At 73.8% G+C, this 225,418-nt stretch carries 197 protein-coding genes, 4 tRNA genes and 2 pseudogenes (1 of these 203 only partly in view); 109 read left to right on the forward strand and 94 right to left on the reverse strand.

Translation table 11 applies throughout. From position 1 onward, the window contains the following. The first annotated feature begins 203 nt into the window (after positions 1–203). From OG550_RS18985 to OG550_RS19000, 4 genes are all read left to right on the forward strand, one after another. Positions 204–1,370: a rhodanese-like domain-containing protein gene (locus OG550_RS18985; protein ID WP_327679099.1), complete on the forward strand. Its 1,167-nt coding sequence runs from the start codon at positions 204–206 to the stop codon at positions 1,368–1,370. 172 nt (positions 1,371–1,542) lie between these two features. Beyond that, complete coding sequence (locus OG550_RS18990; protein ID WP_327679102.1) at positions 1,543–2,265, forward strand: DUF5819 family protein; 723 nt, start codon at positions 1,543–1,545, stop codon at positions 2,263–2,265. Further along, positions 2,262–3,533 (forward strand): HTTM domain-containing protein, encoded by a 1,272-nt coding sequence (locus OG550_RS18995; RefSeq protein WP_442906025.1) that lies wholly within the window; start codon positions 2,262–2,264, stop codon positions 3,531–3,533. Before OG550_RS18990 ends, OG550_RS18995 begins: the two co-directional genes overlap by 4 nt. Positions 3,534–3,538: 5 nt before the next feature. Then, positions 3,539–5,686 (forward strand): FUSC family protein, encoded by a 2,148-nt coding sequence (locus OG550_RS19000; RefSeq protein WP_327679104.1) that lies wholly within the window; start codon positions 3,539–3,541, stop codon positions 5,684–5,686. Positions 5,687–5,720: 34 nt separating this feature from the next. Here the strand turns inward: OG550_RS19000 and OG550_RS19005 are convergent, their stop codons facing one another. Next, positions 5,721–6,377, reverse strand: a complete 657-nt coding sequence (locus OG550_RS19005; RefSeq protein ID WP_327679106.1) for a hypothetical protein — start codon at positions 6,375–6,377, stop codon at positions 5,721–5,723. 104 nt (positions 6,378–6,481) lie between these two features. On the opposite strand from OG550_RS19005, the gene OG550_RS19010 reads away from it, so the two are divergent. Together OG550_RS19010 and OG550_RS19015 are read left to right on the forward strand one after the other, a co-directional pair. Continuing rightward, complete coding sequence (locus OG550_RS19010; RefSeq protein WP_327679108.1) at positions 6,482–7,123, forward strand: TetR/AcrR family transcriptional regulator; 642 nt, start codon at positions 6,482–6,484, stop codon at positions 7,121–7,123. A gap of 5 nt (positions 7,124–7,128) precedes the next feature. Then, a complete protein-coding gene (locus tag OG550_RS19015; protein ID WP_327679110.1) occupies positions 7,129–7,920 on the forward strand; it encodes a TrmH family RNA methyltransferase in 792 nt (263 codons plus the stop codon). A gap of 18 nt (positions 7,921–7,938) precedes the next feature. Here the strand turns inward: OG550_RS19015 and OG550_RS19020 are convergent, their stop codons facing one another. The 4 genes from OG550_RS19020 to OG550_RS19035 form a co-directional block, all read right to left on the reverse strand. Continuing rightward, positions 7,939–9,336, reverse strand: coding sequence for a peptidoglycan-binding protein (locus tag OG550_RS19020; RefSeq protein ID WP_327679111.1), 1,398 nt, complete (start codon positions 9,334–9,336; stop codon positions 7,939–7,941). 251 nt (positions 9,337–9,587) lie between these two features. Next, positions 9,588–10,505 (reverse strand): pyridoxamine 5'-phosphate oxidase family protein, encoded by a 918-nt coding sequence (locus OG550_RS19025; protein ID WP_327679112.1) that lies wholly within the window; start codon positions 10,503–10,505, stop codon positions 9,588–9,590. 26 nt (positions 10,506–10,531) lie between these two features. Continuing rightward, a complete protein-coding gene (locus OG550_RS19030; protein ID WP_327679114.1) occupies positions 10,532–10,999 on the reverse strand; it encodes a VOC family protein in 468 nt (155 codons plus the stop codon). Positions 11,000–11,206: 207 nt separating this feature from the next. Then, a complete protein-coding gene (locus OG550_RS19035) occupies positions 11,207–12,250 on the reverse strand; it encodes a hypothetical protein (protein ID WP_327679116.1) in 1,044 nt (347 codons plus the stop codon). 286 nt (positions 12,251–12,536) lie between these two features. On the opposite strand from OG550_RS19035, the gene OG550_RS19040 reads away from it, so the two are divergent. After that, positions 12,537–13,106 carry a CGNR zinc finger domain-containing protein gene (locus tag OG550_RS19040; RefSeq protein WP_327679118.1) on the forward strand — a complete coding sequence of 190 codons (570 nt, stop codon included), beginning with the start codon at positions 12,537–12,539 and terminating at the stop codon, positions 13,104–13,106. Between the two features lie 137 nt (positions 13,107–13,243). On the opposite strand, the gene OG550_RS19045 is transcribed toward OG550_RS19040, so the two are convergent. From OG550_RS19045 to OG550_RS19055, 3 genes are all read right to left on the reverse strand, one after another. Further along, positions 13,244–14,740, reverse strand: a complete 1,497-nt coding sequence (locus OG550_RS19045; RefSeq protein ID WP_327679120.1) for an FAD-dependent monooxygenase — start codon at positions 14,738–14,740, stop codon at positions 13,244–13,246. 158 nt (positions 14,741–14,898) lie between these two features. Beyond that, positions 14,899–16,599, reverse strand: coding sequence for a phenylacetic acid degradation protein PaaN (gene paaN, locus OG550_RS19050; protein ID WP_327679122.1), 1,701 nt, complete (start codon positions 16,597–16,599; stop codon positions 14,899–14,901). A gap of 160 nt (positions 16,600–16,759) precedes the next feature. After that, positions 16,760–18,028: a glycosyltransferase family 39 protein gene (locus tag OG550_RS19055; protein ID WP_327679123.1), complete on the reverse strand. Its 1,269-nt coding sequence runs from the start codon at positions 18,026–18,028 to the stop codon at positions 16,760–16,762. Between the two features lie 128 nt (positions 18,029–18,156). Here OG550_RS19055 and OG550_RS19060 point away from each other — a divergent pair, with 128 nt between their 5' ends. Further along, positions 18,157–18,744, forward strand: a complete 588-nt coding sequence (locus OG550_RS19060) for a TetR/AcrR family transcriptional regulator (protein WP_327679125.1) — start codon at positions 18,157–18,159, stop codon at positions 18,742–18,744. Between the two features lie 442 nt (positions 18,745–19,186). Here OG550_RS19060 and OG550_RS19065 read toward each other — a convergent pair whose 3' ends face one another. Continuing rightward, a complete protein-coding gene (locus OG550_RS19065) occupies positions 19,187–19,648 on the reverse strand; it encodes an Lrp/AsnC family transcriptional regulator (RefSeq protein WP_327679127.1) in 462 nt (153 codons plus the stop codon). A gap of 149 nt (positions 19,649–19,797) precedes the next feature. Here OG550_RS19065 and pdhA point away from each other — a divergent pair, with 149 nt between their 5' ends. The 4 genes from pdhA (at position 19,798) to OG550_RS19085 (ending at position 25,441) form a co-directional block, all read left to right on the forward strand. Continuing rightward, positions 19,798–20,937: a pyruvate dehydrogenase (acetyl-transferring) E1 component subunit alpha gene (gene pdhA, locus OG550_RS19070; RefSeq protein WP_327679128.1), complete on the forward strand. Its 1,140-nt coding sequence runs from the start codon at positions 19,798–19,800 to the stop codon at positions 20,935–20,937. Positions 20,938–21,035: 98 nt separating this feature from the next. Further along, the gene (locus OG550_RS19075) at positions 21,036–21,998 is read left to right on the forward strand and encodes an alpha-ketoacid dehydrogenase subunit beta (protein ID WP_327683984.1); all 963 of its coding nucleotides are present in this window, start codon (positions 21,036–21,038) and stop codon (positions 21,996–21,998) included. A gap of 5 nt (positions 21,999–22,003) precedes the next feature. After that, positions 22,004–23,395, forward strand: coding sequence for a dihydrolipoamide acetyltransferase family protein (locus tag OG550_RS19080; protein WP_327683986.1), 1,392 nt, complete (start codon positions 22,004–22,006; stop codon positions 23,393–23,395). A gap of 609 nt (positions 23,396–24,004) precedes the next feature. Next, positions 24,005–25,441 (forward strand): globin domain-containing protein, encoded by a 1,437-nt coding sequence (locus OG550_RS19085; RefSeq protein WP_327679130.1) that lies wholly within the window; start codon positions 24,005–24,007, stop codon positions 25,439–25,441. Positions 25,442–25,487: 46 nt separating this feature from the next. Here the strand turns inward: OG550_RS19085 and OG550_RS19090 are convergent, their stop codons facing one another. After that, positions 25,488–26,015 (reverse strand): NUDIX domain-containing protein, encoded by a 528-nt coding sequence (locus OG550_RS19090; protein ID WP_327679132.1) that lies wholly within the window; start codon positions 26,013–26,015, stop codon positions 25,488–25,490. A gap of 327 nt (positions 26,016–26,342) precedes the next feature. Here OG550_RS19090 and OG550_RS19095 point away from each other — a divergent pair, with 327 nt between their 5' ends. Continuing rightward, complete coding sequence (locus OG550_RS19095) at positions 26,343–27,116, forward strand: IclR family transcriptional regulator (protein ID WP_327679134.1); 774 nt, start codon at positions 26,343–26,345, stop codon at positions 27,114–27,116. Positions 27,117–27,340: 224 nt separating this feature from the next. Continuing rightward, on the forward strand, positions 27,341–27,766 hold the full coding sequence (locus OG550_RS19100; RefSeq protein ID WP_327679136.1) for an SsgA family sporulation/cell division regulator: 426 nt from the start codon (positions 27,341–27,343) through the stop codon (positions 27,764–27,766). 118 nt (positions 27,767–27,884) lie between these two features. Here the strand turns inward: OG550_RS19100 and OG550_RS19105 are convergent, their stop codons facing one another. Next, complete coding sequence (locus tag OG550_RS19105; protein WP_327679138.1) at positions 27,885–28,259, reverse strand: phage holin family protein; 375 nt, start codon at positions 28,257–28,259, stop codon at positions 27,885–27,887. A gap of 104 nt (positions 28,260–28,363) precedes the next feature. Here OG550_RS19105 and OG550_RS19110 point away from each other — a divergent pair, with 104 nt between their 5' ends. The 3 genes from OG550_RS19110 (at position 28,364) to OG550_RS19120 (ending at position 29,833) form a co-directional block, all read left to right on the forward strand. Then, a complete protein-coding gene (locus OG550_RS19110; protein ID WP_327679140.1) occupies positions 28,364–28,681 on the forward strand; it encodes a cupin domain-containing protein in 318 nt (105 codons plus the stop codon). A gap of 45 nt (positions 28,682–28,726) precedes the next feature. Then, positions 28,727–29,392, forward strand: coding sequence for a thiaminase II (tenA, locus tag OG550_RS19115; protein ID WP_327679141.1), 666 nt, complete (start codon positions 28,727–28,729; stop codon positions 29,390–29,392). A 240-nt stretch (positions 29,393–29,632) separates the two neighbouring features. Then, positions 29,633–29,833, forward strand: a complete 201-nt coding sequence (locus OG550_RS19120) for a DUF5326 family protein (RefSeq protein WP_327679143.1) — start codon at positions 29,633–29,635, stop codon at positions 29,831–29,833. Positions 29,834–29,860: 27 nt separating this feature from the next. On the opposite strand, the gene OG550_RS19125 is transcribed toward OG550_RS19120, so the two are convergent. The 7 genes from OG550_RS19125 to OG550_RS19155 all read right to left on the reverse strand — a co-directional run bounded on the left by OG550_RS19125 (position 29,861) and on the right by OG550_RS19155 (position 37,239). Continuing rightward, on the reverse strand, positions 29,861–30,784 hold the full coding sequence (locus tag OG550_RS19125; RefSeq protein WP_327679145.1) for an NAD-dependent epimerase/dehydratase family protein: 924 nt from the start codon (positions 30,782–30,784) through the stop codon (positions 29,861–29,863). After that, the gene (locus tag OG550_RS19130) at positions 30,775–31,983 is read right to left on the reverse strand and encodes a cytochrome P450 (RefSeq protein ID WP_327679147.1); all 1,209 of its coding nucleotides are present in this window, start codon (positions 31,981–31,983) and stop codon (positions 30,775–30,777) included. The genes OG550_RS19125 and OG550_RS19130 overlap by 10 nt, the downstream gene beginning before the upstream one ends. Further along, positions 31,980–33,467, reverse strand: coding sequence for a class I adenylate-forming enzyme family protein (locus OG550_RS19135; RefSeq protein ID WP_327679149.1), 1,488 nt, complete (start codon positions 33,465–33,467; stop codon positions 31,980–31,982). Before OG550_RS19135 ends, OG550_RS19130 begins: the two co-directional genes overlap by 4 nt. Positions 33,468–33,562: 95 nt before the next feature. After that, positions 33,563–34,348 carry a glycosyltransferase family A protein gene (locus OG550_RS19140; protein WP_327679151.1) on the reverse strand — a complete coding sequence of 262 codons (786 nt, stop codon included), beginning with the start codon at positions 34,346–34,348 and terminating at the stop codon, positions 33,563–33,565. Next, the gene (locus tag OG550_RS19145; protein ID WP_327679153.1) at positions 34,345–35,358 is read right to left on the reverse strand and encodes a 3-oxoacyl-ACP synthase III family protein; all 1,014 of its coding nucleotides are present in this window, start codon (positions 35,356–35,358) and stop codon (positions 34,345–34,347) included. The genes OG550_RS19140 and OG550_RS19145 overlap by 4 nt, the downstream gene beginning before the upstream one ends. A gap of 80 nt (positions 35,359–35,438) precedes the next feature. Then, positions 35,439–36,929 carry a flotillin family protein gene (locus tag OG550_RS19150; RefSeq protein ID WP_327679155.1) on the reverse strand — a complete coding sequence of 497 codons (1,491 nt, stop codon included), beginning with the start codon at positions 36,927–36,929 and terminating at the stop codon, positions 35,439–35,441. A 103-nt stretch (positions 36,930–37,032) separates the two neighbouring features. Further along, the gene (locus tag OG550_RS19155; RefSeq protein WP_327679156.1) at positions 37,033–37,239 is read right to left on the reverse strand and encodes a hypothetical protein; all 207 of its coding nucleotides are present in this window, start codon (positions 37,237–37,239) and stop codon (positions 37,033–37,035) included. A gap of 365 nt (positions 37,240–37,604) precedes the next feature. Between OG550_RS19155 and thiC the strand changes: the two genes are divergently transcribed. The 3 genes from thiC (at position 37,605) to OG550_RS19170 (ending at position 40,163) form a co-directional block, all read left to right on the forward strand. Continuing rightward, on the forward strand, positions 37,605–39,419 hold the full coding sequence (gene thiC, locus OG550_RS19160) for a phosphomethylpyrimidine synthase ThiC (protein WP_327679158.1): 1,815 nt from the start codon (positions 37,605–37,607) through the stop codon (positions 39,417–39,419). Between the two features lie 109 nt (positions 39,420–39,528). Next, positions 39,529–39,759: a FitA-like ribbon-helix-helix domain-containing protein gene (locus OG550_RS19165; RefSeq protein ID WP_033348302.1), complete on the forward strand. Its 231-nt coding sequence runs from the start codon at positions 39,529–39,531 to the stop codon at positions 39,757–39,759. Next, the gene (locus tag OG550_RS19170) at positions 39,756–40,163 is read left to right on the forward strand and encodes a type II toxin-antitoxin system VapC family toxin (protein WP_327679162.1); all 408 of its coding nucleotides are present in this window, start codon (positions 39,756–39,758) and stop codon (positions 40,161–40,163) included. The genes OG550_RS19165 and OG550_RS19170 overlap by 4 nt, the downstream gene beginning before the upstream one ends. A gap of 15 nt (positions 40,164–40,178) precedes the next feature. Here the strand turns inward: OG550_RS19170 and OG550_RS19175 are convergent. The 3 genes from OG550_RS19175 to OG550_RS19185 form a co-directional block, all read right to left on the reverse strand. After that, positions 40,179–41,110, reverse strand: a protein-coding gene (locus OG550_RS19175) for an IS5 family transposase (protein ID WP_442906159.1) whose coding sequence is annotated in 2 segments (ribosomal slippage) — positions 40,179–40,732 and positions 40,732–41,110 — 933 coding nt in all. Because the reading frame shifts where the segments join, the coding sequence is not laid out codon by codon here. A 136-nt stretch (positions 41,111–41,246) separates the two neighbouring features. Next, the gene (locus OG550_RS19180; RefSeq protein ID WP_327679164.1) at positions 41,247–42,620 is read right to left on the reverse strand and encodes an LPXTG cell wall anchor domain-containing protein; all 1,374 of its coding nucleotides are present in this window, start codon (positions 42,618–42,620) and stop codon (positions 41,247–41,249) included. A 310-nt stretch (positions 42,621–42,930) separates the two neighbouring features. Continuing rightward, positions 42,931–43,323, reverse strand: a complete 393-nt coding sequence (locus OG550_RS19185; RefSeq protein WP_327679166.1) for a VOC family protein — start codon at positions 43,321–43,323, stop codon at positions 42,931–42,933. A 128-nt stretch (positions 43,324–43,451) separates the two neighbouring features. Between OG550_RS19185 and OG550_RS19190 the strand changes: the two genes are divergently transcribed. Then, the gene (locus OG550_RS19190) at positions 43,452–44,336 is read left to right on the forward strand and encodes a LysR family transcriptional regulator (RefSeq protein ID WP_327679168.1); all 885 of its coding nucleotides are present in this window, start codon (positions 43,452–43,454) and stop codon (positions 44,334–44,336) included. An 83-nt stretch (positions 44,337–44,419) separates the two neighbouring features. On the opposite strand, the gene OG550_RS19195 is transcribed toward OG550_RS19190, so the two are convergent. After that, complete coding sequence (locus OG550_RS19195; RefSeq protein ID WP_327679170.1) at positions 44,420–45,001, reverse strand: hypothetical protein; 582 nt, start codon at positions 44,999–45,001, stop codon at positions 44,420–44,422. A gap of 354 nt (positions 45,002–45,355) precedes the next feature. Between OG550_RS19195 and OG550_RS19200 the strand changes: the two genes are divergently transcribed. Beyond that, positions 45,356–46,639 (forward strand): hypothetical protein, encoded by a 1,284-nt coding sequence (locus tag OG550_RS19200; RefSeq protein ID WP_327679172.1) that lies wholly within the window; start codon positions 45,356–45,358, stop codon positions 46,637–46,639. Positions 46,640–46,741: 102 nt separating this feature from the next. Here the strand turns inward: OG550_RS19200 and OG550_RS19205 are convergent, their stop codons facing one another. The 3 genes from OG550_RS19205 to OG550_RS19215 form a co-directional block, all read right to left on the reverse strand. Then, the gene (locus OG550_RS19205) at positions 46,742–47,485 is read right to left on the reverse strand and encodes a hypothetical protein (protein WP_327679174.1); all 744 of its coding nucleotides are present in this window, start codon (positions 47,483–47,485) and stop codon (positions 46,742–46,744) included. 255 nt (positions 47,486–47,740) lie between these two features. Beyond that, on the reverse strand, positions 47,741–49,063 hold the full coding sequence (locus tag OG550_RS19210; protein ID WP_327679175.1) for a metallophosphoesterase: 1,323 nt from the start codon (positions 49,061–49,063) through the stop codon (positions 47,741–47,743). A gap of 147 nt (positions 49,064–49,210) precedes the next feature. Next, a complete protein-coding gene (locus OG550_RS19215; protein WP_078879728.1) occupies positions 49,211–50,368 on the reverse strand; it encodes a LacI family DNA-binding transcriptional regulator in 1,158 nt (385 codons plus the stop codon). 332 nt (positions 50,369–50,700) lie between these two features. On the opposite strand from OG550_RS19215, the gene hisC reads away from it, so the two are divergent. The 8 genes from hisC (at position 50,701) to OG550_RS19255 (ending at position 59,791) form a co-directional block, all read left to right on the forward strand. Beyond that, positions 50,701–51,771: a histidinol-phosphate transaminase gene (hisC, locus tag OG550_RS19220; protein ID WP_327679176.1), complete on the forward strand. Its 1,071-nt coding sequence runs from the start codon at positions 50,701–50,703 to the stop codon at positions 51,769–51,771. 338 nt (positions 51,772–52,109) lie between these two features. Continuing rightward, positions 52,110–53,588: an efflux RND transporter periplasmic adaptor subunit gene (locus tag OG550_RS19225; protein WP_327679178.1), complete on the forward strand. Its 1,479-nt coding sequence runs from the start codon at positions 52,110–52,112 to the stop codon at positions 53,586–53,588. Then, positions 53,588–54,436 (forward strand): ABC transporter ATP-binding protein, encoded by an 849-nt coding sequence (locus OG550_RS19230; RefSeq protein WP_327679180.1) that lies wholly within the window; start codon positions 53,588–53,590, stop codon positions 54,434–54,436. The genes OG550_RS19225 and OG550_RS19230 overlap by 1 nt, the downstream gene beginning before the upstream one ends. Continuing rightward, on the forward strand, positions 54,433–55,647 hold the full coding sequence (locus OG550_RS19235) for an ABC transporter permease (RefSeq protein WP_327679182.1): 1,215 nt from the start codon (positions 54,433–54,435) through the stop codon (positions 55,645–55,647). The genes OG550_RS19230 and OG550_RS19235 overlap by 4 nt, the downstream gene beginning before the upstream one ends. 16 nt (positions 55,648–55,663) lie before the next feature. Next, complete coding sequence (locus OG550_RS19240) at positions 55,664–56,299, forward strand: hypothetical protein (protein WP_327679184.1); 636 nt, start codon at positions 55,664–55,666, stop codon at positions 56,297–56,299. Positions 56,300–56,640: 341 nt separating this feature from the next. Next, positions 56,641–57,396 (forward strand): response regulator transcription factor, encoded by a 756-nt coding sequence (locus OG550_RS19245; RefSeq protein WP_327679186.1) that lies wholly within the window; start codon positions 56,641–56,643, stop codon positions 57,394–57,396. A 16-nt stretch (positions 57,397–57,412) separates the two neighbouring features. Next, complete coding sequence (locus OG550_RS19250) at positions 57,413–59,050, forward strand: sensor histidine kinase (RefSeq protein ID WP_327679188.1); 1,638 nt, start codon at positions 57,413–57,415, stop codon at positions 59,048–59,050. 159 nt (positions 59,051–59,209) lie between these two features. Beyond that, the gene (locus OG550_RS19255) at positions 59,210–59,791 is read left to right on the forward strand and encodes a Uma2 family endonuclease (protein WP_327679190.1); all 582 of its coding nucleotides are present in this window, start codon (positions 59,210–59,212) and stop codon (positions 59,789–59,791) included. Here OG550_RS19255 and OG550_RS19260 read toward each other — a convergent pair. Beyond that, complete coding sequence (locus OG550_RS19260; RefSeq protein WP_327679192.1) at positions 59,769–60,449, reverse strand: DNA-binding response regulator; 681 nt, start codon at positions 60,447–60,449, stop codon at positions 59,769–59,771. The genes OG550_RS19255 and OG550_RS19260 overlap by 23 nt on opposite strands. 57 nt (positions 60,450–60,506) lie before the next feature. Between OG550_RS19260 and OG550_RS19265 the strand changes: the two genes are divergently transcribed. The 18 genes from OG550_RS19265 to OG550_RS19350 all read left to right on the forward strand — a co-directional run bounded on the left by OG550_RS19265 (position 60,507) and on the right by OG550_RS19350 (position 86,661). Continuing rightward, positions 60,507–61,406 carry an oxidoreductase gene (locus tag OG550_RS19265; protein WP_327679194.1) on the forward strand — a complete coding sequence of 300 codons (900 nt, stop codon included), beginning with the start codon at positions 60,507–60,509 and terminating at the stop codon, positions 61,404–61,406. A gap of 198 nt (positions 61,407–61,604) precedes the next feature. Then, positions 61,605–62,993: an oxygenase MpaB family protein gene (locus OG550_RS19270; RefSeq protein ID WP_327679196.1), complete on the forward strand. Its 1,389-nt coding sequence runs from the start codon at positions 61,605–61,607 to the stop codon at positions 62,991–62,993. Positions 62,994–63,371: 378 nt separating this feature from the next. Next, positions 63,372–64,916: a cytochrome ubiquinol oxidase subunit I gene (locus OG550_RS19275; RefSeq protein ID WP_327679198.1), complete on the forward strand. Its 1,545-nt coding sequence runs from the start codon at positions 63,372–63,374 to the stop codon at positions 64,914–64,916. A gap of 13 nt (positions 64,917–64,929) precedes the next feature. After that, on the forward strand, positions 64,930–65,955 hold the full coding sequence (gene cydB, locus OG550_RS19280) for a cytochrome d ubiquinol oxidase subunit II (protein WP_327679201.1): 1,026 nt from the start codon (positions 64,930–64,932) through the stop codon (positions 65,953–65,955). Positions 65,956–65,959: 4 nt separating this feature from the next. Further along, positions 65,960–69,487 carry a thiol reductant ABC exporter subunit CydD gene (cydD, locus tag OG550_RS19285; RefSeq protein WP_327679202.1) on the forward strand — a complete coding sequence of 1,176 codons (3,528 nt, stop codon included), beginning with the start codon at positions 65,960–65,962 and terminating at the stop codon, positions 69,485–69,487. A gap of 376 nt (positions 69,488–69,863) precedes the next feature. After that, positions 69,864–71,555, forward strand: coding sequence for a sensor histidine kinase (locus OG550_RS19290; RefSeq protein WP_327683987.1), 1,692 nt, complete (start codon positions 69,864–69,866; stop codon positions 71,553–71,555). Positions 71,556–71,893: 338 nt separating this feature from the next. After that, the gene (locus OG550_RS19295) at positions 71,894–72,190 is read left to right on the forward strand and encodes a hypothetical protein (protein WP_442906026.1); all 297 of its coding nucleotides are present in this window, start codon (positions 71,894–71,896) and stop codon (positions 72,188–72,190) included. Further along, positions 72,180–72,587, forward strand: coding sequence for a hypothetical protein (locus tag OG550_RS19300; RefSeq protein ID WP_327679206.1), 408 nt, complete (start codon positions 72,180–72,182; stop codon positions 72,585–72,587). The genes OG550_RS19295 and OG550_RS19300 overlap by 11 nt, the downstream gene beginning before the upstream one ends. A 459-nt stretch (positions 72,588–73,046) precedes the next feature. Further along, positions 73,047–74,120 carry a PstS family phosphate ABC transporter substrate-binding protein gene (locus OG550_RS19305; RefSeq protein WP_327679208.1) on the forward strand — a complete coding sequence of 358 codons (1,074 nt, stop codon included), beginning with the start codon at positions 73,047–73,049 and terminating at the stop codon, positions 74,118–74,120. 104 nt (positions 74,121–74,224) lie between these two features. Then, entirely contained in the window at positions 74,225–75,256 is a 1,032-nt protein-coding gene (locus OG550_RS19310) for a PstS family phosphate ABC transporter substrate-binding protein (RefSeq protein ID WP_327679209.1), read from the forward strand. Positions 75,257–75,320: 64 nt separating this feature from the next. Beyond that, entirely contained in the window at positions 75,321–76,424 is a 1,104-nt protein-coding gene (locus tag OG550_RS19315) for a substrate-binding domain-containing protein (protein WP_327679212.1), read from the forward strand. A 188-nt stretch (positions 76,425–76,612) separates the two neighbouring features. Continuing rightward, entirely contained in the window at positions 76,613–77,212 is a 600-nt protein-coding gene (locus OG550_RS19320; RefSeq protein WP_327679214.1) for a hypothetical protein, read from the forward strand. Positions 77,213–77,513: 301 nt separating this feature from the next. Further along, positions 77,514–80,225, forward strand: coding sequence for a hypothetical protein (locus OG550_RS19325; protein ID WP_327679217.1), 2,712 nt, complete (start codon positions 77,514–77,516; stop codon positions 80,223–80,225). Between the two features lie 161 nt (positions 80,226–80,386). Then, positions 80,387–81,406 (forward strand): phosphate ABC transporter permease subunit PstC, encoded by a 1,020-nt coding sequence (gene pstC, locus OG550_RS19330; protein ID WP_327679219.1) that lies wholly within the window; start codon positions 80,387–80,389, stop codon positions 81,404–81,406. Between the two features lie 107 nt (positions 81,407–81,513). After that, positions 81,514–82,752: a phosphate ABC transporter permease PstA gene (gene pstA, locus OG550_RS19335; protein WP_327679221.1), complete on the forward strand. Its 1,239-nt coding sequence runs from the start codon at positions 81,514–81,516 to the stop codon at positions 82,750–82,752. A gap of 38 nt (positions 82,753–82,790) precedes the next feature. Further along, positions 82,791–84,743, forward strand: a complete 1,953-nt coding sequence (locus OG550_RS19340; protein WP_327679223.1) for a substrate-binding domain-containing protein — start codon at positions 82,791–82,793, stop codon at positions 84,741–84,743. Then, complete coding sequence (locus tag OG550_RS19345) at positions 84,740–85,684, forward strand: class E sortase (RefSeq protein ID WP_327679225.1); 945 nt, start codon at positions 84,740–84,742, stop codon at positions 85,682–85,684. The genes OG550_RS19340 and OG550_RS19345 overlap by 4 nt, the downstream gene beginning before the upstream one ends. 38 nt (positions 85,685–85,722) lie before the next feature. Beyond that, positions 85,723–86,661, forward strand: a complete 939-nt coding sequence (locus tag OG550_RS19350) for a phosphate ABC transporter ATP-binding protein (RefSeq protein ID WP_327679227.1) — start codon at positions 85,723–85,725, stop codon at positions 86,659–86,661. 123 nt (positions 86,662–86,784) lie between these two features. On the opposite strand, the gene OG550_RS19355 is transcribed toward OG550_RS19350, so the two are convergent. The 3 genes from OG550_RS19355 to OG550_RS19365 all read right to left on the reverse strand — a co-directional run bounded on the left by OG550_RS19355 (position 86,785) and on the right by OG550_RS19365 (position 89,280). Further along, positions 86,785–87,618, reverse strand: coding sequence for an HAD family hydrolase (locus OG550_RS19355; protein WP_327679229.1), 834 nt, complete (start codon positions 87,616–87,618; stop codon positions 86,785–86,787). A gap of 112 nt (positions 87,619–87,730) precedes the next feature. Further along, on the reverse strand, positions 87,731–88,729 hold the full coding sequence (locus OG550_RS19360) for a hypothetical protein (RefSeq protein ID WP_327679232.1): 999 nt from the start codon (positions 88,727–88,729) through the stop codon (positions 87,731–87,733). A gap of 77 nt (positions 88,730–88,806) precedes the next feature. Beyond that, the gene (locus OG550_RS19365; protein WP_327679234.1) at positions 88,807–89,280 is read right to left on the reverse strand and encodes a hypothetical protein; all 474 of its coding nucleotides are present in this window, start codon (positions 89,278–89,280) and stop codon (positions 88,807–88,809) included. 168 nt (positions 89,281–89,448) lie between these two features. Here OG550_RS19365 and OG550_RS19370 point away from each other — a divergent pair, with 168 nt between their 5' ends. After that, positions 89,449–89,625 (forward strand): hypothetical protein, encoded by a 177-nt coding sequence (locus tag OG550_RS19370; protein WP_327679235.1) that lies wholly within the window; start codon positions 89,449–89,451, stop codon positions 89,623–89,625. 75 nt (positions 89,626–89,700) lie between these two features. Here the strand turns inward: OG550_RS19370 and OG550_RS19375 are convergent, their stop codons facing one another. From OG550_RS19375 to OG550_RS19385, 3 genes are all read right to left on the reverse strand, one after another. Further along, positions 89,701–90,444, reverse strand: a complete 744-nt coding sequence (locus OG550_RS19375) for a hypothetical protein (protein WP_327679237.1) — start codon at positions 90,442–90,444, stop codon at positions 89,701–89,703. A 94-nt stretch (positions 90,445–90,538) separates the two neighbouring features. Then, positions 90,539–91,405, reverse strand: a complete 867-nt coding sequence (locus OG550_RS19380; protein ID WP_327679239.1) for a hypothetical protein — start codon at positions 91,403–91,405, stop codon at positions 90,539–90,541. Continuing rightward, complete coding sequence (locus OG550_RS19385; protein ID WP_327679241.1) at positions 91,402–91,947, reverse strand: RNA polymerase sigma factor; 546 nt, start codon at positions 91,945–91,947, stop codon at positions 91,402–91,404. Before OG550_RS19385 ends, OG550_RS19380 begins: the two co-directional genes overlap by 4 nt. An 83-nt stretch (positions 91,948–92,030) precedes the next feature. Between OG550_RS19385 and OG550_RS19390 the strand changes: the two genes are divergently transcribed. Both OG550_RS19390 and OG550_RS19395 read left to right on the forward strand, forming a co-directional pair. After that, on the forward strand, positions 92,031–92,954 hold the full coding sequence (locus OG550_RS19390) for a serine/threonine-protein kinase (protein WP_327679243.1): 924 nt from the start codon (positions 92,031–92,033) through the stop codon (positions 92,952–92,954). 615 nt (positions 92,955–93,569) lie between these two features. Next, positions 93,570–94,562, forward strand: coding sequence for a hypothetical protein (locus tag OG550_RS19395; protein ID WP_327679245.1), 993 nt, complete (start codon positions 93,570–93,572; stop codon positions 94,560–94,562). A gap of 65 nt (positions 94,563–94,627) precedes the next feature. Here the strand turns inward: OG550_RS19395 and OG550_RS19400 are convergent, their stop codons facing one another. Then, complete coding sequence (locus tag OG550_RS19400; RefSeq protein WP_327679246.1) at positions 94,628–95,515, reverse strand: LLM class flavin-dependent oxidoreductase; 888 nt, start codon at positions 95,513–95,515, stop codon at positions 94,628–94,630. Positions 95,516–96,100: 585 nt separating this feature from the next. On the opposite strand from OG550_RS19400, the gene OG550_RS19405 reads away from it, so the two are divergent. The 8 genes and pseudogenes from OG550_RS19405 (at position 96,101) to OG550_RS19440 (ending at position 101,737) form a co-directional block, all read left to right on the forward strand. Next, positions 96,101–96,631, forward strand: coding sequence for a GNAT family N-acetyltransferase (locus OG550_RS19405; protein WP_327679248.1), 531 nt, complete (start codon positions 96,101–96,103; stop codon positions 96,629–96,631). Between the two features lie 72 nt (positions 96,632–96,703). After that, positions 96,704–96,871, forward strand: coding sequence for a hypothetical protein (locus OG550_RS19410; RefSeq protein ID WP_327679250.1), 168 nt, complete (start codon positions 96,704–96,706; stop codon positions 96,869–96,871). A 23-nt stretch (positions 96,872–96,894) separates the two neighbouring features. Then, positions 96,895–97,527 (forward strand): GNAT family N-acetyltransferase, encoded by a 633-nt coding sequence (locus OG550_RS19415; protein WP_327679252.1) that lies wholly within the window; start codon positions 96,895–96,897, stop codon positions 97,525–97,527. Positions 97,528–97,634: 107 nt separating this feature from the next. Continuing rightward, positions 97,635–97,814 (forward strand): annotated as a pseudogene (locus tag OG550_RS19420) (LLM class flavin-dependent oxidoreductase); the annotation flags it as partial. A gap of 153 nt (positions 97,815–97,967) precedes the next feature. Continuing rightward, positions 97,968–99,032: an ABC transporter ATP-binding protein gene (locus OG550_RS19425; protein ID WP_442906027.1), complete on the forward strand. Its 1,065-nt coding sequence runs from the start codon at positions 97,968–97,970 to the stop codon at positions 99,030–99,032. Further along, positions 99,016–99,921: an ABC transporter permease gene (locus OG550_RS19430; protein ID WP_327679256.1), complete on the forward strand. Its 906-nt coding sequence runs from the start codon at positions 99,016–99,018 to the stop codon at positions 99,919–99,921. The genes OG550_RS19425 and OG550_RS19430 overlap by 17 nt, the downstream gene beginning before the upstream one ends. Positions 99,922–99,944: 23 nt before the next feature. Beyond that, positions 99,945–100,862 carry an ABC transporter ATP-binding protein gene (locus OG550_RS19435; RefSeq protein ID WP_327679257.1) on the forward strand — a complete coding sequence of 306 codons (918 nt, stop codon included), beginning with the start codon at positions 99,945–99,947 and terminating at the stop codon, positions 100,860–100,862. A gap of 158 nt (positions 100,863–101,020) precedes the next feature. Beyond that, positions 101,021–101,737, forward strand: a complete 717-nt coding sequence (locus OG550_RS19440) for an ABC transporter permease (protein WP_327679259.1) — start codon at positions 101,021–101,023, stop codon at positions 101,735–101,737. A 129-nt stretch (positions 101,738–101,866) separates the two neighbouring features. Here the strand turns inward: OG550_RS19440 and OG550_RS19445 are convergent, their stop codons facing one another. The 5 genes from OG550_RS19445 to OG550_RS19465 form a co-directional block, all read right to left on the reverse strand. Beyond that, positions 101,867–103,144 (reverse strand): CynX/NimT family MFS transporter, encoded by a 1,278-nt coding sequence (locus OG550_RS19445; protein WP_327679260.1) that lies wholly within the window; start codon positions 103,142–103,144, stop codon positions 101,867–101,869. A 168-nt stretch (positions 103,145–103,312) separates the two neighbouring features. Continuing rightward, complete coding sequence (locus OG550_RS19450; RefSeq protein WP_327679263.1) at positions 103,313–104,053, reverse strand: FadR/GntR family transcriptional regulator; 741 nt, start codon at positions 104,051–104,053, stop codon at positions 103,313–103,315. 178 nt (positions 104,054–104,231) lie between these two features. After that, positions 104,232–104,588: a hypothetical protein gene (locus OG550_RS19455; RefSeq protein ID WP_327679265.1), complete on the reverse strand. Its 357-nt coding sequence runs from the start codon at positions 104,586–104,588 to the stop codon at positions 104,232–104,234. A 168-nt stretch (positions 104,589–104,756) separates the two neighbouring features. Then, positions 104,757–105,770, reverse strand: a complete 1,014-nt coding sequence (locus tag OG550_RS19460) for a hypothetical protein (protein WP_327679267.1) — start codon at positions 105,768–105,770, stop codon at positions 104,757–104,759. Beyond that, entirely contained in the window at positions 105,767–108,277 is a 2,511-nt protein-coding gene (locus OG550_RS19465) for a hypothetical protein (protein WP_327679268.1), read from the reverse strand. Before OG550_RS19465 ends, OG550_RS19460 begins: the two co-directional genes overlap by 4 nt. Positions 108,278–108,761: 484 nt before the next feature. On the opposite strand from OG550_RS19465, the gene OG550_RS19470 reads away from it, so the two are divergent. Further along, positions 108,762–109,526: a sporulation protein gene (locus tag OG550_RS19470; RefSeq protein WP_327679270.1), complete on the forward strand. Its 765-nt coding sequence runs from the start codon at positions 108,762–108,764 to the stop codon at positions 109,524–109,526. Positions 109,527–109,629: 103 nt separating this feature from the next. Here the strand turns inward: OG550_RS19470 and OG550_RS19475 are convergent, their stop codons facing one another. The 10 genes from OG550_RS19475 to OG550_RS19520 all read right to left on the reverse strand — a co-directional run bounded on the left by OG550_RS19475 (position 109,630) and on the right by OG550_RS19520 (position 122,453). Further along, on the reverse strand, positions 109,630–111,504 hold the full coding sequence (locus tag OG550_RS19475; protein ID WP_327679272.1) for an LCP family protein: 1,875 nt from the start codon (positions 111,502–111,504) through the stop codon (positions 109,630–109,632). Positions 111,505–111,660: 156 nt separating this feature from the next. Next, the gene (locus OG550_RS19480; RefSeq protein ID WP_327679273.1) at positions 111,661–112,509 is read right to left on the reverse strand and encodes an HAD family hydrolase; all 849 of its coding nucleotides are present in this window, start codon (positions 112,507–112,509) and stop codon (positions 111,661–111,663) included. A gap of 210 nt (positions 112,510–112,719) precedes the next feature. Continuing rightward, positions 112,720–113,994, reverse strand: a complete 1,275-nt coding sequence (gene serS / locus OG550_RS19485; protein WP_327679275.1) for a serine--tRNA ligase — start codon at positions 113,992–113,994, stop codon at positions 112,720–112,722. 529 nt (positions 113,995–114,523) lie between these two features. Next, complete coding sequence (pheA, locus tag OG550_RS19490; protein ID WP_327679276.1) at positions 114,524–115,459, reverse strand: prephenate dehydratase; 936 nt, start codon at positions 115,457–115,459, stop codon at positions 114,524–114,526. Between the two features lie 283 nt (positions 115,460–115,742). Continuing rightward, the gene (gene efeB / locus OG550_RS19495; RefSeq protein ID WP_327679277.1) at positions 115,743–117,116 is read right to left on the reverse strand and encodes an iron uptake transporter deferrochelatase/peroxidase subunit; all 1,374 of its coding nucleotides are present in this window, start codon (positions 117,114–117,116) and stop codon (positions 115,743–115,745) included. Positions 117,117–117,130: 14 nt separating this feature from the next. Next, positions 117,131–119,323, reverse strand: coding sequence for a copper resistance CopC/CopD family protein (locus OG550_RS19500; RefSeq protein WP_327679280.1), 2,193 nt, complete (start codon positions 119,321–119,323; stop codon positions 117,131–117,133). 12 nt (positions 119,324–119,335) lie between these two features. Then, on the reverse strand, positions 119,336–119,887 hold the full coding sequence (locus OG550_RS19505; protein ID WP_327679282.1) for a copper chaperone PCu(A)C: 552 nt from the start codon (positions 119,885–119,887) through the stop codon (positions 119,336–119,338). Continuing rightward, positions 119,884–120,561 carry an SCO family protein gene (locus OG550_RS19510; protein WP_327679284.1) on the reverse strand — a complete coding sequence of 226 codons (678 nt, stop codon included), beginning with the start codon at positions 120,559–120,561 and terminating at the stop codon, positions 119,884–119,886. The genes OG550_RS19505 and OG550_RS19510 overlap by 4 nt, the downstream gene beginning before the upstream one ends. A gap of 93 nt (positions 120,562–120,654) precedes the next feature. After that, the gene (locus tag OG550_RS19515) at positions 120,655–121,422 is read right to left on the reverse strand and encodes a YcnI family copper-binding membrane protein (protein WP_327679286.1); all 768 of its coding nucleotides are present in this window, start codon (positions 121,420–121,422) and stop codon (positions 120,655–120,657) included. Between the two features lie 194 nt (positions 121,423–121,616). Beyond that, complete coding sequence (locus OG550_RS19520; RefSeq protein ID WP_327679287.1) at positions 121,617–122,453, reverse strand: hypothetical protein; 837 nt, start codon at positions 122,451–122,453, stop codon at positions 121,617–121,619. Positions 122,454–122,682: 229 nt separating this feature from the next. On the opposite strand from OG550_RS19520, the gene OG550_RS19525 reads away from it, so the two are divergent. Continuing rightward, complete coding sequence (locus tag OG550_RS19525) at positions 122,683–123,345, forward strand: ATP-binding protein (RefSeq protein ID WP_327679289.1); 663 nt, start codon at positions 122,683–122,685, stop codon at positions 123,343–123,345. A 151-nt stretch (positions 123,346–123,496) separates the two neighbouring features. Here OG550_RS19525 and OG550_RS19530 read toward each other — a convergent pair whose 3' ends face one another. Both OG550_RS19530 and OG550_RS19535 read right to left on the reverse strand, forming a co-directional pair. Then, positions 123,497–124,576 carry an LAETG motif-containing sortase-dependent surface protein gene (locus OG550_RS19530; RefSeq protein ID WP_327679291.1) on the reverse strand — a complete coding sequence of 360 codons (1,080 nt, stop codon included), beginning with the start codon at positions 124,574–124,576 and terminating at the stop codon, positions 123,497–123,499. Positions 124,577–124,687: 111 nt separating this feature from the next. Beyond that, entirely contained in the window at positions 124,688–125,710 is a 1,023-nt protein-coding gene (locus OG550_RS19535; RefSeq protein ID WP_327679293.1) for an LAETG motif-containing sortase-dependent surface protein, read from the reverse strand. Between the two features lie 172 nt (positions 125,711–125,882). Between OG550_RS19535 and OG550_RS19540 the strand changes: the two genes are divergently transcribed. From OG550_RS19540 to OG550_RS19555, 4 genes are all read left to right on the forward strand, one after another. Next, positions 125,883–126,791: a LysR family transcriptional regulator gene (locus tag OG550_RS19540; protein ID WP_327683988.1), complete on the forward strand. Its 909-nt coding sequence runs from the start codon at positions 125,883–125,885 to the stop codon at positions 126,789–126,791. Between the two features lie 59 nt (positions 126,792–126,850). Next, complete coding sequence (gene alc, locus OG550_RS19545; protein ID WP_327679295.1) at positions 126,851–128,005, forward strand: allantoicase; 1,155 nt, start codon at positions 126,851–126,853, stop codon at positions 128,003–128,005. A gap of 50 nt (positions 128,006–128,055) precedes the next feature. Then, the gene (locus tag OG550_RS19550) at positions 128,056–128,286 is read left to right on the forward strand and encodes a hypothetical protein (protein WP_327679297.1); all 231 of its coding nucleotides are present in this window, start codon (positions 128,056–128,058) and stop codon (positions 128,284–128,286) included. Positions 128,287–128,475: 189 nt separating this feature from the next. After that, complete coding sequence (locus OG550_RS19555) at positions 128,476–129,801, forward strand: amidase (protein ID WP_327679299.1); 1,326 nt, start codon at positions 128,476–128,478, stop codon at positions 129,799–129,801. A gap of 63 nt (positions 129,802–129,864) precedes the next feature. Here OG550_RS19555 and OG550_RS19560 read toward each other — a convergent pair whose 3' ends face one another. Beyond that, on the reverse strand, positions 129,865–130,506 hold the full coding sequence (locus OG550_RS19560) for a TetR/AcrR family transcriptional regulator (RefSeq protein WP_327679301.1): 642 nt from the start codon (positions 130,504–130,506) through the stop codon (positions 129,865–129,867). A gap of 142 nt (positions 130,507–130,648) precedes the next feature. Here OG550_RS19560 and OG550_RS19565 point away from each other — a divergent pair, with 142 nt between their 5' ends. The 4 genes from OG550_RS19565 (at position 130,649) to OG550_RS19580 (ending at position 134,954) form a co-directional block, all read left to right on the forward strand. Then, positions 130,649–131,608, forward strand: coding sequence for an alpha/beta hydrolase (locus tag OG550_RS19565; protein ID WP_327679303.1), 960 nt, complete (start codon positions 130,649–130,651; stop codon positions 131,606–131,608). Further along, positions 131,605–132,234, forward strand: coding sequence for a TIGR03086 family metal-binding protein (locus OG550_RS19570; protein ID WP_327679305.1), 630 nt, complete (start codon positions 131,605–131,607; stop codon positions 132,232–132,234). The genes OG550_RS19565 and OG550_RS19570 overlap by 4 nt, the downstream gene beginning before the upstream one ends. 473 nt (positions 132,235–132,707) lie before the next feature. Further along, on the forward strand, positions 132,708–133,529 hold the full coding sequence (locus OG550_RS19575; protein ID WP_327679307.1) for an integrase: 822 nt from the start codon (positions 132,708–132,710) through the stop codon (positions 133,527–133,529). A 267-nt stretch (positions 133,530–133,796) separates the two neighbouring features. Further along, a complete protein-coding gene (locus tag OG550_RS19580; protein ID WP_327679308.1) occupies positions 133,797–134,954 on the forward strand; it encodes an RICIN domain-containing protein in 1,158 nt (385 codons plus the stop codon). 167 nt (positions 134,955–135,121) lie between these two features. Here the strand turns inward: OG550_RS19580 and OG550_RS19585 are convergent, their stop codons facing one another. Together OG550_RS19585 and OG550_RS19590 are read right to left on the reverse strand one after the other, a co-directional pair. Then, on the reverse strand, positions 135,122–136,081 hold the full coding sequence (locus OG550_RS19585; RefSeq protein ID WP_327679310.1) for a pirin family protein: 960 nt from the start codon (positions 136,079–136,081) through the stop codon (positions 135,122–135,124). Positions 136,082–136,207: 126 nt separating this feature from the next. Next, a complete protein-coding gene (locus OG550_RS19590; protein WP_442906028.1) occupies positions 136,208–136,708 on the reverse strand; it encodes an SseB family protein in 501 nt (166 codons plus the stop codon). Positions 136,709–136,935: 227 nt separating this feature from the next. On the opposite strand from OG550_RS19590, the gene OG550_RS19595 reads away from it, so the two are divergent. Both OG550_RS19595 and OG550_RS19600 read left to right on the forward strand, forming a co-directional pair. After that, entirely contained in the window at positions 136,936–138,765 is a 1,830-nt protein-coding gene (locus OG550_RS19595; protein WP_327679312.1) for an acyl-CoA dehydrogenase, read from the forward strand. Positions 138,766–139,194: 429 nt separating this feature from the next. Then, positions 139,195–140,508, forward strand: coding sequence for a M18 family aminopeptidase (locus OG550_RS19600; RefSeq protein WP_327679314.1), 1,314 nt, complete (start codon positions 139,195–139,197; stop codon positions 140,506–140,508). A 115-nt stretch (positions 140,509–140,623) separates the two neighbouring features. On the opposite strand, the gene OG550_RS19605 is transcribed toward OG550_RS19600, so the two are convergent. The 4 genes from OG550_RS19605 to OG550_RS19620 form a co-directional block, all read right to left on the reverse strand. Further along, entirely contained in the window at positions 140,624–142,438 is a 1,815-nt protein-coding gene (locus tag OG550_RS19605; RefSeq protein WP_327679316.1) for an NHL domain-containing thioredoxin family protein, read from the reverse strand. Between the two features lie 49 nt (positions 142,439–142,487). After that, complete coding sequence (locus OG550_RS19610) at positions 142,488–143,519, reverse strand: Fic family protein (protein ID WP_327679318.1); 1,032 nt, start codon at positions 143,517–143,519, stop codon at positions 142,488–142,490. Positions 143,520–143,661: 142 nt separating this feature from the next. Further along, positions 143,662–144,891, reverse strand: coding sequence for a glutathionylspermidine synthase family protein (locus OG550_RS19615; RefSeq protein ID WP_327679320.1), 1,230 nt, complete (start codon positions 144,889–144,891; stop codon positions 143,662–143,664). Between the two features lie 6 nt (positions 144,892–144,897). After that, entirely contained in the window at positions 144,898–145,320 is a 423-nt protein-coding gene (locus OG550_RS19620; protein ID WP_327679322.1) for a hypothetical protein, read from the reverse strand. Between the two features lie 160 nt (positions 145,321–145,480). On the opposite strand from OG550_RS19620, the gene OG550_RS19625 reads away from it, so the two are divergent. Next, positions 145,481–145,903 carry a DUF350 domain-containing protein gene (locus OG550_RS19625; RefSeq protein WP_327679324.1) on the forward strand — a complete coding sequence of 141 codons (423 nt, stop codon included), beginning with the start codon at positions 145,481–145,483 and terminating at the stop codon, positions 145,901–145,903. 25 nt (positions 145,904–145,928) lie between these two features. Here the strand turns inward: OG550_RS19625 and OG550_RS19630 are convergent, their stop codons facing one another. Continuing rightward, positions 145,929–146,336, reverse strand: coding sequence for a winged helix-turn-helix transcriptional regulator (locus OG550_RS19630; protein ID WP_442906029.1), 408 nt, complete (start codon positions 146,334–146,336; stop codon positions 145,929–145,931). Between the two features lie 99 nt (positions 146,337–146,435). Here OG550_RS19630 and OG550_RS19635 point away from each other — a divergent pair, with 99 nt between their 5' ends. Next, complete coding sequence (locus tag OG550_RS19635) at positions 146,436–147,332, forward strand: imine reductase family protein (protein WP_327679326.1); 897 nt, start codon at positions 146,436–146,438, stop codon at positions 147,330–147,332. A gap of 50 nt (positions 147,333–147,382) precedes the next feature. Here OG550_RS19635 and OG550_RS19640 read toward each other — a convergent pair whose 3' ends face one another. Continuing rightward, entirely contained in the window at positions 147,383–148,441 is a 1,059-nt protein-coding gene (locus OG550_RS19640) for an aldo/keto reductase (protein WP_327679328.1), read from the reverse strand. Positions 148,442–148,696: 255 nt separating this feature from the next. Here OG550_RS19640 and OG550_RS19645 point away from each other — a divergent pair, with 255 nt between their 5' ends. The 3 genes from OG550_RS19645 to OG550_RS19655 all read left to right on the forward strand — a co-directional run bounded on the left by OG550_RS19645 (position 148,697) and on the right by OG550_RS19655 (position 151,911). Beyond that, on the forward strand, positions 148,697–149,728 hold the full coding sequence (locus OG550_RS19645; RefSeq protein WP_327679330.1) for a hypothetical protein: 1,032 nt from the start codon (positions 148,697–148,699) through the stop codon (positions 149,726–149,728). A gap of 111 nt (positions 149,729–149,839) precedes the next feature. Then, positions 149,840–150,925 carry an NAD(P)/FAD-dependent oxidoreductase gene (locus tag OG550_RS19650; RefSeq protein ID WP_327679332.1) on the forward strand — a complete coding sequence of 362 codons (1,086 nt, stop codon included), beginning with the start codon at positions 149,840–149,842 and terminating at the stop codon, positions 150,923–150,925. Between the two features lie 29 nt (positions 150,926–150,954). Further along, positions 150,955–151,911 (forward strand): class I SAM-dependent methyltransferase, encoded by a 957-nt coding sequence (locus OG550_RS19655; protein WP_327679334.1) that lies wholly within the window; start codon positions 150,955–150,957, stop codon positions 151,909–151,911. Positions 151,912–152,250: 339 nt separating this feature from the next. Here the strand turns inward: OG550_RS19655 and OG550_RS19660 are convergent, their stop codons facing one another. The 3 genes from OG550_RS19660 to OG550_RS19670 all read right to left on the reverse strand — a co-directional run bounded on the left by OG550_RS19660 (position 152,251) and on the right by OG550_RS19670 (position 153,521). Next, the gene (locus tag OG550_RS19660) at positions 152,251–152,574 is read right to left on the reverse strand and encodes a DUF6087 family protein (RefSeq protein WP_327679336.1); all 324 of its coding nucleotides are present in this window, start codon (positions 152,572–152,574) and stop codon (positions 152,251–152,253) included. Positions 152,575–152,667: 93 nt separating this feature from the next. Beyond that, positions 152,668–153,018: a DMT family transporter gene (locus OG550_RS19665; protein ID WP_327679338.1), complete on the reverse strand. Its 351-nt coding sequence runs from the start codon at positions 153,016–153,018 to the stop codon at positions 152,668–152,670. Positions 153,019–153,116: 98 nt separating this feature from the next. Further along, positions 153,117–153,521, reverse strand: a complete 405-nt coding sequence (locus tag OG550_RS19670) for a DMT family transporter (RefSeq protein ID WP_327679341.1) — start codon at positions 153,519–153,521, stop codon at positions 153,117–153,119. 175 nt (positions 153,522–153,696) lie between these two features. Between OG550_RS19670 and OG550_RS19675 the strand changes: the two genes are divergently transcribed. Continuing rightward, positions 153,697–154,188, forward strand: a complete 492-nt coding sequence (locus OG550_RS19675) for a MarR family winged helix-turn-helix transcriptional regulator (RefSeq protein ID WP_327679343.1) — start codon at positions 153,697–153,699, stop codon at positions 154,186–154,188. A 213-nt stretch (positions 154,189–154,401) separates the two neighbouring features. On the opposite strand, the gene metG is transcribed toward OG550_RS19675, so the two are convergent. Together metG and OG550_RS19685 are read right to left on the reverse strand one after the other, a co-directional pair. Then, a complete protein-coding gene (metG, locus tag OG550_RS19680) occupies positions 154,402–156,132 on the reverse strand; it encodes a methionine--tRNA ligase (protein WP_327679345.1) in 1,731 nt (576 codons plus the stop codon). 181 nt (positions 156,133–156,313) lie between these two features. Next, positions 156,314–157,438 carry a damage-control phosphatase ARMT1 family protein gene (locus tag OG550_RS19685; RefSeq protein ID WP_327679347.1) on the reverse strand — a complete coding sequence of 375 codons (1,125 nt, stop codon included), beginning with the start codon at positions 157,436–157,438 and terminating at the stop codon, positions 156,314–156,316. Between the two features lie 287 nt (positions 157,439–157,725). Here OG550_RS19685 and OG550_RS19690 point away from each other — a divergent pair, with 287 nt between their 5' ends. Then, positions 157,726–157,875, forward strand: coding sequence for a hypothetical protein (locus tag OG550_RS19690; protein WP_327679349.1), 150 nt, complete (start codon positions 157,726–157,728; stop codon positions 157,873–157,875). 97 nt (positions 157,876–157,972) lie between these two features. Here OG550_RS19690 and OG550_RS19695 read toward each other — a convergent pair whose 3' ends face one another. Both OG550_RS19695 and OG550_RS19700 read right to left on the reverse strand, forming a co-directional pair. Then, positions 157,973–158,596 (reverse strand): GNAT family N-acetyltransferase, encoded by a 624-nt coding sequence (locus OG550_RS19695; RefSeq protein ID WP_327679351.1) that lies wholly within the window; start codon positions 158,594–158,596, stop codon positions 157,973–157,975. Between the two features lie 158 nt (positions 158,597–158,754). After that, positions 158,755–160,038: an adenylosuccinate synthase gene (locus tag OG550_RS19700; RefSeq protein WP_327679353.1), complete on the reverse strand. Its 1,284-nt coding sequence runs from the start codon at positions 160,036–160,038 to the stop codon at positions 158,755–158,757. 126 nt (positions 160,039–160,164) lie between these two features. On the opposite strand from OG550_RS19700, the gene OG550_RS19705 reads away from it, so the two are divergent. From OG550_RS19705 to purM, 3 genes are all read left to right on the forward strand, one after another. Next, complete coding sequence (locus OG550_RS19705; protein ID WP_327679355.1) at positions 160,165–161,040, forward strand: diacylglycerol kinase; 876 nt, start codon at positions 160,165–160,167, stop codon at positions 161,038–161,040. Positions 161,041–161,330: 290 nt separating this feature from the next. Beyond that, complete coding sequence (gene purF, locus OG550_RS19710; RefSeq protein WP_327679357.1) at positions 161,331–162,914, forward strand: amidophosphoribosyltransferase; 1,584 nt, start codon at positions 161,331–161,333, stop codon at positions 162,912–162,914. A 77-nt stretch (positions 162,915–162,991) separates the two neighbouring features. Continuing rightward, positions 162,992–164,077: a phosphoribosylformylglycinamidine cyclo-ligase gene (gene purM / locus OG550_RS19715; RefSeq protein WP_327679359.1), complete on the forward strand. Its 1,086-nt coding sequence runs from the start codon at positions 162,992–162,994 to the stop codon at positions 164,075–164,077. Positions 164,078–164,310: 233 nt separating this feature from the next. On the opposite strand, the gene OG550_RS19720 is transcribed toward purM, so the two are convergent. Beyond that, positions 164,311–164,568 carry a DUF3073 domain-containing protein gene (locus OG550_RS19720; RefSeq protein ID WP_327679361.1) on the reverse strand — a complete coding sequence of 86 codons (258 nt, stop codon included), beginning with the start codon at positions 164,566–164,568 and terminating at the stop codon, positions 164,311–164,313. Positions 164,569–164,960: 392 nt separating this feature from the next. Further along, the gene (locus tag OG550_RS19725) at positions 164,961–166,121 is read right to left on the reverse strand and encodes a Glu/Leu/Phe/Val dehydrogenase dimerization domain-containing protein (RefSeq protein ID WP_442906030.1); all 1,161 of its coding nucleotides are present in this window, start codon (positions 166,119–166,121) and stop codon (positions 164,961–164,963) included. A gap of 233 nt (positions 166,122–166,354) precedes the next feature. Between OG550_RS19725 and OG550_RS19730 the strand changes: the two genes are divergently transcribed. Both OG550_RS19730 and bldC read left to right on the forward strand, forming a co-directional pair. Continuing rightward, positions 166,355–167,284, forward strand: a complete 930-nt coding sequence (locus tag OG550_RS19730) for a hypothetical protein (protein ID WP_327679363.1) — start codon at positions 166,355–166,357, stop codon at positions 167,282–167,284. A 529-nt stretch (positions 167,285–167,813) separates the two neighbouring features. Next, positions 167,814–168,020: a developmental transcriptional regulator BldC gene (bldC, locus tag OG550_RS19735; protein WP_014137253.1), complete on the forward strand. Its 207-nt coding sequence runs from the start codon at positions 167,814–167,816 to the stop codon at positions 168,018–168,020. 364 nt (positions 168,021–168,384) lie between these two features. On the opposite strand, the gene OG550_RS19740 is transcribed toward bldC, so the two are convergent. The 5 genes from OG550_RS19740 to OG550_RS19760 form a co-directional block, all read right to left on the reverse strand. Then, positions 168,385–168,458 (reverse strand) — tRNA-Asp (locus tag OG550_RS19740). A gap of 121 nt (positions 168,459–168,579) precedes the next feature. Continuing rightward, complete coding sequence (hrpA, locus tag OG550_RS19745; RefSeq protein WP_442906031.1) at positions 168,580–172,569, reverse strand: ATP-dependent RNA helicase HrpA; 3,990 nt, start codon at positions 172,567–172,569, stop codon at positions 168,580–168,582. A 284-nt stretch (positions 172,570–172,853) separates the two neighbouring features. Next, on the reverse strand, positions 172,854–173,633 hold the full coding sequence (locus OG550_RS19750) for an alpha/beta fold hydrolase (protein WP_327679366.1): 780 nt from the start codon (positions 173,631–173,633) through the stop codon (positions 172,854–172,856). Positions 173,634–173,761: 128 nt separating this feature from the next. Next, positions 173,762–175,216 (reverse strand): MFS transporter, encoded by a 1,455-nt coding sequence (locus OG550_RS19755; RefSeq protein ID WP_327679368.1) that lies wholly within the window; start codon positions 175,214–175,216, stop codon positions 173,762–173,764. Positions 175,217–175,290: 74 nt separating this feature from the next. After that, complete coding sequence (locus OG550_RS19760) at positions 175,291–176,271, reverse strand: NADPH:quinone reductase (RefSeq protein ID WP_327679370.1); 981 nt, start codon at positions 176,269–176,271, stop codon at positions 175,291–175,293. A gap of 231 nt (positions 176,272–176,502) precedes the next feature. On the opposite strand from OG550_RS19760, the gene OG550_RS19765 reads away from it, so the two are divergent. The 3 genes from OG550_RS19765 (at position 176,503) to OG550_RS19775 (ending at position 180,249) form a co-directional block, all read left to right on the forward strand. Continuing rightward, positions 176,503–177,690 carry an acyltransferase family protein gene (locus OG550_RS19765; RefSeq protein WP_327679372.1) on the forward strand — a complete coding sequence of 396 codons (1,188 nt, stop codon included), beginning with the start codon at positions 176,503–176,505 and terminating at the stop codon, positions 177,688–177,690. 104 nt (positions 177,691–177,794) lie between these two features. Then, positions 177,795–178,643, forward strand: coding sequence for an NAD(P)H-binding protein (locus tag OG550_RS19770; RefSeq protein ID WP_327679374.1), 849 nt, complete (start codon positions 177,795–177,797; stop codon positions 178,641–178,643). A 238-nt stretch (positions 178,644–178,881) separates the two neighbouring features. Further along, a complete protein-coding gene (locus OG550_RS19775) occupies positions 178,882–180,249 on the forward strand; it encodes an IS701 family transposase (RefSeq protein ID WP_327679376.1) in 1,368 nt (455 codons plus the stop codon). Between the two features lie 7 nt (positions 180,250–180,256). Here the strand turns inward: OG550_RS19775 and OG550_RS19780 are convergent, their stop codons facing one another. Both OG550_RS19780 and OG550_RS19785 read right to left on the reverse strand, forming a co-directional pair. Next, complete coding sequence (locus OG550_RS19780; RefSeq protein WP_327679378.1) at positions 180,257–182,185, reverse strand: helix-turn-helix domain-containing protein; 1,929 nt, start codon at positions 182,183–182,185, stop codon at positions 180,257–180,259. 174 nt (positions 182,186–182,359) lie between these two features. After that, positions 182,360–183,535, reverse strand: coding sequence for a transaldolase family protein (locus tag OG550_RS19785; RefSeq protein ID WP_327679380.1), 1,176 nt, complete (start codon positions 183,533–183,535; stop codon positions 182,360–182,362). Between the two features lie 248 nt (positions 183,536–183,783). Here OG550_RS19785 and OG550_RS19790 point away from each other — a divergent pair, with 248 nt between their 5' ends. The 10 genes from OG550_RS19790 to OG550_RS19835 all read left to right on the forward strand — a co-directional run bounded on the left by OG550_RS19790 (position 183,784) and on the right by OG550_RS19835 (position 194,377). Next, positions 183,784–184,401 carry a flavodoxin family protein gene (locus tag OG550_RS19790; RefSeq protein ID WP_327679382.1) on the forward strand — a complete coding sequence of 206 codons (618 nt, stop codon included), beginning with the start codon at positions 183,784–183,786 and terminating at the stop codon, positions 184,399–184,401. A gap of 55 nt (positions 184,402–184,456) precedes the next feature. Continuing rightward, on the forward strand, positions 184,457–185,632 hold the full coding sequence (locus OG550_RS19795) for a 3-deoxy-7-phosphoheptulonate synthase (RefSeq protein ID WP_327679384.1): 1,176 nt from the start codon (positions 184,457–184,459) through the stop codon (positions 185,630–185,632). Between the two features lie 175 nt (positions 185,633–185,807). Continuing rightward, positions 185,808–186,578: a 2,3-dihydro-2,3-dihydroxybenzoate dehydrogenase gene (locus OG550_RS19800; protein ID WP_327679385.1), complete on the forward strand. Its 771-nt coding sequence runs from the start codon at positions 185,808–185,810 to the stop codon at positions 186,576–186,578. Then, complete coding sequence (locus OG550_RS19805; protein ID WP_327679387.1) at positions 186,571–187,275, forward strand: isochorismatase family protein; 705 nt, start codon at positions 186,571–186,573, stop codon at positions 187,273–187,275. Before OG550_RS19800 ends, OG550_RS19805 begins: the two co-directional genes overlap by 8 nt. After that, positions 187,272–189,287: an anthranilate synthase family protein gene (locus OG550_RS19810; protein ID WP_327679389.1), complete on the forward strand. Its 2,016-nt coding sequence runs from the start codon at positions 187,272–187,274 to the stop codon at positions 189,285–189,287. Before OG550_RS19805 ends, OG550_RS19810 begins: the two co-directional genes overlap by 4 nt. A gap of 90 nt (positions 189,288–189,377) precedes the next feature. After that, positions 189,378–190,400, forward strand: a complete 1,023-nt coding sequence (locus tag OG550_RS19815; RefSeq protein ID WP_327679390.1) for a 3-oxoacyl-ACP synthase III family protein — start codon at positions 189,378–189,380, stop codon at positions 190,398–190,400. A gap of 154 nt (positions 190,401–190,554) precedes the next feature. Next, positions 190,555–191,358, forward strand: coding sequence for an arylamine N-acetyltransferase family protein (locus tag OG550_RS19820; RefSeq protein WP_327679392.1), 804 nt, complete (start codon positions 190,555–190,557; stop codon positions 191,356–191,358). Positions 191,359–191,363: 5 nt separating this feature from the next. After that, entirely contained in the window at positions 191,364–191,780 is a 417-nt protein-coding gene (locus OG550_RS19825) for a YybH family protein (protein WP_327679394.1), read from the forward strand. A 24-nt stretch (positions 191,781–191,804) separates the two neighbouring features. After that, positions 191,805–192,917, forward strand: a complete 1,113-nt coding sequence (locus OG550_RS19830) for a phenazine antibiotic biosynthesis protein (RefSeq protein WP_327679396.1) — start codon at positions 191,805–191,807, stop codon at positions 192,915–192,917. Next, a complete protein-coding gene (locus OG550_RS19835; protein ID WP_327679397.1) occupies positions 192,917–194,377 on the forward strand; it encodes an aldehyde dehydrogenase family protein in 1,461 nt (486 codons plus the stop codon). The genes OG550_RS19830 and OG550_RS19835 overlap by 1 nt, the downstream gene beginning before the upstream one ends. Positions 194,378–194,444: 67 nt before the next feature. On the opposite strand, the gene pcaB is transcribed toward OG550_RS19835, so the two are convergent. The 7 genes from pcaB to OG550_RS19870 form a co-directional block, all read right to left on the reverse strand. Next, a complete protein-coding gene (gene pcaB, locus OG550_RS19840; RefSeq protein WP_327679398.1) occupies positions 194,445–195,905 on the reverse strand; it encodes a 3-carboxy-cis,cis-muconate cycloisomerase in 1,461 nt (486 codons plus the stop codon). Continuing rightward, complete coding sequence (locus tag OG550_RS19845; RefSeq protein WP_327683997.1) at positions 195,902–197,935, reverse strand: FAD/NAD(P)-binding protein; 2,034 nt, start codon at positions 197,933–197,935, stop codon at positions 195,902–195,904. Before OG550_RS19845 ends, pcaB begins: the two co-directional genes overlap by 4 nt. Beyond that, positions 197,932–199,200: an FAD-dependent monooxygenase gene (locus OG550_RS19850; RefSeq protein ID WP_327679399.1), complete on the reverse strand. Its 1,269-nt coding sequence runs from the start codon at positions 199,198–199,200 to the stop codon at positions 197,932–197,934. Before OG550_RS19850 ends, OG550_RS19845 begins: the two co-directional genes overlap by 4 nt. After that, positions 199,197–200,777, reverse strand: a complete 1,581-nt coding sequence (locus tag OG550_RS19855; RefSeq protein WP_327679400.1) for an AMP-binding protein — start codon at positions 200,775–200,777, stop codon at positions 199,197–199,199. The genes OG550_RS19850 and OG550_RS19855 overlap by 4 nt, the downstream gene beginning before the upstream one ends. Positions 200,778–201,016: 239 nt before the next feature. Continuing rightward, positions 201,017–201,559 carry an SRPBCC family protein gene (locus tag OG550_RS19860; RefSeq protein ID WP_327679402.1) on the reverse strand — a complete coding sequence of 181 codons (543 nt, stop codon included), beginning with the start codon at positions 201,557–201,559 and terminating at the stop codon, positions 201,017–201,019. 223 nt (positions 201,560–201,782) lie between these two features. Continuing rightward, positions 201,783–202,214 carry a GNAT family N-acetyltransferase gene (locus tag OG550_RS19865; protein ID WP_327679404.1) on the reverse strand — a complete coding sequence of 144 codons (432 nt, stop codon included), beginning with the start codon at positions 202,212–202,214 and terminating at the stop codon, positions 201,783–201,785. Between the two features lie 72 nt (positions 202,215–202,286). Beyond that, positions 202,287–203,027, reverse strand: coding sequence for a TetR/AcrR family transcriptional regulator (locus tag OG550_RS19870; RefSeq protein ID WP_327679406.1), 741 nt, complete (start codon positions 203,025–203,027; stop codon positions 202,287–202,289). Positions 203,028–203,144: 117 nt separating this feature from the next. Here OG550_RS19870 and OG550_RS19875 point away from each other — a divergent pair, with 117 nt between their 5' ends. The 4 genes from OG550_RS19875 to OG550_RS19890 all read left to right on the forward strand — a co-directional run bounded on the left by OG550_RS19875 (position 203,145) and on the right by OG550_RS19890 (position 206,665). Next, entirely contained in the window at positions 203,145–203,528 is a 384-nt protein-coding gene (locus tag OG550_RS19875) for a VOC family protein (protein ID WP_327679408.1), read from the forward strand. Positions 203,529–203,716: 188 nt separating this feature from the next. Continuing rightward, positions 203,717–205,063, forward strand: coding sequence for an FAD-binding oxidoreductase (locus tag OG550_RS19880; RefSeq protein WP_327679410.1), 1,347 nt, complete (start codon positions 203,717–203,719; stop codon positions 205,061–205,063). Between the two features lie 109 nt (positions 205,064–205,172). Further along, entirely contained in the window at positions 205,173–205,694 is a 522-nt protein-coding gene (locus OG550_RS19885; RefSeq protein WP_327679412.1) for a SigE family RNA polymerase sigma factor, read from the forward strand. Next, positions 205,691–206,665 carry a hypothetical protein gene (locus OG550_RS19890; protein ID WP_327679414.1) on the forward strand — a complete coding sequence of 325 codons (975 nt, stop codon included), beginning with the start codon at positions 205,691–205,693 and terminating at the stop codon, positions 206,663–206,665. The genes OG550_RS19885 and OG550_RS19890 overlap by 4 nt, the downstream gene beginning before the upstream one ends. A 194-nt stretch (positions 206,666–206,859) precedes the next feature. On the opposite strand, the gene OG550_RS19895 is transcribed toward OG550_RS19890, so the two are convergent. From OG550_RS19895 to OG550_RS19925, 7 genes are all read right to left on the reverse strand, one after another. Next, the gene (locus OG550_RS19895) at positions 206,860–208,152 is read right to left on the reverse strand and encodes an IS30 family transposase (protein ID WP_442906160.1); all 1,293 of its coding nucleotides are present in this window, start codon (positions 208,150–208,152) and stop codon (positions 206,860–206,862) included. 517 nt (positions 208,153–208,669) lie between these two features. Next, entirely contained in the window at positions 208,670–209,716 is a 1,047-nt protein-coding gene (locus OG550_RS19900) for a hypothetical protein (RefSeq protein WP_327679416.1), read from the reverse strand. Continuing rightward, positions 209,710–210,732 carry a glycosyltransferase gene (locus OG550_RS19905; RefSeq protein ID WP_327679417.1) on the reverse strand — a complete coding sequence of 341 codons (1,023 nt, stop codon included), beginning with the start codon at positions 210,730–210,732 and terminating at the stop codon, positions 209,710–209,712. Before OG550_RS19905 ends, OG550_RS19900 begins: the two co-directional genes overlap by 7 nt. After that, positions 210,733–212,025, reverse strand: a complete 1,293-nt coding sequence (gene serS, locus OG550_RS19910) for a serine--tRNA ligase (protein WP_327679419.1) — start codon at positions 212,023–212,025, stop codon at positions 210,733–210,735. Beyond that, on the reverse strand, positions 212,018–212,728 hold the full coding sequence (locus tag OG550_RS19915) for a histidine phosphatase family protein (RefSeq protein WP_327679421.1): 711 nt from the start codon (positions 212,726–212,728) through the stop codon (positions 212,018–212,020). Before OG550_RS19915 ends, serS (OG550_RS19910) begins: the two co-directional genes overlap by 8 nt. Next, on the reverse strand, positions 212,725–213,684 hold the full coding sequence (locus tag OG550_RS19920; RefSeq protein ID WP_327679422.1) for an aminoglycoside phosphotransferase family protein: 960 nt from the start codon (positions 213,682–213,684) through the stop codon (positions 212,725–212,727). The genes OG550_RS19915 and OG550_RS19920 overlap by 4 nt, the downstream gene beginning before the upstream one ends. After that, positions 213,684–214,934 carry a methionine adenosyltransferase gene (locus tag OG550_RS19925; protein WP_327679424.1) on the reverse strand — a complete coding sequence of 417 codons (1,251 nt, stop codon included), beginning with the start codon at positions 214,932–214,934 and terminating at the stop codon, positions 213,684–213,686. The genes OG550_RS19920 and OG550_RS19925 overlap by 1 nt, the downstream gene beginning before the upstream one ends. Positions 214,935–215,144: 210 nt before the next feature. Here OG550_RS19925 and OG550_RS19930 point away from each other — a divergent pair. The 3 genes and pseudogenes from OG550_RS19930 to OG550_RS19940 all read left to right on the forward strand — a co-directional run. Next, positions 215,145–215,363 (forward strand): annotated as a pseudogene (locus tag OG550_RS19930) (helix-turn-helix domain-containing protein); the annotation flags it as partial. Between the two features lie 186 nt (positions 215,364–215,549). After that, complete coding sequence (locus OG550_RS19935) at positions 215,550–216,536, forward strand: hypothetical protein (protein WP_327684000.1); 987 nt, start codon at positions 215,550–215,552, stop codon at positions 216,534–216,536. Then, the gene (locus OG550_RS19940; RefSeq protein ID WP_327679426.1) at positions 216,533–217,417 is read left to right on the forward strand and encodes a phosphotransferase family protein; all 885 of its coding nucleotides are present in this window, start codon (positions 216,533–216,535) and stop codon (positions 217,415–217,417) included. The genes OG550_RS19935 and OG550_RS19940 overlap by 4 nt, the downstream gene beginning before the upstream one ends. Before the next feature lie 680 nt (positions 217,418–218,097). Here the strand turns inward: OG550_RS19940 and OG550_RS19945 are convergent. The 4 genes from OG550_RS19945 to OG550_RS19960 all read right to left on the reverse strand — a co-directional run bounded on the left by OG550_RS19945 (position 218,098) and on the right by OG550_RS19960 (position 218,908). Further along, positions 218,098–218,171, reverse strand: a tRNA-Phe gene (locus tag OG550_RS19945). 27 nt (positions 218,172–218,198) lie between these two features. Next, a tRNA-Asp gene (locus tag OG550_RS19950) sits at positions 218,199–218,272 on the reverse strand. A gap of 67 nt (positions 218,273–218,339) precedes the next feature. After that, a tRNA-Glu gene (locus OG550_RS19955) sits at positions 218,340–218,412 on the reverse strand. A 154-nt stretch (positions 218,413–218,566) separates the two neighbouring features. Next, the gene (locus tag OG550_RS19960) at positions 218,567–218,908 is read right to left on the reverse strand and encodes a metallopeptidase family protein (protein ID WP_327679427.1); all 342 of its coding nucleotides are present in this window, start codon (positions 218,906–218,908) and stop codon (positions 218,567–218,569) included. Positions 218,909–218,979: 71 nt separating this feature from the next. On the opposite strand from OG550_RS19960, the gene crcB (OG550_RS19965) reads away from it, so the two are divergent. The 6 genes from crcB (OG550_RS19965) (at position 218,980) to OG550_RS19990 (ending at position 225,190) form a co-directional block, all read left to right on the forward strand. Further along, positions 218,980–219,471 (forward strand): fluoride efflux transporter CrcB, encoded by a 492-nt coding sequence (gene crcB / locus OG550_RS19965; RefSeq protein WP_327679429.1) that lies wholly within the window; start codon positions 218,980–218,982, stop codon positions 219,469–219,471. Further along, positions 219,468–219,914, forward strand: coding sequence for a DUF190 domain-containing protein (locus tag OG550_RS19970; protein ID WP_442906032.1), 447 nt, complete (start codon positions 219,468–219,470; stop codon positions 219,912–219,914). The genes crcB (OG550_RS19965) and OG550_RS19970 overlap by 4 nt, the downstream gene beginning before the upstream one ends. Beyond that, positions 219,911–220,285 carry a fluoride efflux transporter CrcB gene (gene crcB, locus OG550_RS19975; protein WP_327679431.1) on the forward strand — a complete coding sequence of 125 codons (375 nt, stop codon included), beginning with the start codon at positions 219,911–219,913 and terminating at the stop codon, positions 220,283–220,285. Before OG550_RS19970 ends, crcB (OG550_RS19975) begins: the two co-directional genes overlap by 4 nt. 350 nt (positions 220,286–220,635) lie before the next feature. Next, the gene (locus tag OG550_RS19980) at positions 220,636–221,406 is read left to right on the forward strand and encodes a hypothetical protein (protein ID WP_327679433.1); all 771 of its coding nucleotides are present in this window, start codon (positions 220,636–220,638) and stop codon (positions 221,404–221,406) included. A gap of 219 nt (positions 221,407–221,625) precedes the next feature. Continuing rightward, entirely contained in the window at positions 221,626–223,998 is a 2,373-nt protein-coding gene (locus OG550_RS19985; RefSeq protein ID WP_327679435.1) for a DEAD/DEAH box helicase, read from the forward strand. 280 nt (positions 223,999–224,278) lie between these two features. Next, positions 224,279–225,190 (forward strand): TIGR02452 family protein, encoded by a 912-nt coding sequence (locus OG550_RS19990; RefSeq protein WP_327679437.1) that lies wholly within the window; start codon positions 224,279–224,281, stop codon positions 225,188–225,190. Between the two features lie 87 nt (positions 225,191–225,277). Here OG550_RS19990 and OG550_RS19995 read toward each other — a convergent pair whose 3' ends face one another. Beyond that, a protein-coding gene (locus OG550_RS19995) for a hypothetical protein (protein WP_327679439.1) crosses the window boundary here: on the reverse strand, positions 225,278–225,418 show its end. 195 nt of this gene lie beyond the right edge of the window; the window shows 141 of its 336 coding nt (coding positions 196–336); the start codon falls outside the window, past its right edge; it ends in the stop codon at positions 225,278–225,280.

A 225,418-nucleotide genomic window follows, 5' to 3' on the forward strand; every position in this document is an offset into this window, starting at 1 on the left:
ATGCTGTGCGGATACCAGCGAAGCACGGACGGGCCGCGACTCGATAGCGAAACGAGGAGATTCCTCGGTATCAGTTGCGTGTCGTGGGGCGCGCGCCGGTTCGCACTCCCCGTCCACCCCGTCGGCGGGGTGCGCGCGGGGGGTAGGGTCGCAGGACGGGACCGGGACGACCCGGGACGACCCAGGACGAGACGGAGGCGACCATGACCGCGCAGAGCCCCGTCCGCTGGACGGATCCGGAGCAGCAGGAGCTGGAGGAGCGGGTCGCCGCCTCGGAGCTCGCCTGGCTCACCATGGACGTCGACGTGCAGACCCTGCGGGTCGAGATCGACAACTTCGCGCTGATCCACCACCAGCTGCTCGGCCCGCTGTACACCCGGCTGGACGAGCTGGACGCCCTGGTCGCCGAGGCCGTGGCGGCCCTCACCGGGCACCCGGACGACCTCAGGACGGCCGCCGAAGCGCGCCGCCGGGTGGACGAACTCCCCGACCTGGACGCACTGTTCGACATCGTCCGGGAGCAGGAGGACGCCCCGCCGCCGCCCGCCGCCCCCGCCCGGGTGCGGCCCGGCCGGGACGCCCAGCGGGTCTACCGGGACCTGGTCCGCAGGGCCCACCCGGACCTCTCCACCGACCCGGCCGAGCAGGAGCGCCGGGCCGCCTTCCTGGTCCGGGTCAACGAGGCCTACGCGTACGGCGACACCGGTGCGCTGGAGACGCTGGCCGCCGAGTGGTCCACCGCCCCCGAGGCGGCGCCGGCCCTCGACTCCCCCGACCGGCTCGGCTGGCTGCGGCGCAGGCTGGAGTGGCTCACCGGCCGGATCGGCGAGCTCGCCGCCGAGCAGGTCAGGCTGGAGCGGACCGCGATGGGCGAGCTGCTGGCGCTCGCCCCGCAGGACCCGGACCGGCTGCTGGAGGAACTGGCCGAGCAGCTGCTGGCGAAGGCGGCCGCCCAGCAGGCCGAGCTGGAGCGGCTGATCGGCGGTGCGCCCCCGGTGGGGGACAATGACGGTGCCGATTCCGAAGCCCAGGAGAACCAGACGATGTTCGCGCAGATCCCCACCATCGACGCCGCCGCCGTGCCCGCCGACGCCGCCCTGCTGGACGTCCGTGAGCAGGACGAGTGGGAGGCCGGGCACGTGGACGGCGCGCTGCACATCCCGATCGGCGAGGTGGTGGCGCGGATCGGCGAGCTGCCGGACGCGAAGCTGTACGTGCTCTGCCGGGTCGGCGGGCGCTCCGCGCAGGTCGTCCAGTACCTGGTGCAGAACGGCCGGGACGCGGTCAACGTCGACGGCGGCATGTACGCGTGGGACGGCGCGGGCCGTCCGATGGTGAGCAGCGGCGGGCAGCAGGCCTTCGTCCTGTAGCGGTCGACCGGGGGACGGGGCGGGCCGGTGACGGTGCCCCCCGCCGCCGGTGCCGGACGCGCCCCGCTGATTCCGGGGGCCCGGGCGGATCCCGCTGTTCGGGGGAGTAGGGCAGGATGGGCGCGCGACCGGGCCGGTGCGGTGCCGGCCCGACCCTTCCCCGGGGGAGTTCATGGCCGAGAGCGCCGAGAGCACCGAGAGCGCTGCGGGCACCGAGGGTGCCGTGGGCACCGAGGGTGCCGAGCGTACGGACCCGCCGCCCGACCGCCGGGCCTGGTCGGCGCCCGCGCGGACCGTCCTCGGGGTGGCCGCCGTGGTGCTGACCGCCTCCACCGGGCTCTTCCTGGGCGCGGTCTTCCTGCACGTGGCGCCCGCCAACTCGGTCTCCCGCGAGTACCGGGACCAGGTCGACGGGCTGATCTACCCGGAGTTCGAGCAGAACTGGAAGCTGTTCGCGCCGAACCCGCTCCAGCAGAACGTCACGGTGGACGCCCGGGTGCGGACGGCCACGGACGACGGCGGCGTCCGGACCCACGACTGGGTCGGACTGACCGCCCGGGACCTCGCCGCGATACGGGGCAACCCGGCGCCCAGCCACGCCGACCAGAACATGCTCCGCCGGGCCTGGGACTTCTACGACGGCTCGCACAGCGCCCAGGACGAGTCGCTCGTCAATCCGCGCGGCAGCCTCGCCGAGGAGTACCTGAAGCGGATCGCGCTGCAGCGGGTGGGCCGGAGCGTGGACGGACGGACGGTGCTGGAGGTCGCCCTGCGGGTGACCACGACGACCGTCCCGCCGCCGGAGTGGAGCGAGGAGGCGGCGCCGCCCGCGCCCAAGGTCCGGGAGCTGCCCTGGTGGCCGGTGGCCGACGAGGACCTCCGGGGGCTCGGGTGAGCGGGTCCGCGCCGGCCGGGGCCGGGGAGCGGCTGCTCGACGGGATCCCCCGGCAGCCCGGGACGCCGCCCGCGGCCGCGCCGGGGCCGCGCCGGACCGGTCCGGCGGAGCTCGCCGCCCGGGCGTTCGCGGTGTTCACCGGACGGGTGCTCGGGCGGTACCAGGCGGCGACGGTGCGGATCGGCTTCGGGCTGGTCTGGCTGGTGTACCTGCTCCGGGAGTGGCCCAACCGGCGGCTGCTGTACGGCGACACCTCGCCCTGGTCGATGGGGCTGGCGGAGCGGCTGCTGGCCGACAACGGGGCGCTGACCGTGCTGCCCTGGTTCGGCGGGCGGCCCTGGTTCGAGCTGGTCTACCACCTGGCGGTGCTGGCCGCGCTGGCGGTGGTGCTCGGCTGGCGGACCAGGGCGGCCACGGTGCTGTTCCTGGTGACGGTGCTCTCGCTGCAGAACCGCAACGTCTTCCTCGGTGACGGCGGCGACAACGTCGTCCACCTGATGGCGGTCTACCTGGTCTTCACCCGGTGCGCGGAGGTCTGGTCGCTGGACGCCCGGCGGGAGGGGCCCGGGCGGACCGGGGTGCCACTCTGGACGCTGCTCGGCGCGCTGCTGCTGGTCTGCCAGCTGGGCGGTTTCTCCGGTGACAGCCTGGCCTGGACGACCGCGGCGTTCCCGTACGTCGGATGGGGGCCGGTGTTCTGGGCGCTCTGGGCGGTGGCCGGGCTCTGGTGGCTGGCCGGCCGGCTGGCGCCGGACGGTGAGACGCGCGCGGTGCTGGACGCGCTGGCGACCATGGTGCACAACTGCGCGATGCTGGTGATCGCCGCCGAGGTGGTGCTGATCTACGCCACGGCGGGCTGGTACAAGGTGCAGGGTTCGCGCTGGCAGGACGGCACCGCGCTCTACTACCCGCTCCACCTGGACTACTTCACGCCGTGGCCGGGGCTGTCCGGGCTGGTCGGCTCGATGCTGCTGCCGGTCTTCCTGATCACCTACGGGACGGTGCTGCTGCAGGTGGCGTTCCCGTTCACGCTGGTCAGCCGACGGGTCAAGAACGCCCTGCTGGTGGTGATGATGGCCGAGCACCTGGGGATCGCGGTGCTGCTCGGGCTGCCGGTGTTCTCGCTGGCGATGATCGCGGCGGACGCGGTCTTCCTGCCGACGGCGGCGCTGCTCTGGGTGGGGGAACGGGTGGGCCGGCCGGTCCGCCGGGTGGGCCGGGCGGGCCGGGTCCCTGGCGGGGAGCGGGGCACCACTCCCCTAAGCTGACCGTTATGTCCTGGTTCGCCGCCCTTCGAGACACCGCGCGGACCGGACTGACCATCGACCGGGCGCTGACCGACCCCAAGCGGGCGCTGCGCGGTGCGGTCGCCGTCGCCGCGGTGCTCTTCCCCACCCTCGCGCTGGCCGGGCCGGGGCTGGCCACCTCGGCCGCGATGGGCGCCTTCATCGCCGGGACCGCCACCTTCCAGCGCAGCTTCCGGCCCCGGGCCACGCTCGCCGTCGCCGCCGGGATCGGACTCGGCGTCAGCACCTTCCTCGGCTACCTGGCGGCCGGTGTGACCGGGCTGTTCCCGGTCCTGCTCGCGGTCTGGGCCTTCGGCGCCGGACTGGCCTGGGCGATCGGGCCGACCGCCGGGGTCGTCGCCGCCAACACCGTCTCGGTGATGCTGGTCGTGGTCCAGCTGCCGGTCAGCCCGCTCACCGCGCTCGGGCACGGGCTGGTCTGCGCGCTCGGCGGCGCCGTCCAGGCCCTGGTCATCACCGTCTGGCCGATCGGCAGCTGGACCGTCCAGCGGGAGGCGCTCGCCGACACCTACGCCGAGCTCGCCGACTACGCCCGCCGGCTGCGCCAGGACCCGACCGCGCACGTCGACCCGGAACCGTTCATGACCGCCCGGCACGCCGCCGCGCTGACCCCCTGGCAGGGCCGGAACCGGCCGCCCGAGCTGCGCGGACTGCGCGGACTCGCCGAACGGATCCGGCCGACCCTGGCCGCGATCGCCGACCCCAAGGTCGGCGCCCCCGAGGAGGGCCCGGAACGCGACCGCGCCCGGGAGGTGCTCGCCGCCGCCGCCGAGGCGATGGACGCGCTGGCCCGGGCGATCCGCACCGGCGACCCGCTGCAGCTGCCGCGTTCGGCGCCCGCGCTCACCCTCGCCGCCCGGACCGAGGGCCCGGAGCTGCGCGGCGCCGCCCGGCGCTCCGCCCGCAGGCTGGCCGGACTGCTCCGCAAGGCCGCCGACGCGCTGGACCGGGGCGCCGAGGACACCATCGACACCCCCGTGGTGCAGGCCGGCGGGGCACTGCGCAAGCCGCCGCTGTCCCGGATGCTGCCCACCGCGCTGCGCGCGGTCCGGCGGCAGTTCCAGCCGCGCTCGGCGGTCTTCCAGCACGCCGTCCGGCTGGCCGGGGTGGTCACCGCCGCCTACCTGCTGGCCCGGCTGGCCGGCTTCGAGCACGGGTACTGGGCGCCGATGACGGCCGCGATGGTGATGCGGCCGGACTTCGCGCAGACCTACAGCCGGGGGGTCGCCCGGCTGGTCGGGACCATGGCCGGGGTCGCCGTCTCCACCCTGGTGGTGCAGCTGGCGAAGCCCGGCGACTGGGTGCTCGCCGCGCTCGCGGTGATCAGCATCGGCGGCGCCTACCTGACGCTGCGCACCGGCTACGCGGTCATCACGGCCTGCATCTCCTCGTACGTGGTCTTCCTGCTCGGGCTGCAGGCCGGGGACCCGGTGGCGACCGCGGTCGAACGGGTCGGGCTGACCCTGCTCGGCGGGTCGGTCGCCCTGTTCGTCTACGCGCTCTTCCCGACCTGGCAGACCGCCCGGCTCGGTGAACGGCTGGCCGAGTGGCTGGCCGCCGCCGGCCGGTACGCGGCCGAGGTGATCGCCGTCTACGAGCGCCCGGCGGCCCCGCGCGGGCGGGCGGTCCGTGCGGCGCTGCTGGACTCCCGGGAGGCGCGTTCCGAGCTGCTCCAGGCGATGCAGCGGGCCGACGCCGAACCGGGCCGGCACGCCTCCGGGCTCCCGGGGGTGAGCCGCCGCCAGCTGGACCGGGCCCGGGCGGCGGTCGGCCACCTCGGGCGGGTGGCCGTCCTGCTGGAGGCGCACCTGCCCGCGGACGACGCCGAACCGGTGCCGGGGGCGGTCGAGTTCGCCGACGAGCTGCGGCTGGCGACGGCGCTGGCGGCGGGTGCGCTGCTGACCGGGCAGCCGGTGGAGTTCGACGCCGTCCGGGAGGCGCAGGAGCGGCTGGAGCAGCGGCTCGCCGGGGCGCCGGCCGGGGTGCAGCGGGACGTGCTGCGGACCGGTGCCCGGCTGCTGCTCCAGGCGCTGAAGGACCTGGAGCGGGCGCTGCGCGGCGGCGGTACGGCGACCTCCGCCGTGCAGCGCGAACCGGAGCCGACGGGCCGGTAGGGCCCGGTTCGGGCCGCGGTGGCCGCGGCGGCGGTCAGGCGGCCGCCGCGGCCGCCTCCAGCCAGTTGGCGAACTCGCACGCGAAGTGCCACTGGTGACCGGTCGACAGCTCGACCGGGGCCGCGGCCGGGAACTCGACGGTGAGCCGGATCCGCAGCCCCCGGGGGGAGTCGGCGAACTCGTGCATCACCCGCAGCACCTCGGAGCCGTCCGCCAGGTGGCCGGTGCCGCCGATCCGGACCGGGTACTCCGGGGTGGCCGGGGTGGGGTGGAAGCGGAGGTGGAAGCGGAGCGGCCCGGCGCCGACCGTCTCGATGATCTCGACCGTCCCGCCGGTGGAGTCGGCCAGGTAGTGCTCGGGGTTGGCGGCCAGCAGGGCGGCCCGGTCGGGGGCGTGCAGCCGGCCCTGCCACCAGGTGAGGAAGGTCCCGGCGTCGATGCCGGCGGCGGTCAGCTCGGTGACGGCCGCGCGCCACCGGCCGCCGGAGGCCCGCAGCCAGTCGGCCATCGCGGCGTCGGCCGCGGCGGTGTCGGGGGCGAGCAGGTCGCGGACCCGGTCGTCGCCGAGGCGCTGCTTGAGCAGTCGCAGGGCGGCCCGGGAGCGGTCCAGCTCCCAGGCGAGGACGGCCGGGCGGTCGTGCCCGGTGCCGTCGATGTCGGTGTGGATGGCCGGCCGTGAGGTGGTCGTCATGGCGTCGCTCCTCGGAAGGGTGTCCCGCTCAACCGGAGAGATTTTCTCCGTCTGTCTGGACGGTAGCATAGGAGGAGGAAATCTCTCCGGTTAAGGGGCTGGCGATGAGAGCGGACGCGGAACGCAGTCGGCGCAGGATCCTGGACGCCGCCTGCGAGGTGTTCCTGGAGCGCGGCCCGGACGCCCCGCTGGACGCGGTGGTCCGCCGGGCCGGCGTCGGCCCCGGCACCCTCTACCGGCGCTTCCCCGACCGCGAGGCGCTGGTCCGGGCCCTGGTCACCGACCTGCTCACCCGGCTCGCCGCAGCGGCCGTCCGGGCCCGGGAGGAGGAGGCCGACCCGTACCGCGCGCTGCGCCGCTTCGTGCACGCCGCCGCCGACCTGCGGATGGGGGCGGCGATCGTGGTGCTGCTGGAGCGGCTGGTGGTGGACGAGGAACTGGCCGCCGCCCGGTCCGGTGCGGTCTCGGCGGTCGGGGACCTGCTGCGCGCCGCCCAGGACGCCGGCCGGCTGCGCGCGGACGTCGGGATGGGCGACCTGGTGCTGCTCTGCGTCCGGGTCTCCCGCCCGCTGCCGGGCGGGCTGGCCGCACTGGATGCCGACGGCGCGCTCGTCCACCGGCACCTGGACCTCGCACTGGCCGGGCTGCGGCCCGGAGCGTCCGACGAGGGGACCGGCGAACCGCTCACCTTCGACCAGGTGATCGCCGCCGCCGGACGGCCGGGCGAGCCCGTGGTGGCAGAGTGAGCGGTGTGAACGAGGAACTGCTGCGCGCCTGGCGGGCCGGCGCCGACGAGCCGTGGACGGTCCTGCTGGACGGCTTCCACCCGCTGAAGCACGCGCTGCGGTTCGGCGGCGCCGTCCGGCAGGTGCTGACCGCCGACCGGACCGGGCTGCTGGCGCTCGCCGCCGAACTCGCCCCGGACACCGTGCCCGCCCTGGAGTCACTGGCCGCGGAGCTGCCGGAGAAGGCCCTGCGGACGCTCGCGCCCCGGCTCCACCCGACCGGTGTGATCGCGCTGGCCGCCCGTCCCACCACCGGGGCCAACCGCGCCGCGCTGGCCCGCCGGCCGCGGTCGGCGCCGGTCGTCCTGCTGGAGGACCCGCGCAACCTGGGCAACGTCGGCGCGGTGATCCGGCTGGCGGCCGGCTTCGGCGCGGCCGGTGTGGTGACCACCGGGGACCTCGACCCCTGGCACCCGAACGTGCTCCGGGGCAGCGCGGGCCTGCACTTCGCCACCGCGGTCGAGCGGCTGGCACTGCCGGAGCTGCCCGCCGGCCCGCTGTACGTGCTGGACCCGGAGGGGGCGGACATCCGGGAGACCGCCTTCCCGGACGACGCGGTGCTCGCCTTCGGCACCGAGCGGCACGGCGTCTCGGCGGAGCTGAAGGCGCGCGCCGACCGGCTGGTCGCGGTGCCGATGCGGCCCGGGGTCTCCAGCTTCAACCTGGCGACCAGCGTGGCGATGGGGCTCTTCCACTGGATGTCGGGGCGTCCGCCCGGTGCTCCCCTGCCGGACGGACGCCGGGGTGCCGGGGCCTGAGGACCCTGCGGGCGGCTCCTAGGAGAAGAGCCGCCTCCAGGTGTCCGGGCCGGGGTAGCCGTCGGCCTCCGCGCCGCGCCAGCCCTGGGCCTCCTGGAACGCCTGGACGTTGCGCCGGTCGGACTCGGTCCAGCGCGGGCCCGGGCCCTGCGCGTAGTACCGGCCGAAGCCCCTGCGGACCAGCTGCTCGCCGAGCTGCCGGACGTGGTCGCCGGCGGCGCCCGGCGCGAACGCGGCCCGGCCGGGGAAGGGCGGCGCACCCGTGCCGGTCCCGGTGCCCGGGCCGACCGGGGGCGGCGGCGGGAGCGGGGCGCCGCCGTCGATGTTCCGGCCCCTGCCGTTGACCAGGTGGTCCCAGGTGTCCTTGCCGGGGATGCCGTCCGCCTCGCTGCCGCGCCAGCCCTGGGCGAGCTGGAACGCCTCGGTGGCCCGGCGGTCCGCCTCGCTCCAGCGCGGGCCGGGGCCGGTGGTGTAGAACCGGGCGCCGCCGCGCTTCACCAGCATCTCGCCGAGCCTGGTGACGTAGGCGTTGTCCGCGCCCGGGCCGAACCTGTCGGCACCCGGGAAGGCCGTCGAGGCGGAGCCGTCACTGCTGCCGCCGTTGCCTCCGCCGTTGCCGCCGCCGGGGGAGAGCGCCTTGTAGCGGTACGGGACGTACGAGGCGGAGTTGTTCCAGTAGGCGTACGGGGTGGACCGCTTGGTGGTGCCCGGCGAGGTCTGCTCGTACGCCAGGTAGCGGGTGCGGGTGGAGTCGGTCCAGCCGCCGAACACGGTGACGTGCGAACCGGCCTGCGGATCGGCGGGGTCGTTGTGGATCAGGACGTCGCCGGGCTGGAGCTCGGCCTTGGTGATCCGGTCGGCGAAGCCCGGCAGCGTCCAGGTGGTCTGGCTGCTGCCCAGGCCCCAGGCCATCGAGACGAAGCCGGAGCAGTCCTGGCGGTAGCCGTCCGACCAGTACCGGCCCATGCTGTACGGGACCTTCTGGTCGACCCAGCGCTGCGCGCGCTCGATGATCTGCGCCCTGGTGGGCGGTTGGGCGGCGGCGCGCGGGGAGGCGGCGCCGCGGGCGGACGGCGAGGCGCCGTGGAGACCGCTGACCTCGCCCTGCGGGGTCTCCGGCCGGGCGGAGCTGGAGCCGCCGGTGCCGGAGCCTCCGGAGGCGGGCCCCCCGGAGGCGGGGCCCGGCGCGGGGGCCGCCGCGGCGCCGGCCGCGCCGCCGAGGGCGGTGCCGACGGCGGCCATCAGTACGGCGGCCCGTCGGCGGACGCTGCGGGCTGCGGCGTGTCCGCCCTCGTGCACCGGTGCGGCGTGCAGCCGGGCGCGGCGGCGGTCGCGGCAGCCCCCGCATATGCAGTCGTCGTCCGGTTCGACCTCGTCGAACTCCAGCAGCGCGGCCGGTCCTTCGGTCAGGGTCATGCTCCGCCTCTTTCTCCTGGTCGGGCTGTCACCGCTGACGGCGTGACAGGACGGTCCTTCCCAGGGCGACAGCGCGTGTCATCGGGACCAAAGTCCCAAATCGGGCGCCTGGTCGGCGCGGCGGACTGCGCCGGCCGGGTGACGACCGCTCGGCGGCCCGGCGTGGCGCGGGCGTGGCGCGGTCGTCGGGCCGTCGGGCGGGAGGCGGCGCCGCCGGTGCGGAACCGGACGGCCGGTCGGCCTCCGGGGTATCAGCTCCCGGCGGGCGGATTGGCCGGCGAGTACTCGGCGCCGGTCCAGGTCAGTGGCGTGGCGTCGGCCAGCTCGACGACACCGGTGACGGTCAGGTCGACCACCCGCTCGGCGCCCGGCACGCCCGCCCGGGCGGGGTCGGACCAGTCGGTCCTGGCCTCGCCGGTGATCAGCAGCGAGCCGCCGGTCTCCCAGTCCGGGATCAGCAGGCCGGCGCGCGGGTCGAGCTCCAGGTTGCCGAGGGTCATGAACATGCTGTTGCCCGCGTAGTCGGGCCAGCGCAGCCGGTCCGGTCCGAGCACCCGGAGGAAGCCCGGGTTGCCGCCCCGGTGCGAGGCGTCCACCCGGCCGTCCGGGCCTGCGGTGGTGACGAAGAAGGTGTCCGCGGTGGAGGCCAGCAGCTGCTGGGCGGTGCTCAGGGCGGCGCCGACGGCGACCCGGCGGGCGGCGCCGGCCCCCGGGCGGTCCACCGGGCTGCGGCGCTGGATGTACTTCGGGCAGTTGGCGTAGACCTGGTCGGCGGTGACCACCAGGCCGCCCCGGCCGTCCGGCACGGAGCGGCCGTTCAGCCGCATCCGGCGCCGGGCGGCCGGGTCGAGCGCGATGGTGCCGACCTCGGCGGGCGCGGCCAGGGCCGCGGCCAGCGGGTCGTCGTCGTCCGGGCGGGCGGCCACCGTCAGGGTGTGCTCGTCGGCGGCCCGGAGGAAGCCCTGTGCGCCGCTGAGCTGGGTGGCCCAGAGGCGGCCGTCGGCGTCCGCCGCGCCGACCACCAGCATCCGCCGCTCGGTCAGGAAGCGGGCGGCCACGGCGGGGATCGTGCTGCCGATGGCGCGTCCGGAGTGGTCGGCCCGGTCCAGCCGGCCGGCCCGGGCCTGGGCGGCCCGTTCGCCGGGGTGGTAGGGCGTGGCGGTGGTCATGGCGCGCCTCCCGGTGTTCGTCCGGTCTAGAAGAAACCGCAGGTCGGGGCGGACCCGGAGGGGGCTTCGGCGCCGGTCGCGTCGACGCCCTGCGGGGTGTAGACCTCCAGCCGGATGCCGTCCGGGTCGGTGAAGAAGATCCCGCCGGAGGCCGCGCCCTCACCGTGCGGGACGACGCCGTCGTGGGCGAACGCGGCGCCGAGTTCGCGCAGCAGCGCCTCGGCGGCGCGGACCTCGTCGAGCGTGTCGACCTGGAAGGAGAGGTGGTGCAGGCCGGGGGCGGCGGTGGCGAAGGTGCCCTCGCTCTGCTGCCAGAGGGTGAGCACCGGGCGGCCGTCGCGGCCGAGGAAGGCGAACCGCTGTGCGGGGTCGGTGCCCTCCTTGAGCAGCTCCAGGCCGAGGACGCGCCGGTAGAAGGCGACCGAGCGGGCGAGGTCGGTGACGTTGAGGCCCACGTGGCCGGTCTGGAGGGTGCTGCTGATGGTGCCGGACATGCCTGACTCCCCTGGTCAGGGCGCCTCGTGGCGCCGCTGGCTAACCGTTGTAAGCGACAGTAACGGTTAGGTCGAGCGGGCGTCAACCATTACTGGCGGGCGAAGTGGTTAGATGGGCCCCCGGTCGTGGCCGGACCATGACAAGGCTCGGGGTGGGTGGTACGGAGGACCGGCGCCGGGCGGCGGCGGAGGAGGAGCGGGAGGGGACTACTCCCACTCCCAGCGGATGCCGATGTGGCCCGGCTGCTGGTCCGGGGCGAGCACGTGGGCGCTGGCGGAGGCGCCGATCCAGAGCTGCTCGCGGCGGCGGTCGACGTCCGCACCCGGGTCCCGGTCGTACCGCTCGCAGTGCGCCGGAACCCTCGCCGGGTCGAAGTGCACCTGGAGCACGTACTCGCGCACCGGGCTGGCGAAGCGGCGGCTGTACTCCGTGGTCTCGGCGCCGCCGGACGGGATCTCCACCTCGTACTCGAAGACCGTGCTGTCGCCGAGCCCCAGCGGCCGGTCCAGCATCACCTCGCCGACGATCAGGCCGGCGTCCGGTCGGCGGCGGACCCGGCCGAGCCGGCCGTGCCGGACCCCGGTGATCTCCGGGCAGCCGGTGGCCTCCTCGTCGGCCTTGTGCACGACCAGGCAGCGGGTCACCCCGGCCACCGTCGCCCGGACCACCTGGCGCATCCGCAGCAGGTTGCCGCGCCGGTCGGCGTCCACGTAGTACGAGTCGTGGATCGAGAGCCGCTCCAGCTCGCCGGCCGGCGGCGCGTCCAGCTCGGCGAACACGTCGGCGATCTCCTGCTCGCCCGGCCAGACGTCCTCCAGCCGCAGGTGGCTGGCGCCGGCGTTGGCGGCCCAGCGGCCGCGCGGACGGGGCGGGCCGAGCAGCGAGGAGAGGGTGGAGTGCGGCAGGCCGAGCAGCTCCTCCAGCAGGTGCACGGCGCGCAGCGAGCTGGCCCGCTCGGGCTGGCTGCGCCCGCGCCGCCAGTAACTCAGCGTGGTGACACTGACCCTGACGCCCCGTTGGGCGAGCGCGGCCCGGATCCGGTCCAGGCTGAGGCCGCTGGCCTCGATCGCGAGGTGCAGGGTGTCGGCGAAGCCGCCGGTCGGGCTCGGGCGTCCGGCGGACGCGGTGGCCGGCGGCTGCAGGGCGGGCGGCTGGAGGGCGGGCTGGGCGGGCGCGGGCGCGGTGGCGGGCACGCCGGGGCGCGGCCCGACCTGTCTCAGCCGTGCGTCCTGGGGGTTCTGTGAGGCCATGCGGTTACTCTCCCCACCGGGCGGATTCGGCAGGAGCCGGTTCGGCGCCGGAGCGCGCCGTCAACGGCCTCGCCGAGCTGTGGGGAACCCTATGCACGGTCGAGAGGCTACGTCATCAGTCGTGCGTATGACAGTGGTCACGGTGAGTCGACCACAGAGTGAGGGATCTTGAAACAGTGCGGAAACAGACCGTCCGTCCGGCGGCCGGTCCGACCGGTCCGGGCCGGTTCCGGGGGCACCGGCCCGACGTAGACTCGGGGACCCGGGCGAGAGCGAGGGATGGCCGATGACGGACCGGAGAGCAGACCCGCGGGACCCGCGCCCGCTGACCGGCGAGCCGCTCGCGCTCGACCTGCTGAACACGCGGTGGGCGGGCACGCCGGTGAACGACCTGCTGGACGACGAGCCGGACGGCTACGCGATCTGGCTCTCCTCGGCCGGACTGGCCGGACGCTGCGCGGCCGACGCGGCCGGGCGGGCCGCCGCCCGGGAGGCCCGGGAGGCGCTGGCGGCGGCGGTCCGGGACCTCGACGAACGCGGCGGGGTCGGGGTGGCGGCGCTGGCCGGGCTGGACGCGGTGCTGGGGCACGGCCGGGTCCGGCGGGAGGCCTCCGCGACGGGCCCGGTGGACCGGGTCGAGGTGGACGACCCCGCGCGGCTGGCGGCCTGGCTGGCGGTGGACGACTTCCTGGGACTGCTCGGGCAGGGGCCGCAGCGGATCAAGAAGTGCGCGCACGAGGCGTGCATCCTGCACTTCTTCGACACGTCGCAGAACGGTCGGCGGCGGTGGTGCTCGATGGCGGTGTGCGGCAACCGGGCGAAGGCGGCGCGGCACTACGGGAAGGTGCACGGCTAGGGCGCGGCCAGGACCTCCCCCGGCCCCTGCCGGTACCGCGGCGCGGTCCGGCGCGGCTGCGGTCCGGCGGGGCCGCCGGCGGGCCGCGGGCGGGCACACCCCTGAGGGCGCACACCCGCGGTCCGCCGGGGCGACCGTCAGGCCGGCTGCCCCAGCCAGTCGGTGAGGGCGGCGCGGAGCTCGCCCGCACCCGGGTCGACGGCCGCCCAGGCGGCGTGGCCGTCGGGGCGGATCAGCAGCACGGTGTCGCGCAGCTTGCCGTGCGGGTCGGCCGGGGCGGCGGTGGTCAGCCGGTCCGCCCACGGTGCGGCGGCGGCCTGCTCGTCATTGCCGACCAGCACGAACCTCCCCGCGCGGAGCGCCTCGTAGAGTCGCTCGGGGGCGGCCGGACCGCCCTCGCGCGGCGGCTCCAGACCGGTCAGCCGGAGATCGGGGACGCGCTTGCCGACCAGCGGGTGGGAGTCCTTGGGCGCCGGGTACGCGATGCCGATGCCGGAGACGGTGCGGGCGCCGCGCTCCGCGACCACGTCGAGGTGGTCGGCGAGCGAGGCGAGCGCGCCGCGCAGCGCCCGGGTGGCCGCGGACTGGGCGAGGGCGAGCCGGATCAGGGCGCCGGAGCTGCGCAGCACCGCCTTGCCGACCGGGTGCCGCTCGGTCTGGTAGGTGTCGAGCAGTGCGTCGGTGGCCTGGCCCCGGAGGGCGGCGACGAGCTTCCAGGAGAGGTTGGCGGCGTCCTGGAGGCCGGTGTTCATGCCCTGGCCGCCGGCCGGGGAGTGGCAGTGGGCCGCGTCGCCGGCCAGGAAGACCCGCCCGGAGCGGTAGTTGGGGACCTGCCGTTCGTCGCTGTGGAAGGTGGAGCTCCAGCGGGCGTCGTGCAGGCCGTAGTCCTCGCCGAGGGCGCCGAGGGCGACGGCGGCGATCCGGTCGAGCGACGGCGGGGTGTCGTCGGGGCGTTCCTCGGTGCGGTCCCAGGCGATGATCCGGTACCAGCCGTCGCCGAACGGCACCAGGAAGGCGAAGCCGTGCTCGTTGGCGCCGACGGTGACCGCCTCGTCGGGCTCGCGCTCCAGCCGGACGTCGGCCAGCAGGACGGAGTTGACCACCGACTCGCCGGGGAACGGGATGCCGAGCAGGTCGCGGACGGCGGAGTGGACGCCGTCGGCGCCCACCGCGTAGCGGGCCCGGTGGGTGGTGACGGCGCCGTTCTGCACGGCCTCGACGGTGACGCCCTCGGCGTCCTGGCGCAGGCCGACCACCTCGGCGCCGCGCAGGACGGTCGCGCCGGCCTCGACCGCGCGGTCGTGCAGCAGCTGCTCGGTCCGGTACTGCGGGGTGATCAGGACGAACGGGAAGCGGCTCGGGAGTTCACCGAGGTCGACCCGGAACTTGTCGAAGATCTTCAGCGTGGTGAGCGGGCGGCCGGTGGCGATGAGGTCGTCGGCCAGGCCGCGGGCGTCGAGGAGTTCGAGGCTGCGGGCGTGGACGGCGAAGGCCCGGGTGAGGTTGGACTCGGTGCCGCGCTTCTCCAGGACGGTGACCCCGATCCCGGCGGCGGCGAGGTCCCCGGCCAGCAGCAGGCCGGTCGGTCCGGCGCCGACGATCAGGACGTCGGTGACGGTCTGCTTCGCGGTCATGTGTCAGCTCCCGGTGCTCGGACAGAGGTTGGACGCCGCGTTCGGCGTGCTCCCGGCCTCCATCATCGCCGCCCCGGGGCGGCCCTGTGAATTCTCCGGGCCCCGGTGGTGTCCGGGGCCCGGAGGCGGCGGTGGGCCGCCCGGGGGGCGGGGGACCGTCAGCCGTGCCGGCGGACCTCCACCGTGCGGAACCGGTTGGCGACGAACGCGCCGTCGCAGTAGGCGGAGTTGGCGGCCGGGTTGGCGCCGGTGCCGTGCAGGTCGGAGAAGGCGGCGGTCTGGTTGGCGTACACACCGCCGGTGAGGTTGAGCGAGAGCGAGACGCCGGAGTCGAGCGCGGCCCCGACCAGGGCGGCCTCGACCTCGGGCGAGGTGGTGTAGCCGGCCGCGGTCATCGCGCCCTGGGTGCGGACGGTGTCGCGGAGCAGCTCGACCGCGGCGGCGGTGTTCTCGACCGCGACGGCGAACGAGACCGGGCCGAAGCACTCGCTGCGGAAGACCGTCCGGTCGTCCGGCTTGTCGGCGTCCAGCTTGACCAGCGCGGGGGTGCGGACGACGGCGCCGGGGAACTCCGGCGACTCCACCACCCGCGGGGCGAGGGCCAGTTCGCCGTACTCGCCGCCGGCCGCGGCGACCGTGCGCCGGAGCACACCGGGGTTGACCACGGCGCCGAGGATGGCGGCGGCGCGGGCGTCGTCGGAGAGCAGGCCCTCGATGGCGGCGGCGAGGTCGCCGACGACCTCGTCGTAGGACTTGTCGCCCTGGTCGGTCCCGATGCCGGTGCGCGGGATCAGCAGGTTCTGCGGGGTGGTGCACATCTGGCCGCTGTAGAGCGAGAGGGAGAAGGCCAGGTTGGCCAGCATGCCCTTGTAGTCGTCGGTCGAGTCGACGACCACGGTGTTCACGCCGGCCTTCTCGGTGTAGACCTCGGCCTGCCGGGCGTTCTCCTCCAGCCAGTCGCCGAAGGAGGTGGAGCCGGTGTAGTCGATCAGCTTGACCTCGGGGCGGACGGCGAGGGTCTGGGCGACCGTGCCGCCCTCGTGCTCGGCGGCCAGGCAGACCAGGTCGGCGTCGAATCCGGCCTCGGTGAGCACCTCGCGGGCGATCCGGACGGTCAGGGCCAGCGGGAGGACGGCGCGCGGGTGCGGCTTGACCAGCACCGGGTTGCCGGTGGCGAGGGAGGCGAAGAGGCCGGGGTAGCCGTTCCAGGTGGGGAAGGTGTTGCAGCCGATCAGCAGCGCCAGGCCGCGCGGGACGACGGTGAACTCCTTCGTCATCACCAGCGGGTCGCGCTTGCCCTGCGGCTTGGTCCAGCCGGCGCGCTCGGGCAGCCGGGTCTGCTCGGCGTACGCGTAGGCGACCGCCTCCAGACCGCGGTCCTGGGCGTGCGGGCCGCCGGCCTGGAAGGCCATCGCGTACGCCTGGCCGGTGGTGTGCATCACGGCGTTGGCGAACTCGTGCGAGCGGGCGTTGATCCGGGCGAGGATCTCCAGGCAGACGGCGGCCCGGGCGCGCGGTCCGGCGGCTGCCCAGGCGGGTCCGGCGGCGCGCAGCGCGGCGATCAGGGTGTCCGGCTCGGCGTGCGGGTAGCCGATGCCCAGCTCGACGCCGTAGGGGGAGGCCTCGCCGCCGATCAGGTCCCCGTCGGCGGGGTGGCCGGGCAGCGCGAACGGCTGGTCGAGCAGCGCTTCGAAGGCTGCCCTGCCGTCCGCGGCGGCGCTCTCGCCGTAGGCCTTCGGGAACTCGGGGTAGGGCGACCAGTAGTCGCGCGAGGCGGCGGCGGCGAGTGCGGCGTCCAGGGTGGCCTGGTGGCGTTCGACGAGCTCGGCGACGACGGGGTGGGTGACCGCTGCGGACATCGTGTGCGCTCCTCAGAGGGGAGGACGGGACACGTCACAGGGTAACCGAACGATCGGTCGGCTCAAGAGGGCGGACGGAACCGGGGCGGGGAAGCGCGAGGGGCGCGTCCGGAGCGGACGCGCCCCCTGCGGCGGGCCGTGCGGTCGGCGGGCGTCCGGTCTACGGGATGCCCAGTTCGAAGATCACGTAACCGCCGTACCAGCCGGAGGCGACCGCGCCGGTGCCCAGCACCGCGGCCAGCACCGGCCAGCTCAGCTTCCGCATCGCCACCGCGAACGCGATGAGCAGCGGGAAGGCCGGCAGCAGGTAGCGCGAGGTGTTGCCGAAGATCCCCAGGCTGCCCAGCACCGAGACGATGGTGGCCAGCGTGTACGCGGTCAGCACCAGCGGCGGGCGGAGCCGCACCAGCAGCACGATCAGCACCGGCAGGCTGAAGACGATCAGCGTCGCCAGCATGTCGGCCGTGTGGTAGGCGAACGGGTAGTCGTTGCGGCCCAGCAGGATCCCGCGGATCGCCTTCCAGGTGCCCTGGCCCCAGTCGAAGTAGTGCAGCCAGGCGTCATGCTGGAGCGTGAAGTAGCCGCCCCACTCGCCCATCCGCCAGCCGACCCAGCCGACGTAGCCGAGCAGCCCGAGCGGTGCCAGCAGCATCGCGGCCAGCGGGCGCAGCACCCCGCTCTCCCGCCGGTACAGCTCGACCAGCGCCGCCAGGCCGACCGCGCCGATCAGCGCCGCGGAGGTCGGCCGGTTGAGGCCGGCGACCAGGGTGACCACACCGGCGGCGACCCACTGCTTGGTCATCACGCAGTAGCAGGACCAGGCGGCCAGCGCGACGAACAGCGAGTCCGAGTAGAGCGCCCACTCGGCGCCCGAGCCCGGGGCGATCGCCCAGAGCCCGGCCGCGACGACACCGGCCCGCGGCCCGGCCAGCCTGTCGACCACGGCGTAGATGCCGGCCGCCGCGAACAGCGAGGCCACCACCGAGACCAGGATCCCGGCGCCGTACAGGCCGAGGCCGGTGCCGTCCGAGACCAGCCGCATCAGGCCCGGGTAGAGCGGGAAGAACGCGGCCGAGTTCTGCTCGATCGTGAACCCCGGGCTGCCGTTCGGGACGGCCACCAGCGCCGGGTGGTAGCCGAACTGGGCGACCTGCTGGTACCACCAGCCGTCCCAGCTGGCCAGGACGTCCCACGGGTTCGCGCCGCCGCCGAAGCGCGGGTGCTTCTCCAGGTAGTCCCCGGAGAAGGAGAGCAGCTTCATGAAGACGGTGAAGCCGATCAGCTTCAGGACCGCGTAGCACCAGACGGCCGGGCCGAAGCGGAGGACGAGCCCGCGGGCGCGCTCGCGCCAGTCGACGCCGGGCTCGGTCGTCGACTCGTCGCTGCGCTGCTCGGGCGCGTCGGAGGCGACCGCCGGTATTGCGCTCATCAGACTGGACCCCACCCTGCTCGGCCGTGGACGGATCGTCCGCCGAGTCTAGGGCGTGGCCCCGCCCTTTGGTGTGGACCAAGCCACCCGGGCGCACCCGTGCGGGGATGGGCGGGGATACTCGGGGGATGGCCGATCACACCACGCGCACCGCCTACACCGTGGAGTCCCTGCTCGCGGTGACCGTCGACGTCTTCAACGAGCGCGGCTACGACGGCACCTCGATGGAGGACCTGTCGCGTGCGGCCGGCATCTCCAAGTCGTCGATCTACCACCACGTGCGCGGCAAGGAGGAGCTGCTCCGGCTGGCCGTCGGACGCGCCCTGGACGGGCTCTCCGCGATCCTGGCGGAGCCGGACGCGGTCGAGGGTCCCGCGGTCGAGCGGCTGGAGCACGTGGTGCGGCGGACCGCCGAGGTGCTGCTGGCGGAGCTGCCGTACGTCACCCTGCTGCTCCGGGTGCGCGGCAACACGGCCACCGAGCAGTGGGCGCTGGAGCGGCGGCGGGAGTTCGACCACCAGGTGGCCGAGCTGCTGCGGGCCGCCGTCGCGGACGGATCGCTGCGGGCGGACGTCGAGCCGCGGCTGGCGACCCGGCTGCTCTTCGGCATGATCAACTCGATCGTCGAGTGGTACCGGCCGGGCCTCAAGGGGGCCGACGGGGTCGCGGACGCGGTGGTCCACCTGGCCTTCGACGGCCTGCGCGCCCGCGGCTGACCCGAGCCGAGCCGAGCCGAGCCGAGCCGAAGGGCATCCGCCCACCCCGGGGCCCACGGCACCCGACCCGTCCGGCATGCGCCCGCCCTGCCGGCCCTGGCCACGTACCGGGCTCGTCCGGCATGCGCCCGCCCTGTCGACCTCAGCCATGCACCCGAGCCACTCGGCACCCGCCCACCCTGCCGACCTCGGCCACGTACCGGGCCCGCCCTGAGCCGTCCGGTATCCGCCCGCCCCGCCGGCCCCGGCCCCGCACCCGAGCCGCCCCGAGCCACTCGGCACCCGCCCGCCCCGCCGACCCCGGCCACGCACCGAACCCGCCCCGAGCCGAAGGGCCGCGCCGGTGCCGAAAGGGAGAGCGCGAGGAGGCCGCGAGGAACGAGCGTCATCGGAGCGCCGACCGTCGGCACCGGATCAAAGCGGCCCGGAGGCGAGCGGGCGATTACAACGGCGGGACCTGGTCCGTCTCCTCGAAGACCAGCATGGTGCGGGTGCCGAGCACCTGGGGGATGGACTGGATGCGGTTGAGCACGAGCTCCCGCAGGGCGTGGTTGTCGGCGGTGTGGACCAGCAGCAGCACGTCGAAATCGCCGCCGACCAGGGCGATGTGCGCGACCCCGGGGAGCGCCAGCAGCTGCTCGCGGACCGTCCGCCAGGAGTTCTGCACGATTTTCAGGGTGATGTACGCGGATGCGCCCTGACCTGCGCGTTCGTGGTCGACCCTGGCGGTGAAGCCGCGGATGACGCCGTCCTCGACCATCCTGGAGATCCGGGCGTACGCATTGGCCCGGGACACGTGCACCCGCTCGGCCACCGAGCGGATCGAGGCGCGACCGTCCTGCTGCAGCAGCCGCAGGATCGCCCGGTCGACCCGGTCGAGTCTGGACGTCTGTTCAGCCGACATGTCCCCCCACCCTCGATGATTGGACGCACTGCCACCAGTCGACCGCCACCCGGGCCGATTGTCCACCACCTTGTCACGGTTCTGGTCAAGATGAACAGACGACCGAACAATCGGTAGGGAGCCCCCGCCACCCCTGGAGGTGCCCCGAGATGACCGTCCTCGACCACAGACACCACACGGCCTTGCCCGGATGGCTGCCCGGGGCCACCGCCCCCCGCACCGACCCGGCCCCGCTCCTCCCGGACCCCGCTCCCGTCCGCGTGCTCGGTACCCCCGCGCTGGAGAAGTACGACCCCGCCCTGCTCCGCGAGCTGTACCGCCGCCTGGTGGTCGGCCGCCGCTACAACCAGCAGGCCACCACCCTCACCAAGCAGGGCCGGCTGGCCGTCTACCCGGCCTCCACCGGCCAGGAGGCCTGCCAGGTCGCCGCCGCGCTGGCGCTCGGCGCGCAGGACTGGCTCTTCCCCAGCTACCGGGACACCCTCGCGGTGGTCTCCCGCGGCATCGATCCGCTGGAGGCGCTCACCCTGCTGCGCGGCAACGCCCACACCGGGTACGACCCGCGCGCCGGCCGCACCGCGCCGCTCTGCACCCCGCTGGCCACCCAGGCCCCGCACGCCGTGGGGCTGGCGCACGCCGCCCGGCTGAGCGGCGATCCGGTGGTCGCGCTGGCGCTGCTCGGGGACGGCGGCACCAGCGAGGGCGACTTCCACGAGGCGCTCAACTTCGCCGCCGTGCTGCAGGCCCCGGTGGTGTTCCTGGTCCAGAACAACGGCTACGCGATCTCCGTGCCGCTCAGCGCCCAGTCCGCCGCCCCGACCCTGGCCCACAAGGCCGTCGGCTACGGGATGCCCGGTCGGCTGGTCGACGGCAACGACGCACCGGCCGTGCACAGCGTGCTCGCCGAGGCGGTCGAGCGGGCCCGGACCGGCGGCGGGCCGACCCTGGTCGAGGCGCTCACCTACCGGGTCGAGGCGCACACCAACGCCGACGACGCCACCCGGTACCGCAACGAGGCCGAGGTCGCCGCCTGGCGGGAGCGCGACCCGATCCTGCTGATGGAGCGCTCCCTGCGGGAGCTCGGGGTGCTGGACGACGCCCTGGTGCAGGAGGCGGCCGAGGAGGCGGAGGCGCTGGCGGCCCGGATGCGCGCCGAGTTCCACGCCGAGCCCGAGCTGGACCCGATGTCCCTGTTCGCCCACGTCTACGCCGAGCCGACCCCGCAACTGCGCGAGCAGGCGGCGCAGTTGGCCGAGGAGCTGGCCGCCGAGGCCGAGGTGCAGCACTGATGACCCCCCACCTGTCGTCCACCCCCACCCTGGGCGGGGCCGCGAAGAGGCGCTCCTCCGCCGCGGCGGAGCACGGCGCCGGTGCCCGTACCGCCAGCATGGCGCAGGCGCTCAACTCCGCGCTGCGCGACGCCATGCGCGAGGACCCGGCCGTGCACGTGCTCGGCGAGGACGTCGGCGCGCTCGGCGGTGTCTTCCGGATCACCGACGGGCTGGCCGCCGAGTTCGGCCAGGACCGCTGCCTGGACACCCCGCTGGCCGAGGCGGGCATCCTCGGCACCGCCGTGGGCATGGCCATGTACGGGCTGCGCCCGGTGGTCGAGATGCAGTTCGACGCCTTCGCCTACCCGGCGCTGGAGCAGCTGTTCTCGCACGTCGCCAAGATGCGCAACCGCACGGCCGGCCGGCTGCCGCTGCCGATCACCGTGCGCATCCCGTACGGCGGCGGCATCGGCGGCGTCGAGCACCACAGCGACGCCTCCGAGGCGTACTACGCCGCGACCCCCGGCCTGCACGTGGTCACTCCGGCGACGGTGGCCGACGCGTACGGGCTGCTGCGGGCCTCGATCGCCTCGGACGATCCGGTGGTCTTCCTGGAGCCCAAGCGGATGTACTGGGGCAAGGCCGAGTTCGACCCGGCCGTGCCCGTCGAGCCGGTCGGGCGGGCCGTCCTCCGGCGGACCGGGACCTCCGCCGTGCTGATCACCTACGGTCCCTCGCTGCCGGTCTGCCTGGAGGCGGCCGAGGTGGCGAAGGCCGAGGGCCGCGACCTCGCGGTGCTGGACCTGCGCTCCCTGGTGCCGTTCGACGACGAGACGGTCTGCCGGGTGGTGCGTTCGATCGGCCGGGCCGTGGTGGTGCACGAGGCCGGCGGCTTCGGCGGGACCGGTGCGGAGATCGCCGCCCGGGTCACCGAGCGCTGCTTCCACCACCTGGCCGCACCGGTGCTGCGGGTCACCGGCTTCGACATCCCGTACCCGCCGCCGATGCTGGAGCACCACCACCTGCCCGGGGTGGACCGGATCCTGGACGCGGTCGCCCGGCTGCAGTGGGAGGACTGAGGATGATGCCCGTCGTACGGGAGTTCACCCTGCCGGACCTCGGTGAGGGGCTCACCGGGGCCGAGGTGGTGCGCTGGCTGGTGGAGGTCGGCGAGGTGATCGCGGTCGACCAGCCGGTGGTGGAGGTGGAGACCGCGAAGGCGGTGGTCGAGGTGCCCTGTCCGTACGGCGGGGTGGTGACCGCGCTGTTCGGCGAGCCGGGCGAGGAGGTGGCGGTCGGCGCGCCGCTGGTGACGGTCGCGGTGTCGCCGGGCGAGGGCGTGCCCCCGCTCGCGGCGGTTCCGGCGGCCGGATCGGAGCTCGCCGCCGCGGTGGAGCGGCCGCTGGTCGGGTACGGGGTCGCGGAGCCGGCGCGGGCCGGCCGGCGGCGGCGGGTCGGGGGCTCCGCCTCCGGGGTGCCGGTGGCCGTGCGGACGGAGGCGGTCGCTCCGGTGGCCGTGCGGACGCCTTCCCCTTCCTCGTCCCCTTCCCCTTCCCCTTCCCCGTCGCCGGTGGCGGCCGTGGCGGCGGGTCCGGGTGTGCTGCCCGTGATCTCGCCGCTGGTGCGGCGGCTGGCCCGGGAGCAGGGCGTCGACCTGGCGGCGGTCACCGGTAGCGGCCCGGACGGGCTGATCATGCGTGCGGACGTCGAACGGGCGGTCGCGGCGAAGGTGGCTGCCCCGTCGGTCGGTCCGGCGCTCGTTCCGACCACGACGGCGACGGACTCCGCCGCGGAGGTCGTGCCGCTGCGCGGTCTGCGGAAGGCGGTGGCCGAGAAGCTCAGCCGCAGCCACCGGGAGATTCCCGCCGCGACCTGCTGGGTGGATGCCGATGCGACCGAACTGATGGCGCTGCGGCGCCAGTTGAACGCGACGCCGGGGCCGAAGGTGAGCGTGCTGGCCCTGCTCGCCCGGATCTGCACCGCCGCGCTGGAGCGCTTCCCCGAGCTCAACTCCAGTGTGACCGGCGATGGTTCGGGAATCCTGCGGCACTCCGCCGTGCACCTGGGCTTCGCCGCGCAGGGTGAGCGCGGACTGGTGGTGCCGGTGGTGCGGGATGCACACCGGCTCTCCACCGATCAACTCGGCGCCGAGCTGGGCCGGTTGACGGAGGCGGCGCGGACCGGGGCGATCGCCCCGGCCGAGCTGACCGGTGGCACGTTCACCCTGAACAACTACGGGGTGTTCGGCGTGGACGGCTCCACCCCGATCCTCAACCACCCCGAGGCGGCGATGCTCGGTGTCGGGCGGATCGTCGCCAAACCCTGGGTCCACCAGGGGGAGTTGGCGGTTCGTGAGGTGACCCAGCTGTCCTTCACCTTCGACCACCGGGTCTGTGACGGCGGCACGGCGGGCGGGTTCCTGCGGTTCGTCGCGGACTGTGTGGAGCGGCCGGGGGTGCTGCTGCGGCAGCTCTGAGCAGGGAGGGGTCGCCCTGGGTGGTGGACTGACCACCCGGGGTGCCCGTGGATCGAGTGAGAGTAGCGCGTACGAGGGGCGGGTGTCCGGGATTCGCGCGACTTGTCGGATGAGCACTTCGGGCGTGCCACGCTGCCTAGGCGTTAACAGGGACAAGCCAGGTGGTGGCACAGGCCGGCCGGAGGCGAAACGATTCTCTTGGGTACTCGAAACGTTGCGGTGAAGTCCCGCAGAACTCTCCTGGTCCGTACCGGACACGGTTCGGCGGCGGCCGCGGCCGTTCCGGGGCTGCCGGACGCGGCGCCTGTGCTGCCCCCGGCGCCGCTGGACCCGCCGGACCTCCCGCCGGCGGTCCCGCCGACGGGTCCGGCCCTCGGTACGCCGGAGGCCCTGCCGGGGGCGGCGGCCGACGCCCGGCCGGTGCAGGCCGTCCGTCCGGTGATCCCGGACCCGCCGACCGCTCCGCCCGTCATCCCGCCGCCGCCCGCGGTACCGCCCGCCGTGCCCCCGGCCCTCCCATCGGCCGTCCCGTCGGCGCCGCTCGCGTCCGTACCGCATCCGACCGGGGCGTATCCGACCGGGCCGGTGACGGGGCCGGCGATCGGGCCGGTGATAGAGCCGCTGTTCACCCGCGCGCCCGGCCTCAACTGGGCCGGTCCGGGCGACCAGTGGTCCCGTGCCTGGGCGCTGCAGACGCTCGGCGACGCCGGCGCGGACGCCGCCCCCGGCGCCGCCGCCCTCGCGTCCGCGGACCCGGCGCCCGCACCCGGTCTGCGGACGGCGGCCGACCCGCGCACCGCCGTCGATCCGCGGATCGCCTACGCCCCGCCCGCGGTCCCCGCCGCCGCGGCCGAACAGCCGCCCACCGCACGGGACATCGAGCTGATCAGGACCAGCCTGGCGGTGGTCGAGCCGGTCGCCGACCGCGCCACCGCCCACTTCTACGCGCTGATCTTCCTGCACCACCCCGAGGTCCGCGCGCTCTTCCCGGCCGCGATGGACGTCCAGCGGGACCGCCTCTTCCGCGCCCTGCTGATGGCCGCCCGCAGCGCCGACGACCCCGACGCTCTGCGCACCCGCCTGGGCGCGCTCGGCCGGGGCCACCGCCGGTACGGCACCCTGACCGACCACTACGGTCCGGTCGGCGAGTGCCTGGTGGCCGCGCTGGCCCGGTACGCGGGCACCCGGTGGACCGCCGAGACGGAGCTGGCCTGGCGCCGGGTCTACCGGCTGGTCTCCTCGATCATGATCGAGGCCGCCGAGGCGGACGCCCGCACCGCGCCGGCCTGGTGGCAGGGCGAGGTGGTCGCGCACGAGCTCCGCACCCCGGACGTCGCGGTGCTCACCGTCCGCCCCGACCAGGCGTACCCGTACCGGGCCGGGCAGTACACCAGCCTGGAGACGCCTTGGTGGCCGCGGGTCTGGCGGCACTTCTCGTTCGCCTCGGCGCCCCGGCCGGACGGTCTGCTGACCTTCCACGTCAAGGCGGTGCAGGCGGGCTGGGTGAGCAACGCGCTGGTGCACCGGGCCGCGCCGGGGGACGTCCTTCGGCTCGGCCCGGCGGCCGGCGGGATGACCGTCGACCACGGCACCGGCGCGGACCTGCTGCTGCTGGGCGGCGGCACCGGTATCGCCCCGGTCCGGGCACTGGTCGAGGAGGTGGCCGAGCACGGCGCCGCGGGTCGTTCGGTGGAGGTCTTCTACGGGGCCAGGCGGGCCGCCGAGCTGTACGAGCTGGCGGCGCTGCGCGAGCTGGCCGGCCGGCACGGCTGGCTCTCGGTGCGCCCGGTGCTGTCCGGTCCAGGGCCGCTGCCGCCCGTCGCCGGGCCGCCCGTCGCCGGGCCGGTCGGACGGCTGTCGGAGGCGGGTCTGCTCACGGGCGAACTCCCTGAGGTGGTGGGCAGGTTCGGCCCGTGGACCGGACGCGACGCGTTCCTCAGCGGTCCGCCCGCGATGGTCCGGCGCGCGGTCGGCGTGCTGCTGCGTGCCGGGGTCCCGGCGGAGCGGATCCGGCACGACCTGGTGGGCGACCAGGCGGCGGGGTAGCGGCGCCCGGGCTCCACCGGTCCGGCCGGACCGGGACCGGGCGGCGTCAGGCCAGGTCGGGGGCGAGCAGCGCGCGGATGCCCTCGATGTTGGCGGCCAGGTACGCCCGCAGGCTCGGCGGCACCACGTTGACCGAGGTGACGCCCTCGCGGGTGAAGGGCACCCGGACCACCTCGTACCCGCCGTTCGGCGCGTCCACCTCGGGCCCGTGGCGGCGGCTGAGGTCCATCGAGGCGAGCCGGCAGACGAAGAAGTGCTGCACCTTGACCCCGTGCGGGTGGAGCAGGGTGCCGTCGTCGTGGTGGGTGTGGCTGATGGTGTCGACGAAGGCGGGCACGGCGTCGACCACCTTGCCGCCGAGCTCCTCGTCGACCTCGCGGTGCAGGGCCTCGACCACGGTGCGGTCGTCGCGTTCGACGCCGCCGCCCGGGGTGATCCAGTACGGGTGCGGTGAGCCCGGCCGGGTGCGCTTGATCAGCACGATCGAGGCCGGTCCGTAGGGGTCGGCCGGGTCCACTTCCAGCAGGATCGCCCGGGCGGTTCGTTTGACGACGGGGCGAGGCGGGGTGCGCATGGCGGCCTCCGGTGCTGGAGCGTTGTGCGGGAGTCTCCCGCGGCCCGGCGGGGCCGAAACGCGGCCCGCCCGGGGTGCGTCCGTTCGGGGCGGACTCGGAGCCGGGATGGATCTTGGATAGTGAAGATGAACCTTAAACTGATCTTTGAATCACAGGTTATCGTGCTATCCATTCTTTGATTCAAAGGATTTTATCGAGTGAACGGTGCCAGAGTGATTGCGGGGATGTCGTGGCTGTGCTGCAATGAGCGACTATCGGGCAAATCGGAGCGATTCACTCCGCATGCCCTCCTGTGCAATGACTCGGGCTGGGGGCTGGGCGTGGCCATGGATCGGATCGCAGGGCGCGCGTCGGCGCCGTCGCGGCAGCCCACCCTGATCGCCTCGGTCCAGCGGGCGCTGCGACTGCTGGAGGCGGTCGGCGGGTTCCTCCAGGGGGCCACCGCCAAGCAGCTCGCCCGCGCCGCCGGACTCCCCCTCGGCACCACCTACCACCTGCTGCGCACCCTGACCCACGAGGGCTACCTGCGGCGGGCCGACGGCCGCTTCTACTACGGCGATTCCGTCGACGGGATAGGCCGGGCCGACGACCGGCAGTCCGAACGGTCCGACCTGCGCGCCCGGATGGAACGGTTACGCGACGAACTGGGCGCCGCCGTCTACTTCGCGCTCTACCGGGACGGCGAGGTCACCGTGGTCGACGTCGCGGCCGGGGCGCACCAGCCCGCCGTCGAACCGTGGGCCGACTTCCGGGTCACCGCCCACGCCCACGCCATCGGCCAGTGCCTGCTGGGCCAACTGCCGGAGGAGGCCCGGCGCGACCACCTCGCCCGCCACCCCCCGGTCGGCCTCACGCCCTCGACCCTCGCCGACGAGTCCGCCGTCCTGCGCCGGCTCGCCGCGCTCAGGCCCACCATGCCGGTGGTCGAGCGTCAGGAGTACGCGCTCGGCACCGTCTGCGCGGCCGTCCCCATCACGGTCGGCTCGGTGGTCGCCACGATGGCGCTCTCGCTGCCGCTCGACCAGGCCGACCGGCTCACCGCCGCCGCCGGGCGACTGCGCCGCAGCGTCGGCGCGATGACGCCGTCGTTCGTGCTCTGACGCCGCCCGCCCCGCCCGGCCGACCCCGGGCGGCGGCCCTCGTTCACCATTTGAAAAAGCACGTCTTGTCCCCTACGTCCCCAAACGTGGACCATGAGGACGGACGAACCGCCCGCACTCCCTCCCCTCCCTCGTCAGCGAACTTCTGTCAGCGAACTGCACCGTCCGGCCACCTGCGGGACCCACAGCACGCACGGCCGGGCAGAACGAGAGGTACCGGCGCCATGCAGCACAGCACAGTCCAGGGCCACCTGATGATGAACCTGGTGGTCTCGCACGAGCTCTCCTTCCGCATCGTGGTCGACCTCGGCTACGACCCCGCCGACCCGTACGCGATCCGCTTCACCTTCCACCTGCCCGGCGACGAGCCGGTGACCTGGGTGTTCGCGCGCGAGCTGCTGCTCGACGGGATCGGCCGGCCGGCGGGCGAGGGCGACGTGCACATCCACCCGGTCGGCGGGGAGCTCGCCGAGGTGTGCGTCGTGCTGCACTCCCCCGAGGGGGACGCGGTGCTGCGCGCCTCGGCACCGCCGCTGGTCGCCTTCCTGGCCCGCACCGACCGGCTGGTGCCGATGGGCCAGGAGGCCACCGCCGGCGAACTCGACGCCCAGCTCGCACTCATCCTCCGGGGGCACGAGAACGCCGGGTGACCGTCCGCGTTCCGACGGAGCGGCCGGCACCCGGGCCGGAGGCGGGGAATGAGGAAGGGCCCCTGCCCGGTCGTCACCGGGTGGGGGCCCTTCCTCGCGGGCGGGCACGGCGGCTCGCTCAGTCGTCGTCGAGGGCGAGGCTGAGGCCCCAGGAGACCAGGCTGATGATCAGGGCGCCGAACAGCGCGGCCCAGAAGCCGTCGACGTGGAAGTCGAGGTCGAGCTTGTCCGAGGCCCAGGAGGTCAGCCAGAGCATCAGCGCGTTCACGATGAACGTGAACAGGCCCAGGGTGAGGATGAACAGCGGGAAGGAGAAGAACTTCACCACCGGCTTGATCAGCCAGTTCACCACCCCGAAGAGCAGCGCCACGGCGATCACCGTGAGCGTCTTGTGCTGCCAGTCGTCCCCGGTCAGCGAGATCGCGGGGACGATCCAGGCGGCGACCCAGATGGCCGCCGCGTTGATCAGTGTCTTGATGAGGAAACCCTTCATGGGGCCAGCGTCCCAGGTCGGTCAAGGGGCGGGCGAGGCCTCCGGGGCACATGGTGGTGTTGAATGCCCCTGGACCGAGGCCCGGACGAGGAGGGGAGCCCCCGATGAAGGTGTTCCGGTTGGACGCGCTGGATGCCGAGCGCGCCGCCAACGACGGTGCGTACCTGCGGTTCCTGCGCGAGCCCCGGATGTCCGCCGGCCTCTACGCGCTCTCCCCCGGCGCGACCGACCCGCAGACCGCGCACACCCAGGACGAGATCTACCAGGTGGTCAGCGGCCGGGCCGAGCTGACCGTGGGGGACGAGACCACCACGGTGGGCCGGGGCACCGTCGTCTACGTGCCGGCCGGGGTGCCGCACCGGTTCCACCACGTCACCGAGGAACTCCGGGTGCTGGTGGTGTTCTCCCCGCCGGAGGACTGACCCCGGGCCCCCCGGGGGTCCGGACCCGGCGGTTAGGGTCGGGGCATGAGCCTGAGCCTGACGGAAGAACTCTGGGCGGCGATCGAGCCGGTCTACGCCGAGATCCTCGACCACCCCTTCATCGCCGGCCTCACCGACGGCACCCTGCCGCGCGAGGCGTTCCGCCACTTCGTCGTGCAGGACTCGCACTACCTGCGCGACTACGCCCGTGCGCTCGCCGTCTGCGCCGCCAAGGCGCCCGGCGAGGAGGTGCGGGCCTTCGCCGACGACGCGATCGGCGCGCTGGCGGCGGAGCAGGGCATGCACGCCGAGTTCCTGGACGCCTTCGGCGACACCGCCGAGGAGGCCGCCGCCGAACCGGTGCTGCCCACCACCCGCGCCTACACCAGCTACCTGCTCGCCACCGTCTACGGCGGCTCGTTCGCGGAGGCGGTCGGCGCGGTGCTGCCCTGCTACTGGATCTACGCCCGGGTCGGTGAGCGGCTGCTCGCCCAGGGGTCCCCGGAGCCGCTCTACGCGAAGTGGATCGCCACCTACGGCGACGAGGCGTTCCAGTCGGTGGTGCGGCGGGTGCTGGCGCTCACCGACCGGCTCGGCGAGGAGATCTCCCCGGCCGAACGGCGGCGCGTGGTCGAGCACTTCGTCACCACCTCGCGGTACGAGTGGATGTTCTGGGACGCCGCGTGGCGGCGGGAGGCCTGGCCCGTCTGACCCCGCCGCGGGCCGTTCCCGCAGGTCGTCCCCGGTGCTCCGGCGGGTGCTCCGCCGGGGCTCCGGGCGGGGGCCGGTCCGGGGGTTCCCCCGGGGTCCGGGGTAAGGGGGATCTCCGGGTTCTCTCCGGGCCGTCGGCTCTCGTTCGGCCACTTGCGTCGCCGTACGATCGAAGTACCGAGAACGAGCGGGATGCGGCACCGGACGGCAGCCGACCCCAAGGGGAGAGAAGGAACGGACATGGCTGAGCTCTGGAAGTCGCTGCCCTCGTGGGTGCGGAACATCGTGGTCCCGGTACTGGTGCTGGTACTCGCCTGGAACGTCATCGGACTGGCGTTCAGCCTCGTCGGCGCCCTGCTGAGCCTGGCCGTCAAGCTGCTGGTGGTGGTCGGCATCGCCGCCGCCGTGGTGATCCTGGTGAAGAAGGCCGCCAGGAACTGAGCCCGCCCGTCACGGACGCCCGCACCCTCACCGGGGGTGCGGGCGTCCGCCGTTGTCGAGCAGCAGGACGGTGTCGAGGTCCCACAGCGGGCGCCAGCCCTGGGTGCGGGCGCGGGCCAGGTCCAGGGTGACGCTGCGGGAGAGCTGGTCGACCGCGTACGGCGTCAGGCCGGGGACCCGCCCGGTGCGGGCGGCCAGCCGGGCCAGCGGCACCGGGACGTGGTGGAGCCGGGCCCGGACGCCGTGGGCGGCGAGCACCGCGCGGACCGTCTCGTCACGCCGGTAGTGGCGGGCGTCCGCGATGTTGTAGGCGCCCGGTGCCCAGGGACGGCGGCCGGGCCGGCCGGCGCCGACGGCGGCCAGACAGGCGTCGGCGAGGTTGTGCACGGCGGTGAGGCTGAGCCGGACGTCCCCGCCGGGCAGCAGCAGCCGCCCGTACCGCACCCGTTCCAGCAGCCGCGGCACCAGGTGCGGGTCCCCGGGCCCGTAGACGGCGCGCGGGCGCAGCACGACCGCCCCCGCCGCGAGCGCGAGCCGTTCGCCGGCCGCCTTGGTGCGCCCGTACGCGTTGAGGTGGCCGCCCGCGGTGGGGTGGTGCTCCTGGACGGACTCCCGGCCGATCCGGGGGTCGTAGACGCTGGCGCTGGAGACCCAGACGACCGGCAGGTCGCCGGCGGCGCGCAGCAGGCGCTCGGTGCCGGTGACGTTCACGGCGTACTGCCCGGCCTCGGCGGCGGAACCCGGGGGCAGGTCGGCGACGGCGGCGGCGCAGTGCACCACGGCGTCGACGCCGGTGAGGTCGGGGTCGGCGGTGGCGGCGTCCCAGTGGACGTGGCGGCCGACCGGGCCCGGGCGGCGGCCGTGGCAGACCACGTCGAGGCCGTGGGCGACGGCGGCGCGGGCGACGTGCGAGCCGCAGAAGCCGCTCGCGCCGGTGACGGCTATCCGCATCGGGGGGCTCCTCGGTCGGGGGCGGTGCCGGGGTCGGGGCTGGGGCCTGGCGCCGGAGTGCGGGTGCGCCGGACGGTGAGCTCCGCCCAGCCGGGGAGGGCGGCGCGGCGGTCGGCCCGGGCGCGGGTGACCACCGGGCGGTACGGGGCGAGGGCGAGCAGGAGGTCGGCGAGCAGGGCCCGGGCCGCACCGGCGCCGGGGCAGGCGTGCGGTCCGGCGCCGAAGACGGCCTGGGTGGCGGCCGGTCCGGGGGTCGGCACCGGCCGGTGGGCGAGGGCGGCGTGCCGGGCGACCAGGACCAGCCGGTCGCCGGCCCGGATCCGGTGGCCGGCCAGCACGGCGTCGGCCGCGGCCACCCGGGGGAGCAGCGGTGAGGGAGAGGTGAGGCGGAGCAGTTCGGCGGCGAGGGCGGGAGCGGTGGCGGCGTCCACCGACGGCCAGAGTCCGGCGTCCGCGCACCAGGCGGCCGCCCGGGGGAGGGCGGCGACGGTGGTGTTGACGGCGGCCACCGCGATCATCGCGTCCAGTGGGTCGGGGAGCAGCACGGCCAGCTCGGTGGCGCGGGCGGTGGCGCGGGCGGCGGAGGCCCGGGCGGCGCGGGGTGTGCGGGGGCCGGGCAGGTGGTCGCGGGCGGCGGCTGCGGCGGCCCGGGTGGCGGTACCGGCCAGGGCGTGCGGGCAGGCCGTGGAGCCCGTCAGCGCGGCAGCCGTCACCCCGGCCAACTCCTCTGCCAGCGAGACGAGTTCGATCGGTCCGTCGGCGAGTGCCGGGATCCGGTCGGCGAGCACGGCCTGCCAGTGCGGCCGGATCCGCTCCACCGCCGCCGAGCCGAGGTCGCTCGCCAGCGTCCGCCGGGCGGACCGGTGTTCGGCGCCGTCCTGGTCGAACAGGAGGCCGCCGTCGGTGAGTCGGGCGGCGGCCCCGCCGGTGGTGCCCGGGGCGGTGCGGTCGAGCGGGATCCGGGTGAGCGCCTCGCGGTAGGCCTCGGCGCCGTGCACCAGGACGGTGCGGCCGAGCCGGACCACCGGGCGCCGCCGGGTGACGGCGAGCAGGGCGAACAGGACGGGGTGGCTGCGGAGGTAGACCAGGCGGTCGCGCCGCCGGGCGGTGCGGTCCGGGGCGGCGAGCTCGGTGGCGCCGAGCCCGGCGCTGCTGCCTTCGCGGTCGGCGGCGGGCGCGCCCCGGTCGAGCCCGCTCATCCGGACAACTCCCTCGCGCAGTAGGCGGATGCGGCCGTCCGGTCGGGCTTGCGGGAGCGGCCGGCCAGGGGGACCTCACCGAACAGTACGGCGTCCGGACGGGCCGCGCCCATCCGGCCCAGCGGCCCCTCCAGCGCGGCCCGCAGCCGGCCGGGGTCGGTGCCGCGGACGGGCTGGACGAGGGCGACCAGCCGCTCGTCGCCGTCCCCGGCCGGGATGCCGACCAGCACCGCGAGTTCGACGCCCGGCAGGTGCAGCGCCGGTTCGTAGAGGCCCGGGTAGATGTTCTCCGCGCGGCGCAGCACCATGTCCTTCAGCCGGCCGGCGAGGACGATCCGGCCGTCCGCCCCGAGCGCGGCACGGTCGCCGGTGCGCACCCACGGGTCGGGCTCCTCACCGAGGTAGCGGTGGCGGGCGCCGGGGCCGGTGAGCAGGAGTTCGCCGTCCGGACCGAGGTCGGTGCGGACGCCCGGCAGCGGGGCCCCGACCAGGTCGCCGGGCCCGGTGAAGGCGCTCTTCTCGGCCTCCTCGACGGCCGCCGCCGGGAACAGTTCGGTGAGCGCGTACACCCCCCACGCCTGCTCGGCGCCGGCCCGCTTGACCCGGCGGAGCAGGTCGGCGTCGGCCGGCGCCGAGCCGGTCCAGACCCGGCCGGTGAACCGGGCCCCGGCGGCCAGGGCGGCGCGCAGCTGCGGTGGGGTGAGGTAGGTGTGGGCCGGTGCCAGCCGGGCGAGTTGGCGGGCCAGCGCGCCCGGTGTGCGGGCCGGCAGCGCGACGGCGGCGCCCGCGGCGAGGGCCGGGGCCAGGACGAAGAAGGTGCCGCCCAGGACGGTCGTCCCCGCGCGCGGTTCGACCAGGTCGGTGACCGTCCGCAGTCCGGCGGCCAGGCCGTCCCGGGTGTGCACCACGGCGCGCGGGCGGGCGGTGGTGCCGGAGGTGAAGACGATGACGGCGTCGGCGTCGCGGCCGTGGCCGTCGTGGCCCGGGACGCGGGGCACGGAGGCGCCGAACCGGCCGGTCCGCAGCCGGGGCGCGCAGCCGGGCAGGCGCCGGCCGAGGGTGGCGACCGGGCCGAGCGCGCCCAGCGGGGGCAGCGCGAGACCGGCGCGGCGGGCCAGCGGCCCGGCCCAGCCGGCCACCGCCTGGGCGGCGGCGTCGGCGAGCACCAGGGCGGGCTGGGCCAGCGCCAGCCGGGAGGCCAGGACGTCGGGCCCGGCGGCCGGGTCGAGGACGGCGGTCCGCAGGCCGAGCCGGTGCGCGGCGAGCAGGACGGCGAGCGCCCGGGGGCCGGGGCGGACGGCGACGCCGAGGGTGTCGCCGGCTCCGAGGCCGCGGGCGTGCAGGGCGGTGGCGTAGGTGCCGGCGAGGTCGGCGAGTTCGCCGCGCCGGATCCCGACCCGGGTGGTGCCGAGCCGGGTGTGCCGCAGCACGGCCGGGCGGTCGGGGTGGACGGTGCGCAGGGCGTGGGCGAGCCGGTCGAGCATGGGTTTCCTCGGCGAGGGAGTCTGGCGGGGTCGGGGTCGGGGTCGGGGTCGGGGTCGGGCCGGTGGCCCGGGGGCGGGGCGGGGCGCCGTCGCGCTCAGCGGACGTCGACGGAGCGCGGGCCGGCGCCGCGCTCCAGGTACCAGCGCGCGGTGCCGACCACCCCGTAGGCGCGGATCCGGCGGGTGGAGTTCTGCACCACCATGTCCCGGCGGTGCACGATCGCGGTGGAGTGCCGGCGGACCCTGTTGATGAACGTCCGGTCGGTGGGCGAGGGGCGGCGCGGCATGCCGCCGACCGCCCGGTACAGCTCGGCGGTGATCGCCATGTTGTTGCCGGCGTGCATCCGGTACGGGGTGAGGTAGCCGTGCCGGCGGCGGTGCGCGGGCCGGATCCGGCCGAAGAACGCGCCCAGGGCGACCAGCACCCGGAAGACGGTGCGGCCCGCCGGCCCGTGCTCGTCCCGGCGGGCGGTGACCCGTCCGCAGACCAGCCCGCCGCAGGCGAGCAGTCCGGCCCGGGCGGCCGCGCTCCAGCCGGGTTCGGGCAGGCAGTCGGCGTCGGTGCGGGCGAGCAGGGTGGCTCCGCGGGCGATGGCGTGCCGGAAGGCGGTGTCGACCGCCGAGCCGACGCCCTTCTCCGGCTCGACCAGCACCTCGACCGGGAAGGGCGCCCGGGCGGCGAAGGCCCGGACGGCGGCGACGGTGCCGTCGGTGGAGCCGTTGTCGGCGACCAGCAGGGTGAACTCCCGGTCCCGCTGGGCGGCGAGGGCGTTCAGGGCGTCGGCGATCCGGGCCTCCTCCTGGTAGGCGGGGACGACGACCCAGAGTTCATGGCCGGCCGCGGGGGCCGGGGCGGCTCCGGGCGCGGGCGGGGTGTTCACGACGCCTCCCAGACCATCGTCATCAGGCTGACGCCGCCGCCCAGGCCGATCAGCAGTACCTTGTCCCCCGGGTTCAACTCGTGCTGTATTCGATCCAGTTGGATGCCGAGCGTCGCGCTGGCGACATTGCCCAGCTCGGGCACGGTGACCACCAGCTTCTCCGCCGGCACGCCGGTGAGCTCGACGAACCGCTCCAGGTAGGGGAGGGTCACCTGGTGCACCAGGACCCGGGCGTAGTCGTCCCAGCCGAGGCCGGTGCGGGCGGCCACCCGGGTCAGGATGTGACCGCCGATCCGCTCGAAGACCCCGCGCAACTCCTTTCCACTGCCCCGGAAGTAGCTGTACTCGTCGCCGCGCGGGTGGCGTGAGCCGCCGCCCGGGATGCCGCCGACCTCCCAGTGCTCGGAGGCGGTCTCGGTCTCGACGTCGAGGATGCCGCCGCGCTCCACCGCCTCGACCACCACGGCCGCGCCGGCGTCGCCGAAGGTGTACCCGGCGAACCCGTCGCGGAAGGCGGCGAGGCCGTCCGGGTCGCGCCGCATCGCCCGGCTCGGCGTCTCGCCGGTGACCACCAGCGCCCTCCGGGCCCGGCCGGCGAGGATCATCGCGCGGGCCAGGTCGATGCCGTTGAGGAAGCTGTTGCAGGCGTTGCTGACGTCCAGCGCGTGGGCGCGGGAGCCGAGTTCGGCCTGCACGAGGTGGGCGGTGGCGGGCTCGCAGACGTCCCGGGTGGCGGAGGCGTACAGCAGCAGGTCGAGGTCGAGCGGGTCCAGCCCGCGGGCGGTGAGCGCGCGCCGGGCGGCGCCGACGGCGAGGGTGGAGGCGTACTCCCCCTCGGCCGCGAAGTGCCGGGTGACGATGCCGGTCGCCTTCTCGAAGGTCCGCTCCGGCAGGCGGAGCCGGCCGCCGGCCGTGACCTCGTCCTGGAGCTGCTGGGAGGTCAGGCGGCGGGCGGGGAGGTGGGCTCCGACGGCGGTGATGCCGATCCGCGCGGTGGCTGCAGGGTGCATACCCCCATCGTCCTGCGGACGCGCCCGCGCCCACCTGAGTACCCGTACTCAGGTGGGCGCGGGCGGGCTACCCAACCGCGTCACTCCTCCCCGGGCACCCGGTCCACCGGGACCTGCTGGGCCGGGACGGTACGCACGGCGGTGCCGGGCGACGGTGCCGGTGCCGGTGCCGGTGCGGCCTCCGGACCGATCGTGGTCAGCAGCTGCCGGGCCAGACCGAGTCCGGTGCCGCCCATGGTGAGCGCCTTGGCGAACAACTCGCCCATCCCGTCGGCGCCGTTGAGCAGCACCATGTGCTCGACGTTGCCGAAGGACTCGGCGGCGGCCAGCACGATGTCGGGCCACTTCTCCGCCAACTCCTGTGCCACCAGGGCCTCCTGGTTCTCGGCCAGCGCCTCGGCCCGGGCCTTGAGGCCCTCGGCCCTGGCGAGCCCGAGCGCCCGGACCGCCTCCGCGTCCGCCAGGCCGCGGGCCTCGGCGGACGCGGCCTCCGCCTCACCGGTGGCCCTGGTCGCCTCGGCGGCGGCCAGACCGCGCAGCTTGGTGGCCTCCGCCTCGGCCTGGGCCGCGATCCGGACCCGGCCCGCCTCGGCCGCGGCCTTCAGCTCGGTCTCCTGGGCCTGGGCCTGCGCGGCGGAGATCCGGGCGTCGCGGTCGGCGTCCGCCGTGGTCCGGGTGTCGTAGGCGCGGGCGTCGGCCGGCTTGCGGACGTCGATCTGGAGCTGCTGCTCCTTGCGCTGGGCCTCCAACTCGGCGACCCGGGTCTCCTGGACCACCACCTGCTGCCGGGCGGCGGCGTCGGCGAGCGGTCCGGCCTGCCGGGCCCGGGCGCTGGCGGTGTCCATCTCGGCCTGGTACGAGGCCTGTTGGATCTCGCTGTTGCGGGTCGCCTCGGCCTTCCGGGCGGCCGCCTCCTGCTCGGCCTCGGTGGCCAGCCGGTCGGCGTCGGCCTGGGCGATCCGGGCGTCCCGCTGGACGGCTGCGGCGTGCGGGATGGCGAGGTTCTTGATGTAGCCGGTCGGGTCGATGATCTCCTGGATCTGCAGGGTGTCGATGATCAGCCCGAGCTTCTCCATCTCCAGGCCCGAGGCGGCCCTGGTCTCCCCGGTGAGCCGCTCGCGGTCGCGGATCATGTCCTCGACGGTGAGCCCGCCGACGATCGACCGCAGGTGGCCGGCGAAGACGTTGTGGACCCGCTGGCTGATCAGTTTCTGCTGGTCGAGGAAGCGCCGGGCGGCGTTGGCGATCGACACGTCGTCGTCGCCGACCTTGAAGATCACCACGCCCTTCACCCGTACCGGGATGCCCTGCGTGGTGACGCACTCGACGTTCAGTTCGGCCTCGTTGAGGTCCAGCGAGAGCCGCCGGACGCCCTGGAGGCCGGGGGTGACGAGGGTCCCCCGGCCGGTGACGATCCGGAAGCCCAGTCCGTCGCCGACCCCCTCGGTCCGGTGCCGGGAACCCGAGATGATCAGCGCCTCGTTCGGCTCCGCCACCCGCCACATGAGCTTGAAGAGTGTGATCCCGATGAGCAGCACGGCGGCCACTGCTCCGGGGATGAGATAAACCATGGTTCAACTCCCCCTTCCGGCGCAGGAGATGCGCCGATTCGGATTGTCCGCTCGGGCCAATCCGATGGAAAGGGAAGTGACATGGCGGACTGTCACAAGGTCGTCACGGGCCGATCGGGGCCACGTAGACGGTGCGCGGCGGCTGGTACTCGATCACCAGCACCGGGGTGCCGACCGGCAGCCGGTCCCCCGGAACGGCGAGGTAGGCGAGGAACGCCTCGGCGCCCTGGCGTTCGGGGACGTGCACCATCACCTCGCCGACCAGCCCCGTGCCGACCACCCCGGTGACCCGTCCCGTGCTTCCGACCACGCCGGCCTCCCTCTCGTCGTCCCCCGCCGTCGACCCCGGCGTCGACCCGGTGACTGCCAGTCTGCCCGTCCGGGGCCCGCTTGCCCGTCCACTCGGCCGTCCACTCGGCGGTCCGCCCGGCCGTCCGCCCGTCGCGGGCTGTCCGGCGCGTCACCCGGCGGCCACCGCCCCGACCCCCTCTGGACCTCCGGCGATCGGCTCGCTACGGTGTTGGACGTCATGCGCAGGCAACACCGCCTGCGGACACGGGAGCTCGGAGCACCGGGCTGAGAGGGCGCTGACCGGAACGTCACTGGACGTGCCGACCGCTGCGTCGACCGCAGGAACCTGACCGGGTAATGCCGGCGTAGGGAGTAGAAGGTCTGATGACCACGTTCGACGCACAGCCGCAGCCTGCCCGGAACTCCGCCGCCTCCAGTGCCGGCACCGGCTACCCGACCCCGGCATGGCGCAAGGCCTACCGCGACGGATCCCGCCCCGACCTGCGCGTTCCGTACCGCGAGGTCGTGCTCACCAACGGGAGGACCGTCCCGCTCTACGACACCTCCGGGCCGTACACCGACCCGGCCTACGAACCCGACGTGCGGCGCGGCCTGCCGGCCCTGCGCGACTCCTGGATCCGCCAGCGCGGCGACGTGGAGGAGTACGACGGCCGGGAGGCCCGCCCCGAGGACGACGGCATCAAGCACACCTCGCCGCGCGGCGGGAACCTGCGGAACCTGGACGCGGTGTTCCCCGGACGGCCCCGCCGCCCGCTGCGCGGCCGGGGCGCCGCCGTCACCCAGCTGGCCTACGCCAAGCGCGGGACGGTGACGCCCGAGATGGAGTTCGTGGCCCTGCGCGAGGGCCTGGAGCCCGAGTTCGTGCGGGAGCAGGTCGCCCGCGGCCGTGCCGTCATCCCGGTCAACGTGAACCACCCCGAGGTCGAGCCCGCCATCATCGGCACCGACTTCCTGGTGAAGATCAACGCCAACATCGGCAACTCCGCCGTCACCTCCTCGATCGAGGAGGAGGTGGAGAAGATGACCTGGGCCACCCGCTGGGGCGCCGACACGGTCATGGACCTCTCCACCGGCCGCAACATCCACACCACCCGCGAGTGGATCCTGCGCAACTCCCCCGTGCCGATCGGCACCGTGCCGCTCTACCAGGCGCTGGAGAAGGTCGACGGCCGGGCCGAGGAACTCAGCTGGGACGTCTACCGCGACACGATCATCGAGCAGTGCGAGCAGGGCGTCGACTACATGACGGTCCACGCCGGCGTGCTGCTCCGGTACGTCCCGCTGACGGCCCGTCGCAAGACCGGCATCGTTTCGCGCGGCGGCTCGATCATGGCCGCCTGGTGCCTGGCGCACCACCAGGAGAACTTCCTCCACACCAACTTCGAGGAGCTCTGCGACATCCTCGCGGCCTACGACGTCACCTTCTCGCTGGGTGACGGCCTGCGGCCCGGCTCGATCGCCGACGCCAACGACGAGGCGCAGTTCGCCGAGCTGCAGACGCTGGGCGAGCTGGGCCGGATCGCCCGCGCCAAGGACGTCCAGGTGATGATCGAGGGCCCGGGACACGTCCCGATGCACAAGATCAAGGAGAACATGGACCTCCAGAAGGAGATCTGCGACGACGCCCCGTTCTACACCCTCGGCCCGCTCACCACGGACGTCGCGCCCGCGTACGACCACATCACCTCGGGCATCGGCGCCGCGATGATCGCCTGGTGGGGCACGGCGATGCTCTGCTACGTCACGCCCAAGGAGCACCTGGGGCTGCCCAACCGGGACGACGTGAAGACCGGCGTCATCACCTACAAGATCGCCGCGCACGCCGCCGACCTCGCCAAGGGCCACCCGGGCGCGCAGGACTGGGACGACGCGCTCTCCGACGCCCGCTTCGAGTTCCGCTGGGAGGACCAGTTCAACCTGGCCCTCGACCCGGAGACGGCCCGCGAGTTCCACGACGAGACCCTCCCCGCCGAGCCCGCCAAGACGGCCCACTTCTGCTCCATGTGCGGGCCGAAGTTCTGCTCGATGAAGATCTCCCACCAGATCCGCGAGGAGCACGGGGACGGATCGACCGCGGTGGCGACGGAGTTCGACGCGGAGGCGCTGGCCGGCATGCAGGCCAAGTCCGAGGAGTTCGCCGCCCAGGGCAACCGGGTCTACCTCCCGCTGGCCGACTGACGCTCCTGCCCTTGGACGAGCCCTCCCCCGGACACCGGTGGAGGGCTCGTCATCGAATCGGCCGGCCCTGGTGTCTGCATTTTGCAGCTAGTGATGCTAGAGTGCAGATATGACGGCACTCACCATCCGGGATGTCCCGGACGATCAGATCCAGACCCTGAAGGTCCGCGCCGCCCAGGCCGGCAAGTCGCTCCAGGCATTCATGCAGGACCTGATCGCAAGAGAAGCGTCCAAGCCCACGATGGCGGAGATGATGGAGCGGCTGAACCGGGAGACCACCGCCCGTGTCAGCGCCACCGACATCGTCGCTGCCATCGACGAGGGGCGAGCCGGGCGTTGATCGTCATCGACTGTTCCGCTCTGGTTCTCGTCCTCACGGCCCACGGCCCCGACGGAGAACTCATCCGGAGCCGTGTGGCCGAGGCGGGGGACGCCTACGCTCCCACCCTCCTGGACTACGAGATCCAGTCGGCCCTCCTCGGCATGCAGCATGGCGGCAAGCTGACCGAGAGGGAGGTGGAGAGGGCGGTCGTCGCCTACCAGCTGCTTCCCATCGTCAAACGGGAGACGCTGCCGTTCTGGGGCAGGGTGAGGAAGCTGCACGACAACCTCAGTGCCTACGACGCCCAGTACGTCGCCCTGGCGGAAGCCCTCGGCGTTCCGCTGATCACCAGCGACGCGAGGATCAAGCGCAGTGGGTCGGCGAAGTGCGACATCGAGGTCTTCGCTTCGATTCGCCCCTAGGTTCCGTCCGGTCGATCATGTGCGGAGCCAGATAACAAGGGCTGCTGCGGTGACGGTGCCGAGGTAGACGTATCCGCGTTTGTCGTATCGGGTGGCGACGGCTCGGGCGTGCTTGAGCTTGTTGATGGCCCGTTCGACGGTGTTGCGCTTCTTGTATCGCTCCTCGTCGAAGCCTGGTGGCCGTCCGCCGCGTGAGCCTTTGCGCAGGCGGGCGGCGCGGCTGTCCGTCTTCTCGGGGATGGTGTGCCGGATTCCGCGCCTGCGCAGGCAGGCGCGGCACGGCCGGTTGCTGTAGGCCTTGTCGGCGGCCAGGCTGTCGGGTCTCTTGCGGGGCCTGCCCGGGCCGGTCCGCGGGACCCGGATCTTCTCCAGGACGGGTTCGAACTGTGTGCAGTCCGCCCGCTGTCCCGCGGTGATGATCAGGGACAGCGGGCGGCAGCGGCCGTCCGCGCTCAGGTGGACCTTGGTGGTGAAGCCGCCGCGCGAGCGGCCCAGGCCCTCGCCTCCCGCACCACCTCCGCCAGGCGGTCGACGAGGCTCTGCCACGGCGTCTCGTCCTGGTGTTCTCCCTGCCCATCCCCCTTTGGTCCAAGGGCTGGTGGCGGGTCGCTCCGGGCGCCGGCCGCGTGCTGGTGTGCGCGCACGACGGTGGAGTCGACCGAGATGTCCCAGTCGATGTCGCCGGCCGCGTCGGCCGCGGCCTGGACCTGTTGCAGCAGGCGTTCCCAGGTGCCGTCGGCCGACCACAGCCGATGGCGCTCGTAGACCGTCTTCCAGGGCCCGAACCGCTCGGGCAGATCGCGCCAGTGCACCCCGGTCCGCACCCGGTGAAGAATCCCGTCGATCACCTGCCGGTGGTCCCGCCACCGGCCACAACGCCTATTGCTGACCGGCAGGAACGGCCTCAGCCGTTCCCACTCGGCATCCGTCAGATCTCCCCGCCCCATGCCCGAACCAACGAACAAGACGGGCGATAGTCACATGATCGGCCGGACAAGTCCTAGCCGGTACGGCCCTTCCGCGTTTCCCCCGGACGCCGGTGCCCCCGGACGGCGACGGCCGTCCGGGGGCACCGGTGACGGGTCAGCCCCGGGCCTGGGTCCGGCGGCGCTTCGTGTAGAGGACCGCGCCCGCGCCGAGCAGCACCAGGACGCCGCCCGTACCGAGCAGGGCGCCGGTGTTTCCGGCGCCGGTGGCCGCCAGGTGGGTACCGGCCGCGGTGGAGGTCGGGGAGGGGGAGGTGTGCGCCGCCGGGACGGCCTGGTTGCCGGGCGCGGTGGTCGGGGCCGTGGCCGTGGCCGCAGCCGTGGCGGGCGCCGTGCCGGGGGTCGTGGCCTTCGACGGGGCGGTGGTCGCGCCGGCACCGGGCGCGGTGGACGGCGCGCCCGGGCTGGGCTGGGCGGTGGAGGCGGACGGCTGGGGGGACGGGACGGGGGTGCCGTCCACGGTCAGCGACGCCTTGATGATGGTGTAGACCGGGCCCTGGTCGGTGTCCGGGAGGAGGCTGAGCGTCTCGGACAGGCTGTTCCACTCCCCGGTGTAGCCGTTCAGCGACAGCCGCAGCGGGTAGTGGTGGGTCGCGCCCTTGCCGAGACCGCCGGTCACGGGAGGCAGCTTCCAGACGTTGTCGGTGCCGGGGACGGTGACCCAGGAGCCGCCCTGCTTCACCTCCAGCTTGAGGTCGGCCGGGACCTTGCGGGAGCCGTCGCCGAAGCGGAGCGTCGGGGTGATCGCCGCTTCGACGGGCCCGCCGTTGTTGGTCAGGAGGAGGTCGGTCTCGAACGGCTTCCGGTACGACACGGTGCCCTGGAGGTCGGCGAAGTCCTGGTGGAGGGCGCCCGTGGGGGCGGCGACCGGCAGGGTCAGCGGGGCGCTGTTGGTGCTGTCGCCCTCGTCGTTGAGCAGCGTGACGGTCAGCGCGGTGACGTCGGCCGGGAGCGAGGCCTTGACGTCGAAGGAGACCGCCCAGGTGTAGGTCGTGCGGGCCGGCACGGTGAAGGGCTTGGAGGCCATCCCGCCCTTGGGCACGATGGCGCCGGCGAAGCCGTCGTTCCCCCAGGTCGCGATGTCCCAGGTGTCGGGTGCGGAGATCGCCTTGGCATCGAGTTCGATCCAGGTCCACGACTTGGTGTCGCCGCCCACCGGCTTCACGGCCACCGCCGGGTGGAACCGCTGCTCCTGGTCGGAGTCGTTGGTCACGGTCATGGTCAGGGCCGCACCGACGCCGCCGCGGGTCAGCGGGGCCTGTCCCGCGTTCGGCTCCAGGGTGGCCACCAGCGGCTTGGCGGCGTTCGGGGCCGGGGCGGTCGCGGGGGCGGCGGCCGGGGCGGTCGGGGTGGTGCCGACGGCCGGGGCCTGGGCATGGGCGGTCGCCGGGACGAGCGCGGCGGCGCCGACGGCGATCACCAGCGTGGTGGCGGCGAGGAGGCGGGCGTGGGCGGACGAGCGCACGGACAAGGTGGTGTTCCCCCGGGTGAAGAACCGAATGCGGATGTGTGCCGAGGACCGCTCCGTGGCCTCTGAACGGGCGCTACGGGTGCGACAGGAAGATCCTCTCGGCAGCAGCGTATGCGTACCGAGGCGCATTCGTCACCACGGTTCTCCGCCACCGCGGTGGGACGGACCGCGGATCGTCCGCCGACGGCCTCGTCCGGGTTTCCGCCGGGTGGACGGGGCACTGACGAACGGTGTCGTCGGTGGTCGAGGCCGCGCCGGACCCCTGTACCGGCGCGGCCCCGACCCGTTCACGGGCCTGCCGTCGAGCGGTTCAGGCGGCGTCCTCCGGGTACCAGCGGAGTTCGACGGTGTTGCCGTCCGGGTCCTGGACGTAGACGGAGGTGGCGGTGCCGCGCGCGCCGTAGCGGGGGACGGGGCCCTCCAGGACGGTGAAGACGCCGGAGTCGATGACCTCCTGCCAGTCGAGCGGGTCGACGGTGAGGCAGATGTGGTCGACGTTGGACCCGCCGCGGGGGCCGCCGGTCAGGTCGATGATGGTCTCGGGGGTGATCCGGATCGAGGGGAAGGGGGCCTGTCCGGCCCGCCACTCGTCGACGCGGACGGGCTCCAGGCCGAGCAGGCCGGCGTAGAACTCCAGCGAGCGCTCGACGTCGCCGACGTTGAGCACGAGGTGGTCGAAGGCCTTGACGCGGACGGCGGTCATGGGGGGCTCCAGGCTGGGAGGCGGTACCGGGTGGTGTCCTCTACGATCCGCCGGGCGGCCGGTGCCATCAAGGCGGGATCGGTCAAGGATCGTTGAGCCGGGGTAAACGCCGGAGAGGGGTGGGGCCGGTGCTGGAACGGCTGGAGGTCGAGGTCTTCCTGACGCTCGCCGAGGAACTGCACTTCGGCCGGACGGCCGAGCGCCTGCTGCTCACCACCGGCCGGATCAGCCAGGTGGTGCGGCAGCTCGAACGGAGGGTCGGCGGTCCGCTGTTCGAGCGGACCAGCCGGACGGTCCGGATCACCCCGGTGGGCCGGCGGCTGGCGGACGACCTGGCGCCGCTGGTGACGGGGATGGAGGAGGCGGTGCGCCGGGCGGTGGACGCGAACCGCGGCGTCACCGGGGAGCTGCGGGTGGCCTTCCTCGGGGAGGGGACGGCGCCGGTGCTGCTGAAGGCGGTGGCGCTGTTCACCGCACGGCACCCGGACTGCCGGGTGGACGTCCGCGAGGCCCAGTTGGCGAACACCCGCTCCGGCCTGCTGGACGGTTCGGTGGACGTCCTGATCGCGTCCTACCCGTTCGACGGGATGGCCTGCGGGCCGGTGCTGATGACCGAGCGCCGGGTGCTGGCGGTGGCGGCCGGCCATCCGCTGGCGGGCGAGGAGTCGGTGTCGCTGGAGGTGCTCGCGGACCATCCGGTGGTGCAGTACCCGGCGGTGACCTCGGCGGCCTTCAAACGGGACCGCACGCCCGACCGCACGCCGTCCGGGCGTCCGGTGCCGAAGGGCCCGGCCGGCGGGACCTTCTCCGAGATGCTGACCCTGGTCGCGCTCGGCCGGGGTGTGCTGCCGGTCGGGGAGCACTCCCGGCAGTACTACCCGCGGCCCGACCTCGCCTACGTGCCGATCCGCGACGCGCCGCCGATCGAGCGCGGGCCCGTCTGGCTGGAGGGCAACACCAACGCCCGGGTGCGGGAGTTCGTCCGGGCGGCCGCGGAGGTCGCGGTGCCGTAGGGCCGGGGGGAGGTCGGGGGAGGGCCTCACGGGCGCCGCACCGGGGTCGGGCGGTCCGGGCTGTTCAGGGCTGGTCCGGCGGTTCAGGCGGCGAGTACGGCGGACGGCCGGCGGGCGGCGTCCCCGGTGCGGCGCCGGTAGTAGTGCACGGTCAGGACGGCGAGCAGCGGGCCCCAGAGGCCGAGCGGCAGGTAGGACGCCCAGAAGAGGACGGTCTGGTAGCCGTGGGTGACGAGGCCGCTCGACTCGCCGGTGAGGTCCAGTCCGAAGGCGCCCATCAGCAGGGAGTACGGGAGGATCATCAGCGCGACGGCGCCGAGGCCGGCGGGGACCACCGCGGCCGGGACCGGGACGGGGCGTCCGCCGAGGAACGGGATCCAGCGCGGCCACCGTTCGCCCCAGGTGCTGACCAGTCCGAAGGCGAGGAAGGCCAGCGCCTCGCTGACCAGGCTGAGCACGATCACGAACCACCACAGGCCCCCGGACTCCGGGTCCGCCCCGGCGGCCGGCTCCAGCAGCGGGGCGCCGAAGGTGAACGCGGCGATCCGCCAGAGGCCCGCGGGCAGTGCGGTCAGGCTGGTGGCCCAGGCGGTCCGCACGGCCCAGCGCGGCACTCCGGGGGCGGTCCGGCCGTGCAGCTTCTCCAGGGTGGTGTGGGTGTTCATCGCGTCCCCTCGGGTCGGCGGGCGGCGGTGGCCCGGCTGGTTCCGACGATTCCAGTGCGGGGCGGTCGGGGACGTCGTCACCGGGGGTGAACCGCCTCCCCCGGCGGGGGGAGGGCCGAGGCGGCGAGGAGGAGGCCGGGGAGGCCGGGGAGGGCGAAGGAGCGGAGAGCGGAGCCGGAGATGTGAGGTGCATTTGTCGATTTGTGTCGAATGGCCTTGCCGAAATAGTTGGTTGACATTCCAACATGAAGATCAGATAGTCTGCCGCCCGCGTGAGGGGGGGAATCCTCGCGCAGCCGCCAGGGAAATGCGCGGCCGATTCGGACTTCCGGGGTTGATGTGAGAATTCGTCATGTGCTCATGGCCGCTGCGCTGGTGGCGTCCCCGCTCGCGCTCGTCGTCCCCGCCCAGGCGGCGCCCGGCGCCTCCCCCCACAGCGTGCGGATCGACGGGTTCGCCTCCGTCGAGCCCGGCGGCGGCTGGTCCGAGGGGACGCTGACGGTGAAGAACGACGCCGACCAGGCGGCCACCGCCGAGCACCTGGTCGTCTACATCGGCTCCCAGCAGCTCGGTGTCGACCAGGTCGTCGCCGAGTACGCGGACGGCGAGTCCGGTGCCTGGCAGCCGGTGAAGCTCGTGGCGCAGGACCTGGGCGGCGGCACCGGCGGCCACGAGGGGACGGCCGCCGACCTGACCGGTGCCGCGGTGGAGGTCCAGCCGCACGCCGCGCGGACCTTCAAGCTCCGGCTCAAGCTGGTGCAGTCCGCGCAGCCCGGTCCGGTCACGGACCTCGACCTGGAGGCCTTCCTGACTCCCGCGTTCGGCCGGGACGGACAGGCCGGGGAATGGGTCTCGCGCACCGGGAAGACGGTCAAGGTGACCGGCCTCTCCACCACGATCGAGGGGCTGCCGAAGCCGGTCCCGGCGGACGGGAAGCCGCACGCCTTCAAGGTCTCGATCAAGTCCGCCAACGGGTTCGACTGGCACCTCCGGGCGCCGTCCTTCTTCCTCTGGGCGGGCCAGGAGGTCGGCTCGATGGAGGGCCCGGCCGCCTGTGACGCCCGGGTGGAGGTCCAGGACTCGCGGGACGGCAGCTGGCACAAGGTCCCGCTGGGCGCGGTCGGCATGGTCGGCGGCTCCGTCGACACGACGAAGTGGGCGTCCGGCCCGGTCGGCAACCGGTCGCTCGACGTCCGGATCACCCTCGGGAAGAACTTCAAGGTCAACACCCAGGACAGCAAGCTGGCCTTCGGCTACTACCCGGGCGCGGGCCCGGTGCTGCTGTGGACCGAGCAGGCGCTCAGCACGACGCCGGTCGACGGCGCCCCCGCCTGCGTGGACACGGACGCGGCCTCCCCGGCCGCGACCGGCACGCCGAGCAAGGCGGCCACGCCCGCCGCGACCACGCCGGCCGCGACCCCGGCCGCCGCGACCCCGTCGGCGACCAAGGCCGCCGTCACGCCGGCCGCCGTCACGCCGACGGCCGCCAAGCCGTCCCCCGCGAAGGCGGCCGGGCCCGAGCTGGCCGACACCGGCTCCTCGGACCCCGTCGTCCCGGCGGCCGTCGCGGCCACGCTGCTGGCGGTCGGCGGCGCCGCGCTGGTGCTGACCCGACGGGCCCGGCGCCGCAGCAGCTGACCCGCGACCGGCCCGGTTCCGCGGCCCGCTCCCCGGAGGCCGTCCTCCCGGGAGCGGGCCGTGTCCGTCGGAGCGCGTCCGGCGGGCCGCCCCGGTCGTCGGTCAGCGGTCGTCGGGGCCGGTGAGGGCGTGCGAGGCGACTCCGTCGCCGCCGGACCCGCCGCCGGCCGACCCGCCGGCCCGGGCGGCGGCGGCCAGGTAGGGGGGCAGGGCCCGCCCCCGCAGCGCGCGCTGCCAGTCGGCCCGGGCGTCGGCGAGTTCGGCGGCGAGCTCCGGATCGGCGCCGGCCGGGACGGGCGCGGCGGAGCCGTCCCGCAGGGCGGTGAGGATCAGCCCGACGATGCCCACGGCCATCGCGGCCACCCCGGCGGCGAGCGCCAGCCAGCCCGCGGTGAGCAGGGAGCGGCCGAGCGCGAGGTCCGGGTCGGCGGCGCGCAGGCCGTAGCCGAGCAGGAGCAGCACGAGTGCGGCGGCCCAGGCGAGGATCGGGGTGAGCACGGTGAGCACGGGGATGAGCCCCGCTCCGCCGTCGGCCGAGCTCAGCTGGGCGAGCAGCCCGGGCGCGGTGTGTTCGCCGGCCGGGCCGGGCGGTCCGTGCGGGGACGGCGCGGCGTGCAGGTTCTCGCGCAGGCGCAGGTAGTGCTCGTACTCGGTGGCCGCCGGGGCGGCGGCGGTGTCGGCCTCGTGCAGTGCGCGGGCGCGCAGCTGGTCGGAGGTGGGCGCGCCGGGCGCGCGCAGGGCGGTGAGGACGGTGTCGTCGCGCAGTGCTTCGTCGAGGAGGCGCTCGAAGTCCGGGCGGTCCTCGGCGAGCAGGTGCGGGGCGTCGTTCATGGGGACCCCGTTCATGCAGAACCCCGTTCGCTCCGCCCCGCACGTGAGCGGGGCCGGGGCGCGGAGACGGGCCGCCACACGGGCGGCCGGGTGTGGTGTGTCCCTGATGGTAGGGGCGGGTGGGGCCGGATCGACAGTGGCTTTCCGGAATTTCGCGCCCCGGCCGCGCGGGCGCTCCGGTCCGGGCGCCGGGAACGCACGTTCGGCCGACGCTGCGTCAAACGGTCGGGGCCGGACCGTGAACGGTCCGGCCCCGTGGTGTTCCGGGCGTCAGATGGGCAGCCTGGCGACGAGCAGCCGGCCGTCCATGGTGACTCCGCCGTCCATGGCGACGGCCAGGTCGTCCGCGTAGACGTACGGGCCGGGGATGTGCGGCGGCAGGCCGTCGTCGGAGTGGACCGCTCCGGTGAGGTACGGGATCGGGCTGTGCCCGTGCACGACCCGCGCGCCGCCGTAGGAGGCCAGCAGTTCGCGGACGGCCGTCGGGCCGGAGTCGCCGCGGAAGGCGAAGCGCTTGGTGAAGCGCCGGAAGCAGTCCCACCACTCGTCGACGCCCTCGTCCGCGAGCAGGTCGTGGACGGCGTCGTTCACCTCGGCGATGGACTCGCCGTACTCCAGGTACGCGGTGGTGTCGGAGTGCAGCAGCAGGTGGCCGTCCTCCAGCGCGATGGCGGGCAGCCGGGAGAGCCAGCTGATGTGGTGGGCCTCCAGCCGTTCCAGGTCGTGCTGCTGGCCGCCGTTGAGCCGCCAGGCGGCGAGGAAGGAGGCGGTGCCGGCGGTGGACTGGACGGGCTCGTCGCCGTACCGGGCGGCGCCGAGGAAGAGCAGTTCGTGATTGCCCATCAGGGCGCGGCAGTAGCCGCCGGCGGCGGCGGCCTCGGCGGCGAGCTGCATGACCAGGTCGATGACGCCGATGCCGTCCGGGCCGCGGTCGGTGAAGTCGCCGAGGAACCAGATCCGGGAGCGGCCGGCGGACCAGTGGCCGTCGGCGTCGATCAGGCCCTGGTGGCGCAGGGCGGCGAGGAGTTCGTCGAGGTAGCCGTGGACGTCGCCGACGACGTAGAGCGGGCCGGGCGGCTCACCGGGGCCGGGGGCCGGGTAGGGGTGGTAGGCCAGGCCCGGTTCGGCGAGCGGGGGGCCGAGTTCGATGGTCGGCGGGTCGTCGCCCTGCCCTTCCCGGTGGTCGGGGTGGTTCTGGTGGCCGGCGTGCGCGTGCGCGGGGCGGTCGGCCGGCGCCGGCGGTTCGTAGCCCGCTTCGTAGCCGGGGTGCCCGCCGTGGGAGCCGTGGCCGTCGCCGTGCGGGCCGTGGCCGTCGGCGTGGGCGCCGGGGTGGCCGTCGACGGGTCCGTGGGCGTGCACGGTCTGGCCGCCGGGGCCGGTGCCGTGCTCCGCCCCGGGGGCCGGCCAGTGCTGTTCGAGGTACCGGGCTCCGCCGTAGCCGCTGTAGGTCTCGGCCTCGTACGGGGTCTCGGAGTAGCCGACGGCGGGCTCCGGTTCGTAATAGGTGCCGTATGGCAGCACGTCGAGGTCCGGCTGGTGGCGGGGGCCTGAGTCCGGGTGTTCAGGCCCGGGGAAGCGGTCCTCGGGTGTCATTCGCCCATCATAGGAAGACCACTCTCCCGGCGTCGTCACCTGGTGGGTATCCAATCCTCCGGAGCGTCAGCCGGGCGGTCCGTCAGGTCCGTTTTGTCCCGACTGGGCATGGTCTAGACCGCGACCCCGAGGGGCGCCGTCGCGGGGTCACACCTCGCCCGGCGGGCGGGGCGGGCTGACCGTGGTGCGCGGGCTCCGCCGTTGCGAGGACGCGCGGACGATGAGCTCGGTGGGCATCAGGGTGCCGGGCGGCGGTCCGGTGCCGGCGGTGCGGAAACGGGGCGGGAAGAGCCGGGCGATGTCGACGCCGGTGCCGGAGTCCACTCCCTCGATGGCGTCGATGAGCAGGTTGACCACCGTGGTGCCGATCCGGCGGGGCTTGAGCGAGAGCGTGGTGATCGGCGGCTCGGTGGTGGCGTAGACGTCGCTCTCGCTGCAGCAGACCAGCAGCAGGTCGTCCGGCACCCGCAGCCCGTACCGGCGGGCGGCGGCGAGCAGGTCGGTGCCGTTGGGGTCGAAGAGGCCGTAGACGGCGTCCGGGCGGTCGGGGCGGGCGAGCAGCCGGTCGGCGGCGACGGCGCCGGCGGCCGGGTCGTGCGCGGGGTAGGTCTCGTAGACCGGCTCCTGGCCGACCTTGGCGCACCAGCCGAGGTAGGCCTCGGTGGAGAGCCGGGTGTAGGTGTCGGTGCTGGTGCCGGTGAGCAGGCCGATCCGGCGGGCGCCGGCCTCGGAGAGGTGGTCGAGGATGCCGAGCACGGCGGCCTCGTGGTCGTTGTCGACCCAGGCGGTGACCGGGCAGTTGCCGGGCTTGCCGTCGCTCACCACCGGGACGCCGGACCGGTACAGCTCGCTGACCAGCGGGTCCTGGTCGGGTGGGTCGATCACCACGGTGCCGTCGAGGGCGATGTTGCCCCAGACGTCGTGCCGGGAGGAGGCGGGCAGCACCACCAGCGCGTAGCCGCGGCCGAGGGCGGCGCTGGTGGCGGCCCGGGCCATCTCGGCGAAGTAGGCGAACTCGGTGAAGGTGAACGGCTCTTCGCCGTAGGTGGTGACGGTCAGGCCGATCAGGCCGGACCGTCCGGTGCGCAGGGTTCGGGCGGCCGCCGAGGGTCGGTATCCGAGGCGCTCGGCGACTTCGCGCACCCGGCTTCTGGTCTCGTCGGGCAGGCGGCCCTTCCCGTTCAGCGCGTCGGAGACGGTGGTGATCGACACTCCGGCGGCTGCTGCCACATCCCGGATGCCGGCCCGCTCCAGACGCCGTGAGGTGGTGGGTCGCCGACCGCTCTGGTTGGCTGCTGCTGTCATGGCGGACCGATCGTATGGCTCCTGACAAGGGTCTGTGACCGGCGCATCGGGAGCCCTTGGAGATACGTTTCTCCGAGAGTGAGCCTGTGTGCGCCCCTTCGATACCCGCACGAAACCAGCCGTCTTACCTCTGACATGTGCCATAGGAACCCGCCAGAATGGCTGATCTGCGTCTGTAACCCGACCGGGCATCTCACTCCTACGGGTGAGCGCGATCGGTATCGTTCAGGGCACCCGACCGGGGTGGACCGGGTGCGTTCCGACTTCCCGGGCACGGCGGTGATCCCGACCGTGGCGGGCGAACGCAGCGGAGACTACGAAGGAGAACGACCGTGACCGCAGCACAGGGCCCCCGCCTGAGGCCGACGCTGGACGGCATCCCCACCTACAAGCCCGGCAAGCCCGCCGGCGCCGACGCCTACAAGCTGTCCTCCAACGAGAACCCGTACGAGCCGCTGCCCGGCGTCCTGGAGGCCGCGGTCGCCGCCGCGGGCAAGCTCAACCGGTACCCGGACATGGCCGTCACCGAGCTCACCGCCGAGCTGGCGGAGCACTTCGGCGTCCCCGCCGAGCACATCGCCACCGGCACCGGCTCCGTCGGCGTGGCCCAGTCGCTGATCCTCTCCGCCGCCGGCCCCGGCGACGAGGTGATGTTCGCCTGGCGCTCCTTCGAGGCCTACCCGATCATCACCCAGGTCGCCGGCGCGACCCCGGTCCCGGTGCCGCTGACCGAGGGCGGCGACCACGACCTCGACGCGATGCTCGCCGCGGTCACCGAGCGGACCCGGCTGATCTTCGTCTGCAACCCGAACAACCCCACCGGCAACGTGATCCACCGCGCCGAGCTGGAGCGCTTCCTGGACGCCGTCCCGGCCGACGTCCTGATCGTCATCGACGAGGCGTACATCGAGTTCATCCGCGACCCCGAGGTGCCCAACGGCATCGACCTCTACCGCGACCGCCCCAACGTCTGCGTGCTGCGCACCTTCTCCAAGGCGTACGGCCTGGCCGGTCTGCGGGTCGGCTTCGCGATCGCGCACGAGCCGGTGGCGGGCGCGCTGCGCAAGACCGCGGTGCCGTTCGGCGTCACCCAGCTCTCCCAGGACGCGGCCGTCGCCTCGCTGCGCGCCGAGGAGGCCCTGATGGTCCGGGTGGAGGCCCTGGTCGAGGAGCGGAACCGGGTGGTCGCCGGGCTGCGCGCCCAGGGCTGGGAGATCCCGGACTCGCAGGCGAACTTCGTCTGGCTGGCGCTCGGCGAGCGCTCGCAGGACTTCGCGGCCGCGTGCGCCGAGGCCGGCGTGATCGTCCGGCCGTTCCCGGAGGGCGTGCGGATCTCGATCGGCGAGGTCGAGGGCAACTCGATCTTCCTCGCGGTGGCGGAGGCGTTCCGCAAGGAGCTCTGACCGTACGCTCCGCGGCGTTCCGGGAGCCGGGTCCGGCGGCAGTGCGCCGCCGCGGCCCGGCTCCCGTCCGTTCGGGGGCCCTCCCGTCTCTTCGGTGCCCTCCGCCCGGCCGGGCCGGGCCGTGTGGCGGCTCCGCGGGGCCGCTCCGTCCGGACGGATCAGGAGTGGCTGTGGATGGCTGGGAGACTCCTGGGAGATCGGTCAACGGCCGGTCCTGCGGCGGCCAAGACGGGCGCCCGGACCGGGCGTGCCGTGCCGGATCGTCCCGGTTCGGCCGGTCAGCCATCTCCCAGCCGGCGTCCAGGACGACCCAAGAGCGCCCCGGGAAGCTGTCCGCCATGAAGGTGTTCCCGCGACGGCGAGGGGCCGTCCTCGTCAACTCCGCGCTCGGCGTGGCGCTGCTCGGCGTCGCAGCCCTGGCGTACACCACGCTGGACGACGGCGGCGACCGGCAGACCGCCAAGGCCCCGGCCCGGACGGCGACCGTGGCCAAGGGCACGGTCCTGGCCACGGTGTCCGGAACCGGCACCCTGGCGTCGCCGACCGACGCGGCCCAGGACTTCACCACGGGCGGACGGCTCACCGCCGTCAAGGTCGCGGTGGGCGACACGGTGGCCAAGGGCCAGGTGCTGGCGACCGTCGACACCACCGCGGCCCGGCAGCAGGTGGACGCCGCGCAGTCCGCGCTGAACACGGCGCAGGTCAACCTCACCAAGGCCCGGGCGGGCGTCACCACGACGACCGTCCAGCAGCTGCCGGCGAAGTCCGCGGCCGCGGGGGCCGGCTCCGCCGCCGGTTCGGCGGGCGGCGGGACGGCGGGCCGCGGGGCGGGCGGGAGCAGCGCGTCCGCCCCGCAGGCCGACCCGTCCGCGCAGACCGGTCCGTCCGCGCAGGCCGCCGTGCCGGCGCCGCAGGCCGTCGCCCCGGAGCCGCAGACCACCACGATCACCACCACCAAGGTCGACGACGCCGCGGTCGCCCAGGCCGAACAGCAGGTCGCCACCGCGCAGACCAACCTCGCCAACGCCCAGGCGGCACTCACCGGCACGACGCTCACCGCCTCCGTGGACGGCACGGTCGCCTCCGTGTCGGCCAAGGTCGGCGACACCGTCGGGACGACCGGCGGCGGCTCCACCACCGCCAAGTCGACCTCCTCGGGCACCGGCGCCCCCAGCGGCTTCATCGTGCTGACCAACCCGACCGGGATGCAGGTCACCGCCAACTTCTCCGAGCTGGACTCGTTGAAGCTGAAGAAGGGCGAGGCGGCCACCGTCACGCTGAACGCGCAGTCCGACACCAAGCTCGACGCCACCGTGCTGGCGGTCAGCCCGCTGCCGGTGAGCGGCAGCGGCGGCGGCTCGGCCGCCGTCCAGTACGCGGCGACGCTCCAGATCACCGGGGACACCACCAAGCTGCGCACCGGGCTCAGCGCGACCGTCTCGGTGGTCACCGGCGAGGCGGGCGACGCGCTCTCGCTGCCCACCGCGGCCCTGTCCGGCACCGGTGCGAGCCGGACCGCCACCCTGGTGCACCCGGACGGCAGCACCGAGCGGGTCGGCGTCGGGGTCGGCGTGGTGGGGGACACCACCGTGCAGGTGCTCTCCGGGCTCAGCGAGGGCGACCAGGTCGAGCTGGCCTCCACCAGCGGGTCGAACGGGTTCCCCAACGGCTCCTTCCCCGGCGCGAACGGCGGCCAGGGCGGTCGCGGTGCGGGCGCGGGCGCCGGGAGCGCGGGCGTGGCCGGGGTCGGCGGTGTGGCGGGCGGTGCCGGCGGCGCGGCCGGCGGCGCGGGTGCCGGCCGGGGCGGTGGCCGCTGATGCCCCGCGCCATCGTCCCGGTCCACCCGGGAGCGGTCCGCCCGGGAGCGGTCCGCCCGGGAGCGGCCCCGCAGGGAGCGGCCCCGCCGGTCATCCGGATCCGCCGGCTCACCAAGTCCTACGGCCACGGCGACGCGACCGTGCACGCGCTGCGGGGCCCGGACGACCCGGTCACCGGCGAGCCGCTGGGCGTCGACCTGGACGTCGAGCAGGGCGACTTCGTCGCGGTGATGGGCAGCTCCGGCTCCGGCAAGTCCACGCTGATGAACATCCTCGGCTGCCTCGACGTGCCGACCTCCGGCCGCTACCTGCTGGACGGCACCGACGTCGGGCACCTGGACGAGCAGCAGCTCGCGCTGGTCCGCAACCGCAGGATCGGCTTCATCTTCCAGTCCTTCAACCTGGTCCCCCGCACCACCGCGCTGGCCCAGGTCGAGCTCCCGCTCGCCTACGCGGGCGTCCGCGCCGCCGAACGCCGCCGCCGGGCGCTCGCGGCGCTCTCCCTGGTCGGCCTGGCCGAGCGCTCCGGGCACCGGCCCAACGAACTCTCCGGCGGCCAGCAGCAGCGCGTGGCGGTCGCCCGCGCCCTGGTCACCGCGCCCGCGATGCTGCTCGCCGACGAGCCCACCGGGAACCTGGACAGCCGCTCGACCGACGAGGTGCTCGCGATCATCGACGGACTCAACGCCACCGGCCGCACGGTCGTGCTGATCACCCACGAGGACGAGGTCGCCCGGCACGCCAAGCGGGTGGTCCGGCTGGTGGACGGCGCGGTCGTCGCCGACGTCCGCCAGGCCCCGGTGGGCGGACCGCCGCCAGCCCTGCGCGGGGCGGGGGTGCCCGCGTGATCCTCTGGCAGATGCTCCGCTTCGCCGTCGGCGGCCTCGCCGCCAACAAGGTGCGCTCCGCCCTCACCATGCTCGGCGTGCTGATCGGCGTCGCCGCGGTGATCCTGCTGCTCGCCGTCGGCAACGGCTCCTCGGTCGCGGTGAAGGAGTCGATCACCTCGCTCGGCACCAACGCGCTGACCGTCACCTCCGGGTCGTCCTTCGGGGGCGCGCGGTCCGCCGCCGGGGCGAGGAAGCTCACGGTCGCCGACGCGAAGGCCCTGGCGACGGACGCCGACGCCGCGCACGCGGTCAAGTCCGTGGCGCCCGTGGTGACCGCCTCCGGCACCGCCCTGTACGGGGACGTCTCGTACAGCCCGGGCTCGATCGTCGGCACCTACCCCGCGTACTTCGAGACCGCCAACCAGAAGGTCGCGCACGGCGAGTACTTCACCCAGGACGACGTGCTCGACTCCCGCAAGGTCGCGGTGCTCGGCTCGACCACCGCCAAGCAGCTCTTCGCCGCCGAGGACCCGGTCGGGAGGACCGTCACCGTCGGCGGTACCCCGTTCACCGTGGTCGGCGTGCTCCAGGCCAAGGGCGGCACCGGCTTCACCGACCCGGACGACGTGCTGATCGCCCCGCTGCCGACCGTGCAGAACGCGTTCACCGGCTTCGGCGCGGTCAACCAGATCCTGGTGCAGGCGAGTTCGGCGGAGTCCACCGCGCAGGCGCAGGAGGAGATCACCCGTGTCCTGCTCGGGACCCACGCGATCGCCGACCCGAGCAAGGCGGACTTCCGGATCAGCAGCCAGGCCTCGCTGCTCACCGCCCGGGAGTCCACCACCAGGACCTTCACCGTGCTGCTCGGCGCGGTCGCGGCGATCTCGCTGCTGGTCGGCGGCATCGGGATCACCAACATCATGCTCGTCACCGTCACCGAGCGGACCAGGGAGATCGGCATCCGCAAGGCGCTCGGCGCCCCGCGGGCGGTGATCCTCGGGCAGTTCCTGACCGAGGCGACGCTGCTGTCGGTGATCGGGGCCGGGCTCGGCGTACTGGCCGGGCTCGCCGGATCGCACTTCAGGATCGTCGGCATCGAGCCGGTGGTGATCCCCGAGTCGGTGCTCGGGGCGTTCGGCACCGCCGTCGCCGTCGGCCTGTTCTTCGGCGGCTACCCCGCCAACCGGGCCGCCTCGCTGCGCCCCATCGACGCCCTCCGCCACGAGTGACCAAGGACCGCAGACCATGAGCGACGAGATCGAGCCGCGCACCCCCGCCGAGCAGGTCGCCCTGCTCTCCACCCCGCCGGACGCCCGTGACGTCAGCGGCGAGCTGGCCGCGCCGCCGCGCCGCCGGCTGCCCTGGGCGTCGCTGGTCCTGGCCGGTGCGGTGATCGCCACGGCGGCGTTCGCCGGCGGCGCCTGGTACCAGCGGGACCACGGCTCCGGCTCCGGCCGGACGGCCGCCGCGGGCGGGCAGCAGCCCAGGGCGGCGGCCAGTGGCTTCGGGGCGAACGGCAACCGCCGGAACGGCCAGGGCGGCCAGGGGACGGGGACCGGCCAGGGCGGTCAGGGACAGGGCGGCCAGGGCGGTCAGGGCGGCGGATTCACCCGGGGCACCGTCAAGGCCGTCGACGGCACCACCGTCTACCTGACCGACGCCAACGGCAACACCGTGAAGGTGACCACCGGCGACACCACCAGGGTCCAGCTCAACAAGGAGGGCAAGGTCACCGACCTCCAGCCCGGCCAGAGCGTCACCGTGGTCGGCACCCCCGCCGCCGACGGCGGCTACGCCGCGACCCAGCTGGTCGAGGGCGCCACCGGCTTCGGGGCCGGCGGCTCAGCCGGCGCCGGCACCCGGAACCCGTCCGGGGGCTGACCCCGCGGGGCGCGACCGGGAACCCGCCCCAGGCGGGAGCTCCCGGGCCAGCCCCGGCCCCCGGACGTCCCGCGCGGCCCGGTCCGACCTCCTCCGGGGGCCGGGCCGCGCGGCCCCGACCGACCGGTCCCGGCCCGCCGCCTCGGCTCGCGGCAGCCGTGCGCACACCACCCAAGCCGACCCTGTGGGCCCGTCCGTGTAAAACCGCCCGATAAGGTGTTAATCCAACATTCATCGATGGCTCATAGCCTCCCCGGGCTAGCCTCAAGCTGAACGCCATCGTCCGACCGGGAGGCGGAACCCCCGTGCAAGGCACTGTTTCCACAGCAGGAACCCCGGCGGTGAACAACGGCGGCCCGGGGGAGGCCTTCCTCCTCGTCGTCGACGACGAGCCGAACATCCGCGAGCTGCTCTCCGCCTCGCTCCGCTTCTCCGGCTTCCGGGTCGCCTCCGCGGCCAGCGGGGCCGAGGCCCTCGAACTGATCGCCGCCGAGCGGCCCGACCTGGTCGTCCTCGACGTGATGCTCCCCGACCTCGACGGCTTCACCGTCGTCGAACGGCTCCGCGAGCAGACCAGCCGGGGCCTCATAGCCGGCCCCGTCCACGGACACCCCGGCGACCACCTGCCGGTGCTCTTCCTGACCGCCAAGGACGGTGTGGGCGACAAGGTCCAGGGCCTGGCCGTCGGCGCGGACGACTACGTCACCAAGCCGTTCAGCCTGGAGGAGCTGATCGCCCGGATCCGCGCCATCCTGCGCCGCTCCGGCGGACCGGCCGAGGACGGCCGGCTGATCGTCGCCGACCTCACCCTCGACCCGGTCGCCCACGAGGTCACCCGCGGCGGCACCGCCGTCGCGCTCTCCCCGACCGAGTTCAAGCTGCTGCACTACCTGATGGCCAACGTCGGCCGGGTGGTCTCCAAGGCGCAGATCCTCGACCACGTCTGGGCCTACGACTTCGGCGGCGACCTCTCCATCGTCGAGTCGTACATCTCCTACCTGCGCCGCAAGCTCGACTCCGGCCCGGCCCACGGCCCCAAGCTGATCCACACGGTGCGCGGCATCGGGTACGCGCTGCGCCGCCCGCCGCAGGCCTGACCGGCCACCGCCCCGCATGCGCCGCCGGCCGCTCCCGCTGACCACGCTGCTCCGCCGACCGTCCCGGACGCTCGGCCGGCTGTCGCTGCGCGCCCGCCTGCTGGTGCTCGCGCTCGTCCTGGTCACCACCGGCCTGGTGATCAGCGACGCCGTGGTCCTCGGCACCGTCCGGGTCCAGCTGGTCCAGCGGCTCGACGAACAGCTGCAGCGGTTCGGCGAGCCGCTCGCCCGCCGCGCCCCGACCCGGCAGAACTGGCAGGAGAGCAAGCAGCAGCAGCCCGCCGTCGCCGCCGTCGGCGGGCTCGGGGCCGGGGCCGGGGCCGGTGCCGGCGGCGGCATCGGCGGCGGGGGCGGGGGCGGTACCGGAACCGGCGGCGGCAAGCGCGCCGGAGCACCGTTCCTGGCCGCGCTGCCCAGCCAGTACCTGGTCCAGTACCTCGCGGCGGACGGCAAGGTGCAGCTCGTCGTCCGCCAGCCCGTCTCCGAGAACGACCCGGCTCCGCAGCTGGCCGGCTTCGACCCCGCGGCCACCGACCCCGAAGCCCCCTTCGACCTGCCCGACCAGCGCGGTCAGCGCAGCTGGCGGGCGCTGGTCCTGCCGCTCCAGCGGCCGCCCGCCCAGTCGGGCAGCGTGTTCGCCGCACCGGCCCCCGCCTACCTGATGGTGGCCGTCTCCCGCGAGGACATCGACGGCACCCTCGCCCGGATGCACCGGGCCTTCGTCGGCATCGGCGGCGCCGTGCTCGTCCTGATCGCCGCCCTCGGCTTCTTCGCCGTCCGGGCCGGGCTGCGGCCGCTCGGCCGGATCGAGGAGGGCGCCGAACGGATCGCCGCGGGCGACCTCTCCCACCGGATGCCCGAGTTCGACCCGCGCACCGAGGTGGGCCGGCTGTCCGTCGCGCTCAACGGCATGCTCACCCAGATCGAGGCCGCGTTCGCCGCCCGGGCCGAGTCCGAGGCCCGGATGCGGCGGTTCGTCGCCGACGCCTCGCACGAGCTGCGCACACCGCTGGCCGGCATCCGCGGCTTCGCCGAGCTGTACCGGATGGGTGCGCTCCCCGCCGAGGCCGACGTCAAGCGCACCATGGGCCGGATCGAGAACGAGGCCGTCCGGATGGGCACCCTGGTCGAGGACCTGCTGGTGCTCGCCCGGCTCGACGAGGAGCGCCCGCTCGACCTCGCCCCGATGGACCTGCGCACCCTCGCCGCCGACGCCCTGCACGACCTCACCGCGCTCGACCCGTCCCGTCCGGTCGCGCTCACCGGCCCCGCCGGCACCGGTGCGCCCGGGCCGGCGCCCGTCCTCGGCGACGAGGCCCGGCTCCGCCAGGTGGTCACCAACCTGGTCGGCAACGCGGTCAAGCACACCCCGCCCGGCACCCCGGTGCGGATCGGGGTCGGCACCGACGGCGGGCTCTGCCTGCTGGAGGTCGCCGACTCCGGTCCCGGCCTCACCGCGGACCAGGCGGCCCTGGTGTTCCACCGCTTCTACCGCGTCGACGCCTCCCGCAGCCGCCCCGACAAGCGCGGCGGCGCCGGCCTCGGCCTCGCCATCGCGACCGCCCTCACCCACGCCCACGGCGGCACCCTCACCCTCCACACCGCCCCGGGCGCCGGCGCCACCTTCCGCCTCGAACTCCCCCACCAGCGCTGAAACCCCCCCCGATCAGGTGAACCCGGTTGGTTCACACCGCCCCTCCGCCGATCGCGTGCGACCGTACGGCTGCGGCTTGTGTGGGATCACGCGGGCTGATCACACTGGACGGGAATGAGGGGTGTCTCAATGTTCGCGCTCGTAGCCGAGGAGACCATCGTGAACCTGGACCAGGCGCTGTGGCAGGTGTGGAAGGCCATGGATGTTCCCGAGGGCTTCCACGCGGAGATCATTGAGGGAGCCATTGAGATGTCACCTGCAGGCGGGGCCCGGCACATGACGATCAATCGGCGGATCCTGCTCGCACTACATGATCATTTGCGGGGTACCGGATGGGCTCCGGGGAACGACGGCAACGTCATCAGCGGACTCAAGGTCACGATCCCCGACGTCTACGTCGCGCCTGACGACCTGGAGGAGATCGTTCACCCCGAGGGCCTGGGGATTCTGGCTTCGGGCGTCGCTCTCATGGTCGAGACCGTTTCACCGGGCCACAAGAACCGCCAGCGCGACCGGGTCCTCAAGCTCCGCGCCTACGCCACCGCGGGCATTCCGGTCTACGTGATCATCGACGACTTCGACGACGGCGGCGCCGTCACCGTCCTCACCGGCCCCGACCCCGAGCGCGGCGCGTACGCCGCCTCGGTGCGGACGCCCTACGGCGAGGACGCGCTGATCCCCGAGGGCCCGGCGAAGGGGTTCGCGATCGGCCCGGAGGTCACCGGGGGGCGTCGGGCGTGAGGGGTTCGTCCAGCAGGCCCTGGGCGAGCAGGCCGGCCTGGAAGCGGGAGGAGGCGCCGAGGGCCGTCATCAGGTCGGCGACCCGGCGCCGGTAGGTGCGCAGCGAGACGCCGAGCAGCCGGGCGCCGGTCTCGTCGGTGTGGCCGGCGGCGAGGGTGCGCAGGATGAGGCGGGCCTGCCCGGACAGCGGCGGCGGGGCGGTGCCGCAGCCGGCGAGGTCGGTGGCCGCCTCCCAGGCGGCGCGGAAGAGCGAGCGCACGCCGTCGACGACCTCCGGGGTGTTCACCACCGTGTACGTGCGGACGCCGCGGACCGGGGGCCCGGCCAGGATCGCGGTGCGCCGGTCGATGACGATCGCCTCGCGGGTGAGCGGGCCGTCGGAGATCCGGACCTCGATGCCGGAGTCGGCGATCCGCAGCAGCCGCCGGTGTGACTCGGGGTCGGCGAGGGCGCGCCGGGTGTAGAGCTTGCGCATCGTGAGACCGGGGACGACGTGCGGCCGCTTGCCCTCGCGGAAGGCCGCGTTGACGCCCGCCGACCAGGTCATCAGGTCGGCGGCCGCGACCAGGAACTCCTCGCGCGAGGCGACGAAGAGGTGTCCGGCCAGCCGGACGAGCTCACTCTCGCCGTGCAGGGTGATGATCCGATCGGTACTCATGGCAGCAACCTGCCAGATCGGCGGGCGGCTCCGCGAGCCCGTTCGAGGCTTGGTGCCATGACGACCACACCCACACCCGATGTCTCCGCCGCCGGTACCTTCCTCCTCGGCGGCGACCTGCCGGTCTCCCGGATGGGCTTCGGCGCGATGAAGCTGCCCTCCCACGACTGGCACGGTCCCGCCTGCGACCCCGAGCAGAGCCGCGAGGTGCTGCGGCGGGCCGCCGAGCTGGGCGTCGACCACATCGACACCGCCTGGTTCTACTTCTACCGGGACGTCTCCGCCAACGGCCTGATCCGGCAGGCCCTGCACCCCTACCGGGACGACCTGGTGATCGCCACCAAGATCGGCCCGGGCCGTGACCCGGAGGGCGAATGGCTCGCCCCGGCCGACCGGGACGGCCTGCGCGCGGCCGTCCACCGCAACCTGCGCGAGCTCGGCGTGGACCGGCTCGACCTCGTCTACCTGCGCCGGATGCCCAGCCAGTCCTCGATCGCCGAACCCTTCGCCGCCCTGGCCGAGCTGCGCGCGGAGGGCCTGATCCGGCACCTCGGCGTCAGCAACGTCGACGCCGGCCAGCTGGCCGAGGCGGAGGCGCTGGCGCCGGTGGTCGCGGTGCAGAACAAGTTCAGCGTGCTGGAGCACACCCGGGACGGCGACCGGCTGCTGGCCGACTGCGAGGCCAGGGGGATCGCCTTCGTCCCCTTCTACCCGCTCGGCGGCACCGGGGTGCCCGACCACCCGGCGCTGCGCCGGGTCGCGGAGCGCCACGGCGCCACCCGGGCCCAGGTGATGGTGGCCTGGCTGCTCGCGCTCTCGCCGGCGATCCTCGCCATCCCGGGCACCTCCTCGCCGGCCCACCTGGTGGAGAACATCGCCGCCGCGGGGCTGCGTCTGGACGCCGTCGACCTGGCGGAGCTGGGGGCGCTCGCCGAGGAGCACGCCGCGAGGACGTGACCGGGCGGGTGCCGGGTGGGTGCCGGGGGCGGGTGCCGGGCGGGTGCCGGGGGCGGGTGCCGGGGGTGCGCCGGGGCGGGCCGGGCGGGTCACCATCCGGTATGACGGTCCCACTATCGCTGGGCGAGTTTTCCCGGCGGTCCGTCGGGAATGCCGCCCCCGGCACGGGAAGGCCCAGCAGCCCCTTGGAGAGTCCGGATGGCGTCGTCACCCCCCAGCCCAGCGGCCGGACCGGCGGTCTCGTTCCGGCGCGACCTCGGCGAGTGGCGGATCGTGCTCGTCGCCTGGCGGCTGCTGGTGCTGCAGGCCTCCCACCCGGCCGTCGGGGCCGGGATGGCCGAGCACTCCACCTACCGGGGCCACCCGTGGCGCCGGATCGAGCACACCCTCGGCAGCGGACGGCGGCTGTTCCAGGCGGACGAGGAGCAGCTGTGGCGCGAGGTCCAGCGCCTCGACCGGGCGCACCGGCGGATCCGCGGCACCGCAGGGGACGGCCGCGCGTACGACGCCCACGACCCGGCCACCCGGGCCTGGGTGCTGCTCACCCTCTTCGAATCGGTCGCCGCCATGCGGGAGTTGGGCGGCGACCCGTACAGCCCTGACGAACTGGAGGAGCTGTACCGGGAGTTCACCGGGATCGCGGGCGTGTTCGGGCTGTCCGACGGGGTGTTGCCGCCGACCGCCGCCGACCTGCCGGCCTACCTGGTCCGCACGGCCTCCGAGGAGCTGGAGTTCACCGAGGCGGCCCGGTACCTGCTGTACGACATGCTGCACGAGGCGCCCTGCCCGCGGCGGTTGCGGTTCCTCGGCCCGGTCGGCTGGCGACTGGCGCGGGCGGTGATCGGCCGGCTGGTGACCGCGCTGACCGTCGCCGACCTCCCGCCGGTCTACCGGGCGCGGTTCGGCCTGGTCCGCACCCGTCGTGCGGCCGTCCTCTCCCGGCTGCTGCACCACGGCGGGCGCGTCGTGATGACCGGGCTGCCGGACCGCTTCCGCTACCGGTCCGCCGCGGGCCGGCCGCCCGCGAAGCCCGGGCGGCCGTCCGGCCGGGACACCCGGCCGCCCCGGCTGGACCGGTTCTTCCGGGAGGTCCTCGACCAGACCGGGGACGGCCACCTGACCGCCCGCGACCTCCAGGCGATGGCGCACAACGTCTGCTGGCGGCTGGAGCTCTCGGAGGAGGGCGAGTCGCGGGTGTACGCCGCGTTCGAGGGCTGGTGGGAGCAGCTGCGCGCGACCATGGACGCCGACGGGGACGGCCGGATCAGCCGGACCGAGTTCGTCGCGGCGACCCTGGCCGGCTGCGACCGGGACCCGGCCTACCTGGAGGGCGGGCTGCTCCCCGCGCTGCGGGCCGTGCTGGCCGCGGCCGACACCGACCAGGACGGCCGGCTGGACTTCGCGGAGTACCGCGTGATGTTCGGCGGCCGTCGTGTCCATCCGGCGGAACTCTCGCACGGGTTCCGGCAGTTGGACACCGACGGCGACGGCGTCATCACGGCGGAGGAGTTCCTCCGGGCGTTCGTCGACTTCTTCACCGCCCGCGCCCCCTCGGCCCCCGGCACCCAGCTCCTCGGCCGGGCGTAGCGGGGGAGCCGGGCGCAGCCCGCGGGCCCGGACCGCGGCCCCGGTCGGCGCGGGGGCGGCGTGCTCCGGATGGTCCGGTTCGGGAGGGCCGGCGGCTGTCAATGCGCCGGATCGTCCAAGAGCGCCTCCCCACCCGCCCGGCCGCTCGTTGTGGCCGGGCGGGCGGCTTCGCAGACTGTGCGCACGGCATCACCGCCGCTCAGTAGCCGGTATCACGCACCCCGCCCGCAAATCACCCGTAAGGATGATGGATACTGACCCTTGTGAACGTGTTCACGTTCACAAGCGGACAAGCTTGCGCGGTTCGGCAACGGTCTACGGCTATAGATGAAGTTTGTCCTAAATGTGACCTCATGGGTCGGTTGGAGAGAGGGCGACGTGGAACTGGCAATCGCTCACGAGACCATCGCGCGATGGCAATTCGGCATCACCACCGTCTACCACTTCCTCTTCGTCCCGCTCACCATCAGCCTCGCCGCCATCGTGGCCGGGCTGGAGACCGCCTGGGTGCGGACGGACAAGGAGAAGTACTTCCACGCCACCAAGTTCTGGGGCAAGCTCTTCCTGATCAACATCGCCATGGGCGTGGTCACCGGCATCGTCCAGGAGTTCCAGTTCGGCATGAACTGGTCCGACTACTCCCGCTTCGTCGGCGACGTCTTCGGCGCCCCGCTCGCGATGGAGGCGCTGATCGCCTTCTTCTTCGAGTCGACCTTCATCGGGCTCTGGATCTTCGGCTGGGACAAGCTGCCGAGGAAGCTGCACTGCGCCTGCATGTGGATGGTGTCGCTCGGCACCGTGCTCTCCGCCTACTTCATCCTGGCGGCCAACTCCTGGATGCAGCACCCGGTGGGCTACACCGTCGACCCGGTCACCGGGAAGGCCCAGCTCACCGACATCGTCCGGGTGCTCTTCCAGGACACCACCGTCACCGTGGTGCTGCACACCCTGACCGCCGCCTTCCTCACCGGCGCGGCGTTCATGGTCGGCATCGCCTCGTTCCACCTCTGGAAGGCCAAGCGCAAGCCGGAGACGGCCGACGTCAAGAAGGTCGCCGTGATGCGGACCTCGCTGCGGCTCGGCCTCGTCCTCGCGGTGGTCTTCGGCCTGGGCACCGCCCTCAGCGGCGACTCGCTCGCCAAGGTGATGTTCCGCCAGCAGCCGATGAAGATGGCCGCCGCCGAGGCGCTCTGGGACACCCAGGCCCCCGCGCCGTTCTCGATCTTCGCGGTCGGCGACGTCGGCAAGGGCCACAACTCGGTGGAGCTGGAGATCCCCGGGATACTGTCCTTCCTCGCCAACAGCGACTTCAGCTCGTCCGTCCCCGGCATCAACGACACCGCGAACGCCGAGGCCGCCAAGTACGGCGGCGACCCGAAGGACTACATCCCCAGCATCTTCGTGACCTACTGGGGCTTCCGCCTCATGATCGGCTTCGGGATGACCTCCTTCGTGGCGGGGGCGATCGGCCTCTGGACCACCCGGAGGAAGTGGCTGGTGGCACCGGAGTTCCGGACCGGGGACACCGAGGTGCCGAGACTGATGCTCACCCCCGGGCGCGAACTCGGTCCGTTCCTCACCAAGTGGAGCTGGCGGATCGGCATCCTCACCATGGGCTTCCCGCTGATCGCCAACAGCTTCGGCTGGATCTTCACCGAGATGGGCCGTCAGCCCTGGGCGGTGTTCGGGCTGATGACCACCGCGAGCGCGGTCTCGCCGAACGTGAGCGTCGGCACCCAGATCGGTGCGCTGGCCACCTTCACCACCCTGTACGCGATCCTCGCCGTCGTCGAGGTGCGGCTGCTGGTCAAGTACGCCAAGGCCGGTCCGGTGACCTCCGAGCAACCGCCCACCGAGGACCCGACGCTGCGCGGCCCGTCCTCGGACGACGACGCCGACAAGCCGCTCGCCTTCGCCTACTGAGGACCGGTAGACCATGGAACTCCACGACGTCTGGTTCGTCCTGATCGCCGTCCTCTGGACCGGCTACTTCTTCCTGGAGGGCTTCGACTTCGGCATCGGCATCCTGACCAAGCCGCTCGCCCGCAACACCGCCGAGCGGCGGGTGCTGATCAACACCATCGGCCCGGTCTGGGACGGCAACGAGGTCTGGCTGCTGACCGCCGGCGGCGCGACCTTCGCGGCCTTCCCCGACTGGTACGCGACCCTGTTCAGCGGCTTCTACATCCCGCTGCTGCTGATCCTGGTCTGCCTGATCGTCCGCGGCGTGGCCTTCGAGTACCGGGCCAAGCGGTCCGAGCCGCGCTGGCAGCGGAACTGGGAGGAGGCGATCTTCTGGACCTCGCTGATCCCCGCCTTCCTCTGGGGCGTCGCCTTCGCCAACATCGTCCGCGGCGTCGACATCGACGCCCAGAAGAACTACGTCGGCACCTTCTGGGACCTGCTCAACCCGTACGCCCTGCTCGGCGGCCTGGTGACGCTCAGCCTGTTCACCTTCCACGGCGCGGTCTTCGCGGCGCTCAAGACGGTCGGCGAGATCCGCGACCGGGCCCGGACGGCGGCCCTCGGGCTCGGCCTGGCGGCCGCGGCGCTGGCGGTGGTCTTCCTGCTCTGGACCCAGGCCGACAGCGGCAACGGCTGGAGCCTCGCCGCCCTGGTGGCCGCCGTGCTCGCGCTGGTCGGCGCCCTGGTCGCCAACCAGCTGGGCCGCGAGGGCTGGGCCTTCGTCCTCTCCGGGGCGACCATCGTGGCCGCCGTCGCGATGCTCTTCCTCTCGCTCTTCCCGGACGTCATGCCGTCCAGCCTGAACGAGAGCTGGAGCCTGACGGTGACCAACGCCGCCTCCTCGGCCTACACGCTCAAGCTGATGACCGTCGTGGCCGCCGTCTTCACCCCGCTCGTCCTGCTCTACCAGGGCTGGACGTACTGGGTGTTCCGCAAGCGGATCGGCGTCCAGCACATCCCCGGGCACGACCCGGCCGCCGCGCTCGACCAGGCCTGACGCCGTGAAGCCGGTCGACCCCCGACTCCTCGGGTACGCCCGCACCACCCGCGCCTTCCTCGCCGGATCGGTCCTGCTCGGCGGGGCCGGCGCGGCCCTGGTGGTCCTCCAGGCGAGCCTGATCGCCGAGATCGTGGTCCGCGGCTTCCAGCAGCGGGCCGGGCTCGACGAACTCGGCACACCGCTGGTGCTGCTCGTCCTCACCGCGGTCGGCCGCGGGCTGGTCGGCTGGCTCACCGAACTGACCGCGCACCGGTCCGTCGCCCGGGTGAAGTCCACCCTGCGGCGCCGGCTGCTCGACCACGCCACCGCGCTCGGCCCGGCCTACCTGGCGGGCCGGCGCACCGGCGAACTCACCACCCTCGCGACCCGGGGCGTCGACGCGCTCGACGACTACTTCGCCCGCTACCTCCCGCAGCTGGCGCTCGCCGTCGTCGTCCCGGTGATCGTGCTGCTGCGGATCGTCGGCGCCGACTTCACCTCCGCCGCGATCATCGCCGGCACGCTTCCGCTGATCCCGCTCTTCATGGTGCTGATCGGCATGGCCACCCAGGCCCGGATGGACCGGCAGTGGTCCGCCCTGTCCCGGCTCTCGCACCACTTCCTGGACGTGGTCGCCGGCCTCCCCACGCTCAAGGTGTTCAACCGGGCCCGCGCCCAGGCCGCCACCGTCGCCCGGATCACCGCCGACTACCGCCGGGCCACCCTGCGCACCCTGCGGATCGCCTTCATCTCCTCGTTCGCGCTGGAGCTGCTCTCCACCCTCTCGGTCGCGCTGGTCGCGGTCTCGATCGGCTTCCGGCTGGTCGACGGCACGCTCGACCTGCAGACCGGGCTGATGATCCTGATCCTCGCCCCCGAGGTCTACTTCCCGATCCGGCAGGTCGGCGCGCTCTACCACTCCAGCGTCGAGGGCCTCACCGCCGCCGACGAGATCTTCCGGGTCCTGGAGACGGAGCGACCCGCCGCCGGCACCGCCCCGGCGCCCGCCCTGGCCGGGGCGACCCTCCGGCTCGACGGGCTCACCGTGGCCTACCCCGGCCGCACCGCGCCCGCCCTGGACGACGCCTCGCTCACCCTGCGCCCGGGCGAGACCGTCGCCCTCACCGGCCCGAGCGGCGCCGGCAAGTCCACCCTGCTCGGCGTCCTGCTCGGCCTCACCGCGCCGGACGCCGGCAGCGTCCGGATCACCGCCGCCGACGGCCGGACGCACGACCTCGCCGACCTCGCGCCGGAGAGCTGGCAGCGGCAGATCGCCTGGGTGCCGCAGCACCCGTACCTGTTCGCCGGCACCGTCGCCGAGAACCTGGCGCTCCACCGGCCCGACGCCGCCGACGCCGAACTGCGGGAGGCCCTGCGGGCCGCGCACGCCCTCGACTTCGTGGAACGCCTGCCGCAGGGACTCGCCACCGTGCTCGGCGAGGACGGCGCGGGACTCTCCGCCGGGCAGCGGCAGCGGCTCGCCCTCGCCCGGGTGCTGCTCGCCGACGACCGCCCGCTCGTCCTGCTCGACGAGCCGACCGCCAACCTGGACGGCGAGTCCGAGGCGGCGGTCGTCGGGACCGTCCGGGCGCTGGCCGCAGACCCGGCGCGCACCGTGCTGCTGGTCGCGCACCGCCCCGCGCTGCTGGCGGCGGCCGACCGGCGGGTCCGGCTGGCGGGCCCGGCCGCGGGGCCCGCCGACGGGTCGGCCGCCGGACCCGCCGTCCCGGCCCGGGCCGCGGTGCCCGCCCACCGGGACCGGCCCACGCCGGAGGCGCCGCCGGAGGACGACGCACCCGGCGCGGAGGCCGTCCGGCCCCGGCTGGCGCTCTCCGTCCTGCTCGGCGCGCTCGCCCTCGGCTGCGCCGTCGCCCTGATGGCCACCTCCGGCTACCTCATCTCCTACGCCTCCGAGATGCCGCCCGTCCTCTACCTGATGATGGCCGTCACCTCCGTCCGGGCCTTCGGCATCGGCCGCAGCGTCTTCCGCTACGCCGAGCGGCTGGTCTCGCACGACGCCGTGCTGCGCACCCTCGGCACCCTGCGCGCCGCCGTCCACCGCAAGCTCACCGTGCTCGCCCCGGCCGGGCTGCCCGCCTTCCGGCGCGGCGACCTGCTCTCCCGGCTGGTCGCCGACGTCGACGCCGTCCAGGACCACTACCTGCGCTGGCGGCTGCCGGCCGCCGTGGCCGCCCTGGTGTCGCTGGCCGCGGCGCTGGCGATGGGGGCCTTCCTGCCCGCCGCCGGGCTGGTCCTCGGGCTGGGCCTGCTGCTGGCCGGCGCCGTCGTCCCCGCACTGGCCGCCCGCTGGTCGGCAGGCGCCGAGCGCCGGCAGGCGCCCGCCCGGGGCCGGCTGGCCACCGCCGTGGTCGACGCGCTCAGCGGGACGGCCGAGCTCACCGTCGCCGGAGCGCTGCCCGGCCGGCTCGCCGCCGTCCGCGCCGCCGACGCCACCCTGACCGGCCTGGCCGCCCGCTCGGCCGCCACCGCCGCGCTCGGCACCGGCCTGATCTCGCTGCTCACCGGCCTCACGGTGGCCGCCGCCGCGGCCGTCGGCCTGCAGGGCGTCCGGGCGGGCACGCTGGCGCCGGTCTGCCTGGCGGTGGTCGTGCTGACCCCGCTGGCGGCCTTCGAAGCGGTCACCGGGATGCCGCTCGCCGTCCAGGCCCGCCGGCGCAGCAGGGCCGCCGCGGCCCGGCTCGCCGAGGTGCTGGACGCGCCGCCCGCCGTCGCCGAGCCCGCCGCCCCGGCGGCGCTGCCGGAGCGGCCGTTCCCGATCGCGGTCCGCGGGCTGACCGCCCGGCACCCCGGGCAGCAGGCCGACGCGCTGGCCGGCGTCGACCTGGACCTCACCGCCGGGCGGCGGATCGCGGTGGTCGGCGCGTCCGGCTCCGGCAAGACGACGCTCGCCCAGGCGCTGCTCCGCTTCCTGGACCAGAGCTCCGGCAGCGTCGTGCTCGCCGCGGGCCGTCCACAGGCTGTGGACAGCCGGGCGCTCGCCGGGGACGACGTCCGCCGGGTGATCGGCCTCTGCGCCCAGGACGCACACGTCTTCGACAGCTCGCTCCGGGAGAACCTGCGCCTCGCCCGGCCCTCGGCGGGCGAGGAGGAGCTGTGCGCCGCCCTGGCCGCCGCCCGGCTGCTGGACTGGACGCGGACCCTGCCGGACGGGCTGGACACCATGGTCGGGGAGCACGGCGCCCGCCTCTCCGGCGGCCAGCGGCAGCGGCTGGCCCTGGCGAGGGCGCTGCTCGCGGACTTCCCGGTGCTGGTCCTGGACGAGCCCGCGGAGCACCTGGACCTGCCCACCGCGGACGCGCTCACCGCCGACCTGCTGTCCGCCACGGCGGGGCGGACGACGGTCCTGATCACCCACCGGCTGGCCGGGCTGGACGACTCGACGGTGGACGAGGTGCTGGTACTGGACGGCGGCCGGGTGGTCGAGCGGGGCGGGTGGTCGGAGCTGCTGGCGGTGCCGGACGGGCGGCTGCGGGCGATGCGGGAGCGCGAGCGGGAGGCGGACGGGCTGCTGGTGCCGGTGGCGGCCTGATCATCCGATCGTCGCGTCGCTACTTCGGCGGAAAACCGTACAAACTACGCTCGTCACCATGGACCCCACGCCATCCCTGCCCGACCCCGCGGTTCCCGCCGACCCCGCGGTGCCCGTTGTGCCCCCTGCGCCCGCCGTACCCGCCGGGCCCGCGGCTCCGGAGGCCTCGGCCGTGCCGGCCGCGCCCGCCGCGTCCGCCGCGCCCGCGGGACCTGCGGAGCCCGAGCCGGCGCCGACGGGGGCCGGGCCGACGGGGGCCGGGCCGGGGCCCGACCCGGCACCGCACCGGGTGCCCGAGATCTCCTCGCTCGGCCTGGACACCCTGGTCACCGAGGTCGCCGAGCGGCTGCAGTCCGCCGCCGCCGTCACCGACCGGATGCAGCGGCTGCTGGAGGCCGTCGTCTCGGTCGGCGCCGGCCTCGACCTGCACGCCACCCTGCACCGGATCGCCACCGGCGCCGCCGAGCTGGTCGACGCCCGGTACGCGGCCCTCGGGGTGATCGCCCCCGGCGGCCACGGGCTGTCCGACTTCATCCACGTGGGGATCGACGACGCCACCGCCGCCGAGATCGGCGAGCTCCCGGTCGGCCGGGGCATCCTCGGCGCGCTGATCGACCGCCCCGAGCCGCTGCGGCTGAGCGACCTGGGCGCGGACGCGCGCTCGTACGGATTCCCGCCGCACCACCCGGCGATGAAGACCTTCCTCGGCGAGCCGATCCGGATCCGCGACGAGGTGTTCGGCAACCTCTACCTGACGGAGAAGCAGGGCGGCGGCGCCTTCACCCCCGAGGACGAGCAGGTGGTGCACGCGCTGGCCGCGGCCGCCGGTGTCGCGATCGAGAACTCCCGCCTCTACGAGGAGGGCAGGCGCCGCGAGCGGTGGATCGCCGGGGCCGCCGCCGTCACCACCGCACTGCTCTCCACCGACGAGGCCGAGGTCGCGCTGACCGTCGCCGCCGAGCAGGTCCGGGAGCTCGCCGACGCCGCGCTCGGCATGATCCTGCTGCCGACCGCGGACGCCGACGCCGACACCGGGTCCGGCACCGGACCCGGCACCGCCCAGATGAGGGTCGCCCACGCCTCCGGGGAGGCCGCCGAGTTCGTCCGCGGCGAGCTGCTCCCGCCGGACAGCTTCGCCTCCCGGCTGCTGGAGGGCGAGAGCGTCCACCTCGACGACATGTCCACCGACCCGACCGTGGTGATCCGGCTCGCCCGCAGCTTCGGTCCGTCGCTCGCCGTGCCGATGGTCGCCGCCGGCCGGGTGCTCGGCGGCCTCTGCGTCTGGCGCCCGCGCGGGGCGGTGCCGTTCAGCGAGGCCGAGAAGCAGCTCGCCGAGACCTTCGCCTCGCAGGCCGCGCTGGCCCTGCGGCTCGCCGAGGGCCAGCGGGACCAGCAGCGGCTCGCCGTCTTCCAGGACCGCGACCGGATCGCCCGGGACCTGCACGACCTGGTGATCCAGCGGCTGTTCGCGACCGGGATGATGCTGGAGGGCGCGGCCCGGCGGGCCGTGGTGCCGGAGGTGAAGGTCCGGATCGGCCAGGCGGTGGACGAACTGGACGCCACCATCCAGGAGGTCCGCACCACCATCTACGCCCTCCAGCACGACAACCACGGCGATGCTCCCGACACCCTGCGCACCAGGGTGCTGCGCGAGTGCAGCCAGGCCGCCGCGGCGCTCGGCTTCAAGCCGTCGGTCTCGTTCACGGGCCCGGTGGAGAGCCTGGTCGGCGAGAAGACCGGGCGTCAACTCCTGGCCGCTCTGCGCGAGATGCTCTCCAACACGGCGCGCCACGCGCGGGCGTCCCGGGTCGGTGTGGAGGTCGAGGCGACCGTGCACCTGGACGACGCCGGCCGCCCGGTGGGCGGCGACCCGGAGTCGCTCGACCGGGGCGGCCGTCCCGGCGTCCTGCTGACCGTCACCGACGACGGCGTCGGCATCCCCGAGGGCGGCCGGCGCAGCGGCCTGCGCAACCTGACCCGGCGTGCCGAGGCGCTCGGCGGGGACGCCTGGCACGAGCCCGGGCCGTACGGGAGGGGCACCCGGGTGCGGTGGACCGCCCGACTCTGAACACACGTCCAGGTGGTGGGCCCTGTTCGAACTGTTTGTGGACGGTGCGGAACGGCCCCGGGGGTGGTTGGCGCGCGGTTGGTGTGCACCCGGTGAAAGTTTAACGAGGGAGAACTTCGCGGCCAACGGAGCAAGTTGTGCATTTCCCGGCCTTCCGGGGGTCTCGTGTGCACACATAGCTTTACTCCCGTCTCGGAGAGGTACCGGACTGTGGGGGAGCAGTGGACGCGTCGAACCGCGATCACACCGCAGCAGGGGTGAGTCGAGGGGGGTTTCGGGCGGAACGTGCACCGGACGGGCGGTACCGCTGGCAGCTGAAGGCACCCAACGGCCGGGTCGTGGCCGTGACCCCGGCCGCGTACGACACGGCCGGGGAGGCGGAGCGCGGCTTCGACGGCTTACGGGCCGGGGCCGAGGGCCTCACCGCCCGGATCACGCACGTCCGGGACGGCATCGGGTGGGTCTGGGTCATCCCCGGCTCCCGCGCGCTGCCCGAAGTGCGGTCCAGCCGCGCCTACGAGCGGTACGCGACCTGCCAGAACGCCTTCCGCCGGTTCGTCGTGCTGCTCGCCAAGCAGCCGGCCCTCGAACTCCCGGACCGGGTAGCGACCCTGAGACTCCCCGATGGCCGCTGAGCGGCGCGGGCCGAAGCTCCTGACCGTCCCCGCCGGGGACCGCTCCCTCGGCTGGGCGCTGCGCGCCGCCAACGGGCGGCAGCTCGGCGTCGGCGTGCGCACCTACCGCGGTGAGGCGGAACTCGCCGACGCCCTGCGGGAACTGATCATCGAACGGGCCGCGCTACGATGTACCGTCGGGCAGTCCGAGGCGCGGCTCTGGGTCTGGACGGCGTACCTGCCGCTCCGCACCACCCGCCCGGGCGCCGCCGACGCGGCCGGCCCGGTGGCGCGCAGCGCCCGCGGCTACCTGAGACGGGACCAGTGCCAGGCCGGGGTCGAGGGCTTCCGGGCCGGACTGCAGCACCTGGGGCAGGAGCTGCGCCGGCTCGGGCGCGACGGGCAGTGGCCCTGGTAGTCCGGGCACAGCCCGTTCCGGCCCCTCGTGGGCCCGCCCCTCCCGCATGGCCCGCATGGCCCGTGTCGCCCCGGCGCGCGTGCGGCCCCGCCGTTTCCCCAGCTCGACCACCTCGTACCGTGTCCGCGGTGCCGCTCCGAGTCCGCCCCCTTTCCCCCTCTTCCGGTGAAGCGCAGGTTTCCGGCAAACCCCCGAGTCGACACCTGGAGAAGAACGTCATCGGCCTCCGACCTGCGGATTTACCACCCTCCGCGGCTGGGCTGACCAGTCACTAAACCTCTCTGAACCGAGATATCGACAATCCCCCGCCACCCCGGACCACCCTTCCGACGGAACCGCGCCGACCGACAGGATCGGCACTGCCGGAGAGGCCGCCGCGGACGCGGTCAGCCGGCCCCGGGACTGACAACCAGTACCCGGGCAAGCGATGTACGTCTCTCCCACCGGAGGAACAGGAACATGCGCAAGACCGCTGCCAAGCTGCTCGCCGCCGCCGCCCTCGCGACCTCGGTCGTCACCGTCGCGAGCGGCACCGCCGTCGCCGACCCGTCGACGCTGCCGACCCTGCCGCTCGCCCAGGACATCGTGGGCGTCGGCTCGGACACCACCCAGGCCGTCCTGAACGGCCTCTCGGCCGGCTACAACGCCTCCCTGCCCGTTGGCAGCACCCTGCCGCGCCTCTACAGCTGGGACGCGACCGGCTCCTCGACGATCGTCACCAAGACCGGTGCCATCACCACCCCCGCGTTCAACCGCCCGAACGGCTCCGGCGCCGGCATCACCGCGCTGAACAACACCACCAGCACCACGGTGGACTTCGCCCGCTCCTCGCGCGGCCCGCAGACCGGTGACCCGGCCACCGACATCTTCGTCACCCTGGGCAAGGACGCGGTCTCCTGGGCGGCCAAGTCGGGCGGCAACGCGCCGTCCAACCTGACCACCGCCCAGCTCAAGGGCATCTACGAGTGCACCATCACCAACTGGACGCAGATCAGCGCGTCCCTGCCGAACGCCACCATCAAGCCCTTCCTGCCGCAGACCAACTCCGGCACCCGGTCCTTCTTCCTGAAGGCCATCGGCGGCGCCACCGCCGTCGTCCCGGGCACCTGCGTCACGGCCAACCCGCTCGTCCAGGAGAACCAGGGCACCGACCCGGTCCTGAACGACGTCAACGCGGTCGTTCCCTACTCCGTCGCCCACTACATCGGCCAGGTCTTCAACGGCCACGCCTCGGGCAGCGACGCCCAGGGCCCGCTGACCATCCGCGACATCAACAGCATCGCGCCGGTCAGCACCGCCACCCCGAAGGTCATCAACTCCTCCTTCGCCGCCACCGCCTACGGCCGCGTGATCTACAACGTGGTCCGCGAGGCCGAGTGGACCGCGACCGACGCCCACGGCACCGCGCTGCGTGCCATCTTCGGTGTCGGCGGCTGGATCTGCACCACCAACGGTGCGGGCTCCGCGATCATCAAGGACCACGGCTTCCTGGCCCTCCCGAACGGCGCCTGCGGCTCGACCACCCACGCCTGATCCACCGCGCCACCTGTGTGAACTGCACCATCCGGCGGCCCCGGGCCTCGCGCCCGTGGCCGCCGGCCACACCGGACCACCGCCGCACAGGGAGCAGGGGAACGATGCGAGAGACCATGGGCAGACTGCTCGCCGTCGCCGCGATCACCGGCTCGCTGGCGGGCCTGACCTCCGGGGCAGCCACGGCCGACCAGCCCGTGACCCCGAAGCCGAGCGACATCGTCGGCGTCGGGGCGCAGACCACCGGGCCGCTGTTCAACGAGCTGTCCACCGGTTACAACGGGTTCCTGACGGGGAACGGTGACACGACCTCGCCGAGGCTCTACAGCTTCGACTCGACGGGGTCCGCGACGATCGTCCCGAACCAGGGGGCGCAGCCGATCGGCCGGCCGACGGGGGCCAACTCCGGTCTGAGCGCGCTCAACGCGATACCCAGCGACATCGACTTCGTCCGTACGGACCGGGCTCCGCAGGTGGGTGACCCTGCGTCGAACCTCTTCGTCGCCTTCGCGAAGGACGCCGTCTCCTGGGCGGCCAAGGACGGCGGCAACGCCCCGCCGAACCTGACCACCGCCCAGCTCAAGGGCATCTACAACTGCACCATCACCAACTGGCAGCAGATCGACCCGGCGCTGCCGAACGCGACCATCAAGCCCTACCTCCCGGACGCGGGCTCCGGAACGCGGTCGTTCTTCCTCAACGCGATCGGCCTCCAGCTGTGGAGCCTCTGCGTGACGACCGGTCCCAGTGAGAACCAGGGCGTCGACCCGCAGCTGAACGACCCGAACGCGGTGTTCCCCTACTCGGTCGGCCACTACATCGGCCAGGTCTACTACGGGCACAGCACCCCGCAGGACTCCGCCGGCCCGCTGACCATCCGGAACATCAACGGCGTCGCGCCGGTCAGCCCGGGGACCAACACGACCAACTACGCCTTCGCTGCGACGGCGTTCGGGCGGGTCCTCTACAACGTCGTGCGGCAGGCCGAGTGGACGGCCACCTCCACGCAGGGCACCGCACTGCGCGCGATCTTCGGCTCCTCGGGCTACATCTGCGCCAAGGCCGGCCCCGTCGTCAGGAGCTACGGCTTCCTCACGCTGCCCTCCGTGGCCTGCGGTTCCACCACGCACTCCTGACCGACCCGCCGTGCGGCCGCGCCGGCCGCCCACCCTCGACGACTTCCTCCGGAGGACCGGAATCATGCGCAAGGCCTTCCTCAGGCTCCTGGTGAGCAGTGTTCTCGCCTGTTCACTCGCCGGTGGTGTCAGCGGTACCGCTACCGCCGATCCCGCCGGGACCCCGCGGGCCGAGGACATCGTCGGGGTCGGTGGCCACACGACCGGGCCGGTGCTCAGCGCGCTCTCCGCGGCGTACAACGCCCACCTGGCCGGCACCGGCGACACGGTCTCGCCGCGGCTCTACAGCTGGGACGCCTTCGGGCCTTCGCCGATCGTTCCGAAGGCGGGTTCCACGCCGATCGGCAGGCCGATCGGTGCCGAGGCGGGGCTGATCGCGCTGGACGGCAGGCCGACCGGCGGCGCGGCGGGCCTGAGCGCGCTGAACGGCACCACCGGTGGGACCGTGGACTTCGCCAGAGTGGAGCGGCCGCCGAGTTACACCGCCGGCGACCCGGCTTCGGACCTCTTCGTCGCGTTGGGCAAGGACGCGGTGTCCTGGGCGGCCAAGGACGGCGGGCACGCGCCGCCGAACCTGAGCACGGCGCAGCTCAAGGGCATCTACGAGTGCACCGTCACCAACTGGCGACAGATCGATCCGTCGTTGCCCAACGCCGTCATCAAGCCCTACCTCCCGCACTACGGGGCGGCCCTCAAGTGGGTCTTCCTGAAAGCTCTCGGTGGTAGCGGGACAGCGATCCAACCGGGAGCGTGCGTGGTCTCCGGAGTCCAGGAGGACCAGGGGACCGACCCGGTCCTGAACGATCCGGACGTCGTCGTCCCGTACTCCGTCGGCCACTACATCGGCCAGGTGTTCGGCGGCCGTTCGCAGGGCAGCGACGCCGCGGGTCCGCTGACCGTCCGCAGTGTCAACGGGATCGCACCAGTCGCCGACACGGCTGCCGGCAAGAGCATCAACACGGCCTTCGCCGTGACCGCCTACGGCCATGCGATCTACAACGTGGTCCGATCGGAGGAGTGGAACGGCACGGGTGCGCACAGCGCGGCCCTGCGGAACATCTTCGGCACCTCGGGTTGGATCTGCGGCACCGCCGGCGCCGAGGTGATCCGGAGCTACGGCTTCCTGGCACTCCCGACGATGGCCTGCGGTTCCGTCACCCACAGCTGACCGGTCCGGTTACTCTCGCCCGCCGTGGGCATCCGGCAGTGGCCCACGGTCCGCAGGAGAGCGGCTCAGCACAGAAGCTTCGGACGTTCGGCCCCGCCGGGCAGTGCGGGACGGGACGACCGTCGAGGCGACCTCCTGGCCGCCTGCTCCACCCAGCACAACATCTCATCTCTCCTTAGGAGTCCAGCATGTCCCGTACCCGCGCCCGTCTCGCCGCCACTGGTGCCGTCGTCGTCCTCGCCGTCACCGGTATGAGTGGTGCGGCCGTCGCCGACACGGCCCCGGCGAGCACGCCGTCCACCGGCAGCGCGGTGGTCAACTCCAGCACCGCTTTCCTCAAGGACCAGGCGCTCAACGGCATCGTCGTCATCCCGCTGCCGACCGCGTCCCCCTCGTACGACAGCGTCACCGGTATCTCCACCACCTTCCCCGTGACCGCCGGTTCGGCGAACCTCTCCGGTTACTACGGCGACATCGACCTCGGTGGCGGCCTGCTCTTCGTCAACGTCTTCACCGGCAAGAGCGCCACCTTCAAGAAGCTGCACTTCAGCGTCGACAACTGGCAGATCACCGGCGTGCCGGTCGGCGGCACCGAGTCGGTCGCCCTGCTGGACCCGGCCGGCAACAGCCAGATCGGCCGCAACGGCACCACCCAGACGCTCGCTTCCTCCGACCTTCAGATCGACGCCGCCGGTGCGCAGTACCTGGACTCCAAGCTCAACACCTCCTTCTTCAAGGGCGGCCAGTCGGTCGGCTCCTTCGCGCTGACCTTCACCCAGGGCAGCTGACCAGCAGTCCGGTACCGACTGCCGTAGAACGACGGGCCCGCGCCACCGCGCGGGCCCGCTCGCATGCGGAGTTCCCAACTCCGGTACGGAGTCGTCGCGTTGTGTTCTCGTACATCCGGTCGACCTGATCCGGCCATGTCCGGATGGCCGAATAGTAGGCAACCGGAGCCGTCACCCTTCAACGCGACCATTCCCTCGTGCCGCCCTCGTGCGCGGCTCGCGATTCCCGGAGGTACCCGCCATGAGAATCCGCGTACCCGACCCGAGAGACAGAGGGCGGTGGCGCCGGCGACTACCGGCGTTGGCGCTCGTATGGGCGGTGGTGGCGGCACTGGTGACGGTCCCGGTCGGGCTCGGGACGGTGACCGAAGCGCGCGCCGCGTCGTCGAAGACGGTACCGGGGCCGAGGGTTTGGGTGCCGGGCGCGGAGCCGGGAACGGGCAGCTACGGTCTGGCGGGGAGCGTCACCGTCGCACAGACCGAGAACCTCCAGGACCAGGTGATCCAGGTCTCGTGGAGCGGCTTCACGCCGACCGTGAAGCTCGACGGAACCCCGGCCACCAGCGCCCAGCCGCGGGACCCGACCATTCTCTACCCGGTGCGGATCTACCAGTGCCGCGGGGTGGACCCGGCACCCGGCGACTGCTACGGCAACGGACTCTACGGCGGCGACCCGGCGCTCGGGTTCGAACAGCCCTTCCCGGGGCCGGGTAAGAGCGCGCCGGACCTGCCGACGAACATGCGGATCGCCCCGACCGGCGCCGACGGGTCCGGCTCGGCCGAGATCGAGGTCCGGTCCGCCCGCCTCAGCCCGTCCCTCGGGTGCGACTCCCGGCACCGCTGCTCCATCGTCGTGGAACCCAACTACGGTGGCGACGCGGTGGACATGTACCAGGAGCACGACGGCGTCGCGGACTGCGACCGCCACATCTACGACATCGACGGTGTCTTCAACTTCGCCAGCGACTTCCCCATCGAAGGCTCCACGAACTGGAAGAGCCAGGCGTACGCCGGGGAGCAGTGCGCGTGGAAGAACCGGACGGTCATCCCGATCGACTTCACCGCCACGCCGGACGACTGCAAGATGGCGCAGCCCGACGTCGCGGTGGCCGGCCTGGAGATGGCCAACCGCGCCATGCAGCAGTGGATCACCGGTCTCTGCCTCGCCTCCTCCCCGCTGGCCGTGCAGTACAGCTCCGGCGGCGGTGAGCCGCAGGCCCGGCAGGGCTTCCTGCGCGGCAGCCGCATCGACGTCGCGCTGACCGCGCTCCCGGACCGGGAGACCCCGGTGCGACCGTACGTCTACTCGCCCGTCGCGAACAGCGGTATCTCGATCGGCTACCTGGTGGACGACGCGTCCGGGCGGCAGATCCGCGACATGCGGCTCAACGCCCGACTGGTCGCGAAGATGCTGACCCAGAGCTACAAGACCGCCGGGCTGATCGTCATGCCCTCGGTCGAGGGGAATCCGAGCTGCATCTTCACCGATGAGGAGTTCCTCTCGCTGAACCGGCTCTCGGCGGCCAGCGGTCTCACCTGGCCGTCCTGCAGCGGCCCCGAGAAGTCCCTGCCGATCGTGCTGGGCACGTCGACCGACGTCACCAACCAGCTGACCTCGTGGATCGCGAACGACCCCGAGGCCGCACGGTTCCTGGAGGGCGAGCGCGACCCGTGGGGCACCCGGGTCAACTCGCGCTACCTGCGCCCGGACTTCCCCGGCTTCCCGATCGACCAGCTGATCCGGCAGGACGACACCGGCGCCGTGGACAAGCCCGGTGAGGAGCCGCTGCCCGACCACCTGAAGCACTGGAAGCAGTACGAGTGGAACCCCCTCCAGACCAGCCTGAACGATGTGCTGAGGCACATGCAGCAGGGTCAGGTGACGGCCAAGCACGCGGTCCTGGATGGTGAGGGGAACCACAGCTCGCTGCCTGCCCAGCCGATCGGCGAGCGGACGCTCTTCGCGGTCCTGGACAGTGCACAGGCCAAGGCATACGCCATCCCGGAGGCATCACTCCAGAACGCGGCCGGCACCTTCGTGTCGCCGACGCGGGACACCATCCAGGCAGCGGTGGCGGACATGCCGCTGGACGTCGTCACCGGCACGCAGCAGCTGCCCTACGGGCAGTCGGACACGGCCTACTCCCGGGACCAGCGCGCGTACCCGCTGGCCATGGTGCAGTACGCGATGGTGCCGACCGGCAACCTGGCGGCGGAGAAGGCGGTTGCGGTCGCGAAGTTCCTCGGGACGGTCGCCGACACCGGCCAGATGTACGGCGTCGAGCCGGGCCGCCTGCCCGAGGGCTTCCTCGCGCTGACCAAGGCGCAGCGGGCGCAGGCCCAGGACGCGGTGAAGCACGTGACCGCGCAGGACGGCACGTGGCCGGGGAACCAGAAGCCCCCGACCAAGCCGGGCGGCGGGGAGACCCCCTCCACGACCGGTGGAACGGATGGCGGAACGACGAGCACCGGCGGCACTTCGACGGGCGGGACCTCGACGGGCGGCACCTCGACCGGCGGGACCTCGACTGGTGGGACCTCGGGTACGGGCGGTAGCGGTAGCACCGGCACGACCGGTACCGACACCACGCCGGTCACGGACAACGGCAGCACTGGGTCCACCTCCGGTTCGTCGGGAAGCTCCGGTTCGTCCGGTACTTCGGGCGGCACTGACACGTCCGGTACTTCGGGCGGTACGGGTACTTCCGGTACCAGCGGTGCGACAGGCGGCGTGCCCGCCCCGGCGGCGACCGCCCCCGCCGCTGCCAAGCCGGCGGCGAGCGCGGCACCGACCAAGAACGGCGCCCCGCTCGCGGCGGCGCCGGTGGCGGCCGGTTCGCCGTCGGCGGACCGGTCGGGCAGCGCCCGGCTGCTGCTGCCGATCGCCCTGATCGCCGGCCTGGTGCTGCTGGTCGGCGGCCCGGCGGCGCTCGTTCTGGGCGGCACCCCGGCCGGCGCGCGGCTGACCGCCGCCACCCGCGGGGTCTGGGCGCGGATCCGCCGCAGCCCCTGACACCGCCCGGTCGGTGAGGACTCGGCGGGGCCGCCGTCCCGGCCCCGCCGAGTCCGCGTCCCGGCGCCTTCTCCTCCCGGGGAGATCGCGCCCGGCCTCCTCACCGCCCCCCGTGACCCCTGGACCGAGCAGTTCCCACCGAGCGCGCCGGAGAGCAGACCATGACAGCCGCCGCCGAGCCCGCGGCACCGTTCGCCGAGGCTCCACGCCAGCCCGACCCCGACGTACCCCGCACCATCACCGCCCCCGCCACGCCCGGCGACCGGGTGTTCCGCGGCATGCTGCGGACCGCGGGCCTCTCGGTCTTCGCGATCATGGGGCTGATCGCGTTCTTCCTGATCCTGCGCGGCGCCGAGGCTCTGCGCGTGGTCGGTTTCGACTTCTTCACCGAGAAGAAGTGGCAGACCCAGGCCGGTAACTTCGGCATCGCCGCCGTGCTGCCGAACGGCATCCTGATCGCCCTCATCGCACTGGTGATCGCCGTTCCCGTCGCGATCACCACGGCGGTCTTCATCTCCGAGTACGCGCCGGTGCGGCTTCGCGCGACGCTGATCTCGCTGGTCGACCTGATGGCGGCGATCCCCAGCATCGTCTACGGGCTCTGGGGACTGTTCTTCCTCCAGCCGCAGATCATCGGGCTCGCGCGCTGGGCGTCCAACCACCTCGGCGACGCGATCCCCTTCCTCAAGGTGCGTACCGGCGACATCGCGACCTCCTACACCTCGTCGACCTTCGTCGCGGGCGTGGTGGTCTCCCTGATGATCATTCCGATCATCATCTCGCTCAGTCGTGAGGTGTTCTCGCAGGCCCCGCAGGGCGAGCGCGAGGGCGCGTACGCGCTGGGCTCCACCCGCTGGGGGATGGTGCGCACGGTGGTGCTGCCGTTCGGGCGGGGCGGTGTGATCGGGGCCGTGATGCTCGGCTTCGGCCGCGCGATGGGCGAGACCATCGCCGTCGCCCTGATCATCTCGCCGAGCTTCAAGACCATGACCCACGTGCTGGAGAACGGCGGCAACTCGATCTCCGCGCTGATCGCGCTGCGGTTCGGCGAGTCGGACGCACTGGCCCTCTCTGCGCTGATGCTGGCAGGCCTGGTCCTGTTCGGGATCACCCTGCTGGTCAACGTCGTGGCGAGCTTCGTGATCTCCCGCTCCCGCTCCGGCGCGGCGACGGCGGACTGAGCCGTGGCCGACCAGACACCCAAGGCAGATCCGAGGTCCGCGGCGAGCCGCAGTACCCGCCACCGGCTCCACCGGCCGCTGCCGCCCCGTTGTGAAGGGACGCACCGATGACCACCCTCGACAGGCCGCCCGCTGCGGCACCATCGGTGCCCCCGCCGGACGAGTCGCACGCCGTTCCCGACCCGAAGGCCCCGCGCCCGGAACGGAAGCTGAAGCTCGGCGGGACGACCCGCGCCGACCTCTTCACGATCGCCGGCGCGCTGGTCGGCGCGCTGGGACTGGACTGGGTGCTGTACGAGCGGGTGCTTCCGTTCAGCGGCGCCTTCGGCTTCCTGTTCTGCTGGTACCTGCTCTTCCTCGTCGGCTACTTCCTCCTCGGCCGGATGCAGTGGGGCTCCCTCCTGGTCCGGGAACGGCTTGTTGCCGTGGTCGCCTGGAGCTCCGGCCTGCTCGTCGTCGGGTTGATCGCCGACCAGATCGGCTACGTCGCGTCCAAGGGGTACGAGGCGGCCCAGCACGGGAACTTCTTCACCGAGACGATGGTGAGCACGGCCTCGCTCTCCCCGATCACCTCCGGCGGCGCGCTCCACGCTGTCGTCGGCTCCCTCGAACAGCTCGGCCTGGCCACGCTGTTCGCCGTTCCGCTGGGCATCGCGGCGGCCGTCTTCATGTCGGAGATCGGCGGCCGGCTGGCCCGTCCGGTCCGGACGCTGGTGGAGGCGATGACGGCGCTGCCGTCGATCGTCGCAGGCCTCTTCATCCTGGGCATCGTCATCCTCACCTTCGGGTTCGAGAAGAGCGGCTTCGCGGCCTCGCTGGCGCTGATGGTGATGATGATGCCGATCGTCACGCGGGCCGCCGAGGTCGTCATCCGCCTGGTGCCGGGCACCCTGCGGGAGGCCTCGTACGCGCTCGGCGGCAGCCAGTGGCGGACCGTCTGGAACGTCGTGCTACCGACCGCGCGGCGCGGCCTGGTGACTGCCGTGGTGCTGGGCATGGCGCGCGCGGTGGGTGAGACCTCGCCGGTCCTGCTGACGGCCGGGTTCACCTCGCGCCTCAATGCCAACCCGCTGGAGGGGCAGCAGATCTCGCTGCCCCTCTACATCTGGAGCTACGTCAAGCTGCCGGTCCCCGAGATGACCGCGCGCGCCTTCGCCGCCGGTCTGACCCTGATGGCGGTGGTGCTGATCCTCTTCGTCACCGCCCGCTTGCTCGGCGGACGCGGTCCGGGCGAGATCAGCCGCCGTCAGAAGCGCAAGCTCGCGCGCGCCGCCCAGGCCGCCGAGCAGGACCGGATCCCGGCCGGCCACCTCGGCCAGCCCGCCGCCGTCACCGGGGAGTACTGATGTTCCGACCGACCACCCTCAGCACAAGAGGAGTTCCCATGTCGCGGGAGGCCGAACGCCGCCGCCTGGCGCGCCCGTTGGCCATACTGATGTCGACCCTGATCGCCGCCGGATCGGCGTTGCTGGGGCAGGCCGCTCCGGCACACGCGGCTTCCGTCGCGCTCACCGCCAGTGGCTCCAGCTGGGCCTACCCGGCGATCGACCAGTGGCGTCAGGACGTCGGACCCCAGGGCATCCAGATCGACTTCAGCGCCGTCGGTTCGGCCCGGGGCCGCAAGGAGTGGTCCATCGGGCAGAACGACTTCACCGCCTCCGACGTACCGTTCCGGACCAAGCCGGACGACGGCGCGAGCGACGCGGTCAAGCGCAGCGGCAACGCCGGTGTGGAGAACCCGGTGTACGGCTACTCCTACGTCCCGATCACCGCCGGTGGTACGGCGCTGATGTACAACCTGAAGATCGGTGGCAAGCAGGTCCGCGACCTGCGTCTGTCGCCGCAGACCATCATGGACATCTTCACCAGCAAGATCACCAACTGGAACGACCCGAAGGTCACCGCCGAATACGGGAGGGCGCTGCCCAACCTGCCGATCACCCCGGTGATCCGGTCGGACGGTTCCGGTGCGACGGCGCAGTTCACCCGGTGGATGAGCCACACCTTCCCCGCCCAGTGGGACGAGTACTGCAAGTCCGTCAACGGCGTCACCTGCGGTGAGTTCACCGAGTTCTTCCCGCCGTCCGGCCGGATGACCGCCCAGAACGGCTCGGACACGGTGGCTGGCTACATCAAGGCCAGCTCGGGCGACGGCACCATCGGCTACGACGAGTACGCGTTCGCCAAGCGCAGCGACTGGCCGGTGGTGAAGGTCCTCAACCCGGCCGGCTACTTCACCCTGCCGACCGCCTCCAACGTCGCCATCGCGCTCACCGCCGCCAAGATCCGCGGTGTGGACGACGCCACCCCGCCGGACGACCCGAACTACCTCCAGCAGAACCTGGACGAGGTTTACACCAACGCGGACGCACGCTCCTACCCGCTCTCCAGCTACAGCTACCTGGTCGTGCCGCGGGCCAACTCCCTCAAGTCGCTCCCGCGTTTCAGTAACGACAAGGGCGGTGCACTGAGCAAGTTCCTCTCCTACGTGCTCTGCCAGGGCCAGGGCGAGGCGGACGACCTCGGCTACTCGCCCATCCCGCGCGGCCTGGTCCGTGGCGGACTGCTCCAGGCCCAGAACATCCCCGGCAACGCCAGTCCGGTCGACCCCAACACCCTCTCCAACTGCAACAACCCGACCTTCAACTCCGCCGGCCGGCTGACCATCCTGGACAACGCCCCGCAGCCCAGCGCCTGTGACGCCAAGGGGCAGCCGCTCGACTGCAAGATCGTGGACGGCAAGCCGTCGACGGGCGGCGCCTCAGGCTCGGGCGGCAACTCCGGCGGCGCGGCGGCCACCGGCGGCGGCGCGGGCGGCGCGGCAGCGGGCGGCGCCGCCGCCTCCGGTGGCGCGGCGGCGACTGGCGGCGGCAGTGGCTCCACCGGGACCACCGGCAACAAGGCAGGCACCACCGGCAAGACCGGTACCACCCAGACGCCCGGTTCCACCGGTGGTTCGGCCACCGGTGGCGGTTCGGCCACCGGCGGTGCCGCGGCCTCCGGCGGTGCGGCCACCGGCGGCGGTGCGGCCACCGGAGGCACTGGCGAGGCGGCGCCCGGCGATCCCGCCGCGGCCGCCGACCCGAACGCCGTGCCGGCCGACGGCGAGGGCGCGGCCGAGGAGACCGTCGACCCGCAGACCGGCCAGGTGGTCGCGCGCGGCCGCGGGGGTGCCGCCACCGAGATCGCGGCCAACGTCGTGGAGGTCGGCGGCCGTCCCGAGGACTGGACGCTGAGCACCCTCACCGCGCTCGAACTGCTCGCCGTGGTGATCGTCCCGCCGCTGCTCGGGCGGCGCCTGCTGCGCCGTCGCACCGACAACGGCGGCCGGTCATGACGGCCCCGGCACTGGAGAAGCCGACCGCCCCGGCGCAGCCCGGGCCGGCCCCGGCCGCCGCGCCGAGTGCCCCCGGGACCGCGCCCAAGCCGGCGGGGCCGGACGGGCCGTCCGGCCCCGGCCGGACCGCCGGGCGGATCCGGTTCCTCCAGGGGGCCTGGGCGGTGAGCCTGCTGGCGGCGATCACCCTGGGCTTCGTCGGCTACCTCTTCACCCTCTCGCACGTCCAGGAGAAGCACTTCCAGTCGACCGCCTACAAGTCCTTCCGGGACCAGCTGGCCAAGGCCACCGCCCCGACCGGCGCGGCCGGGAGCGGCGACCCGGTCGCTCTGCTGGACATCCCGGCGATCGGGCTGCACCACGTGGTCGTGGTGGAGGGCACCACCGGCCGGGACCTCATGCGCGGTCCCGGCCACCGGCGGGACACCGCGCTGCCCGGGCAGGCCGGCGTCGCGGTGCTCTTCGGGCGCGGCGCGACCTTCGGGGCGCCGTTCGCCGAGCTGACCAAGCTCCGGGTCGGCGACAAGATCGAGGCCACCACCGGGCAGGGCAAGTTCACCTACACGGTCAACGTGTACGGCGACGAGGACCACCCGATCGCCGACCCGGCCCGCAACCGGATGGTGCTGGTCACCGGGGACTCCGACTGGATCCCGCGCTCGACGGTGATGATCGGCGCCCGGCTGGACGACGACCCGCAGGCCAACCCGGGCGGCCGGCCCCGCACCGTGCCCTACGACAAGGCGCTGGCCGCCGACAAGGGCGCGCTGGCCACGCTGCAGCTGTGGACGCTCGGCCTGCTCGGCGCGGTGGTCGCCGCGATCGTGCTGGCCCGGTACTGGCACCGCTCGGCCGCCTACCTCAGCCTCGCGCCGGTGGTGGGCGCGCTGCTCTGGGCGGTCTACGAGAACGCCGCCGCCCTGCTGCCCAACCTCTACTGACGCGCGCCCGGAGGACCGTACCGATGACGGATGCACCGATGACCGACGTACCGCCCGGCCAGGCCCCGGCCGCCGGACCGGCCGAGACCACGATCACCCTTCCCGCCGTCCAGCCCGACGCCGGCGGCTACCCGGGGCACGACGGGCAGCAGTTGCTGTACCCGCAGGACGCGCACTACGAGACCTACGGCGAGGAGCCCCCGCTGGCCGGGCTGGAGACCCGTGACGTCTCCGCCTGGTTCGGCTCGCACAAGGTGCTGGAGCGGGTCTCGCTCGCCATGCCGGCCGGTGAGGTGACCGCGCTGATCGGCCCGTCCGGCTGCGGCAAGTCCACCTACCTGCGCATCCTCAACCGGATGCACGAGATGATCCGCGGCGCCGCGCTCTCCGGCGAGGTGCTGCTGGACGGCGACGACGTCTACCGGCCCGGCCGGCGTCCGACCGAGGTCCGCCGCCGGATCGGCATGGTGTTCCAGCGGCCCAACCCGTTCCCGGCGATGTCCATCCAGGACAACGTCTCCAGCGGGCTGAAGCTGGCCGGCATCAAGGTCTCCAAGGACGAGCGCGAGCACCTGGTGGAGACCAGCCTGCGCCGGGCCGGCCTCTGGGACGAGGTCTCCAACCGGCTGCACACCCCCGGCGGTTCGCTCTCCGGCGGACAGCAGCAGCGCCTCTGCATCGCACGGTCGCTGGCCGTCTCGCCGGACATCCTGCTGATGGACGAGCCGTGCTCGGCGCTCGACCCGACCTCGACCCGGCGCGTCGAGGAGACCATCGCGGAGCTGCGCGGGCGGCTCACCATCGTGATCGTCACCCACAACATGCAGCAGGCGCAGCGGGTCTCGCAGTCCTGCGCGTTCTTCCTGGCCACCCACGACACGCCCGGCCGGATCGTGGAGGCGGGTCCGACCGAGCAGGTGTTCCAGAACCCGCGCGACCAGCGGACCTCGGACTACGTCAACGGGCGCTTCGGGTAGAGCACCGGACCACCCTGCGGGGTGGGTCCGTTCACCGGCCGGCGGGCTCGCTCCGCCGGCCGGTGCGGTTTTCCGGCGGGGCCGTGTGCGGCAGGTGGTCCTCGTCCGCCGGGCGGGCCCGGTTCAGCGGCCGGGGAGGCCGAGCAACTGCTCCAGCACCGCCGCCACACCGTCCTGCTCGTTGCTCACCGTGTGCAGCGGCACCGCCGCCAGCACCTGCGGATGGGCGTTGGCCACGGCGTACGCGGTGCCGGCCCAGGCCAGCATCTCCAGGTCGTTCGGCATGTCGCCGAAGGCCACCACCTCGCTCCGGTCGATCCCGCGCCCGGCGCACCAACGGGCCAGCGTGCTGGCCTTGGTGACGCCGGGCGCACTGATCTCCAGCAGCGGGATCGGTGCCGAGCGGGTGATCTCGGCCAAGTGCCCGGCCGCCTCCCGCGCCTCGCCGAGCAGCTTGTCCGGGTCGAGGTCCGGGTGCTTGGCGAGCAGCTTGAACAGCCCGCGCACCGCTCCGCCCGTGCCCAGCAGCTCCTCCGCCGGGCCGATCGGGTGGTTCTCGTCCTGGCCCCACATCCGCACCTCGTACCCGGGCTCGCGGGCGAACCCGGCCGGGTACTCGAAGGCGAACGCGGTGCCCGGGAGCTTCTCCCGCAGCCGCCCGACGACGGCCAGCGCGGTCTCGGCGTCCAGCGGGAACGACTCCAGGAGCTCGCCGCGCCGCACGTCGACCACCGCGCCGCCGTTCGAGCAGATCGCCACCCCGTGGCCGCCGATGTGCGGGCTCACCTGCTTCATCCAGCGCGGCGGCCGGCCGGTCACGAACACCACCTGGACCCCGGCCGCCTCGGCGGCGGCGAGGGCGGCGGCGGTCCGCCCGGTCACGGTGCCGCCGGAGCAGAGCAGGGTGCCGTCCAGGTCGGTGGCGATCAGCCGGGGAGCGGTGCGCGGTGTGGTCACCGGTCCATCTTCGCCCACCCGGGCCGGGAGGTCACCGGCGCGGTGGCCGATGTGGCCATCGTCGCGGTGGCCCCCCGGCGGCCGGGTGGACGGCCGTGCGGTGCCGCGGCGGCTACGCCACCCCGAGGGTCAGGCCGACGGTGTGCACCTGCCCACCGGTCCGGAACTGGAGGAACAGCCGCCAGTCACCGGCCGCCGGCATCTCGGCGTGGAAGGTCAGCGCCGGGCCGCCGGTGCCGCCGTCCTGCGCCCGGGCCTCCGGGTGGAGGTGGGCGAAGGCCTGGTCGCCGGCACGGAACGCGGTCAGGTGGGCGAAGGTCTCCAGGTACGGCTGGAGGTCGGTGACCGGCCTGCCGTCCTTGCCGAAGGTCACCTTCAGCTCGCCCGCCTTCCCGGCGACGGGGGAGCCCTCGACGGTGACGGTGTACCCGTCCACCGTCGCGGTGCCGGTCGCGGCGGGCAGTGCGGCGGCGGCGTCCGCACCCTCGCCGGGGACGGCGAGCGTCCGGCTGAGCACCAGGCCGGTGCCGCTGCCGGGGCCGGCGTCAGGGACGAACGAGGCGTACACCCGCCAGGTGCCGGCGGTGAGCGCGGCCAGCGGGGCGGTCCAGGTGCCGTCGGCGGCCATCTCGGGGTGGAGGTGCTGGAAGCCGGTCAGGTCGGAGCGGACGGCGTAGAAGTGCATCCGCTTGGTCTGGTCGGGCTGGTAGGCGGTGAGCCGTCCGCCGTCGGGAGCGGTGACGGCGAACCGGTACTCGGCGGGGGTCCCGGCGGGGAGCGTCCCGGTGTCGGAGGTGAGGCGGTAGCCGTTCCGCTCGGTGGGCGGTGCGGCGGCGCCCGGGGTGGTGGTGCCGGGGGTGGTGGTGCCGGGGGTGGTGGTGCCGGGGGTGGCGGCGTCCGGCGCGGGGGCCTCCGGCGTGCTGGGCATCTGGTGGCCCTGGTGGGCGTCGGCGGGGGAGGCGGTGGCGGCCGCGGTCGTCGCGGTGCCGGGTGCCGGTGCGCCGTGGTCCATCCCGCTCATCGCGGCGGAGCCGCAGGCGGTCAGGGCGGCCGCCAGGACGGCGGCGCCGGCGGCGAGCGCGAGGGTGCGGGTGCGGGTGTCGCGAGTCATCGTTCGAGGTGTCTTCCGGTGCGTGCGGACAGGACGCGGCGCGCCCGGCCCCTCGGGGGAGCCCGGCGCGGGTCCGGTCAGGTCCGGGAGACGCACACCTGGGAGAGCAGACGCCGACCGGCGGCGGGCGGCCCGCGCGGCTCGTCGGCCCGACGTCCGGGCGGCCCGTCCGGCGGGCTCAGCGCGACCGGTACGGCGGGCGCTCCGGCGGACGGCGGTGCGGCGGGCAGTCCGGCGCCGTCCCGGTCCCGGGCGGTCACGCAGGAGGCGGCCGCCGTCGGCGCCCCGTCCCCGTGCGCCGTTCGCGGCCCGTCCAGGGCGGGTGGCCCGTCCGGCACGGGCGGCCCGTCCGGCGTGTGAAGGTGCGGGACGGCCGCCGCCGGTGCCGCCGCCGTCATCGCCGGTGCCGGGGCCGCCGCCGGCTCGTGGCAGCCGGCGGCCGCCGTCGGAGAACCGTGCATCAGGAACAGTCCGGCGAGCAGCGCGCAGAGCACCAGCAGCCGGGCCGCGGCCCCGCCGGCCCCACGCGCCCGCCCACCATCCGCCGTCACGCGCCGAGAATACCCCCAGCCGGTATTCGTCCCCCGTAAATGCGGCTCGGTGCGGGTGTGTTTCGGTCCCCGCTGCGCCAGTTCCGGCCGATTGGCCCGCTCCCGGAGTGTCCCGACCCCGCTGACCGGGCAGGACTCTCCTCGGCCACCCCGTCGGCAGGAAGAGCCATGCCAACTCGCCAGCTTCGAGACGAGCGCCCACCGACCACCCCCGAGGACGACCCGCCCCCGTCCCGTGAACCCGTCCTGCTCGGCGACATCCTCTTCGAGACCCTCGCCGACCTCGCCCGCCGCGCCACCCCGTCGACCCCGGTCCACCTCCCCGCGCAGCGCCCCCACCCCTGAGCCCCCGGCCCCGGTCCCTGCCCCCGTAGTCCGGGCCCCGCCCCCGCAGTCCGGGGCCCGAGTCGGGGCTGCCGGTCAGGCGCGGAGGCGGCTCAGTGCCGCGGTGGCGATGCCCTCGACGGAGGCCGGGGCGCCGGCGGACCGGCCGCTGAGCTCGACGATGCCGACCCTGGTGCCGCTGCGCAGGACCGCGACCCCGCCGCTGACCGTGCCGTCGCCGCTGTAGGACGGGTACCAGCGGGCGGTCCCGCCGGTGACGGTCAGGGTGTGGGCCGCGCCGTAGTGCCAGTGGCCGGCGGGCTCGTCCTGGCAGTCCTGGACGAGCGCGACGAGCTGCTTCTCCCAGGCGTCGGCCGCGGTCCCGGTGGGAGCGCTCGCAGCCGACTCGGTCAGGAGGCCTTCGGTGTCGAAGGTCCAGTTCACGGACGCGTACGCGGTGGCCCTGCCCTTGGTCAGGTCGCGCATCGTCTCCTCGCCGGAGCACGCGGACAGCCCCTGGCGCCCGGTCAGCGAGACGGTCGCGCCGACCGGGTTCAGGCCCTGCTGGAAGTAGTCCTCGCTCTGGAGGAGGTCGGCGGAGCCGAGCCCGGGCGCGGCGACCGCGACCGCGGCAGCGGCCGGGTGGGAGGCGGTGGCCGGGGCGGCGGCGACCGCCGGGGTGGCGGCGACCGCGGCCGCGGCCGGGTGCGCGGACCCGCCGGCGGTGGCCGACTGGGTGCCGACGACGCTGACCGTGATCAGTGCGGCGGCGAAGCAGGCCGCGGCGGCGACCCGGTTGCGGCGAACGGACTTCTGCTGGACGGCCTGGTTCTCGGTCATCTGGTCCCCCTGCTGGTCGGGACGCCTGCTGCGTCCTCGTACGACCGGGGAGATGTCGCCGGAGGAGGGAAAGTTGGAGCCCCGACCGGCTGTTTCACAGCTGTGACAGAGCGGTCCTGACGACGCGGTCCATCGCGGCCGTCCCCAGGCAGGCACCGACCTCCAGCACCCCGTAGTGGCTGCCGCTGCGCAGCACGGCGATGCCGCCGCAGGGCTCCTTGCCCTCGGGCGCTGCGCCGGTGGTGTTGAGGATTCCCGGGTAGGCGCCCATCCAGCTCGCGGTGACGTCCGGGGCGAGCTGCACCGTCGTGGTCTTGCCGTAGACCCAGTGCCCCGGCGGTTCCGCCTGGCAGGGCTCCTCCTCCAGCAGCAGGCGCGCGGCGAAGTTCCTTGCCAGGGAAGGGTTCCGGGCCTCGGCGGTGACCTCGCGGGCGACCTGGTCGCCGGGGTCGTCGGCCACCGTGGGGTCGTCCGGGTCGGCGCGGGAGCCGGTCATCAGTCCGCGGAAGTGGGCACCGGGCCCGCCCAGGGTCTGGGTGAGGGTCTTCTCGCCGGAGCAGGCCGCGTTGGCGTAGGCCCCGTCGCCGTACCGGTCGGCGACGTGGATCCGCGCGGCGTCGACGTCCGGGCTGAACGCCGCGGGTCCCAGGAGGTTCGCGGTCGTCACCGGTCCGGTCGCACCGGCCGGCGAGGCGGAGCCGGAGGGCGAGGCCGAAATCGAGGGTGAGGCCGAGGGCGTCAGGCCGGACACGCCGGGCGTCGCGAGAGCGGACGCGCCCTGGGCCTCCCCGCCGACCGCGGCACCCGACCGCGCTGCCGGGTGCGCGGTGGCGCCGGGGGGCGGTGGCAGGACGAACCGGCCGGTCGCCAGCCCGAGCGCGGCGGCTGCCACCAGGGCGGCGACGGCGGCCCGGGGCCGGACGGCGGCGAGTCCGCCGCCCGCCGCGGGACCGCCGTTCACAGACCGGTGACCAGGCGCTCGCGCATGAAGCGGCGGGCCTGGTGGATACGGTCCTTGACCGTCCCCAGCGGGGCGTCCAGCTCGTCGGCCACCTGGGCGTAGGTCAGGTCGCCCAGGTCGCGCAGCACGAAGGACTCCACCAGGGCGGGGTGCTGCTGCTCCAGCGCGGCCAGGGCCTCCATCAGGTCGAGCCTGGTCCCGGCGATGACACTGGTGGTCCGCGGGTCGACGGACTCGGGGAGGTCGGCGTGGCTGTCCTCGGCGCGCCGGCGCATCGAGCGGTAGGTGGACCGGGCGGCGTTCGAGGCGATCACCGTCACCCAGCCCAGGAAGGAGCCGTGGCCGCCGTACCCGCCCAGGTGCGTGCTGATGGACAGCAGCGCGTCCTGCGCGGCCTCCTCCGCGTCGGCGTGGTGAGGCAGGAAGCGCGAGCAGCGGCGCAGCACCACCGGCCGCAGCTTGGCCAGCAGGTACTCCATCGACCCCGGCTCCCCCGCCTGAGCAGCCGCCACGAGCCGCTCCAGCTCGCCTTCCTCGAACACCCGGATCCCCCGTATCGTCCCGCCCGGCATCCCCGTCGAATGGGAGTTCCACACTCCCCCCGACTCCGGCAGAATGCTGCCACATGCGCAAGCTCGGCCGTTACCTCCTCCTGGAGCGGCTCGGAGCCGGTTCCTTCGCGACGGTCTGGAAGGCCTACGATCCGGAGCTCGACACCGAGGTCGCGGTGAAAGTGCTGGCCGAGAACTGGGCCGCCAACGCCGATGTGCGCGAGCGGTTCCTGACGGAGGCGCGGCTGCTGCGCCGGATCGCCAGCCCGCGGGTGGTCCGGGTGCACGACGTCGGGGTGCAGGAGGACCGGCCCTACTTCGTCATGGACCACGTACGCGGCGGCACCCTGGCGGACCGGGTCGGCCGGTGCGACCCGCAGGAGGCGCTGCGGCTGGCCGCGGAGGCGGGCTACGCGGTCCAGGTCCTGCACGAGGCGGGCGTGGTGCACCGCGACGTCAAGCCGTCCAACCTGCTGCTCGCCACCGGCCCCGCGCCCGCCGCGGTGCTGGTGGCGGACCTGGGCAGCGCCAAGCAACTGGCCGACGCGTCCGGGCTGACGGTGACCACGGGCACGCCCGCGTACATGGCACCGGAACAGGCCTTCCAGACCGGCGGGTTCGACGGGAGGGCCGACGTGTACGCGCTGGCCGTCGTGGCCTACGAGCTGCTGACCGGGCAGAAGCCGTTCGGCCCGGGCGGACGCGCCACGGCCCTGATGACCGACGGACCGACCGCCTCGACGCTGCCGGCCCTCCCGGCCGGGGCGGAGGTCCCACCGCACGTCGCCGTGCTGCTCCGGGCCGCGATGTCCGTCGAGCCGGCGGACCGCCCGCCGACCGCCCAGGCCTTCGCGGACGCCCTGCTGGCTCCGGCGCCGCAGCCCGGGCCCCCGGGGCGTGTCCGGGAAGGCCCCGGGTGGCTGACCCCGCGCGCGGTCTGCCTGGCGTCGGGCACGGTGTTCACGGCGGCGACCCTGCTGGGCTGGCTGCAGCGCTGAACCCGACGGGGAGCCGGTCCGCACCGGCGGCCGCGCCCCGGAGCCGAACCCGGCCGGTGCCCACCCCGACGGCAGCCCCGACGGCAGCCGGGCGGATCCGGCCGGGGGCGCTGGTCACCTCGGTCAATTCTTTTTCACCTATCGCAGCCTGAGCTGCGGAAACGACCTGGAGCCCACACGCTGCGTCTCCCTAGGCCCGTCAGGGCTCACCTGGATGGAATCGGATCTCGCCTGGCGGGCGACCTGAGCCGCCCGGTGGCCAGGGCGGACTTGGCGGCAGCTGTTGACCCAGCGGCGTGGGTCGGTCCTCGTCGACAGCGCCGTCTGTCTCCCGAGCGGGGAAGGCTGCCCCAGCGCGGTCGACCTGGCTGAACCGGAGCAGCTCCTTCCTGATGGTCAAAGTCGCTCATCTTCTGGGCAAGTTGGAAGATCCGACGGTTGCTCACCACAAGTGCGCTACGGTGAGAGCGGCAAGGAGTCCGGGACAGCGCCTGGATCACCGCTGATCTATTCAAGGCACGGAGCGTCGGAAAGCACCCTCGCCACCGCCTTCTTCCCCCGTGACTCACGTGACCAGCGGGCTGCCATCAGCACGGTGGTCGAAAGGTGCCCACTGTGACCATCTACTCCCAGCATGCGAACCGCGGGAAATCGCAGATCCTCGCGACCTACCAGGGCCCGGACGGGGTTGCATCGTCCACTGTGACGAGCCTGAGCAGCCCTGCTCTCGCGGCGCCGATCGTTGATGCGCTCAACCGGATCTCCGCCCTGGCCACTGTCCCGTTGAGTGTTTTCGATCGCCGCAATCGCGGTGTGAACCGCTACCCGCGAACGCACCTCGCAGCGCTTACCAACCGGGACTTGCGCGCCGATCTCCTGAACGGCTCGCACAGCCTGTGGTACGAGTACACATGCCTGCAACTTCACCAAGCGCTCGTCGACTTGGATGCTGCACTGGCGGCCGTGCCCCCGCCTGTCCTGACCGCGATCGAGGCGGAACTGGGGACAGAGGAGCGCGGGCTGCGCGATGCGTTGGCGGAGTACTCGGAGGGAATCCCCGTTCCTGAGACGGAGAGCCGGCGGGACTGGGAATTCGGCTACCCGTTCGTGGCCTATGACGGCGGGATGCAGATGCTGAGCCGCGAGGTCCGGAAGCAGCTGGATCGCCTCGAAGAGGGGATCTCACCCGAGCAGCGGATGCAGGCCGTTGCGGACCTGCGGGTGCTGGTGACGGCCTATTCTCAATGCTCCAGCGAGCAGGCCGCGCTGGATTACACCCCTGTCGGTATCTTCACGGAACCGTACGATTCGGACGGCTACTACATGTCGATCCTTGCGCCGGAGCCCGGCAACAAGGACGCCGACTCTTGGGAGATCGAGATCGGCCGCTGGCGACCGGATGACCCTGACGACCCGGAGTGCAGTAGCGCGACTGGCATCGTGGCGATTCGCTGCGAACTGCCTACGTCACCGGAGGCATCCCAGCTCGTCGGCCTGCTGGACAAGGTTGAGCAACAGTCAGTCCTACTCGCCAAGTGGGCCGAGTCGCTCGTCGGGGCGACGCTCGATGGAACCGAATTCGTGGTCACCCAGGGCCGTGACGGCTGAGCATCGCGTTTGTCCGCCGGCGGCCTTGCGACCGTCGGCGGACAACACTGCAACGCTGGCCTTGATCAGCCCAGTTGGGCGAGGCCCTCGGTGGCGATCTTCTCGAAGACGGCGAGGTCGTTCTCGAAGATGGAGTCCGGCACCGGCCAGTGGATGACCAGCTCGGTGATGCCCAGCTCCTGGTACTTGCCGGCCCAGTCGACGAAGGCGTCGAGGGACTGCAGGGGCTTCTCGGCCGTCGAGCCCTGGAGCAGGACCTTCTCCAGCTCGCGGACGTCGCGGCCCGCCGCCTCGCAGGCGGCGGTCAGCTTCGCCAGCTGCGCGGCGATCACCTCGGGTGCCTGCTCGACCGGTACGTCCGCCGGGCCGCGCGGGTCGCCGTAGGTGACCCAGCCCTGCCCGTACTCGGCGGCCAGGCGGAGCCCGCGCGGGCCGGTCGCGGCGACGTAGAACGGGACCCGGGGCGTCTGCACGCAGCCGGGGATGTTCCGTGCCTCGACGGCCGAGTAGTACGTGCCCTCGCGGGTCGTGGCGTCGTTGGTCAGCAGCTCGTCCAGCAGCGGCAGGAACTCGGCGAACCGGTCCGCCCGATCCTTCGGCGACCACGCCTCCTGCCCCATCGCCGTCGCGTCGAACCCGACCCCGCCGACCCCGATCCCCAGCGTCAGCCGGCCGCCGGACACGTCGTCCAGCGTGATCAGCTCCTTCGCCAACGTCACCGGGTGGCGAAAGTTCGGTGACGTGACGAGGGTCCCCAACCGGAGCCGCTCGGTCGCCGTTGCCGCTGCCGTCAGCGTCGGGATCGACCCGAACCACGGTTCGTCCCGGAAGCTCCGCCAAGACAGGTGGTCGTAGGTGTACGCGGCGTGGAAGCCGAGGTCGTCGGCTCGACGCCAGATCTTCTGCCCCTCGCTCCACCGGTGGATGGGGAGGATCACGGTACTCAGACGCATGTCGTCGACCCTAACCGGACCTGGCCGGACGCATCGGTGGCGTGCCGGGCAGGCGCGGATCAAGTAGTGGTGTGTGCAGGCCGCCCACCGGTCATCGCCGATCGCAGGGCGGTTCTGACGCGTGCAGCACCCGCAGTCGCTACGTCCGCACCCCCGCCCACCGCGATGGTCCGGGTTGCGAGGCCCGCGCAGGGACGGCAGATGCCCGGCCGGGGCACCGGGTCGTGGCACTTGGCGCACTCGGCGTACCGGGGTGCTGTGGGCTTCACGGGGGCCTGGACGGGTGGCATCCTGCGCTCCAGGTGGTTGCGGAGCACCGCCACCGCCGAGTGCACCGGGGTCGGCAGGCCGGGCAGCAGGGCTTGGGCGAGGTCTGCGGGGGTACATCCGCGCTCCAGCCACTGCGCGATCTGCGGGGCGAGCGTCCGCGCCTCGGCCTCTCCAAGGTGCAGGCGCGGCTCCGGGCGGATCACCCCGAACAGCGTGGCGACCCCCTCACGGACCTGCTCGTCCTACCTTGTTCCAATATGGAGGTGTGCAGGGGTGGCGCAACCGGCGGCCAGGAGCCACGACAGGCGGTGAACGATGGATCGTGCGACCGACCCGGTGGCCAGCGAGGTCGCGGTGAGACGCTTCTCTGCCGATGACTCCGTGGAGGAGTTGACCACCCTGCTTCATCGCGCCTACGCCGATCACGCTGCAGCAGGGCGGGCCTTCTTTGCCTCCTACCAGTCGGTGGAGGACACGGCCATCCGACTTGGAAGGGGTGAGTGCTGGCTGGCACTGCAGGGAGCCGTGCTGGTGGGAACCGTGACGCTGGCGGCCCGGTACAAGGTGCAGGACGGGTACCCAGCCCCGGCGGGAGCGGGCTCGTTCTGGCAACTGGCGGTGGATCCCGCGTACTGCAGGACGGGTCTCGGGCAACGGCTGTTGACCCTGGCGGAGGAGCGTATCGCCGCTCTTGGGGCGACCGAGGCGGTCATCGATACGTCGGTCGAAGCGATCGAGTTGGTCGGCTGGTACCGCCGACGGGGATACGACCCGATTGGCACCTGGCGGTGGGATGTGACCAACTACGAGAGCGTCGTTCTTCTGAAGACCCTGCCTGCAGGCTGACCGCCGGATACGGAAGGGCTGCGGTCGCGTCCCCAAATCGGGGACGCGACCGCAGCCGAGGCCGTCCGCCCCGTGCTCGACCTGCCCATCGAGCAGCGGAACTTCGGCATCACCAGCAGTGCCCAGCGCGTCCACGCCGCGCTGCCGTCCAGTGGTCGTAGTGCCGGCGGAGCGGCGGTTGACCTGCGCGAGGAGATCGAGGCGTTCACCGCCAACCCGACATCGGTCCTCATCCGGTGACCGCGCAGGTAGGCTCCGCGGCCATGACCTCAGTCCACCTGGCCGGCCCCCGCCTGGTACTTCGCGAGATCGAGCACGAGGACACCGACGCCCTCCTGGCCGTCTACGGCGACCCCGAGGCCACCCGGCACCTCAGCTTCGAGCCCCGCACCCGCGACCAGGTCCAGGCGATCGTCGACCGCTCGATGCAATCGGCGACGGACAGCCCGAGGACCGAGTACGGCCTCGCCGTCACCCACCTCGGCGACCACCGGCTGATCGGGTACGCCCGCCTGGCCACCGAGCCTCAGCAGGCCGCCACCATCGGCTTCGCCCTCCATCAAGCGGAGTGGGGCAAGGGGCTCGGCACCGAGACCGTCCACCTCCTGTGCGCACTCGGCTTCAACGCCCTCGGCCTGCACCGAATCTGGGCCGCCCGCTCTCCGCTCAACGAGGCGTCCGCGCGGACGCTCCTCCGCGTCGGCATGACCGAGGAAGGCCGCATCCGCGACCACGTCTTCGTCAACGGAGCATGGCGTGACTCGATCACCTACTCGGTCCTGGAGCACGAGTGGACACCGATCGAGGGGCTGCGGGCCCCCGACGCGATCGTGCCCGATGCCACGAAGGCACTCTCCCGGGATGACCCGCCTGACGACGTGTCGCACGGAGGGTGAAGCCGTGCTGACCGAGCTAGTGGTGCCGCACATGGTGATCCCTGGCATCACCGAGTTCGCTCGTGGGGGATTTCCCGACCCGCCAGCCACCGACGACGGCAACCACTGGGTCGACGGCGGAGAAGCCGCTGGAGTCGGTGGACGCCTTCGTGGACTGGGCCGGGCGCTACCGGGAGCTGGGCATCACCGAGCTGGTGATCCACTGGCCGGTCCCGGACTCGATCTTCGAGAACGACCCGGAGGTCTTCGAGCGGATCGCCACCGAGGGCCTCGCCCAGCTCGGCTGACCGCGGGCCCGCCGGTGCGCGGCGGACCGTCAGGTGCCCGGCCGGTCCCCGGTGGAGAGGGGCCGGCCGGGCGGGCCGGGAGGAGCGGATCCCCTAGGGGACGGCGGGGCGGATGTCATACCGCAGCAGCAGAGGTGCTCGTCATCCGAGCTCATGGCCCGGACGGGACCCGGCCACTACCTTGGGCAGGTGTCCACTGTCATCAAGACGGACGGCCTCACCAAGAGGTTCCCCCGGGTGACCGCCCTCGATCAGCTCACCGTTGAGGTGGAGCCCGGGGTGGTCGGTCTGGTGGGGGCGAACGGGGCGGGCAAGTCCACACTCATCAAGATCCTGCTCGGGCTGGCCCCGGCGACCTCGGGGACCGGGCAGGTGCTCGGCCTCGACATCGCCACCCAGGGGTCGGAGATCCGCGAGCAGGTCGGCTACATGCCCGAGCACGACTGCCTCCCGCCGGACGTGTCGGCCACCGAGTTCGTGGTGCACATGGCGCGGATGGCCGGGCTGCCCGCCGCCGCGGCGCGCGAGCGGACGGCGGACACGCTCCGCCACGTCGGGCTGTACGAGGAGCGGTACCGGCCGATGGGCGGGTACTCGACCGGCATGAAGCAGCGGGTCAAGCTGGCGCAGGCGCTGGTGCACGACCCGAAGCTGGTGCTGCTGGACGAGCCCACCAACGGGCTGGACCCGGTCGGCCGGGACGAGATGCTGGCGCTGATCCGCCGCGTGCACACCGACTTCGGCATCTCGGTCCTGGTCACCACCCACCTGCTGGGCGAGCTGGAGCGGACCTGCGACCACCTGGTGGTCATCGACGGCGGCAAGCTGCTGCGGTCCTCGTCGACCGCCTCCTTCACCGGTGCCACGGCGATGCTCGCCGTCGAGGTGACCGACCACCCGGAGGACGCGGGGCTCGACGCGAGCGCCGCCGTGCGGGCGCGGCTGGCCGCGGCCGGGCTCGCGGTGGAGGCGGAGGGGCCGCGGATCCTGCTGGTCCGGCTGGCCGGTGACGACACCTACGACACCATCCGGGACGCGGTCGCGACCCTCGGTCTGGGGCTGGTCCGGCTGGAGCAGCGACGGCACCGGGTCGCCGAGCTGTTCACGGACGGCGGCGCGGACACCGGCGCGGACGGCGCCGACCGCGCGGACACCGGCCCGGTCGACGACGGCCGCCGGCAGAACGAGGGAGGTATCGCAGATGTCGTCGTCTCCTGAGACCAGGCCGACCGACACCGGCGTCATCCACGACATCGGCTACCGCGGCTACACCGGCCCCCGGCTGGGCCGGGCGTACGCCACCCGCTCGCTGTTCACCCAGAGCCTGCGCGCCGCGTACGGCCTCGGGCGGTCCGGCAAGTCCAAGGTGCTGCCGATGATCGTGCTGGGCGCGGTCGCCGTGCCCGCCGTGATGATCGTGGTGATCACCGTCGCCGGCCGGCAGACCGAACTGTCGATGGACTACGCGGAGTACCTGAGCGGGATCGGGCTGATCGTCTCGATCTTCCTGGCCTCGCAGGCGCCGGTGCTGTTCTCGCGCGACCTGCGCCACCACACCGTGCCGCTGTACTTCTCCCGCCCGATCACCCGCACCGACTACGTCCGCGCCAAGTTCGCCGCGATGGTCTGCGCCCAGCTGCTGCTGATGCTCGTCCCGCTGCTGGTGCTGTACGTCGGCGCGCTGCTCAGCGGGCTGAGCTTCGGCCACGAGACCACGCACTTCCTGTACGGCCTGGTCGCGGCGGTGCTGTACGCCCTGGTGCCGACCTCGGTCGCCGTGGTCGTCGCCGCCGCCACGCCGCGCCGCGGTTTCGGCGTCGCCGCGATCATGGGCTACCTGGCGATCAGCACGGTGGTCGTCGCGGTCGTGATCGGCATCAGCATGGGCACCGTCGACGGCGGGGTCTCGGACTCCGCGCAGTGGGCCGCGCTGCTGTCGCCGGGCGGCCTGGTGGAGAGCCTGACCAACCAGCTGTTCGACCTCGGCGGCGGTCCCGACCGGATGCACGCGCCGGGCGGGCTCGGGGTGGTGGCCTTCACCGCCGTCGCCGCCGCGATGGTGGCGGGCTCGTACCGGCTGCTGCTGCGCCGCTACCGCGGCATCTGACCAACCGAATCTGAGAGGGCGTCATGGCCACCATCACCATCGACAAGGTCTCCCGCTGGTTCGGGAACGTGGTCGCCGTCAACGACGTCAGCATGGCGATCGGTCCTGGCATCACGGGTCTGCTCGGCCCCAACGGCGCCGGGAAGTCGACCCTCATCCACATGATGAGCGGGTTCCTCGCCCCCTCGACCGGGGCGGTCACGCTGGACGGCACGCCGATCTGGCGCAACCAGCAGGTGTACCGGCAGATCGGGCTGGTCCCCGAGCGGGAGTCGATGTACGACTACCTGACCGGTTGGGAGTTCGTGCTCGCCAACGCCGAACTGCACGGCCTCCCCCACCCGGGCGCCGCCGCCCGGAAGGCGCTGGCCCTGGTCGAGATGGAGTACGCGCAGGAGCGGAAGACCGGCACCTACTCCAAGGGCATGAAGCAGCGCGTCAAGATGGCGTCGGCGCTGGTCCACGACCCCGCCGTGCTGCTGCTCGACGAGCCGTTCAACGGGATGGACCCGCGGCAGCGGCTCCAGCTGATGGAACTGCTGCGCCGGTTCGGGGCGGACGGACGGACGGTGCTGTTCTCCTCGCACATCCTGGAGGAGGTCGAGCAGCTGGCCCGGCACATCGAGGTCGTGGTGGCCGGGCGGCACGCGGCCTCCGGGGACTTCCGGAAGATCCGCCGGCTGATGACCGACCGCCCGCACCGCTACCTGGTCCGTTCCAGCGACGACCGCCGGCTGGCGGCGGCACTGATCGCCGACCCGTCGACGGCCGGCATCGAGCTGGACTGGCAGGAGAAGGCGCTGCGCATCCAGGCGGTGAACTTCCAGGGGTTCACCACGCTGCTGCCGAAGGTCGCCCAGCAGGCCGGCATCCGGCTGTACACCGTGGCGCCCGCGGACGAGTCGCTGGAGAGCGTCTTCTCGTACCTCGTCTCCGCGTAGCCCCTGGGCGGAGCGGCCCCGGCGCGCCCGCCGCGCTCCCGTCCCCGCCCCCGCCCCCCGACCAGCCCCGCCCGCACCCGCTCCGGGTCCGGACCCGCCCCGCTCCGGACCCGTCCGCGGACCGGACCCCGTACGGACCCCAGGAAGGCCGACCCACCATGAACCCGACCGTCGCCAGGCTGACGCTGCGCGGCCTGCTGGGCCGCCGCCGCGGCTTGCTGCTGCTGGTGGTCCCCGCCCTGCTGCTGCTCGTCTCGGTCATCGCCGCCGGCGCCAGCGGGGACAAGCACGACCTGACCGTCAAGATCCTCGGCCAGCTCGGCCTCGGCACCCTCCTGCCGATCCTCGGCCTGGTGGTCGGCACCGGCGCCATCGCCACCGAGATCGACGACGGCTCGATCGTCTACCTGCTGGCCAAGCCGCTGCCGCGCTGGAAGATCATCACCACCAAGCTGGCCGTGGCGATCGGCACCACCTGGGTCTTCGCGGCCGTCCCGACACTGATCGCCGGCCTGGTGCTGTACGGCACCAAGGACGGCGTGGCGCTCGGCTACACCGCCGCCACCCTGGTGGCGGGGGCCGCCTACAGCTCGCTGTTCCTGCTGCTCGGCGTGGTCACCCGGCACGCGGTGGTGGCCGGGCTGGCGTACGCGCTGGTCTGGGAGTCGCTGATCGGCACCTACGTCGAGGGCGCACGGACGCTCAGCGTCCAGCAGTGGGGCATGTCGGTGGCGAAGGCGGTCGCCGCGGACGGCGCGGTCACCGCCGAGGTGGCGCTCGGCGTGGCCGTTCCGCTGCTGCTGGTGGCCACAGTGGCGGCGGCGGCGTTCGCCTCGGTGAGGCTGGCCGGACTGACCCTGGCCGGCGAGGAGTAGGGCGCCCGGACCGGCCGCGTGGCCCGCGGGCCGCTCCCGGACGGCGTCGGGCCGCCCTGCAGCAGCAGCGGCGGGCCCGAGCGGTACGGCGGGGCGCCCTGCAACGGCGGGCCCTTCGGTGTCGGTCCCTCAGAGCGTCCGGTTGCGCCCCGCGCCCCAGCCGGCGACGGCCACGACGGTGACCAGGACCAGCATCAGGGTGAGCGGCACGGTCCAGCCGCCGGTCGCCTGGCGCAGCGCGCCGGCACCGACCGGTCCCGCCGCGGCGACCAGGTAGCCGACCGCCTGGGACATCCCGCCCAGCTGGGCGGCGCCGGCGGCGCTGTCGGTCCGCAGCACGATGAAGGCGAGTCCGAGGCCCAGCGAACCGCCCTGGGCGACGCCCAGGATGGTGGCCGCCACCCAGGCGCCGGGCACCGGCGCGATCAGCAGGACGGCGATGCCGACGCCGTTCAGCACCGCCATCACGAGGGCGAGCGCCCGCTGGCTGGTCATCCGGCCGGCCATCAGCGGGACGAGGAAGGCGCCGGCCACCTGGACCAGGTTGGAGAAGGCGAAGACCAGGCCGGCCTCGCCGCGGGCCATCCCGTGGTCGGCCAGGATCGTCGGCATCCACGCGACCAGGGTGTAGACGAGCAGCGACGAGATGCCCATGAAGAGGCTGATCTGCCAGGCCAGCGGCGACCGCCAGATCCCCTCGATCGGCCGGCCCGCCGCGGCCGGGGCGGGCCCGGACGCAGACGAGGACGAGGACGCGGACGTCGCCGGGGCCGACCGTCCGGCCCGCGTCCGCAGCACCTGCGGCAGCCAGGCCACCGCGGCGACCAGGGCCAGCAGCGACCAGGCCCCGAGCGAGGCCTGCCAGCCGCCGCCGAGCGCGTGCTCCAGCGGCACCGAGAGGCCGGCCGCGAGGGTCGCGCCGACCAGCATCGTGGTCGAGTAGACGCCCGTCATCGCGGCGGCCTTGCCCGGGAACTCGCGCTTGACCAGGCCGGGCATGGAGACGTTCAGCACGGCGATCGCCACGCCGATCACCACGCAGCCGGCGTACAGCGCGGCCACCGACGGCAGGACCCGCAGCAGCACGCCCGCGCCGAGCACCAGCACCGCGCCCAGCACCACCCGCTCGGTGCCGAACCGCCGGGTCAGCCGGGGGGTGAGGGGAGCGCCGACACCCTGGAAGAGCACCGGCACGGTGGTGATCAGGCCGCTGGCGGTGGCGGAGAGGCCGAACGTGTGCTGGATCTCGCCGACCATCGGCGAGATCGCCGCCAGGCAGGCGCGCATGTTCAGGGCGACGAGCAGGATGCCGGTCAGCAGCAGGGCGGGGTGGGCGAGCCGGCTGCGGACGGGGAGCGCGGAGGAGGAGGTGGTGACCACCGGCTGCTGGGCACGGGTGACGGCCATGGGGCGTGCTGCTCTTTCGGGAAACGGTTCCGGGGACGCGGAAGGGCGGGACCGCGGAAGGTGCGGGCGTGGAAGAGGGCGTCGCCGCGGAGGGCGCGGGCGTCGGGGTGCGGGCGCGGAGGGTGCGGCCGGGCGAGGGAGCCGGGCCGCGGAGGGGCTTGGGGCCGGTTACTTCCGGGCCGCGATGGCGGCGAGGAGCTGCTCGACGGCCGCGGTCGGCTCGGCGAGCAGCGCGCGACAGGCCGCCTCGGCGCGGTCCGGGTCACCGCTCTCGATCGCGTCCACCAGCGCCTCGTGGGTGGCCACGACCACCTCCGGCATCTCGTGGTCGCCGAAGGCCGTCCGCATCGACTCCCGCACCGAGGCGCCGAAGTAGCGGTACACCTCGGCCAGCGCCGGGTTGTGCGCCGCCTCGACGACGGCGGTGTGGAACTCCAGGTCGTGTTCGACGGTCGCCTCGCGGCCGGCCCGCTCGGGGTGCGAGGCGATCACCTCGGCCTCGCGGGCCAGCGCGGCCCGCATCCGGACGATGTCCTCGGGCGTGTGCCGCAGCGCGGCCAGCCGGGCGCCCTCGGCCTCCAGCGCGGCACGGACCTCCAGGACGTCCCGCACGCCGGAGCGCTGGACCCCGCGGAGGACGGCCGCCGGGTCGCTGGTGGAGCGGACGAAGGTGCCCTCGCCCTGGCGGGAGACCAGCATGCCGGCGTGCACCAGCACCCGGATCGCCTCCCGGACGGTGTTCCGGCCGACGCCCAGCCGCTCGGCGAGCTCGTGCTCGGTCGGGATCTGTGCTCCGACCGGCCAGACGCCGGTGCTCAGCTGCTCCCGCAGCTGCTCGATCGCGGTGTCCACGAGGGAGCGCCGCCCGGCGGTCTGCAGTGTGTGGTTGCTGCTGTTCGCGCTGGTCACGACGGTCCTCCCCGGTCTGCGGCGGCCCTGGGCGAGCCGGTCATCGGTCATCCTACAACCGCTTGCCCGGTCATCCTACAACTGGGGATGAACGGAGGGGGAACCGTCGCTTCCGGAGTCGTGACACCGCGGGCCGGTCCTCCGCCGCCGTTCGACGGGGAGGACCGGCCCGGAGCCGTCACATCAGGTCGGTGAGGTCGGGCCCCAGCCCGTCGATCAGGTCGGGGTCCTCCAGGCCGTGGCCCTCGGCCTTGCCGAAGTAGGTCCGCTCGCCCGGCTCGGCCTCGACGCCGAGCAGGTCGTCCAGCTCCCGCAGGGCCGCCGCCAGCCGGGGCGCGTTGTTCGCGTGGACGGCCGGGTGCGGACGGCCGCGGAAGTCGCACCGGCCCCAGACGTCGTGGTGCACGGAGAGCTCGGCGTAGGGGCTGCCGATCTCGTCCGGCGACACCATAAGCTCGACTAGGCGGTACTCGTTGCGGCGGTTGCCGTCCGCGTCGAGCCACACGCCGTTCCCCAGCACGAGGATCTCGCCCATCTCGGCGTCCGGGTGGCCCGCCGGTCGGCAGGCCCGGACCGCGTCGGCGAGGGACGGGTCGGTGAGGGACGGGTCGGTGAGGGAGCCGGTCGGAACGCCGAGGCGGCTGTCGATGCCGAGGCCGCCGGAGTGTGATCCCCGACGGCTCCGGCCGGGCCCGGCGTCCCGTCACGACCGGGCGAGTTCCCGGAGCTTCCAGAATTCGTCCACCTCGGCCGTCTCGGACGACGCCGCCCGCCCTGCGACGGAGTCCTCGGCGGACGCCGCCAGCCGGTTCAGGGCCTCTGCGGGAGCCAGGCCGCGGTCGAAGGAGGCCTGAAGGCGATCGAGCCAGAGCAGGCCCGCCCGGTAGCCGTCGAGGTCGGCCACGTCGCACGGCTCGAAGCTCGCGGCACTCTCGGCATCGGAGGCCCACAGGTACCCCAGGGTCCCCTGCTCGCCGACCACCGGCACATACCGCACCGGACCGGAGGCCTGGCGCCCGTAGCCGGGGGTGAACGTCGGGGCCTGGCTGAAGACGGTGTTCCGGTAGGGGACCTCGAACCGCCCCCACACGTCGGAGGGCGAACCGTCGGTGTCCTCGAACTGGTTCTCCGCCCCCGTTTCGGTGGGAACGGCGAACCAGGTCGAGTCGTCGGGGTCGACCTCCAGGTCAAGTGCCTCGGAGATCTCCGCCAGGGCCGAGGCGAGGCGAGGCCCGTTCGCGGCGAACAGCGCCTCCTGCGCGTGCCCGCGGAGGTCGAAGGGCAGCCAGGCGTCGGAGTAGGTCGTGAGTCCCACGTTGAAGAACCCTTCGGACGCCTCCACCGACAGGGTGAACAGGCCCTCCTCCGCCCGGGCGTCGCGGCCGGTCTCCACGATGCCATCGCAGGTCGCGAACAGTTCGACGGTGCCGATCTCGCCGGGAGTGAGCGCCGCCCCGATCCGAGCGGTCAGGGACTCGGGAGCCCCCGAGTCCACCACAGCGAGTGCGCCGACCTGGAAGTCCGACCGGACCAGGAAGTCGCGGTGACCCGGCTCCGGGACGCACACGGTCACCCGGCCCAGGTGTGGAGTGCCCAACCGGTGCCGGTCGAGGGCCCGCAGGGCCAGGACGAACCGGCGTACGGCCTCGCCCACCAGATCGGTCCGGTGCCCGGGTTCACCCCAGTACCATCGCGCTACGGGCGTGCTGGTGATCAAGGACGGCCTCCTGGCATGAAGTCGGCGCCGGGCGGATACATGATCGTGCCGTCCTCGACGCGGAGTACAACGATGACACCCTTCTCGGAGTGGATCCTGGCGAGGTCATCCTTGATGCCCGTCGCCAGGAGGTCCGCCAGGCTCCCCTTGGTGTCGACGACGAACACCTTGACGTCCGCGGCCGAGTCCGCGAGCTGCCCGATGTTCTGCCACATCTTCTGGGTGACCTTCTTGGGGTTCGCGACCTCCTTGAACTGGTACCCGTAGATGGTGCCGTCGGCGTCGCGGGCCATGACGTCCATGTCGGTCTTCGGCCCGGTCCGTACGCCCGGCTTGATCTCCACGTCCTTCTTGACCTCGAAGCTGATGTCGCTGACCCCGTTCCTCTCCAGTCGGTCGGCCAGGCGCAGTTGCTCGATGCCGCCCGACATTTTGTCTGCCTGACTGAAGCTGGACACCACCTGATCGAAGTTCAACCGGCCCTTGAACCGGCCGGAGGCGATCAGGTCCGCCATCTCCTGACCGGCGGGGTGGTGGGCCAGGTTGTTCAAGGCCTTCTCGACGTCGGCCGGCTTCGCGTTCGAGCCGCGGAGGTTGTCGCGAATCCGCTGTTCGGTCTCGCCTCCGCGTTCGAAGGGCCGGGGCTCCTCGGTGGGCAGCCGACCGTCGCCGTCGTGGCCTCCGGGGCCGTCGCCTCCGGGGCCGTCGTGGCCTCCGGGGCCGTCGTTGCCTCCGGGGCCGTTGCTTCCGGGGCCGTCGTTGCCTCCGGGGCCGTTGCTTCCGGGGCCGTCGTGGCTTCCGGGGCCGTCGTTGAGCCCCGACCCTCCGGGGGGCTCGTGGCTCGCAGAGGGCCCGCGGCCGGCGAGGTCGTCCGCGTGGCCACCGGGCAGGTGGTCCGCGCCGCCACGCGGAACCGTGTCCGGTACGCCGTTGTCGGCGACGCCGACGGGGTCCGAGACGTGGTGGCCGCCGACGGTGACGAGCTGCGGGGTCTCGACCTTGACCGGGGTCTCGACCTTGACCGGGGTCTCGACCTTGACGGGGGGTTGGGTCTTGGGGGGTGTGTGGTTGTTGGCGGGTGTGTCGACGATGTCGGGTTTGGCGGCGTCGGCGTGTTGGGTGATGTTGCCGCCGGCGTCGTAGATGTTGCCTTTGGGGTCCATGAAGCGGGGTGGGCCGTCGACGGGGAGTTTGACGGTGCCGGTGGGCAGGGTGGTGGTGTTCTTGGGGAATTTGACGGTGTCGTCGCCGACTTTGAAGGCGCCGTCGGGGACGGCGAGGCCCTTGGGGATGCGGATGGTGCCGTCGGGGAGTTTGAGGGCGCCTTCGGGCAGGGCGATGGCTTTGTCGATGTTGATGGTGGGGACTTCGAATTTTCCGAGGCCTTTGAGGCCGGCCATGACGTCGCCGACTTTGACGATGCCGGCGCCGGCGCCTTTGAAGAGGTAGGTCATGGGGTCGATGACCTTGCCGGCTTTGCCGGCGAGGGAGATGGCCTTGGCGGCTGCGCCGGCTTTGCCGGCGCCGGAGGCGGCTCCGCCGGCTCCGCCGGTGAAGACGGTGGTGAGGACGTTGAAGGTGACGGCGCCAGCGGCGCGGGAGGGGTTGGAGCCCCATTGGTCCCAGGCGAGGAGGGCTTTGCCGGTTTCCTTCATGGCGGTGCGGGAGTCGCGTAGCCAGGAGGGGAGTTTGTCGTCGGGGACGGCGAGGAAGAGGGGTCCGACGCCGGGGACGGCGGTGATGGCGAGGCCGGTGGCGAGTTTGGCGAGGCCGGTCCAGGCTTGTCCGGCGGCGTCCCAGCCTTGGAAGCCGACGAGGGTGCCGAGGCCGACGAGGGTGCCCCAGACGCCGTCGACGATGACGCCTTTGCCGAATTCCCAGGCGTGTTCCCAGACCTGCCACCAGGGGATGGATTCCTCGACGGCTTCGCCCCAGGGGAGGGTTTTGGACTGCTTCAACGCTTCGGCGTCGTAGCCGTACATGTCCTTGGCGTTGGTGCCGTCGTTGACTTTGAGGGGGGTTCCGCCGACGAGGGCGACGATTTTGGCGTGGGCGGCGCGTTCGACGGCTTGGAACTGGGTCCAGACTTCGGCGATCTCGTTGCGGCGGTCGTTGTTCTCGTCGACGAGGTCGCCGTCCTCGCGCCATTTGTCGTCGGCGTTGGCCTTGTTGCGGAAGGTCTCGGCTTCGTGTTTGAGGTGTTCGAGTTTTTTGACGATGGGGGCGGCGTCGCGGCTGTAGGTGCCGAGGGCGCCGGCGATGGTGCACAGGTCGGTGGAGAGTTTGAGGCCGAGGTCGGCGACGGGTTTGGTGGTGGCGAAGAGTTGTTCGGCTTCGGGGGCCTGGTAGAAGGCGCGCAGGCCGCCGAAGCTGGTGTGGATGTTGCCGGTCGCGGTGGAGATCGCCGGGCCGCTGGTGGAGATGGCCTTGACGTTGGCGTCCAGCAACGCGAGGTTCCCGGTGAACACCGGGACCTCACCCGGGTTGACCGGCTTGTTGTCCGTCACTTCCCGCCCCCGTAACGCTGTCCCCGCCCGCCCTGCGGCTCCCTGTTCCGAACCACCATCAACAACCCCCGTTGTCCGGCCGATCCGCACGTCCGCGCGGTCGGCGCCCAGCCGGTGCGGGCCCGCTCGGCCGACGCCGGCGGCGGCCGCCATCGCGTGCGTCGCCGTCTGCCGTGCCGTGCCGTGGTCCTGCTCCAGCGTGGTCGCTCAACCGATCAGACAATCACATCCAAAATTTATCAACTGCCCGCCGCTCCCGAGCCGGTCGGTCGGTAGCGTGACGAAGTCATGACGTACCCGCCCCCTCCGCCGCCCCCTCCGCCGGGCGGCCCGGCAGGCGGCCCGGCAGGCGGTCGGGCGGGCTTCCGGTCCTGGCCACCGGTCCGGCGGGCGGCTCCGGCGGCGGTGGGTGCTGAGGCCGGCCCTACCGGTGGTCTGGTATGACGGAGCCGGTCCACACCCCTGATTCGAGGAGAGCGTCCGCATGGTGTTCAAGAAGCTGCTCGGTGCCCTGGGCGTCGGCGGTCCCGGCGTCGACACCGTCCTGACCACGCCGGTCGTCCAGCCCGGCGGGACCCTGCACGGGACGGTCGAGCTGACCGGGGGGACGGTGGAGGCCGACATCCGGGGGATCACCCTGACGCTGGTCGCCCGGGTGGAGATCGAGCACGAGGAGGGCGAGAGCACCGGGCTCTACCCGTTCGCCCGCTTCTCGGTGACCCAGCCGCTGAAGCTGGCCGCGGGCGAGAACCGGTCCATCCCGTTCGCGGTCCAGGTGCCGTGGGAGACGCCGGTCACCACCATCGCCGGGCAGCGCCTGCACGGCATGCAGCTCGGCGTGCGGACCGAGGTCGACATCGCCGGGGCGCTGGACAAGGGCGACTCCGACCCGCTTGAGGTCGAGCCCCTGCCGGTCCAGCGCCGCGTGCTGGAGACGCTGCTCCAGCTCGGCTTCCGCTTCCGCTCGGCCGACCTGGAGGCCGGGCACATCCGCGGCACCGGCCAGACGCTGCCGTTCTACCAGGAGATCGAGTACTCCTCGGCGCCGCAGTACGCGCACGCCTGCAACTCGCTGGAGGTCAGCTTCGTGACCACCGCCCACCGGGTGGAGGTGGTCCTGGAGGCGGACAAGCGCGGCGGTCTGTTCGGCGGTGGCGGGGACGTCATCCGCACCCACGTGGTCGACCACGGCCAGGCCGACCAGGACCTGACGTCGCTGGTCGACGGCTGGATCCGTTCGGCGCTCTGATCCCGCGGGGGGAGGCGGGGCGGCGGGCCGTCCCGCCTCCCCCCGGCCGTTCCGCTCGCCCGTCCGGTCTGTCCCGGTCGGACGGGCGGTCCGGGGCGGACGGTCAGCCGTAGGAGACGTTGCCGCAGATGTCGTCGTCGCCGGACCGGGCCTCGTTGACCACCTCGGCGGGCAGCGGAGCCGGGGCACCGGACGGGCCGGAGGCGGCCGCGGACGCGGAGGCCGCCGAGGCCGCGGCTCCGGCGGCGTAGTCCCGGCCGAGCACCAGGCTGATCCCGGCGGCCGTCCCGGGCGCCGCCGCCGATCCCGGGAACAGCGCGGCGACCTTCTCCGCGTTGGCCCGCTGCCCGGCCCCGTACTCGACGGTGGTGGTCGTCCGGGCCGTGCTGCTCGCGGTGCGGAGCCCCGTTACGGTGACCCGGGCCGCCCGGAGCGTCTCGGCGGCCCGGGCGGCCAGACCGGGCGCGGTGGTGCCGTTGAGGACGGCGACCCGGATCGGCGCCCCGTCGGTGGTGAGCGGCGTGGGCGAGGGCGTGGCCGACGGCGGGGCCGCCTCGGGGGACGGGGAGGCGGGCGCGTCCTCCTGCCGTCCGGTGGCGTCCTGGCCGTCGAGGGTCCGGTCGGCCTGGAGGGTCTTCCACAGGTTGTCGACCGCGGGGTGCACCAGGTCGATCCGCGCGCCGTTGTAACGCCAGGGCGTGGTCAGGAACTTGACGTCGTGCAGGTCGATGTCCCGGAGTGAGAGCGCGAAGTCCACCAGTTTGGCCGCCGAGTCGAGCCCCGGGTCCACGGTCATCGACCGGGTGGCCGCGTCGGCCAGCGGCAGCAGCGTGCCGGGGCTCAGCCCCTGGCTCTTGATCTTGGCCAGCAGCGAGGCCAGGAAGGCCTGCTGACGCTTCATCCGGCCGATGTCGGAGTCGTCGCCGATGCCGTGCCGCAGCCGGACGTAGTCCAGGGCCTGCTGGCCGGAGACCCGCTGGCGGCCCTTGGGGAGCACCACCCTGCCCTTCCGGCCCAGGCCGGGGTTGATGTTGCCCTCGTGGATGTCGTTGGGGAGGCAGACGTCGACCCCGCCCACCGCCCCGGTCATCGCGGCGAAGCCCTGGAAGTTGACCTCGATCGTGTGGTCGACCCGGATACCGGTGAGCTTCTCCACGGTGTTCTGCGTGCAGGCCGGGTTGCCGGACTCCGCGTTTCCCACGGAGAAGGCCGAGTTGAACATCTGGCCGGGCTGTTCCCTGGTCCACTTCCCGTTCGGGAGCCGGCACCGGGGGATGGTGACCAGGGCGTCGCGCGGGATGGAGACGCCCACCGCGTGCCGGTGGTCGGCGTGGACGTGCAGCAGGATCGTGGTGTCGGAGCGGGCACCGCCCTCGTTGCCGCCGCCGAGGTCGCTGTTCCGGCCGGAGCGGGAGTCCGAGCCGATCAGCAGCAGGTTGACCGGCCGGTTGCCGTGGGCGTCGGCGGTCGGTTCGGGCGGGCGGTCCGTGGCGATGGCGTCCGGGTCGAAGGAACGGATGTTGCCGTTCAGCTTGTAGTACACCGCGCCGCCGGCACCGGCCAGGACGACGAGCACCCCGGCCACCGACCAGGCGATGATCCGCCGGGCGCCGCGCCGGGCGTCCCGGGCGGGGTGGCGCCGGGTGTTCCGCGGTCCGTCCGGCCAGGTGTCCGGGTCGGGGCGGCGGCCGACCCGGACGGGCCGGTCCTGTACGGCGCTCCCCTGGCCCGCGCCGCCCTGGCCCGTGCCACCCGGTGCGGCCCTGCCCTGGACGCCCTTGCCCATGACGGTCTTGCCCGGAGCGCCCTTGCCGGGCGCGCCCCGGCCCTGGGCGGCCCGCCGGGCCTCGGCCCGGCCTCCGGGACGCGGCGCCGGTACGCGGCCCGGCCCGTCCTCGGGCCGGCCGGTGCGGACGCCGCCGTCGGCTCGCCGTCGCCCACCCGGTTCCGGCGGCCCCTCGCTCCACTGGCCTGACATTGGCGCGAACCTCTCAGCGGCGGAAGCGGCAATCCTGGGAGCATACAAACTCTCGGGGCTGCGCTCGGCCGCCGAACCCGGCCGTACCGGGCCGACCCGCCGGTTCGCCGCAACGGCTCACCCGAACGGCTGAACCGGCAGGCGCGGCAGGGAGGTTCACCCCAGCGGGTAGAGCCGTTCCAGCACCACCGCGACGCCGTCCTCGTCATGGCCCACGGTGACCTCGTCGGCGACCGCGAGCAGCTCCTCGTGCGCGTTGGCCATGGCGACGCCGTGCCGGGCCCAGCCGAACATCGGTACGTCGTTGGGCATGTCGCCGAAGGCGATGGTGTCGGCGGCGGTCACGCCCAGCCGGCGGGCGGCGACGGCCAGGCCGGTGGCCTTGGAGAGGCCGAGCGGCAGCAGCTCGACGATGCCCGCGCCGGCCATCACCACGCCGACCAGGTCACCGGCGGTGCGGCGGGCGGCCTCGGCGAGGGCGTCGTCGGTCAGGCCGTGGTGCTGGATGTACAGCTTGGAGACCGGGGCGGCGAGCAGTTCGTCCTTGGCGGCCCGGACGACCGGCAGGTGGGAGCCGATCTGCAGCTCGTAGCCGGGGCCGGCCAGGACGGCGCCCTCCAGCCCGTCCTGGCTGGCGGCGACGGCCAGCGGGCCGGTCTCCGCCTCGATCTTGGCGATGGCCAGCGCGGCCAGCCGCCGGTCCAGGGTGAGCGAGGTGAGCAGCCTGTGCGCGCCCGCGTCGTAGACCTGGGCGCCCTGGCCGCAGACCGCTATGCCCCGGTAGCCGATCTGGTCGAAGACCGGGCGGGCCCAGGGGGCCGAGCGGCCGGTGACGATGATGTGCAGCGCACCGGCGCGGGTGGCGGAGGCCAGCGCGGCGCGGGTGCGCTCGGAGACGCTCTCCGCGCTGTTCAGCAGGGTGCCGTCGAGGTCGGTGGCGACCAGTCGGTAGGGCAGGCCGCCGCCGTCGGCGGGGGAGACGGGGCTGGGGCTGGTGGTGCTCATGGGCCGTGCGTCTCCCGGGAGTTGCTTCGGGTGTCGGCACGGCACCACCGACCCGCGGCGCTGCGGTCCTGTCGTGCCGTGCCTTGTCGTGCCTTGTCGTGCCTTGTCGTGCCGCGGTCCCGGCGACCGGTCCTGCGGCCGGCGGTCCCGAGGTCGGCGGTCCTGCGGTGCGCTGTGCCGGGGCGACGGGCGCCCCGGCACCACGGGGTGCTACTTGACGGGCTCCAGGACGGTGCGCCCGCCGAGGTACGGCCGCAGCGCCTCCGGGAGGACCACCGAGCCGTCGGCCTGCTGGTGGTTCTCCAGGATCGCCACGATGGTGCGCGGGACGGCGACCAGGGTGCCGTTCAGCGTGGCCAGCGGGCGCACCTTGCCCTCCTCGCGCATCCGGATGGCGAGGCGGCGGGACTGGTACTCGGTGGTGTTCGAGGTCGAGGTGACCTCGCGGTACTTGCCCTGGGTCGGGATCCAGGCCTCGATGTCGAACTTGCGCGCGGCCGAGGCGCCGAGGTCGCCGGAGGCGACGTCGATGACCCGGTACGGCAGCTCCAGGGCGTTGAGGAAGTCCTTCTCCCACTGGAGCAGCCGGCGGTGCTCGTTCTCGGCGTCCTCGGGAGTGGTGTAGACGAACATCTCCACCTTCTCGAACTGGTGGACGCGGATGATGCCGCGGGTGTCCTTGCCGTAGGTGCCGGCCTCGCGGCGGAAGCAGGACGAGTAGCCGGCGTAGCGCAGCGGCAGCTTCTCGGCGTCGATGATCTCGTCCATGTGGTACGCGGCGAGCGGGACCTCGCTGGTGCCGACGAGGTAGCGGTCGTCGCCCTCCAGGAAGTACACGTTCTCGGCGGCCTGGCCGAGGAAGCCGGTGCCGTCCATGGCGGCCGGGCGGACCAGGGCCGGGGTGATCATCGGGGTGAAGCCGGCCGCGGTGGCCTGGGCGATCGCCATGTTGACCAGGGCGAGCTCCAGCAGCGCGCCAGGACCGGTCAGGTAGTACGACCGGGCACCGGCGACCTTGGCGCCGCGCTCGGTGTCGATCGCGCCGAGGATCTGCCCCAGCTCGACGTGGTCACGGGGCTCGAAGCCCTCGGCGGCGAAGTCGCGCGGGGTGCCGATCTCCTCCAGGGTGACGAAGTCCTCCTCGCCGCCGACCGGTGCGGCCGGGTCGATGAGGTTCGCCAGCGAGCGGAGCAGGCGCTCGGCCTCCTCCTTGGCGCCGGTCTGCTCGGCGTCGGCGGCCTTGACCTCGGCGGCCAGCTCCTTGGTGCGCTGGAGCAGGGCGGCCTTCTCGTCGCCCTGGGCCTTGGCGACGAGCTTGCCGAGCGACTTCTGCTCGTTGCGCAGTTCGTCGAAGCGCGTGCCCGAGGACCGGCGGCGCTCGTCGGCGGAGAGGAGGGCGTCGACCAGGTCGACGTCCTCGCCACGGACGCGCTGCGAAGCGCGCACTCGGTCAGGGTCCTCACGGAGCAGGCGAAGGTCAATCACGCGCCCAAGCCTACCGGGCGGGGACCCGTCCACCGGTACCGGTTTTCCCCTGGGGATAACTCGCGCCGACCTGTGGATAACCGCTGTGGGGAGCGGCTCGCCGGACGGTTATCCACAGGCCCGGAGGGCGGGCTGTGGATCGTGGGGAGGCTCCGATGGGCGAAGGATCGAACCTGGGAATTGAGGTTTCAAACCTCATTTGACCTTCCCGGGTGAGGGAATTGAAGCACTCAGACGGGTGATTTGCTGGCACTCGGGTGACTCTGGTCCGATTAGTCATCTCTGCGACGCAAACCGATGATCCGACCGATACCTGCAGTGGCTATACCGGTTTGTCGACTCATCCCCAGACCTGTGGATAACTTTCGGCTGTGGACAGTGCCCACCCCTGTGGACAAGCGGGTTCCGGCGGCGGCCGCCCTGTGGACAGTCGGCGGGAGGGCGGCGGAAGGCCGGTGCGGTCACCCGCACCGGCCCGGGAACGCAGTCGAAAACGGTCGGAAAAGGACAGGGGGATAAAGGCCGACGCTCAGATGTCGCCGCGGCCGTCGAGGCAGCGGGAGAGCCAGTCGGCGGCCGCGCTGAAATCCGCGTCCGTGGTGCCGGGCCGCTGGTGCTTCGAGACCTGCTGGTCGGCCCGCGGATAGGAGCCGAGGAACCGCACCTGCGGGGAGATCCGCTTGAGGCCCATCATCGCCTCGGCCACCCTGCGGTCGCTGAGGTGCCCCTCGCAGTCGATCAGGAAGCAGTAGTTGCCGAGCCCCTCACCGGTCGGCCGGGACTCGATCCGCATCAGGTTGACCCCGCGCACGGCGAACTCCTGGAGCAGCTCCAGCAGCGCGCCCGGGTGGTCGTCCGGCAGCCAGACCACCATCGAGGTCTTGTCCGCGCCGGTCGGCGAGGAGACCCGCCCCGGCCGGCCGACCAGGACGAAGCGGGTGGTCGCGCTCTGCGCGTCCACGATGTCCTTGACCAGCGGGTCCAGGCCGTAGATCGGTGCGGCGAACTCGCCCGCGAACGCGCCGTCGTAGCGGCCCTCGGCCACCAGGCGGGCGCCGTCCGCGTTGGAGGCGGCCGACTCCCAGTGCGCGTCCGGCAGGTTGGCGGCCAGCCAGCGGCGGACCTGCGCCTGGGCCACCGGGTGGCTGGTGACGGTCTTGATGTCGGACAGCCCGGTGCCCGGCCGGACCAGCAGCGCGAAGGTGATCGGCAGCAGCACCTCGCGGTAGATCATCAGCGGGGCGCCGGCCGCCAGTTCGTCGTTGGTCGCCGTGACGGCGCCCTCGACCGAGTTCTCGATCGGCACGAACGCGCCCGACGCCTCGCCGCCGCGCACCGCGTCCAGCACCAGCTGCACCGAGGACATCGGCACCAGCTCCCGGGTGGCCGCCTCGGGCAGGGTGCGCAGGGCCGCCTCGGTAAAGGTGCCCGCCGGCCCGAGGTACGTGTAGCGGGTTGCCGACATGACGCCTCCAAGGGGACAAGGGACCGAGCGGGGAGAGAAGGGGCGGCCGGTGCGCCGGGCGACCGGCGCGGTGGACCGCCGCGGACCGGCGGACCGCCGTCGAGCTGCGGCCCCCCGGGGGGTCGGCGGACCGTCGGAAACGGCGGACTGCCGAAAGGAGCCACCTTAGTCACTTCCCCCGCCGCCCACGATCGCGTTTCGCTCCGTGGGCGGCGCGGTGGTACGGCGGCGGGGACGGTGGCGCGGCCGTGGCCGGGTCGGTTGGTCAGCCGGGGCGGGCCGGTCAGTCCAGCAGGGTCTGCCCGACGTAGCCGCCCTCCGGTGCGCCCGGCGGGACGGCGTACAGCCCGCTCGCCTCGTGCCGCAGGAAGCGGGAGAGGCCGTCGCCCCGGGCCAGTTTGCGCTGCACCGGGGTGAAGCCCCTGCGCGGATCGGCCTGGAAGGCGAGGAACAGCAGCCCGGCGTCCGGCGAGCCGTCGGGGAGCAGGCCGTCGTGGTACGAGAACCCGCGCCGCAGCATCGCGGCCCCGCCGTTGGCGGCCGGCGCCGCGACCCGGATGTGCGCGTCGGCGGGGACGGCCAGCGAGCCGTCCGGCCCCTGCGCGCCGAGGTCCACGGGGGTGGACTCGCCGGCACCGTCGGGCGCGCCGAGCGGCGCGCCGTCCGACTTGCGCCGTCCGATCACCCGCTCCTGGCGGTCGACCGGCAGCGCCTCCCAGTTGTCCAGCAGCATACGGATCCGCCGGAAGACCAGGAACGAGCCGCCGGCCAGCCAGGCGGGCTGGTCGCTCCCGGCGGCGCAGAACACCTTGGCGGCGAAGCCCTCCTCGCCGGGCCTGGGGTTGTTGGTGCCGTCGACCTGGCCCATCAGGTTGCGCCCGGTCATCGGGTGCGGGGTGGCACCGGGCGTCCGGGCGAAGCCGGACGACTGCCAGCGCAGTGCCGCGGTGCCGGCCGCCTGGCGCTGGAGGACCCGCAGGGCGTGGACGGCGACCAGCGCGTCGTCGGCGCCGATCTGGACGAACAGGTCGCCGTCGCCGCGGGCCGGGTCGAGCGCGTCGGCGGGGAAGGCGGGCAGCGGTTCCAGCCCGGCCGGGCGGCGGCCGGCCAGACCGGCCTTGTCGAACAGGCCGGCGCCGAAGCCGAAGGTGACGGTGAGCGAGCAGGGTCCGGCGTCGAGGGCCACCTGGTTCTCGAACTCGTCGGCCGGTTCGCCGGCGGCCAGCCGGGCGGCCGTCCGGGACCAGCGCCGCAGCAGGGCGCGCAGCCCGTCCCGCCCGGCCGCGCCGGCGAGGTCGAAGGCGGCCAGCTGGACGCGCGCCTGCTGCGGTTCGAGGATGCCCGCCTGGTGCTCGCCGTGGAACGGCGACCGGGCCGTGCCGAGCGTGCGGGCCGAGCCGTCCGGGCCGGACGGACCACCGGTGCCGTCCGGCCCGGAGCGGTCCAGGACGACCGCCCCGGCGGCGCCCGCGCCCACCCCGACCACCAGACCGGCCCCGGCCGTCCCGAGCAGCGCCCGCCGGGTGAGGCCGGCGCGGCCCCCGGCCGCTCCGGTGCCGCCGTCCGCACCCGCGGTGTCCGGCGTGGCGGTGCCGGCGGTGGTGCCGGTGGTGCTGGTGGTGCCCTTCGTGCTCTTGGTGCTCTCGGTGCTCTCCATGGCGGTGATCCGATCTAACCGATCTTCAGCTGCTTGATCTCGGTGGTCTGGTCGATCTCGGAGGATCTGACCAGCACCGACACCACCCAGTTCCCGGTCAGCGGCAGTTGCGCGGTTCCGGTCCAGCGCCCGGTGCCCTCGGCGGTCAGCGGGACGGTGAGCGGGCCGAGGTCGCGGTCCGGCAGGGTGAAGGCGAGCTCCACCTCCGGCACCTCGACCGGCTGCCCGTCCGCGCCGTCCAGCTTGAGGTGCACCTCGTTCGACCCGGTCCGGGCCGGGTTGAGGGTGACGGTCGCGGTGCCCTTGGCGTTCGGCGTCCGGCCCTTGGTGTCGTACGGGAGCCTGAGCTCCAGGGTCTGGCCGGGCACCGTCTGCGGTGCCGCGGTGCCGCCGGTCCCGGGAGCCGCTCCGCCGGTCACCGGCGCGGTGCCGCCCGCGGCCCCGGCCGCGATCTCGCCCGCGACCCGCCCGGGCGGCGAGTTGGTGAGCATCGTGGTGACCACCAGCACGGCCACCGCGACCACGGCCTCGACCAGCACCGAACGGCGCAGCCCGGCCCGGTTCGGGGTGAGCCCGCGGTCCCGGCCGGCGTTCTCCCGGGCGGTCCGCTGCCGCGCCAGCTGCGCCCGTCGGAGCGGGTCGTCGGAGCCGTCCGGCTCCCCCGCCCCGGCGTCGGACAGGGCGGCGGCCGGGGCGCCGGACGGCACGAGGACCGCCTCCGCCTCGGCCGGGGCGGCGCGCAGCCGGGCCAGCCAGGAGCGGGAGAACCAGGCGACGCCGAGCATGGCGACCACGCAGCCGCTCTTCACGAGCAGCAGCCGGCCGTACTCGGTGCCGGTCAGCGCGCCCCAGCTGCCGAGGCCGCGCCAGGACTGGTAGACCCCGGTGCCGGCCAGCACCACGACCGAGCCGAGCGCGATCTTCGAGAACCGTTCCGCGGCGTCCGCGCCGATCCCCTCGCGGAGTCCGACCAGCATCGCGGCCAGGCCGCCGAGCCAGAGGGCCATGGCGATCAGGTGGAGCATGCCGAGCGGTACCGACAGCCAGACCTGGATGCCCACCGAGGCGTGGTCGGCGCCGACCCAGGTCGCCGAGAGGGCGACCGCCAGCACGAGCCCGGCCACCCCGAGCCCCAGCCGGGCCTCGCGCTGCGGCCGTTCGGCGACCCGCTGCTCCAGCTCCCGCAGTTCGGCCTCCTCCGGGTCCTCGTCCCGGCGGGCCCTCCCGCCGCCGGCCGCGCCGCGGTCCGCCGGGTCCGCGGAGTCCGCGGCGTCCGCCCGGTCCGCCCGGTCCGCCGTTCCGCCGCCCGCCGGGTGCGCGGCCGGCTGCCCGAGCTGACCGACCAGCAGCGACAGGAAGACCCCGCTCGCCGCGAGCAGCAGCAGCCGGGCCGCCAGCGCGGTGCCGATCCGCTCGTCCAGCGTGGCGCGGATCAGTGACAGGTCGAAGGCCTTCGAGACCCCCGAGCCCCGCTCGTACGGGCCGCGCAGCATCAGCACCGCGACGGTGGAGACCAGCAGTGCCACCCAGCCGGTCATCAGCAGCCGCTGGACCGGGCGCCGGGCCACGCCGGCCGGCCAGCAGACCAGCACGAACCCGGCCGCGCCGACGAGCAGCGCGAACGCCCCGTAGGCGACGGTGCGCCCGGTGCCGTAGAGCGCGGCTACCACGTCGTCGGCCTCGGCGCTCTGCAGTGCGGTGGCGGAGACGGTGGTGGCCGAGGGGGCGCCGATGGAGAAGGTGAACGCGCCGCCGATCGGGTGCGAGTCCTCGGAGACGGCCCGCCAGGCGACCGTGTACGTGCCGTCGGCCAGCCCGCTGTTCAGCCCGACCCGGGCGGTGTTGTCCTTGCCGTCGGCGTGCACGGGGCCGCCGGTGTCGACGGCCTTGCCGGCAGGGTCGAGCACCCGGACGGAGTCCCCGGAGAGCGAGACGGCCTCGCTGAAGGTCAGCGTGACGGCCTGCGGCGCGGTGGGGAGCACCGCGTTCTGCACCGGGTCGGTGGACTGCAGGGCGGCGTGGGCGGAGGCCGGTCCGGCACCGCCGAGCACCAGCGCGAGCACCGCGCCGAGCACGCCGAGCAGCCCGGCGATCCGGCGTCCGGTGATCCGGCGTCCGGCGATCCGGTGCCCTGCGATCCGGTGCCCGGGGCCGCGGCGCCGGGTGGTCCGGCGCCCGGGGGACGGTGGCAGCACGGCCTTCAGCATCTCGTGGATCCCTTACTGCTGGCCGGGGCGGTAGGTGAGCTCCTTGACCGGGACCTTCACCGAGATGGTGCCGGTCCGGGCGAAGGTCAGGTCGAGTTCGAGCTCGTCCCCCACGGCGGGCGACTTCTGCCAGTCCATGATCATCAGATGGGTGCCGCCGCGGGCGAGCTGCAGCGCGCCGTGCGCGGGGACGGCCAGCTTCTCCACGTGCTCCATGGTGGTCGCGGTGGAGCGGTGCATGGTGACCGAGCCGGCGCCGGGGCTGGACACCGCCAGCAGCTCGTCCTGCTCGCCGCCGTCGTTGCGCACCGTCAGGTAGCCGGCCGCCATCCCGCCGGCCGGCGGCAGCGGGATGTAGGAGTCGGCGACGCTCAGCCGCGCCGGTCCGCTCCCCTGCACCGCGCCGCCGGCACCGTCCTGACCGCCCGCTCCGCAGGCGACCAGGAAGGCGCCGCCGCCCAGTGCCGTCGCCAGCACCGCCCCCGCGAGTGCCGTCCGGCGGAAGCCGACGGCGCCCCGGGGCCCGGCGGCCCGGCGGACGGCGGGTCGACCGGTGCCCTTCATGCGGCGACCCCCCTGGCCAGCAGCGGCAGGTCGTGCTCGAAGACCTTCTCCTCGGTGCCGCTGAGGTAGAGGACGTGCGCCTTGTCGTCGGAGGGCAGGAACGCCAGCACCTGGGCGCCGTGGGTGGAGGTGACGGTGCCGTCGCCGTTGACCACCGGGTCCTCGATCATGATGCCGAGCGCCCTGGCGGCCGTCTTCACCTTGGCGAGGTCGCCGGTGAGGCCTATGAAGTCGCTGCCCATCGAGTCGAGCCAGGTGCGCAGCACCTGCGGGGTGTCGCGCTGCGGGTCGGTGGAGACGAACACGACGTTGACCTTCTGCCGTTCCTCCGCGGGGAGCGCCTTCATCGCGACGCCGATGTCCCCCATGGTGGTCGGGCAGACGTCCGGGCAGCTGGTGTAGCCGAAGAACAGCAGGGTCGGCTTGCCGGCGGTCTGCTTGCGCAGGTCGTACGGCTGGCCGGCGGTGTCGGTCAGCTGGAGGTCCGGCTTCTCGAAGTTCTTGCCGAGCACGGTGCCCTGGTAGGGCGAGTCGGGCTTCTGCTGGGTGACCTTGGCGGGGCCGGTGGTGCCGCCGTCGGAGCCGCAGGCGGTCAGGGTGAGCGCGGCGGCGAGGGCTACGGCGGCGGCGCCGGCCAGTCGGGGGGTGCGGGCGGTGCGGAGGGTGCGGGGCATGGGAGGTCCGATCGTGCGCGGTGGATCACCGGCGGGGCCGTACCCGGGGCGCGGGTACGGCCGGCGGCGGGTGCGGCCCCGCCGGTGCTGAGGTCAGGAGGCCGAGCCGCTGTCCTTGCGGCGCAGGCCGATGATGCCGAACGCGGTGCCGATCACACCGACCACGATGCCGACGACGCCCAGCACGCGGGCGGTGGAGTCGCTGGACTTCGTGTCGGCGGCGGCCTCGCTCTTGCTGCCGGAGTCGCCGTGGCCGTGGCCGTCGGCGGCGGCCGACGGGGAGGCGGTGGCGGTCACGCCGTGGCCGTCGGCCGAGGTGGACTTGGTCAGCTTCAGCACGGGCGCGGGCTTGGCCGGCTCGGGCTGGCCGTCCTTGGCCTCGTCGATCCAGCGGACCACGTCGCCGTTGTCGTAGCTCTGCAGCGCCTTGAAGACCAGGTTGTCGGAGTCGGTCGGCAGCGGGCCGAGCGAGACGCGGAACTCCTGGAACTGGCCGGGGGCGATCTTCACGCCCGCGTCGGCGGTCCAGGTGATCTTGGAGACGGCCTCGTTGACGTCGTTGCCGTGCACCTTGATCGGCTTGTCGAGCTTGGACTTCTCGACGACGGCGGTCCAGCCCGGCAGCGGCTGGGTCCGCACCGAGGCCAGCGGGTGGTCGAGCGGGAGGTTGATCTCCAGCTTCACGGTGCCGGCGGCGTCGTTCTCGTTCGGCACCCGGAAGTCGACGGCGGTGTAGCCGCCCTGCTCGGCGCTGCCCGGGTTCACCGTCACGTGGGCGGAGGCGGGACCGGCCAGCACCACCACGGAGGCGGCGGCGGCGAGGGCGACGGCGGCGATACGGCGGGAGGAAAGGGAACGCATGGTTTCGGTGGTCTCCGATCGGAGGCTCTGCGGCAGGCCCGCTCCCGGGCACGGGGCTTCCGTGCCACGGCGGGGCCGCGCGGCGTGGGGACGAGAGTGGGGGAGGCCGCAGGACCGCACGAGCTGGCGGGTACGGCTCGGCTGCTGCGTACACCCGGACGGGCACCGATGGGGGAGGTGCCGCCGACGGCGGGTCAGTACGCGAGCGCCCCGAGCGGCGGCCCGCGCCGCACCACGCTGTGCCGCAGCGCGGCACCGGCCGGCAGCGGGTCGTCCCCGCCGCGGCCGCCGGACCGGCGGACCGGGCCGCCGGGCGTGCCGAGCAGGCCGCGCAGCAGGACCGCGGCCAGTGCGAAGGCCGTCCGCAGCGGGGTCGCCCAGCGCTCCCGGGCCGCGGTGGCGGTGATCCGCAGCAGCCGCCAGAGCGCCGCCTCGCCGCGCCGCAGCCACCAGCCGGCCACCAGGGCGGCGGTCAGGTGGCCCAGGAGCATCGACGGCGTCATCCCGAGCACGCCGCCCTGCCACCACGGCGCGGCCGCGTACGCCTGCGGGTCCAGGCCCGCGCCGGCGACCAGCTGTTCGGCGGTCGGACCGCCGGGCAGGCCGATCAGGGTGCCGGGCCGGGCCTCGTTGCAGATCAGCCGTCCGGCCACCTGCGGCAGGGTCAGCGGGCCCGAACCCAGCGGACCGCCGTGGTGCGCGCCGCCACCGGCGGCCGTGTGGCCGCCGAAGGAGTGGAAGAGGACGTGCAGCCCGAACTGCCCGGCGCCGAGCGCGGCGGCGATCGCGGTGAGCGAGCGCTCCCGCCCGCCGAGGGCGACGGCCGCCAGCAGGACGCCCGTGAAACCGGCCGCGAGGGCCGGCAGGGCCACGTTCCCGCCGCCCGCCAGGGCGTGCCCGGCGGCCGCGATCAGCGTGCACACCAGGGCGAACGGGACCGCCCGGGCAAGCCGCAGGTCCCAGGCGGCGGCCCCCACCGGTGCGTCCGGTACGGGGGCGCCCGGGTGCGGGGCGGCGGCGGGGGCAGTCATGGCCGGGCCATCATCTCATCGCCTACCACCGCCGGACCGGCAGGGTGGGAAATCCCTACGAATGCCCCGTTCGGCCCCGGCGCACGGGCCCGGACGTGCGCCGCTCGGCACAGAGCCGTCCCCCAGTCCATCCGCCGAACGGGCGGTAGCGGACCTCCGGCACGGTTCACCCCGGCATCCCCCGGAGATACCTCGTTATATGTGGAGCCGCAGCCAGGAGGGACCTCCCGTGGACATCTGGTGGACTCTGCACCTCAAGCGCGACCCGGCCAGCGTGCCGCTGGCCCGCCGCATACTGCTCGGCGCGATGGCGACCGCGGGCGTCGACCCGCAGATCGCCCACGACCTCGGCGTCGCGCTCAGCGAGGCCTGCGCCAACGCCGTCGAGCACGGCACCGGCGGGCGGCCCGACGACGGCTACCAGGTCACCGCCTCGATCAGCGGCGACCTGCTGCGGATCGAGGTGACGGACTCGGGCCCCGGCCTGCCCGCCCCGCCCGCGCCGCCCGCCCCGGGCGGCCACGCGTCGCGCCGCCCGTCCCCCGCCCAGGCGCCGCCGGCCCGGCCGGTCCCGCGCCGCCGCAGCCGGCGCGGGCGCGCCACCGTTCCCGGGCCGCTGCTCACCGCGCACCGCCCGCGCCGCGACGGCCGCCCCTACGACACCCACGTCCTGCCGGCCGGGTCCCCGCCCGCGGACCCGGTGCCCACCCTCCGGCCGGTGGACCTCGACCTCCTGCCCGAGCTCACCGCCGAATCGGGCCGCGGGCTCTTCCTCATCCACGCCCTCACCGACCACGTCCGGCTCCGCAACCACCCGCTCGGCGGGGCGATCGTGAGCTTCGACAAGATCCTGAAGTGGCAGGACGACGCCTTGCTGCGCGCCGCGTCCTGAGTCCGGGCCGCGGGGACCGTCGCCGGGGCGTCGCGGATGCGGCCGCCGCCGCGCCCGGTCGGGCGGGACCCCGGGGCGCGGAACGGCGGCGTCCCGCCCGCGCGGGTGCGCGGACGGGACGGGACCTGACGGACCTGGCCTGGTCGGCGGGTCAGTCGCGGGCGGCCCTGCGGCGGCGGGCGACGAGGACGGCGCCGCCGCCGAGGGCGATCGCGGCGATGCCGGTGGCGGCCAGCGGCACGGTGCCGGAGCTGCTGCCGGTCTCGGCGAGGCGGCCACCGGGGGTGGTGCCGGGGCCGCGGGTGCCGGTCGGGACGGCGCCGGTGGCGCTCGGCGACGCCGAGGCGGTCGGAGAGGAGCTCGGGGAGGAGCTCGGGGAGGAGCTCGCGGTGGGCGAGGCGCTCGTCGAGGAGGTGGGCCCGGTGGTCGGCTCGTCACGGAAGGTGACCCGGCTGGTGGACGATCCGGTCATCCGGTTGCAGGTGTACTTCACGTTGGTGGGTCCGACCCCGTACGGGAGCACCTCGGAGGCGCCGGAGACCGAGAGGGTGTAGCCCTCGGCCTTCACCGCCGGATCGGCGGTGATCCGGAGCGTCACGGTGTACATCTCGTGCGACGGGATCGAGATCGGGTGGCGACCGAGGGACGCCGCCCCGGTGACGGGGTCCGTCACGACCGGGCTCCAGAAGGTGTCGAACTGGAGCCGCGCCTCGACCTTGGGCGGGACGGCGCCCTTCGCGCTCCTGACCACGGCGTCGATCCGGAAGTCGGTGATCGTCGCCGAACTGGTGTTGTAGAAGGAGACGGCCATGTCCCGCCACGACCCGTTGGTGTCGAGGGTGACGCCGTGCACCGGCATCGGCTCCTCGCGCACGTACATGCAGCCGCTGGGCAGGGTCGAGGTGGCCGTGGGGGTGCCGGTCGGCGTCGGGGTGCCGGTCGCCGAGGGCGTGGTGCCGGCGGACGGCGTGGTGGTCGCCGACGGGCTCGTCGCCGCGGTCGGGCCGTCGGTCGGCTCGCCGGTGGCCGTGGCGGTGGCCGACGGCGTGGTGGTCGCGGTCGGGGTGCCGGACTCCGACGGGGTGACGGCGGTCGGCGCGCCGGTCGTCGCGGTCGCCGAGGGACCCGGCGTGGGGTCGTCGGCGGCGAGTGCGCCGGCTGTCCCGGAGACCATCGCGCCCGCGGTGAGGACGAGCAGGGCGGCGGCGGCCGTCAGACGAGAGGTTCGCACGATCACGGCTCCGGCTGTGAGTAGCGGTCGGGACGGGGTGGATCCGATGAGAAGACGTGTAGAGGGCGCGAACGGTTGTGCGCGCCCTCTCCACGGTTCCCCGAAGCGGCGTCAGCTGTGCGCGCCCGCCTTGCGGCGGCGGAGCACGAACAGCGTCCCGGCGCCGGCGGCGAGCACCGCGGCGCCGCCGACGGCGAGCGGCAGGGTGGTCGAGCTGGAACCGGTCTCGGCCAGGTGCGGACCGGCGGGCGCGGAGGAGGCCTTGGCGGACGGCGACGCGGACGGCGAGGTGGAGCCGGCCGCCGACGCGGTGCCGGTGGTCGCCGTACCGGGCGCGGCCAGCTTGAAGGTGCCCTCGTAGTAGCTGATGTACTGGGTGCAGGCGTTCTTGTCGGCCGTCGCCGGGTGGGGCAGCACGGCGTTGTCCATGGCGGTGTCGCCACCGCCGAAGTTGCCCCCGAACTCGCCGATCGGGGCCTTGCCGGTGGCCGCGATGCGGAACTGGAGGGTGACCTTCTCGCCCTTGCCCAGCTTGTACGTGCCGGTGTTCAGCGCGCGGTCGTCGATGGCGACGGACTTCCAGTCCTGCCCGGGGGCGCGGAACTGGACGCTGAAGAAGTCCTTGCTCCACTCGACCGGGTGGGAGGCGCCCTCCGGGATGTGGTCGGTCAGGTAGAGGTAGGTGGCGAAGTTCGGCAGCTCGACGCCGCTGGTGTTCTCCCAGGTCACGGTGGTCTCGTGGACCGCGCCCGGAGTGGTGGTGCCGCCCCAGAGCCCGTTGCCGGTGACCTTGATGTCGGCCTGGTGGACGCCGCCCCGGCAGGCGCCCGGTGTGGCGGTCGCGGGGAGGCTGGGGCGGACGGGGGGCCGGGTGGCCGAGGGGGTGCCGGAGGGGCTCGGCGAGGCGGAGGCGCTCGGGGCGCCGGTCTCACCCGGCGAGGCGGAGGCGCCCGGGGTGCCGGTCGCCGACGGGGTGCCGGTCGGGGCCGGGGAGTCCGTGGCCGTCGCGGTGGCGCTCGGGGTGGCCGTCGGGGACGGCGAGACGGCCACGGCACCGGCGGTGGCCGCGCCGACCGTCGTGCCGAGGGAGAGCGCGAGCAGCGTGGACGCAGCCAGGAGGCGGGATGAGCGCACGGTCTTTTGCTCCAAGTTCGGGCGAATTCTGTCTGAATTGAGGCGACTTGACGCCTGGTTCTGATCACCGGCGGGTCGCAGGAGCGGCACCCTACCGGTGGGCGGGCGAAGGTTTTCGGACGGGGTGGCCTGATGGGGCCACCGCGCGCCCTACCCTGGCGCGATGGGTGCGGTGGGTGAGTGGGACCTCCGGCGGCTGAGGGTGCTGCGGGCGGTCGACGAGTGCGGGACGGTCACGGCGGCGGCCGAGCGCCTCCGCCTGTCGCCGTCGGCGGTTTCGCAACAGGTGTCGGCGCTGGCGCGGCAGTTGGGCGCGCCGATGCTGGAGCCGTACGGGCGGCGGGTCAGGCTCACCCCGGCCGCGCGGCTGGTGCTGCGCCATGCCGAGCTGGTCTTCGGGCAGTTGGAGCGGGCCGAGGCCGAGCTGGCGGGCTACCTGCACGGCGAGGCCGGTGAGGTCCGGGTGGGTGCGTTCGCGACCGCGATCGGCGGGCTGCTCGTCCCGGCCGTCTCCCGGTTGCGCGCCGCCGCACCGGGGCTGACGGTACGGGTGGTGGAGGCGGAGGCCGCGGAGGCGGTCCGGCTGCTGGCGGCGGGGGACGTCGATCTGGCGCTGTCGCTGGCGGTCGGACCGGACGCCCGCGACCCCCGGTTCGTCGGGACGGTGCTGCTCAGCGACCCGCTGGACGTGGCGCTGCCGCCCGGGCACCCGCTGGCCGGGGCACCGGGGCTGCGGCTGGCGGACCTCGCCGAGGAGCCGTGGATCTACGGGGCCGCCGGGCCGTGGTGGGAGATCACCCGCGCGGCCTGTGCGGAGGCCGGGTTCACGCCGGAGCGGGCGCACACGGCGGCCGACTGGACGGCGATCCTGGCGATGGTGGCGGCCGGGCTCGGGGTGGCGCTGGTGCCCCGGCTGGCCTCGGCCGGGCGCGGCGGCGGGGCGGTGGTCCGGGCGCTGCCCGAGGACCTGCCGGCCCGCCGGGTGGTCGCCGCCGTCAGGGCGGGGACGGAGCGGACGCCGCCGCTGCGGCGGGTGCTGGCGGAGCTGTCGGCGGTGGCGAGGACCGTTCAGTCGGAGTGAACGGTGTGCTCAGTTCTTTGTGATGGACCTGATCGGACGGGCGGGGCGATGGTGGATCCATGACCGCCGAAGCGCACCGCCCAGCCCCATCCCCAGCCCCAGCCCTCTCCAGCGAGGTGCCCGCGCCCTCCGCCGAGGTGCCCTCCGGCTCCGATGCCGGTGACGACGCCCGGCCGTACGGGGGCGGGGACCCGTACGGCGACTACCGCGCCGCGGAGTTCGGCTTCACCGCGCTGACCGACCTCGCCGACCGCCGGCTCGGCGGGGCGGTGATCGCCGCCAACGACGAGCTGTTCGCCGAACGGGAGAACCTGCTGCTGCCCGCCCGGGCCGAGTTCCGCCCGCACACCTTCGGCAACAAGGGCCAGGTCATGGACGGTTGGGAGACCAGGCGGCGGCGCGGCACCGGCGCCGCCCGTCCGCACCCGACCGCCGACGACCACGACTGGGCACTGATCCGCCTGGGGGTGCCGGGAGTCGTGCACGGCGTCGTGGTCGACACCGCGCACTTCCGTGCCAACCAGCCGCGCCGGATCAGCGTCGAGGGCGCCGAACTGCCCGGCACCCCGGGCCCGGAGGAACTGCTGGACCCGGCCACCGTCTGGCACCCGCTGGTCCCCCGCTCGCCGGTGCGCGGCCACGCCGCCAACGGCTTCGCCGTCACGGACCGCCGCCGCTTCACCCACCTCCGGCTCGGCCAGTACCCGGACGGCGGCATCGCCCGGTTCCGGGTGCACGGCGAGGCCCGCCCCGACCCGGCCTGGCTGGCCGCACTCGGCACCTTCGACCTGGCGGCGATCGAGAACGGCGGCTCCGTCGAGGACGCCTCGGACCGCTTCTTCTCCGCCCCGGCCAACCTGTCCCTGCCCGGCAAGTCCCGTGAGATGGGCGACGGTTGGGAGAACCGGCGGCGCCGGGACGGGGGCCGTGACTGGGTCCGGCTGCGGCTGGCCGGCCGGGGCGCGATCCGGGCGGTGGAGATCGACACCGGCTACTACGTCGGGAACGCGGCCGGCTGGGCGGCCCTGTACGGGCGGGACGAGCACGCCGCCGACCCGGAGGAGTGGTTCGAACTGGTGCCGCGCACCCGGCTGCAGCCCGACGCCGTCCACCGGCTGGTGCTCGACGCGCCGCGTCCGGCGACCCACGTCCGGCTCGACGTCCTCCCCGACGGCGGGATAGCCCGGCTGCGGCTGTACGGCGGCCTGGTCTGACCCGGCCGCCCCCGGTTGCCGGGACCCCGGAGCGGCCGGACGATGGGGGCATGATGCACCAGATGCGTGCCGAGTACGGCGACGGCGGCGAGTCCGCCGGGGTGCGGCTCTGGCACATGGTCCGCGGGACCGAGAGCGTGGCGATGTGCGGCCGGGAGCTCGCCGCGGGAGCGGCGTCCCGGGAGGCGGTGGACTGGGGGAAGACCCCCGAACTCTGCTGCCACACCTGTGGCGCGTACTTCCTGCGCGAGGCCCCCTACCTGGGTGCCGAGCACCCGTAGCGAGCCCGCGTTGCGAGCACCGGCCGCGACCGCGCCGCGAACGGCGACCGCCCAGCGAACGGCGACCGCGCCGTGAACGCGCGTGACCGCCCGGGGAAGGGCGGCGAACGCGCTGGTCGACGGCCGGGTGACGGGTCTGCCCGGGTCCGGGCGGGCCGTCCGGCGCGGGCCGGGGCTACCGTGGTCGGCATGGAGGAGTCCCTGGTCCGGCCCCGGTCGTTGATCCGCGAGGCCGCCGCACTGAGGGCCGGAGTGCCCACCCTGGCCGTCCACGTCGACCGGCTCTGCGCCCGGATCGATCGGATCGACCCGCTGATCCACGCCTTCGTCGCCGAGCCCGGCCGCACCGACCGGCTGCAGGCCGAGGCCCGCGCGCTCACCGCCCGCCACCCCGATCCGGCGACCGCACCGCCGCTGTACGGCGTGGCCGTCGGGGTCAAGGACATCGTCCGCGTGGACGGCCTGCCCACGCACGCCGGGTCGGCGCTGCCGCCCGGCGTGCTGGCCGGCCCGCAGGCCACCGTGGTGGACCGGCTGCGGGCGGCGGGCGCGCTGGTGGCGGGCAAGACGGTCACCGCCGAGTTCGCGGGCAGCGCGCCCGGGCCGACCCGCAATCCGCACCATCCCGGGCACACCCCCGGCGGCTCCAGCAGCGGGTCGGCGGCGGCGGTCGCGGCGGGTCTGGTGCCGCTGGCGATCGGCACCCAGACGGTCGGCTCGGTGATCCGGCCGGCCGCCTACTGCGGGGTGGTGGGGTTCCGGCCGACGTACGGGCGGATCCCCGCCGACGGGGTGGTCCCGAACGCGCCGAGCCTCGACACCCTGGGCCTGTTCACCGCGGACCTGGCCGGCGTCGCGCTGGCCGCGCCGCTGCTCTGCGACGACTGGGCCGCCCCGGACGCCGCGGACGGCTCGGGTGACCTCCGCGGCCCCGTCCTGGGCGTCCCGGTCGGGAGCTACCTGGAACGCGCCCGCCCGGAGGCGCTGAAGGCCTTCCGGGAGCAGCTGGACCGGCTCTCCGCCCGGGGGTTGACGGTCCGTCACATCGACCTGCTGCCCGACTTCGACGAGCTCGCCCGGCAGTTGCAGGTCGTCAACCGGTTCGAGACGGCCGCGAGCCACGCCGACTGGTTCACCCGGTTCGGCGGCCTCTACCGCCCGGAGACCGCGGCGGGCATCCGGCACGGCCGGGCCGTCGACCCGGCCGACCGGGAGGCCGCGCTGCGGGCCCGGGAGCGCTTCCGGGAGCGGCTCGCCGAACAACGGCGGCGGGCCGGGGTGGACCTGCTGCTGGCCCCCTCGGCGACCGGCCCGGCGCCGCTCGGCCTGGACAGCACCGGCGACGCGGTGATGTCGCTGCCGTGGAGCTACGCGGGGCTCCCCGCGCTCAGCCTGCCCGCCGGGGTGACGGCGGAGGGGCTGCCGCTGGGCCTCCAGGTGGTCGGCGAGGCGTGGGGGGACGAGCGGCTGCTCGCCCGGGCGGCCGTGCTGGAGCGGGTGCTGGACGGGAGTTGACGAAGGGTTCCGGGCGGCCGGGGTCGTCCGAGTGGCGGGGTCGTCCGGGGGGTGGCCCGGGCGTCAGGCGAGGGCGGGCGAGTCCGGGTCGGTGGCGTCCGCCCGCAGCCGGTGCAGGACGGCGCGCCCGGCCCGGTCGTACGGGGTGCCGTCGTCGAAGAGCAGCGCCTGCGCGTTGGCGCTCTCCAGCAGGGCGATCAGGGTGAACGCGATGTCCTCCAGGTCCGCGGTGGACCGGAGTTCGCCGGTGGCCCGGGCCTCCCCGAGCAGGCCGAGGACGGTCGCGTGCCACTCGTGCCAGCTGGCCGCGATGGCGTCGCGCAGCGGGCCGGGGCGGGCGTCGAACTCGGCGGTGACCTCGTAGAAGAAACAGCCGCCGGGGAAGACCCGGGCCCGTGAGTAGGCGAGCCAGGAGTCGCAGAGCCGCCGGACCTTGCCGAGGCCGGGAGCGTCCTGCCGGACCGGTTCGAGCACCGCGTCCGCGAAGATCCGCCGGGCGGCCCGGACGGTGGCCAGCTGGAGCTCCTCCTTGGAGCCGAAGCCGGCGAACACCCCGCTCTTGCTGAGGCCGAGGTCGGTGGCGAGCCGGCCGATCGACAGCGCGTCCAGCCCCTCGACGGAGGCGATCTCGACGGCGCGGCGCAGCACCGTCCGCCGGGTCTCCTCGCCGCGCAGGACCCGCCCGTCCGTGGTCGATCCGGCCACCGTTCACCTCGGTTCTCGTCTGCTCCCGTGCCGCCAGGGTAGCGGGGGAGAGGCGGTGCCCGGGTGGAAAAAAGCACGAACGGTCGTGCTAATGTCTCGGCGAGTTCGGCTCTTGCCCCTCGGCACCGACAGGGAGATCCGTATGGACCCGGCCGTCGCACTGATCCGCACCACTCTGAACGCCGCCTCGCTCGCCGCCCCGGGACTCGCCGGCCGGGCTGCGTTCGAGCTGTACCGCCACCCCGTCCGGCGCGGCCGGGTCCGCACCCGCGAACGCGAGGTGCACGACCGGGCCGTCACCGAGTCGCTCACCCACCGCGGCGAACGCGTCGCGGTCTACCGCTGGGGCGACGGCGCCCGGCCGGTCCTGCTGCTGCACGGCTGGCAGTCCCGGGCCTCCCGGTTCGCCGGGTTCGTCCCCCGGCTGACCGCGCTCGGCCTCACCCCGATCGGCTTCGACGCCCCCGGGCACGGCGACTCGGGCGGCCGCACCGCCACCGTGCTCGACTGCCGCGAGATCGCGCTCCGGCTCCAGGAGCGCCACGGCGCCTTCGAGGCGGTCATCGCGCACTCGCTCGGCGTCAACGCGGCCTTCCTGGCGCTGCGCGGCGGCCTGCGGGCGGGCCGGCTGGTCGCCGTCGCGGGGGTCGCCGAAGTCTCCTGCCTGCCGGCCGCGTTCTGCGAGCGGCTCGGACTGAACGCCACCGTCGAGCGGGAGCTGCGCCGCCGGGCGGAGAGCGGTGCGATGTTCCCCGGAGTGGCGGACGTCGCGGCCCACTTCGACGCGGCCCGCAGCCCCGAGGAGGTCCCGCTGCCGATCCTGGTGGCGCACGACGAGGACGACGACGTGGTCCCGTTCGGGCACGCCCGCCGGCTCGCGGCCGCCTACGGGGACCGGCTGGAGCTGCTGGCCACCAGGGGGCTCGGCCACCGCCGGATCCTCACCGAGCCGACCGTCGTCGACAACGCCGTGGGCTTCCTGGCCGCCGGGCAGGAGACGGCGGGCGGGCACATCCCCGCGCCGGGCCCGGCTCCCGCGCGCGGCCCGGCTCCCGCGTCCCGGCCCGCCTCCGCGCCCGGTCGGGAGGTGGACGCGGCATGAGCCTGATCGAACTGCACACCCGGTCACTGGAGTTGGCCGCCGAGCTGATCGACACCGTGCAGCCGGAGCAACTGGTGCTCCCGACGCCGTGCGCCGACTGGTCGCTCCGCCGGCTGATGGAGCACGTGGTCGGCCAGCACCGGGGCTTCGCCGCCGCGGCCCGCGGCGCCGGGCCCGATCGGGCGCTCTGGCGGGACGCGCCGGTCGGCGCCGACCCGGGCGGGGCCTTCCGCGGCTCGGCGGCGGAGCTGACGGCGGCGTTCACCGCCGCGGCGGGCACTCCGGGGCGGTCGAGGCTCTGGCTGCCGGAGATCCGCGACGGCGGCCCGTTCCCGCTGGACCTCGCGGTCGGCTTCCACCTGCTGGACACCCTCGTCCACGCCTGGGACGTGGCGGCGGCCCTGGGCCCGTCGTCCGCGGCCGGGATCGCGGCCGCGGTGGAGGCCGAGCCGCCACTCGCCGGGGCGCTGCTGGCGGTGGCCGAGGTCGTCCCGGCCGCGCCGGCCGACCGGGGGCCGGGCCGCGCCTTCGCCCCCGGCCGGGCGCCGGCCACCGCGGCCGGGTCGTTCGGCCGCGCGCTCGCCCTGCTCGGCCGGGACCCGGACTGGGCCCCGCCCGCCCGGTAGCCGTCCGTCCGGGGCAGTCCGTGGCGGACGCCCGGTGCTGAAGTGCCCGGTGCCGGAGTACCCGGCACCGGAGCGGCGGGCGCCGGCCGGCCCGGCGTCCGCCGCGGGGCCCGCAGGTCGTGGGGCCTGCCGGCCGTCGTGTGACCGGCCTACCGGTCGTCCCGCCGCTCGTCCGGGAACCGCGGCCCGCCGATCAGGAAGAGCAGGGCGGCGGTCGGGAAGCCGATCGCGGCGGCCACCAGCACGATGAACTCCCAGAACATCCGTCGCTCCTCGTCCTCGTCCGTGCGGTCGTCAGCACCGGAGGCGGGATCCCCCCGAAGGAGACCCCAAACCCGATCGGCCCTGAATGGCCGAATTGTCCACTCGCTATCCGACGGTATGGCCGAATTTCCTCCGCTGCCACCGGGCGGCACGCCGTGGCACGCGCACGGGTCTGGGCGCACGCCCCGCTCTGCGGCCACACTGTCGGGATGCAGGTACAGCTCGCAGGGGAAGCACGGCGGCCGGACCGCGAGAGCGAGGACTTCGCGGCCGCCACATCGGAGGCGCTCGTCCTGCTCGACGGTTCGAGCTCGCCGACCGGACTGGCCTCCGGGTGCCGCCACGGCACCCCCTGGTACGTCCGCAGACTGGGGGTGCACCTGCTGGCCAGGCTCACCGACCGGGCGGACCGATCGATCGCCGAGTGCCTGGCCGACGCCATCGCGGAGACGGCCGCGCTGCACGGCGGCCGGTGCGACCTCGCCCACCCCAACACGCCCGCCGCGATGGTGGTCGCGGCCCGGCGGCACGGGAGCGCGCTGGAGTACCTGGTGCTCGGCGACTCGCTGCTGGTGCTGGAGCCGAAGGACGGCCCGCCGCGGGTGATCGGCGACAACCAGCGGTTCCCCGGTGGCGAGGAGCTGCGCAGGCAGGTCTGGTCGACGGTGCCCGGGTCGGCGGAGCGCGCCGCGCTCTACCTGGAGTACGTGACGGCCGTCCGGGCGGCCCGGAACTCGGGCAACGGCCCGTGGATCGCCGCGGCCAGTCCGAAGGCGGCCTCGCACGCCGAGACCGGCTTCGTCCCGCTGGCCGCGCTGCGCGCGGTGGCGGCCCTGAGCGACGGCGCCTCGCGCTTCACCGAGCGCTTCGGCCTGGGGAGCTGGGGCGACGCGCTGCGGCTGCTCGCCGAGTCGGGGCCGGCCGAACTGATCGCCCAGGTGCGGGCGGTGGAGCGGGCGGACGCCTCCTGCGAGCGCTGGCCGCGGGGCAAGGCGCACGACGACGCCGCGGCCCTCTACGCCCTGCTGTAGCGGCGGCCGCAAGGGGACGGGCGGCCGAACGAGCGGAGAAGGCCTCCTCCGGCGCTCTCCTCCCGCGCTCTCCTCCCCTGGCCTGCTCCCGTGCTCCGCACCCCGCGAGACTCGGGTGCGGCGGACACCGGCGCTCCCATCGGCACGGCTCGGTGGCCGAGCCGTGCGGATCGGCTGCACCGGTCCATCGGCCGACCCACCGGTCATCGGCGGTTCCGATGCGCCCTGGCGCGGCCACGGACAAGCGGGTGATCATCGTATGACGTCATGTCATATTCCTCTGCCGAGAAGGTGGTCACCATGCTGGTCGACTGGCCCGCCGAGACGTTCGTGCTACGCCTGCACCGCATTCCCGGCCTGGTGGCGGGTGCCGCGCCGGGCAGCCCGGAGGGCACCCCCGTGGTGCTCGGACCCGAGACCGGCGGCGACGGCGAGCAGTGGGTGGCCGAGCGGTTCCGGGTGATCAACCACCGGATCCGCCATGTGGCCACCGGCCTCTACCTGACCGCCGAGGGGACGGGCAAGGGCGCCACGGTCACCCTGCGGCCCAAGTTCCCGGACACCGGCAGCGATCCCTCGTACTGGCGGCAGGCGTGGCGGGCCTTCGTCCAGCGCGACACCGGCCGGCTGATGGCCCTCCACGACTCCTCCAACTGCCTCCTCGGCCTGGCCGAGCCGGGTGCCGACCGGCCGGGTGGGCCACTGATCCTGGAGAAGGGTGCCGGGGCCGAGGACCGCGCCTGCACCGCGTGGGCGCCCGCGCCGGTCGCTCCGCCGAAGCCCGCACCCGCCCCGGCGCCGAAGGCCACCGACCTGCCGGTGGGGACGGGCCGGGTCCGGGTGCCGGCCCGCCGCTACGAGAAGCACGTGCGGACCATCGAGCAGATCTTCGACGAGACCAGCTTCCGGGAGGTCCCCGGCGAGCTCCTCGCGCCGGGCACCCGCATCGAGGCCTTCGACTTCGACCAGCACTCCCAGGGCGACTGGTACAAGGAGGGGCGGGAGGGCACCCTCGTGACCTTCACGGACAGCTACGACACGGCGGGCGCCGTGCGCAGGGCCTTCCACCGGCTGCCGGGGGAACCCGCCCGCTACGTGGACTCCGCCGAGGTCGACGTCCACTACGTCCCGCCGAAGCTCGTCGCCCGCACCAACTTCCCCGCCGCGCTCTTCGACCGCATCGGCGGCAGCGACGCCATCTTCCGGACCCCGTACCGGCTGCCCAACGGACACGGCTTCTACAACCAGCCCGAGCGCCGCGAGGGCCTCTACTTCCCGAAGCGCGACGGCGCCGGCACCGTCGTGCAGTGGAACAAGACCTGGATGGCGGACAACGACACCGAGTCCAAGGTCTTCCTCTGCTTCGACGGCCGCTACTTCATCGACCAGATGGACGTCACCTGGGCCGACGGCGAGAAGAGCTGAACCGGCACCCCGCCCCGCCGCACCGGGCCCTGAACGCCCCCCGCCCCCCCGCGCGGCGGGCGCCGGTGCCGTCGGGGGGGGCCGAGCGCACGCCCTGCCGGGCGGGAACGCGGCGGCCGTGCGGGCCCACCCGGAAGGGCGGGCCCGCACGGCCGGGGAAGCGACCCTCAGTGGCCGTCGGCGGGGATGGTGCCGAGGCGGCCGGCCTGGAAGTCCTCCATGGCCTGCTGGAGTTCGCGGTGGCTGTTCATGACGAACGGGCCGTAGTGGGCGACGGGCTCCCGGATCGGCCGACCGCCCAGGAGGACGACCTCGAAGTTGGCGCTGCGGGAGTCCTGCGCCTCGTCCGCCCGGATGGTGAGGGAGTCGCCCTCGCCGAAGACGACGGACTGCCCCATCCGGAACGGGCGGCGCTCGGTGCCTGCCGAGCCGGTGCCGGCCAGGCCGTAGGCGAGGGCGTTGAAGTCGGACCGCCAGGGCAGGGTGATCTGGGCGCCGGGGTTGATCGAGGCGTGGATCATGGTGATCGGTGTGTGGGTGGCACCGGGGCCTTGGTGGCCGTCGATCTCGCCCGCGATCACCCGGAGCAGCGCGCCGCCGTCCTCGGTGCTGAGCAGCTTGACGCTGCCGCCGCGGATGTCCTGGTACTTCGGGGCGATCATCTTGTCCGCGGCGGGCAGGTTCACCCACAGCTGGAGGCCGTGGAAGAGGCCGCCGGACATCACCAGCGACTCCGGCGGGCTCTCGATGTGCAGCAGGCCGGAGCCGGCCGTCATCCACTGGGTGTCGCCGTCGGTGATGGTGCCGCCGCCGCCGTGGGAGTCCTGGTGGATGAACGTCCCGTCGATGATGTAGGTGACGGTCTCGAAGCCGCGGTGCGGGTGCCAGGGGGTGCCCTTCGGCTCCCCGGCGGCGTAGTCCACCTCGCCCATCTGGTCCATCATGATGAACGGGTCGAGGTACTTGGTGTTGATCTTCGCGAAGGCGCGGCGGACCGGGAAGCCCTCGCCCTCGAAGCCCTCGGGGGCGGTGACCACCGTGAGTACCGGACGGGCGCCGGTGGCGGCGGGGTCGGGGGTGGCGACGCGCGGGAGGATCAACGGGTTGTCGACGGTCACGGCGGGCATGTCGGCCTCCTTCGGGGTTCTCCTCTGGCCTACGTCCACGAGATTAGTTCAATCCTCAACAAGAAGCAAGTTGAATTTTGAACCACTTGGACGCGACGGAGCCGCGGGGCTCCCCCTCATCCTGGGCTAGCCGTACATGCGGCGCATGGTGAAGTCGACCATCTGCTCGACCGCCTTGGCGTCGAACACCATCCGGTGCTCGCCCTCCATGTCCAGCGCGAAGCCGTACCCCGTCGGCAGCAGGTCCAGGACCTCGGCGCCGGTGACGGTGAAGTGCTTGGAGTCCTTGCCGGCGTACCGGCGCAGCTCCTTCAGCGAGCTGAACATCGGGATCACCGGCGTCGGCGTGTTGTGCAGCGCCAGGAAGCCGGGGCGCTCGCCGCGCGGACAGTGCACCTTGGAGGTGATGAAGATGGCCTGGAAGTCCTCCACCGCCATCGAGCCGGTGGTGAAGGCCCGGACGGCGTCCGCGAGTGAGGGCGGGGACGGTTCCGGGTAGAGGGACTGCTGTGCACCCGGTGGCTGCTCGCCGTACTGGCCGGGGCCGGGCATGCCGTTCATGCCCGGCTGCGGTCCCGCCTGCTGGTAGGGATCGCCCGGGTACGCGTTCTGGTCATAGCCGTACACACGGACAGGCTATCGGGAGCGCGGCCACCCGTGCGGGCGTCGATCCTGACAAGGAGTGGTCGGTCCGGCTTGTGGGACGTGACCACGTTCATAGCGGATTCCGCCGAGGTTTCACCGGCGGGGGCTTGAAACAAGTTACCGCCGGGTAGCATCATGGAGCGTACTGGTGGGTACGGGGCGCCCGAACGCGGCGGTCTCCCGGAAGCGACGAACCGGAGAAAACGGCCATGGGTCACTACAAGTCCAACCTGCGGGACGTGGAGTTCAACCTCTTCGAGGTGTTCGGCCGCGAGCAGGTGTACGGCACCGGACCGTTCGCGGACATGGACGTCGAGACCGCGAAGAACATCCTGAGCGAGATCGCGCGCCTCGCCGAGAACGACCTCGCCGCGTCCTTCACCGACACCGACCGCAACCCGCCCGTCTTCGACCCGGAGACCAGCACCGCGCCGATCCCGGCCGCGTTCAAGAAGAGCTACCAGACCTTCATGGACGCCGAGTGGTGGCGCCTGGGCATCCCGGAGTCGATCGGCGGCCAGGTCACCCCGAACTCGCTGATCTGGGCGTTCGCCGAGCAGATCCTCGGCTCGAACCCGGCCATCTGGATGTACTCCTCCGGCCCGGCCTTCGCCGGCGTCATCGCCGAGGAGGGCACCCCGGAGCAGCTGGAGGTCGCCAAGCGGATGACCGACCGCCTCTGGGGCTCCACCATGGTCCTCACCGAGCCCGACGCGGGCTCCGACGTGGGCGCCGGCCGCACCAAGGCGATCAAGCAGGAGGACGGCTCCTGGCACATCGAGGGTGTGAAGCGCTTCATCACCTCGGGCGAGCACGACATGTCCGAGAACATCATCCACCTGGTGCTGGCCCGCCCCGAGGGCGGCAAGCCGGGCACCAAGGGCCTGGGCCTCTTCATCGTCCCCAAGTTCGACTTCGACTGGGAGACCGGCGAGCTCGGCGAGCGCAACGGCGTCTACGCCACCAACGTCGAGCACAAGATGGGCCTCAAGGCCTCCAACACCTGCGAGATGACCTTCGGCGCCAAGCACCCGGCCAAGGGCTGGCTGCTCGGCGAGACCGTCGACGGCATCCGCCAGATGTTCAAGATCATCGAGTTCGCCCGCATGATGGTCGGCACGAAGGCCATCGCCACCCTCTCCACCGGCTACCTGAACGCCCTGGAGTACGCCAAGGAGCGCGTGCAGGGCGCGGACATCTCGCAGTTCCTGGACAAGACCGCCCCGCGCGTCACCATCACCCACCACCCGGACGTGCGCCGCTCGCTGCTGACCCAGAAGGCGTACGCCGAGGGCATGCGCGCGCTGGTCCTGTTCACCGCGTCCACCCAGGACGACATGGCCGCCGCCCGCCTGCGCGGCGAGCACGACGAGGCCGCCGAGCGCCTCAACGACCTGCTCCTCCCGATCGTCAAGGGCTACGGCTCGGAGAAGTCCTACGAGCAGCTCGCCCAGTCCCTGCAGACCTTCGGCGGCTCCGGCTACCTGCAGGAGTACCCGATCGAGCAGTACATCCGGGACGCCAAGATCGACACCCTCTACGAGGGCACCACGGCCATCCAGGGCCAGGACTTCTTCTTCCGCAAGATCGTCAAGGACGGCGGCCAGGCGCTCACCGCCCTGTCCGAGCAGATCCAGAAGTTCCTCGCCTCCGCTGCGGGCGGCGACGCCCTGGCCACCGAGCGCGAGCTGCTCGCCAAGGCCGCCGGCGACCTGGAGGCCATCATCGGCAAGCTCCTCGCCGACCTCTCCTCGGTCGAGCAGGACGTCAAGAACATGTACAAGGTGGGCCTCAACACGACCCGCCTGCTGATGGTCTCCGGCGACGTCGTGGTCGGCTGGCTGCTGCTCCGCCAGGCCGCGGTGGCCCTGGCCAAGCTGGAGGCCGGCGCCTCGGAGAAGGACGTCCCCTTCTACCAGGGCAAGGTCGCGGGGGCCCGCTTCTTCGCCAGGAACATCCTGCCGACCGTCGCCCCGCAGCGCCTGATCGCCGAGGGCATCGACAACGAGATCATGGAGCTCGCGGAGGAGGCGTTCTGACGCCGCCCCCACTGACCGCCTGACCCAACCCTCACGCCGAAGGGCCCGGTGCACCCCGGGCCCTTCGGCGTACCCGGGCCCCTTGGGCCGCTCGGGTCCCGGTCCGTACGGGCCCGGTCGGTACGGGCCCTCCGGCGTACCCGGGCCAGGGCGCGTCCGGCTCGCCCGGGAGTGTCCGGCCGGTCCCCGGCCGGGTCCCCGGCGGGAGCCCGGACGCCGCCCTGACGCGGCGCCACCAGGACGGCCCCCGTCGCCGGACGCGGCGGGAAGCACCCCGGCGGACACCCGTCCTGCCGTCAGTTCACGGTTCAGTCTGCGTTCTGCATCCGTTGGGCTGCTCCGAGTGTCATGTCCGTGTACGGGCATATGCTCAAGGTGCGAAGCCGATCCCCCATTTCGGCTACAGCCCTCCCTCGACCCAGGAGCAGCATGTCGACCGCCGCCCGCCAGGCCTTCTTCGACCGGACGCACACCGATGATCTGATCGCCTTCCTCGGAACCTCGCCGTCGCCCTACCACGCGGTCGCGAGCGCCGCCGAGCGACTGGAGAAAGCGGGCTTCCGGCAGGTCCTGGAAACGGACGCCTGGGACGCGACGGCCGGCGGTCGGTACGTCGTCCGCGGTGGCGCCCTGATCGCCTGGTACGTGCCGGACGGCGCGGGCCCGGAGACACCGTTCCGGGTGGTGGGCACCCATACCGACTCACCGAATCTGAGGGTCAAGCCCATCCCCGACACCGGTACGGCCGGCTGGCGCCAGGTCGCGGTGGAGATCTACGGCGGGGTGCCGCTCAACACCTGGCTCGACCGGGACCTCGGCCTCTCCGGCCGGCTCACGCTGCGCGACGGCAGCAAGCGCCTGGTGCAGCTGGACGAGCCCCTGCTGCGCGTGCCGCAGCTGGCGATCCACCTCGACCGGCAGGTCAACGAGGGCATGAAGCTGGACAAGCAGCGCCACCTCACCCCGATCTGGGGCCTCGGCCCGGTCGACGAGGGCTCGCTGATCGAGTACGTCGCCCGGCGCGCCGGGGTCGAGGCGGCCGAGGTCGCCGGCTGGGACCTCATGACGCACGACGTGCAGCCCGCCTCCTACCTCGGCCGGGACCGCGAACTGCTGGCGGGCCCCCGACTGGACAACCTGCTCTCGGTGCACGCCGCCACCGCCGCACTGGCCGCCGTCGCCACCGCGGCCGAGACGGGAGGCCTCCGGCCGCCCTACATCCCGGTGCTGGCCGCCTTCGACCACGAGGAGACCGGCAGCGAGTCGGACACCGGCGCGCAGAGCCCGCTGCTCGGCAACGTGCTGGAGCGCACCGTGTACGCGCGCGGCGGCGGCGTGGAGGAGCGCGCCCGCGCGCTGGCAGGCACCGTCTGCCTCTCCTCCGACATGGGGCACGCCGTCCACCCGAACTACAGCGAGCGGCACGAGCCGGGCCACCACCCGATGCCGAACGCCGGGCCGATCCTGAAGGTCAACGTCAACAACCGGTACGCGACGGACGGCGTCGGCCGCGCGGTGTTCACGGCGGCCTGCGAGAAGGCCGGCGTGCCGTGGCAGACCTTCGTCTCCAACAACGCCATGCCCTGCGGCACGACGATCGGCCCGATCACGGCGGCCCGGCTCGGCATCCAGACCGTGGACTGCGGAATCGCGGCGCTCTCGATGCACTCGGCCCGCGAGCTCTGCGGGGCGGACGACCCGTACCTGCTGGCCGCCGCGATCAAGGCCTTCCTGGAGGGCTGAGCGCGGCCGCCCGGCGGTCACGGCACGCGGGAGGGGCCCGGCGGATCCGCCGGGCCCCTCCGTCGTTCGCGGTGGTCCTACTCCAAGCGCCCTGTTCCAGGACCTGCTCCAGGCCCTATTCCAGGCCCGCCAGCACCAGCGGCAGGCGGCGGGCGCCGTCGGCGGCGAGCTTCACCGGCACCCCCCAGTCCTGCTGGTGGACGTGGCAGGCCGGGTACTCGATCTCCGGGTCGTCGTCGCAGGACGCCGCCATCGCCGAGACGTGCAGCACGCCCTCGGTCACCCGGTCGGAGAGGACCAGCTCACGGGAGAGCGCGGTGTCCGCGCCCGCGCCGGAGACCAGCAGCTCGGGCGGCGTGGCACTGACCAGCAGCCGGGTGGACGGGCCGTACCGCTCGTCCAGCTTCTGGCCGGTGGGCGCGGAGAAGACCACGTCCAGCCGGAACGCGCCCGGGGCGACCTCGGTGGCGGCCCGCCGGGTGCGGTGGGCGACCGCGTCGACCCGGACCGCCTCCTCGGGCAGCCGCAGCCTGGTCAGCCGGTGCCGGGCCGACTCGACCACCACGATGTCGCCGTCGACCAGCACGGCACCGGACGGCTCGCGCAGGTCGGTGGCGAGCGTGGTGACCTCGCCGCTCGCCGGGTCGAAGCGGCGCAGCGCGTGGTTGTAGGTGTCGCTGACGGCCACCGAGCCGTCCGGCAGCACGGTGACGCCCAGCGGGTGCTGGAAGAGCGCCTGACCGGCCTCGCCGTCCCGGTGCCCGAAGTCGAACAGGCCGGTGCCGACGGCGGACCGCACGGCCTTGGTTTCACGTGAAACCCAGCGCAGCGACGAGGTCTCCGAGTCGGCGACCCAGAGCCGCTCGCCGTCCGCCGAGACGGCCAGGCCGGAGGGCTGGGCGAACCAGGCCTCGGCGGCCGGCCCGTCGACCAGGCCCTCGTTGGTGGTGCCCGCCGCGACGCCGACCGTGCCGGCGGCCGGGTCGTACGCCCAGAGCTGGTGCACGCCGGCCATCGCGATCCACACCTTGCCGTCGAACCAGGCGACGTCCCACGGCGAGGAGAGGTCCACCTCGCGGGCCGGGCCGTCGGTGGCCGAGCCCTGCCACCACTGCCGGCCGGTGCCGGCCAGCGTGGTCACCGCGCCGTCGGCGAGCCGGACGCCGCGCAGCGCGTGGTTCACGGTGTCGGCCACCACCACGTCGTACGCGGAGCCGGACGGGAGCAGCGCGAGCCCCTGCGGCTCGCTGAACCGCGGGCTGGTGCCGTCGACCAGGCCGCGTACGCCGTCACCGATCCGGCGCACCACGGTCTCGCCGTCCGCCTCCAGCTCGACCAGCGAGTGGTGGCCGGAGTCCGCCACCAGGAAGTGGCCGTCCGGCAGCCGGATCGCCTTCCCGGGGAACCTGAGGTCCCCGGCGGCGGGCTCGGGCGCCACGTACGGGCCGTCGCCGCGCCGCAGCGTGCCCTTGGCCGCGTGCTCCGCCTCCAGCTCCTCGACCAGCCGGGCGATGGCGTGCGCGTGCCCCTCTCCGGCGTGCTGGGCGACCACGTACCCCTCGGGGTCGATCACCACCAGCGTCGGCCAGGCCCGCACCGCGTACTGCTTCCAGGTGACGAGCGCCGGGTCGTCCAGCACGGGGTGGTGCACCTCGTAGCGGGCGACGGCGTCGACCACGGCCTGGTGGTCGGCCTCGTGCACGAACTTGGGGGAGTGCACGCCGACGATCACCACGGTGTCGCGGTGCTTCTCCTCCAGCTCCCGCAGTTCGTCGAGGACGTGCAGACAGTTGATGCAGCAGAACGTCCAGAAGTCCAGGACGGTGATCTTGCCCCGGAAGTCGGCGAGGGTGAGCTCCTTGCCGCCGGTGTTCAGCCAACCGCCTGCCCCGACCAGCTCGGGGGCGCGTACACGTGCACGAGATGCCATGAGCCAATGAAACAGCACCACCCCGCCCCGCATTCCGGACGGGCCGGTCTCACGCGGAGGAGCGCGGCCTGCGCTGGTGCTTGCCCGCCTTGTAGGCGTCGACCGACTTCCGTGACGAACGCCAGACCCCGTCCGGCCCCTGCGCGGCGTTCAGACGGCCGCGCTGCGCCGCCTGCCGGAGGGCCGCGAGGGAGAGCTCCCCGTCGACGAGCGCGGCGAGCGGCACCATCCGGGCGGGACCGGCCACGTTGGGGACGATGAACCGGTTGAGGTTGTCCTCCATCGCCCGCGCGACGAGTTCTCCGAGGGCTCCGCAGTCGCCCGCGTCAGCCCTGCGGAGCGCGGCCAGGTAGGCGTCCCGCTGGCGCTTGAGGATGATGATCGGTGGATACCCGAGCCGTACGAGGACGAGGTTCATGACGAGTCGGCCGGTTCGGCCGTTGCCGTCGAGGAACGGGTGGATGCGTTCGAACCCGTTGTGGATCCGGGCCAGCTCCTCCGGCAGCGGGCGCCCGAGGTCCTGGCCCGCCTCGATCCGCCGGCCGAGGCCGCAGACGTCGGCGACCCACTGCTCGGCCTGCGCCGGTACCAGCGGCCAGGGCGGCGGTGTCATTCCCTCGGCGAAGGGGGCGATGTCGTGCTCACGGAAGTTGCCGGGCCCCTCCCGGTCTCCCGCCTCGGGGTGGGGGGCGACGTTCCAGACCGGGGTCATGGCCACGTGGTGGACGTGGCGGATCTCGCCGAGGGTGACGAGGCGGCCGTCGTGCCAGGAGTCCGGCTCCAGCGCCTGGCCGTAGACCCAGCGCGCGGCGTCGGCGTAGCCCTGGACCTCGTTGTACTCGCTGAGCGGCTTCGCCCCGACGGCCCGGCCCTGGTCCAGGAGCGCCTGGACCTCGCGGAGCACCAGCGTGTTGCCCTCCAGGGCGGTGGAGTGGTGCGCCTCCTCGTGCCAGATGTCGTCCCAGATCTCCCGGGCCTCCCTGGGGCTGGGGAGCCCGCCGAAGCGCTCGTTCAACTCGGCCAGCGCTCCGCTGAGCCGGTTGTAGACGGTGCTGCGGCTGGGCCTGCCTCGTCCGGCCACCGTTGTTCCTCCCCCGGAGTTGATACATGCCCGGAACGGCCAATTGAACTTATCAACTTCGAGGAGGCCGGAGCCCGGATCACGCCGGTTTTCACTCGAGAGTGGGACGGGCCGGTCGGAGCGGTTCGGGAGGGGCGGGGGGTCAGGTGATGATGTGGGGGAGGAAGCGGGCGCCCTGGTGGGTGATGGGGCTGTCGTCGGTCTCGCGGATGCCGAGGCCCGCCGACTCGCCGTCCACCACCCAGGTGCCGAGCACCGGGCGGTTGCCGTCGAAGTCGGGCAGCGGGTGGAGCTGCTGGTAGCAGTGGCCCTCCGCGCCGTAGCGGTCCGGGTCGCCGGCCCACTCGGCGAGGCGGGTCTCCCGGCCGCCCGGTTCGACGATCCGGACGCCGGCGCCCTCGCGGCCGAGCAGCGGTTTGGCCGCGTAGCCGGGCCCGTCCGGGTCGGCGAGTTCGCGCGGGCCGTCCAGGTAGGCGGGCAGCAGGTTGGGGTGGCCCGGGAACAGCTCCCAGAGCACGGCCAGCAGCGCCTTGTTGGAGAGCAGCATCTTCCAGGCCGGCTCGATCCACAGCGTGGAGCCGGTGGAGCCCCCGTGGTCGATGACGTCCAGCAGCTGCGCGCCGAACTCGTCCGAGGCCAGCCACTCCCACGGGTAGAGCTTGAAGGCGGCCCGGACGAAGCGGTGTTCGAGGTCGACGAAGCGGCCGGAGAGCGGGTCCCAGCCGATGTCCTCCATGGCGATGCCGACGGTCTCGATCCCGGCCTGCTCGGCGCACTCCTGGAGGTAGAGGGTGGTCATCCAGTCCTCGCCCTCGGTGTCGCCGCGCGAGTGCGCGAAGTGCACCGGGCCGGGCGGCAGCAGGTGCTTCTGCCGGGCCCAGGAGGCGACCAGCCGCTCGTGCAGCGAGTTCCACTGGTCGGCGCCGGGGAACCGCTCCTCCATCCAGAACCACTGCGGGCCGGCCGCCTCGATCAGCGAGGTGGGGGTGTCGGCGTTGTACTCGAACAGCTTCGCCGGACCGGCGCCGTCGTACGCGAGGTCGAACCGCCCGTAGACGGCGGGCTGTTCGTCGCGACGGCGCCAGGACTCGGCGACCGCGTCGGCCAGCCGGGGATCGGTGATGCCGTAGTCGGCGAACCGGCCGGTGCGGACCACGTGGTCGGCGGCGGCGAGGCACAGCTCGTGCAGCTCCTCGACGACCTCCTCCAGGGCCTCCACCTCGGGCAGTGAGAACTCGTAGTACGCGGACTCGTCCCAGTAGGCGTGCGGGCCGCCCTGGTTGCACGGGTCGGAGCACATCGCGTAGATCAGGCCCTGGCCCTCCACGGTGGCCAGCCAGTCCGGGCGCGGGGCGATGGTGCGGCGGCGCACGGCGGATCAGCCCCCGCCCGAGCCGCTGGAGCCGGACGGGCAGCCGAAGCCGCCGCGCTTGGTGGCGGCCTTGTCGAAGGTGCCGCCGAGCGCCGTGGCGGAGCCGGAGCCGCAGTAGTACCAGCGGCCGGCGGCGGCCCCGGCGGCGGTGCCGCCGGTGCAGGAGTGCCGGTCCAGCACCTTGAGGGTGCCGGGGTCGACGCAGCGGCTCGGCGGGTTGCTCCCGGAGGAGGACGAGCAGCCGGACAGGGCCAGGGCCAGCGTGCCGACCATGCCGAGGGTGACGAAGCCCGAGCGGCGCCGGCCGGCCGGCGCCGCGCCGGGAGCCGGGGCGGCGGGTGCCGGGACGGCGGGCGGTGTCGCGGCGTCCGGAATCCGGGCGGGTGCGTCCGGTCTCGGAGCGGGGGCGGCTGGCAGCGGCTGCGTCATGGCGCCCGATGGTACGCGCGGTGCCGGATGGTACGGGAGGGGACCCCGTTACCCGGCCGCGGCAGGGCCCGATGGGTTATCTTTTGCCGATCCTTGACCGTGGGACCGCGCCTGGCGACGGGCGGTCCCGTGACGTACGTGGAACCGGGGGCAGACACCCATGAACGACATCCTGCACGGTCTCGGCGCGGCGGCCGCCTTCGGCGGCGTCGGCGTGGTGCTGCTGCTCCTCGGCATCGTGCTGGTGGACGTGCTGACGCCGGGCAAGCTCGGTCGGCAGATCTGGGTGGAGCGCAACCGCAACGCGGCCGTGCTGCTCAGCTCGGCGCTGCTCGGCATAGGCGGCATCGTCTTCACCGCGATCCTCTACACCTACGAGGACTTCGGGAAGGGCCTGGCCTCCACCGTCTGCTTCGGCGTGCTCGGCCTGGTGCTGATGGCCGTCGCGTTCTGGGTGGTGGACGTGCTGACGCCGGGCAAGCTCGGCGCGATCCTGGTCGACCCGGAGCCGCACCCGGCGGTCTGGGTGACGGCCAGCTGCAACCTCGCGGTGGCGGCGATCGTCTCGGCCTCGATCGCCTGAGGAGGGTCGGACGGCCCGGTGGCCGTCAGGCGGTCGACCGGGCCGGTGCCGGACGGGGCCCCGGCCCCGCTCCGGGGTGCGGCCCCGCACCTGGGTGCGGCTCGCCGCCCAGCACGTGCTCGCGGCCCCAGGCGCCCAGCGGGGCCAGCGCCTCGTTGAGCCGCGCCCCGACCGCCGTGAGCGAGTACTCGACCCGCGGCGGCACCTCGTCGTAGGCCTCGCGGTGCACGACGCCGTCCGCCTCCAGCTCGCGCAGGTGGGCGGCGAGCACCTTCTCGGTGATCCCCGGCACCAGCCGTCGCAGCTCGCCGAACCGGCAGTCCGGCCGCTCGGCCAGCGCCCAGAGGATCAGTACCTTCCACTTGCCGCCGATCACGTCCATCGCGGCGTCGATCCCGCACACGTACGCGCCGGGCCTCGGTACGGTCGCCAATGCCCCCACCCCTCCGACCTGTTCGCTCACCCCAGGGTAACCACCCACTCCGAAGTGCGTACTTGAGCGTTCGGGTGGTGGGCGGCGAGCCTGGCCGACATGACAGAGAACGCGGTCGACACCGCTCCGAAGACCCCCGTCACCCTGCTCGGCCTCGGCGCGATGGGCGCCGCGCTGGCCGACGCCTGGCTCGCCGCCGGGCACCCGCTGACCGTCTGGAACCGCACCGCCGCCCGCGCCGAACCGTTCGCCGACCGGGGGGCCGCCGTCGCCGGCACGGCGGCCGGGGCGGTCGCCGCGAACCGGCTGGTGGTGGTCTGCCTGCTCGACGACGCCTCGGTCGAGGAGGCCCTGGCCGGTGCCGACCTGACCGGCCGGGATGTCGTCAACCTGGTCACCGGCACCCCCGGCCAGGCCCGTGCCCGGGCGGCCTGGGCGGCGGAGCGCGGCGCCCGGTACCTGGACGGCGGGATCATGGCCGTCCCGCCGATGATCGGGATCCCGGCGGCCGGCCCGTACGTCTTCTACAGCGGCTCGTCCGAGCTGTTCGAGGAGCACCGGGCGACCCTGGCGGTCCCGGCCGGCACCAGCTGGGTCGGTGAGGACCCGGGGTTCGCCGCCCTGCACGACGTGGCGCTGCTGAGCGCGATGTACGGCATGTTCGCCGGGGTGGCGCACGCCTTCGCGCTCGCCCGGTCCGCGTCCGTCGCCCCGGGCAGCCTCGCCCCGGCGCTCACCTCCTGGCTCACCGCGATGACCCGCTCGGTGGCGACCACCGCGGAGCAACTGGAGGCCGGCGACTACACCGTGGGCGTCGTGTCCAACCTCGCCATGCAGACGGCCGGCGTGCCGACCTTCCTGCGCACCGCGGAGGAGCAGGGCGTCAGCCCGGAGCTGCTGACGCCCTACTTCGGCCTGATGGAGCGGCGCCTGGGCGAGGACGGGCGGAACGGTGCGGAGGACCTGACCGGCGTGATCGATCTGCTCCGGCAATAGGCGATAGGCGATAGGCGAAAGGCGGCAGGCACCGGGCGGCAGGTGGCCGGTCAGCCGGCGGCCGGGCGGTCGGCGGTGGTGCGGCGGCGGAGGGCGGGGTCGGTCAGGGCCGGGGGCTTCCAGACGCCGTCCGGGTGGTAGACGTCGGTGCCCGGCGCGACGACGGCGTCGATCCGGTCGAGGGTCGCGTCGTCGAGCACCAGGTCGGCCCCCTTGAGGGCCGACTCCAGCTGGCCGAGGGTGCGCGGGCCGATGATCACCGAGGTCACCGCCGGGTGCGCGAGCGGGAAGGCGAGGGCCAGTTCGGGCAGCGTGCGGCCGAGGTCCTCGGCGATGGCCGTGAACTCCTCGACGGCGTCCAGCTTGGCCATGGTCACCGGTAGCGCCGGGTCGAACCGGGCCGGGGTGAGGGCGGCCCGGCCGCTGCTCAGGTCGATCGGCCGGTCCTTGCGGTAACGGCCGGTCAGGAAGCCGGAGGCGAGCGGGGACCAGGTCAGCGCGCCCATGCCGAGCCGCCGCACGGTCGGCAGGACGTCCCGTTCGACGCCGCGGGCGAGCAGCGAGTACGGCGGCTGCTCGGTGCGGAAGCGGGCCAGGCCGCGCCGCTCGGCGACGTGGTGGGCCTCGACGATCTCCTCGGCCGGGAAGGTCGAGCAGCCGAAGGCGAGGATCTTGCCGGCCCGGACGAGGTCGCCGAGTACCGACAGGGTCTCCTCGATGTCGGTGCCGTGGTCGGGCCGGTGCACCTGGTAGAGGTCGATCCGGTCGGTGCGCAGTCGGCGCAGGCTCTCCTCGACCTCCCGGACGATCCACCGCCGGGAGTTGCCGCTCCGGTTGCGGCCCTGGCCCATCGGGAAGTGCACCTTGGTGGCGAGCACGACGTCGTCGCGGTCGCCCCGGGCCTGCAGGGCCTTGCCGACGATCTCCTCGGACTCGCCGCCGGAGTACATGTCGGCGGTGTCGACGAAGTTGATGCCCGAGTCGAGGGCGGCGCCGATGATCCGGGCGCAGTCGTCGTGGTCGGGGTTGCCGACCGCGCCGAACATCATCGTGCCGAGGCAGTAGGTGCTGACCTCGATGCCGGTGCCGCCGAGGATGCGGTAGCGCATGGTGCTAATCCCCCTGCTGGTGTGGGTGGTTGGTGGGTGCCGCGGGTGTCGCGGGTGCCGCGGGTGGGGCGGGTGTCGCCGGTGCCGACGCTACGGGCTGGAGCGCACTCCAGGGCAAGGGCGGGGGCGGACCGGTGGGCGGCGGCTCCCGGTCGGGCACCCGGTCGGGCACCCGGTCGGGCTCCCCCTGGTGGGTGAGCGGCTTCGTCCGGGCGGAGGAGGCCCGGCCGGGGTGCCCGCTGCGAGCGTGGGGGCATGACGACGACGAGCGGGCGGGCGTACGGGCGGCCACCGGTCCGGCGGAGGCCGGCGGCGTGGCTGACCGACGGACGGGCCGCGGCCGGGTGGGGTGTCGCGTACGCGGCCCTCGGCGCGGGCTGCGCGGTCAGCGGGACGGCGCTGTTCGGCGCGGCCCGGGTGGGGTGGGTGGTGGCGGCGGTGGGTCTGGCGTCCGCTGCCACCGGTGTCGCGGTGGCCCGGTCGGGGCTGCGCCCGGTGCTGCGGACGGCGCTCCTGGCGCTCTGCTGCCTGGCCGGCGCGGGCGCGTTCAGCCTGCTGATGGACGTGATCACGCTGCTCTTCGGCCAGGGCGTGGACAGTGTGCCGGGCGCGGTGCAGCACGCGCTGGCGGCGCTCGGCGCGGGCCTGCTCGCGGGGACGGCCCGGGTCGGGACGGCTGTTCCGGGCGTACCGGCGGCTGCGCGCGCGGGTTCTCCGGCCGGGCCCCCGCACGCGCCCCCGGATGCTCCCCCGGAGGCGTCGTCGCCGGTCCGACTGGCGGCTTGGGCCGGGACCCTGGGCTTCGTCCCGTACGTCGTGATGAAGCTGGTCTGGGCGTTCGGCGGCACCTTCGCCGGGGTGAGCGGCGCCGAGATGCTCGCCGCCTCCGAACGCAACGGGGCCTCCGGGCTCTGGCTCACCCTGGAGTCCTGGGGGCTGGACGCGACCGCGCTGCTGGCGGCGCTCGGCGTCTTCCTGCTCTGGGGGCTGGTCCGCCCGTGGGGGCTGGTGTTCCCGCGCTGGACCCTGCCGCTGAGCGGCCGCCGGGTGCCGCGCTGGCTGCCGCTCGCGCCCGCGCTGCTGGGAGCGGGCACGCTCGCGCCGTACGGGGTGGTCGGCGTGGGGTACGCGGCGCTCGCGACGGTGGGCCTGATCGAGGTCCGGTCCGGTGACTTCCCGACGGCGGAGGGGGCCTTGCTGGTGAGCTGGATCGGCCTCGGCGCGTTCGCGGTGTACGGGGTGGCGCTGGCGGTGGCCGCCCGCTCGTACTGGCGGCGCACCGGCTGAGCGGCGCACCGGCTGAGCGGGGCGCGGGTCGGACGGCGGGTGTTGCCGAAACCGCAACGAAAGTTGCCCGGGAAGCACCGGTCGCGCAGCCTGGCGGTGGAGGTGATCGCCGTGGGCGACAAGCAGATCCGACCGATCCGACCCGGCTCCGAGGGGGTGGCCCCCGACGGCTACGACGTGGTGGTGGTCGGCGCGGGAGCCGCCGGGCTGAACGCGGCACTGGTGCTGACCAGGGCCCGTCGCCGGGTCGCCGTGGTGGACTCCGGCCGGCCGCGCAACGCCCCCGCCGCGCAGCTGCGGGGCTTCCTCTCGCGGGACGGCATGGCCCCGGCCGCGCTGCTGGCGGTCGGCCGCGAGGAGGTCGCCGGCTACGGGGGCGACCTGATCGACGCCGAGGTGGAGCGCATCGAGCCGCTCCCGGACACCGCCGTCGGCCCCGGCCTCCCGGACGCCGGTGCGCCCGGCTCCGACCTCCCCCGCCCCGGTGCTTCCGGCTTCCGCGTCCGCCTGGCCGGCGGCCCGGTGCTGCGGGCCCGCCGGGTGGTGGTCGCGACCGGTCTGTCCGACGGGCTGCCGGAGCTGCCCGGCCTGGCCGAGCGGTGGGGCCGTGACGTGCTGCACTGCCCGTACTGCCACGGCTACGAGGTCCGCGACCGGCCGCTCGGCGTGCTGGGCACCCACCCGGGCGCGGTGCAGCAGGCGCTGCTGGTCCGGCAGTGGTCGGCGGACGTGGTGTTCCTCCCGCACACCGTGGAGCCGTCCGAGGCCGACCTGGCCCGGCTGGCCGCCCGGGGCGTGCGAGTCGTCGAGGGCCCGGTCGAGCGGGTGCTCGTCGAGGACGACCGGCTGAGCGGCGTCCGACTCGCCGACGGCCGGGTGGTCCCCCGCGAGGCGGTCTTCGTCTTCCCGCACATGGCGCCCCGGGACGCGCCGCTGTTCGGCCTCGCCTGCGAACGGGACGCGCAGGGCTGGGTCACCACCGACGGCACCGGCCGCACCAGCGTGCCCGGCGTCTGGGCGGCGGGCAACGTCGCCGACCCGCGCGCCCAGGTGGTCACCGCCGCCGGAGCCGGTGCCGCTGCCGCCTTCGCGATCAACCACGACCTGGTGGACGAGGAGGTCGAGCGGGCGCTCGCCGCGGCCACCGCCCCTGCTCCCGTCTCCGCCTCCACGGCCACCGCCGCCGTACCGCAGTGAAGTCCACCCCCGACCGATCGGAGTACGCCATGCCGCACGACCATTCCCCGCAGACCCCCGGACACCAGCACGGCAACGGCCACGGCCACGCGCACGGCGGCGGCAGCGGCCACGCGCACGGCGGCGGTCACGCCCACGGTCACCACCAGGGCCCCGGGACCGACTTCGACTGGGACGCCCTCGCCACCCACCTGGAGCGCGAGGCCGAACTCCAGAGCCCTGCCGTCACCGAGGCCGCGCACTGGCTGAGCGGGCTCCTGGACGGTGCCGCCGTCCGCCGCGTGCTCGACGTCGGCAGTGGTCCCGGGGTGATCGCGGGCCTGCTCGCGGACGCCTTCCCGGCCGCGGAGGTGGTCGCCGTCGACCAGTCCGCAGCCCTGCTGGACCGCGCCCGGACCCGTTCGGCGGGCCGCGTCGCCACCCGGCAGGCCGACCTTCCGGACGACTTCGCCGCGCTCGGCACCGCGGACCTGATCTGGTCCGCCAACGCGATCCACCACCTGGGCGACCAGCAGGCCGCGTTGACCGCCCTGGCCGGGGCGCTGCGCCCGGGCGGCGTCCTGGCCGTGGCCGAACGCGGCCTGCCGGCGCGGTTCCTCCCCCGCGACCTCGGGGTCGGACGCCCCGGCCTCCAGGCCCGGCTGGACGCCGCCCACGAGGACACCTTCAGCCGGATGCGCGCCGAACTGCCCGGTACGGTCACGGCGGTGGAGGACTGGACGGCGATGCTGGCGGCGGCCGGCCTCGTCCCGAGCGGGACGCGCACCTTCCTCACCGACCACCCCGCCCCGCTGGACCGTGCGGCGCGCGAGTACCTGCACGTGAACCTCTCGCGGCGCCGCGACCAGCTGGCGGAGCAGCTGGACGACGCGGACCGTTCGGCCCTCGACGCCCTGCTCGACCCGGAGGCCCCCACCGGCATCCTGGTCCGGCCGGACGCCTTCTACCTCGCGGCCGTCACCGTCCACACCGCCCGGGCGGCCTGAGCGCGGTAGCCGGGTGGGGCCGGTCCCGCCCGGCGGGGCCGGTCCCACCCCGTCCCGCACCGCCGGTCAGTGGGCGGGCGGGGTCCAGTCGGCGGGCAGACCGGACCGGGCGAGGACGTCGGCGGCGGGCCGCCGCTCGACGACGGCGCCGGGGCGGGCGGAGACGCGCATCGCCCCGCCGGGGAGGACGAGCGGGGGTTCGCTCGTGCCGGCGGGGCGACGGAGGGGGAGTGGCGGGGACGGAGCGGCCGGTCGTCCTCGCACCCGCCCGACTCCCCTGTGGTGGGGCGGGGTTGAGGTCAGTCGGGACGGCGGAGCCCGGGGTCCGTCACCGGTCGGTCACCGGTCCGGCTTCCGGTGGCGGCCGGTGCCCTTGCGCAGCAGCGGCACCGGGGTGTCCGCCTGCGGGAAGACGGTGGCCGGCCCCGCCGCCTCGTCGGGCCGGACGATCAGCGGGTACGCCTCCGCGTAGCTCTCCGCCACCGCGACCGGCTGCCAGGCGAAGCCGTCCCACTCCACGACCAGCCGCGGTGCGTCCCGGAACAGGTGCGCCCCGCGTCTGGGCCCCGGAGCCAGGGTGATCGCGTCGCGCGTGCCGGGTGCTCGTCGGCGGCGCGCCCGCCTCGCGTACCACTCGGCCAGCGGTTCGTCCTCGGCGTCCATCGCCGCCTCCCTCGGGGATCGGTCGGGGACGGCCAGTCTTGCGGATCGGGATCGGACGGACGATTCCACGATCGGGTGAAATCCGTTGTGCGGTCAGATCCCTGACGCCAGCTTGAGGGTGACCGCACCGGCGATGATCGAGGCGAACGAGATCAGCTTGGGGAGCGTGATCCGCTCCTTGTAGATCAGTGCGCCCAGGACGACGGTGCCGATCGAGCCCAGCCCCGTCCAGATCGTGTATCCGACGCTGACGTCGAGGGTGCGGAGCGCGAGGCTCAGTGTGTAGATGCCCCCGGCGGCGGCGGTCAGGGTGAGGACGGAGGGCCAGAGTCGGGTGAACCCCTTGGTGGCGTTGGTGCCGAGGGCGAAGACGATCTCGAAGACGACGGCGATTGCGAGGAAGGCCCAGGCCATGACGGTGCAACTCTCTCTCGTGGGGTGCATGGGGTGCGTGGGTGCGGTGCGGTTGTGATGGCGGTGCGCGGTGCGGGCGTGGCGACGGGGCGGGCGCGGCGGTGCGGGTGCCGCGGTGGGCGCGGCCGTCAGGCGGTGGTGACGCCGGTGGCGGCGGTCGTCGGGGCCGCGGCCGCGGGCTGCTGTGCGGTCGGGGCCGCCTTGCCCGCCCCGCCCAGCCGGTCGGCGAGCTTGAGGCCCAGGACGCCGCCGATGATGAGCACGAAGGCGACGGCCTTCCCCGCGTTCATCTCCTCGTCGAAGATCACGGTGCCGAGGACGACCGTCCCCACCGAGCCGATCCCGGTCCAGACGGTGTAGCCGACGCCGACGTCGAGGGTCCTGAGCGCGAGGCTGAGGAAGAAGATCCCGCCGGCCGCGGCCGCTGCGGTGAGGAGGGACGGGACCAGTTCGGTGAAGCCGTGGGTGGCGTTGGTGGAGAGGGCGAAGACCACCTCGAAGACCGAGGCGATGAGCAGGTGGATCCAGGCCATGGGAAGAACCCCCCCGGGGTCTTGGTATTTGCATGTATGTGCAAGCAGATCGACTGGGCAAGAGCATGCATGTACAAGTAACATCGTGTCAACCCGCCGGCTCGATCCGACCGCCACGACCGCCACGGCCGACCGCCCGACCCGACCACCCGCACCGCCCGGACAGGAGCGCCCGATGCCCACCCGACCCAGCCAAGCCGCCCCGGACCCTGTCCCCGCCCCCGTCGCCGACGGCGCCCCCGCCCCGGCCGACGCCCGCATGTGGGGTCGGATCACGGCGCTGCACGCCCAGGTCGAGGGCCGCCTCGCCACCGCCCTCCAGCGCCGGCACGGCCTCGGCCTCTCCGAGTACCGCGCCCTCGGCCTGCTCAGCGAGGCCGCCAAGAGCGAACTGCGGATGCAGGACCTCGCCACCGGGCTCGGCCTCAACCAGAGCTCCGTGACCCGCCTGGTCGCCCGTCTGAACGCGGCCGACTTCACCTACCGGGACCTCTGCCCCGACGACAAGCGCGGCGTCTACACCGTCCTGACCGATGCCGGGCGCGACCGCCACCGCGCGGCCCGCAGCACCTACGAGGAGACGCTCACCGCCGCCCTCGACGAGGCCGCCGGCGCCGCCCCCGACCTCGCCCCGCTCCTCGACACCGCCCGCCGCTCCCTCGGCTGAACCCGGGCCGGAGCGCCGCCCCCGGCCAGCCGACGGGTGCCCGGGCCCAGGCACGGGAACGGGCACGGGCCCAGGCGCGGGCACGGGCCGGGGAACGGGAACGGGCACCGGAACGCCGAAGGGCGCGGCCGCCCGCCCCGTCCAGGACGGAGACGGACGGCCGCGCCGTCCCGGCGGTGGGTGGCCCCCCGCCCGGTGTTCGTCTGCTCCCGCCTACTCGCCGCCGCCGAAGCGCGCCGTCCAGGCGGCCAGGTCCTCGTCCGTGATCTTCGCGAACAGCACCGGCGGCACGGTGAACGGCGTCCCGGCCGGGACGGCGTCCAGCGCCCGCGCCTCCTCCGGGCCCACCCAGCGGCGGGTGCGCGCGGGGGCGTCGGCCGGCAGCTCGAACGCCCCGCGCATCGCCTCCGCCGCCGTCGGGATGAACGGCTCCGACACCACCGCGTACAGGTGGATCAGGTTCATCGCCGTCCGGAGCGTCAGCGCCGCCGCCTCCGGGTCGGTCTTCACCTGCAGCCAGGGCGCCTTCTCGTCCAGGTACGCGTTGCCCGCGCTCCACAGGGCCCGCAGGGCCTGCGCCGCCTTGCGGAAGTTGAGCGCCTCCAGCTGCGTCTCGTAGTCGGCCAGCAGTTCGGCGATCTGCGCGCCCAGCCGCTCCTCCGGCTCGCCCGCCGCGTTCCCGGCCGGCACGTCGTCACCGAAGCGCTTGCGGCTGAACGAGAGCACCCGGTTGACGAAGTTGCCGAGCGTGTCGGCGAGGTCCTTGTTGACGGTGGCGGCGAAGAGGTCCCAGGTGAAGCTGGAGTCGTCCGACTCGGGGGCGTGCGCCATCAGGAAGTAGCGCCAGTAGTCGGCCGGCAGCAGTTCCAGCGCGACGTCCGTGAAGATGCCCCGCTTCTGGCTGGTGGAGAACTTCCCGCCGTAGTACGTCAGCCAGTTGAAGGCCTTGACGTAGTCGACCTTCTTCCACGGCCGGCGGGAGCCGAGGATCGTCGCCGGGAACATCACCGTGTGGAACGGGACGTTGTCCTTGGCCATGAACTCGGTGTAGCGGACGGTCTCGTCGACCTCGTACCACCAGGACTTCCAGTCCCGCGTCCCGCCCTCGGCCGCCGCGTCCGACCACTCCTTGGTGGCGCCGATGTACTCGATCGGGGCGTCGAACCAGACGTAGAAGACCTTGCCCGCGGCCGCCAGCTCCGGCCACACGTCGGCCGGCACCGGCACGCCCCACTCCAGGTCACGGGTGATCGCCCGGTCCTGGAGGCCCTCCGTCAGCCACTTGCGGGCGATCGAGGAGGCGAGCACCGGCCACTGGTCGCCGTGCTCGGCGACCCACTGCTCCACCTGGTCGGTGAGCTTCGACTGGAGCAGGAACAGGTGCTTGGTCTCCCGCACCTCCAGGTCCGAGCTGCCGCTGATCGCCGACCGCGGCTCCAGCAGGTCCGTCGGGTCCAGGACGCGGGTGCAGTTCTCGCACTGGTCGCCGCGCGCCTTGTCGTAGCCGCAGTGCGGGCAGGTGCCGACGATGTAGCGGTCCGGCAGGAAGCGGCCGTCCGCGACCGAGTACACCTGGCGGATCGCCCGCTCCTCGATGTACCCGTTGGCGTGCAGCTCGCGGGCGATCTCCTGGGTGATCTCCCGGTTCTGCACCGAGGAGCTGCGCCCGAAGTAGTCGAACGACAGCCGGAAGCCGTCGTAGACCGCCTTCTGCTGGTCGTGCGCCCGCGCGCAGAACTCCGCCACCGGCAGCCCGGCCTCCTGGGCGGCCAGTTCGGCCGGGGTCCCGTGCTCGTCGGTCGCGCAGATGTAGAGCACCTCGTGCCCGCGCTGGCGCAGGTACCGGGAGTAGACGTCCGCCGGCAGCATGGACCCGACCATGTTGCCCAGGTGCTTGATCCCGTTGATGTAGGGGAGGGCGCTGGTGATCAGGTGCCGAGCCATCCTCGGATGCTCCGATTTCTCCCGCACGCACCCCTACCCCGGAGTGCCGTGACAGGCGCAGGGTTCTGGGGCCGCGACGGGGGCCCGGCACGCACGCCGGCTCCCGGGCTGCCGCACAGAGCGGGTTCCACTGTGGGCGGCCCCAATCCTAGCGAAACCACCCGTGCCCCTTCGCCCGCATTCACCGCCGGTCCGCCGCCCCGTCCACCTGGACCAGCGCGTGCCGTCCGGAGGTCCGCCAGGGCGTCCCCGCGGCGTCCAGCCGGTCGAGCGTCGCCGCGTCCACCCCCACCAGGACGTCCGACTTGAGCGTGCGCAGCGCCGCGACGGGCGAGGGGAAGTGAGCGGTCGTCGCGGCGAAGGGCGTGGTCGGCGGCCAGTGCCGGTCGCCGACCAGCCGGCGGTAGTTGAGGTCCCCCTTGAGGACGGTGAGCGCCGCCCCGGCGAACTCCGCCCGCAGGCCGGCGGGCATCGCCTCGTACGGCAGCGGCGCGCAGAAGAACGGGTCGGTCCGGACGGCCAGCGTGCCGTCCTCCACCGCCCGCCGCAGCCGCCGCCCGGCCGCCGTGGCCTCCAGGCGCCCGAGCGCCGCCAGCACGTCGGCCATCGTCGCGTCCGAGACGAAGTACGGCTGCGGCTTCACGAAGAGGGCGACCTCGGCCGCGAGCCCGTGCTCCAGCAGGTGGTCGATCAGTGCGAGGTCCGGCAGCAGTTCGGGCCCGGCGTTGTCGGCCACCACGCAGACCCGTCCGCCCCGGCCGCGTTCCAGCGCCGACCAGAAGGCCGCCGAGTCGTCCGCCACCAGTGCGTCCGTCCCGGCCCGCGGCCCCTCGCCCGCGGTGATCCGGAAGCCCAGGTCGGCCCGGTTGCCCCAGAGCGCGGAGGCCAGCAGCTCCTGCGGGCCGGCACCGAACCCGTCGACCGCCGCGCCGGCCAGCTCGGCGGCCTTGAGCGGGCCGTAGGGGTCGATCCCGCGCCAGACGCCGGTGCCGAAGTAGCCGGTCGCCTCCAGCAGCCGCCGGTGGAAGTAGCTCTCCGCCCACAGGAACGGCGCCGCGCCCCACGGCCGCCCCCAGAGCCCCTCTCCCCAGGCCAGCCACTCGGCATGGTCGGGGGCGTCCTCGGGCAGCGGCTCCAGGACTCCGGCGGTGCTCTCCGCCAGCAGCCGTTCCAGCTCCGCCCGCTGCCGCGCGCCGTAGGGCAGCGCGGCCAGGACGTCGTCCACCAGGCGGGGGTGCCGTTCGTGGAACACCGCCCGTGCGAACGATCCGGGTACGTCGCTGCGAATCACCGCTGCCTCGGTCATGGCGCGACCTTAGGACACATCCGGTGGACCGGGCCGGACGCCGATGCGGCCGCGGGCGTCGCGGACCGGGGCCGACGTGACGGCCGTCCTGCCCGAACTCCACGGCGGGGGGCCGAACATGGCGGTCCCCGGGCTTCCTCCGCAGCTCCCGGCGGTCCGGAGCCGGAGGTGGCTCGAACGTGTGGGCGGGGGCTTGACCTCCTCGCCGCTTTGGCCGATGACTGGGGTGTGGAACTCATCGGGCTTCGTGGCGAGGCGGTTGGGGCCGCGGCGGCGGTCGATCGCTGATGGCTGTCGTGCTGCTGACGGGACTGCTGGTGTCGGTGCTCTTCGTCGGGGTGGTGGCGCAGATCATCGCGAGCCGTCAGCCGCGGGAACGCCGCTCCGCCGGAGGGGACTTGGTCCCGGGCCGCTCCTCCGTCAACAGCGAGAAGTAGGCGTTGCGCGGCCGGGCCCGGTGGCGCGGGTCCTGGCGGGGGCGGGCGGGGCCGGAGCCGGGGCCGGTGCCGGTCCGACCGGTGAAGTAGCCGTCTTTCAGGGCGTGTTGATCCCGACCGGTCCGGCGGCCAGCCGCTCCTCAAGGCGTGCCCGCGCGCCCGGCCATTCCTCCCGCAGCATCGAGAAGTACGCGCTGTCCCGCCAGACCCCCGAGTGCCGGCGCTTGTCGCGGCGGTGGATGCCCTCGAAGCTCGCGCCGAGGCGCAGGATCGCGTTGCGCGAGCGGTCGTTGAGCGCGTCCGTCTTCCAGAACACCCGCCCCATGCCCAGCTCCTCGAACGCGTACGTGAGCAGCATCAGCTTGGACTCGGTGTTGAGGCCGGTCCGCCAGACCGAGCGGGCGTTCCAGGTGCCGCCGATCTCGACCAGCTCGTCCTCGGCGTGGAAGTCGTAGAAGCCGGTGATGCCGACGGCCCGCCCCGAGGCGAGGTCGACGGCGGCGAACTTCACGGCCGTCCCGGCGGCGACCTCGGCGAGGCGGACGTCGAGGATCGCGCCCAGCTCCTCCTCGGTGGTCGGGGCGGCGAACGGGATCCAGCGCCAGACGTCCGGGTCCTGGCCGATGGAGGCCCACAGCTCGGGGAGGTGGTGGCGGCCGAGCGGTTCCAGGCGGACGTGGCGGCCGGTGAGCGTGACGGGGGCGGGGAGCTTCGCAGTCATGATCGAGAAGGTAGCGCGCGAATGCACTAGATGCAATGCATCATTGCGCTAGTGCAAAGGCGTGAGGGCGGAGAAAGGCCCTGCGGACCGCGATGGTCCGCAGGGCCCTCCTCCGCTCGTCGGCCGCCGCGGTCGACGCCGGGGCCGACGGCAGGGGATCAGATGAACGAGTTGATCTGGATCGTCTCGTACCGGCCCGGGCCGACGCCGATGGCGGAGATCGGGGCGCCGGACATCTCCTCCAGCGCCTTCACGTACGCCTGGGCGTTCTTCGGCAGGTCGCCGAAGGTCTTCGCGCCGCTGATGTCCTCGGTCCAGCCCGGCAGCGTCTCGTAGATCGGCTTGGCGTGGTGGAAGTCCGACTGGTTGTACGGGAGCTCCTCGACCCGCTTCCCGTCGATCTCGTACGCGACGCAGACCGGGATCTGCTCCCAGCCGGTCAGCACGTCGAGCTTGGTGAGGAAGAAGTCGGTGAGGCCGTTGACCCGGGTCGCGTAGCGCGCGATGACCGCGTCGAACCAGCCGCAGCGGCGGTCGCGGCCGGTGGTCACACCGCGCTCGCCGCCGATCCGGCGCAGGGCCTCGCCGTCGGCGTCCAGCAGCTCGGTCGGGAACGGGCCCGAGCCGACGCGGGTGGTGTACGCCTTCAGGATGCCGATGACCCGGTCGATCTTGGTGGGGCCGATGCCGGCGCCGGTGCAGGCGCCGCCCGCGGTCGGGTTCGACGAGGTCACGAAGGGGTACGTGCCGTGGTCGACGTCGAGCAGGGTGCCCTGGCCGCCCTCCAGCAGGACGACCTTGTTCGCCTTCAGCGCCTCGTCGAGCACCAGGGTGGTGTCGGCCAGGAAGGGCTTGATCTTGTCCGCGTAGCCGAGGTACTCCTCCAGCACCAGCTCGGCCGGGATGGCGCGGCGGTTGTAGAGCTTGACCAGCAGCTGGTTCTTGTCGTGCAGCGCGGCTTCGATCTTCTGCTGCAGGATCGACTCGTCGAAGAGGTCCTGGACCCGGATGCCCACGCGGTTGATCTTGTCCGCGTAGGTCGGGCCGATGCCGCGGCCGGTGGTGCCGATCCGGCGCTTGCCGAGGAAGCGCTCGGTGACCTTGTCCAGGGTCCGGTGGTACGGCGTGATCAGGTGGGCGTTGCCCGAGATCAGCAGCTTGGAGGTGTCGATGCCGCGCTCGTTCAGGCCGCTGAGCTCGGAGAGCAGCACGCCCGGGTCGATCACGACGCCGTTGCCGATCACCGGCGTCACGTTCGGGCTGAGGATGCCGGAAGGGAGCAGGTGCAGGGCATACTTCTGGTCGCCGATGACCACCGTGTGACCGGCGTTGTTGCCGCCCTGGTAGCGGACGACGTAGTCGACGGAGCCGCCGAGGAGGTCGGTCGCCTTCCCCTTGCCCTCGTCTCCCCACTGAGCGCCAACGAGCACGAGTGCCGGCACAGGCGTACACCCCTTCCGGTTGGGGCATCCTGCGTAGGCCGCAGTCTGCCCCGAGATAGACGAAGCCCCTGGCGCAATAGCGCAAGGGGCTCTTGCACCGAGAGATTACCTGAGGAAGGACCGGTTGTGTCGTCCCTGTCCACGCCTGCAACCGGCGGCCCCGAGCCGCTTCTGCTGCTCCTCGACCCGGCGGCCCGGCAGACCGACGGCGAGTCGGTGCGGATCGCGAAGGACGTTCTCTCCGGCGGGGCGGACGTCAAGGTGGCGTACCCGGAGAGTCCGTCCGAGCTCGACCGGGTGCTTTCGCACCGGGGGCGGAGGCGACCGGTGGTGATCGGTTCCGACCTGGCCCTGCAGCGGGTGCTCCAGGCGCTGCACCGCCAGCGTGAGCTGGGTTCGGACGCGGTGGGGGTGGTCCCGGTGGGCCGGCCGGACGAGCTGTCGGCGTCCCGGGCGCTGGGCGTCCCGGGGGCCCCGGTGGCGGCGGCGCGGGCGGTGCTGTCGGGGGTGCCGCGGAAGCTCGACCTGCTGGTGGACGACGGGGGCGGGGTGGCGCTCGGCGGGGTGCGGATCCCGGGGGGAGGGACGCGTCGGCCGGTCGGCCGTTCGAGCGGTTGGCGTTCGCTATGGGCGAAACTGGCTGCGGCCGAGCAGGGGACCGTACTCACCGCCGCCGAGGCCCGGGGCGAGGGCAGGGGCGAGACCAGGGGCGAGCACGGCTCCCGGCTCCGGGTCGAGGCGGACGGCCGGCTGCTCGTGGACGTCCACCGCCCGGTCCGGGCCGTCCAGGTGACGCTGCCCGCCGGCGAGGCGCTCGGCGAGGGCGTGCTGGAGGTCGTGGTCCGCACGCCCGGCGCCCTGCTGCGGGCCCGGGCGGCCAGCGTCTCGGTGGTCGGGCGCGGGTTCGGCTACGAGGCGGACGGTCACCCGGTCGGCCCGGTCCGGGCGCGCACCTGGACCGTCCACCCCGGCTGCTGGGGCCTGCTGCTGCCCGCTGCGTAGTCGCCGCGGAGCGCAGCGCTACCCCCGGGGCGCCGGGCGCCCCGGGAAGCCCCGGGTGAGCAGGCTCACGTTGGGCGAACGGCGGCCGAACGCGGGGCGAAGGGCCGTCCGTGCACGGAATTCGCCAACGGGCGCGAACCGCAAGGCCAACCGCGTGCGCGGGGAATGCGGGGCGGCCGAAATCCACAACGGGTAAGGGGTTTTGTCTACGCGCGTTACCGTCCGACCGACCGACAATCCCGCCCGCCCGGGTTCCGGAAGCCTGTGCCAACTGCCCTAGACTCGAAGGCGTGCCACGTGGTGACGGAAGACTCAACCACGATCTTCTTCCCGGTGAGAAAGGCCCCCAGGACGCTTGCGGCGTCTTCGGTGTCTGGGCTCCCGGCGAGGAGGTCGCCAAGCTCACGTTCTTCGGCCTTTACGCCCTGCAGCACCGCGGTCAGGAATCCGCGGGCATCGCAGTGAGCAATGGCTCCCAGATTCTCGTCTTCAAGGACATGGGACTCGTCTCCCAGGTCTTCGACGAGGCCTCCCTGGGGTCGTTGCACGGGCATATCGCCGTCGGACACGCCCGCTACTCGACCACCGGTTCCTCGGTCTGGGAGAACGCCCAGCCGACCTTCCGGGCGACCGTCCACGGTTCGCTGGCCCTCGGGCACAACGGAAACCTGGTGAACACCGCCGAACTGGCGGCCATGGTCGCCGAACTCCCCGGTGAGGAGCACGTCTCCCGCTCCGGGCGGTCGGCCGCGACCAACGACACCGACCTGGTGACCGCGCTGCTCGCCGGCCACCCGGACCTCTCCATCGAGGAGACGGCCAAGCTCGTCCTGCCCAAGGTCAAGGGCGCCTTCTCGCTCGTCTTCATGGACGAGCACACGCTCTACGCCGCCCGCGACCCGCAGGGCATCCGCCCGCTGGTGCTGGGCCGGCTGGAGCGCGGCTGGGTGGTCGCCTCCGAGACGGCGGCGCTGGACATCTGCGGCGCCTCCTTCATCCGCGAGGTCGAGCCGGGCGAGCTCATCGCCATCGACGAGAACGGCATGCGCACCTCGCGGTTCGCCGAGGCCAGGCCCAAGGGCTGCGTCTTCGAGTACGTCTACCTGGCGCGCCCGGACACCTCCATCGCCGGCCGCAACGTGCACCTCTCCCGCGTGGAGATGGGCCGCAGGCTGGCCGCCGAGGCCCCGGCCGACGCCGACCTGGTGATAGCGACGCCCGAGTCCGGCACCCCCGCCGCGATCGGCTACGCCGAGGCCAGCGGCATCCCCTACGGCTCCGGCCTGGTGAAGAACGCCTACGTGGGCCGCACCTTCATCCAGCCCAGCCAGACCATCCGCCAGCTCGGCATCCGGCTCAAGCTGAACCCGCTGCGCGAGGTCATCCAGGGCAAGCGCCTGGTCGTGGTCGACGACTCGATCGTCCGCGGCAACACCCAGCGCGCCCTGGTCAAGATGCTCCGCGAGGCGGGCGCCGCCGAGGTCCACATCCGGATCTCGTCGCCGCCGGTCAAGTGGCCGTGCTTCTTCGGCATCGACTTCGCCACCCGCGCGGAGCTGATCGCGAACGGCATGACCATCGAGGAGATCGGCCGCACCCTCGGCGCGGACTCGCTCTCCTACATCTCGATCGACGGCATGATCGAGGCCACCAAGCAGCCGAAGGACCGGCTCTGCCGGGCCTGCTTCGACGGCGAGTACCCGATGGAGCTGCCGGACCCGGCGCTGCTCGGCAAGCTCCTGCTGGAGGCCGAGATCAAGGGCGGCCAGCAGCAGCCGGCGGTCCGCGGCAAGCCGACCAGCGGCAGCGACCTGGACGGCGTCCAGTCGCTGCTCGGCGGAGCGGGCGCGGCCGACGCGCTGCGCCGCCCGTAACGACCCGTGTGGGGTCCCGGCTCCCCGGGGCCCCACCGCTGTTCCAACCCCCACTGACCCGAAAGGGCCGCACCGCAGTGACCACGAACCAGAACGGCGCCACCTACGCCGCCGCCGGCGTCGACATCGAGGCGGGCGACCGCGCCGTCGAGCTCATGAAGCAGTGGGTGAAGAAGGCGAGCCGCCCCGAGGTGGTCGGCGGCCTCGGCGGCTTCGCCGGACTCTTCGACGCGTCCGCCTTCAAGCGCTACGAGCGGCCCCTGCTGGCCTCGGCCACCGACGGCGTGGGCACCAAGGTGGCGATCGCCGCCGCCATGGACAAGCACGACACGATCGGCCACGACCTGGTCGGCATGGTCGTCGACGACCTGGTGGTCTGCGGGGCCGAGCCGCTCTTCATGACCGACTACATCTGCGTCGGCAAGGTCGTCCCGGAGCGGGTCGCGGCGATCGTCAAGGGCATCGCCGAGGGCTGCGCCCTGGCCGGCTGCGCCCTGGTCGGCGGCGAGACCGCCGAGCACCCGGGCCTGCTCGGGCCGGACGAGTACGACGTCGCGGGCGCCGGTACCGGTGTGGTCGAGGCGGACGCGCTGCTGGGCGCCGAGCGCGTCCGGGCCGGCGACGTGGTGATCGCGATGGCCGCCTCCGGCCTGCACTCCAACGGCTACTCGCTGGTCCGCCACGTGCTGCTGAACGAGGCCGGCTGGAAGCTCGACCGCAAGGTCGAGGAGTTCGGCCGGACGCTCGGCGAGGAGCTGCTGGAGCCGACCCGGATCTACTCGCTGGACTGCCTGGCGCTGACCCGGGCCACCGAGGTCCACGCCTTCTCGCACGTCACCGGCGGCGGCCTGGCGGCCAACCTGGCCCGGGTCATCCCGGACGGCCTGCACGCCCGCCTGGACCGCGGCACCTGGACCCCGCTGCCGGTCTTCCAGACCGTCGCCCGGGTCGGCAAGGTGGCCACCCTGGAGATCGAGAAGACGCTCAACATGGGCATCGGCATGGTCGCGGTCGTCCCGCCGCACTCGGTCGACGTGGTGCTGTCGATCCTGGAGGACCGCGGCGTCGAGTCCTGGCTGCTGGGCGACATCGTCGAGCGGGCCGACGGGCACGACGGCGGCGCGGCGCTGTACAACGCGTACGAGGGCTTCACCGCGGGCTGACCGCGGACGCAGGAGGGGCCCCGTCGGCAGTGCGCCGGCGGGGCCCTTCCGCGTCCGCCGGGCGGCGCGGGACGGTCCTCAGGGCGCGGGGCGCACCGGACGGCGGGGTCGCGCGGGGGAGGGCGCCGCACGCGGGGGCGTGGTCGCGCGCGAGGGGCGCGGCCGTGCGCGGGAACGCCGAAGGACCGGCCCGGTGCACTGGGCACCGAGGCCGGTCCGGTCAGACTGGGAGACTACGCGCGACGGCGGGCCTGGGAGGGCCCGGTACCCGACTCGGTGTCGTCGTCCTCGCCGTCATCGGCGTAACGAGCCGCGTACTCCGCGTAGGGGTCGTCGTCCTCGTCCTCTTCGATCGGCTCCGGCTCGATCGGGGAGGTGGAGGGCGATACGCCCAGCTCGCTGGAGAGACGATTGGCGTCGAACCCGCCGCTGTTGTACTTCAGCTCGCGGGCGACCTTCGTCTGCTTGGCCTTGGCCCGGCCGCGCCCCATGGGTCGACCCCCTCAACGATGGGGCTCACGGCCCCGAGTCTGACACGTGTTCATGATCAAGAGCGGCCTGCCCGAATGGGGAGAACCGTCCCTTGGAGCATTAACGGTACCTGTTTCTGCCGCTGGACGGTACGTCGTCGGTGTGACGTGGCGCGCACCTGCCGCACCCGCGACCAGGTCGTCCCAGGTCAGGGGAGGTTTTGCGGCTTTCTGCACGCTGTCCGGAGGTGTCTCAGGTCCGTTGTTCCCGCATCGATTATCCCCCCAAGGGGGACGTTGGATCACCCGATCGGGCGCAGAAGTGAGAATCCGGTTCCACATTGTGATGCGCGGGGGGCGGAAGTGGACGCCCCCCGCGCATCACGGGTCCTCCCGGCGGGGCCGGGGCGGGATCAGCCCCGGCGGGCCCCCGGCAGCAGCACCGAGCGGAGCGCACTGATCTCGCGCATCCGCTTCTCGGCCAGGCGGTCGGCGGCGACGGCCGGCGGCACGCCGTCGGAGGCGGCCCGGGTGAAGATCTCCAGGGTGGTGTCGAAGATCTTCGTCGCCTTGTTCTTGGCGCGCTCGAAGTTGAAGCCCTCGATCTCGTCGGCGACCTGGATGACGCCGCCGGAGTTCACCAGGTAGTCCGGGGCGTAGAGGATGCCGCGGTCGGCGAGGTCCTTCTCGACGCCCGGGTGGGCCAGCTGGTTGTTGGCGGCGCCGCAGACCACGACGGTGCCGTACTCGCCCAGCGCGGCCACCGAGTCGTCGGTGAGGGCGCCGCCGAGGGCGCAGGGGGCGTAGACGTCCAGCTTGGCCTGGAGCAGCGCGGCGGTGTCGGCGACGACCTCCACCTCCGGGTGGGCGGCGCGCACGCGGTTCACGGCCGTCTCCGAGACGTCGGTGACGACGACCGTGGCGCCGTCCGCGACGAGGTGGCCGACCAGGTAGTGGCCGACCTTGCCGACGCCCGCGACGCCGACCCGCTTGCCGCGCAGGGTCGGCTGGCCCCAGCGGGCCTGGGCCGAGGCGCGCATGCCCTGGAAGACGCCGAACGCGGTCAGGATGGAGGAGTCGCCGGCGCCGCCGTTCTCGGGCGAGCGGCCGGTCACGAACTCGGTCTCGCGCGCGACGACGTCCATGTCCTGGACGTAGGTGCCGACGTCGCAGGCGGTGATGTAGCGGCCGCGCAGCGACTCGACGAAGCGGCCGTAGGCGCGGAGCATCGCCTCGTTCTTGTCCTTGTTCGGGTCGCCGATGATGACGGCCTTGCCGCCGCCGAGGTCGAGCCCGGCCAGCGCGTTCTTGTAGGACATGCCGCGCGACAGGTTGAGGGCGTCCTCCAGTGCCGCCTCCTCGGAGGCGTACGGGAAGAAGCGGGTGCCGCCGAGGGCGGGGCCCAGGGCGGTGGAGTGGACGGCGATGATCGCCTTGAGTCCGGAGGAGCGGTCGTGGCAGAGCACGACCTGCTCGTGGCCGTCGCCGTTGGCGCCGTCCTGGGGGGTGCCGAAGATCCTGCCGAGCACGCCGGGTGCGGAGTGCGTGGTGGATGCGGTCTGTACGTCGGTCACTGTGGTGACTCCAGTAGTTCCGAGGCCCGCTGCTGTGGTGCGGGCGCCTAGGGCGAAGCGTAGTCGCGGGGGAGCCGCCGGTCCGTCCCCTTGCCGAAGCTCGGGCCGGTTGTCCGAAGGGTGAGACGGGCAGGCCGGGACGCTGCGCGGACCGTCCGCGGACCCGGTCCGCGGACGACGCGGGAGTGCGTCCGCGAACCGCGCCCTCCCGGACGGCGGGGGCGCGTGGGAGCATGCAGGACGTGACCGTCGTACGCACCTCCGTGCTGCCGCCCTACGCCGCGCACCTGCGGGTCTACGAACCGCTGGCCGCGTACCCGGAGCCCGAGCGGGCGCACTGGCAGGCCTACGCGGCGGAGCACGGGCCGGACGCGGCGGAGGCCGGGGGGTCGGTGGCGGCCGCGGTGCTGGAGGAGCAGCGCTCGGCGCTGGCCGGGGTGGTCGGCCGGACGCCCCGGGCGCTGCCGGAGCGGGAGAGCGGGCGGGCCTTCGTCCGGGCCGTGGACGGGGTCCTGTACGTCTGTCCGTGGGCGACCAGGCTGCGGAGCTGGCAGGCGCTGGAGGAGCTGCGGGCGGGGGCTCCGGTGGCCCTGGTGGACACCGCGCTGCCGCCGGCGGCCCGGGAGGCGGCGGAGGCGGACCGGGAGCGCTGGCGGGCCGAGCACCCGGACGCGCGGCCGTGGATCCTCACCAGCCGCTGGGAGGTGCCGGTGCGCTGGTTCCTGCCGTTCGGGGAGGAGGACCGCTGCTTCGTCCCCGCAGGAGTGGGGGAGGGGGAATCGGGGGAACGGAACGGGGGAGAAGGGGTTCGGGGGGAGAAGGCGTCGTTGTTCTACCTGACGCCGATGGCGCAGGCGCGCCGGCGGGTGGCCCGGGCGTACCGGGCGCTGCGCGAGGCGGTGCCGGAGGGGGAGCTGGTGCGGGGCGCGGAACAGGTGGGGCGGTGGCTGGAGGAGTTCCACCCGCGGTCGCTGGTGGAGCTGGACTACGGGGGGCTGGTGCACCTGCTGGGGCCGGAGCGGCTGTCGGCGGACCGTTCGGCGGGGGAGCTGGAGGACGGGCTGCGGGCACTGCGGGCCGGGGACACCGCGGAGGCGCTGCGGGCGTACGAGGAGCTGACGGTGCGCTGGCGGCGGGTGCTGGCGCTGCGGTACGCGAACTAGCGGTGCGCGCCCGGCTGAGGGGCTGTCACCACGGGTCCGGGCGGGCGTCGGTGGTACTTGTAAGACTGTAAGAGTCCTACGGCCCGTCCTGCATGACCAAGGTCCCGGTTCGGGTCAATACCTGTCGAACGTGACACTACTCACCGTTGACGCGAACTTACCCCTATGTGCAAAAATGGGACAACCAGCCCAACTTCACGTGAGCGTGCCCACTTTTGGGTGGTTCTGGAGTCGATGCGCGCTTTGCGGGGAAACGGGGGATCTGGTCCCCTCGTAACCGAATGTCACTATTAGGTGACTGCCCGTTATGGGGTGGTCCATCGCCATCCGTCAGCCTTGAACCCGTGAGGGGTCAATTTTGGCGGTTTGGTCGATAGGGCTGGACGGATGGTGTAGTTGTAGACACCAGGACAAGCCGTTCGTCCTATTACCGACTCGGCCCGTCTATGCCATTTCGGGCATCGCGGGCCAAGGTGCAGAATTTGAAGGATAGAACCGCCCTGGTTCGGTTCTCCCGAGGAGGCCGCTCATGACCGCTCGTACCCCTGATGCCGAGCCCCTGCTGACGCCGGCAGAGGTCGCCACCATGTTCCGCGTGGACCCGAAGACCGTGACGCGCTGGGCCAAGGCCGGCAAGCTCACGTCCATTCGCACGCTCGGCGGTCACCGCCGCTATCGCGAGGCGGAGGTGCGCGCCCTGCTGGCCGGTATTCCGGCTCAGCGCACCGAGGCCTGACCGGCCGAAGGCGCAAGGCTCTCGAAAGGGGCCGCTTACCGGACTCCGCCGGGTCCGGTAAGCGGCCCCTTTCTTTGTTTCTACACGCCTGTCGTTGTGGCGCACCCCGGCCGGAATGTTGAACTCCGGATAACGATCTGAGGTGGATGGGGTGGGGGGGATTTACTGTTAATGACAGTACAATTTTACATATTAAATTAGTGCCCTCTTGGCAGGGTGTTCGAACGGTCGGTTCCCGGAAGGGGTGGGTGACGACCGTCACACGCACGGTCACTTGTGGTCTAGACCTAGACCGGGGTAAAGGGGGCGTCAGGCCAAACGCAAGAGGCCCGGAACCAAACGGTTCCGGGCCTCTCGACTACGGCGATCCCGACGGGACTTGAACCCGCGACCTCCACCTTGACAGGGTGGCGAGCTAACCAACTGCTCCACGGGACCAGAGTGTTCTGATCTCGTTCACTCGCTTTGCTGCGCTGCGAACAAGACAGATCGTAGCCCATGGTGGGCCCCCAGGTCGAACTGGCTCCTGGGGGCCCCGGCCCGCTGAGCTGGGGCGGGCTCAGAGTGACGCCCGGGCGGCCTCCATCGCCTTCATGATCCGCTTCTCGGAGACCGGTGACGGCGTGCCCAGCGACTGGGCGAAGAAGCTGACCCGCAGCTCCTCGATCATCCAGCGGATCGCCCGCACCTCCTCGGAGGGCTGCTGCCCGGCCGGTACGGCCGCCAGGAGCTCCCCGTAGGCCCGCTGCACCTGCTGGACCTTCAGCAGCTGCAGGGAGTCCCGCTGCGGGTGGTTGGGCAGCGCCTCCAGCCGGCGGTCCACCGCGAGCAGGTACCGCTTGAGGTCCGGCAGCCGCTGCCAGCCGGTCGCCGTGACGAAGCCCGGGTGCACCAGCGAGGCCAGGTGCAGCCGGACGTCGTTCACCGCGTTCAGCAGCACCGGGCTGCTCACCGACTTCAGCCGGGTCGACGCCTTGTGGAAGGCGATCAGCGCGGTGGCCGTCTTCAGCGTGGTGTCCGCCGACAGGTCGTACAGGTCGGCCCGGACCTTGTCGTGCAGCGCGGTGAACGCCGCCTCGTCCCAGGCCGGCCCGCCGGCCCGGGCCATCAGCCGGTCGGCCGCGCAGGCCACCACGTCCTCGAACATCGCCGGGATCGACCCGTGCGGGTTGTACGACAGCGCCAGCTTCGCCTGGTTGCCCAGCCGGCCCTGGATCGCCTTGGCGGGCGAGGTGGTGGTCAGCATCAGCAGCCGCCGGGTGCCCGCCCACATCGCCTGCGCCTGCGCCTGCGGGGTGTCGAACAGCTTGACGCCGACCGTGTCCCCCTCGTCCACCAGCGCCGGGTAGGCGCGCAGCGAATGGCCCCGGGAACGCTGCTCGAAGGTGCGCTGGAGCACCGGCAGGGCGGCCGGCCAGGCGGTCAGCCCGGACTGCTCGATGCCCTGCCCGGAGGCCGCCGAGGAGAGCGTCTCCTTCAGCTTCGGCTTCAGGCTCAGCCGCAGCTCCTCCAGGTCCTTGGACTCGGCGAGCTTCTTGCGGCCGTCCACCACCCTGAAGGTCACCTTGAGGTGGTCCGGGACGCGCTCCTCGTCCCAGGCCTCCGGCGGGACGGTGATCGCCGTCATCCGCTTGAGCACGTGCTCCAGGGTCGGCAGCAGCGGCTCCTGGCGGTCCTTCAGCTCGCGCAGCGCCGCCCTGGCGAAGTCGGGGGCCGGGACGAAGTTGCGCCGGACCGCCTTGGGCAGGGACTTGATCCAGGCGGTGAGCAGCTCCTCGCGCAGGCCCGGGATCTGCCAGTCGAAGCCCTCCGCGGTGACCTGGTTGAGCACCGGCAGCGGGATGTGGACGGTCACGCCGTCCGCGTCGCTGCCCGGCTCGAACTGGTAGGTCAGCTTGAAGCGGAGCTTCCCCTGCTGCCAGTAGTCCGGGTAGTCGTCCTCGGTGACGCCGTCCGCGGCGTCGTTGATCAGCATCGACTTCTCGAAGCTCAGCAGGTCCGGCTGGTCGTGCCGGGTCTTCTTCCACCAGGAGTCGAAGTGCCGGGTGGAGACGATCCCGTCGGGGAGCCGGCTGTCGTAGAAGTCGAACAGGGTCTGGTCGTCGACCATGATGTCCCGGCGGCGGGCCCGGTTCTCCAGCTCCTCGACCTCGCTGAGCAGCTTCCGGTTCTCCGCGAAGAACCGGTGGTGGGTCTCCCAGTCGCCCTCGACCAGCGCGTTGCGGATGAACAGCTCGCGGCAGAGCTCCGGATCGATCCGGCCGTAGTTGACCTTCCGCTGGGCCACCACCGGCACCCCGTAGAGGGTGACCCGCTCGTACGCCAGCACCGCGCCGGACTTCTTCTCCCAGTGCGGCTCGCTGTAGTTGCGCTTCACCAGGTGGCCGGCCAGCGGCTCCACCCACTCCGGCTCGATCTTGGCGTTGATCCGCGCCCAGAGCCGGGAGGTCTCCACCAGCTCGGCGGACATCACCCAGCGCGGCGGCTTCTTGAACAGGCCCGAGCCGGGGAAGACCGCGAACCGGGCGCCGCGGGCGCCGCCGTACTCGCGCTTCTCCACGTCGAACAGGCCGATGTGGGAGAGCAGGCCGGCCAGCAGCGACTGGTGGATCCGGTCGGCGTCCGGCTCGGCGTCCTCGTGCGGCTCCTCGATCGTGACGCCGAGCTGCTTGGCGACCGTGCGCAGCTGGGAGTAGATGTCCTGCCACTCCCGTATCCGCAGGTAGTTGAGGAACTCGGCCTTGCACATCCGGCGGAACGCCGAGGAGGACAGCTCCCGCTGCTGCTCGCGCACGTACCGCCACATGGCGAGGAAGGCGAGGAAGTCGGAGGTCTCGGAGTTGAACCGGCGGTGCCGTTCGTCGGCCGCCTGGCGCTTCTCGGCGGGCCGCTCGCGCGGGTCCTGGATGGAGAGCGCGGCGGCGATCACCATGACGTCGCGGACGCAGCCGTTGCGGTCCGCCTCCAGGACCATCCGGGCCATCCGCGGGTCCACCGGGAGCTGGGCCAGCTTGCGGCCGAGCGGGGTGAGCCGCTTGCGGACGTCCTTCTCCTCCGGGTCGAGCGCGCCCAGCTCGTGCAGGAGGCTGACGCCGTCCTTGATGTTGCGCGAGTCCGGCGGGTCGAGGAACGGGAAGGCGGCGATGTCGCCGAGTCCCGCGGCGGTCATCTGGAGGATGACCGAGGCCAGGTTGGTGCGCAGGATCTCGGCGTCGGTGAACTCGGGCCGGGAGAGGAAGTCCTCCTCCGAGTAGAGCCGGATGCAGATGCCGTCCGAGGTCCGGCCGCAGCGGCCCTTGCGCTGGTTGGCGCTGGCCTGGCTGACCGCCTCGATCGGGAGGCGCTGGACCTTGGTGCGGTGGCTGTAGCGCGAGATCCGGGCGGTGCCCGGGTCGATCACGTACTTGATGCCCGGGACGGTGAGGCTGGTCTCGGCGACGTTGGTGGCCAGCACGATCCGGCGGGAGCCGGACCGCTGGAAGACCTTGTGCTGCTCGGCCGAGCTCAGCCGGGCGTAGAGCGGGAGGATCTCGGTGGACCTCAGCTTCAGCTTGCCGAGCGCGTCGGCGGTGTCGCGGATCTCCCGCTCGCCGGAGAGGAAGACCAGGATGTCGCCCGGGCCCTCGGCCTGCAGCTCCTGGGCGGCCTCGCAGATCGCCTGGATCTGGTCGCGGTCGCGGTCCACCTCGTCGGCGTCGCCGTCGTCGGCCTCGTCGGTGACCGGGCGGTAGCGGACCTCGACCGGGTAGGTGCGGCCGGAGACCTCGACGATCGGGGCCTCGCCGAAGTGCCGGGCGAACCGCTCCGGGTCGATGGTCGCCGAGGTGATGATCACCTTGAGGTCGGGGCGGCGGGGCAGCAGCTGCTTGAGGTAGCCGAGCAGGAAGTCGATGTTGAGGCTGCGCTCGTGCGCCTCGTCGATGATCAGAGTGTCGTACTGGCGCAGCTCGCGGTCGGTCTGGATCTCCGCCAGCAGGATGCCGTCGGTCATCAGCTTGACCAGGGTGTCCGGCCCGACCTGGTCGGTGAACCGGACCTTCCAGCCCACCGCCTCGCCCAGCGGGCTGTGCAGCTCCTCGGCGACCCGCTCGGCCACCGTGCGGGCGGCGATCCGGCGGGGCTGGGTGTGGCCGATCAGGCCCCGCACCCCGCGGCCCAGCTCCAGGCAGATCTTCGGGATCTGGGTGGTCTTCCCGGAGCCGGTCTCACCCGCCACGATCACCACCTGGTGGTCGCGGACGGCTTCGAGGATCTCGTCCTTCTTCTGGCTGACCGGCAGCTCGGCGGGGTACTCGATCACGGGCACGGCGGCCCGGCGGCGCTCGACGACCAGCTCGGCGCGCTCGATGTCGCCGGCGATCTCGGTGGCGATCTGGCGACGGGCCTCGGGCTTGCGGACCTTGCGGGCGCCTTCCAGCCGGCGGCCGATCCGTACCTGGTCGCGCAGGGTCAGCTCGGGCAGGCGCGCGGCCAGCTCGCCGATCCCGGGACCCTGGTCCTCGGTGGACGCGTCGGCGGACTGGACTGCGGGAGAACTCACGGCGGGCATCCCTCTAGGTTCGCAAGGAGATGCGGCGGAGCGCACCTCGGTTTTCGAGCGCCTCCAGTGTCACAGGGGACGGCGGTCCGCTGCCAACGGCGGCCCGGTGGCGGCACCGGGCGCGCGGCGGGCGGGTACTCCGGGGCCGGGGACCGGGCCGGGCCAGGGGGGAGCGGCCGGGGGGCGGCCGGGGGGCGGGGGAGCGGCCGGGGAACGGCGGCGGGCCCCGTCCGGACGGTCCGGACGGGGCCCGCGGTGCGGCGGTGCGTGCGTGCGCGGGGCAGGGGCGGCGGTCAGTCCTGCGCGATGAAGTCGCCGACCAGCCGGACCCACTCGGCGGGCTTCTCGTAGACCACCACGTGGCCGCTCTCGATCTCGGCGTAGCTGCTGCCGGTGATCCCCTCGGCCAGCTCCCGGGTCAGCTCGACCGGGACGGTGGCGTCCTTGGTGCAGCCGATCACCAGGGTGCGGGCGGTGATCCGGGGCAGCAGGTCGCGGATGTCGGCGCGCAGGTTGAGGTCGATGTGGCGCAGCGCGCCGTCGGTGGGCTGGTTGCCCTTGATGATGCCCTCGACGGCCTCCGCGGGGAGGCTGTTGAGGTGGTCGCGGCTGAACGCGGTCAGGGTGCCGAACCGGCCGAAGGCGTCGCTGTCGGCCCGGGTGCCGAGCCAGGTGGCCATGTGGTTGCGCAGGTAGGCGTCGTCCGGGCGGGTCCAGCCGGCCGTCAGCACCAGGCTGCGCACCAGGTCGGGCCGGGTGGCGGCGACGGCGGCGGCGACCACGGAGCCGAGCGAGAAGCCGACCAGGTCGACCGGGCCGTTGCCGGCCTCCTCGATCACACCGATGATCTGCTCGGCGAGCAGCTCGACGGTCAGCTCGCCGCCGTCGTCCTCGGTGTCGCCGCAGCCGGCGTAGTCCGGCAGGACGACGGTGCGGGAGCCGGTGAAGTCGGCGGCGAGGTGGCCGAAGGTGCCCGCGGCGCCGAAGCCGGTGCCGTGCACGAAGACCAGGCCCGGGCCGGAGCCGTCCACCTGGTAGGAGACGCGGGCGCTGGGAGTGGAGGCGATGGGCATGGTGGCGGTTCTCCTCGGAGTGTCGGGGTCGCGGTGGGACGGACGTCCGTCTGGGACGGACGTGTGAACGGGACGGGCGTGCGGGTGGGACGGACGTCCGTGTCGGACGGACGTGCCGGCCGGGCCGGTCAGGCCAGGCTCTCGGCGGGGGTCTCGGCGGCGGCCACCGGGCGCGGGGCGCGTTCGAAGCCGAACGCGACCAGGACCAGGACGACGATCCCGCCGGTGGCGACCAGGACGGCGGTGCGCAGGCCGTCGGTCGTGGCCGAGCGGAACGCCTCCCCGGTCAGTCCGGAGGTGCCGGAGTTGGCGATCGCCACCAGGACGCCCAGGCCGACCGCGCTGCCGACCTGCTGGCCGGTGGAGACGATGCCGGAGGCGATGCCCTGTTCGTAGGGGTGCACCCCGGTCGCGGAGGCCGAGAACATCGTGGTGAAGATGACGCCCTGGCAGAGGCTGAGCACGACCAGGCCGGGCAGCAGCGAGACGTACGAGCCGTCCGGTTCCATCGCCAGGGCCATCACGGCGGTGCCGAGCGCGCCGAGGACGAAGGAGGCGGCCAGGGTGGTGCGGGCGCCGAACCGGGTGGCCAGCCGGCCGCCCAGCATCGAGCCGAGGAAGCCGCAGGCCATCGGGATCAGGAAGGCCACGCCGGTGCGCAGCGCGCTGTACTCGTGCACGGTCTGGAAGTAGACGGTCAGGAAGTACAGCAGGGTGCCGAAGGAGGCCATGAAGAGGAAGGTGGTGACCACGCCGGTGGAGAGGTTGCGGTTGCGGAAGAGCCGCAGCGGCATCAGCGGGTCGGCGGTGCGGGCCTCGATCGCCAGGAAGGCGGCGACCAGGGCGAGGCCCAGGACGGCGGTGGTCAGCACCAGCGGCGAGGTCCAGCCGGAGGCGGGTGCCTGGACCAGCGTGAAGACCACCAGGGTGGCGCCGGCGGTGGCGGTCAGTGCGCCGGGCAGGTCGAAGGAGCGGCCCTGCTCGCGCGGCCCGTCGGCGCGGATCAGCCGCGGGGCGAGCAGCGCGGCGCCGCCGGCGAGCGGCACGTTGACGTAGAAGACCGCCTCCCAGCCGAAGGCCGAGGTCAGCACGCCGCCGGCCAGCGAGCCGATGATCATGCCGCTGGCGCCGGCCGCCGCCCAGACCGAGAGCGCCCGGTTGCGCTCGCGGCCCTCGGCGAAGCTGGTGACCACCAGGGCGAGGGTGGCGGGGAAGAGGAAGGCGCCGCCGAGCCCCTGGAGGGCGCGGGCCGCGACCAGCAGGCCCTGGGCGGTGGCCAGTCCGCCGATCAGCGAGGAGCCGGCGTACAGCAGCAGGCCGAGGACGAACATCCGGCGGCGTCCGAACAGGTCGGAGGCGCGGCCGCCGAAGAGCAGGAACCCGCCGAAGGCCACCGCGTAGGCGCTGACCACCCACTGCAGGTTCTGGGCGGAGAAGCCGAGGCCGTCGCCGATCTCGGGGAGTGCCACGTAGACGATGTTGTAGTCGATCGACACGATCAACTGGGCGAACGCCAGCAGGGCCAGGAGGAGACCCGAGTGACGCGGCCCGGACGCCTGCTCGGCGCCGGCGGACGGGGGCATGGGGGGACGGCCTTTCGGGGACGGGGACGGGGAGGCGGTCGGGACGGGGCGTCGCGGACGGGCGGTGCGGGGCGCTACAGGTCGGGCCGCAGGACGGCCCGGCGGCCGTTCAGCCCGCCCTTCTCCAGCCGCCGGTGGGTCTCGGCGGCGGCGGCGAGCGGGTGGGTCTCCAGGGCGCGCGGCCGCAGCCGGCCGGCGGCGAGCAGGCGGTTGATCGTGGCGGCGGCCTCGGCGAGTTCACCGGTGCCGGCGTGCGAGATGACGAACCCGCGGATCGAACCGTCCTTCATGTAGAGCTGTCCGGCGGGGAGTTCGGGGCGTGAGCGGGCGCCGGCGAGCAGCACGATCCGGCCGCGCGGGGCGAGCAGGTCGACGGCGGTGGCGAGGTCGTTGGTGCCGGAGGTGTCGAGGTGGACGTCGATGCCGTCCGGGCAGGCGGCCCGGATCCGGTCGGGCAGGTCGGGGGAGCGGTAGTCGAGGACCTCGGTGGCGCCGAGGCCCCGGCAGTGGTCGGCGTCGGCGGCGCTCGCGGTGGCGACCACCCGGGCGCCGGCCTCGACGGCCAGCACGATCAGGGCGCCGCCCACGTTGCCGCCCCCGCCGGCCACCAGGACGGTCTCGCCGGCCCGCAGCCCGCCGTGGGCGAACAGGGCGAGGTGGGCGGTGGCGGCCGGGTGGACCACGGCGACCGCGCCGGTCCCGTCCACGCCCGGGGGCAGGTGGTAGAGCCGGTCGGCGGGGACGACGGCCCGTTCGGCCGTCGGGCCCTGCCGCCCGCCGTGGCCGAGGCTGTTGGACCAGACCCGGTCACCGGGGGTGAAGCCGGGGGCGCCCGGGCCGGCCTCCGCGACGGTGCCCACGAGGTCCCGCCCGATCACGAACGGGAAGGGCACCGGGGTGCGGAAGAGCCCCGAGCGGACGAAGGTGTCGACCGGGTTGACCGAGACCGCGGCCACGTCGACCAGGACATCGGTGGGCCCGGGGACCGGCTCGGGGAGTTCGCCGTAGCGGATGTCCGTTGCCGGTCCGTGCTGGGTGATGAACGCTGCGTGCATGGGGCCGATCCTCCGGGAGGGACGGGCGGTCTGCGCCGAGACACGGCATCGTTCGTCAACTCCTTTGTCCCGGACGGAAAGGCGGAAGGGGCCGGGTTGTCCCCCGACCTGACATAGATGCTACACCGATCGGTGCAATCTCTCATCTGCACCGAGTAGTTTACTTAGGTCTCGGGTCGGGCCGGCGCCATCGGTCCGGTCCACAGGCCCGACACCCTCAAGGACGGAACCATGGCCACCGACCGACTCCTCGCCCAGCCCGGGCCGACGCCCGACAGCGGGAGCGGACAGCAGTCGCAGCGCCCCTTCACCAGTCGTCTGCCGTCGCTGACCGGCCTGCGCTTCCCCGCCGCCCTTGCGGTCTTCGCCTACCACGCGGCCCTCCCCATCCCGACCCTGCGGCTCTTCGCCGACGACGGCACCGAGTTCCGCTTCGTCGACATCGCCGACCAGGCCGGCGGGCTCGGCGTCGCCTTCTTCTTCGTGCTCAGCGGCTTCGTGCTCACCTGGTCGGCCCGCGCCGACGACACGGCCACCGGGTTCTGGCGGCGAAGAATGGTCAAGATCGTCCCGAACTACGTGGTCGCCTGGGCGCTGGCCATGGTGCTGTTCGCGAGCACCTACACGCCGGCCAGGACCGCGATCGTCAACCTGCTGATGCTCCAGGTCTGGATACCCGACTTCAACACCTACTTCAGCGTCGACCCGCCGAGCTGGTCGCTGGGCGCCGAAGCCGTCTTCTACCTCTCCTTCCCCTTCCTGCACCGGGTGTTCCGGAAGATCCGCCCGGAGCGGCTGGTGTTCTGGATCGCCGGGGCGGTCGCGGCCATCGTCGCCACCCCCGCCGTCGCCTACCTGCTGCTGCCCGACACCCCGGGCGTCCCCGGCGGCTACGAGGGCTCGGTCTCGCAGTACTGGTTCAGCTACGTGCTGCCGCCGGTCCGGATGCTGGACTTCGCGCTCGGCATGCTGGTCGCCCACGCGGTGCGCAGCGGCCGCTGGCGCAACATCGGGATGGTCTGGTCCGGCCTGCTGCTGGTGGCCGGCTACATCGCCACCCACTACGTGCCCTACCTGTACGCCCAGCGGGTCGTCACGGTCGTCCCGATCGCCCTGCTCATCGCGGCCGCCGCGATCGCCGACAACGAGGGGCGGTTCACGGTCTTCCGCAACCGGGCGATGACCTGGCTCGGCGAGATCTCCTTCGCCTTCTACCTGCTGCACTTCATCGTGCTGACCGAACTGCGTGACCTGCTCGGCACCAGGATGTTCTCCACGGTGGAGGGAATCGGCCTGCTGCTCTTCGCGATCGCGGCGACCGTGCTGGTGTCCTGGGTGCTCTACCGGCTGGTCGAGGCCCCGATCACCCGGCGGTTCTCCACCCCGCGCCGCGGCCGGCCCGCCGTCCGGAACGACTGACAGGCCCGGGGCGGACCCGCGACAGGCACGCCTCCGACCCGCGACAGACCCACGACAGACCCGCGACAGACCGTGATGGACCGTCAAGAAAGCGAGCCGTTCCCATGGGCAAGATCCTCGTCACCGGGGCGACCGGCCAGGTCGGCGCCGAGGTGCTGGCGCAGCTGCTGGCGGCCGGCGCCGACGTCCGGGCCGGCGCCCGGACCCCGGAGAAGCTGGCCCCGACCACCGCGGCCGAGACGGCCGTGCTCGACCTGACCGACCCGGAGACCTACGGACCGGCGCTGGCCGGGGTCGAGAAGGTCTTCCTCTACGCGGTGCCGCAGGGGACCGAGGGCTTCCTCGCGGCGGCGAAGGAGGCGGGCGTGCGGCACGTCGTGGTGCTCTCCTCGCAGACCGTGGTGGACGCCTTCCCGGTGCAGCGGCCGATCGTCGAGATGCACCGGGCGGTCGAGGCGGCCGTGGTCGCCTCCGGCATCCCCCACACCCTCCTGCGGCCGCACAACTTCGCCACCAACATCCTGATGTGGGGGTGGCCGGAGTCGATCCGCGCCGAGGGGCGGATCCGCTTCCCGTACCCCGGGTCGCACAGCGACGCGATCCACGAGAAGGACATCGCCGCGGTCGCCGTGGTCGCGCTGACCCAGCCCGGCCACGAGAACCAGGCGTACTTCATCAGCGGCCCGGCCTCGATCACCCAGCGCGAGCAGCTGGCCGTCCTGGCCGAGACGCTCGGCCGGCCGCTGGAGTTCGAGGAGCTCACCGACGCGCAGGCGCGCGAGGCGCTGGCCCCGATCGTGCCGGTCTGGGTGATGGACGCGGTGGTCGGCTACTGGGAGGGCTCCGACGGCGTCCCCACCGAGGTCTCGGACACGGTGGAGAAGCTCACCGGCCGGCCGGCCCGGACCTTCGCGGAGTGGGCCCGCGACCACGTGGCGGACTTCACCGCCTGACCCGTCCCGGCCGGGCGCCGTCCTCGCGGGGGCGGCCGGCCGGTGCCCGCCCGGCCGCCGGTGCCGGATCCGCCGCGACCGGCGGCTCCGGGGCCGGCGCCCGGAACCCGGCGGCCGGGAGCCCGGTGGCCGGGCCACCACCGCGAGCGCCGGACGGGTGGGCTGCGCACCTTAGCGGGAGGGGGCGCGGCGCCTAGCGTGAGGACGGCGCAGCCATCCGCGCATTCGAGGGGGATCAATGAGCGGTCTCGCCCTGGGCACCGGCCTTCCGGTGCACGGCCTTCCGGTGCACGGCCTTCCGGTGCACGGCGTCCTGGCGTCCGGCGCCCCGGCGTCCGGAGCGCCCGCGCACGGCGTCCTGGCGTCCGGCGTCCCGGTGCACGGCCTCCCGGGGCAGGCCGCTCCGGCGTCCGGCCCTCCGGCGGCCCGGCAGCTGCCGGGCGGGCCCGGCCCGGGCCTCGACGCCTCGCACGACGTCCTGCTCCGGGAACTGTGCGCCGTGCTGTTCGCCTCGCTGCCCCGCAGCGACCAGCGGCAGAAGGGCGTCCAGTACCTGCGCGGACTGCTCGGCGCGCGCGGCCGCAAGTCGATCCGGAACATCGCCACGGTGGTCGGCGGCCAGGCCGCCGAACAGAGCCTGCACCACTTCATCACCAGCTCCACCTGGGACTGGGGGCCGGTCCGCCAGGCGCTGGCCCAGCACCTCGCCCGGATCGCCCCGCCGCAGGCGTACGTGCTGCGGCCCATGGTGATCCCGAAGGCCGGCGACCACTCGGTGGGCGTGGACCGCCGGTTCATCCCGGCCCTCGGCCAGGTGCTCAACGCCCAGCAGGCGGTCGGGGTCTGGGCCGCCTCGGAGAGCTTCAGCGGCCCGGTCAACTGGCGCCTGCACCTGCCGCAGGCGTGGCTGGACAACGAGCCCAGACGCAGCCAGGCGCTGATCCCGGACGAGGTGGACGCGGAGACCCTCGGCGACTGCGCGCTGGAGGCGGTGCTCGGGCTGCCGGCCCGCTGGGGCCTGCCGCTGCGCCCGGTGGTGACGGACGCCCGGGACACGGACGGGCTGCGGATGGTGCGCCGGCTGCGGGCCGAGCGGCTGCCGATGCTGGTCCGGGTCGGCGGCTCGTTCCCGCTGCTGCCGGTGGGGCCGGTGCTGCCGGGCCGGCCGCCCGGCCCGGGGCCCGCCTACCGGCTGATGACGGCGGCCCGGGAGCTGCGCCGGCCGGTGGTCTGGTCGGGCCCGGCCGGCGGGCTGCGCAACGGTCTGATCGCCTCGGTCCCGGTCCGGCTGCCCGGACGCGGTACGGGCTCCGGCCGTGACGGGCGGGGCGGCGGGGAGCTGGCGCTGGTCGGGGTGGGCGCGCCCGGGCGGCTCTGGCCGGCCGAGCTCTGGCTCACCGACCTGGTGGACCTCCCGGCGGCCGCCCTGGTCCGGCTGGCCCGGCTGACCGACCGGGTGGCCCGGGACTTCGCCAGGACCGCCGACCGGGTCGGGGTGCGGGACTTCGCCGGGCGCTCGTTCAGCGGCTGGCACCGGCACATCACGCTGGCCTCGGCGGCCCACGCGGTGGCGGTGCTGGCCCGCGGGGACGACCGGCGGGTGTGACGCCGCGTCAGACCGCCCGGCCTGGCGGGTCGTTGCGCGCGGCACGGTCCAGCAGGACGCGCCGCACGCTGCAGAGCTTGAGCGCCAGCTGGACCTCGAAGGCCCGCTCGGGCTTCTGCCAGTCCGGGCCGAGCAGTTCGCCGATCCGCTCCAGCCGCCGGGCCACCGTGTTGGGGTGGACGTGCAGCTTCTGCGCGGCGTGGGTCGGACTGTTGCCGGTCTCGAAGTACGCCTGGAGCGTGCGGGTCAGCTCGGTGAGCCGCTGCCGGTCGTAGTCGAGGACCGGACCGACGGCCGACTCGATGAATCCCTCGATGTCATGGTTGTCCGCCAACAGTACGCCCACGAAGCCGAGTTCACGGACGGATGCGGCGCGGCCGACGGCGCCGAGCGAGGTCATCGCGTCGAGGCAGCGCAGTGCCTCCTGGTAGCCGTGGAACACCGAGGTCGGATCGGAGACCGGGCCGGCCGCGCTGACCGTCACCGGGATGCCGAGCAGCGGGGTCAGCTCCTCCGAGACGGCGCGCGCGGCCGTCCCCGGATCACTGCCGGGCAGCAGCAGGACGGCCCGGCCGTTGTGGACCCGCTTCAGCCCGCTCATCCGGTGGGCGTACAGGTTGGCCCAGGTGGCGGCCTTGCCCTGGGCCTCCCCCTCGGGCCGGGCCACCACCAGGACGTGTGCGGTGGAGAGGTCGATGCCCAGTCGGCGGGCGCGCAGCGCGAGTTGCTGCGGCGGGCGCTGCGGGCTGGCCAGCAGCTCGTCGAGGAGCTCGTCCCGGACGTGGCCGGGCGGCCCGACCGGCCCGGCGGCCCGGCCGCCCTCCAGCAGCAGCGCCACCGCGACGGCCTGCGCCACGCTCTGGCAGAACTCCGCGGCCAGGTCGGCCCGCCCGTTGGCCGGGCGGGCCAGCAGGGTGCCCAGGTCGGTGGAGCCGGCACGGACCGGGGCGGCCCAGAGCGGGCCCGCCAGCCGGACCGGCCGGCCGGCGGCGTGGGTGTCCACCGCGGTGGCGACCACGGTGGGTTCGTCCAGCTCGGGCAGGTCGCCGGCCGAGGCGACCACCGTGCCGTCGGTGGCGTACACCCGCAGGCCGAGGTCGAGGCGGCGGCCGGCGTCCCGGACCAGGGCGTGCGGGTCGCCGCCGGAGAGCGCCAGGTCGACCAGGGCGCGGTGGGCCGCCCCGAGTTCGCCGAGGGGCCCGTCGGGCGGCGGTCCGGCGGCCGGCCGGGCGGCGAGCTCCAGGAGCCGGGCCTTCTCGACCGCCACCCCGGCGAGGTCGCCGAGTGCGGCCAGCAGCGAGATCTCGTCGGTGGTGAAGCGGCGGACCTTGCGTTCGGCGGCGTACAGCACGCCGAACGGGCGGGCGCGGTGGCCGAGCGGGACGGCCACCACGGCGTGCAGGCCCTCGGCGCGGACCGCCTCGTCGATCACCGGGCTGTGCCGGATCCGGTCGTCGGCCAGGTAGTCCGGGGTCCAGAACGGCGCGGGGTCGGCGAGCACGCCGGCGCCCAGGCCGAAGCCTTCGGGGATCCGCAGGCCGACGGCGAGGCACCCGGCCGGGCCGTCGGTGGTGCGGATCCGGATCTGCCCGTGCTCCTCGTCGACCGTGGTCAGGTAGGCCACGTCGGTGCCCAGCAGCAGCCGGGCCCGGCGGGTGATCACCCTCAGCAGGCCGTCCAGGTCGTACGGCAGCGCCAGGTCGCGGGCGGTGTCGGCGAGCGCGGCGAGTCCGGCCTCGCGCCGGCGGCGGCGCTGCGACTGTGAGCGTATGGAGAGGCCGAGCTGTTCGATCCGGCCCAGCGCCTCCCGTTCCCGGGGTGACGCACAGATCTTCCGGGCCTGCTCGACCAGCTCCTCCAGCTGGGCGGCGGGCGCCTCGCTGGCCAGCAACTCCAGGACGTTGAACGCGATTGAGTCGGCCGACCGTCGCGTCATGACCTTCCCTCCCCCCAGGCCCTCCCGAGCAGAAGGAGTGCGTGACGGCCTGCAAATCGGAAGGTATGCGGGGGCGGATGTTCCCGTCAAGCACAGGTCCGGGCCGGTCGCCGGGCCGTCGGCGCGGTGCCCGGCGGCGCCGGACGGGTGGAGGTGATGGTTCGTCAAAGATCCTCAGGTGCCCCGGAGTCGGGCCGGTTCGCTGTCTCCGTGCAGGTCGGCCGGGCGGGCCAGCCGGGTGGCGGCCGAGGCGTGCAGCCGCAGCCAGTGGTCGATCAGCCGCGGCACGCTGTCCTCCTCCAGCCGCCGCACCACCGCGCAGTAGTCGATGCCGAGCCGGCCCAACCGGTCGAGCACCGCCTGGGCCGCCTCGTGCCGGCCCATCAGGGTGTCGCCGTCGAGGCGGAGCATGCGGACCGCCTCGTCCAGCACCGGCCGGGTCATCGCGTGCGCGGTGCCCCAGGAGACCAGGCCGGCCACGTACCGGGCCTGCGCGGCGGCGGCGCCGGCCAGCGCGGAGTCGGTCCACAGCAGCCGCTGCGGCCGGGCCCCGGAGGCGCGCAGGGTGCGCCAGCGGCCGTCGCCCAGCCGCTCCTCGTACGCCCGGTACATCAGCCGGGCCGCCGCCTGGGCGGTCAGGCCGCGCAGCGCGAGGGCGTCCGGGGTGCCGAGGGCGGTCAGCCGCCGGTCGATCTCCTGGTCGACCCGGCCGACCGGCAGCGACGCCACCGAGGCGATCGCCGCCAGCGGCCGGCCGGCCGCCAGCGCCTGTTCCAGGCCGTCGAAGTAGGCGTCCACCACCTGCCCGTAGCGGTGCACCGAGAACAGCCCGGTCGCGTGCACCCCGAGGCCGAGGCCGACGCAGTCGCGGATCGCGCCCAGCCCCTCGGGGGTGGCCGGGATCTTCACCAGCAGATTGGGCCGGTCCACCGCGCGGGCCAGTTCGACGGCCTCGGCGGTGGTCGCCGCCGGATCGTGGGCCAGCCGCGGGTCGAGGTCCGCCGAGACCAGGCCGTCGTGGCCGTGGGCGGTGCGGAAGACGTCCAGGAACTGGTCGCAGACCAGCCGCAGGTCGTGCACCGAGGCGGCCCACACCGAGCCCTCGGGGGAGACGTCGTGCCCGGCGAGCCGGGCGAGCTGCTCGGCGTAGACCGGGTCCCGGCGCAGCCGGCCGGCCAGCAGCGCCGGGTTGGTGGTGGCGCCGCGCAGGCCGGTCTCGTCGATCAGCCGGCCGAGCAGGCCCGAGGTGGCCAGGCCGCGGTGGATCCCGTCCAGCCAGGGGGAGACGCCTTCGGCGATCAGCGGCCGCAGGTCTCGTCGACTGGGTGGGGCGGCCGGCGGTTTCTTCACTGCGGGATCACTGCTCCTCGGCTCTGCGGCGGCCCGAAAACGGTGCCGGGCACCGAGGATAGGGAGCAATTCGTGCCCGGAAAAGTCACTTCCCCGGTCAATGTCAGGTCGGGTCGAACGGGACATCTGATGAGTATTTGATGGACTGCGACGCCACCTGACGAAGTGCCGGGAACTCCGTTGGCCGACCCGCTGTCCACCGTCAAGGATCAGCTGAACGCGCCCCCGTCACCGAGGAGTTCGCTGCCATGACCACCATTGCCGTCATCTATTACTCGTCGACCGGAAATGTCGCCCGGCTGGCCGGGGCGGCGGCGGCCGCCGCGGAGAAGGCCGGTGCCGAGGTGCGGCTGCGCCGGATCGCGGACCTCCCCGACGACACCTACGTGCCCGGGACCGAGGACGCCGCGCGGGAGCTGCGGGAGCGCACCGCGGACGTCCCCGTGGCCGACCTCGCCGACCTGGCCTGGGCGGACGGCATCCTGGTCGGCACCCCGGTCCGGTTCGGCCTGCCGGCCGCGCCGGTCCTGCGGTTCGTCGACTCCACCGCGCCGCTGTCGATCCCGGGCGGGCTGGCGAACAAGGCGGTCTCGGCGTTCACCTCGGGCTCCGCGCCGCGCGGCGGCCACGAGACCACGATCCTGGCGCTGCACAACGTGTTCTGTCACTGGGGCTCGCTGATCCTGGCCACCGGCTCCACCGACCCGGTGCTGTTCCAGCCCAACAACGGCAACCCGTACGGCGCCAGCGCGGTCTCCCGGAACGTGCCCGGGCAGGTCCACGAGGAGAACATCGCCGCCGTCGAGTACCAGGCCCGCCGCGTGGTCCGGGTCGCCGGCCTGGTCCGGGGCCTCGACACGCCCTGAGTACCGGGGCCGTGGACCTGGCACAGGCCGGCCCCCAACCGTGAGGGAGACGTCAGTGGACAACCTGCTCGTGGGATCGCTCGCCGGCCGCCCCGCAAGACAGCAGCCGGACTGGCCGAATCTCTTCGAACTCGATTCCGTCAAAAAGGAGTTGGCCGAAAAACCCGCCTTGGTGGCGGCCGCCGACGTGCACCGCCTGCGCACGCTGCTCGGCGAGGTCGCCGAAGGCCGCGCACACGTGCTCCAGGCCGGCGACTGCGCCGAGGACCCCCTGGAGTGCACCGCCGGGGACGTCGCCCGCAAGGCCGGGCTGCTGGACGCCCTGGCCGGCCTCCTGAAGATCGCCACCCACCGCCCGGTGGTGCGGATCGGCCGGATCGCCGGCCAGTTCGCCAAGCCCCGCTCACACCCCACCGAACGCTGCGACGGCGTCGAACTCCCCGTCTACCGGGGCCACATGGTCAACGGGCCGGAACCCGACCCGGTCCAGCGCACCCCCGACCCGCGCCGCCTGCTGACCGGCTACGACGCCGCCCGGCAGGCCATGGTCCACCTCGGCCGGCTCGCCCCCGGCGAACCCTCCGCCGCCTGCCCGCCGGTGTGGACCAGCCACGAGGCCCTGCTGCTCGACTACGAACTGCCGCTGGTCCGCCGCGACGAGGAGGGCCGACCGCTGCTCGCCTCCACGCACTTCCCGTGGATCGGCGAACGGACCCGGCAGCCCGACGGCGCCCACGTCGCGCTGCTCGCCCGGGTGGCCAACCCGGTCGGCTGCAAGGTCGGCCCGGGCACGACCCCGGACGAGCTGCTCCGGCTCTGCGCCCTGCTCGACCCCGGCCGGGAGCCGGGCCGCCTCACCCTGATCGCCCGGCTGGGCGCCGACCGCGTCGCCCAGGTCCTCCCCGGGCTGGTCCGGGCCGTGCGGGCCGCCGGACACCCGGTGGTCTGGCTCACCGACCCGATGCACGGCAACACCTTCAGCCGGCCCGACGGCCTGAAGACCCGCCTGGTGGAGACCGTCGTCCGGGAGGTCGAGGGCTTCCAGCAGGTGGTCCGCGCCGAGGGCGGCACCGCCGGGGGCCTGCACCTGGAGACCACGCCCGACGACGTCACCGAGTGCGCCGACGACGAGGCCGGGCTCGGCCGGGTCGGCGACAAGTACACGAGCTTCTGCGACCCGCGGCTCAACCCGGGCCAGGCGATCGCCGTGGTGTCCGCCTGGCGCGCCTGACCCGGGCACGGCACCCGGCGGACCACCCCGCCCGGCGCGATCACCGCGCACAGCGGACCACCCCGCACGTCCCCGTCCCCCGTACGCCCCCGTCCCACCCACGACCCCGCGTGCACAACCCCCAACCCACACCGCCGGCCCGCACCCCCGGGCCGACCCCAGGGAGGTCTGGCACATGCAGAACAAGGTGGCACTCATCACCGGCGCGGCCGGCGGCATCGGCGCCGCCGTGGCCCGGGCCCTGGCCGCCCGCGGCGTCCTGGTCGCCGCCGTCGACCGGGACGCCGGCCGCCTCGCCGAACTGGCGGGCAAACTCACCGCCGAGGGCCTGACCGTCGTCGCGGTACCCGCCGACGTCACCGACAGCGCCTCCGTCGAGGAGGCCGTCGACACGGCCGAACGGCGGCTGGGCCCGATCGACTACCTGGTCAACACCGCCGGCGTGCTCCGCCTCGGCGAGGTCCGCGACTTCACCGACGAGGACTGGCGCAGCACCTTCTCGGTCAACGCCGACGGCGTCTTCCGGGTCTCCCGCGCCGTGGTCAACCGGATGATCCCGCGCCGCAGCGGCGCGATCGTCACGGTGGCCTCCAACGCCGCCGCCACCCCGCGCAGCGAGATGGCCGCCTACGCGGCGTCCAAGGCCGCGGCGACCCTCTTCACCAAGAGCCTCGGCCTGGAGGTCGCCCGGTACGGCATCCGCTGCAACCTGGTCGCGCCCGGCTCCACCGACACGCCGATGCTCAGCTCCATGTGGCACGACGAGAGCGGCCGCGCCGGCACCCTGGAGGGCCGGCCGTCCGCCTACCGGGTCGGCATCCCGCTCGGCAAGCTCGCCGAGCCGGAGGACGTCGCCCACGCCGTCGTCTTCCTGCTCTCCGACGAGGCCGGCCACATCACCCTGCACGACCTCACGGTGGACGGGGGTGCCGGGCTCGGTGCGTAATGGCCTCCCCACCCCGACACGGCGGCCGGGCCTGCCGGCGATCGCCCCCTACCCGCTGCCCACCGCCGCCGAGCTGCCGCCCAACACGGCGGACTGGACACTCGACCCGGGCCGCGCGGTCCTGCTCGTGCACGACATGCAGCGCTACTTCCTGGCGCCGTTCGGCGAGGACGGCCCGCTGCTCGCCCACACCGTCCGGCTCCGCGACTGGGCCCGCGCGCACGGCGTGCCGGTCGCCTACACCGCGCAGCCCGGCGGCATGACCCCCGAACAGCGCGGCCTGCTGGCTGACTTCTGGGGCCCGGGGATGCAGGCGTCGCCCGCGGACCGGGAGATCGTCGACCGGCTCGCCCCCGGCCCGGACGACTGGCTGGTCACCAAATGGCGCTACAGCGCCTTCTTCAACAACGACCTGCTGGCCCGGCTGCGCGCCGCCGGCCGCGACCAGCTGGTGCTCTGCGGCGTGTACGCGCACGTCGGGGTGCTGATGACGGCGGTGGAGGCGTTCACGAACGACATCCAGACCTTCCTGGTGGCCGACGCGGTGGCCGACTTCACGGCCGAGGACCACCGGATGGCCCTCGACTACGCGGCCCGGCGCTGCGCCGTGGTGCTGACCGCGGACTCGGTCACCGGCGGTCCGGCGGCGCAGCGGCGCGACGCGGCCCCGTCGAGCGCCGGGACGGTGACCGGATGAGCGAGCTGCTGGACCGGGTGCTGGCCGGGCACCCGCCGGCCTTCGCACTGCTGCACCGCCCGGAGGCCACCGGGTCGGGCCTGGTGGACCTGCTGGTGGGCGAGGTGTCCGAGCCGGCCACCCTGGCGGACCTCCCGCTGTCCGCCGAACCCGCCGGGAACGGCCACGAACTGCTGGCGCTGGTCCCGTACCGGCAGATCGCCGAGCGCGGCTTCGAGGCGGCCGACGACGGCACCCCGCTGCTCGCGCTGACCGTCACCGAGCAGGCCGTGCTGCCGCTCGCCGAACTGCTCGCCCGGCTGCCGGACGTGCCGATCACCCTGGCCGGCGGCCGCTTCGACTCCGACGACGAGGAGTACGCGGAGACCGTCCGCCGGGTGATCGGCGAGGAGATCGGCGAGGGCACCGGCGCCAACTTCGTGGTCAAGCGCTCGTTCGTCGCCGAGATCACCGGCTACACCCCGGCCGCCGCGCTGACGCTCTTCCGCCGGCTGCTCCAGCGGGAGACCGGCGCCTACTGGACCTTCGCGGTGCACACCGGGGAGCGGACCCTGGTCGGCGCCACCCCCGAGCGGCACATCAGCGTGCACGGCGGGCGGGCGGTGATGAACCCGATCAGCGGCACCTACCGGTACCCGGAGCGGGGGCCGGACCTCGACGGCCTGATGGACTTCCTGGCCGACCGCAAGGAGGCCGAGGAGCTCTTCATGGTGGTCGACGAGGAGCTCAAGATGATGGCCCGGATCTGCACGGCGGGCGGCCGGGTGGTCGGCCCGTACCTGAAGGAGATGGCCCGGCTCGCGCACACCGAGTACTTCATCGAGGGCCGGACGGACCGGGACCCGCGCGAGGTGCTGCGCGAGACGCTGTTCGCCCCGACGGTGACCGGCAGCCCGCTGGAGTCGGCCGCCCGGGTGATCGCCAAGTACGAGCCGGCCGGGCGGGGTTACTACAGCGGGGTGGTCGCGCTGATCGGCCGGGACGCGGAGGGCGCGCGGGCGCTGGACTCCGGCATCCTGATCCGCACCGCGGACATCGACGCGGCCGGACGGCTGCGGATCGGGGTCGGCGCGACGCTGGTCCGGCACTCCGACCCGGACTCCGAGGTGGCCGAGACCAGGGCCAAGGCGGCGGGGCTGCTCGCCGCGCTGGAGGACGGCGGCCGGGGCCGGTTCGGCGCCCATCCGAAGGTCCGCGAGGCGCTGGCCGGGCGGAACCGCGCGCTGGCCGGCTTCTGGCTCGCCGACGGCGGTGGTGACGGCGGCGACGACGGTGGCGACGACGGTGGCCTCGGCGGCGTCGGCGGCGGTGCGCTGGCCGGGGAGGTCGGCGAGGGCGGCGAGAGATCCGGCGAACGGTCCTACCGGAGAGCGGAGTTGGCCGGACGGCGGGTGCTCGTGGTGGACGCCGAGGACACCTTCACCGCGATGATCGACCACCAGCTGCGGGCACTCGGCCTCGACGTCACCGTCCGGCGGTTCGACCGGCCGTACGGGCTGGCCGGGTCCGACCTGGTGGTGCTGGGCCCCGGCCCGGGCGACCCGCGCGACACCGCCCACCCGAAGATCGCCCATCTCCGTTCCCGCGTCAGGGAGTTGATCTCCGACGGTCGGCCGTTCCTGGCGGTCTGCCTGAGCCACCAGGTGCTCTGCGCGGAACTCGGCCTGCCGCTGGTCCGCCGGGAGGCGCCCAACCAGGGCGTCCAGCGGGAGATCGACCTGTTCGGTGCCGGGGAGCGGGTCGGCTTCTACAACACCTTCGCCGCCTCCTGGACCGAAGGAACGGGTACGGAAGGCGAATTCGGGTTTCCCGGCGGCACCGTCCGGGTCGCCCGGGACGCCGCCACCGGAGAGGTGCACGCGCTGCGCGGTCCGGGCTTCGCCTCGGTGCAGTTCCACGCCGAGTCGGTGCTCACCCGCGACGGCGTACGGATCACCGGGGACCTGATCGCCCACGCGCTGGGCGGTCCGGCCCGGCGCGTGGGCGGCCCGGCCGATTCCGCGGCCACCTGACAAGGCCGGCACCGGCCCTGTGGCCCGGCCATTCCCGGGACCCCGACGACCCGTCGGTGTCCGGCGCCCGAGCAGACCGAGGGGAAAAGGATGATAACGACGGGAATTCCCGGGAAGGGTCGCACACATTCGGGAATCGCCGTCCTGGGAACCGGCTCGTACCTGCCGGCCCGGGTGGTGAGCAATTCCGAGGCCGCCGCCCCCGCGGGCGTCACCGGGGAATGGATCGCGCGGAAGACCGGAATCTCCCGGCGCCGCCGTGCCGAGCCGGACCAGGCCGCCAGCGACCTCGCGGTGGCGGCCGGCCGGGCCGCCCTGGCGGACGCCGGGGTCCGCCCGGCCGACCTGGCGCTGATCATGGTCGCCACCTCCACCCCCGACTCCCCGCAGCCGCCGACCGCCAGCGTGGTCGCCGACCGGCTCGGCGCCGCCCCCGGCACCGCCGCCTTCGACGTCAACGCGGTCTGCAGCGGCTTCGTGTTCGCCCTCACCGCCGCCGAGCGGATGCTCACCGACGCCGCCCCCGGGTACGCGCTGGTGATCGGGGCCGACGTCTACTCGCGGATCCTCGACCCCACCGACCGGCGGACCGCCGTGCTGTTCGGCGACGGCGCCGGCGCGGTGGTGCTCGGCCCGGCCCCGGAGCCCGGCCGGGGCCTGCTTGCCGGCCGGCTGGCCGGGTTCGGCGCCGACCGCGGGCTGATCGGCGTCCCGGCCGGGGGGAGCCGGCTGCCCGCCAGCGCCGACACCCTCGCCCGGGGCCTGCACTGGTTCCGGATGGACGGCCGCGGTGTGCGCGAGTTCGTCGAGACCCGGCTGCCGGAGGCCGTCCGGTCCTTCCTGGCCGACGCCGGGTTCGCGCCCGGCGACCTGGCCGGGTTCGTGCCCCACCAGGCCAACGGGCTGCTGCTCGCCGACCTCGCCGACCGGCTCGGCATCCCGGCCGCCCGCACCTGCACCACCGTCGAGGAGTACGGCAACACCGGCTCGGCCTCGATCGCCGTCACCCTCGACCGGGCCGCCAGGGCGGGCCGTTTCGCCGCCGGGGACCTGGTGCTGCTGGCCGGCTTCGGCGGCGGCATGGCGATCGGCCTCGCGCTGCTGCGCTGGTGACCGCACCGCCGCCGCTTCGCCCCGCCACCGCACCGCCCGTCCCGCTCCGCCCCCGCTCCGCCCCCGCTCCGCCTCACCTGCCAGACCCACCGCCCGCCGGACCCACCACCTGCCACACCGACCGCCCGCCACACCGACCGACAAGGAGATCACCGTGCTGGACGACGCCATGGTGGACGCGTACCTCGCCCGGATCGGCGCCGAACGGCCCGAGCGGGCCGACCTCGCCGCGCTCACCCGCATCCAGGAGCGGCACGTGCTGTCCGTGCCGTTCGAGAACCTCGGCTACCACCTCGACGAGCCGATCCACATGGACGAGCAGGTCCTCGACAAGATCGTCCGCCAGCGCCGCGGCGGCGGCTGCTACGAGGTCAACCCGGCCCTCTCGTTCCTGCTCACCGCACTCGGCTACCAGGTCGAGATCCTCCCCGGCCGGGTCCACCGCCCCGGCGGCACGCTCGGCGCGGCCATGTGCCACCTGGCCCTGCGGGTCACCGTCGACGGCGAACAGTGGCTGGTGGACACCGGCTTCGGCCGCAACAGCCGGCACCCGCTCCGGCTGGCCTCCCGCGAGGTCCAGCACGACCCGGACGGCGACTTCCTGCTCGCCGACGTCGAGGGCGGCGGCTTCGACGTGCTGCTCAACGGCAAGCCGCTGTACCGGCTGGAGGACCGCCCGGTCCGCATCGAGGACTTCCGCCCCACCCTCTGGTGGTACCGCACCGCGCCCGAATCCCCGTTCCTGCAGGACGTGTTCTGCTCGCTGCGGACCGAGGACGGCCGGATCACGCTCAAGGGCAACCAGCTCTCCACGGTGGCCGGCAGCGAGCGCTCCAGCGAGGAGTTCGTCGGCGACGCCGCCGTCCTGGAGGCCTACAAGACCCACTTCGGGTTCAGCCTGGACCGGCTGCCCGACCAGCCGGACGGCGGCGTCACCGCCGGCGTCCAGACGGGATGACCGCCATGACCACCAGCGAACCCCGTACCGCGGCCGGGCACCGCGCGGCCCCGGCGCCCACCGACCCGGCCCGGCTGCCCGCCGTCTTCGCCGAGGCCTTCAACACCGGCGACCAGACGGCCGTCGAGGAGCTCTTCGAGCCCGGCGCGGTGTTCGTCGACCGCCCCGGCGTGGTGGTGACCGGCGACGAACGGCGCGCCGCGACCGCCCGCTTCCTCGCGCTCGGCCTGCCGATCCGGATCACCCTGCGGCACTGCTACGTCAACGGCGACCTCGCCCTGCTGATCGGCGACTACCTGATCGAGGGCGAGGGACCGGACGGGCCGGTCCGCTCCGAGGGCACCGCCACCGACGTCGCCCGGCGCGGCGCCGACGGCCGCTGGCGCTACGCCATCGACAACCCGCCCGGCACCGACCGCTGACCCCCCACCCCTGGAAGGACCGCTGTGTCTCCTGCCGCCGATCCCGCCGCCGACCCGGTGCTGGACCTCCCGTTCGACGCCGTGCCCGACCCCGAGGAGTACCTGCGCGCCGCCATGCGCTGGCACTTCTCGCCCGGGACCGGTTCCCCGTTCTGGCTCTCCCGGGCCGCCTCCCTCGGCTTCGACCCGCTCACCGAGGTCCGCACCCACGCGGACCTCGCCAGGTTCCCCAACCTCGCCAACGAACTGCGCACGGCCCGCGTGGAGGACCTCGTCCCGCGCGGCTACGGCGACCGCCCCGGGGTGGTCGGCGTCTACGAGAGCGGCGGCACCACCGGCGCGCCCAAGCGGATCGTGCTGCTGCGCGACTGGCTGGACCGGCTGCTCGGCTGGTCCAGCGCCCAGCTCGACGGCCACGGCGTGCCGCAGGGCGTCAACTGGCTCGTCGTCGCGCCCACCGGCCCGCACATGGTCGGCGACGTCATCAAGGCCCAGACCGCCTACCGGGGCGGCCTGTCCTTCACCGTCGACCTCGACCCGCGCTGGGTGAAGAAGCTGATCTCCGAGGGCAAGGCCGCCGAGGCCGGCGCGTACGCCGAGCACATCGTCGACCAGGTCGCCCACGTGCTGGAGACCCAGGACGTGGGGGTGCTGATGTGCACCCCGCCGGTGCTGGAGCGGATCGCCCGGCGGGACGGCCTCGCCAAGCTCGTCGCCGAGAAGATCCGGGCGATCAACTGGGTCGGCACCCAGATGGACCCCGACACGCGGCACCTGTACCGCACCGAGATCTTCCCGGACGCCGTGCTCTACAGCGGCTACGGCTCGACCATGATCCTCGGCAACGCCAGCGAGCGGCACGGGCTGACCGACGACGACCCCTGCGTCTACGACCCGTACTCGCCGTACATGAGCTTCGGGGTGGTCGACCCGGAGAGCGGCCGGACGGTCGGCTTCGGCGAGCGCGGGCAGGTGGTCATGCACCACGTCTCCAAGAGCCTGCTGATGCCCAACAACCTGGAGCGCGACCTCGGCACCAGGATCGCCCCGCTGCCGGGGCAGCTCGGCGACTCGGTGGCGGACATCGCCCCGGTCCGGGAGTTCGACGACGAGACCGTGATCGAAGGGGTCTACTGATGGCCGATCCGCTGCAGCCGCCCGGACCCGCGGCAGGGCCCGCGCCCGGACCCGCGCCCGGACCCGCGGCCGGAGCCGACGCCCCGGGGACCTCCGGCCTCCTGCAACTGGACGCGCTCGGCCCCGGCGAACCGTTCCGGGCCCGCCGGCGGACCGTCGTCCCCGACGTCACGGGCGCGCCGTTCGCCGAACTCAGCCTCGTGCCGCGGCTGTTCGTCACCAGGGCGATGCGGGCGCTGCACGCCGCCGAGTCCCTCCCGGCCGCCGAGCGGTTCGCCGCCCTGGCCCGGGCCGGGCGGATCTTCACCGAGGAGACCATCGACGGCCTCGGCCCCGCCGCCTACCAGCGGGCCGTGGCCCGGGTCTCCGGCGTGCCGATCGGCGTCGTGCGGGACGCCGTCCGCGCCATCGCCGACTCGGCCCGGAAGGCCGGCTGGTCCGCCCACCGGGCCCAGCCGGTCGGCGCGGTGAGCGACTGGCGGGACGCCGCGACCATCGACGGCAGCGCCGTCTGGACCAGGCGCGGCAACGTCTTCGCCGTCCACGCGGCGGGCAACCACCCCGGCCCGCACGGGCTCTGGCTGGAGGCGCTGGCCCTCGGCTACCGGGTCGCCGTCCGCCCCTCCCGGCGCGAGCCGCTCACCCCGCACCGGCTGGTCACCGCGCTGCGGCTGGCCGGCTTCGGCACCGACCAGGTGGTGCTGCTGCCCACCGACCACGAGGCCGCCGACGAGATCCTGCACGGCGCCGACCTCGGCATGGTCTACGGCGGCGACGAGGTGGTCCGCAAGTACGCGGGGAGCACCGTGCTGCCGCAGGGCCCGGGCCGGTCCAAGATCCTGCTCACCCGGGACACCGACTGGCGCGCCCACCTGGACACGATCGTCGACTCGATCAGCCACCAGGGCGGCGTCGCCTGTATCAACGCCACCACCGTGCTGGTCGAGGGCGACCCGGCGCCGCTCGCCCGGGCGATCGCCGAGCGGCTGGCGGTCATCCCCAGCCTGCCGCCGGAGGACGAGAAGGCGCAGCTCGCCGTGCAGCCGGTGGCGGAGGCCCGGGCGATCGAGGCCTTCCTGCTGCGCCGCGCGGCCGGCACCCGGGCCTGGCTCGGCGGGGACGGCGTGGTCGCCGAACTCGGCGACGGCAGCGCGGTGCTGCGGCCCGCCGTGCACCAGCTGGACCGGCCCGACGCGGAGCAGGCCGGTCTCGAACTCGCCTTCCCCTGCGTCTGGGTGGCGCCCTGGACCCCCGAGGCGGGGGTCGCCCCGCTGCGCGATTCCCTGGTGCTGACGGCGTTCACCCGGGACGACGCGCTGTTCGACCGGCTGCTCCGGGAGCCGAGCATCAGCAACGTCTACCGGGGCGACCACCCGACGTACTGGCTCCGGCCCGGGGTGCCGCACGACGGCTACCTGGGGGAGTTCCTGATGCGGACCAAGACGGTCATCCGGGACTGAACCGTGCCGACGGCCGGAAGGCCCCCGGTCCGCGCGGACCGGGGGCCTTCCGGCGTACTCGTGGGGATCAGGAACGGAGCGCCCGGTCCACCAGGGCGCCGGCCGCGCCGGTGTACCCGGCCGGATCGCACAGCCCGGCGATCTCCTCCGGAGTGAACCGGCCCGCCAGCTCGGCCTGTTCGGCGAGGACGTCGGCCAGCGGCCGGCCCTCCCGGTCCGCCGTCAGCGAGACGTCGGTGAGCAGCTGCTTGGCCACCGCCTTGCCGAGCTTCGGCGCCAGCCGGGCCGCGATCCGCTCGGAGACCAGCTGTCCGCCGGTGAGCCCGAGGTTCGCCGCCATCCGCTCGGGCCGGACGAGCAGCCCCTCGGCCAGCTCCACCGAGGTGTGCGCGGCGCCGCCGGCCAGCCGCAGGCACTCGCGCAGCAGCAGCCACTCGGCGTGCCAGGCGCCGCCGGAACGCTCGTCCTCGGTCACCAGGCACTGGGTGAGGCCGGCGGCCAGCACCGGGACCTGGAGCGCGGCGCTGCGCAGCAGGGTGGCCAGCACCGGGTTGCGCTTGTGCGGCATCGCGGAGGAGGCGCCGCGGCCGGCCACGGCCGGCTCGACCACCTCGCCGACCTCGGTCCGGGTCAGCGACTGCACGTCCACCGCGAGCTTGCCGAGCGCGCCGGCGGTGAAGGCCAGCGCGGCGGCGAGGTCGGCCATCGGGGTGCGCAGGGCGTGCCAGGGCAGTGCCGGGCGGGCCAGCCCGGTCTCCGCCGCGAACGCGTCCACCAGCCGGTCCAGGTAGGCGCCGGGGTCGACGTCCGGGTCCGGGCCGTCCAGCCGGGCGTACTCCAGGTAGCCGGCCAGGGTGCCGGCCGCGCCGCCCAGGGACACCGGCAGGCCGTCGGCCAGGACGGCCGCCAGCCGCCGGTCGGCGTCGAGGACGAGCTGCCGCCAGCCGGCCGCCTTGAGGCCGAAGGTGGTCGGCACCGCCTGGAGGGCCAGGGTGCGTCCGGCCAGCACGGTGTCCCGGTGCTCGGCGGCGAGGGCGGCGAGCGCACGGGCGGTGCGGTCGAGGTCGGCCCGGATCAGCCGCAGCGCGCGGGCCGCCACCAGCATCGCGCCGGTGTCGAAGATGTCCTGGCTGGTCGAACCGCGGTGCACGTACTCGGCGGCGGACGGGTCCTCGGCGGCCACCACCCGGGTCAGCGCCTGGACCAGGCCGACCACCGGGTTGGCGGTCTCCCGGGAGGCCAGCGCCAGCGCCCGGACGTCGAACCGCTCGGCCCGGGCGGCCGCGGTGATCGCGGCGGCGGCCGGGCCGGGGACGGTGCCGAGCCCGGCCTGGGCGCGGGCCAGCGCGGCCTCGGCGTCCAGCATGGCCTGCAGCCAGGCCCGGTCGCCCACGGCGCGTTCGACCGGGGTGCCGGCGCGGACGGGGGAGAGCAGCCCGGAGTCCTGGTCGGCGTCCGGGCCGGTTCCGGCCTCGGTACCGGGTCCGGCCTCCGTCCCGGCCTTCGCCGGATCCTGACGGTCCGTCATATCACCACGCCTCTCAGGTCGGTCTCGTCCGGCTGCGGCCGGACCGCCTCCGGCACCTCGGACACCAGCGGCAGCGCCAGCACCGCGCGGGCGATCGCGTCCGAGTCGCCGAGGGTCACGGAGTCCACGCCGGGGCGGATGCCCGCGGCGGTCACCCAGTGCACCGACTCGGTCGGTATGCCGTACGCGAAGCGGCGCGGGTGCGCGCGTCCGCGGGCGTCCAGCAGCCGGTAGGGACGCTCGGTGACGGCGAGCCCGCCGGTCTGGTAGCCGTTCCCGTGGTCCCCGCCGATCCGGTACGTGGTGCACTGCTCGGTCTCCAGCAGGTGCTGCAGCAGCGGGTCGTCGGTGCGCCGGAGGTCGGGTTCGGGCAGCCGGGCCTCGATCAGCACCGTGGAGCGGACCGGTTCGCCCGGCACGGCGGCGGAGCGCGCGGTGAAGGCCGGGTCCACCGGGTCGATCCGGATCTCGGTGCCCGGGCCGAGCAGTTCCAGCACCCCGGCCTCGACGAGGGCGATCAGCTGCTCGATCCGCTCGGTCGGCGGGCCGATCGAGAGGAAGGCGTTCAGCGGGGTGTACCAGCCCTCCAGGTCGTCGCGGTGCGAGCCGCCGTCCAGGCCGCCGTGGTCGACCGCGAGCCGGACTTCGTTGCGCAGGTCGCGCAGTACGTCCAGGGCGGCCTTGAGCGGGCCGCTCACGTTGCCGGCCCGGGCCTCGGCGACGTCCCGGCGCAGGTAGTCGAGCAGCCAGTCGCGGAAGTCCGCCCGGTCGGCGAACTCGCGGCCGGCGTAGGGCCGGGAGAGCCGTTCCCAGCTCCAGCGGTCGGCCTCGGCGATGCCGTGGGCGTCGAGCACCGCGGCCGGGTCGTCGGCGGTGAGGAACCGCTCGGTGAACTCCTCGCGCTCGGCTCCGCGCGCCTGCGCGGTGAGCAGCGCCCCGTAGTAGACGCCCTCCACCTCGCGGGAGATCAGCGGCCACAGGTCGTCGGTGAACCGGGCCGGCTCGCCCGATCGTGCCCTTTCGCGCAGCCGGGCGATGACCTCGGGGGTGAGCAGCCGGGGCAGGTACCGCCCGAACGCGCCTTTCTCGTTCTCGCCGCGCGCGTGGTACGGGACGCCCCGCCGGGAGGTGGCGTAGAGGCGCGGCTCGGTGCCGGACGGCCGGTAGACCAGCCTGCCGGCCGTCGGTCCGGCCCCTTCCGGCCCGCCGCCCCCCGGTCCGCCGACGTCCCCCGCGGGGCGGGCGTCGACCCGTTCGAAGCGGCCGCCGCGGCCGAGGGTGAACAGCGCCATGTGGTCGAAGAAGTTGAGGCCGAGCCCGCGCAGCAGCACGGTCTGGCCGGGCCGGGCGGCCACGTGGACGTCGGCCGGGTTGGCGGGGGTGACGTAGGTCAGGTGGTGGATCCGGGCCAGGCTGGCGGTGCGGGCCTCGCGCGGGGTGAGCCGGGCCGGTACGTGGCCCTGGGCCAGCACGATGGCGTCCAGCCGGTTGAGCCGGGTGCCGTCCTCCAGCCGGACGCCCTGCGGGCCGCCGGGGACGCCGTGCGCGTCCGCCATCGCGACGGCCCGGGAGCGGTGCACCCGGACGGTCATGGAGGGCGGGGCGGCGGCGACCACGGCGAGGAACGCGTCGTGCAGGTACTGCCCGTAGAAGGCCCGGGTCGGGTAGGTGTTGGGGCCCAGTTCGGCGGCCTCGGCCAGGGTCCGTTCGTCGTGGCCGGCCGGGTGTTCGCCCTTGGTCAGGGACTCGGCCCACTCGTAGAGGCTGGGACCGGGTTCGATCGGTCCCTCCACCCGGACGCTGTCGTCGGTGTAGACGGTGATCTGTGAGGCCACCGTGTTCATCAGGAGGTGCCGGGACTGGTCGGTGCGCCAGACCCGTCCCGCCCCCGGCGCCGCCGGATCGACGACGTGCACGGTGACGGCGCACCCGGCGGGCGTCTTCCGTTCGTTGGCGCAGAGCCGCTCCAATACCGAGAGGCCGCGCGGACCTGCGCCGATGACGCAGATCTGGAGATGGCGATCGATCATGCCCACGGCTCGCCATCGTAGTTGTGGCGATCTGTTGATGAAAAGGTCTTGACTCCGTGCATCCAGGCCACATGCTCGTGCAACTCGTCCTCGGAGAGCCCTCCGAGCAGCTTGTTCCGGGCCGCCGCGGCCTCCCCGGCGGGGTGCCAGAGCCGGATCGACTCGCGGGACGCCCGCTGGATCGCCGCGGTACGGGCGCGCCGTTCGGCCGCGAATCGTTCCAGGACGTCCGGGAGTTCAGTGGACTGGACCATCAACTCGCCCAGCAGGACGGCATCCTCCAGTGCCTGGCAGGCGCCCTGCGCCGCGTAGTGCAGCATCGGATGGGCGGCGTCGCCGAGCAGCGCGACCCGGCCGTCGGTCCAGCCGTCCACCGGATCGCGGTCCACCAGCACCCAGGACCGCCACTCCTCGCCGAGCGCGAGCAGCCGGCGGGCCGCGGGCGCGGTGAGCCCGGCCAGCTGCGCGTGGACCAGCTCCCCGTCGACCGCGACGCCGGCCAGCGCCTCGGTGGCGCCGTTGTCCCGGGAGGCGGCCAGGTTGAGGAAGGCACCGCCGGCGATCGGGTAGTGGACGAAGTGGCAGTGCGGGCCGGCCCACCAGGTGACCGAGGCGGGCAGCCGCAACTCCTCGGGCACCCGCTCCATCGGGACGATCGCCCGGTAGACGGTGATGCCGGAGATCCTCGGCCCGCCGTCGCCGACGAGCTGGGCGCGGACCGCCGAGTGGATGCCGTCGGCCCCGATCAGCACGTCGCCGGCGACCGTCCCGCCGCCGCCCAGCAGCGCCGCGGCGCCGTGGCCGTCCTGCCGGTAGCCGGTGACGGCGGTCGCGGCGCGCAGGTCGATCCGCGGGTCGGCCAGGCAGGCCCTGAGCAGCAGCCCGTGCAGCTCGGCGCGGTGCACCACCACGTACGGGTTGCCGAACCGGCGCCGGTAGCGGTCGGTGAGGGTCAGGCTGGTGACGTGCTCGCCGGTCACGCCGTCCATGAAGCGGAGCTCGGCCATGTGCACGCCGGCGGCCCGGACGGCGTCGCCGAGGCCGAGCCGCTCCAGGGCGAGGATGCCGTTGGGGGCGATCTGGATGCCGGCCCCGATCTCGGCGAACTCCGGGGCCCGCTCCAGGACGACGGCCCGGTGGCCGGCCCGGCTGACGGCCAGGGCGGTGGCCAGGCCGCCGATCCCGCCGCCGACCACGAGGACCGTGGCCGGCGCGGTGGGGGCGGCGGCCGTGGCGGCGGAGGGGGTGTCGGGGAGCGCGTTCATCGGCCCGCCCCGCCGTCCTCGGCGGCCGCCAGCCGGCGGGCCAGCTCCAGCCGCTTGATCTTGGTGGTGGCGGTGGCCGGCAGTTCGCCCAGCTTCCACTGCACCGGCTCGGCCATCGGCGGCAGGCCCGCGGCGGCGGCCCGCCAGGCGGTGCGGTCGAGCGGCCGGTCGTCCTTGGTACAGACGACCGGGACCGGCCGCCCGTCGGGCCCGGGGATGATGACCACCTCGGCGAGGTCGGCCAGCCGGGCGAACAGGGTGTCCTCGGCGGCCAGGGTGGAGCCGAAGCCCTCGATCACGTCGACCTCGCGGTCCAGCAGGTGCACGCAGCCCCACCGGGTGCGGTAGCCGACGTCGCCCATCCGCCACCAGCCGTCGTTGACCTGCTTGTCGTACCGGTCCTGCTCGCCGAGGTAGGTGACGATCCGGCCGTCGCTGCGGACCTCGATGAACCCCGGGTTCTCGGCCGACGGGGGCGCCCCGTTCCGGCTGACCACCCGGACCTCCGTGAAGCCCGGGAACGGCATGCCCACGCAGCGGCCGTCCGCGTCCAGGCCGCGCCGTTTGGAGAAGGACCGGACCACCACCGGGCCGACCTCGCTCTGCCCGTACAGCTGGCCGAACACCGGGGCGGTCCGCTCGGAGGCGTTCAGCATGGTCTGCACGGTGCGCGGGTGGATCGCGTCGAAGGTGGAGGAGAACAGCTTGACGTTGGCCAGCGGGCGGCGCGGGTCGTCGGCCAGCTCCTCCCACTCCATGAAGGAGTTGGGGTGCGCCTCCAGGATGCCCGGCCGCAGCCGGGCGAACAGGTCGCCGACGTGCCGGGGGTCGGAGTCGGCCAGCACCAGGATCGGGAAGCCCCGGAACAGCGAGATCGCCAGGGCGGTGACCAGCCGCGAGTGGACGAAGGAGACGTGCATCGCGATCGTCTCGCGGCCGGGGACCAGCGGTCGGACGACGGTCGCCTGCGGGCGGTACCGGGCCTCCAGGGTCCGCCCGGTGTGCACGGCCAGTTTGGGCGTGCCGGTGGTGCCGGAGGTGTGGGTGATCAGCGTCGGGTGCTCCGGCGGCATCGTCACCGGCGCGACCCGGGGCGAGCCGGCCAGCCCGGCCAGCCCGATCCCGTCGGGGTGGCTGCCGCCGGTCAGCAGGACGGTGTCGGCCAGCGCGAACACCTCGGCCGGCAGCTCCTGTTCGAGCTTCTCCTGGTCGGTGACGAGGAACGGCTCGTCGGTGCGGCGGATCAGTTCGGCGACGGTCGCGCCGTCCAGCTTCGGGGACAGCAGCACCGGGACGGCGCCGGTCCGCGCCACCGCGCAGGCGAGCAGGGTGATGTCGAAGCTGTTCGACTTGTAGACCACCACCCGGCGGCCCGGGCGGACCCGGGCCGCCCAGAGGCGGGAGGCGAAGTCGTCGACCAGGTCGGCGATCTCGGCGACGGTGGCCCGCCGGCCCAGGTCGGGGGCGATGTCGAGGTCGTGGTCGAGGATCACCACGTTCGCGCCGTGCCGGACGGCTGCCCGCTCGAAGAGCGTGCCCAGCCGGATGCCCCGGTTGGCAATGCGCTGAAGTAGCACCGTTCCGCCCTCTCGTGGGTTCGGAATTGCTTTCGGGGAGGCTCGGGTGAGCCTGTCAAAGGGCGCTGTTCAGGGATGGCTTTCAGGGATTGCTTTCGGGGATGGCGTTCAGGGGGGCTTTCGGGGGACTTCCGTGGGCGCCGGGGCCCGCCGCCGGGGAATTCCGCCGTGGAGCGGAGCGGTGCGGCGCGGTGGGGTACGGGGCGGGCGCCGGCCGGGCGCGGTCGCGCGGTGCTGCGTCAGCCCTTCTCGATGACCCGCCTGACGCGCTCCAGGGTCACGCCGAGGTCGCCCGCGACCTTCCCGCCCCACTCGGCGAAGAACCGCCGCTTCTCGTCGGCGTCCATCCCGGCGGTGATGCCGCGGATGCCCTCGGTGGCGGTGCCCATCCGGAAGTGGTGCACCAGCACGCTGCCGTCCCCGTCGGCCTCGATGTCGAAGGCCCAGACGCTGTCCTGGGCCCGTCCGCCGCTGTCCCGCATGGCCCAGCGGAAGGTCCGGCCCGGTTCGGCCGCCAGCACCTCGGCGTGGGTGAACCAGGTGCCGCGGACCACCGGCGCCCAGGAGACCACGTCGGGGCTGCGCAGGTTCTCGCCGCGGAACACCGAACCGACCGCTCCGGGCTCGCCGGAGACCCAGATCCCGCCCTGGCATTCCGGGCTCCACTCGCCGCTGCGCGGGAGGTCGCTGATCACCGAATAGACCTCGGCCGGACCGGCGGAAATCCGGAGTTCGGCGCGGGACTCGAAAAGGGGCGCGATTTCTGCGGTGTTTTCTCCCATGGCCGGAATCCTGGGCGGCGGCGCGCGGGAGGGTCAAAGGTCGTCCGGCGGGTCCGTCAAGTCCGGTGGTGGACCTGACAGATCAGCGTCCGGCCGGTCGGGCGGCGGCCGGCGGCCCGGTACGCTCCCGGCGCGCGGCCGGGGCGGGTGGGCGTGCGGCGGGTGCGGGGCGGGGTGGGCCGGTGTGGTGCGGGGCGGGCGCGGTGCGCGGCGACCGGCGCGCCTACAGCTCCAGGCCGAAGTGCAGCGCGGTGACCGCCATCCGGTGCGCGTGGTAGAACCGGTGCGCCCCGTGGTTGGCCGTCCCCGAGTCCAGCTCGATCCGCACGCAGCCGGCCGCCCGGGCCCGCTCCCGGAGGACGGCGAAGAGCCGCCCGCCGACCCCGGTGGACCGCGCCGCGGGGGCGGTCACCAGGTCGTCGACGAAGAACAGCCGCCCGCGGCTGGTGGCCAGCACCCGGTGCGCGGCCACCGCCAGGCAGCGCCCGCGGGAGTCGTACGCCGCCGTGAAGACCAGCCCCTGCCGGTGCGCCTCGGCGGCGAACGCGGCGAACCCGTCCGGGCCGAGCGCCGGCCGCAGCGCGCCGATCAGCGGTGCGACGTCGCGGGTCAGCGCCGGTGTCCCCGGCGCCACGTCGACGACGGTCAGTTCCATCCTGCCGGCCCCCTGGCGGTCTGGCGGTCCCGGCGGCCACGCGGTCCCGGCCGGGTGCTGCGGTCCCGGCGGCTACGCGGCCGCGCCGGGTGCGCGGTACACCTTGAGGAACGCCGTGACCCCGCTCGCCACGACCTCGGCGATCCGCTGCGCCGGCATCGGGATCGCGCCGTAGAAGGTGGGCTGGGCGACGGCGATGAAGGTCAGCAGGTTGAGGTGGCGGGCCGCCTCGTCCGGGTCCGGCACCAGCAGCAGCCCGCGTTCGGCGAACTCGGTCATCCAGTGGGTCAGCACCCGGTGCGTCTCGCGGGGTCCGGCCTCCTGCCAGGCCTCCAGCACGGCCGGGCGGATGTGCAGCGCCTCCGCCTCGATCGTCCGGACGAGTGCCCAGTGCTCGGCGAAGGTGGTCAGCGACCCGACCCGGTCCAGGCCGAAGTCGATCAGGTCGCCGCGCAGGTCGACGATCTTCCGCAGGTGCCGGTCGGCGATCTTCGCCTGGGTGGCGGCCACCGTGGAGGCGCCCTCCAGGATCACCGACTGGAACAGCTGCTCCTTGTCGGCGAAGTGGTTGTAGATGGTCCGCTTGGAGACGCCGGCCTCGGCGGCGATGGCGTCCACGCTGGTGCGGGTGAAGCCCTCCCGGCCGAACACGGTGCGTGCCGCGCGGGCGATGGCCACCCGCTTCTCCGGCATGCCCCGGTGGCCGGCGGCCGTGGCCTGGCCGGCCGGGGCGGCCCGGTCCTGGGCGGCCGTGGCCTGGGCGGCCTGGGCCGGAGTGGCCGAAACCGGTGCCGTCGCGGTCTGTTCGACCATCGGAATACCCTCCTTGCAGTGCACTACATCGTGTAGTTTACGACATGCTTGACGTGAAGCGGACTTGAAGTCCTACGCTCGGTGGCACGTCCAGAACCACCCGGAGGGAAGCGTTCCATGGCCGTTCAGCTGAACCACACGATCGTTCCGGCGCGCGACGACAAGGAGTCCGCGCGCTTCCTCGCCGACATCCTGGGCCTCGCCGACCCGGTCTACAGCGAGCCCTTCCAGATCGTCCGGCTCAGCAACGACGTCGCCCTCGACGTCATGCAGGTCGACGGCCCGGTCCCCGCCGGGCACTACGCCTTCCTCGTCGACGACGCCGAGTTCGACGAGATCCTCGACCGGGTCCGGGCCCGCGGCCTCACCTACTGGGCCGACCCGTTCCACCGCCACCCCGGCCGCACCAACGACTGGTTCGGCGGGCGCGGCGCCTACTTCGAGGACCCGAGCGGCCACAACCTGGAGATCATGACCCGCGCCTCCGACGCCGGCCGCTGAGTTCCGCCCCGCGTCCCCGCCCGTCCGGCCGCCGCGGCCCCGGGGGAGGCGGCGTCCGGGACCGCCCCGACGGCGGCGGTCCCGGACGCCCTTGCCATGACGTACCGTCAGGACCCCTGCGGCGCCGACCTGACAGAGAGCGCAACCGGACGGGATTGCTCCGCCCGCGACCGGGTTAGCCTCCCGGCATGATCGAGACCACAGGACCGGTGTACCGGCCGGGCGACGACGGCTACGACGCCCAGCGGACCGGCTACAACCTCGCGTTGGACCACCACCCCGCACTGGTGGTGGCCGCCGCCGACGCCGACGACGTCGCGGCCGCCGTCCGGTACGCCGAAGGCCACGGCCTCGCCGTCGCCGTCCGCGCCACCGGCCACGGCATCTCCGTACCCACCGACGGCCAGCTCGTCATCAGCACCGCCGGGCTGAAGGGCGTCACGGTCGACCCGGCCGCCCGCACCGCGACCCTCGGGGCCGGCGTCCGCTGGCACGAGGTGCTCGCCGCCACCGCGCCGCACGGCCTCGCGCCGCTCAGCGGCTCCAACCCCGACGTCGGCGCCGTCGGCTACACCCTCGGCGGCGGCATCGGCCTCCTCGGCCGCCGCTACGGCTACGCCGCCGACCACGTCCGCCGCCTCGACGTGGTCACCGCCGACGGCCGGCTGCGCACCGCCACCCCCGACACCGAACCCGACCTGTTCTGGGCCCTGCGCGGCGGCAAGGACAACTTCGGCGTCGTCGTCGCCATGGAGATCGACCTCGTCCCCGTCGCCGGCCTGCTCGGCGGCGGCCTCTACTTCCCCGCCGAGTCCGCCTCCGCCGCGCTGCACGGCTGGGCCGAGTGGAGCCGGACCGTCCCCGAGGAACTCGCCACCTCCGCCCAGCTGATCCGCTACCCCGACCTGCCCGTGCTGCCCGAACCGCTCCGCGGCCGCTACGCCGCCGTCCTCCGGGTGGCCTGGAGCGGCCCCACCGGCGAGGGGGAGGACTGGATCAAGCCGCTGCGGGCCCTCGGCACCCCGCTCCTCGACACCATCCGCGAGCTGCCCTTCCAGGACGCCGGCACCATCCACCACGAGCCGCCGTTCGCGCACCCCGCGTACGACCGCAACAGCGCGCTGCGCGAGCTCGCCCCCGAGACCGTGGACACCGTCCTCGACGTCGCCGGGCCGGACGCCGACAGCCCGCTGATCGTCGAGATCCGCCTCCAGGGCGGCGCCTACTCCCGCGAACCGGCCGTGCCGAACGCGGTCGGCGGCCGCGACGCCGGCTACCTGGCCTTCTCCACCAGCCTGATCGAACCGGGCGGCCTCGACGCACTGCGCACCGCCCACCGCACCCTGCACGAGCGCCTGGGCCCGTGGTCCACCGGCGGCGCCTTCGCCAACTTCTTCGGCTTCGACGCCGCCGACCCGGAGACCGTCCGCACCGCCTACCCCGAGGCCGTCCACCGCCGGCTCGCCGAGCTCAAGGCGGTGTACGACCCGGGGAACCTCTTCCGCCTGAACTTCAACATCCCGCCCGCCGTCTGACCGTCCGCGCCCCCCGCGTACCGTTTCCGCACGTCTTCTCGTCCACATTCCCCGGGTCCGGGCAACGGTTGGCGGCCGTCCCGGGCTCTGGGAGGGCGAGGAGGTGCTCATGGGAGCCAAGAAGGCCGAGCGGGACTTCGAGTTCAACGCGTTCATGACCGGTGCCTGGCCACGCCTGATGCGGACGGCGTTCCTGCTGGCGGGGGACCGCTACCTGGCGGAGGACCTGGCCCAGACGGCGCTGGAGCGGACGTACGCGGCCTGGGGGAGGGTCACCCGGGCCGACGAGCCGTACGCCTACGTGCGGCGGATCCTGATCAACGAACACGCCCGCCGGTTCCGGCGGAAGCCGCCCGAGCGGCTGGTCACCGCCGTGCCGGAGCAGGTCGGCCCGGACGGCTTCGCACAGCTCGACGACCGCGCCGCGCTCGTCGCGGCACTCGGCACCCTGCCGCCCGGGCAGCGCCAGGCGGTGGTGCTGCGCTACTGGGAGGACCTCAGCGAGTCCCAGGCCGCCGCGGCCATGGGCTGCTCGGTGGGCACGGTCAAGAGCCAGGCCTCGAAGGGGATCGCCAAGCTGCGCGAGCTCTCCTCACTCAACACCAGGACGAGCATCGGAGGTGCGGCGTGAACCGTGACGAGACAGGGTCGGCCGGAGCGGTCGAGGGGGCGGAGGCGGTGGTCCGGGAGTTGTCCGGACTGGCGGGGACGGTGCGGATCGGCCCCGTGCCGTACGCCGCGGTCCAGGCCGGCGGGCGCCGCCGGGTGGTGCGGCGGCGGTCCCTGCTGACGGGGGTGATGGCGCTCGCCGTGGTCGCCGGGGTCGGCGGCGTCGCCGCCGTCAACGGCGGCGTCAACCCCTCCGCCGGGCCCGGGCCGCTGGCCGCGGCGTCGGCGCCCCTCGCCCCGGGGGCGCAGTCCGCGCAGGCCCCGGCCACCGCGGCCGGGCAGAGCACCGCGCCCGGGCAGACGGCCACTCCCGCCCCCGCGGACCCGCTCACCCCCGTCCGGGTCCGGATGGCGTCGGGCACCAAGGACGGCAAGCCGTGGACCGCCTGGGCGGCCCTCTGGCCGGCCGTCTCCAAGGAGCAGGCCCTCCAGCAGGCCGAACTGATCTGGCAGGAGGACAAGGCGGCCGGCGCCACCGACTCCCCGCCCACCCAGGACTACGTCGACCAGTACCGGCACGCCGGTCACGACCAGGTGGTCTTCTACCTGGTCATGGACGGCAAGCGGGTCTCGCGGTCCCAGCAGAGCGAGCAGCCCGCCCGGGGCGTCACCCCGTTCTGGGGCACCCCGCCGCCCGGCTCCACCCCGCCCGGCTGGGTCGACGACCTGTTCGGCGGCGTGGCCTTCCACGCGTGGGCCAAGAACGGCGCCGACGACCCGTTCTACGGCGCCCCCGCGGTGGGGTTCTTCCCGGTCGGCCCCGAGGCCGCCCGGGCCGAGGCGAAGTGGGCCGACGGCACCGTCACCCAGCCGCCGATCGTCACCATCGGCGACTCCCCGGTCCGCTGGTTCGCCGTGGTCGGCGAGCCGGACTCCTACAAGGCCGCCCTCTACCGCGCCGACGGCACCCCCTACGCCACCCAGAAGGGCTGACCCGGCCGTCCGGGGCGCCGGGTGCGCGGATCCGTGGTCGGAGCGGCCCGCAGCCGCCCCGGGTACGGCCCCGCGCAGCCCGGCCGCCCCGGCCGCGCACCGCCGGGGACCGAGCCGCACCCACCCCCGGCAGCGCACGCAGAAGGCCCCGGAGAGCGCTTGGGTTCAAGGGGTCGTCGCAACACCACTTGGTTTTAGGTGGTGAGTAGATCACGTAGACGCTCGGCTGGGGTATCCCAGCCGAGCGTCTTGCGTGGGCGGCCGTTGAGTTCTTGGGCGACGTGTTCGAGGTCTTCGGTGCTGTGCGGGCTGAGGTCGGTTCCCTTCGGGAAGTACTGCCGCAGGAGCCCGTTCGTGTTCTCGTTCGAGCCGCGTTGCCAGGGTGAGGCGGGGTCGCAGAAGTAGACGGGCATGCCGGTGGCCATGGTGAACTGCCTGTGGCGTGCCATCTCGCCGCCCTGGTCCCAGGTGAGGGAGCCGCGCAGGTGGGCGGGCAGGGTCTGGATGGTGCGGACGAGGCCGTCGCGGACGGTCTCGGCGTCGTGGGCACCGCCCGGCAGGTGGACCAGCATGGTGTAACGGGTGCTGCGCTCGACCAGGGTGGCGATCGCGGAGCGGCCGCCCGCGCCGATGATCAGGTCCCCTTCCCAGTGACCGGGCACGGCCCGGTCCTCGACGTCGGCGGGTCGGTCGCTGATCATCACCATCGGGTCGATGAACCGCGGGGTGCGCCGCTCGGGGTCGCGGCGGGGTTTGCGGCGGGTCCGGCCGGAGCGGACGGCTGCCTGTACTTCCCGTTTCAGGCCGCCACGGGCCTGGAAATACAGCGCCTGGTAGATCGTTTCCACGCTCACCCGCATGCTCTCGTCGTCGGGATGCTCCGTCGGTAGAGCGTGGCAGATCTGTTCCGGTGACCACCGGACGCGCAGTCTGTCCTGCACGAAGCCGCGCAGTCGTCCCTCGCGCAGCAGCTTGCGCTCCTTGGGCCGGGGCCTGCGTGCGGCGGCCGCCCGGTGGGCCGCGTAGGGCTGGTATCCCTTGCTGCCCGAGTTCGCGTCGATCTCCCGCTTGACCGTGCTCGCCGGCCGCCCCAGGGCCCGTCCGATCGCCCGCAACGACTGACCCAGCGCCTGGAGATCCCGTATTTGTTCGCGCTCGGCCAGTGTCAGGAACCGCGGATGCAGTTGCTGTTCCAGGGCTTCCAGGCCCACTGGTGCTGTGGTCACGCCGCCCATCGTGACGGTCCCGGTGGTGTAGTCGACACGGCGGCCGTCGGTGTAGGTGCGCGTGGTGCGGGTCTTCTTGACGCCCCAGTCCCAGTCCTTGGCCGTGCGCTCGTTCACGCCGATCTGCCGGGCCGCCGCCCGGCGTGCGACACCGGCGGCCCGAAGCCGCTCGTACTCATCGCGACCGGGGTGCCGCCGCGGCAGGCGCACCGAGCTCTGTCCGGCCTTCCGGGCCCAGCCGAAGGCGGTGTTCCGGTTCATCCCCAGCTCACGCGCCACCACGGTCACGTTCCCCACGGCATCCAGCCGCGCAAGGAAACGCTCCCTCAACCCCGAAAGATCATCGCGTCCAACGCCCACGGTCCCCGCAACTCCCATCGATCACGGGTGTTGCGAGGACCGTTAGAACCCAAGGCGAACTCTCCGGGGCCTTCCCAGTACGGTGGCGTTGGCGTCAACCGGTGCTCGTCGGAGCCGCGGTTCTTGGCAGGCCAAGGGTGAGCACATGCCGCTGATCCCAGCTGCTGTGACCGCGATCAACGCCGCGCTACGTCCCTACCGAGACCCCTCGCCGGTGCCGCACCATCCGCGGCCGGCTCGGGCATGGTGGTGCTGCCGCTCCAGCCGCCAGGTGCAGAGGTGGCAGGCCGCGAGTGTGATGGTCTCGCCTTCGACGGTGAGTGTGCCCAACTCGGCGACTTGGGTGACTTCCTCGCACTTGAAGTAGAACCCGGTCGTACAGGCGAAGCGGAGTCGGAACTCGGCGGGCGGGTTCCGGTTACGTCGTGGCTTCACGTTCCGTCGCTCCAGCTCGACCGAGGTAGGGGAGGGACATGGCGGAGGTGACGTCGTGGCGGTGGATCTCGCGCTCGATGACGAAGGCGACTTCGGGCCACGGCAGGGCCATCGGTGAGGTGAGGTTCCAGAATGCGTGGCTGGACCGAACCAGGGCGCTGACTCCGAGAGGTGCGGCGTCGGCGGGAACGGCAGAGAGGATGCGGCGCAGTACGCCGCCGGCCCCTCGTACCGCAGGGGCGATGCCGCTTCCGACGAGCAGCGTCGCGGTTCGAACGGCGTCGAGCACGTCGGCGGCCACACCGGCCGTAGCGAAGCGGCCGAAGGCCAGTTCCCGCCAGGGGCGACGGGTCCGGGCCCAGGCCAGGCGCTCAAGGCCGGAGCCCAGGTCCACCGCCATGCAGCTGGGATCCGCGGCATTCCAGAGCAGGACGATGTCACCGATGGGAAGTTCCAGGTGCCGGAAGTGCACCGTGAGACCGCAGACTTCACGGCGTTGCCAGACGGCGTTGCGGCCGTGGATGGTGAGGTGTCTGGCGTGGAGGCCGATGCCGGACAAGAGCGTGAGCCAGTGGTCGAAAATCCCGGTGAACTCGGCCGGCCGAGTGACGGGTTCGATGCGCGAGATGTTGACGAACGAGGTGAGGAATCCCTCCCCCAAGGCGCCTACGTGGTCCCGCTCGCCGGTCAGTCGGACGACCGGCTGGGGGAGGTAGCCACGGCGGAAGACGTACGGCTTGCCGTCCTTGAGGAGGGGATCGAGCGCCTGGACGGCGGAGATCGTCAACTCGGTGTCCCGGCCCCACCGCATGGGCAGCGGTCTCGCGCGGGTGACGCCCGCCGCACGAAAGCCGCTGTCCAACTGCTGCAGCAGACCGCCCCACTGGAGCGGTCGAGTCGTCGGTCGGTACGGCGTCCCCCGGTCGCGGTGACGGATCTCGAAGCGGCCGGCGGCGCCGTGCTCGATCTCCCACTTCCGTCCGAGCCCGAGGAGGTCGAGCGGGCTCGACGGTGGGTCCGCGGTCAGCACGGCCTGGTCGCCAGAGCCCGGAAGTGCCGCTCGGGGTCGAACCGGCTCAGCCCGATGGCCTGCACGGTCGGCGCGTCCAGTTCCAGACACCGCTCGATCGCAGTGGCGAGCACCAGGGCCGCGTCCTCGTCGTCGTGCTCAGGATCGGCTCTGGCAACGGCTCCGGTGCTCTCGCACAGAGCCGCCTCCGCACAGGTGCCGTCTCGCCAGCAGAGCGCGGCGACGGGCGTACCGGCACGCAGGGACTCCCCGAACACGGCGGCGCCGGCCTCCACGTAGCTCCGTGCGCAGGTGTAGACGTAGACCGAGGCGTCGGAGAACGCGGCCGTCTTGGCCGCCCCTCCGACCTCACCGACCCAGCTGACGTGATCAGCCGCGAAGAGTGCCTCGTGACGGCGCACGTAGTCGTTGTCGAAGACCGGTCCGACGATGCGTATCCGCCGGCCGAGCAACTGGGCTGCGCGCACCGCGAGGTGCGGCGCCTTCTCCTCGTCGATCCGGCCGAGCCAGACGAGGTCGCGGCCGGGCCCGGCGGGCGGTTCGGCTTCACCGAGCCCGAGGTGGACCGCGTGCTCCAGCAGCGGCGTGTGGGCGGCGTACAGCCTCGCCATCTCGGGCGAGTAGCAGTAAAGCCGGGAGCGCTTCGCGTCGAAGGCGTCGGCGGCGTGCCGGAAGACCGGCGAGTGCTGGAAGGTCGCGACGTCGCAGTCGAGATCGGCCCAGACCCGACGCCACCCGGGGAGCGACGGGTACTCGTGTCCGACCACGAGCAGGTCGTAGCCGGTGGAACGCAGGTCACGAGTCTGCCGGGTACCCGGCTGGAGGTCCTCCAGGCGGACCGGGCGCAACGCCCAGTCGTCTGCGAGGTCGGTCCTCCAGCCGGGGCCGAGGAGGTGTACGTCGGCGCCTGCGGCTCGGGCGCCTTCCGCCACTGCCCAGAGCCAGCGTTCGATCCCGCCGTAGCCGACGGGCGGGAAGGTGTAGCTGCTGGGGAAGTCGCAGATGCCGACTAACACTTATGCCTCCGTTGTTCCGTCCGCCGAGATCCGGCGGAATCCGAGGTAGGGCACCAGGGCCTCGGGCAGGACGATGGAGCCGTCCTGTTGCTGGCACTGTTCGAGAAGGGCGGCCAGGGTGCGGCCGATGGGCAGTCCGGAGCCGTTGAGGGTGGCGACGGGCTTGGTCTTGCCGTGCTCGTCCCGGGTGCGGATGCCTGCGCGGCGGGACTGGAAGGTGCCGCAGTCCGAGACGGAGGAGATCTCGCGGTAGGTCTGCTGGCTGGGCAGCCAGACCTCGATGTCGTAGGTGATCTGGGCGGAGAAGCCGAGGTCGCCGGCGGCGAGCTGGACGACCCGGTAGGCCAGTCCGAGCTCCTTGAGGCAGGCTTCGGCGTGGCTGAGCATCTTCTCCAGCTCGGCCTGGGAGTCCTCGGGGTCGCAGATGCGGACCATCTCGACCTTGGAGAACTGGTGCTGGCGCAGGATGCCGCGGGTGTCGCGGCCGTAGGAGCCGGCTTCCGAGCGGAAGCACGGGGTGTGCGCGGTGAGGGCCAGGGGGAGTTCGGCGGGCGGGATGATCTCGTCCGCGTAGAGGTTGGTGAGCGGGACCTCGGCGGTCGGGATCAGGAAGAGCTCGCGTTCCCCCATACCCGTGGCGAAGAGGTCCTCCTCGAACTTCGGCAGCTGGCCGGTGCCGGTCATGGTCTGCCGGGTGACGAGGTAGGGGACGGCGTGCTCGACGTAGCCGTGTCGCTTGGTGTGCAGGTCCAGGAAGAGCGTCGCCAGGGCACGCTCGATGGCGGCGCCGGCACCGCGCGAGACGCTGAACCGGGAGCCGGAGAGCTTGCTGGCACGGGCGAAGTCGAGGATGCCGAGGGCCTCACCGAGGTCCACGTGGTCCTTCGGCTCGAAGGAGAAGGACGGCGGCGCGCCGACGCGCCGGATCTCGACGGCGTGCTCGTCCGAGTCGCCCTCGGGGGTGCTGTCGAGGGGCAGGTTGGGAATGGTCAGCAGGAAGTCGCGCAACTCCTGCTGCACCTGCTCCTGCTCCGCCTCGGCCGACCGGATCTCTTCCTTGAGCTCGCGGGCCCGGTCCTTCAGCGTCTCGGTGTCGCCGCCCTGGCGGGCCGTCTGCTGGACCTCCTGGGCGACCCGCTTCGACTCGGCCCGCAGCTCGTCCACGCGGGTGATGAGCTGGGAGCGGCTGGACTGAAGAGACTCCAACGCAGAGAGATCCAGGGTGTAGCCGCGGCGGGCGAGGCGGCGGACCGCCTCGGAGCCCATCTCGATGAGGGCGCGGGGATCATGCATGGGAGTTCTTCTCCTCCAGCTGGACAGATGGTCCATCGAAGGTAGCAAGCGTGCGCTGGTCCTCCGGCCGCGATGACCATCCGCCTGCTAGGGCGGTCTGCTGTTCCTCCGCATCCAGGATTTCGAGCAGGGCCGTGATCAGGTCTTCGAGTTCGCCGTCCTCGATCCGGACCAGGTACAGGCAGGGCACCTCGTCGAAAAAGATCGGCATGGCCTCCCCGGGGGCGTCGCGCGAGGTCCGTCCGTGCCATCGCAGCACGGAGGCCAGCAGGCCGTGCGCGACGACCGTCCGAGGCGGGGGCAGCTGGCGTGCGCTCCGCAGGCCGGCAAGCATTCTGCGGATGGCCTCGCGCTGGGACTCGGCGGCCCCCGGCGGGTTCTCCCACGGTCCGGCGGTGACGAGCCAGCGCGCGTACTCCGTGAAGAGGCCGCCTTCGAAATGCCCGTAGTCGACTTCGTTCAGGGCGGGCTCGACCCTGACGGGCTGATCGGCATCGCCCATCAGCAGCCGGGCTGTCTCACCCGTCCGGGCGAACACCGAGGTGAGCCAGATCTTCGGCTGAACGGCAGCGAGCACGCCGCTACCGGTCCGGCAGGCGGCGCGTCCCGCCGAATCCAGTGGAAGATCGACAGTCGGGTCGCCGTTGACCCGGTGAGCCGCGCTGTAGTGGGTACTGGAATGGCGCAGGAGGTAGGTGGTCACGTCCGGCCGCCCTGCTTCGGCACCGCAGCGAGACCGAGGTCGCCGGCCAGCTCTGCGATCACCCGCTCCATCACGGAGGCGCGGTGGTCCCCCAGCGCGCGGTAGTAGAGGAGCCCGTCCACGCAGAGTGCGAGGCTCCAGTGGCGGAGCCGCCGCGGATCCAGGCCGGCGGTGGTGGCAGCGATCTCGAAGCGGTCCCGGGTGTCCGTGCCCAGGTTGTAGTAGACGGTCCAGAACGCCCAGTCGAAGACCTCGTCGCCGACCATCGGCAGGGGGTCCGCCAGGACCGGCGCCTGGCGGTCGTCGAAGAGGACGTTCTCGCGGTAGACGTCCGCGTGAAGGACCGCCGCCCGTGCCGCGTCCGGGCGCAGTCCGGTGACCAAGCGCTCGCCGAGCCTCGCCCAGTCGACCTCAAGCTGGGGGCGTTGCGCCGCCAGGCGTCGGTGCACTCGCGGGAGCAACTCGCATTCGAGGAAGTCGTGGAGGCTGGGAAGTGCTGCGGCCGTGATGTTCGCGCCCCGACCGAGACGATGCAGTTGCCGCAGAGCGGTGGCCACCGCCTCGTACTCGTGCGTCTCCGGTCCGACGGAACCGCCGGGTACGGCTGCCACCATCTCCAGGGCGGCGACGCCGAGGTCGTCCGCGCGTCTGAGCACCCTGACGGCCGGTCCGGCCGCCCAGATCCCCAGCGCGATCATCTCGTTGCGGTAGCGGCTGTGGTCGGGCCATGCCTTCAACAGGACCTCGTGCCCGCTGGTTCGCTCGCGTGCCAGCATGACCAGGGAGGCGTGGCCGGCGTCGTGGTAGCTGTCGAGGGTCAACTGCCAGCGGCGTGCGGCTTCGTCGAAGAGCTCGGGGGCGCGGGCCAGCCACCCGTGGACCTCCGGACCGTAGTGCTCCCGGAGCCGCCGCCAAGCGCTGCGCGGGGGCAGGAGCGTGGGCGATTCGGAGTGCATCAGCTGAGCCGGACGCCGCGGTGGACCAGCTCGGCGGTGAGCTCCGGGAAGCCCCCGAGGGCCAGGGCGACCTGGGCCTGTACCTTCTCGATCTCCGGGTCCTCGGCCGCGAGTCGGACCAGGACCTTCCAGGGTTGGTCGAGCCGCTGGCCGGTCGCGCTGACCAGGTGCACCTCGGCGTAGCTGCCGGTCTCGTCGTACAGGCGCTGGGCGAGGCGGGTGGCCGCGAGGTTGTAGAGCTTCCCGACGTGGTACACGGGGTTCTTGCCGCTGGCCCCTTCCAGGTTCATCGGGCGGAGCGGGGTGATCAGGCCGTTGACCCGGTTGCCGCGGCCGACGACGCCCTCGTCGCCCGACTCGATGGAGCTGCCGGTGTAGGTCAGGTAGAGCTCGTCCTTCTCGGGGACGTCACGGGCGTTGAGGAGGAAGGTGATCTCGACGCCGGGGAGGTGCTGCTCGGCGAACCGGGCGCACTCGGCCAGGACCTCCTCCTTGTTGGAGAGGTACGAGGCCCGGTCGGGCACGTGCTCGGACTTCTGCGGGACGCACAGGACGGCCTCGGCCTTGGCGCCGTCGAAGTGACCCATCAGCTTCACGTCGGAGCCGCACCAGGGGTTCGCCCGGGTGAACTCGCTCACTCCGGAGAGGTGGTTGACGAGCGCATGGGCGAACTGCTCGAAGGGGGCCATCGGAGCCCAGCCGGTGCCGAGCGAGGTGTCGTTGGCGAGCAGGGTGTGGCGCTCGCGCAGGTCGTCCACCGAACGGGGCGCGAACCAGCGCGAACGGTCGGTACCGCTCTCGTCGGTGACCACGGCGCCGGGGCTGGGATTGCTGGTGATGTTGAAGACCGGGTCGAGGTGGCCGACGAGCTCGGGCAGCCGGTCGTGGAAGAAAGCCGTGACGGCCTGCTCGACCAGCTCCCGTACCGGGATGTCCTCGCCGCCGCAGGCGTACGCGGCCCGACCGTTGACCAGTACCTTCACCGGAGCCGTCATCCGGCCGGCGCCGTAGCGGACCTCGCAGGAGCCGCCGAGCAGCGCGAGCTTGTCGAAGTTGTGGTGGAGCACGGCGCCGAAGCGGTCGAGCGTGTAGCGGCTGTAGGCGCGGGAGAGCTCCTCGGCCAGGTGGTCGGCGAGGGTGTCGGGGTGGCCGAGCCCCTTGCGTTCCAGCAGGACGAGGTCGGTGGGGATCGGACGCCCGCTCTCGATGGTGATGCTGCTGTTCTGCACGGTCGTGCTGACTCGCTGCATGGTGATCTCCTCTTCCGTCGGTCCGGCTACGGCAGGCAGGGCGTGCGCCTTCGTCGCGCGCTGATGTGCCGAACACCTGCCCGTCAGACCCGTAGCGGTGTGTAATGGGCGTTGAGCGCTCGGAGACATTCAGCCCTGCCGGTGAGCCGCCCGACCAGTGCCGGCATTCGGACAGCGACGGCTGTCCACAAGAGACGCCCTGGGGGATACGTGCCGCGACCACTCAAGCCTCTGGACCCCACCCGATCCGCGGCCCACTGGTTCGGCGCGGAACTTCAGTACTGGCGGAAGCTCAGGGGGTTGAGCCAGGAGGGGCTCGGGCAGTCCGTTCACCTGAGTGGGGACCTGATCAGCAAGATCGAGCGGGCGGAACGGCCCTGCAAGCTTCACCACGCCCAGGCGTTAGATACGGCCCTGGACACCGGCGGAGTTCTCGCGCGAAGCGTCGTGCTGGCCGAGGCCGAATTGGACAACCGCTCAGGGGTAATGGACAAACCGCGCAACGGGGCCGTCAAGCCTCCCCGAGGGGGAGTGCGCGGGGGCACGCTGGAAATGCCACCGCCAGCCTTCGAGCGGAATGAGTCCGACCCCGTGGAACGACGCGACTTCCTTGCCGTGACCAGTGCAGCTCTCGCCGCCGGCCCCCTGGCCCAGCTCCTGACCTCCACCCCGGCCACCGCGGTACCCGCAGTGGTTCGGCCCGCCGATGTCGAGCAGATCCGCACCGCGGCGACCACACTGCGCAGCTGGGACAACCTCTACGGCGGCGCCGGCGTCGTCCGTGACACGGCGCTCGCCCAACTGCGCTGGGCTGCCGGTCTCCTGAACAGTCGCTGCCCCACTTCGCTGCGGGCCGAACTGTTCGGAGCCGTCAGCCGGCTGGCGACCGTCGTCGGCGCATCGGCCTTCGATGCCTTCGCCCACGAGGACGCCCACCGGCTCTTCGCCTTCGCCACGTCGTGCGCCGAGGAAGTGGACAACTGGCCGCTACGCGCCATCTCCTACAACCTCCGCTCCCGCCAGGCCATCTGGCGTGGAGATCCGGACGCCGGTCTCACCTTCGCCGAGCTCGGCCTGGCCCGCGCCGACCGACTCTCCCCTGCCGAACAGTCCATGCTCCACAACGCTCGCGCACGGGCCCTGGCGAAGATGGGTCGTGCCCAGCAGACCCTGGCCGCGATCGGTGCGTCCGACGATTCGTTCACCTCGATCACCCCGGCCGCCGAGGGACCGTGGATGGCGTACTACGACGGCGCCCAGCACGACGGCGACACCGGCCACGCCCTGTTCGACCTCGCCCTCGCAGGCCACCCGCCACAGGAAGCCCTCCGACGACTCCAGGCAGCGGTCGACGGCCACGGCGACGGATTCGCCAGATCCCGCGCGTTCTCCCGAACCAAGCTCGCCACGCTCCAGATGGCTGCGGGTGATCCTGAGCAGGCGTTGGCCGAGGGCCGCAGCGCCCTCGCGGAGGTCGGCGACCTCCGTTCGCTGCGTGCCGACCACGAGCTGGCTGAACTCGGTCGGGTCGCCCATCGCCACCGCAACCTCGTCGACATCCGGGACCTGCGGGAACAGATCGCCGCGACGGTGGCAGCGTGAGCAACATCGAGGACTCCCACTCCCTACTGCTCAAGGCGTGCGCGACGGTCGGCCTGTCCGCAGCGGGAGCCGAGCCGATCCGGATCGGGGAGAACGCGCTGTGGAGACTGCCGCTGGGGATCGTGGCTCGCATCAGCCGCCTTGGGCAGTCGGCTGCCGCTGGGCGCGAACTGGCGGTCGCACGCTGGCTTCGCGACTGCGGGGTTCCTACGGTTCGCCCGCTTGAGCACCTGCGGGAGCCACTGGATGTCGACGACAACCCCGTGACCTTCTGGCACGAACTGCCCCCGCACCGGCCAGGAACCGCCGCCGACATCGCGCCGCTCCTCCGGCGTGTCCACGAACTCGCCGTTCCTGACGTTCCGCTGGGCCGGCTCGACCCGTTCGTTCGGCTGGCCGTCAGGATCGACGGGGCGGCCACCCTCGGCGACACGCAGCGGCAGTGGCTGCGCGACCGCTTGGCGGGTCTCCAAGCAGCGTGGCGGAGCCTCCCGCCCGGCCTGCCTGCGAGCGTCATTCACGGTGATGCGTGGGGCGGCAATGTGGCGGTCACACCGACCACCACCTACCTGCTCGACTTCGAACGAACCTCCCTCGGGCCTCCCGAGTGGGATCTCACCGCTACCGCCGTCGGCTTCGGTACCTTCGGCACCGTTTCGGACAGGGAGTACACCGCCTTCTGCGAGGCGTACGGTGCCGACGTGATGACCTGGGCCGGCTACCCGGTACTGCGGAGTATCCGTGAGCTCCGGGTCACCTGCTTCGCCCTCCAGCACGCGGCGGCCGATCCGGCTCGACACCGGGCGGAAGCCCACTACCGTCTCTCCTGTTTGCAGGGGCAGAACGGTCCACGCCCGTGGGGCTGGACAGCTGTCAGCTGAGATGTCGGTGAGAGGGACGGGCCCGACCGAGATGACTGCACCCGTGATCCGCAGCGATGTCCCCGGAGCCTTCGCTTGGGGTGTCTTCCACGAACGCCACCCCGTGCTCGTCCAGCAGGTCCTCGACGCGCTGCCGTACGGACCGGGCTAGCGAGCCGCAGTGGGGTGCCTCGCCGAGAGCACCGGCGGTGCTGCAGCCGCTCAGCATCAGCGCCCACGACCACCGGCGGTGGCTGGAGCGGGGTGAGGGCGTATTCGGACGGTCGTGGGCGAGGCACCGGTTCCTGTCGGCCGAGAGCTACGTCTACCGCAGCTTGCCGGGGGTGAATACGGCACTCTGAGCGGGAGTGCGTGTTCGCGGCCCCATCCGCGGGCTGCAGTCGTGACCCGTTTGCCCTGGTCGCCGCCGCAGGGGAGGGAGGAGCGCTGCTCTCTTACGGGGCGCCCTGCCTGCTCCGTGGTTGGTGGGACCCCGGGCTGGAGGTGTGTACCTCCCGGGAAGTCGACAGCGGGCCCCGGCGGGGCTCGGGTGTGATGTGCATCACTTGATCCCGATCGCCGTGCTGGGGCCCTGGCCGAGTGGTCCGGGTTCGCCATGATTCGGAGCCGTTGGCGTCAACGGACACGAAAACGCCCCCGAAGCGAGCTGCTTCGAGGGCATCGTGCCTGGTCAGGCTATGTGGCCAGGGCCGGGGTCGAACCGGCGACCTTCCGCTTTTCAGGCGGACGCTCGTACCAACTGAGCTACCTGGCCGTACTGCACCGTCTCTTGCGAGACGAGCGATCCCGACGGGACTTGAACCCGCGACCTCCACCTTGACAGGGTGGCGAGCTAACCAACTGCTCCACGGGACCTTAGGTGGTGTCGCTCCACCAGGTCTTGCGTTACTGCACTGTACTACGGCCGTACTGCGGTACTGCGTGCCCCCAACGGGATTCGAACCCGTGCTACCGCCTTGAAAGGGCGGCGTCCTGGGCCACTAGACGATGAGGGCTTGCGGCCTGTCCCGCTGTTTCCAGCGTTCGGGGACGTCGAGAAGCATATGGGATGCCGGGCGGATCGCCAAAACGGGTTTCGGCCAGGTGGGGGGCGGGGTGCCGGCGGGGCCCCGGGAGGGGGTGGCGGCGGGGGCCGCCGGAGGGCGGGGGTCAGGCCCAGCCGAGCTCGTCGAGCTCGTGGTCGTCGAAGCCGAAGTGGTGGGCGACCTCGTGGATCACCGTGGTGCGGACCTCCTCGACGACCTGTTCGCGGGAGTCGCAGAGGCGGAGGGTCGGGCCGCGGTAGACGAGGATCCGGTCCGGCAGGACGCCGGCGTACCACTCGCCGCGTTCGGTGAGGGGGGTGCCCTCGTAGAGGCCGAGGAGTTCCGGGTCGGCGGGGTCGGGTTCGTCCTCGACGAAGACCGCGACGTTGTCCATCATGGCCGCGAGCTGCGGCGGGATCTGGTCGAGGGCGTCGCTGACCAGTACCTCGAACTCTTCCCGGGTCATCTCCACCGGATCATTGTCGGGTCTGGGGTGACGGTGTGCCAGGCGGCCCGGGGCGGTGTTTCATGGGGCTCATGGTGACCTCGGAGGGTGTGGTGCCGGGCGGCCCGGTGGAGGAGCCGCCGCGGGCCGCGTCCGGGCGGCGGGCGCCGGTGCTGCGGGGGCAGGGGCCGGTGGTGGCCGTGGTGGCGGTCGGCGGGGCGTTGGGGGCGTCGGCGCGGTACGGGGCCGGGCTGCTGTGGCCGGACGGTCCGGCGGCCTTCCCGTGGACGACGCTGCTGGTGAACGTGGTCGGGTGCGCGCTGATCGGGGTGCTGCTGGTGCTGGTCACCGAGGGGCGGCCGGTGCATCCGCTGGTGCGGCCGTTCCTCGGGACCGGGGTCCTGGGCGGGTTCACGACCTTCTCGACGTACGCGGTGGACATCCGCCGGCTGGTGGGGGAGGGGCGGCCGGGCGCCGCCGCGGCCTACCTCGGGGTGACGCTGCTGGCGGCCCTGGCGGCGGTCTGGGCGGCGGCCGGGGTGACGCGCCGTCTGGTCCGGCGCGGCGCGGGGAGGGCCGTGTGACGGGGCGCGAGCGGGGGGCCGGGCGGGAGCGGGGTGCGGGACCGCCGCGGCTGGGCGGGGCGGCGCTGCGGCTGACGGTCCTGGTCGGCGAGAACGACCGGCACCGGCACCGCCCGCTGTACAGCGAGGTGGTGCACCGGGCGCGGGCGGCCGGGCTGGCCGGGGCGAGCGTGTTCCGGGGGATCGAGGGGTTCGGGGCGTCGTCCCTGGTGCACACGGCGCGGTTGCTGTCGCTGAGCGAGGACCTGCCGGTGGCGGTGGTGATCGTGGACACCGAGGAGCGGGTGCGGGCCTTCCTGCCGCTGCTGGACGGGCTGGTGGCGGAGGGACTGGTGGTGCTGGACCGGTGCGAGGTGGTCCGGTACGCGGGGCGCGGCGGGGCCGGTGCGGGTGCTGGCGCGGCCGGGCCGTCCGACGGCGGCGGCGGGGAGGCGGGGGCGTGAACTGGCTGCTGGTGGTCGTCGGCGCGGCGGTCGGCGCGCCGCTGCGGTACCTGACCGACCGGGCGGTGCAGTCCCGGCACGACTCGGTGTTCCCGTGGGGGACGTTCACCGTGAACGTGGCCGGCTGCCTGGTGCTCGGGCTGCTGACCGGGGCGGCGGCGGCCGGCGCCGCGTCCTCGCACGTCCGGCTGCTGCTCGGGACGGGGTTCTGCGGGGCGCTGACCACCTACTCGACCTTCTCGTACGAGACGCTGCGGCTGGTGGAGGGCGGGGCCGGGCGGTACGCGCTGGCCAATGCGGCCGGCAGCGTGGTGGCGGGCCTGGCGGCGGTCTACGCGGGGGCGGGCCTGGCGACGGCGCTCTGGGGCTGATCCGGGGCGGGCGGGCCGCCGTCGGGGCGTACGCGGGTCCGGCGGGGGAACCCCCGTTCGGCTCCGGGGGCGGCTGCGGCGCTCGTTCGGGTGCTCCCGGTGGTCCGGTCCGTGTCCGTGCGCCGGGGGCGCGCGTTGGGCACCAGAAATGGTGGCCGCGCGCGGTGGGTGGGCGGTCGGGCCGGGGCGGGGTCAGGAGAGGGAGCGCGGTGGCGGCGATGCGTGCGGTCCGTGCGGTGCGTGCGGAGCGGGAGTCGGGCACCCGGGAGCGGGGCTCCCGGGAGGGGTGGCCGGCGGAGCCGGCGGCGGGCGGACGACCGGCGGTGGAGCGCCCGGTGACGGAACGCCCGGTGACGGAACGCCCCGTGATGCCGCGGACGCTCGCGCCGCGGGGGGCCGAGCCGCGGACGGCGGCGGTCCGGACCGGGGTGGTGCGGGCGGCGGCGGTGCTGGCGGTGGCCGGGCTGGGGCTGACCGGCTGCATGTCGGTGGGGCCCGGTGCGGACGAGAAGCACGGCGCGGTGCCGGTGGGCCAGGCCGGAACGGCGGCGAAGCCGGGCGGCGGCTCCTCGGCCTCCCCGGCCGGCGGCGCGCACCAGGGTGGCGCGTCCGGGCGGCCGGAGCGTACGGGGAGCGTGCAGGGGCAGAACGCGCCGGGTGGCGGGCAGCTCGGCCCGGCCGCCGGTGAGCCGCCGGCCATGACGGGCGACCTGACCGGCGTGAACGGCGCACCCGTCGGCGCGGAGCCGGTGCCGGTGGGCGGGCCGGGGGAGGCCGCGCCCGGCGCGAGCGGCGCCGCCGGGGGGCCGAGCGCCAGCCCCGCGCCCCACCCGGGCGCCGGCACGACCACCGGCGGGACGGCCGGCGGCGCGGGCGGCACCGCCGGGGCGGGCCACACCACGGGCGGCACCGGGGCCACCGCCGGAACGGGGCCCGGCACCGGGGACGGCCGTTCCGGCGGCTCGACGGCGTCCGCGCCGGCGGCGAGCCCGAGCGGGCGCCCGCCCGCCTCGCCCGAGCCCGCGCACACCACGCCCGCGCCGAGCGCCACCCCGGCGCCGGAGCCCTCGCCCGCCGCGACGGCCTCCCCGGCGCCCAGCGCGGGAACGGGAGGGCAGTAGCGCGGCCGGCCGGGCTTCGGTTTCCGAGTCCGGCCAGCGCATTTGCCTCTGATCCCCAGGTTCGTCTATGGTGGTAGATCGTTCGTTTGATCCATTTGACTGGCGCCCTAACTCACCTGGCGCCCTTGGCGCGTTCCGGCGATCCGTGGCTGACCGCATAGAGGCGGTTGTGAAACAGAACCCCGGACTTTGGCGCGTGCCACTTCCGGAAGGTTTTAGATGTCTCTCGTTGACGACGCCCGCTTCGCCATGCCTGCGAGCGAGACCGCCGCCGATGCCGCAACCACCGAGCCGACCACCGATTCCCTCGACGCCGCCCAGCCGGCCGTCGAGGCCGACGCCGAGCTGATCGCCGCCGTCGACGAGGTCGACACCACCGACGCCGACGCGACCGACGAGGCCGCGGCCGACGACGCCGCCGAGGCCGAGGAGCCCGCCGAGCCCACCCTCACCTTCGGTGACCTGGGCCTGCCGGACGACATCGTCCGCGCCCTCGCCAAGCGGGGCGTGACCACCCCGTTCCCGATCCAGGCCGCGACCATCCCGGACGCGCTGGCCGGCAAGGACGTGCTGGGCCGCGGCCGCACCGGCTCCGGCAAGACCCTCAGCTTCGGCCTGCCGCTGCTGACCCGCCTCGCCGCCGGCGAGCGGACCCGCGCCAAGCACCCGCGCGGCCTGATCCTCGTCCCGACCCGTGAGCTGGCGATGCAGGTCGCCGACGCCCTGGAGCCCTTCGGCTCGGTGCTCGGCCTGCGGCTCAAGGTGGTCTGCGGCGGTACCTCGATGTCCAACCAGATCTACGCGCTGGAGCGCGGCGTCGACGTCCTCGTCGCCACCCCCGGCCGTCTGCGCGACCTGATCAACCGCGGCTCCGCCAAGCTCGACGACGTCCAGGTCGCCGTCCTCGACGAGGCCGACCAGATGGCCGACATGGGCTTCCTGCCCGAGGTCACCGAGATCCTCGACCAGGTGCCGGCCGGCGGCCAGCGCCTGCTGTTCTCCGCCACCCTGGAGAACGAGATCGACACCCTGGTCAAGCGCTACCTGAACAGCCCGGTCACCCACGAGGTCGACCCGTCGGCCGGCGCGGTGACCACCATGACCCACCACATCCTCGTGGTGAAGCCCAAGGACAAGGCGCCGATCACCAACGCGATCGCCGCCCGCAAGGGCCGGACGATCATCTTCGTCCGCACCCAGATGGGCGCCGACCGCGTCGCCGAGCAGCTCGTCGAGGCCGGCGTGAAGGCCGACGCGCTGCACGGCGGCATGACCCAGGGCGCCCGTACCCGGGTCCTCGGCGACTTCAAGGACGGCTACGTCAACGTCGTCGTCGCCACCGACGTCGCCGCCCGCGGCATCCACGTCGACGGCATCGACCTGGTGCTCAACGTCGACCCGGCCGGCGACCACAAGGACTACCTGCACCGCTCGGGCCGCACCGCCCGCGCCGGCCGCTCCGGCATCGTCGTCACCCTGGTGCTGCCGCACCAGCGCCGCGGTGTCTTCCGCCTGATGGAGGACGCCGGCGTCGACGCCAGCCGCCACATCCTGGACCACGCCTTCGACCCGGAGGTGGCCCGGATCACCGGCGCCCGTTCGCTGGTCGAGGTCCAGGCGGAGAGCGCCTCCAACATCGCCGGTGCCGCCGAGCGCGAGGTCGCCGACATGGCCCGCCAGCTGGAGCGGGCCCAGCGCCGCGCCTCCGAGCTGCGCGACGAGGCCGACCGGCTGTCCGCGCGGGCCGCTCGCGAGCGGGCCGACCTGGGCATCGTGGACGAGGCCCCGGCCGCCGAGGCCGAGGGCGAGGCCGTGACCGGCGAGACCGTCGCGGTCGAGTCGGCCGCGCCCGCCGCGGTCGCCGAGGAGCGCGCGCCGTCGTACCGCGAGGCGCGCAACGAGCGCCCGGCGTTCCGCGAGGACCGTCCGGCGTTCAACCGCGACCGTGACGACCGTGGTGGCCGTTCCGGTGGCTTCAACCGTGACCGTGACGACCGTGGCGGCTTCAACCGCGACCGTGGGGACCGTCCGGCGTTCAACCGCGACCGCGATGACCGTGGTGGCCGTTCCGGTGGCTTCAACCGTGACCGTGACGACCGTGGCGGCTTCAACCGCGACCGTGGGGACCGTCCGGCGTTCAACCGCGACCGCGATGACCGTGGTGGCCGTTCCGGTGGCTTCAACCGTGACCGTGACGACCGTGGCGGCTTCAACCGCGACCGTGGGGACCGTCCGGCGTTCAACCGCGACCGCGATGACCGTGGTGGCCGTTCCGGTGGCTTCAACCGTGACCGTGACGACCGCGGCGGCTTCAACCGCGACCGCGACGACCGCGGCGGCCGTTCCTTCGGCGACCGTCCGGCCCGTTCCTTCGGCGACCGTCCGGCCTTCGGCCGTGACCGCGACGAGCGCGGCGGCGCCGGCGCGAGCAGCAGCCGTCCGTTCTCCCGCCGCGACGACCACCGCTCCGGTGGCCGCCCGCAGGCCGGTGGCGGCTTCAACCGCGACCGTGACGACCGCGGCGGCCGCTCCGGCGGCTTCAACTCGGGCGGTTTCAACCGCGACGACCGCAAGCCGCGCTGGAAGAACTGACGTCGTAGCGCCGCGGCCTCCGGGTGAGGCCGCGGGGCGTGGCGACTGAGCGTCGACGAAGGGCCCGCTCCACTCCGGTGGGGCGGGCCCTTCGGCGTTCCCGGGCGCAGGCGGGCCGGGCGGTCCGGGCGTGTCGGTCAGTCCGGTCGGGCGGATCGGGCCGGTCGGGCGGGGGTTCCCGCCGGTCGCGGGGAACGGCCGGGACGGCCCCGGGCCCGTTGTTCTGGGGGTGAGAATAACCAGTGGCGCCGGGTGGCCGGCGTCCCCTACGGTCGCCGACATGAGCAGCAGAATGCGCAACGTGGCGACGGAGAACGAGGGGATCGCCGAGCGGGGGAGCTACCGGGCGCCCGGGGGCGGGCTCGTCGACCTGGCCGGGCCGTTGGCGGCGGCCCGCGCCGGGACGGTGTCGTACGCCCCGGCGGAGCTGGACGCGCTGGTGTCGGCCGGAGGGCCGGGCCCCGGGCCGCTGGCGGGCGCGGTCGAGGTCACGGCCGAGGGCAGCATCCCGGCGGCCCGGCGGCTGGTCGAGGCGGGGGCCGGTCCGGTCGGGGTGCTCAACTTCGCCTCCGCGCGGAACCCGGGCGGCGGCTACCTGCGGGGCTCCCGCGCCCAGGAGGAGGACCTCTGCCGCAGCGCCCTGCTGTACACCTGCCTGGTGGAGGCACCGGACTACTACGAGGCGCACCGGGCCTCCCGCGACCTCAGGTACAGCCACCGGGTGATCGTCTCGCCCGGGGTGCCGGTGATCCGGGGCGAGGGCGGCGAGCTGCTGGCCCGCCCGTACCCGGTCACCTTCCTGACCTCGCCGGCCCCGAACGCGGGCCAGCTGGCGCTGCGTGCGGAGGCCGCGGCGGCGGGCACGGGGGCGGGGGCCGACGCGGACCCGGACCCGGAGGGCGCGGAGCTGAACGGGGCCGTGGACGCGAACGGCGCGGTGGACGTCCGGGGGGTGCTCGCCGAGCGGGCCGAGCGGGTGCTCGCGGCGGCGGCGCAGCACGGGATACGCGCGCTGGTGCTGGGGGCGTGGGGCTGCGGGGTGTTCCGCAACGACCCGGCCCAGGTGGCGGAGGCCTTCGAGGGCGCACTGGCCCGGTACGGAGCCGCCTTCGACCGGGTGGTGTTCGCGGTCTGGGACCGGACGCCGGTCTCGCCGAACCGGGCCGCGTTCGAGGCCCGGTTCGGCCGCTGACCGTGCCGCCGACCGTGCCGCCGACGGGCGGCAGGTGGGCCCCGGCGGCCGCCCGACGTGCGGCTGCCGGGGCGTGCCGCCGGGGCGTCAGTCCTTGCGGGTGACGACCGCCGACGTGACGGCGGAGGCTGCGACGACCACGCCGGTGACGGCGAACACGGACGGCCAGGAGCCGATCCGCTTGGCCAGCGGGTGCGAGCCGCCGAACGCGGCCACGTACAGCCCGGT

The sequence above is a fragment of the Kitasatospora sp. NBC_00458 genome (genome assembly GCF_036013975.1).
Taxonomy (GTDB): Bacteria; Actinomycetota; Actinomycetes; order Streptomycetales; family Streptomycetaceae; genus Kitasatospora.

What these genes read in the sequence shown, in the direction of transcription:
- OG550_RS18985 (WP_327679099.1), top strand. Translation starts at nt 204, where the DNA reads ATGACCGCGCAGAGCCCCGTCCGCTGGACGGATCCGGAGCAGCAGGAG.
- OG550_RS18990 (WP_327679102.1), top strand. Translation starts at nt 1,543, where the DNA reads ATGGCCGAGAGCGCCGAGAGCACCGAGAGCGCTGCGGGCACCGAGGGT.
- OG550_RS19000 (WP_327679104.1), top strand. Translation starts at nt 3,539, where the DNA reads ATGTCCTGGTTCGCCGCCCTTCGAGACACCGCGCGGACCGGACTGACC.
- OG550_RS19005 (WP_327679106.1), bottom strand. Translation starts at nt 6,377, where the DNA reads ATGACGACCACCTCACGGCCGGCCATCCACACCGACATCGACGGCACC.
- OG550_RS19010 (WP_327679108.1), top strand. Translation starts at nt 6,482, where the DNA reads ATGAGAGCGGACGCGGAACGCAGTCGGCGCAGGATCCTGGACGCCGCC.
- OG550_RS19020 (WP_327679111.1), bottom strand. Translation starts at nt 9,336, where the DNA reads ATGACCCTGACCGAAGGACCGGCCGCGCTGCTGGAGTTCGACGAGGTC.
- OG550_RS19025 (WP_327679112.1), bottom strand. Translation starts at nt 10,505, where the DNA reads ATGACCACCGCCACGCCCTACCACCCCGGCGAACGGGCCGCCCAGGCC.
- OG550_RS19030 (WP_327679114.1), bottom strand. Translation starts at nt 10,999, where the DNA reads ATGTCCGGCACCATCAGCAGCACCCTCCAGACCGGCCACGTGGGCCTC.
- OG550_RS19035 (WP_327679116.1), bottom strand. Translation starts at nt 12,250, where the DNA reads ATGGCCTCACAGAACCCCCAGGACGCACGGCTGAGACAGGTCGGGCCG.
- OG550_RS19040 (WP_327679118.1), top strand. Translation starts at nt 12,537, where the DNA reads ATGACGGACCGGAGAGCAGACCCGCGGGACCCGCGCCCGCTGACCGGC.
- OG550_RS19045 (WP_327679120.1), bottom strand. Translation starts at nt 14,740, where the DNA reads ATGACCGCGAAGCAGACCGTCACCGACGTCCTGATCGTCGGCGCCGGA.
- paaN (WP_327679122.1), bottom strand. Translation starts at nt 16,599, where the DNA reads ATGTCCGCAGCGGTCACCCACCCCGTCGTCGCCGAGCTCGTCGAACGC.
- OG550_RS19055 (WP_327679123.1), bottom strand. Translation starts at nt 18,028, where the DNA reads ATGAGCGCAATACCGGCGGTCGCCTCCGACGCGCCCGAGCAGCGCAGC.
- OG550_RS19060 (WP_327679125.1), top strand. Translation starts at nt 18,157, where the DNA reads ATGGCCGATCACACCACGCGCACCGCCTACACCGTGGAGTCCCTGCTC.
- OG550_RS19065 (WP_327679127.1), bottom strand. Translation starts at nt 19,648, where the DNA reads ATGTCGGCTGAACAGACGTCCAGACTCGACCGGGTCGACCGGGCGATC.
- pdhA (WP_327679128.1), top strand. Translation starts at nt 19,798, where the DNA reads ATGACCGTCCTCGACCACAGACACCACACGGCCTTGCCCGGATGGCTG.
- OG550_RS19075 (WP_327683984.1), top strand. Translation starts at nt 21,036, where the DNA reads ATGGCGCAGGCGCTCAACTCCGCGCTGCGCGACGCCATGCGCGAGGAC.
- OG550_RS19080 (WP_327683986.1), top strand. Translation starts at nt 22,004, where the DNA reads ATGCCCGTCGTACGGGAGTTCACCCTGCCGGACCTCGGTGAGGGGCTC.
- OG550_RS19090 (WP_327679132.1), bottom strand. Translation starts at nt 26,015, where the DNA reads ATGCGCACCCCGCCTCGCCCCGTCGTCAAACGAACCGCCCGGGCGATC.
- OG550_RS19095 (WP_327679134.1), top strand. Translation starts at nt 26,343, where the DNA reads ATGGATCGGATCGCAGGGCGCGCGTCGGCGCCGTCGCGGCAGCCCACC.
- OG550_RS19100 (WP_327679136.1), top strand. Translation starts at nt 27,341, where the DNA reads ATGCAGCACAGCACAGTCCAGGGCCACCTGATGATGAACCTGGTGGTC.
- OG550_RS19105 (WP_327679138.1), bottom strand. Translation starts at nt 28,259, where the DNA reads ATGAAGGGTTTCCTCATCAAGACACTGATCAACGCGGCGGCCATCTGG.
- OG550_RS19110 (WP_327679140.1), top strand. Translation starts at nt 28,364, where the DNA reads ATGAAGGTGTTCCGGTTGGACGCGCTGGATGCCGAGCGCGCCGCCAAC.
- tenA (WP_327679141.1), top strand. Translation starts at nt 28,727, where the DNA reads ATGAGCCTGAGCCTGACGGAAGAACTCTGGGCGGCGATCGAGCCGGTC.
- OG550_RS19120 (WP_327679143.1), top strand. Translation starts at nt 29,633, where the DNA reads ATGGCTGAGCTCTGGAAGTCGCTGCCCTCGTGGGTGCGGAACATCGTG.
- OG550_RS19125 (WP_327679145.1), bottom strand. Translation starts at nt 30,784, where the DNA reads ATGCGGATAGCCGTCACCGGCGCGAGCGGCTTCTGCGGCTCGCACGTC.
- OG550_RS19130 (WP_327679147.1), bottom strand. Translation starts at nt 31,983, where the DNA reads ATGAGCGGGCTCGACCGGGGCGCGCCCGCCGCCGACCGCGAAGGCAGC.
- OG550_RS19135 (WP_327679149.1), bottom strand. Translation starts at nt 33,467, where the DNA reads ATGCTCGACCGGCTCGCCCACGCCCTGCGCACCGTCCACCCCGACCGC.
- OG550_RS19145 (WP_327679153.1), bottom strand. Translation starts at nt 35,358, where the DNA reads ATGCACCCTGCAGCCACCGCGCGGATCGGCATCACCGCCGTCGGAGCC.
- OG550_RS19150 (WP_327679155.1), bottom strand. Translation starts at nt 36,929, where the DNA reads ATGGTTTATCTCATCCCCGGAGCAGTGGCCGCCGTGCTGCTCATCGGG.
- thiC (WP_327679158.1), top strand. Translation starts at nt 37,605, where the DNA reads ATGACCACGTTCGACGCACAGCCGCAGCCTGCCCGGAACTCCGCCGCC.
- OG550_RS19165 (WP_033348302.1), top strand. Translation starts at nt 39,529, where the DNA reads ATGACGGCACTCACCATCCGGGATGTCCCGGACGATCAGATCCAGACC.
- OG550_RS19185 (WP_327679166.1), bottom strand. Translation starts at nt 43,323, where the DNA reads ATGACCGCCGTCCGCGTCAAGGCCTTCGACCACCTCGTGCTCAACGTC.
- OG550_RS19195 (WP_327679170.1), bottom strand. Translation starts at nt 45,001, where the DNA reads ATGAACACCCACACCACCCTGGAGAAGCTGCACGGCCGGACCGCCCCC.
- OG550_RS19205 (WP_327679174.1), bottom strand. Translation starts at nt 47,485, where the DNA reads ATGAACGGGGTCCCCATGAACGACGCCCCGCACCTGCTCGCCGAGGAC.
- OG550_RS19210 (WP_327679175.1), bottom strand. Translation starts at nt 49,063, where the DNA reads ATGACACCCGAGGACCGCTTCCCCGGGCCTGAACACCCGGACTCAGGC.
- OG550_RS19215 (WP_078879728.1), bottom strand. Translation starts at nt 50,368, where the DNA reads ATGACAGCAGCAGCCAACCAGAGCGGTCGGCGACCCACCACCTCACGG.
- OG550_RS19225 (WP_327679178.1), top strand. Translation starts at nt 52,110, where the DNA reads ATGAAGGTGTTCCCGCGACGGCGAGGGGCCGTCCTCGTCAACTCCGCG.
- OG550_RS19230 (WP_327679180.1), top strand. Translation starts at nt 53,588, where the DNA reads ATGCCCCGCGCCATCGTCCCGGTCCACCCGGGAGCGGTCCGCCCGGGA.
- OG550_RS19240 (WP_327679184.1), top strand. Translation starts at nt 55,664, where the DNA reads ATGAGCGACGAGATCGAGCCGCGCACCCCCGCCGAGCAGGTCGCCCTG.
- OG550_RS19250 (WP_327679188.1), top strand. Translation starts at nt 57,413, where the DNA reads ATGCGCCGCCGGCCGCTCCCGCTGACCACGCTGCTCCGCCGACCGTCC.
- OG550_RS19260 (WP_327679192.1), bottom strand. Translation starts at nt 60,449, where the DNA reads ATGAGTACCGATCGGATCATCACCCTGCACGGCGAGAGTGAGCTCGTC.
- OG550_RS19265 (WP_327679194.1), top strand. Translation starts at nt 60,507, where the DNA reads ATGACGACCACACCCACACCCGATGTCTCCGCCGCCGGTACCTTCCTC.
- OG550_RS19270 (WP_327679196.1), top strand. Translation starts at nt 61,605, where the DNA reads ATGGCGTCGTCACCCCCCAGCCCAGCGGCCGGACCGGCGGTCTCGTTC.
- cydB (WP_327679201.1), top strand. Translation starts at nt 64,930, where the DNA reads ATGGAACTCCACGACGTCTGGTTCGTCCTGATCGCCGTCCTCTGGACC.
- OG550_RS19290 (WP_327683987.1), top strand. Translation starts at nt 69,864, where the DNA reads ATGCAGCGGCTGCTGGAGGCCGTCGTCTCGGTCGGCGCCGGCCTCGAC.
- OG550_RS19300 (WP_327679206.1), top strand. Translation starts at nt 72,180, where the DNA reads ATGGCCGCTGAGCGGCGCGGGCCGAAGCTCCTGACCGTCCCCGCCGGG.
- OG550_RS19305 (WP_327679208.1), top strand. Translation starts at nt 73,047, where the DNA reads ATGCGCAAGACCGCTGCCAAGCTGCTCGCCGCCGCCGCCCTCGCGACC.
- OG550_RS19310 (WP_327679209.1), top strand. Translation starts at nt 74,225, where the DNA reads ATGCGAGAGACCATGGGCAGACTGCTCGCCGTCGCCGCGATCACCGGC.
- OG550_RS19315 (WP_327679212.1), top strand. Translation starts at nt 75,321, where the DNA reads ATGCGCAAGGCCTTCCTCAGGCTCCTGGTGAGCAGTGTTCTCGCCTGT.
- OG550_RS19320 (WP_327679214.1), top strand. Translation starts at nt 76,613, where the DNA reads ATGTCCCGTACCCGCGCCCGTCTCGCCGCCACTGGTGCCGTCGTCGTC.
- pstC (WP_327679219.1), top strand. Translation starts at nt 80,387, where the DNA reads ATGACAGCCGCCGCCGAGCCCGCGGCACCGTTCGCCGAGGCTCCACGC.
- pstA (WP_327679221.1), top strand. Translation starts at nt 81,514, where the DNA reads ATGACCACCCTCGACAGGCCGCCCGCTGCGGCACCATCGGTGCCCCCG.
- OG550_RS19340 (WP_327679223.1), top strand. Translation starts at nt 82,791, where the DNA reads ATGTCGCGGGAGGCCGAACGCCGCCGCCTGGCGCGCCCGTTGGCCATA.
- OG550_RS19345 (WP_327679225.1), top strand. Translation starts at nt 84,740, where the DNA reads ATGACGGCCCCGGCACTGGAGAAGCCGACCGCCCCGGCGCAGCCCGGG.
- OG550_RS19350 (WP_327679227.1), top strand. Translation starts at nt 85,723, where the DNA reads ATGACCGACGTACCGCCCGGCCAGGCCCCGGCCGCCGGACCGGCCGAG.
- OG550_RS19360 (WP_327679232.1), bottom strand. Translation starts at nt 88,729, where the DNA reads ATGACTCGCGACACCCGCACCCGCACCCTCGCGCTCGCCGCCGGCGCC.
- OG550_RS19370 (WP_327679235.1), top strand. Translation starts at nt 89,449, where the DNA reads ATGCCAACTCGCCAGCTTCGAGACGAGCGCCCACCGACCACCCCCGAG.
- OG550_RS19375 (WP_327679237.1), bottom strand. Translation starts at nt 90,444, where the DNA reads ATGACCGAGAACCAGGCCGTCCAGCAGAAGTCCGTTCGCCGCAACCGG.
- OG550_RS19390 (WP_327679243.1), top strand. Translation starts at nt 92,031, where the DNA reads ATGCGCAAGCTCGGCCGTTACCTCCTCCTGGAGCGGCTCGGAGCCGGT.
- OG550_RS19400 (WP_327679246.1), bottom strand. Translation starts at nt 95,515, where the DNA reads ATGCGTCTGAGTACCGTGATCCTCCCCATCCACCGGTGGAGCGAGGGG.
- OG550_RS19405 (WP_327679248.1), top strand. Translation starts at nt 96,101, where the DNA reads ATGGATCGTGCGACCGACCCGGTGGCCAGCGAGGTCGCGGTGAGACGC.
- OG550_RS19415 (WP_327679252.1), top strand. Translation starts at nt 96,895, where the DNA reads ATGACCTCAGTCCACCTGGCCGGCCCCCGCCTGGTACTTCGCGAGATC.
- OG550_RS19425 (WP_442906027.1), top strand. Translation starts at nt 97,968, where the DNA reads ATGGCCCGGACGGGACCCGGCCACTACCTTGGGCAGGTGTCCACTGTC.
- OG550_RS19430 (WP_327679256.1), top strand. Translation starts at nt 99,016, where the DNA reads ATGTCGTCGTCTCCTGAGACCAGGCCGACCGACACCGGCGTCATCCAC.
- OG550_RS19435 (WP_327679257.1), top strand. Translation starts at nt 99,945, where the DNA reads ATGGCCACCATCACCATCGACAAGGTCTCCCGCTGGTTCGGGAACGTG.
- OG550_RS19440 (WP_327679259.1), top strand. Translation starts at nt 101,021, where the DNA reads ATGAACCCGACCGTCGCCAGGCTGACGCTGCGCGGCCTGCTGGGCCGC.
- OG550_RS19445 (WP_327679260.1), bottom strand. Translation starts at nt 103,144, where the DNA reads ATGGCCGTCACCCGTGCCCAGCAGCCGGTGGTCACCACCTCCTCCTCC.
- OG550_RS19455 (WP_327679265.1), bottom strand. Translation starts at nt 104,588, where the DNA reads ATGGGCGAGATCCTCGTGCTGGGGAACGGCGTGTGGCTCGACGCGGAC.
- OG550_RS19470 (WP_327679270.1), top strand. Translation starts at nt 108,762, where the DNA reads ATGGTGTTCAAGAAGCTGCTCGGTGCCCTGGGCGTCGGCGGTCCCGGC.
- OG550_RS19475 (WP_327679272.1), bottom strand. Translation starts at nt 111,504, where the DNA reads ATGTCAGGCCAGTGGAGCGAGGGGCCGCCGGAACCGGGTGGGCGACGG.
- OG550_RS19480 (WP_327679273.1), bottom strand. Translation starts at nt 112,509, where the DNA reads ATGAGCACCACCAGCCCCAGCCCCGTCTCCCCCGCCGACGGCGGCGGC.
- pheA (WP_327679276.1), bottom strand. Translation starts at nt 115,459, where the DNA reads ATGTCGGCAACCCGCTACACGTACCTCGGGCCGGCGGGCACCTTTACC.
- efeB (WP_327679277.1), bottom strand. Translation starts at nt 117,116, where the DNA reads ATGGAGAGCACCGAGAGCACCAAGAGCACGAAGGGCACCACCAGCACC.
- OG550_RS19500 (WP_327679280.1), bottom strand. Translation starts at nt 119,323, where the DNA reads ATGCTGAAGGCCGTGCTGCCACCGTCCCCCGGGCGCCGGACCACCCGG.
- OG550_RS19505 (WP_327679282.1), bottom strand. Translation starts at nt 119,887, where the DNA reads ATGAAGGGCACCGGTCGACCCGCCGTCCGCCGGGCCGCCGGGCCCCGG.
- OG550_RS19510 (WP_327679284.1), bottom strand. Translation starts at nt 120,561, where the DNA reads ATGCCCCGCACCCTCCGCACCGCCCGCACCCCCCGACTGGCCGGCGCC.
- OG550_RS19515 (WP_327679286.1), bottom strand. Translation starts at nt 121,422, where the DNA reads ATGCGTTCCCTTTCCTCCCGCCGTATCGCCGCCGTCGCCCTCGCCGCC.
- OG550_RS19520 (WP_327679287.1), bottom strand. Translation starts at nt 122,453, where the DNA reads ATGACTGCCCCCGCCGCCGCCCCGCACCCGGGCGCCCCCGTACCGGAC.
- alc (WP_327679295.1), top strand. Translation starts at nt 126,851, where the DNA reads ATGACCGCCGAAGCGCACCGCCCAGCCCCATCCCCAGCCCCAGCCCTC.
- OG550_RS19550 (WP_327679297.1), top strand. Translation starts at nt 128,056, where the DNA reads ATGATGCACCAGATGCGTGCCGAGTACGGCGACGGCGGCGAGTCCGCC.
- OG550_RS19555 (WP_327679299.1), top strand. Translation starts at nt 128,476, where the DNA reads ATGGAGGAGTCCCTGGTCCGGCCCCGGTCGTTGATCCGCGAGGCCGCC.
- OG550_RS19565 (WP_327679303.1), top strand. Translation starts at nt 130,649, where the DNA reads ATGGACCCGGCCGTCGCACTGATCCGCACCACTCTGAACGCCGCCTCG.
- OG550_RS19570 (WP_327679305.1), top strand. Translation starts at nt 131,605, where the DNA reads ATGAGCCTGATCGAACTGCACACCCGGTCACTGGAGTTGGCCGCCGAG.
- OG550_RS19575 (WP_327679307.1), top strand. Translation starts at nt 132,708, where the DNA reads ATGCAGGTACAGCTCGCAGGGGAAGCACGGCGGCCGGACCGCGAGAGC.
- OG550_RS19580 (WP_327679308.1), top strand. Translation starts at nt 133,797, where the DNA reads ATGTCATATTCCTCTGCCGAGAAGGTGGTCACCATGCTGGTCGACTGG.
- OG550_RS19585 (WP_327679310.1), bottom strand. Translation starts at nt 136,081, where the DNA reads ATGCCCGCCGTGACCGTCGACAACCCGTTGATCCTCCCGCGCGTCGCC.
- OG550_RS19595 (WP_327679312.1), top strand. Translation starts at nt 136,936, where the DNA reads ATGGGTCACTACAAGTCCAACCTGCGGGACGTGGAGTTCAACCTCTTC.
- OG550_RS19600 (WP_327679314.1), top strand. Translation starts at nt 139,195, where the DNA reads ATGTCGACCGCCGCCCGCCAGGCCTTCTTCGACCGGACGCACACCGAT.
- OG550_RS19605 (WP_327679316.1), bottom strand. Translation starts at nt 142,438, where the DNA reads ATGGCATCTCGTGCACGTGTACGCGCCCCCGAGCTGGTCGGGGCAGGC.
- OG550_RS19620 (WP_327679322.1), bottom strand. Translation starts at nt 145,320, where the DNA reads ATGACGCAGCCGCTGCCAGCCGCCCCCGCTCCGAGACCGGACGCACCC.
- OG550_RS19625 (WP_327679324.1), top strand. Translation starts at nt 145,481, where the DNA reads ATGAACGACATCCTGCACGGTCTCGGCGCGGCGGCCGCCTTCGGCGGC.
- OG550_RS19635 (WP_327679326.1), top strand. Translation starts at nt 146,436, where the DNA reads ATGACAGAGAACGCGGTCGACACCGCTCCGAAGACCCCCGTCACCCTG.
- OG550_RS19640 (WP_327679328.1), bottom strand. Translation starts at nt 148,441, where the DNA reads ATGCGCTACCGCATCCTCGGCGGCACCGGCATCGAGGTCAGCACCTAC.
- OG550_RS19645 (WP_327679330.1), top strand. Translation starts at nt 148,697, where the DNA reads ATGACGACGACGAGCGGGCGGGCGTACGGGCGGCCACCGGTCCGGCGG.
- OG550_RS19655 (WP_327679334.1), top strand. Translation starts at nt 150,955, where the DNA reads ATGCCGCACGACCATTCCCCGCAGACCCCCGGACACCAGCACGGCAAC.
- OG550_RS19660 (WP_327679336.1), bottom strand. Translation starts at nt 152,574, where the DNA reads ATGGACGCCGAGGACGAACCGCTGGCCGAGTGGTACGCGAGGCGGGCG.
- OG550_RS19665 (WP_327679338.1), bottom strand. Translation starts at nt 153,018, where the DNA reads ATGCACCCCACGAGAGAGAGTTGCACCGTCATGGCCTGGGCCTTCCTC.
- OG550_RS19670 (WP_327679341.1), bottom strand. Translation starts at nt 153,521, where the DNA reads ATGGCCTGGATCCACCTGCTCATCGCCTCGGTCTTCGAGGTGGTCTTC.
- OG550_RS19675 (WP_327679343.1), top strand. Translation starts at nt 153,697, where the DNA reads ATGCCCACCCGACCCAGCCAAGCCGCCCCGGACCCTGTCCCCGCCCCC.
- metG (WP_327679345.1), bottom strand. Translation starts at nt 156,132, where the DNA reads ATGGCTCGGCACCTGATCACCAGCGCCCTCCCCTACATCAACGGGATC.
- OG550_RS19685 (WP_327679347.1), bottom strand. Translation starts at nt 157,438, where the DNA reads ATGACCGAGGCAGCGGTGATTCGCAGCGACGTACCCGGATCGTTCGCA.
- OG550_RS19690 (WP_327679349.1), top strand. Translation starts at nt 157,726, where the DNA reads ATGGCTGTCGTGCTGCTGACGGGACTGCTGGTGTCGGTGCTCTTCGTC.
- OG550_RS19695 (WP_327679351.1), bottom strand. Translation starts at nt 158,596, where the DNA reads ATGACTGCGAAGCTCCCCGCCCCCGTCACGCTCACCGGCCGCCACGTC.
- OG550_RS19720 (WP_327679361.1), bottom strand. Translation starts at nt 164,568, where the DNA reads ATGGGGCGCGGCCGGGCCAAGGCCAAGCAGACGAAGGTCGCCCGCGAG.
- OG550_RS19730 (WP_327679363.1), top strand. Translation starts at nt 166,355, where the DNA reads ATGCAGGACGTGACCGTCGTACGCACCTCCGTGCTGCCGCCCTACGCC.
- bldC (WP_014137253.1), top strand. Translation starts at nt 167,814, where the DNA reads ATGACCGCTCGTACCCCTGATGCCGAGCCCCTGCTGACGCCGGCAGAG.
- hrpA (WP_442906031.1), bottom strand. Translation starts at nt 172,569, where the DNA reads ATGCCCGCCGTGAGTTCTCCCGCAGTCCAGTCCGCCGACGCGTCCACC.
- OG550_RS19750 (WP_327679366.1), bottom strand. Translation starts at nt 173,633, where the DNA reads ATGCCCATCGCCTCCACTCCCAGCGCCCGCGTCTCCTACCAGGTGGAC.
- OG550_RS19755 (WP_327679368.1), bottom strand. Translation starts at nt 175,216, where the DNA reads ATGCCCCCGTCCGCCGGCGCCGAGCAGGCGTCCGGGCCGCGTCACTCG.
- OG550_RS19760 (WP_327679370.1), bottom strand. Translation starts at nt 176,271, where the DNA reads ATGCACGCAGCGTTCATCACCCAGCACGGACCGGCAACGGACATCCGC.
- OG550_RS19765 (WP_327679372.1), top strand. Translation starts at nt 176,503, where the DNA reads ATGGCCACCGACCGACTCCTCGCCCAGCCCGGGCCGACGCCCGACAGC.
- OG550_RS19770 (WP_327679374.1), top strand. Translation starts at nt 177,795, where the DNA reads ATGGGCAAGATCCTCGTCACCGGGGCGACCGGCCAGGTCGGCGCCGAG.
- OG550_RS19775 (WP_327679376.1), top strand. Translation starts at nt 178,882, where the DNA reads ATGAGCGGTCTCGCCCTGGGCACCGGCCTTCCGGTGCACGGCCTTCCG.
- OG550_RS19780 (WP_327679378.1), bottom strand. Translation starts at nt 182,185, where the DNA reads ATGACGCGACGGTCGGCCGACTCAATCGCGTTCAACGTCCTGGAGTTG.
- OG550_RS19790 (WP_327679382.1), top strand. Translation starts at nt 183,784, where the DNA reads ATGACCACCATTGCCGTCATCTATTACTCGTCGACCGGAAATGTCGCC.
- OG550_RS19800 (WP_327679385.1), top strand. Translation starts at nt 185,808, where the DNA reads ATGCAGAACAAGGTGGCACTCATCACCGGCGCGGCCGGCGGCATCGGC.
- OG550_RS19810 (WP_327679389.1), top strand. Translation starts at nt 187,272, where the DNA reads ATGAGCGAGCTGCTGGACCGGGTGCTGGCCGGGCACCCGCCGGCCTTC.
- OG550_RS19815 (WP_327679390.1), top strand. Translation starts at nt 189,378, where the DNA reads ATGATAACGACGGGAATTCCCGGGAAGGGTCGCACACATTCGGGAATC.
- OG550_RS19825 (WP_327679394.1), top strand. Translation starts at nt 191,364, where the DNA reads ATGACCACCAGCGAACCCCGTACCGCGGCCGGGCACCGCGCGGCCCCG.
- OG550_RS19835 (WP_327679397.1), top strand. Translation starts at nt 192,917, where the DNA reads ATGGCCGATCCGCTGCAGCCGCCCGGACCCGCGGCAGGGCCCGCGCCC.
- pcaB (WP_327679398.1), bottom strand. Translation starts at nt 195,905, where the DNA reads ATGACGGACCGTCAGGATCCGGCGAAGGCCGGGACGGAGGCCGGACCC.
- OG550_RS19845 (WP_327683997.1), bottom strand. Translation starts at nt 197,935, where the DNA reads ATGATCGATCGCCATCTCCAGATCTGCGTCATCGGCGCAGGTCCGCGC.
- OG550_RS19850 (WP_327679399.1), bottom strand. Translation starts at nt 199,200, where the DNA reads ATGAACGCGCTCCCCGACACCCCCTCCGCCGCCACGGCCGCCGCCCCC.
- OG550_RS19860 (WP_327679402.1), bottom strand. Translation starts at nt 201,559, where the DNA reads ATGGGAGAAAACACCGCAGAAATCGCGCCCCTTTTCGAGTCCCGCGCC.
- OG550_RS19865 (WP_327679404.1), bottom strand. Translation starts at nt 202,214, where the DNA reads ATGGAACTGACCGTCGTCGACGTGGCGCCGGGGACACCGGCGCTGACC.
- OG550_RS19870 (WP_327679406.1), bottom strand. Translation starts at nt 203,027, where the DNA reads ATGGTCGAACAGACCGCGACGGCACCGGTTTCGGCCACTCCGGCCCAG.
- OG550_RS19875 (WP_327679408.1), top strand. Translation starts at nt 203,145, where the DNA reads ATGGCCGTTCAGCTGAACCACACGATCGTTCCGGCGCGCGACGACAAG.
- OG550_RS19880 (WP_327679410.1), top strand. Translation starts at nt 203,717, where the DNA reads ATGATCGAGACCACAGGACCGGTGTACCGGCCGGGCGACGACGGCTAC.
- OG550_RS19885 (WP_327679412.1), top strand. Translation starts at nt 205,173, where the DNA reads ATGGGAGCCAAGAAGGCCGAGCGGGACTTCGAGTTCAACGCGTTCATG.
- OG550_RS19895 (WP_442906160.1), bottom strand. Translation starts at nt 208,152, where the DNA reads ATGAACCGGAACACCGCCTTCGGCTGGGCCCGGAAGGCCGGACAGAGC.
- serS (WP_327679419.1), bottom strand. Translation starts at nt 212,025, where the DNA reads ATGCATGATCCCCGCGCCCTCATCGAGATGGGCTCCGAGGCGGTCCGC.
- OG550_RS19920 (WP_327679422.1), bottom strand. Translation starts at nt 213,684, where the DNA reads ATGCACTCCGAATCGCCCACGCTCCTGCCCCCGCGCAGCGCTTGGCGG.
- OG550_RS19925 (WP_327679424.1), bottom strand. Translation starts at nt 214,934, where the DNA reads ATGCAGCGAGTCAGCACGACCGTGCAGAACAGCAGCATCACCATCGAG.
- OG550_RS19960 (WP_327679427.1), bottom strand. Translation starts at nt 218,908, where the DNA reads ATGACCCGGGAAGAGTTCGAGGTACTGGTCAGCGACGCCCTCGACCAG.
- crcB (WP_327679429.1), top strand. Translation starts at nt 218,980, where the DNA reads ATGGTGACCTCGGAGGGTGTGGTGCCGGGCGGCCCGGTGGAGGAGCCG.
- OG550_RS19985 (WP_327679435.1), top strand. Translation starts at nt 221,626, where the DNA reads ATGTCTCTCGTTGACGACGCCCGCTTCGCCATGCCTGCGAGCGAGACC.
- OG550_RS19990 (WP_327679437.1), top strand. Translation starts at nt 224,279, where the DNA reads ATGAGCAGCAGAATGCGCAACGTGGCGACGGAGAACGAGGGGATCGCC.